161 protein-coding genes, 3 tRNA genes and 2 pseudogenes are annotated in these 176323 nt (G+C 72.6%); 98 read left to right on the top strand and 68 right to left on the bottom strand.

Going from position 1 to position 176323, the window contains the following annotated elements:
• Nucleotides 1-162: 162 nt before the first annotated feature.
• Nucleotides 163-1695, bottom strand: coding sequence for a peptide deformylase (locus ACGFI2_RS19250; RefSeq protein WP_393518794.1), 1533 nt, complete (start codon nucleotides 1693-1695; stop codon nucleotides 163-165).
• Nucleotides 1696-2011: 316 nt separating this feature from the next.
• Here ACGFI2_RS19250 and ACGFI2_RS19245 point away from each other — a divergent pair, with 316 nt between their 5' ends.
• The gene (locus ACGFI2_RS19245; RefSeq protein ID WP_393518791.1) at nucleotides 2012-2794 is read left to right on the top strand and encodes an IucA/IucC family C-terminal-domain containing protein; all 783 of its coding nucleotides are present in this window, start codon (nucleotides 2012-2014) and stop codon (nucleotides 2792-2794) included.
• A 40-nt stretch (nucleotides 2795-2834) separates the two neighbouring features.
• On the opposite strand, the gene ACGFI2_RS19240 is transcribed toward ACGFI2_RS19245, so the two are convergent.
• Nucleotides 2835-4604, bottom strand: coding sequence for a hypothetical protein (locus ACGFI2_RS19240; RefSeq protein ID WP_393518614.1), 1770 nt, complete (start codon nucleotides 4602-4604; stop codon nucleotides 2835-2837).
• Between the two features lie 208 nt (nucleotides 4605-4812).
• Between ACGFI2_RS19240 and ACGFI2_RS19235 the strand changes: the two genes are divergently transcribed.
• Nucleotides 4813-5517, top strand: coding sequence for a class I SAM-dependent methyltransferase (locus ACGFI2_RS19235; RefSeq protein WP_393518611.1), 705 nt, complete (start codon nucleotides 4813-4815; stop codon nucleotides 5515-5517).
• Between the two features lie 87 nt (nucleotides 5518-5604).
• Here the strand turns inward: ACGFI2_RS19235 and ACGFI2_RS19230 are convergent, their stop codons facing one another.
• The 3 genes from ACGFI2_RS19230 to ACGFI2_RS19220 form a co-directional block, all read right to left on the bottom strand.
• Nucleotides 5605-6138 carry a YbhB/YbcL family Raf kinase inhibitor-like protein gene (locus ACGFI2_RS19230; RefSeq protein WP_393518608.1) on the bottom strand — a complete coding sequence of 178 codons (534 nt, stop codon included), beginning with the start codon at nucleotides 6136-6138 and terminating at the stop codon, nucleotides 5605-5607.
• A 42-nt stretch (nucleotides 6139-6180) separates the two neighbouring features.
• Entirely contained in the window at nucleotides 6181-6831 is a 651-nt protein-coding gene (locus ACGFI2_RS19225) for a DNA alkylation repair protein (protein WP_393518788.1), read from the bottom strand.
• A 50-nt stretch (nucleotides 6832-6881) separates the two neighbouring features.
• Nucleotides 6882-6968 (bottom strand) — tRNA-Ser (locus tag ACGFI2_RS19220).
• 72 nt (nucleotides 6969-7040) lie between these two features.
• On the opposite strand from ACGFI2_RS19220, the gene ACGFI2_RS19215 reads away from it, so the two are divergent.
• Nucleotides 7041-8015, top strand: a complete 975-nt coding sequence (locus ACGFI2_RS19215) for an NAD(P)H-quinone oxidoreductase (RefSeq protein WP_393518605.1) — start codon at nucleotides 7041-7043, stop codon at nucleotides 8013-8015.
• Nucleotides 8016-8019: 4 nt separating this feature from the next.
• On the opposite strand, the gene soxR is transcribed toward ACGFI2_RS19215, so the two are convergent.
• Nucleotides 8020-8463 (bottom strand): redox-sensitive transcriptional activator SoxR, encoded by a 444-nt coding sequence (gene soxR / locus ACGFI2_RS19210; protein WP_393518602.1) that lies wholly within the window; start codon nucleotides 8461-8463, stop codon nucleotides 8020-8022.
• 46 nt (nucleotides 8464-8509) lie between these two features.
• Here soxR and ACGFI2_RS19205 point away from each other — a divergent pair, with 46 nt between their 5' ends.
• Both ACGFI2_RS19205 and ACGFI2_RS19200 read left to right on the top strand, forming a co-directional pair.
• Nucleotides 8510-9193, top strand: a complete 684-nt coding sequence (locus ACGFI2_RS19205; protein WP_393518599.1) for a transketolase — start codon at nucleotides 8510-8512, stop codon at nucleotides 9191-9193.
• Between the two features lie 10 nt (nucleotides 9194-9203).
• Nucleotides 9204-10085, top strand: coding sequence for a transketolase family protein (locus tag ACGFI2_RS19200; protein ID WP_393518785.1), 882 nt, complete (start codon nucleotides 9204-9206; stop codon nucleotides 10083-10085).
• A gap of 90 nt (nucleotides 10086-10175) precedes the next feature.
• Here the strand turns inward: ACGFI2_RS19200 and ACGFI2_RS19195 are convergent, their stop codons facing one another.
• The 6 genes from ACGFI2_RS19195 to ACGFI2_RS19170 all read right to left on the bottom strand — a co-directional run bounded on the left by ACGFI2_RS19195 (nucleotide 10176) and on the right by ACGFI2_RS19170 (nucleotide 15602).
• Nucleotides 10176-10883 carry a glycosyltransferase family 2 protein gene (locus ACGFI2_RS19195; RefSeq protein WP_393518596.1) on the bottom strand — a complete coding sequence of 236 codons (708 nt, stop codon included), beginning with the start codon at nucleotides 10881-10883 and terminating at the stop codon, nucleotides 10176-10178.
• Between the two features lie 79 nt (nucleotides 10884-10962).
• Nucleotides 10963-11565 (bottom strand): hypothetical protein, encoded by a 603-nt coding sequence (locus ACGFI2_RS19190; RefSeq protein ID WP_393518593.1) that lies wholly within the window; start codon nucleotides 11563-11565, stop codon nucleotides 10963-10965.
• 57 nt (nucleotides 11566-11622) lie between these two features.
• Nucleotides 11623-13065 carry a sensor histidine kinase gene (locus tag ACGFI2_RS19185; protein WP_393518590.1) on the bottom strand — a complete coding sequence of 481 codons (1443 nt, stop codon included), beginning with the start codon at nucleotides 13063-13065 and terminating at the stop codon, nucleotides 11623-11625.
• Complete coding sequence (locus ACGFI2_RS19180) at nucleotides 13058-13744, bottom strand: response regulator (protein ID WP_393518587.1); 687 nt, start codon at nucleotides 13742-13744, stop codon at nucleotides 13058-13060. Before ACGFI2_RS19180 ends, ACGFI2_RS19185 begins: the two co-directional genes overlap by 8 nt.
• 69 nt (nucleotides 13745-13813) lie before the next feature.
• Complete coding sequence (locus ACGFI2_RS19175) at nucleotides 13814-14326, bottom strand: hypothetical protein (protein ID WP_393518584.1); 513 nt, start codon at nucleotides 14324-14326, stop codon at nucleotides 13814-13816.
• 103 nt (nucleotides 14327-14429) lie between these two features.
• Nucleotides 14430-15602 carry a thiolase family protein gene (locus ACGFI2_RS19170; RefSeq protein ID WP_393518581.1) on the bottom strand — a complete coding sequence of 391 codons (1173 nt, stop codon included), beginning with the start codon at nucleotides 15600-15602 and terminating at the stop codon, nucleotides 14430-14432.
• A 99-nt stretch (nucleotides 15603-15701) separates the two neighbouring features.
• Here ACGFI2_RS19170 and ACGFI2_RS19165 point away from each other — a divergent pair, with 99 nt between their 5' ends.
• A complete protein-coding gene (locus ACGFI2_RS19165; RefSeq protein WP_393518579.1) occupies nucleotides 15702-16145 on the top strand; it encodes a PH domain-containing protein in 444 nt (147 codons plus the stop codon).
• A 67-nt stretch (nucleotides 16146-16212) separates the two neighbouring features.
• Here ACGFI2_RS19165 and ACGFI2_RS19160 read toward each other — a convergent pair whose 3' ends face one another.
• Both ACGFI2_RS19160 and ACGFI2_RS19155 read right to left on the bottom strand, forming a co-directional pair.
• Nucleotides 16213-17154 carry a rhomboid family intramembrane serine protease gene (locus tag ACGFI2_RS19160; RefSeq protein ID WP_393518576.1) on the bottom strand — a complete coding sequence of 314 codons (942 nt, stop codon included), beginning with the start codon at nucleotides 17152-17154 and terminating at the stop codon, nucleotides 16213-16215.
• A gap of 25 nt (nucleotides 17155-17179) precedes the next feature.
• Nucleotides 17180-17710: a peptidylprolyl isomerase gene (locus ACGFI2_RS19155; protein ID WP_393518573.1), complete on the bottom strand. Its 531-nt coding sequence runs from the start codon at nucleotides 17708-17710 to the stop codon at nucleotides 17180-17182.
• 84 nt (nucleotides 17711-17794) lie between these two features.
• On the opposite strand from ACGFI2_RS19155, the gene ACGFI2_RS19150 reads away from it, so the two are divergent.
• Nucleotides 17795-18616: a hypothetical protein gene (locus ACGFI2_RS19150; RefSeq protein WP_393518570.1), complete on the top strand. Its 822-nt coding sequence runs from the start codon at nucleotides 17795-17797 to the stop codon at nucleotides 18614-18616.
• 87 nt (nucleotides 18617-18703) lie between these two features.
• On the opposite strand, the gene corA is transcribed toward ACGFI2_RS19150, so the two are convergent.
• Together corA and ACGFI2_RS19140 are read right to left on the bottom strand one after the other, a co-directional pair.
• The gene (gene corA, locus ACGFI2_RS19145) at nucleotides 18704-19852 is read right to left on the bottom strand and encodes a magnesium/cobalt transporter CorA (RefSeq protein ID WP_393518567.1); all 1149 of its coding nucleotides are present in this window, start codon (nucleotides 19850-19852) and stop codon (nucleotides 18704-18706) included.
• Nucleotides 19853-20165: 313 nt separating this feature from the next.
• Nucleotides 20166-21260, bottom strand: a complete 1095-nt coding sequence (locus ACGFI2_RS19140) for a PLP-dependent aminotransferase family protein (protein WP_393518565.1) — start codon at nucleotides 21258-21260, stop codon at nucleotides 20166-20168.
• Nucleotides 21261-21455: 195 nt separating this feature from the next.
• Here ACGFI2_RS19140 and ACGFI2_RS19135 point away from each other — a divergent pair, with 195 nt between their 5' ends.
• Together ACGFI2_RS19135 and ACGFI2_RS19130 are read left to right on the top strand one after the other, a co-directional pair.
• Entirely contained in the window at nucleotides 21456-22334 is an 879-nt protein-coding gene (locus ACGFI2_RS19135) for a 3'(2'),5'-bisphosphate nucleotidase CysQ (protein ID WP_393518562.1), read from the top strand.
• Between the two features lie 103 nt (nucleotides 22335-22437).
• Nucleotides 22438-23925 carry a hypothetical protein gene (locus ACGFI2_RS19130; protein ID WP_393518559.1) on the top strand — a complete coding sequence of 496 codons (1488 nt, stop codon included), beginning with the start codon at nucleotides 22438-22440 and terminating at the stop codon, nucleotides 23923-23925.
• Nucleotides 23926-23979: 54 nt separating this feature from the next.
• Here the strand turns inward: ACGFI2_RS19130 and ACGFI2_RS19125 are convergent, their stop codons facing one another.
• Genes ACGFI2_RS19125 through ACGFI2_RS19110 form a run of 4 tightly spaced genes read right to left on the bottom strand, consistent with a single transcriptional unit; the run spans nucleotide 23980 to nucleotide 26940 of the window.
• Nucleotides 23980-24894, bottom strand: a complete 915-nt coding sequence (locus tag ACGFI2_RS19125; RefSeq protein ID WP_091061636.1) for a glycosyltransferase family 2 protein — start codon at nucleotides 24892-24894, stop codon at nucleotides 23980-23982.
• Nucleotides 24891-25889: a sulfotransferase family protein gene (locus tag ACGFI2_RS19120; protein ID WP_393518555.1), complete on the bottom strand. Its 999-nt coding sequence runs from the start codon at nucleotides 25887-25889 to the stop codon at nucleotides 24891-24893. The genes ACGFI2_RS19125 and ACGFI2_RS19120 overlap by 4 nt, the downstream gene beginning before the upstream one ends.
• On the bottom strand, nucleotides 25886-26464 hold the full coding sequence (locus ACGFI2_RS19115) for a glycosyltransferase (protein WP_393518553.1): 579 nt from the start codon (nucleotides 26462-26464) through the stop codon (nucleotides 25886-25888). Before ACGFI2_RS19115 ends, ACGFI2_RS19120 begins: the two co-directional genes overlap by 4 nt.
• Complete coding sequence (locus ACGFI2_RS19110) at nucleotides 26464-26940, bottom strand: UDP-N-acetylglucosamine--LPS N-acetylglucosamine transferase (RefSeq protein ID WP_393518550.1); 477 nt, start codon at nucleotides 26938-26940, stop codon at nucleotides 26464-26466. The genes ACGFI2_RS19115 and ACGFI2_RS19110 overlap by 1 nt, the downstream gene beginning before the upstream one ends.
• Before the next feature lie 501 nt (nucleotides 26941-27441).
• Here ACGFI2_RS19110 and ACGFI2_RS19105 point away from each other — a divergent pair.
• The 8 genes from ACGFI2_RS19105 to ACGFI2_RS19070 all read left to right on the top strand — a co-directional run bounded on the left by ACGFI2_RS19105 (nucleotide 27442) and on the right by ACGFI2_RS19070 (nucleotide 39931).
• Nucleotides 27442-29289 (top strand): Wzz/FepE/Etk N-terminal domain-containing protein, encoded by a 1848-nt coding sequence (locus tag ACGFI2_RS19105; protein WP_393518547.1) that lies wholly within the window; start codon nucleotides 27442-27444, stop codon nucleotides 29287-29289.
• The gene (locus ACGFI2_RS19100) at nucleotides 29286-30287 is read left to right on the top strand and encodes a DUF3048 domain-containing protein (protein ID WP_393518544.1); all 1002 of its coding nucleotides are present in this window, start codon (nucleotides 29286-29288) and stop codon (nucleotides 30285-30287) included. Before ACGFI2_RS19105 ends, ACGFI2_RS19100 begins: the two co-directional genes overlap by 4 nt.
• A complete protein-coding gene (locus ACGFI2_RS19095; RefSeq protein WP_393518541.1) occupies nucleotides 30284-31774 on the top strand; it encodes an O-antigen ligase family protein in 1491 nt (496 codons plus the stop codon). Before ACGFI2_RS19100 ends, ACGFI2_RS19095 begins: the two co-directional genes overlap by 4 nt.
• Complete coding sequence (locus ACGFI2_RS19090; RefSeq protein ID WP_393518538.1) at nucleotides 31774-32979, top strand: hypothetical protein; 1206 nt, start codon at nucleotides 31774-31776, stop codon at nucleotides 32977-32979. Before ACGFI2_RS19095 ends, ACGFI2_RS19090 begins: the two co-directional genes overlap by 1 nt.
• A gap of 17 nt (nucleotides 32980-32996) precedes the next feature.
• Nucleotides 32997-33860 carry a sulfotransferase family protein gene (locus ACGFI2_RS19085; RefSeq protein ID WP_393518535.1) on the top strand — a complete coding sequence of 288 codons (864 nt, stop codon included), beginning with the start codon at nucleotides 32997-32999 and terminating at the stop codon, nucleotides 33858-33860.
• Nucleotides 33830-35434: a lipopolysaccharide biosynthesis protein gene (locus ACGFI2_RS19080; protein ID WP_393518532.1), complete on the top strand. Its 1605-nt coding sequence runs from the start codon at nucleotides 33830-33832 to the stop codon at nucleotides 35432-35434. The genes ACGFI2_RS19085 and ACGFI2_RS19080 overlap by 31 nt, the downstream gene beginning before the upstream one ends.
• A 185-nt stretch (nucleotides 35435-35619) precedes the next feature.
• The gene (locus ACGFI2_RS19075; protein WP_393518529.1) at nucleotides 35620-36660 is read left to right on the top strand and encodes a glycoside hydrolase family 26 protein; all 1041 of its coding nucleotides are present in this window, start codon (nucleotides 35620-35622) and stop codon (nucleotides 36658-36660) included.
• Between the two features lie 217 nt (nucleotides 36661-36877).
• Nucleotides 36878-39931, top strand: a complete 3054-nt coding sequence (locus ACGFI2_RS19070) for a malectin domain-containing carbohydrate-binding protein (protein ID WP_393518526.1) — start codon at nucleotides 36878-36880, stop codon at nucleotides 39929-39931.
• An 81-nt stretch (nucleotides 39932-40012) separates the two neighbouring features.
• Here ACGFI2_RS19070 and ACGFI2_RS19065 read toward each other — a convergent pair whose 3' ends face one another.
• Nucleotides 40013-40405, bottom strand: a complete 393-nt coding sequence (locus ACGFI2_RS19065; protein WP_269694617.1) for a cyclic nucleotide-binding/CBS domain-containing protein — start codon at nucleotides 40403-40405, stop codon at nucleotides 40013-40015.
• A gap of 111 nt (nucleotides 40406-40516) precedes the next feature.
• On the opposite strand from ACGFI2_RS19065, the gene ACGFI2_RS19060 reads away from it, so the two are divergent.
• The 4 genes from ACGFI2_RS19060 to ACGFI2_RS19045 all read left to right on the top strand — a co-directional run bounded on the left by ACGFI2_RS19060 (nucleotide 40517) and on the right by ACGFI2_RS19045 (nucleotide 43532).
• Nucleotides 40517-40966 carry an NUDIX domain-containing protein gene (locus tag ACGFI2_RS19060; protein ID WP_393518522.1) on the top strand — a complete coding sequence of 150 codons (450 nt, stop codon included), beginning with the start codon at nucleotides 40517-40519 and terminating at the stop codon, nucleotides 40964-40966.
• Nucleotides 40967-41051: 85 nt separating this feature from the next.
• Nucleotides 41052-41783, top strand: a complete 732-nt coding sequence (locus ACGFI2_RS19055; RefSeq protein ID WP_393518519.1) for a sugar phosphate nucleotidyltransferase — start codon at nucleotides 41052-41054, stop codon at nucleotides 41781-41783.
• Nucleotides 41771-42838, top strand: coding sequence for an iron-containing alcohol dehydrogenase family protein (locus ACGFI2_RS19050; RefSeq protein WP_393518516.1), 1068 nt, complete (start codon nucleotides 41771-41773; stop codon nucleotides 42836-42838). Before ACGFI2_RS19055 ends, ACGFI2_RS19050 begins: the two co-directional genes overlap by 13 nt.
• On the top strand, nucleotides 42813-43532 hold the full coding sequence (locus tag ACGFI2_RS19045; RefSeq protein ID WP_393518513.1) for a CDP-alcohol phosphatidyltransferase family protein: 720 nt from the start codon (nucleotides 42813-42815) through the stop codon (nucleotides 43530-43532). The genes ACGFI2_RS19050 and ACGFI2_RS19045 overlap by 26 nt, the downstream gene beginning before the upstream one ends.
• 45 nt (nucleotides 43533-43577) lie before the next feature.
• Here ACGFI2_RS19045 and ACGFI2_RS19040 read toward each other — a convergent pair whose 3' ends face one another.
• The gene (locus ACGFI2_RS19040) at nucleotides 43578-44834 is read right to left on the bottom strand and encodes a glycosyltransferase family 4 protein (protein ID WP_393518510.1); all 1257 of its coding nucleotides are present in this window, start codon (nucleotides 44832-44834) and stop codon (nucleotides 43578-43580) included.
• A gap of 80 nt (nucleotides 44835-44914) precedes the next feature.
• Here ACGFI2_RS19040 and ACGFI2_RS19035 point away from each other — a divergent pair, with 80 nt between their 5' ends.
• The 5 genes from ACGFI2_RS19035 (at nucleotide 44915) to ACGFI2_RS19015 (ending at nucleotide 50299) form a co-directional block, all read left to right on the top strand.
• Nucleotides 44915-45775, top strand: coding sequence for an Fpg/Nei family DNA glycosylase (locus ACGFI2_RS19035; protein ID WP_393518507.1), 861 nt, complete (start codon nucleotides 44915-44917; stop codon nucleotides 45773-45775).
• A gap of 281 nt (nucleotides 45776-46056) precedes the next feature.
• Entirely contained in the window at nucleotides 46057-47562 is a 1506-nt protein-coding gene (locus ACGFI2_RS19030) for a sugar transferase (RefSeq protein WP_393518504.1), read from the top strand.
• Between the two features lie 10 nt (nucleotides 47563-47572).
• Nucleotides 47573-48796, top strand: coding sequence for a sensor histidine kinase (locus ACGFI2_RS19025; protein ID WP_393518501.1), 1224 nt, complete (start codon nucleotides 47573-47575; stop codon nucleotides 48794-48796).
• 29 nt (nucleotides 48797-48825) lie between these two features.
• Nucleotides 48826-49587 (top strand): LytR/AlgR family response regulator transcription factor, encoded by a 762-nt coding sequence (locus tag ACGFI2_RS19020; RefSeq protein ID WP_393518782.1) that lies wholly within the window; start codon nucleotides 48826-48828, stop codon nucleotides 49585-49587.
• Between the two features lie 49 nt (nucleotides 49588-49636).
• Nucleotides 49637-50299, top strand: a complete 663-nt coding sequence (locus ACGFI2_RS19015; protein ID WP_393518498.1) for a DUF5701 family protein — start codon at nucleotides 49637-49639, stop codon at nucleotides 50297-50299.
• 292 nt (nucleotides 50300-50591) lie between these two features.
• Here ACGFI2_RS19015 and ACGFI2_RS19010 read toward each other — a convergent pair whose 3' ends face one another.
• From ACGFI2_RS19010 to ACGFI2_RS19000, 3 genes and pseudogenes are all read right to left on the bottom strand, one after another.
• Complete coding sequence (locus tag ACGFI2_RS19010) at nucleotides 50592-51776, bottom strand: hypothetical protein (RefSeq protein WP_393518495.1); 1185 nt, start codon at nucleotides 51774-51776, stop codon at nucleotides 50592-50594.
• On the bottom strand, nucleotides 51763-52278 hold the full coding sequence (locus ACGFI2_RS19005; RefSeq protein ID WP_393518492.1) for an RNA polymerase sigma factor: 516 nt from the start codon (nucleotides 52276-52278) through the stop codon (nucleotides 51763-51765). Before ACGFI2_RS19005 ends, ACGFI2_RS19010 begins: the two co-directional genes overlap by 14 nt.
• A 61-nt stretch (nucleotides 52279-52339) precedes the next feature.
• A pseudogene (locus ACGFI2_RS19000) lies at nucleotides 52340-52702 on the bottom strand (Uma2 family endonuclease); the annotation flags it as partial.
• Nucleotides 52703-52936: 234 nt separating this feature from the next.
• Between ACGFI2_RS19000 and ACGFI2_RS18995 the strand changes: the two are divergent.
• The 5 genes from ACGFI2_RS18995 (at nucleotide 52937) to ACGFI2_RS18975 (ending at nucleotide 58030) form a co-directional block, all read left to right on the top strand.
• Nucleotides 52937-53380 carry a hypothetical protein gene (locus ACGFI2_RS18995; RefSeq protein ID WP_393518489.1) on the top strand — a complete coding sequence of 148 codons (444 nt, stop codon included), beginning with the start codon at nucleotides 52937-52939 and terminating at the stop codon, nucleotides 53378-53380.
• Nucleotides 53380-55020: a cation acetate symporter gene (locus ACGFI2_RS18990; RefSeq protein WP_393518486.1), complete on the top strand. Its 1641-nt coding sequence runs from the start codon at nucleotides 53380-53382 to the stop codon at nucleotides 55018-55020. Before ACGFI2_RS18995 ends, ACGFI2_RS18990 begins: the two co-directional genes overlap by 1 nt.
• Nucleotides 55021-55098: 78 nt before the next feature.
• Entirely contained in the window at nucleotides 55099-55863 is a 765-nt protein-coding gene (locus ACGFI2_RS18985; RefSeq protein ID WP_393518483.1) for an ABC transporter ATP-binding protein, read from the top strand.
• Nucleotides 55848-57542: an ABC transporter permease gene (locus ACGFI2_RS18980; RefSeq protein WP_393518480.1), complete on the top strand. Its 1695-nt coding sequence runs from the start codon at nucleotides 55848-55850 to the stop codon at nucleotides 57540-57542. Before ACGFI2_RS18985 ends, ACGFI2_RS18980 begins: the two co-directional genes overlap by 16 nt.
• Nucleotides 57542-58030, top strand: coding sequence for an SRPBCC family protein (locus tag ACGFI2_RS18975; protein ID WP_393518477.1), 489 nt, complete (start codon nucleotides 57542-57544; stop codon nucleotides 58028-58030). The genes ACGFI2_RS18980 and ACGFI2_RS18975 overlap by 1 nt, the downstream gene beginning before the upstream one ends.
• A 32-nt stretch (nucleotides 58031-58062) precedes the next feature.
• On the opposite strand, the gene ACGFI2_RS18970 is transcribed toward ACGFI2_RS18975, so the two are convergent.
• From ACGFI2_RS18970 to ACGFI2_RS18960, 3 genes are all read right to left on the bottom strand, one after another.
• A complete protein-coding gene (locus ACGFI2_RS18970) occupies nucleotides 58063-58215 on the bottom strand; it encodes a hypothetical protein (RefSeq protein WP_393518474.1) in 153 nt (50 codons plus the stop codon).
• A gap of 123 nt (nucleotides 58216-58338) precedes the next feature.
• Nucleotides 58339-58533, bottom strand: a complete 195-nt coding sequence (locus tag ACGFI2_RS18965; RefSeq protein WP_393518471.1) for a DUF397 domain-containing protein — start codon at nucleotides 58531-58533, stop codon at nucleotides 58339-58341.
• Nucleotides 58530-59315, bottom strand: coding sequence for a Scr1 family TA system antitoxin-like transcriptional regulator (locus ACGFI2_RS18960; RefSeq protein ID WP_393518468.1), 786 nt, complete (start codon nucleotides 59313-59315; stop codon nucleotides 58530-58532). The genes ACGFI2_RS18965 and ACGFI2_RS18960 overlap by 4 nt, the downstream gene beginning before the upstream one ends.
• Before the next feature lie 279 nt (nucleotides 59316-59594).
• On the opposite strand from ACGFI2_RS18960, the gene ACGFI2_RS18955 reads away from it, so the two are divergent.
• From ACGFI2_RS18955 to ACGFI2_RS18900, 12 genes are all read left to right on the top strand, one after another.
• The gene (locus ACGFI2_RS18955) at nucleotides 59595-60338 is read left to right on the top strand and encodes a flavin reductase family protein (RefSeq protein WP_393518464.1); all 744 of its coding nucleotides are present in this window, start codon (nucleotides 59595-59597) and stop codon (nucleotides 60336-60338) included.
• A gap of 254 nt (nucleotides 60339-60592) precedes the next feature.
• Nucleotides 60593-60961, top strand: a complete 369-nt coding sequence (locus ACGFI2_RS18950; RefSeq protein ID WP_393518461.1) for a DUF485 domain-containing protein — start codon at nucleotides 60593-60595, stop codon at nucleotides 60959-60961.
• Nucleotides 60939-62612: a cation acetate symporter gene (locus ACGFI2_RS18945; RefSeq protein ID WP_393518458.1), complete on the top strand. Its 1674-nt coding sequence runs from the start codon at nucleotides 60939-60941 to the stop codon at nucleotides 62610-62612. Before ACGFI2_RS18950 ends, ACGFI2_RS18945 begins: the two co-directional genes overlap by 23 nt.
• 81 nt (nucleotides 62613-62693) lie before the next feature.
• On the top strand, nucleotides 62694-63674 hold the full coding sequence (locus ACGFI2_RS18940) for an NAD-dependent epimerase/dehydratase family protein (protein WP_393518455.1): 981 nt from the start codon (nucleotides 62694-62696) through the stop codon (nucleotides 63672-63674).
• A gap of 74 nt (nucleotides 63675-63748) precedes the next feature.
• On the top strand, nucleotides 63749-64990 hold the full coding sequence (locus ACGFI2_RS18935; protein WP_393518453.1) for an LCP family protein: 1242 nt from the start codon (nucleotides 63749-63751) through the stop codon (nucleotides 64988-64990).
• Between the two features lie 163 nt (nucleotides 64991-65153).
• Nucleotides 65154-66371, top strand: coding sequence for an LCP family protein (locus ACGFI2_RS18930; protein WP_393518450.1), 1218 nt, complete (start codon nucleotides 65154-65156; stop codon nucleotides 66369-66371).
• Nucleotides 66372-66538: 167 nt separating this feature from the next.
• The gene (locus ACGFI2_RS18925; RefSeq protein WP_393518779.1) at nucleotides 66539-67474 is read left to right on the top strand and encodes an LCP family protein; all 936 of its coding nucleotides are present in this window, start codon (nucleotides 66539-66541) and stop codon (nucleotides 67472-67474) included.
• Between the two features lie 26 nt (nucleotides 67475-67500).
• Nucleotides 67501-67836, top strand: a complete 336-nt coding sequence (locus ACGFI2_RS18920) for a rhodanese-like domain-containing protein (RefSeq protein WP_181570919.1) — start codon at nucleotides 67501-67503, stop codon at nucleotides 67834-67836.
• Nucleotides 67837-67850: 14 nt separating this feature from the next.
• Nucleotides 67851-68642 (top strand): glycerophosphodiester phosphodiesterase, encoded by a 792-nt coding sequence (locus tag ACGFI2_RS18915; RefSeq protein WP_393518447.1) that lies wholly within the window; start codon nucleotides 67851-67853, stop codon nucleotides 68640-68642.
• Between the two features lie 76 nt (nucleotides 68643-68718).
• Entirely contained in the window at nucleotides 68719-70173 is a 1455-nt protein-coding gene (locus ACGFI2_RS18910; protein ID WP_393518444.1) for an ATP-binding protein, read from the top strand.
• Between the two features lie 65 nt (nucleotides 70174-70238).
• A complete protein-coding gene (locus ACGFI2_RS18905; protein WP_393518776.1) occupies nucleotides 70239-70655 on the top strand; it encodes an ATP-binding protein in 417 nt (138 codons plus the stop codon).
• Between the two features lie 60 nt (nucleotides 70656-70715).
• Complete coding sequence (locus ACGFI2_RS18900) at nucleotides 70716-71597, top strand: DUF5926 family protein (RefSeq protein ID WP_393518441.1); 882 nt, start codon at nucleotides 70716-70718, stop codon at nucleotides 71595-71597.
• A gap of 66 nt (nucleotides 71598-71663) precedes the next feature.
• Here ACGFI2_RS18900 and ACGFI2_RS18895 read toward each other — a convergent pair whose 3' ends face one another.
• Entirely contained in the window at nucleotides 71664-72878 is a 1215-nt protein-coding gene (locus tag ACGFI2_RS18895; RefSeq protein WP_393518438.1) for an arginine deiminase, read from the bottom strand.
• A 162-nt stretch (nucleotides 72879-73040) separates the two neighbouring features.
• On the opposite strand from ACGFI2_RS18895, the gene ACGFI2_RS18890 reads away from it, so the two are divergent.
• The 4 genes from ACGFI2_RS18890 to pheA all read left to right on the top strand — a co-directional run bounded on the left by ACGFI2_RS18890 (nucleotide 73041) and on the right by pheA (nucleotide 76067).
• On the top strand, nucleotides 73041-73775 hold the full coding sequence (locus tag ACGFI2_RS18890; protein ID WP_393518435.1) for a hypothetical protein: 735 nt from the start codon (nucleotides 73041-73043) through the stop codon (nucleotides 73773-73775).
• A gap of 231 nt (nucleotides 73776-74006) precedes the next feature.
• Nucleotides 74007-74462, top strand: a complete 456-nt coding sequence (locus ACGFI2_RS18885) for a hypothetical protein (RefSeq protein WP_393518432.1) — start codon at nucleotides 74007-74009, stop codon at nucleotides 74460-74462.
• 110 nt (nucleotides 74463-74572) lie between these two features.
• Nucleotides 74573-75100 (top strand): hypothetical protein, encoded by a 528-nt coding sequence (locus tag ACGFI2_RS18880; RefSeq protein ID WP_393518429.1) that lies wholly within the window; start codon nucleotides 74573-74575, stop codon nucleotides 75098-75100.
• A 10-nt stretch (nucleotides 75101-75110) separates the two neighbouring features.
• Complete coding sequence (gene pheA / locus ACGFI2_RS18875) at nucleotides 75111-76067, top strand: prephenate dehydratase (RefSeq protein ID WP_393518426.1); 957 nt, start codon at nucleotides 75111-75113, stop codon at nucleotides 76065-76067.
• 43 nt (nucleotides 76068-76110) lie between these two features.
• On the opposite strand, the gene ACGFI2_RS18870 is transcribed toward pheA, so the two are convergent.
• From ACGFI2_RS18870 to ACGFI2_RS18860, 3 genes are all read right to left on the bottom strand, one after another.
• Nucleotides 76111-76836: an AIM24 family protein gene (locus tag ACGFI2_RS18870; protein WP_393518424.1), complete on the bottom strand. Its 726-nt coding sequence runs from the start codon at nucleotides 76834-76836 to the stop codon at nucleotides 76111-76113.
• 94 nt (nucleotides 76837-76930) lie between these two features.
• The gene (locus ACGFI2_RS18865) at nucleotides 76931-77275 is read right to left on the bottom strand and encodes a metallopeptidase family protein (protein ID WP_199199675.1); all 345 of its coding nucleotides are present in this window, start codon (nucleotides 77273-77275) and stop codon (nucleotides 76931-76933) included.
• A gap of 144 nt (nucleotides 77276-77419) precedes the next feature.
• Entirely contained in the window at nucleotides 77420-77848 is a 429-nt protein-coding gene (locus tag ACGFI2_RS18860; protein WP_393518421.1) for an OsmC family protein, read from the bottom strand.
• Nucleotides 77849-77969: 121 nt separating this feature from the next.
• Here ACGFI2_RS18860 and ACGFI2_RS18855 point away from each other — a divergent pair, with 121 nt between their 5' ends.
• From ACGFI2_RS18855 to ACGFI2_RS18845, 3 genes are all read left to right on the top strand, one after another.
• Nucleotides 77970-78716, top strand: a complete 747-nt coding sequence (locus ACGFI2_RS18855) for a hypothetical protein (protein ID WP_393518418.1) — start codon at nucleotides 77970-77972, stop codon at nucleotides 78714-78716.
• Nucleotides 78717-78892: 176 nt separating this feature from the next.
• On the top strand, nucleotides 78893-79717 hold the full coding sequence (locus ACGFI2_RS18850; RefSeq protein WP_393518415.1) for an HAD family hydrolase: 825 nt from the start codon (nucleotides 78893-78895) through the stop codon (nucleotides 79715-79717).
• The gene (locus ACGFI2_RS18845; protein ID WP_393518412.1) at nucleotides 79717-80529 is read left to right on the top strand and encodes an HAD family hydrolase; all 813 of its coding nucleotides are present in this window, start codon (nucleotides 79717-79719) and stop codon (nucleotides 80527-80529) included. The genes ACGFI2_RS18850 and ACGFI2_RS18845 overlap by 1 nt, the downstream gene beginning before the upstream one ends.
• A 36-nt stretch (nucleotides 80530-80565) precedes the next feature.
• On the opposite strand, the gene ACGFI2_RS18840 is transcribed toward ACGFI2_RS18845, so the two are convergent.
• Nucleotides 80566-81168, bottom strand: a complete 603-nt coding sequence (locus ACGFI2_RS18840; RefSeq protein WP_393518409.1) for a bacterial proteasome activator family protein — start codon at nucleotides 81166-81168, stop codon at nucleotides 80566-80568.
• Nucleotides 81169-81225: 57 nt separating this feature from the next.
• Between ACGFI2_RS18840 and ACGFI2_RS18835 the strand changes: the two genes are divergently transcribed.
• Together ACGFI2_RS18835 and ACGFI2_RS18830 are read left to right on the top strand one after the other, a co-directional pair.
• Entirely contained in the window at nucleotides 81226-82053 is an 828-nt protein-coding gene (locus tag ACGFI2_RS18835; RefSeq protein ID WP_393518406.1) for an alpha/beta hydrolase family protein, read from the top strand.
• Nucleotides 82054-82102: 49 nt separating this feature from the next.
• On the top strand, nucleotides 82103-83320 hold the full coding sequence (locus ACGFI2_RS18830) for an ABC transporter substrate-binding protein (RefSeq protein ID WP_393518403.1): 1218 nt from the start codon (nucleotides 82103-82105) through the stop codon (nucleotides 83318-83320).
• Nucleotides 83321-83374: 54 nt separating this feature from the next.
• On the opposite strand, the gene ddaH is transcribed toward ACGFI2_RS18830, so the two are convergent.
• Nucleotides 83375-84208 (bottom strand): dimethylargininase, encoded by an 834-nt coding sequence (gene ddaH, locus ACGFI2_RS18825; RefSeq protein ID WP_393518400.1) that lies wholly within the window; start codon nucleotides 84206-84208, stop codon nucleotides 83375-83377.
• A 59-nt stretch (nucleotides 84209-84267) separates the two neighbouring features.
• On the opposite strand from ddaH, the gene ACGFI2_RS18820 reads away from it, so the two are divergent.
• Both ACGFI2_RS18820 and ACGFI2_RS18815 read left to right on the top strand, forming a co-directional pair.
• A complete protein-coding gene (locus ACGFI2_RS18820; RefSeq protein ID WP_393518397.1) occupies nucleotides 84268-84726 on the top strand; it encodes an Lrp/AsnC family transcriptional regulator in 459 nt (152 codons plus the stop codon).
• A gap of 65 nt (nucleotides 84727-84791) precedes the next feature.
• Nucleotides 84792-85745, top strand: a complete 954-nt coding sequence (locus tag ACGFI2_RS18815) for a zinc-binding dehydrogenase (RefSeq protein WP_393518394.1) — start codon at nucleotides 84792-84794, stop codon at nucleotides 85743-85745.
• Nucleotides 85746-85747: 2 nt separating this feature from the next.
• On the opposite strand, the gene ACGFI2_RS18810 is transcribed toward ACGFI2_RS18815, so the two are convergent.
• The 3 genes from ACGFI2_RS18810 to ACGFI2_RS18800 form a co-directional block, all read right to left on the bottom strand.
• Nucleotides 85748-86848 carry a hypothetical protein gene (locus ACGFI2_RS18810; RefSeq protein WP_393518391.1) on the bottom strand — a complete coding sequence of 367 codons (1101 nt, stop codon included), beginning with the start codon at nucleotides 86846-86848 and terminating at the stop codon, nucleotides 85748-85750.
• Nucleotides 86849-86938: 90 nt separating this feature from the next.
• Nucleotides 86939-87196, bottom strand: a complete 258-nt coding sequence (locus tag ACGFI2_RS18805) for a DUF6457 domain-containing protein (protein ID WP_393518388.1) — start codon at nucleotides 87194-87196, stop codon at nucleotides 86939-86941.
• A complete protein-coding gene (locus ACGFI2_RS18800) occupies nucleotides 87193-87792 on the bottom strand; it encodes a molybdenum cofactor guanylyltransferase (RefSeq protein WP_393518385.1) in 600 nt (199 codons plus the stop codon). Before ACGFI2_RS18800 ends, ACGFI2_RS18805 begins: the two co-directional genes overlap by 4 nt.
• Before the next feature lie 113 nt (nucleotides 87793-87905).
• Here ACGFI2_RS18800 and fdhD point away from each other — a divergent pair, with 113 nt between their 5' ends.
• The gene (gene fdhD, locus ACGFI2_RS18795) at nucleotides 87906-88760 is read left to right on the top strand and encodes a formate dehydrogenase accessory sulfurtransferase FdhD (protein ID WP_393518382.1); all 855 of its coding nucleotides are present in this window, start codon (nucleotides 87906-87908) and stop codon (nucleotides 88758-88760) included.
• A gap of 132 nt (nucleotides 88761-88892) precedes the next feature.
• Here the strand turns inward: fdhD and ACGFI2_RS18790 are convergent, their stop codons facing one another.
• Complete coding sequence (locus ACGFI2_RS18790; protein ID WP_393518379.1) at nucleotides 88893-89990, bottom strand: DUF4192 domain-containing protein; 1098 nt, start codon at nucleotides 89988-89990, stop codon at nucleotides 88893-88895.
• A 161-nt stretch (nucleotides 89991-90151) separates the two neighbouring features.
• Here ACGFI2_RS18790 and ACGFI2_RS18785 point away from each other — a divergent pair, with 161 nt between their 5' ends.
• The 5 genes from ACGFI2_RS18785 (at nucleotide 90152) to ACGFI2_RS18765 (ending at nucleotide 97031) form a co-directional block, all read left to right on the top strand.
• Complete coding sequence (locus ACGFI2_RS18785) at nucleotides 90152-91066, top strand: fructosamine kinase family protein (RefSeq protein ID WP_393518376.1); 915 nt, start codon at nucleotides 90152-90154, stop codon at nucleotides 91064-91066.
• Nucleotides 91063-92079, top strand: coding sequence for a GTP 3',8-cyclase MoaA (gene moaA / locus ACGFI2_RS18780; protein ID WP_393518374.1), 1017 nt, complete (start codon nucleotides 91063-91065; stop codon nucleotides 92077-92079). Before ACGFI2_RS18785 ends, moaA begins: the two co-directional genes overlap by 4 nt.
• A 2-nt stretch (nucleotides 92080-92081) precedes the next feature.
• Nucleotides 92082-92327, top strand: coding sequence for a MoaD/ThiS family protein (locus tag ACGFI2_RS18775; protein WP_393518371.1), 246 nt, complete (start codon nucleotides 92082-92084; stop codon nucleotides 92325-92327).
• A gap of 11 nt (nucleotides 92328-92338) precedes the next feature.
• Nucleotides 92339-93733, top strand: a complete 1395-nt coding sequence (locus ACGFI2_RS18770; RefSeq protein ID WP_393518368.1) for a metallophosphoesterase — start codon at nucleotides 92339-92341, stop codon at nucleotides 93731-93733.
• A 115-nt stretch (nucleotides 93734-93848) separates the two neighbouring features.
• On the top strand, nucleotides 93849-97031 hold the full coding sequence (locus ACGFI2_RS18765) for a UvrD-helicase domain-containing protein (RefSeq protein ID WP_393518365.1): 3183 nt from the start codon (nucleotides 93849-93851) through the stop codon (nucleotides 97029-97031).
• A gap of 61 nt (nucleotides 97032-97092) precedes the next feature.
• Here ACGFI2_RS18765 and ACGFI2_RS18760 read toward each other — a convergent pair whose 3' ends face one another.
• A complete protein-coding gene (locus tag ACGFI2_RS18760) occupies nucleotides 97093-97797 on the bottom strand; it encodes a prepilin peptidase (RefSeq protein ID WP_393518773.1) in 705 nt (234 codons plus the stop codon).
• Between the two features lie 17 nt (nucleotides 97798-97814).
• The gene (locus tag ACGFI2_RS18755; protein ID WP_393518362.1) at nucleotides 97815-98369 is read right to left on the bottom strand and encodes an EamA family transporter; all 555 of its coding nucleotides are present in this window, start codon (nucleotides 98367-98369) and stop codon (nucleotides 97815-97817) included.
• A gap of 85 nt (nucleotides 98370-98454) precedes the next feature.
• Here ACGFI2_RS18755 and ACGFI2_RS18750 point away from each other — a divergent pair, with 85 nt between their 5' ends.
• Together ACGFI2_RS18750 and ACGFI2_RS18745 are read left to right on the top strand one after the other, a co-directional pair.
• Nucleotides 98455-99294 carry a flagellar basal body protein FliL gene (locus tag ACGFI2_RS18750; RefSeq protein WP_393518359.1) on the top strand — a complete coding sequence of 280 codons (840 nt, stop codon included), beginning with the start codon at nucleotides 98455-98457 and terminating at the stop codon, nucleotides 99292-99294.
• A gap of 154 nt (nucleotides 99295-99448) precedes the next feature.
• Entirely contained in the window at nucleotides 99449-100684 is a 1236-nt protein-coding gene (locus tag ACGFI2_RS18745; RefSeq protein WP_393518356.1) for an AAA family ATPase, read from the top strand.
• Between the two features lie 7 nt (nucleotides 100685-100691).
• Here the strand turns inward: ACGFI2_RS18745 and ACGFI2_RS18740 are convergent, their stop codons facing one another.
• Nucleotides 100692-101237 (bottom strand): GNAT family N-acetyltransferase, encoded by a 546-nt coding sequence (locus ACGFI2_RS18740; RefSeq protein ID WP_393518353.1) that lies wholly within the window; start codon nucleotides 101235-101237, stop codon nucleotides 100692-100694.
• Between the two features lie 126 nt (nucleotides 101238-101363).
• Between ACGFI2_RS18740 and ACGFI2_RS18735 the strand changes: the two genes are divergently transcribed.
• Both ACGFI2_RS18735 and ACGFI2_RS18730 read left to right on the top strand, forming a co-directional pair.
• Nucleotides 101364-101909: a DoxX family protein gene (locus tag ACGFI2_RS18735; RefSeq protein WP_393518350.1), complete on the top strand. Its 546-nt coding sequence runs from the start codon at nucleotides 101364-101366 to the stop codon at nucleotides 101907-101909.
• A gap of 204 nt (nucleotides 101910-102113) precedes the next feature.
• A complete protein-coding gene (locus ACGFI2_RS18730) occupies nucleotides 102114-103550 on the top strand; it encodes a glycosyltransferase 87 family protein (protein ID WP_393518347.1) in 1437 nt (478 codons plus the stop codon).
• 12 nt (nucleotides 103551-103562) lie between these two features.
• On the opposite strand, the gene ACGFI2_RS18725 is transcribed toward ACGFI2_RS18730, so the two are convergent.
• The 5 genes from ACGFI2_RS18725 to ACGFI2_RS18705 all read right to left on the bottom strand — a co-directional run bounded on the left by ACGFI2_RS18725 (nucleotide 103563) and on the right by ACGFI2_RS18705 (nucleotide 109491).
• Nucleotides 103563-103994: a molybdenum cofactor biosynthesis protein MoaE gene (locus ACGFI2_RS18725; RefSeq protein WP_393518344.1), complete on the bottom strand. Its 432-nt coding sequence runs from the start codon at nucleotides 103992-103994 to the stop codon at nucleotides 103563-103565.
• Nucleotides 103991-105247 (bottom strand): molybdopterin molybdotransferase MoeA, encoded by a 1257-nt coding sequence (locus ACGFI2_RS18720; protein ID WP_393518341.1) that lies wholly within the window; start codon nucleotides 105245-105247, stop codon nucleotides 103991-103993. Before ACGFI2_RS18720 ends, ACGFI2_RS18725 begins: the two co-directional genes overlap by 4 nt.
• A gap of 37 nt (nucleotides 105248-105284) precedes the next feature.
• Nucleotides 105285-105755 carry a molybdenum cofactor biosynthesis protein B gene (locus ACGFI2_RS18715; protein ID WP_393518338.1) on the bottom strand — a complete coding sequence of 157 codons (471 nt, stop codon included), beginning with the start codon at nucleotides 105753-105755 and terminating at the stop codon, nucleotides 105285-105287.
• Nucleotides 105752-106243 (bottom strand): cyclic pyranopterin monophosphate synthase MoaC, encoded by a 492-nt coding sequence (gene moaC, locus ACGFI2_RS18710; protein WP_393518335.1) that lies wholly within the window; start codon nucleotides 106241-106243, stop codon nucleotides 105752-105754. The genes ACGFI2_RS18715 and moaC overlap by 4 nt, the downstream gene beginning before the upstream one ends.
• Before the next feature lie 200 nt (nucleotides 106244-106443).
• Nucleotides 106444-109491 carry a tetratricopeptide repeat protein gene (locus ACGFI2_RS18705; RefSeq protein WP_393518332.1) on the bottom strand — a complete coding sequence of 1016 codons (3048 nt, stop codon included), beginning with the start codon at nucleotides 109489-109491 and terminating at the stop codon, nucleotides 106444-106446.
• 572 nt (nucleotides 109492-110063) lie between these two features.
• Between ACGFI2_RS18705 and ACGFI2_RS18700 the strand changes: the two genes are divergently transcribed.
• The 5 genes from ACGFI2_RS18700 to ACGFI2_RS18680 all read left to right on the top strand — a co-directional run bounded on the left by ACGFI2_RS18700 (nucleotide 110064) and on the right by ACGFI2_RS18680 (nucleotide 115824).
• Complete coding sequence (locus ACGFI2_RS18700) at nucleotides 110064-112601, top strand: putative bifunctional diguanylate cyclase/phosphodiesterase (RefSeq protein ID WP_393518330.1); 2538 nt, start codon at nucleotides 110064-110066, stop codon at nucleotides 112599-112601.
• Nucleotides 112602-112654: 53 nt separating this feature from the next.
• Nucleotides 112655-114013: a glycosyltransferase 87 family protein gene (locus ACGFI2_RS18695; RefSeq protein ID WP_393518327.1), complete on the top strand. Its 1359-nt coding sequence runs from the start codon at nucleotides 112655-112657 to the stop codon at nucleotides 114011-114013.
• Entirely contained in the window at nucleotides 114010-114642 is a 633-nt protein-coding gene (locus ACGFI2_RS18690) for a phosphoribosyltransferase (RefSeq protein WP_393518324.1), read from the top strand. The genes ACGFI2_RS18695 and ACGFI2_RS18690 overlap by 4 nt, the downstream gene beginning before the upstream one ends.
• Nucleotides 114643-114665: 23 nt before the next feature.
• Nucleotides 114666-115052: a zf-TFIIB domain-containing protein gene (locus tag ACGFI2_RS18685; RefSeq protein WP_393518321.1), complete on the top strand. Its 387-nt coding sequence runs from the start codon at nucleotides 114666-114668 to the stop codon at nucleotides 115050-115052.
• Between the two features lie 91 nt (nucleotides 115053-115143).
• Nucleotides 115144-115824: a maleylpyruvate isomerase N-terminal domain-containing protein gene (locus tag ACGFI2_RS18680; RefSeq protein WP_393518318.1), complete on the top strand. Its 681-nt coding sequence runs from the start codon at nucleotides 115144-115146 to the stop codon at nucleotides 115822-115824.
• Between the two features lie 6 nt (nucleotides 115825-115830).
• On the opposite strand, the gene ACGFI2_RS18675 is transcribed toward ACGFI2_RS18680, so the two are convergent.
• Nucleotides 115831-118512 carry a replicative DNA helicase gene (locus ACGFI2_RS18675; protein ID WP_393518315.1) on the bottom strand — a complete coding sequence of 894 codons (2682 nt, stop codon included), beginning with the start codon at nucleotides 118510-118512 and terminating at the stop codon, nucleotides 115831-115833.
• A 395-nt stretch (nucleotides 118513-118907) separates the two neighbouring features.
• Between ACGFI2_RS18675 and ACGFI2_RS18670 the strand changes: the two genes are divergently transcribed.
• Entirely contained in the window at nucleotides 118908-120419 is a 1512-nt protein-coding gene (locus ACGFI2_RS18670) for a hypothetical protein (protein ID WP_393518312.1), read from the top strand.
• Nucleotides 120420-120483: 64 nt separating this feature from the next.
• Here the strand turns inward: ACGFI2_RS18670 and rplI are convergent, their stop codons facing one another.
• From rplI to rpsF, 4 genes are all read right to left on the bottom strand, one after another.
• Nucleotides 120484-120930, bottom strand: coding sequence for a 50S ribosomal protein L9 (rplI, locus tag ACGFI2_RS18665; RefSeq protein ID WP_091061823.1), 447 nt, complete (start codon nucleotides 120928-120930; stop codon nucleotides 120484-120486).
• A gap of 14 nt (nucleotides 120931-120944) precedes the next feature.
• The gene (gene rpsR / locus ACGFI2_RS18660; protein ID WP_007073789.1) at nucleotides 120945-121184 is read right to left on the bottom strand and encodes a 30S ribosomal protein S18; all 240 of its coding nucleotides are present in this window, start codon (nucleotides 121182-121184) and stop codon (nucleotides 120945-120947) included.
• A gap of 41 nt (nucleotides 121185-121225) precedes the next feature.
• The gene (locus ACGFI2_RS18655) at nucleotides 121226-121765 is read right to left on the bottom strand and encodes a single-stranded DNA-binding protein (protein ID WP_393518308.1); all 540 of its coding nucleotides are present in this window, start codon (nucleotides 121763-121765) and stop codon (nucleotides 121226-121228) included.
• 81 nt (nucleotides 121766-121846) lie between these two features.
• Nucleotides 121847-122137, bottom strand: a complete 291-nt coding sequence (gene rpsF / locus ACGFI2_RS18650) for a 30S ribosomal protein S6 (RefSeq protein WP_067301247.1) — start codon at nucleotides 122135-122137, stop codon at nucleotides 121847-121849.
• Nucleotides 122138-122773: 636 nt separating this feature from the next.
• On the opposite strand from rpsF, the gene ACGFI2_RS18645 reads away from it, so the two are divergent.
• Together ACGFI2_RS18645 and ACGFI2_RS18640 are read left to right on the top strand one after the other, a co-directional pair.
• Nucleotides 122774-123556 carry a deoxyribonuclease IV gene (locus tag ACGFI2_RS18645; protein WP_393518305.1) on the top strand — a complete coding sequence of 261 codons (783 nt, stop codon included), beginning with the start codon at nucleotides 122774-122776 and terminating at the stop codon, nucleotides 123554-123556.
• Nucleotides 123553-125712, top strand: coding sequence for a hypothetical protein (locus ACGFI2_RS18640; protein WP_393518302.1), 2160 nt, complete (start codon nucleotides 123553-123555; stop codon nucleotides 125710-125712). Before ACGFI2_RS18645 ends, ACGFI2_RS18640 begins: the two co-directional genes overlap by 4 nt.
• Nucleotides 125713-125845: 133 nt before the next feature.
• On the opposite strand, the gene ACGFI2_RS18635 is transcribed toward ACGFI2_RS18640, so the two are convergent.
• The 3 genes from ACGFI2_RS18635 to ACGFI2_RS18625 all read right to left on the bottom strand — a co-directional run bounded on the left by ACGFI2_RS18635 (nucleotide 125846) and on the right by ACGFI2_RS18625 (nucleotide 130985).
• On the bottom strand, nucleotides 125846-127405 hold the full coding sequence (locus tag ACGFI2_RS18635) for a glycosyltransferase family 87 protein (protein ID WP_393518299.1): 1560 nt from the start codon (nucleotides 127403-127405) through the stop codon (nucleotides 125846-125848).
• A gap of 122 nt (nucleotides 127406-127527) precedes the next feature.
• A complete protein-coding gene (locus tag ACGFI2_RS18630; protein WP_393518296.1) occupies nucleotides 127528-130344 on the bottom strand; it encodes a transglycosylase domain-containing protein in 2817 nt (938 codons plus the stop codon).
• A gap of 194 nt (nucleotides 130345-130538) precedes the next feature.
• Nucleotides 130539-130985 (bottom strand): DUF5318 domain-containing protein, encoded by a 447-nt coding sequence (locus tag ACGFI2_RS18625; protein ID WP_393518294.1) that lies wholly within the window; start codon nucleotides 130983-130985, stop codon nucleotides 130539-130541.
• A 177-nt stretch (nucleotides 130986-131162) separates the two neighbouring features.
• On the opposite strand from ACGFI2_RS18625, the gene ACGFI2_RS18620 reads away from it, so the two are divergent.
• Nucleotides 131163-131801 carry a PadR family transcriptional regulator gene (locus ACGFI2_RS18620; protein ID WP_393518291.1) on the top strand — a complete coding sequence of 213 codons (639 nt, stop codon included), beginning with the start codon at nucleotides 131163-131165 and terminating at the stop codon, nucleotides 131799-131801.
• A 23-nt stretch (nucleotides 131802-131824) separates the two neighbouring features.
• Nucleotides 131825-132904, top strand: a complete 1080-nt coding sequence (locus ACGFI2_RS18615; protein ID WP_393518288.1) for an inositol-3-phosphate synthase — start codon at nucleotides 131825-131827, stop codon at nucleotides 132902-132904.
• Between the two features lie 399 nt (nucleotides 132905-133303).
• Here the strand turns inward: ACGFI2_RS18615 and ACGFI2_RS18610 are convergent, their stop codons facing one another.
• Nucleotides 133304-133783 carry a methylated-DNA--[protein]-cysteine S-methyltransferase gene (locus ACGFI2_RS18610; protein WP_393518285.1) on the bottom strand — a complete coding sequence of 160 codons (480 nt, stop codon included), beginning with the start codon at nucleotides 133781-133783 and terminating at the stop codon, nucleotides 133304-133306.
• A 67-nt stretch (nucleotides 133784-133850) separates the two neighbouring features.
• Between ACGFI2_RS18610 and ACGFI2_RS18605 the strand changes: the two are divergent.
• From ACGFI2_RS18605 to ACGFI2_RS18590, 4 genes and pseudogenes are all read left to right on the top strand, one after another.
• Nucleotides 133851-134027: pseudogene (locus ACGFI2_RS18605) on the top strand (sigma factor); the annotation flags it as partial.
• A 61-nt stretch (nucleotides 134028-134088) separates the two neighbouring features.
• Nucleotides 134089-134880, top strand: a complete 792-nt coding sequence (locus ACGFI2_RS18600) for a hypothetical protein (RefSeq protein WP_393518282.1) — start codon at nucleotides 134089-134091, stop codon at nucleotides 134878-134880.
• A 31-nt stretch (nucleotides 134881-134911) separates the two neighbouring features.
• Nucleotides 134912-135454, top strand: a complete 543-nt coding sequence (locus ACGFI2_RS18595; RefSeq protein ID WP_393518280.1) for a hypothetical protein — start codon at nucleotides 134912-134914, stop codon at nucleotides 135452-135454.
• 24 nt (nucleotides 135455-135478) lie between these two features.
• On the top strand, nucleotides 135479-136984 hold the full coding sequence (locus ACGFI2_RS18590; protein WP_393518277.1) for a flotillin family protein: 1506 nt from the start codon (nucleotides 135479-135481) through the stop codon (nucleotides 136982-136984).
• 64 nt (nucleotides 136985-137048) lie between these two features.
• Here ACGFI2_RS18590 and ACGFI2_RS18585 read toward each other — a convergent pair whose 3' ends face one another.
• Nucleotides 137049-139085 (bottom strand): S8 family serine peptidase, encoded by a 2037-nt coding sequence (locus ACGFI2_RS18585; RefSeq protein WP_393518274.1) that lies wholly within the window; start codon nucleotides 139083-139085, stop codon nucleotides 137049-137051.
• A 186-nt stretch (nucleotides 139086-139271) separates the two neighbouring features.
• Nucleotides 139272-140735 carry a CCA tRNA nucleotidyltransferase gene (locus ACGFI2_RS18580; RefSeq protein WP_393518271.1) on the bottom strand — a complete coding sequence of 488 codons (1464 nt, stop codon included), beginning with the start codon at nucleotides 140733-140735 and terminating at the stop codon, nucleotides 139272-139274.
• A gap of 133 nt (nucleotides 140736-140868) precedes the next feature.
• On the opposite strand from ACGFI2_RS18580, the gene murJ reads away from it, so the two are divergent.
• The 7 genes from murJ to ACGFI2_RS18545 all read left to right on the top strand — a co-directional run bounded on the left by murJ (nucleotide 140869) and on the right by ACGFI2_RS18545 (nucleotide 149154).
• On the top strand, nucleotides 140869-142614 hold the full coding sequence (gene murJ / locus ACGFI2_RS18575; RefSeq protein ID WP_393518268.1) for a murein biosynthesis integral membrane protein MurJ: 1746 nt from the start codon (nucleotides 140869-140871) through the stop codon (nucleotides 142612-142614).
• A gap of 361 nt (nucleotides 142615-142975) precedes the next feature.
• Complete coding sequence (locus ACGFI2_RS18570) at nucleotides 142976-144598, top strand: protein kinase family protein (protein WP_393518265.1); 1623 nt, start codon at nucleotides 142976-142978, stop codon at nucleotides 144596-144598.
• Nucleotides 144599-144641: 43 nt separating this feature from the next.
• The gene (sigM, locus tag ACGFI2_RS18565; protein ID WP_393518262.1) at nucleotides 144642-145370 is read left to right on the top strand and encodes an RNA polymerase sigma factor SigM; all 729 of its coding nucleotides are present in this window, start codon (nucleotides 144642-144644) and stop codon (nucleotides 145368-145370) included.
• A complete protein-coding gene (locus tag ACGFI2_RS18560; RefSeq protein WP_393518260.1) occupies nucleotides 145367-146344 on the top strand; it encodes a hypothetical protein in 978 nt (325 codons plus the stop codon). The genes sigM and ACGFI2_RS18560 overlap by 4 nt, the downstream gene beginning before the upstream one ends.
• A 177-nt stretch (nucleotides 146345-146521) precedes the next feature.
• Nucleotides 146522-147475 (top strand): thioredoxin-disulfide reductase, encoded by a 954-nt coding sequence (gene trxB / locus ACGFI2_RS18555; protein ID WP_393518258.1) that lies wholly within the window; start codon nucleotides 146522-146524, stop codon nucleotides 147473-147475.
• A gap of 28 nt (nucleotides 147476-147503) precedes the next feature.
• The gene (gene trxA, locus ACGFI2_RS18550) at nucleotides 147504-147827 is read left to right on the top strand and encodes a thioredoxin (protein ID WP_393518255.1); all 324 of its coding nucleotides are present in this window, start codon (nucleotides 147504-147506) and stop codon (nucleotides 147825-147827) included.
• A 166-nt stretch (nucleotides 147828-147993) separates the two neighbouring features.
• On the top strand, nucleotides 147994-149154 hold the full coding sequence (locus tag ACGFI2_RS18545) for an N-acetylmuramoyl-L-alanine amidase (protein ID WP_393518253.1): 1161 nt from the start codon (nucleotides 147994-147996) through the stop codon (nucleotides 149152-149154).
• Nucleotides 149155-149160: 6 nt separating this feature from the next.
• Here the strand turns inward: ACGFI2_RS18545 and ACGFI2_RS18540 are convergent, their stop codons facing one another.
• Nucleotides 149161-149826: a GNAT family N-acetyltransferase gene (locus tag ACGFI2_RS18540; protein ID WP_393518250.1), complete on the bottom strand. Its 666-nt coding sequence runs from the start codon at nucleotides 149824-149826 to the stop codon at nucleotides 149161-149163.
• A 292-nt stretch (nucleotides 149827-150118) separates the two neighbouring features.
• Here ACGFI2_RS18540 and ACGFI2_RS18535 point away from each other — a divergent pair, with 292 nt between their 5' ends.
• Complete coding sequence (locus ACGFI2_RS18535; protein ID WP_393518247.1) at nucleotides 150119-151432, top strand: PLP-dependent aminotransferase family protein; 1314 nt, start codon at nucleotides 150119-150121, stop codon at nucleotides 151430-151432.
• 7 nt (nucleotides 151433-151439) lie between these two features.
• Entirely contained in the window at nucleotides 151440-152441 is a 1002-nt protein-coding gene (locus tag ACGFI2_RS18530; RefSeq protein WP_393518245.1) for a D-alanine--D-alanine ligase, read from the top strand.
• 1 nt (nucleotide 152442) lies between these two features.
• Here the strand turns inward: ACGFI2_RS18530 and ACGFI2_RS18525 are convergent, their stop codons facing one another.
• From ACGFI2_RS18525 to rpmH, 9 genes are all read right to left on the bottom strand, one after another.
• Complete coding sequence (locus ACGFI2_RS18525) at nucleotides 152443-153459, bottom strand: hypothetical protein (RefSeq protein WP_393518770.1); 1017 nt, start codon at nucleotides 153457-153459, stop codon at nucleotides 152443-152445.
• Nucleotides 153460-155003: 1544 nt separating this feature from the next.
• The gene (locus ACGFI2_RS18520; RefSeq protein ID WP_393518242.1) at nucleotides 155004-156044 is read right to left on the bottom strand and encodes a ParB/RepB/Spo0J family partition protein; all 1041 of its coding nucleotides are present in this window, start codon (nucleotides 156042-156044) and stop codon (nucleotides 155004-155006) included.
• Nucleotides 156045-156071: 27 nt separating this feature from the next.
• Entirely contained in the window at nucleotides 156072-157415 is a 1344-nt protein-coding gene (locus ACGFI2_RS18515; RefSeq protein ID WP_393518239.1) for an AAA family ATPase, read from the bottom strand.
• Nucleotides 157416-157661: 246 nt separating this feature from the next.
• Nucleotides 157662-158411, bottom strand: coding sequence for a 16S rRNA (guanine(527)-N(7))-methyltransferase RsmG (gene rsmG / locus ACGFI2_RS18510; protein WP_393518767.1), 750 nt, complete (start codon nucleotides 158409-158411; stop codon nucleotides 157662-157664).
• A gap of 395 nt (nucleotides 158412-158806) precedes the next feature.
• Nucleotides 158807-159382: a protein jag gene (locus tag ACGFI2_RS18505; RefSeq protein WP_393518236.1), complete on the bottom strand. Its 576-nt coding sequence runs from the start codon at nucleotides 159380-159382 to the stop codon at nucleotides 158807-158809.
• Nucleotides 159383-159597: 215 nt separating this feature from the next.
• Nucleotides 159598-160584 (bottom strand): membrane protein insertase YidC, encoded by a 987-nt coding sequence (gene yidC / locus ACGFI2_RS18500; protein ID WP_393518233.1) that lies wholly within the window; start codon nucleotides 160582-160584, stop codon nucleotides 159598-159600.
• Nucleotides 160585-160587: 3 nt separating this feature from the next.
• Nucleotides 160588-160827: a membrane protein insertion efficiency factor YidD gene (yidD, locus tag ACGFI2_RS18495; RefSeq protein ID WP_393518230.1), complete on the bottom strand. Its 240-nt coding sequence runs from the start codon at nucleotides 160825-160827 to the stop codon at nucleotides 160588-160590.
• 41 nt (nucleotides 160828-160868) lie between these two features.
• Nucleotides 160869-161285, bottom strand: coding sequence for a ribonuclease P protein component (gene rnpA / locus ACGFI2_RS18490; protein ID WP_393518227.1), 417 nt, complete (start codon nucleotides 161283-161285; stop codon nucleotides 160869-160871).
• Between the two features lie 29 nt (nucleotides 161286-161314).
• Nucleotides 161315-161452, bottom strand: coding sequence for a 50S ribosomal protein L34 (gene rpmH / locus ACGFI2_RS18485; protein ID WP_091061882.1), 138 nt, complete (start codon nucleotides 161450-161452; stop codon nucleotides 161315-161317).
• Between the two features lie 574 nt (nucleotides 161453-162026).
• Here rpmH and dnaA point away from each other — a divergent pair.
• The 5 genes from dnaA to ACGFI2_RS18460 all read left to right on the top strand — a co-directional run bounded on the left by dnaA (nucleotide 162027) and on the right by ACGFI2_RS18460 (nucleotide 168488).
• On the top strand, nucleotides 162027-163844 hold the full coding sequence (gene dnaA / locus ACGFI2_RS18480; RefSeq protein ID WP_393518224.1) for a chromosomal replication initiator protein DnaA: 1818 nt from the start codon (nucleotides 162027-162029) through the stop codon (nucleotides 163842-163844).
• A gap of 807 nt (nucleotides 163845-164651) precedes the next feature.
• Nucleotides 164652-165785, top strand: coding sequence for a DNA polymerase III subunit beta (dnaN, locus tag ACGFI2_RS18475; protein WP_393518221.1), 1134 nt, complete (start codon nucleotides 164652-164654; stop codon nucleotides 165783-165785).
• Nucleotides 165786-165825: 40 nt separating this feature from the next.
• Nucleotides 165826-166698, top strand: a complete 873-nt coding sequence (gene gnd, locus ACGFI2_RS18470) for a phosphogluconate dehydrogenase (NAD(+)-dependent, decarboxylating) (RefSeq protein ID WP_393518218.1) — start codon at nucleotides 165826-165828, stop codon at nucleotides 166696-166698.
• A gap of 16 nt (nucleotides 166699-166714) precedes the next feature.
• Nucleotides 166715-167848, top strand: a complete 1134-nt coding sequence (gene recF / locus ACGFI2_RS18465; RefSeq protein ID WP_393518215.1) for a DNA replication/repair protein RecF — start codon at nucleotides 166715-166717, stop codon at nucleotides 167846-167848.
• Nucleotides 167838-168488 carry a DUF721 domain-containing protein gene (locus ACGFI2_RS18460; protein ID WP_393518212.1) on the top strand — a complete coding sequence of 217 codons (651 nt, stop codon included), beginning with the start codon at nucleotides 167838-167840 and terminating at the stop codon, nucleotides 168486-168488. Before recF ends, ACGFI2_RS18460 begins: the two co-directional genes overlap by 11 nt.
• Nucleotides 168489-168527: 39 nt before the next feature.
• On the opposite strand, the gene ACGFI2_RS18455 is transcribed toward ACGFI2_RS18460, so the two are convergent.
• Entirely contained in the window at nucleotides 168528-169100 is a 573-nt protein-coding gene (locus ACGFI2_RS18455) for a hypothetical protein (RefSeq protein WP_393518209.1), read from the bottom strand.
• A gap of 545 nt (nucleotides 169101-169645) precedes the next feature.
• Between ACGFI2_RS18455 and gyrB the strand changes: the two genes are divergently transcribed.
• The 6 genes from gyrB to ACGFI2_RS18425 all read left to right on the top strand — a co-directional run bounded on the left by gyrB (nucleotide 169646) and on the right by ACGFI2_RS18425 (nucleotide 176200).
• Nucleotides 169646-171592 (top strand): DNA topoisomerase (ATP-hydrolyzing) subunit B, encoded by a 1947-nt coding sequence (gyrB, locus tag ACGFI2_RS18450; RefSeq protein WP_393518206.1) that lies wholly within the window; start codon nucleotides 169646-169648, stop codon nucleotides 171590-171592.
• A gap of 133 nt (nucleotides 171593-171725) precedes the next feature.
• Complete coding sequence (gyrA, locus tag ACGFI2_RS18445) at nucleotides 171726-174776, top strand: DNA gyrase subunit A (protein WP_393518203.1); 3051 nt, start codon at nucleotides 171726-171728, stop codon at nucleotides 174774-174776.
• A gap of 3 nt (nucleotides 174777-174779) precedes the next feature.
• The gene (locus ACGFI2_RS18440; RefSeq protein ID WP_393518200.1) at nucleotides 174780-175703 is read left to right on the top strand and encodes a DUF3566 domain-containing protein; all 924 of its coding nucleotides are present in this window, start codon (nucleotides 174780-174782) and stop codon (nucleotides 175701-175703) included.
• 145 nt (nucleotides 175704-175848) lie between these two features.
• A tRNA-Ile gene (locus ACGFI2_RS18435) sits at nucleotides 175849-175922 on the top strand.
• Between the two features lie 43 nt (nucleotides 175923-175965).
• Nucleotides 175966-176094, top strand: coding sequence for a DLW-39 family protein (locus ACGFI2_RS18430; RefSeq protein ID WP_013283222.1), 129 nt, complete (start codon nucleotides 175966-175968; stop codon nucleotides 176092-176094).
• Nucleotides 176095-176124: 30 nt separating this feature from the next.
• Nucleotides 176125-176200: transfer RNA gene (locus ACGFI2_RS18425), tRNA-Ala, on the top strand.
• The last annotated feature ends 123 nt before the right edge of the window (nucleotides 176201-176323 follow it).

The raw sequence follows: 176323 nt of genomic DNA, 5'->3' as shown, positions 1-176323 counted from the left end.
TCCGGGTCGGTGACGTCGGCGGCCACCACCTCGACCGGCCGGTCCCCCGCGTCGGGCCCCGCCGCGGGGGGGGGGGGCCCCCCCCCCCCCCCCGCCCGGGCCCCCCCCCCCCCCCCCCCCCCCCCCCCCCCCCCCCCCCGGCCCCCCGTCGGCTCAGCCGCGTCAGTAGCGCCAGGGGGTGCCGGTCTCGCGGTATTCCTCCACCGGCACCAGCGGCACGTTGGGCGCCATCCGGTCGACGTAGAGCCGCCCCTCCAGGTGGTCGATCTCGTGCGCGACCAGCCGCGCCATCGCGTACTCGAAGGACGTGATGACCCGGCTGCCGTCCCACTGGGCGTGTTCCACGTCGATCCGCAGCGGCCGGGGCACAAGGCCGCGGTGGTCGAAGAAGGAGAGGCAGCCCTCGTACTGCTCGTCGGTCTCCGCGGCGGCCTCGACCACCCGGGGGTTGAGCAGCACGACCGGCTCGGCCGTCCGGTCGGCGGGGCGGACCAGCGCGGCGGCCCAGCCCAGGCCGAGCTGCGACGCGGCGAGGCCGACGCCCTTGCTGAACGGGTGCAGCTCGTCGAGGCGGGTCAGCATCCCGGCGAGCCGCTCCACCACCTGCCGGGCGTGCGGTTCCTCGGCCGGCAGGTGGAACTGGCGGGCGGGTTGCCGGAGCACGTCGTCGCCGCGCTGCACGATGCCCACCGCGCGCATCCGGTCGCTGGCCCGTATCCGGGTGTCGCCGGTGGGCGGTGCGTCGGGTGCGATGTCCGACGCCTGGCTGCGGAACCGCCACTGCATCCGGTAGCGGGCGTTCAACGGCGGGTCGTCGGTCCCCCAGTCGTAGATCACCCGGTCGTCCGCCGCGGTGCGCTGGATCGGGGTACGCAGCGGCCCTTCCTCCGCCGACAGTGAGGTCTCCGCGCCCCACACCTTTGGGTCGAGGTCGGCGGGGAGGTCGAGCCGCACCGCGAGGTGCCGGGTGGGCAGGCGTACGGCCCGCTGGAACCAGGGGCCCCACTTGTCCCGGCCGACGCGGTACCCGTACTCGATCGTCACCCGGTCGCCCGGGTAGAGCGGGAAGCGGCCCTCGTCGTTCTCGAAGAGCAGCCAGATCTCCTTGAACGCGTCCCGGTCGTGCTTGGCCCGCCAGTGCATCGGCTCGCGCCCGCCGCCGTCGTCCCGGTGTGCGGTGAGTTGCAGCTCGGCGAACGTGAGCGGGTGCTCCCGGTGGTGCCGGTTGGACCGGCCGGGGTCGTTGGGGTAGCGGTCGACGGCGACCCGGACCAGGTAGCGGGTGACCGGCTCGGTCCCGGCGTTGTAGAGCTCCCGCCGGATCGCGCAGTGGTAGCCATCGCCGGTGTGGGTGAGCGTGGCGACCTCGCGTTCGACCACCAGGCCGGTGCCGGGGGGCAGCCACTGGCCGGGGACGAGCGACTCCCGGTGCGTCCCGGTGGCTCGGCTGTGCCGCAGTTCGTCGTACTCCCGGAAGCGCTGCCAGATCGCGCCGCTGGCCTCCAGGACGGCCTCGGCCCGGCGGGCGAAGTCCTCGGTGGGCCGGTGCCGGCGCCCTTCGACGTGGCTGACGTAGGACGGGTCGAAGCCCATCAGCGTCGCCAACTGCTTCTTGGACAGCCCTCGGCCGGTCCGGTGCCGGGCGAGTTCGGCCGCGAACGAGTCGGCGGCACGCTCGATCGGTGAGGTCATCAGCTTCCTCGCACGCGGGAAGACCATCTTCACGTTTCGTGGCCGAACGTGTACGGAAACTGCCTCGTATTCGACACTCACCTTGACAATCCAGCGGTGTACGTCAATGCTTGCGCGGTCCGCCGGCGCTCCCGGCGGCGTTTTCCGCCCACCTCGCCGGGTAGTACGCGACGGCGAGGGAGTGAGCGGGACCTCCCTACGAAGCCCGTGGCACCACTTCCCTCCGCCGGGGAGTGTGGTTAGGCTAGCCTTAGCTTCGGTCGACGGCACGCGCCGGCCGACGGGCGACCAGACAGGGGACGGCCAGGTGACTGCGGTGATGCCGGGGCGCGACGTCGCCACCCCGTTCGCCCCGGTGACCGCGACCCTGCGCGCCATGTTCGGCACCGACGACCTGCCCGGGCTCGCGCCCGGCCTGCTGGTCCGCGACGAGCTGGACCGCTGGGCCCCGGCCGCCCGCCTGATCGACGGCACGCTGCTCCCGGAGTTCCTGACCGCCGCCGGGCGACGCTGGGGCGGCACCCCGCACGCCTGCGCCGCGCTGGCCTGGAAGTCCTACAGCTACTGGACCGCGCTGCCGGCCGTGCTCGGCTGGGCCTCGGCGCGGCGGGTGCCGCTGCTCGACCCCACGAACGTGCTGGTGCACTTCGAGGACCATCACCAGCTGCTCACCCTGGGCCTGCGTGCCTCCACCGGGGTGGCCGTGCTGCCCGGCGACCCGCTGGCGCTGGCCGGCGCGCCGGGCGTGCGGGTGGTCGCCGACGAGGCGGCGCTGCTCGACGCGCTCCGCGCGACGCTGCTCGACGCCCACTTCGCCCCGCTGATCACCGCCATCCAACGCGAGGTCCGGATCGGCACCCGTACCCTCCTGGGCTCGGTGGCCTCCGGCATCGCGCACGGCATCCTGCGCGCGGCGGACGCGCTGCCCGGCCCGACCACCACGACCGTCGGCACGCTGCTCGACGCGCTCGACCTGGCCGATCTGGTCGAGCTGGTGCCCGGCCCGACCGGTGAGCCGACCGTGCAGCGGCGCACCTGCTGCCTCGCCTTCACGCTGCCCCGGCCGAAGATCTGCCAGGGCTGCTGCGTCCGCCAGGGCTGAGCACCCGCCGAGCCGACCGGCGCCCGGGACCGGCCGGTGGTCAGTCGACCAGCGGGCGGACGTCCCAGAGCCAGACCCCGCCGGCGCGGGTCGGGGTGATCCCGGTCAGCTCGGTCATCGCCCGGCGCAGCGACTCGGCCGCGGGCAGCCGGGGGTCGAGGATCACCGCACCGGCCCGCCAGTGACGCAGGTCGTCGACGGCGGCCACCCGGTCCTGCGGGGTGATCGGCGGGACCGCGTCGGTCCGCCGCACCGTCTCGAAGAACGTGCTGGTGGGGCGCGGCGGCGCGGTGAAGAGCGCGGTCCGGCCGGCGCCCGGCCGGGTGTCCGGGTAGAGGAAGTAGCCCCGGGCCAGCGGCATGTCCAGCCGCGTCTCGGCGGACCAGCGCAGTGGGACCGCGTACGTGGTGTCGGGCAGCGGGAGCGTGACGATGCTCCGCCCGCCCGCCACGTAGGGCCGCCACGCCCCGGAGGTGACGAACGCCGGGGTCGGGTCCAGGCGCGTCGCGGGCAGCGGGGTGGGCAGGATCGGCAGCAGCGCCATGGCGAGCACGGTGCCGGTGACGAACCGGATCTGCCCCCGGGCCGACGGGTGCCGCTGCGCCAGGCGCCGCGCCCGGTCGGCGCCGAGCGCCAACAGCACGCCGATGATCGGGGTGAGCGCGAGCGACCAGCGGGTCGGCACCACCGAGTGCAGGACCGGGAGATTCTCCAGCGCGGCCCACGGACCGGGCACGCCGGTGTCGCGCCCGCCGAAGCGGATCTCCCGGCCGAGCGAGAAGAGGCCGAACACCACCCCGACCGCGGCCAGCCCGAGCACCACCGCGTTCCGGCGCAGCCACCAGACCAGCGCGACCACCAGCACCACGAGCGGCCAGCCGAAGAACGCGTTCTCCTCGGTGGCGTTCTTGACCAGCGGCTCGCTGCCCCGGGCGTCGCCGGCCACCGACTCCCGGGACCACGCCAGGTAGGCGGCGAGGTCGGTGGAGTAGCCCCGGATCAGCGTGGAGAGCCCGGAGTAGGCGCCGGGGCCGGCGAACTGCACGTACAGCGGGTACGCGAGCAGCGCCCCGGCCACCACGGCGGCCACCCCGAGCCCGGCGGCGAAAGGTCGGGCCGCCGAGCGCAGCTCCGGCCGGCCGAGCGCGAGCGCCAGCACCACCACGCCGAGGCCGATGGCGGTCATCAGCAGGATCTCCAGGTTGAGGAAGGCCTGCCAGACGATCACCAGGCCGAGCAGCAGCCCGTTGCGCAGCCAGCGGCCGGGCCGGGCCAGCCGCAGCGTCCGCCAGACGATCAGCGGCACCACGAACTGGCTGACGATGTTGGGGTGGGCGTTGGCGTGCGACACCATGGCCGGCGCGAACCCGCAGAATCCGGCGCCCAGCCAGGCCGGCCCCCGGGCTCCGGTCACCACCCGGGAGAGCAGGAAGTACCAGGCGGCTCCGGTGGCGGCGAGGCCGAGGGTGAGGAAAATGAGGAACGACCAACGCGGCCCGAACCACACCGTCACCGGCGAGAGGGGCAACGAAATGGATAATACGGAGGTATTCGCCATCAGATTGACGACGTCGGGCACATTCATCCGATCCGAGGTGAACGGATAGGCGAATTCCGTGACGACCCGAGCACCGTGCGCCATCATCCATTCGAATTGCGCCTGATCGGTGCGGTTGTCCCGTACGCCGTTCGCCGGGTCGATCCACAGCCGGGCGGTCACCCAGAACGCCAGCAGCACGAAGCTGAGCACGGCGAGAGCGTCGGTCCGCCGCCCCCGCCGTAGGCCCGCGTCCGATTGCGGAGTAGTCATAACATTTCAGAGCGTAGTCAAGGTATGACGGCCCCGTGACATTTTTCCGGGACTCACGTACTATGTGCCGGGTTCGCCGACCGCCGATCACGTGCCCCACCCGACCGCAATTCGGCCACTCCGGTGCCCCCGATTTTCCCGCCAGCCATCCAGATGGTTGACTCTGACGGTCCAGGCGCGGGTCAGTAATATCGTGAGGAATCGACGCATGGCAGAAATCACTGGGGATCAGCGCGTCCAGGCCGAGGTACTCGAAGGCCTGGCCACGGCGGTCAACCACCGGCGGTGGTTCGTCGAGCTGGCCGTGCCCTACCTCGGTGACGACCCCATCGAGATCGGCAGCGGCCTGGGCGACTACGCCCTCGAGTGGGCCGAGCAGATCCCCCGGATCACCGCCACCGAGGCCGACCCCGACCGGCTGGTCAAGCTCAAGGAGCGGCTGGCCCAGCACCCCAACGTCGAGGTCCGGCAGATGTTGCTGCCGCACACCGAACGGGGCGACTACAGCGCCGCCGTGTCGTACAACGTGCTGGAGCACATCGACGACCACGTGGGCGCGCTGCGCAGCATGCGCGACCTGGTCCGTCCCGGCGGCGCGGTGATCATCATCGTGCCGGCCTTCCAGTTCGCGATGGGCCCGGCGGACATCGCGACCGGCCACGTCCGGCGCTACACCAAGAAGACGCTGGGCGCGGCGATGACCGAGGCCGGGCTCACCGTCGAGAAGATCCACTACGCGAACGCGCTCGGCCTGATCGGCTACTTCATGGCCACCAAGGTCTTCCGGCTGATGCCGAAGGAGGGCCCGATGGTGAAGGTCTACGACACCCTGGTGCTGCCCGCCACCAAGGCCGCCGAGCAGCGGCTGCGCCCCCCGTTCGGCCAGTCCGTCTTCGCCGTGGCCCGCGTGTGAGGCCGGGCCCCTTCTTAACGCTTCCGGTATAGAGGGGGCCCCTTCTCACACCCACGTGTTGAGAAGGGGCCCCTCCTTACCCGTCAGTCACTCCTTGACCTGGTACGTGGGGCGGATCACCGCCCGGGCCAGGGTGTGGAACGCGAGGTTGAAGCCGACGAAGGCCGGGCTCGCGTCCTTGCCCACGTCGAGGCGCTCCACGTCGACCGCGTGCACCGCGAAGACGTACCGGTGCGGGCGGTCCCCCGGCGGCGGCGCGGCGCCGCCGTACCCGGTGTCGCCGTAGTCGTTGCGGATGCTGAACGCGCCACCGAGGTCGGCCTCCCGCACGGCGGTGGCCAGCTCGGTGACCGAGGTGGGCACGTCCACCAGCACCCAGTGCCAGAACCCGCTGCCGGTCGGCGCGTCCGGGTCGAAGCAGGTCACCACGAAGCTCTTCGTCTCCGCCGGGAAGCCCGACCAGGACAGGTGCGGCGAGACGTTCTCGCCGCCGGCGCTGCCGTGCGCGTACCTGGCGTCCATCGGCTCGCCGTTGTGCACGTCGCCACTGGTGAGGTCGAACGACGGCACCGTCGGCAGCAGCTCGTACGGGTCCGGGGCGATCGGTCGTTCCAGGGTCATCGAAACGGGTCCTTCCGGTGCGCGAAAATGTTCTGCGCCCCTTCATACCCCGCTGTCGTGCTGCCGGCGCACCATCTCGTTGATCCAGACCGGCGCGTACGGGGACGTGCAGCCCGGCGCCGTCGGATAGTCCTTCAGCACCGCCAGGCGCTCACCGACGGCGATCGCCCGGGTCCGGAGCCCGGCGTGCTCGATCCCGATCTGGGCCAGGCAGTGGTTCATCGCCCACTGGAGGCGGTCCGGGGCGTCCCGCAGCTCCGCCTCGATGACGTCGAGCAGCCCGGGCAGGTCGAGCCCGGCCGGCCTTCTCGCCACGCGCTCCGTGGTCAGCGCCCAGCCGGCGCTCGCGACCACCAGATCCGGGTCGGCGAGCCAGGCCACCCGCAGCGGTTCGGCGTGCGGGCTCTTCTTCACCACGTAGTTGACCAGCCAGTCGTGCACCTTGGGGGTGCGCGCCTCGCGCAGCATGGCGTCCAGCTCGTCCGCCCCGAACGCCTTCGGCCGGCAGATCAGCAGCGCCAGCAGCCGCGCCGCGCTGTCACCGGTCGCCCACAGCTCACGGGCCAGTTCCGGCTGCGTCCTCAGCCGCTTCGCGACCGCCCGCAGCCTGCCCAGGTTCACCCCGTGGTCGTCGCCGTGCCTCTCGTTGACCGCGCGGGCCCTCGGGTCCTCCAGCGCGGCCAGCTCGGCCATCACCTCGGCCAACGCCGCGTCCGTCACCTCGGCCTCCTGGGCGTTGCGGGCGGAGGGTGTGGGATTCGAACCCACGAAGACATCGCTGCCTTACCGGTTTTCAAGACCAGCGCCATCGGCCACTAGGCGAACCCTCCCGACGTGCTCCCCGAAGGGGAACCCGACCGCGCATAGTCTGCCACGAACACGGGATCGGGTAAGACTGAGCCATGCGCGCGATCACGATCACGGAACCCGGCGGACCCGAGGCACTCGTCTGGGCGGAGGTCCCCGACCCCGAGCCCGGCCCCGGCGAGGTGGTCGTCGAGGTGCGGGCCAGCGCGGTCAACCGGGCCGACCTGCTGCAACGGCAGGGCCACTACCCGCCGCCGCCGGGCGCGCCCGCGTACCCCGGGCTGGAGTGCTCGGGGACGGTCCGCGCGCTCGGTCCGGGCGTGACCGGCTGGTCGGTGGGCCAGGAGGTCTGCGCGTTGCTGGCCGGCGGCGGCTACGCCGAGCAGGTCGCCGTCCCGGCCGGGCAGCTGCTGCCGGTGCCGGCCGGGGTGGACCTGGTCGACGCCGCCGCGTTGCCGGAGGTGGCCTGCACGGTCTGGTCGAACGTGGTGGACCTGGCCGGGCTGGCCGAGGGGGACACGCTGCTGGTGCACGGCGGCGGCAGCGGCATCGGCACGTTCGCGATCCAGCTCGGGGTGGCGCTGGGCGCGACCGTGGTGGTCACCGCGCGCGGGGCAAAGCACGAGCGGCTGCGCGAGCTGGGCGCCGCGCACACGATCGACTACCGGGAGCAGGACTTCGTCGAGGAGGTGCGCCGGGTGACCGACGGGCGCGGCGCGGACGTGATCCTCGACATCATGGGCGCGTCCTACCTGCCCCGCAACGTGGCGGCGCTGGCCACCGGCGGGCGGCTCGTGGTGATCGGCATGCAGGGCGGCCGCAAGGGCGAACTCGACCTCGGGATGCTGCTGGCGAAGCGCGCCTCGGTGCACGCGACCGCGCTACGGTCCCGCCCGCTCGACGAGAAGGCGGCGATCGCCCGGGGCGTACGCGAGCAGGTGTGGCCGCTGGTGGAGGCCGGCACGGTCCGGCCGGTGGTGCACGCGCGGGTCGACATGGCGGACGCCGCCGACGCGCACCGGCTGGTGGAGACCAACGACCACCTGGGCAAGGTGCTGCTGGTGCGGTGACGCCTCAATCCCGGGGGAGCACCAGGCGCGCGCCGGGGCCCTCGGTGGCCAGCGAGTCCCCGGGGTTGTAGAGCGTGCAGCGCTGCAACGACAGGCAGCCGCAGCCGATGCAGCCGTCCAGGTCGTCGCGGAGCTTGCCGAGCAGCCGGATCCGCTCGTCCAGCCGGTCCCGCCAGGCCCGGGAGAGCGCCGCCCAGTCCTCCGGGGTGGGCGTACGCCCGGAGGGCAGCGAGTCCAGCGCCTCCCGGATCTCGTCGAGTGACACGCCGACCTGCTGGGAGATCCGGACGAAGGCGACCCGGCGCAGCTCGCTGCGGGCGTAGCGGCGCTGGTTGCCGCCGGTGCGGGCGGCGTGGATCAGGCCGAGCCGCTCGTAGTAGCGCAGCGCGGAGGGGGCCACGCCGCTGCGGTCGGCGAGCTGGCCGATGGTCAGGGTTGCCTCGTGCATCACAGGACCTTGAGGTGAAGTTCGGTTCAGGTCCGAGGCTATCGGCATGACGACGACCACCGCCACCGAGATGGGCGCGCTGCTGGACCGGGTACGCGCCGGCCGCGAGTTCGGCGCGAACGTGTACTCGACGCTTGACGTGCTCCAGGTCCTCTACGACCGGGTGCTCCGCATCACCCCGGCGACCGTGGACGACCCCGACCGGGACCGGTTCCTGCTCTCCAAGGGACACGCGGTCGCCGGCTACTACGCGCTGCTCGCCGCCCGGGGCTTCGTACCGCCCGACTGGCTGGACGACCAGGGCGGTCCGGAGAGCCGGCTCGGCGACCACCCGGACCGGCTGCTGGTGCCGGGCGTCGAGATCGGCTCCGGGTCGCTCGGCCACGGGCTCGGGCTGGGCGTGGGCACCGCGCTCGGCCTGCGGGCCCAGGGACGCGCCGGACCCCGGGTGTACGTGCTGCTGGGCGACGCGGAACTGGACGAGGGCGCCAACCACGAGGCGATCGCGTACGCGGGCGCGACCGGGCTCGGCAACCTGACCGCGATCGTGCTGGACAACGGCTCCGCCACGCACGGCTGGCCGGGCGGCGCGGCGAGCCGGTTCACCGTCAACGGGTGGACCGCCGTCACCGTCGACGGCCGCGACCGCGACGCCCTGCACACCGCCCTCACCGGGCACGACCACCACCGGCCGCACGTCGTCGTCGCGGCCGTCACCGACGGGGAGTGACGCCATGACCATGCGGGACGCGTTCGTGACCAGCGCCGAGGAGGTGCTGGCGGACCCCCGGAGCACGATCGTGCTGGCGGACATCTCCGCCGCCGCGTTCGCCCCGGCCGCCGCCCGCCACCCGGACCGGGTGGTAAACGTCGGCATCCGGGAGCAACTCATGATCGGTGTGGCCGGCGGGCTCGCGCTGACCGGGCAGCGACCGATCGTGCACAGCTACGCCCCGTTCCTGATCGAGCGGGCGTACGAGCAGATCAAGCTGGATCTCGACCACCAGGGGGTCGGCGCGGTGCTGGTCGGGATCGGCGGCTCGTACGACCGGGCGGCGGCCGGTCGCACCCACCTGGCGCCGGCCGACGTGGCCCTGATCGACACGCTCGACGGGTGGACCGTGCACGTGCCGGGCCACCCCGACGAGGTACGCCCGCTGCTGCGCGCCGCCGTGTGCGGGACGGGCTCGGCCTACCTGCGGCTCTCCACCCGGGGCAACGCGGCCGCGTACCCCGAGGCGGGTGACCTGCGGGTGGTCCGCGACGCCGGGCCCGGGGCGCCGCTGCTGGTGGCGGTCGGGCCGGTGCTGGACGCGGCGCTGGCCGCGGTGGCCGACCGGCCGGTGACCGTGGCCTTCACCCACCGGCCGCGGCCGTTCGACACCGCCGGGCTGCGTGCGCTGGCCGGTGCCGAGGTGGTCCTGGTCGAGCCGTACCTGGCCGGCACCTCGACCCGGGTGGTGGCCGAGGCGCTGGCCGACCGGCCGCACCGGCTGCTCGCCCTCGGCGTGGGCCGGGCGGAGCTGCGCCGCTACGGCGGCCCGGAGGACCACGACCGCTGGCACGGGTTGGACGCGGCCGGGCTGCGCCGCTCGGTCGACGCGTTCCTCGACCCGGCCTGACCGGGGAGACGACGGGACCCGCTGACCCGGAGACGACGGGACCCCGCGACCCGGCGGATGCCGGGGTGCGGGGTCCTCAGGTCGTGCGGGTCAGCGCGCGGCGGCGCCGGCCGGGCGGCGCCGGGTGCGCTCGCGGGCCAGGATCCAGATCGCCTCGACGCCGTCCTTCCAGGTGATCTTCTTGCCCTCCTCGCGGCCCCGGGCACGGTAGCTGATCGGCACCTCGTAGGGGCGGATGCGCTGACGCAGCAGCTTGCCGGTGACCTCGGCCTCCATGCCGAAGCCCCGCGACCGCACCTGGAGCGAGCGGTAGAGCTCCAGCGGCATCAGCTTGAAACAGGTCTCCAGGTCGCCGATGTAGGAGTTGTAGAGCACGTTGGCCGCCAGCGTGACGCCCTTGTTGCCCACCACGTACCAGAAGCTGTAGGAGCTGTGGCTGCCGAAGGTGCGGTTGCCGTAGACCACGGTGGCCCGGCCGTCGAGCACCGGCTCCAGCAGACGCGGAATGTCCTGCGGGTCGTATTCCAGGTCGGCGTCGAGAATGACCATGTATTCACCGTCGGCGTTGTCGACGGCGGTCTTGATGGCCGCGCCCTTGCCGGCGTTGCGCTGGTGGGTGATCACCCGCAGGCGGGCGTCGTCGACCCGGCCGAGCACCTCACCGGTGCCGTCCCGGCTGCCGTCGTCCACCACGACCAGCTCGATCTCGCACGGGTAGTCGACCGCCAGTGCCTGCTTGAGCGCGTCCGCGACACGATCTTCCTCGTTGTAGACCGGCATGAGGATCGAGAGCTTCACGGGTTCTCCACGGAGGCGATGGCAAGTCGGGGCATAGCGTAGCCTGGCAGATCCGGCAGGTCACGACAGCCCGTCCACCTTACTGCTGCTTGCGCGGCACCACGACGAGCCGGGCGATCCCCTGGTCGCCGTCCTTCGTGCCCGCCACGCCGACCGTGGTGCCGACCTTCACGTCGGTCGCCCGGATCGTGGCGCGGCGCTCGACCACCCGCAGCTTCTCGTCGAACGTCCAGGTCATGGTGAACCCGTCGGCGGACTTGACGGTCACCGACTTGTCGTCGATGGCGGTGACCTTGCCGCGTTGGACCGCGACGGTCTTCGTCCCGTTCTCCTTGGTCTGCACCACCACCTCGCCGTGCAGCGTGTTCTTGCGCAGCAGCACCCGGGCGCGGTGTCGCTTGCGCCACTCCTGCGCCCGGTCGCCCTTGCGCTCGCCGGCCCGCTGCTCCGGCGCGCCGGAGGCGGACGGGGCGGGCGCGGCGACCGGGTCGACGTCCAGGTCGGTGGCGTCGACGCCGAGCGCGGCGAGGGCCTGCCCGTCCACGCCCATCGCGGCGGCCACCTCGACCGCGCTCTCCCGGGCCTGGTCCGCGCCGACCTGGGCCGCCCCGCACCCGGCGAGGCCGAGCGCCGCGGCGGCGAGCAGTGCGGTGGCGCCGGTGACGATCCGCTGACGTGTCACGTGGGTTCCTCTCGTTCGGTGGTGACGTCAGCGTTCCCCACCCGCGCGAGCGGACCGTCAGGCCGATGTTCGAGTCAGGTAAGGGTCTCCGGGCAGCCGGACGGTGAACGCCGCGCCGCCCTCCGGGGCGTGCCCGGCGGCGATGTCCCCGCCCAGCCGGCGGACCAGGCCGGCGGCGAGCGCCAGCCCGAGCCCGCTGCCCACCTTGCGCACCCCCCGGTACCGCTGGTGCAGCGCACCCCGCTCGAACGCCACCGCCAGGTCGTCGTCGGTGAAGCCGGGCCCGCCGTCCCGGACCTCCAGGACACCGCCGGCCGCCGGGCCCGCGCCGGCCGGCCGGACCGCGAGCACCACCGGCGCACCCGGGGGTACGACCCGCAGCGCGTTCTCCAGCAGCCCGTCCACCACCTGCCGGATCCGGCCCGGATCGGTGTACGCCGGGACCGGCGCGCCCGGCGTCTCGACCCGGAACGGCACCCCGACCGCCGCGCACCGGTCCGACCAGGTGCGCTCGGCGTCGGCGGCGAGTCGGGTCAGGTCCACCGGTCCCGGCTCCAGCGGGAAGTCGGCGGCCTCCAGGCGGGCCAGCGCCAGCAGGTCGCTGACCAGCCGGTCCAGGTGCTCCGCCTCGGCGAGCACGGTCCGGCCGGTCGCCGGGACCGCGTCCGCGTCGAGCACGCCGTCGGCCAGCGCCTCGGCGTAACCGCGGATGGCGGTGAGCGGGGTGCGCAGCTCGTGCGAGACCGAGAGCAGGAACTCACGCTGCCGGCCCTCGCTGGTGGCGAGCGCGGCGGCCAGCCCGTTGAGCGCGTAGGCCAGGTCGGCGACCTCGTCGGGTGGCTCGACCGGCACCCGGACCGCCCGGTCACCGGCGCGGAGCCGGGCGGCGGCGTCGGCCGCGGTGCGGATCGGCCGGGCCAGCCGGCGGGCGAGCAGCAGCCCGGCCGCGGCCCCGGCGGCGAGGCCGGCGAGCAGCGGCAGCCACAGCCCGCGCAGCACCTGCCGCCAGGGGCCGGTGGTGACCGCCCGGGTGAGCACCACCCCGTCGCCGCCGGGCAGCGCCCGCGCCTCGACCAGTCGGCGTTCCCCGTCGACGAGTCGCCGGCCGGATACGTTTCCGCCGGCGGCGACCCGGGCGACGAGCGGCGCGGGCAGCCCACGCCGGTCCACCTGGCCGCCCCGGACCACGTACACGTCGACCCGCTGCTGGCGGAGCTGCCGGATGAGCCGGTCCCCGGCGCCGTCGCGTTGCCGCACCGACCGGACTCGCAGCACGTCGGCGGCGAGCCGGGCCTGGGCGGCCAGCGCGTCCTGGTCGCGCCGTTCCGCGCCGCGCACCGCCAGCGGCACCGCGACCAGCGCGGTGACCAGCACCGACACCAGCGCCACCGCGCAGGTGACCAGCACCGCGCGGGCGGTCAGGGTGTGGCCGGGCCGGCGGCGAACGGGCGGCGCGCCGGCGCCGACGACCGGCAGCGCCATGGTGGGCTGCTCAGGCATCGGCCGCGTACCCGACGCCACGGTGGGTGCGGATCACGCCGGCCGGGCCGAGCTTGGCCCGGACCTGCGCCACGTGCACGTCGACGGTCCGGGTGCCGCCGTGCGCCGCGTAGCCCCAGACGGCGGCCAGCAGCTCCTCCCGGGTGAACACCCGGCCGGGACGGGCCATCAGGTGGGCGAGCAGGTCGAACTCGGTGGAGGTGAGCTGCACCGGAGCCCCGCCGGCGGTCACCGCCCGCCGGACCGGGTCGAGGGTGACCGCGCCGAGCACCCGTGGCTGCTCGGCCGGTGTGCCGGCGCTGCGACGCAGCACCGCCCGCACCCTGGCGACCAGTTCGCGCGGGCTGAACGGCTTGGTGACGTAGTCGTCCGCGCCCAGCTCCAGGCCGACCACGCGGTCCACCTCGTCGTCGCGCGCGGTGAGGAAGATGACAGGCGTCCAGTCGTCCGCCGCGCGCAGCCGCCGGCAGATCTCGGTGCCGGCGAGGCCGGGCAGCGCGATGTCGAGCACGCAGGCCACCGGGCGCAGCCGCCGCGCGGCGGCCAGCCCGGCCGTGCCGTCCCGTTCCAGGTGTACGCCGAAGCCGTCCCGGGTCAGGTAGAGCCGGACCAGATCGGCGATGGCCGGCTCGTCCTCGACCACGAGGACGAGCCCACGCTGCGCGGCGTCGACGGTCACCGGCCCATGATGACCGACCGCCGGCGTCGGAGACGGTACGGGCGATGTTCGGATTCGGTAAGGAGAACGTCAGTGCGCCGCCGCCGGGCGGAACACGGCGGGGCGGGTGGCGGCCGGCGGGTCACCGATGGTGGCGACCAGCCGTTCCGCAGGCGTCCGCAGCCGGGTCCGGAAGGCGTGGTTGAGCAACGCGTCGAGCTGCCACACCTGCTTCGGATGGTGGGTACGGATGAGGAAGCGCTCGCGTGCCCCGTCGATGGCGGTGGCCGCCAGCTCCAGGCTGTGCGATCGCGGGTCCGGGCTCCACGTGACGTTGCTCAGCTCGCGCAGCTCGGTGTTGAGGTGCAGGCGCAGCCGGTGCAGCACCCGGGTCTGCCGGGTCACCACCAGCCGGCGGTGGGTGAGGAGCATCAGGTATTCGCCGCCGACCGGGTGGTCCGGCCGGCTGCACCGGGTGACCAGGATGGTGGCGTCGCCGGAGCCGACGCACCGGCGGAACACCGGCATGTGCCGGGTGGCGGTCTGGGTCGCCAGGCCGGTCTCGGCGGCGGCCGGGAGGAACGTTCGCGAGAACACGTCCATGCACGGTCCAACGAGCGGCTGACCTGGGGTGATATGGGTCACGCCCGATTTCTGGAACTTCCATCCGTGCAAATCGCACCCGCGGTGCGACATCCGGCTCCGCTCAGAGCAACTCGACGATCGTCGCGTTGGCCATGCCGCCGCCCTCGCACATGGTCTGCAGGCCGTAGCGGATGCCGTTGTCCCGCATGTGCTGGAGCATCGTGGTCATGATCCGCGCGCCGGACCCGCCGAGCGGGTGGCCGAGCGCGATCGCCCCGCCCCTCGGGTTGAGCCGCTCCGGGTCGGCCTCCGTCTCGGCCAGCCAGGCCAGCGGCACCGGGGCGAACGCCTCGTTCACCTCGTACACCCCGATCTCCTCGATGCCCAGCCCCGCGCGGCGCAGCGCCTTCGCGGTGGCCGGGATGGGGGCGGTGAGCATGGCGACCGGGTCGTCGGCGGCGACCACGGCGGTGTGCACCCGGGCCAGCGGGCGCAGGCCGTGCCGGCTGGCCCACTCGGCGGTGGTCACCGCCAGCGCGGCGGCGCCGTCGGAGATCTGCGACGCGGACCCGGCGGTGACCACGCCGCCGGCGCGGAACGGGGTGGCCAGCTCGCCGAGCTTGGCCAGCGACGTGTCCCGGCGGATGCCCTCGTCGGCGGCGAACTTGCCGCCGTCGGCGAGCGCCACCGGGGCCAGCTCGGGGTCGAACGCGCCGGCGTCCTGCGCGGCGGCCGCCTTCTCGTGGCTGGCCAGCGCGAACTCGTCCAGCTGGGTGCGCGAGAAGCGCCACCGCTCGGCGATCAGCTCCGCCCCGACGCCCTGGTTGAACGGCAGCGGCGAGTCCTCGGCGACGCCCTCGACCCCGCGGTAGCGCTCCAGGATCGCCGCGCTGAACGGCATCCCGCCGGCCACGCTGGAACCCATCGGCACCCGGGTCATCGACTCGACGCCGCCGGCGACGACCAGGTCGGCCTGCCCGGAGAGGACGGTGGCGGCGGCGAAGTGCAGCGCCTGCTGGCTCGACCCGCACTGCCGGTCGAGCGTGGTGCCGGGGACCGACTCGGGCCAGCCGGCGGCCAGCACGGCGTTGCGGGCCACGTTCCAGGACTGCTCGCCGACCTGCGACACGCAACCCCACACCACGTCGTCGACCTGACCGGGATCGATACCGGTGCGCTCGGCCAGGGCACGCAGCACGTGCGCCGACAGATCGACCGGGTGCACACCGGCCAGGCTGCCCTTGCGCCGCCCGACCGGGGTCCGTACCGCACCGACGATGACCGCGTCACTCATGTCTACTCCCCGGTAACCTCGCTTCCCCCGATCCTACGTGCTGACCCGACCGGTCGTCCTCCCCCGCCGTCCGGCCGCCGCGACTGGCATGCTGGGCGGATGGATCCAGAGCCGTCCTCGGCCGCGCAGTGGCGGGTGCCGAGAGCGCAACCGGTCGTCAAGGCACTGGGCGCGCTCGCTCTGGGCGCGCTGGGCCTGCTCCTCGCCGCCGGCGACCCGGTCCGCCCCGCGCTCGCCGGGCTGGCCGCCGCCGCGCTGCTCGCCTGGGCGCTGCGCGACCTCGTCGCGCCGGCCCGGCTCGCCGTCGACCCGGAGGGGCTCACCGTGATCCGCGGGTACGCCGGCCGGCGCCGGCTGCCCTGGGCGGCGGTGGAGGCGATCCGGCTGGACCGGCGCAGCCGTCGCGGGATGACCGCCGAGACGCTGGAGATCGACGCGGGCGAGTCGCTGCACCTGTTCGGCCGCCGCGACCTGGACGCGCCACTGGAGGAGGTGGCGGCCACGCTCACCGCCGCCCGGGCCGCCGCCGGCTCCCGCCCCTGACGCGGATGCCCCCGCGTCACCGCGGCCCGGCGACGCGGCGGTCCGGGCGTGTCGCAACGGGCGGCCGTCAGCCGGTCAGCGCGGCCGTGCGGACCAGGACCAGCCCGATCAGGGCGACCAGCACGATCGCGCCGCCGGCGACCTGGAACACGGTCCGCCGCATCCGTGGCGCGTACGCCAGGACCAGCGCCATCACGGCGCCGACCACCAGCCCGCCGAGGTGCCCGGCCACCGAGATGCTCGGCACGGTGAACGTGAAGATCAGGTTGATCACCAGGATCGGCACGATCGCCGAGGTGTCCCGGCCCAGCCGGCGCATCACCACGAAGATCGCCGCGAACAGGCCGAAGATGGCGGTCGACGCGCCGGCGGTGGACCGGTTCGGCGCGGTGAAGACGTAGGCCGCGACGTTGCCGCCGAGCCCGGCGATCAGATAGAGCGCGAGGAACCGCAGCGGCCCGAGCACCGCCTCCAGCGTCCGGCCGAGCACCCAGAGCGCCCACATGTTCAACAGCAGGTGCAGCACGCCGAAGTGCAGGAACATCGCGGTGACCAACCGGTACCACTGGCCGTCAGCCACCCCGCCGAGCGTGTGGTCGGGAAGGATCGCCAGGCCGATCACGCCGCCCCAGTCGGTCAGCGGGGTGGACTGACCCATCAGGCCGCCGAGGCCACCGCCGGCCACCGCGGACCCGCTGCGGGCCGAGATGACGGAGAGCACCATCATCAGCACGTTCAGGCCGATCAGGACCTTCGTCACGTAGCCCGCGCGGCCGGCGGCACCGCCACCGAAGGCGGTACGCGCCGGCCGCACGCTGCGGCGCCCCTCGGCGACGCACTCCGGGCACTGGTGCCCGACCGAGGCGTCGCGCATGCACTCGGGACAGATCGGCCGGTCACAGCGGGTGCACCGGAGGTAGGTCTCCCGATCGGGGTGCCGGTAACAGACCGGAGTGGTCGGCACCGGCCCCTCGGTGGCGTCGCCTGCCTGCCCGGAGCGCTCAGTCATGCGAGCAAAGGTACCCGCGAGACGCTCAGGACTGCTGCCGCTCGATCTCGACCCGCTCGATCACCACGTCCTGCAGCGGCCGGTCGCTCGGCCCGGTGGGGGTGTTCGCGATCGAGTCGACCACCTTCACCGACTGCTCGTCGGCGACCTGACCGAAGATGGTGTGCCGGTTGTTCAGGTGTGGCGTCGGCGACACCGTGATGAAGAACTGCGAGCCGTTCGTGCCCGGCCCGGCGTTCGCCATGGCCAGCAGGTACGGCCGGTCGAAGCGCAGCTCGGGGTGGAACTCGTCGGCGAACTTGTAGCCCGGGCCACCGCGACCGGTGCCGGTCGGGTCGCCCATCTGAACCATGAAACCGCTGATCACGCGGTGCGAGATGGTGCCGTCGTAGTACGGCCCGCTGCCCGGCTGACCGGTCCGCGGGTCGGTGTACTCCCGGTTGCCCTCGGCCAGCTCCACGAAGTTCCGGACGGTCTTCGGCGCGTGGTTCGGGAAGAGCTCCAGCCGGATCGGGCCGGCGTTGGTGTGCAGGGTGGCGTAGACAGCCTCGGCCACGGGTACTCCTCACTCGTTGGTCAGTTCCTTGCGGATCCTCCCATGTGCCCGATCTGGCCATGCGGAGGCATCCGAAGGTGGAGGATGACGAAGGAACAACTCCCAGGAGGTGGGACCGTGTTTGGAATCGGGCGGCGAAAGACCCAGGGCCAGCTCGCCAAGGCCGAGTTGAACCAGGGCATCGGTCACCTGAGGCAGGCCGCCTCGTACGCGGCGAAGGGCGCCGGCGCCACGGTCGGCCCGCGGGTCCAGGCAGCCCGGGTCGCGGTCGCACCCACCGCGGTCCTGGTCCGGGACCGCGCGTCAAGCGGCGTCGCGTCGAGCGCCGCCGCGCTCGCGCCGGTGCTCCTGGCCGTGCGCAACGTCCGGGTCGAGGCCGCGGGCAAGGCGCTGACCGGCCGCAAGGCCGTGGCGGCGAAGCAGTCCGCGATGAACAAAAAGGCGAAGAGCATGAAGGCTGGAAAGAAGAAGCAGCGCAGGTCGCGGGGGATGACCACCGGCCTGCTGATCGCCGGCACGATCGCCGGCCTGGCCGGGGCGATGGCCATGCGCCGCCGCCGCGAGCAGCAGGAGTGGGCCGAGTACGACCCGACCGGCGCGGTCGCCCCCACGGGCCACGACACGTTGGAGCCGATGCGGGAGGACGTGGACACGATCGTGGTGGAGACGCCGGACGCGACCGCGAAGGTCACCCAGGCCGGCCCGACCGGCGCCGGCAGCTCGGCCGTGGCCGACGGCAGCAGCGCGTCGACCACCGCGCCCGGCGCCGACCCGGTGATCCACCCGAACAGCCAGGTCCCCTCGGTCGCCGAGGGCGCCCGGGACGTCTCCGGCCGCCCGGCCGACGACATCACCAAGGCCGCGCAGAACGGCCGGAGCGCCGCCAAGGCCAGCGGTCGCCGCTGAGCCGGTCACGGCCGTCGGAGCAGCGCCGGCGCGCGGGCTCGTCCCGCGTGGCCGGCGCTTCCGTGCCCGGACCGGCCGGCGCCCCGGTCAGAGCCAGCCGTTGCGGCGGAACCAGCGGTAGAGGACGAACGACAGGGTCAGGTTCACGGCCCAGATGCCCGGATAGCCGTACGTCCACTTCAGCTCGGGCATGTTGTCGAAGTTCATGCCGTAGATGCCGGCGATCGCCGTCCACACCGCACCGATCGCGGCCCAGGCGGCGATCTTGCGCATGTCGTTGTTCTGGTCGACGGTGACCTGGGCCAGCCGGGCCTGGAGGATCGAGTTGAGCAGGTCGTCGTAGGAGTTGACCTGCTCGACCGTGCGGCTGAGGTGGTCCTGCACGTCCCGGAAGTAGCGCCGCACCTCCTGCGGCACCGCGCGATTGGCCTGGGAGGTGAGGGTGAGCAGCGGCCGCTGCAACGGCGCCACCGCCCGCTTGAACTCGACCAGTTCCCGCTTCATCTGGTAGATCCGCTGGATCCGGCCGCTGCTCTGGCGGTCGAAGACGTCCGCCTCCAGCACGTCGAGGTCGTCCTCCAGCCGGTCGGCGACCTCCAGGTAGAGGTCGACCACCCGGTCGGTGATCGCGTACGCGACGGCCCACGGCCCCTGCCGCAACAGGTCCCGCTTCGCCTCCAGGTCGGCGCGCACCGGCGACAGCCGGCAGGCGTCCCCGTGCCGCACGCTGATCACGAAGTTCGGCCCGATGAAGAGCATCACCTGGCCGGTCTCCACCACCTCGGAGTTCTCGGTCAGCTCGGTGTGCTCGCAGTAGCGTGCGGTGCGCAGCACCAGGAAGACGATCTCCCCGAAGTGCTCCAGCTTCGGCCGCTGCTCGGCCTTGACCGCGTCCTCCACGGCCAGTTCGTGCAGGCCGAACGTGGCGGCGATCTCGGTCATCTCGGTCAGGTCAGGCTCGTGCAGGCCGAGCCAGACGAATCCGTCGCGCTCCTGGCGGGCGGCGGCCAGGGCGTCGGCGTACTGCGGGCGACCCGGTCGGCGCTCGCCGTCGACGTAGAGCCCGCAGTCGACGATCCCGCTGCGCCCGGGGCTGGCGGGTTGCGGCGTCCGCGGGGATCCGTCGGCGTTGAGGATGCGGGACATGGCGCGTACCGGGGCCGCCCAGGCGCGGGGCCGGACCGTCCGGTCGCCGTGCTGACCGGCGGTTCGCTCGCGTGCCACCCGGTCCGTCATCTCTCGCCCCCTCTCCACGAAGCTGCGGCTTGCAGGCTACGCCGCGGGGAGCGGGCACGGCGGGCGGCGGCGGGCGCGAGGGACGTCACGTGGGTGGCGCCGGGCGGGCCGGCCGCGTCAGGGGGGTGAGGGGCGACACGGCCCACCCGGCACCCTTGGGGGCGGGAGTGATGCTGGACGCGCCGCCGCCCGGCCGGACGGCTCGCCGGCCGGAAAGGTGAGCGACGCTCGCAGCATTGTGGGGCGAAGGTCGGCCCGGCGGGAGAGCCGGGCCGACCTTCGATGCCTTTCTGTCGGAAAGCCGACAGAAAAATCAGCCGCGCACGGCCGCCATCGCCTCGGCGAGGCGGCGGACGCCCTCGTCGATCCGGTCCGCCGTCACCGCGGAGTACGCCAACCGCAGCGCGTGCCGGCCGCCGTCGACCATGAAGTCGCTGCCCTTCACCACCGCGACGCCACGCTCGGCCGCGGCCGGCGCCAGCCGGTCGACCTCCACGTCCTCCGGCAGCTCCACCCAGAGGAAGTAGCCACCGTCCGGCTCCACGAACCGGGCCTCCGGGATGTGCCGGCGCAGCGATTCGGCCAGCACCCCGGCCCGCTCGCCCAGCGCGGTGCGGACCGTGCCGATCGACCGCTCGATCGCACCCGAGACGCAGAACTGGTGCACGATGGCCTGCGCCACCATGCCCGGCGAGATGTAGAGGTTGGTGGCCCGCTTGGCGATCGCCGCGATCAGCTCCGCCGGGCCCACCAGGTAACCCACCCGGACACCCGGGCAGACCGTCTTGGTGAAGCTGGACGCGTGCACCACCACGCCCCGGCCGTCCATCGACAGCATCGAGGGCAGCGGCTCGCCCCGGAAGCGGATGTCCGCGTACGGGTCGTCCTCGAAGATCGTGAACTCGTACTCGGCGGCCAGGTCCAGCAGCTCACGACGCTTCTCGAGGGAGAGGGTCACGCCGGCCGGGTTCTGGTAGTTCGGGATCACGTGAGCCAGCCGCGGCCGGACCCCGGACTCCAGCAACTTGCGCAGCTCGGCCGTGTCCAGACCGTCCGGCTGGATCGTCACGCCGTGCACCTCGCCGCCCATCTGCTGCAGGTTGAGCAGCGTGCGGTCGTACGTCGGGCGCTCGACGACCACCGCGTCGCCCCGGCGGACCAGGTGGTCGAAGAGGAACGCGTCGGCCTGCAGCGAGCCGTTGGTGACCAGCACCTGGTCGGCCTCGACGCCGTGCTTCTCGGCGATCCACTTCCGCAGGGGCGGGTAGCCGACGGAGGTGCCGTACGCCGTGACCCCGGCGGGGTCGGCGTCGAAGGCGCGGACGGCGGCGGCCTTGAGCCCCTCGACATCGACGATGTCCAGCGAGGGAGCCCCACGGGCGAAGGAGATCAGCTGCTCGGCGGTCATGCGCAGAGCCTAGGGCCTGGCCCGGCGGGTCCGACCGGCATACACGCGAAGTTCAACATGCGGGCGGTCGCCGGCGTCCACCAGGGCCGACGGAGAACCGAGAACGACTCGCGGCTGTCTACGATCCGACCGGACGGTGGCGCCGACAGGGCCGGCCGCCGAAGGATGACGGGTCGGCAGACCCGCGAGACAGGGATGGGGCTCGTGACCGAGGACGAGACGGTACGACTCGACGACCAGCGGTTCGCCCAGTGGCTGGCCACCGAGGCCGGAGTCGCGCTCACCGCGCTGCGGGAACGGCAGGGTCACGCCGACCCGAAGGCGCTCAAGGACGCCGGCGACCGCGCGTCGCACGAGCTGATGACCGCGGCGCTGGCCCGGTGGCGCCCGGCCGACGCGGTGCTCTCCGAGGAGGAGGCCGACTCGCGCCGGGCCTGGGCCGACGGCGAGCGCGCGCCCCGGCACGAGGCGGACCGGGTCTGGATCATCGACCCGCTGGACGGCACCCGCGAGTTCTCCGAGGCGGGGCGGGACGACTGGGCGGTGCACGTGGCGCTCTGGCAGCGCTCCGCCGCGCCGGACGGCGCGCTGGTCGCCGGCGCGGTCGGCATGCCGGCGCGCACCACGGTGGACGGTGAGCCGGTCGTCCTCGGCACCACCTGCCCGACGCCGAAGGCGACCGACGGGCCGATCCGGATCGCGGTGAGCCGCAGCCGCCCGCCGGCGTTCGTCGGCGAGCTGGTCGAGTTGCTGGGCGCCCGGGCCGTGCCGATGGGATCGGCCGGGGTCAAGGTCTGCGCGGTGGTGACCGGCGAGGTCGACGCGTACGTCCACGCGGGCGGCCAGTACGAGTGGGACAGTGCCGCGCCGGTGGCCGTGGCGCTGGGCGCGGGCATGCACGCGTCCCGCATCGACGGGTCACCGCTGCGCTACAACCGCGCCGACCCGCGCCTGCCCGATCTGCTGGTCTGCCGCCCCGAACTGGCGGACCGGTTGCTCGACGCGATCTCGCGTACCGGGGTCGAGATGCCCGCTTCGGCCGTCACCGGTGAGCGGGGTGAGGCGTTCGGTTGAGAGTGACGGTACGTACGGCCAGGGTGAACGAGGGATATTGTCGGGCGGGAATGCGCGTCCGACCTGAGCCCACGACACGGGCCGCCGACAGCCAGGGAGGGCCATGCCGGCCGACCGAGACCCGCACACCGCCTTCGGGCAGCCGACCGGCCAGTGGCCGGGGCAGGACATTTCGCATGAGTCGGACAGCTTCGCGCTGCCCTGGCCCGACGCCCGGGGCGAACCGCCGGTGCCACCGCAGGTCCGCGACGACCTGCCCTGGCCGGAGCGCGAGCTGCCCGGCCACGGCCACCCGGACCAGCCGTGGACGGACGCCGACCAGGGCTGGCCGGGATACGACCCGGCCGGCATCGACCGCGCGCCGCGTGCCGCCGGGGCCGGCTGGGGCGAGGCGGCGACCACGACCGCCACGCTGACCGGGCCGCCGGCCGGCGGCCCACCGGCCGGTCCGCGTACCCGACCGGGTGTCGGCGGCCCCGGACAGCCGCCGCGCCCGCCCGTCGCACCCGGCCCGCCGCCCGGCGGGGCCAGAGGGCGCGGGCGGATGGTGCTCGCGGCGGCCGTGGCGCTGGCCATGGTCGGCGGCGGGGTCGCGGTGGCCGCCCTGCGGCCCGACGCGACCAACCCGCAGGCCGGCCAGGTGCCGGCCACCGCCGGGCCGGGGCCGTCGGCCGGCCTGGGCACCCCCGCCGCACCCGGCGCCGCCTCCCCGAGCGCCGCCCAGGGCCTCGGCGGCAAGCCCGCCGTGAAGCCGTCGGCGTCCACGAGCGCGAACGCGAACGGCTTCTCCGGGACCCGGCTGACGTTGCCCGGCGCCTCGGTCGACCCGCAGAACGGGGAGACGTTCAGTCAGGCGTTGTCCCGTTCCGACCGCACGATCGGCCGGTTGCGGATGGCCCGGGTGTTCTACCCCGGCCTGCCCCCGGCCTGGAACGGCAGCCGGAGCGACGTGGTCGACCGGACCGTGGTCGTCTCCTTCAAGGCGCCGCCCCAGGAGGTCAACGCGGGCAAGTACGACGCCCGCCTCACCTCCTGGTTCGCCTCCATCCCGCGCGACCACGACGTCTACTGGGCCTACTTCCACGAGCCGGAGGACGACGTCGAGCGCGGCTCGTTCACCGCCGCCCAGTACAAGCAGGCCTGGCGCCGGATCGCCGGGATGGCCAACCGGGCGAACAACCCGAAGCTGATCAACACGGTCATCCTGATGTGCTGGACGGTCGACCCGAAGTCCGGCCGCAGCTTCGACGCCTTCTATCCCGGCAGCGACCTCGTGGAGACGCTCGGGTGGGACTGCTACAACTGGGCGGTCAAGTGGAAGCGCTACGCACCCCCGGCCGAGGTCTTCGACCGCATGGTCGACAAGTCCCGCGCCCTGGGCAAGCCGTGGGGGCTGGCGGAGACCGGCAGCGACCTGCTGCCCGGTGACGCCGGCACCGGACGGGCGGCATGGATCCGATCCATGACCAGCTACATCAACGGCAAGCGGCCCGAGTTCGTGGCCTACTGGAACAACGCCGTCAGCTACGGCGACTTCCGCCTGCTCGACCAGCCGAGCATCCAGGCGTGGAAGTCGTTCTGCGTGGCCTGACCGGCCGAGCGCGGTGAGGGGCGGGCGACCTGGGGTCGCCCGCCCCTCACCGTCTCAGATGCCCCGGCCGCGCTTGTGCAGCGTGCGCAGCACCCGGTCGGCCTGCACGGCCCGGCTCGCCACGGCCAGCGCCAGGTAGGCGCGCGGCTCCTTCGGGTTGCGGGCCAGCGTGCGCCGGGCCCAGCGGACCGCGTCCCGCCGGTTACCCATCGCCGCCTGGGCGAAGGCGATCTGGCCGGCCACCCGCGCCTCGCCGTGCGGCACGGTGGCGAACTCGGGATAGCGGCGCAGCAGCCACTGCAACGCGGTCGAGATCGTCTCCCAACGCTGCGCGAAGTAGGACCGCTTGTGCCAGCGGACCAGCACGTACGGGCTCTCCACGTTGACCAGCGGGGCGTACCGGGCGGCCCGGAGCAGGAACTCGTAGTCCTCCGCGTAGCTGCCCGGGATCTGCTCGTCGACCAGGCCGATCGCGTCGAGCAGCGCGGCCCGCCGGATCAGGAACGTGGACGGGTGCAGCTCGGTGAGCCGGTCGCGGAGCAGCGCCTCCAGCGAGATCCGGGCCCGGTCCAGCGAGCGGTCCACCGTACGGTCGTCGTAGCTGACCCGGATGCCGCAGCTCACCAGCGCGCCGTCCGGGTGCGCGTCGAGCGCGCCGAACTGGGCGGCCAGCTTGCCGGGCAGCCACTCGTCGTCGTCGTCGCAGAACGCCACCCAGTCGCCGGTGGCCGCCTCGATGCCGGTGTTGCGCGCACCGGCCAGCCCGGCGGTACGGGTGTTGGTGATGACCCGGACCCGCCGGTCGCCCCGGTCCGACTCCAGCGACCGGTCCGGCTCGGACTGGTCGTAGACCACGATCGCCTCGACCAGGCCGGGGTGCGCCTGGCTGAGGATCGCGTCGAGCGCCGCGCGCAGCAGCTCCGGACGGTCCCGCGTCGGTACGACCACCGAGATGCTCGGCCCACTCATGCTCTCTCCACGGACTCGTCGGATCCCCGCTGGCCCAGGTAGCCGTAGCGGACTCGGAGGGGCAGCGTGGCCAGGCTGACCACGGCCCGGCTGCGGCGCGGCAGGCGGTCCCGCCACGCCTCGTCCCGCCGTACCGTCAGCGGGCCGCCGCTGAACCGCAGCGGGTTTCCCGCGACGCTGTGCGCGCGGAACGGCTCGGCCGGCTCGGCCGAGGTGTCCGAAGCGCCGCCCGCCAGGATGCGCAGCGCCGCCGGGTCGTCCGGCAGGCCGGTGAAGTCGCGCAGCCGGCGTACGGTGCCGGCCGGGTCGGCGGTGAAGTCCTCGTAGCGTAGCCGGAGCACCTTCGCCCGCGCTGCGAGCAGGTGGAACGCGGCGTTCTGCGCGGTCCACAGCTTGCTCACCTCGAACGGCGAGAACGTCGGCATGAAGTCCTCGCCGTCCACCACCTCGGGCCGGCGCACCTGCTTGCCCCAGGAGTACGCGACCGCCCGACTGTCCCGGACCAGGTGCAGCACCCGCAGGTCGAGGTCGTCGGCCCAGCTCAGCGCGAAGGCGAGCGAGGCGTGCTTGCTGGAGTCGACCACCACCCGCGCGCCGGTCACCGCGAGCGCGGCCCGGTAGATCCGGGTGTAGAGGTCGGCGTAGCGACGGACGTCGGCGAGTTGCTCCGGGGGGAGCGAGTTCTTCGCCAGCCGGGGGATGTGCCGGGTCCGGTCGACCCGGTCCTTGAGCGCCAGCACGTCGTCGCGGTCGACCGCGGACCAGCCGCCGAAGGCCTGCTCACCGACCTGCTGCCAGAACGGGCAGGCGGTGAACCGCTCGCCGCAGCCGCACCGCTCGTCGGCGCCGAGCGCCCGCTCCCAGAGGTGCACCACCTCACCGACCGCGCACACGTCGGGGCTCTGCGCCAGCAGCAGTTCCAGCAGCGTGGAGCCACTGCGGCCGAGGCCGCCGACGAAGAGGACGCGGGGCTGCGGGGACTCCGGGGCGCTCATCCGCGCCGCCCGCCGGCCCGCTGGCGCACCCGGCGGGCCACCAGGTCGTCGATCACGGCGCCGACCCGGGCGACCGCCTCGGCACGCGGGTCCGGCCGCCCCGGGTCGGCGGCCAGGACGAAGCGGGCCGGCTCGGCCAGCCCTTCGTCGAGCGCGGCGAGCAGCTCGGCCTCGGACTCGCAGAGCCGGACCATGCCGGCCGCCCCGAGCCGCCGGGAGAACAACTGCTGGTGGTTGTCGACGTGCTCGTCGTGGGCCGGGTCGCGGGGCACCACGATCGGCAGGTGGCCGGTGCGCCGGGCCTCGGTGATGGTGGCCGGGCCGCCGTGGCTGACCACCAGCGTGGCCTCGGCCATCGCGCGTTGCAGCTCCTCGTGGCCGAGGAACGGGGTGGCCTCGGGCAGCGCCGGCGGCCGGCTGTGGCCGTACTGGAGGACCAGCCGCACCTCGGGTCGCGCGGCGTGCCAGCGCTCCAGCCAGCCGACGAGTCGGTCGAAGCGGTGCACGTCGGTGCCGACCACGACCAGCACGAACGGCACCGACCGCCGGTCCCGTTGCTGCGGGATGTGTGCCATCAGAGGAGATTCCCCACGACGGTCGCCTCCGGGTACATCCGGCGCTGTTCCTCCCACTGCACGAGCATCGCGGAGAGGAAGGGCCGGCAGAGCCGGGCGGTCAGCGTCGCGCTGTCGATCCGGTCGTACACCTCGATGTAGACCGTCGGGATCGCGCGCAGCCGGGCCGCCACCACGAACGGCAGGGCGACCCCGGCGCCGGTGGTGACCACCGCGTCCACCCGGCGCCGGCGGATCACCTTCAGCGCGAGGAACGCGTTGCGGACCAGGTTCTTGACGTTGCGGGTGGTGGGGTGGTGGGCCCAGATCACGTCCTCGCCGTCGAGCAGCGAACGGGCGTCCGGTGTGTCGAAGGTGACCCAGGCCCGGCGTCGATCCCGGTACCAGGGTTCCAGCGCCAGCAGCTGGGCCAGATGCCCGCCGCTGGAGCCGACCAGCAGGACCTGCCCCGCGCCGTCGGTTGACCCGCTCACCACAACGTTTCCTCCCGTACGCGTGTGATCGCGTCCGGATTTACGTGAATGACCCTCGGACGCGCCCTGACAACCTACTGGCGCGCCCCTGGACAACTGAAGGGGCCGTTGGACGGATCCCGGCCCGCCGGTCGGGCCACCTCGGGATTCCCGCCGGCGGGATCCGTCCGGCGGTGGGAGCCGGCAGGTCAGTCGGGGTGCCCCCGGGGCGGTGGGCCGGGCCGACCACGTCGCGGCGGGATGTGTCAGGATTCCGTCACCGCTCCGCACGCGAGCCGGCGGCGACGTCGGCTCCCGGGGGCAGGTCGGGCCCGCTGCCGGGAACCCGCCGAATGGCCAGCGACGGTCGGCCATCTCTACGCGGGCTGCCCACACCTGGGCAGGCTTACCGGAACGTGAGCAGACTTTCCCTCAACGTTCGGATCGGGGACACTCGAAGTCACGGTCAGTTCCAGCTGTGCCGTGGGACTGCCCGGCTCGGTCGAAAGGGAGCGACAGACACTCATGCCCTCACCCCATTTGGCCGAGAACGACGCCGACGGTCTTGCCCTGATGGCCTACCTGGGCTGGTTGCGCCGCCGCTGGTGGATCCTCCTGCTCGCCGCGGTCCTCGGTCTGGCCGGCGGCCTCGCGGTGAGCCAACTCCAGGAGGCGCGCTACACCTCGACCACCGCCCTGCTGGTACGCCCGCTCAGCTCCGGGTCGGAGAACAACCCGAACTCCAAGGTCAACCTCGACACCGAGGCGCAGGTGGTCCGCTCGCTCGTGGTGGCCGAGCGGGCGAAGGACCTGATGAAGGTCGGCACCGGCGGTGACGAGCTGGTCAAGTCGGTGACGGTGACCGTCCCGCCGAACAGCCAGATCCTCCAGGTCGCCTACGAGGCGACCAGCCCCGAGGAGGCGCAGTCGGGCTCGCACGCGTTCGCGCAGGCCTACCTCGACCTGCGCAAGGCGACCGCGCAGAAGACCCTGGAGAACGAGACCAAGGCCCTGACCCAGCAGATCGACCAGGTCAAGAAGCAGCTCAACGACGTCGCCGGGCGGATCGCCGCCGCCCCCTCCAACTCGCCGGAACGCCAGCGCGCCGAGGCCGACCAGAACGTGCTGACCAACCAGCTCAGCGGTCTGAACAACCGGCTCAGCCCGCTGATCTCGGCCGCCATCGACCCGGGCGAGATCATCTCGGACGCCCGGCTGCCGGACCACCCCAGCTCCCCGAACCGCACCCTGAACCTGGCCAGCGGCATGGGCGCCGGTCTGCTGCTCGGCATCGTCCTGGCCCTGGTGCTGGACCGCCTCGACAACCGGGTCCGCCGCGGCCGCGACATCTCCGACCGGGTCGGCCTGCCGCTGCTCCTGGAGCTGCCGGCCCGCACCCCGTCGCTGTCCGTGCTGCCGGCGTCCCACAAGATCTCCCGTGAGCTGGGCCGGCTGCGCAACGTCCTGCTCTCCGCGGTGCCCGAGCCGGCGCAGGCCGGTCGCGGTCGCCAGCTCCTGCTCTGCGACGGCTCGGCCGGCACGGCAGCCGGGTTCGTCGCCGCCAACCTGGCCGCCGCGTACGCCCGCACCGGCGCGCAGGTCGCGCTGATCACCACCAAGCCGGACTCGGCGTTGAGCAGCATCACCGGGGTGGCCGAGGGGCGGCACAGCCTCGCCTCGGTGCTCCGTCGCGACGTGCCGGCGCTCAAGGCGCTGGCGCCGGTGCCGGGGCTCGGCCAGCTCCGGGTGCTCGTCCCGGGCGACCTGGACGCGGAGGTCGAGCTGCCGGTCGCCGGCCTGCTGGAGATCCTGCACGAGCTGACCGCGCGCTTCGATCACGTGCTGATCGAGACGGCCCAGCCCACCCACGCGGTGGAGGCGCAGGCGCTCGGCCGGTACGCCGACGCGGTGATCGTGGTGGCCGAGACCGGGCGCACCCGCAGCGTCGAGATCACCGCCGCGCTCCAGCAGTTCGAGCAGGTCAACGCGCCGGTGCTCGGTGCCGTGCTGGCTCCGCGGATGCCCGCCGCGCCGGCCGGCGCCACCCGGCCGACGCCGCCGACGACGACGACGCCGAACCCCACGAACCAGACGAACCGGCCCAAGCCGCGGCCGAGCCCCGGCCCGTCCGCCGAGTCCACCATGGTGCTGCCGCGGATGCGGCCGTCCGGCACCGGCGCCTCGGCCAAGCCGGCCACCCCCGGGCCGACGTCGGGCACGGCGTCCTCCACCCCGGTGAAGCCGCCTGCGCCGCGCAAGCCGTCGACGCCGAGCAACCCGATGCCGGTCAACGGCGGCGGCGGGACCTACCGGTCCCGCGGTGACGGCGACGGCCGCAGCTACGCCCTGGAATCCGGCGAGGACCTGGGGTGAGTCGCCGGCAGATCCTCCGCGCCGCCGTCGGGCCGATCATGGTGGCCTGCCTCCTGACGGCGTGCCAGCCCCAGCCCAAGTCGGGTGGGGTCCAGGTAGTCGAGCCGGGGACCGCGCCCGCGACGACCGCGACGAGCGCCGCCCCGAGCCTGCCGCCGGCCCCGCTCACCGGTGTGCCGGCCGGTTCACCGGCGGTGGCCACCCGGCCGGCCCTGGCGGTGCCGCTGCGGGTGAGCCCGTCGACCACCCCGGCCGGGCTGGACGCGGCCGACGTGGTCTACGCCGAGTTCGCCGAGTCCGACTCCCTCCACCTGACCGCGGTGTACCACTCCCGCGACGCGGCCAAGGTCGGCCCGGTCACCGAGATCCGCCCGATGGACATCCGGTCGGTCGCCGTGCTGCGCCCGTTCGTCGGCTACGACGGCGGCCCCACCGGCTTCCTGGCCCAGTTCAAGGACTCGAAGCTCGCCGGGGTCACGCCCGACGACGACGACAAGGCGTTCTCCGGGGACTACACCTCGACGGCGGCGCTCTGGCGGGCGGCGCCGAAGGCCGCTCCGCCGCCGACCTCGGTGCTGGACTACGCGACCCCGGGTGACGCGCTGGCCGGGAGCGACCTCGCCCCGGCCCGGCAACTCACCGTCAGCGTTCCCGGTGGTCCACCCATGGTGTGGCGATTCGACGCGGCGAAGTCCGTGTGGACGACCCGGGTGGGCAAGGCGACCGTCGCCGCGACGTCGGTGGTGGTGCTGACGACCGAATACCGCACGTTGGACGTCCGTAAGCCGTCACCCCGCTCGCTGCCGTCCGCCAAGGTCTTCGGCCAGGGCGCTGCGGTCGCCGTCTCCGGCCCCTCCGGCGCCAAGGGGAGCTGGCGGAAGCCGGGCCAGGACATGGTCTGCAACGTGGTGGGCGTCGACGGGGGCCTGCTGCACCCGCAGCCGGGCAACGCCTGGGTCATCTACGTGTCGAGCACCGCGCGGGTCACGCTGGGATGAGCACCCTCGCCCCGAACGAGCCCACCCGTGGATTCGCGCCGGTGCCGCCGACGGGCTCCCCGGTGGTGGGTGGCGTCGTCCCGGCCCGGGCGCCGGTCCGGCCGACGGCTCCGTCGTTCCGACTGTCGCCCGCCTGGCCGCTGAGCGCGGCGTTCGTGCTCTACCCGGTCGCCTGGATGCTCGGGGTGTCCACCTTCATCTTCGTCGTGCTGGCCGTGCCGATGGCGGTGCAACTGCGCCGCCGGGGTTCGGTCAAGGTGCCGCCGGGCTTCGGCATCTGGCTGGTCCTGCTGCTCTGGATCTTCCTCTCCGTGATGATGCTCGGCCTCCGGGCGCCCAACACGTTGCCGCCGGCCGGTGGCGGCCGATACCTCGGGTGGGGCATCTGGCTGGCCAACTACGTGGCCCTCACCGTGGTCATGGTCTACGTGTTCAACCTGCGCGAGCGGGAGCTGTCGCAGCGCCGGGTGATCCGGCTCTTCGGCTTCATGGCCGTGGTCACGGTGATCGGCGGTTACCTCGGCTCGCTGCTGCCGTCGTTCGGCTTCGTCGCGCCGCTCAACTACCTGCTGCCGCCCGGCATCGCCAACCAGCCCTACGTCGCCTCCCTGATGGACGTGCGGTTCGCCCAGGTGCAGCAGGTGCTCGCCGGGGAGAGCGAGTCGCCCCGCCCCTCGGCGCCGTTCGAGTACACCAACTCGTGGGGCGAGAACATCGCGATCCTGCTGATCTGGCTCATCGTCGGCTGGGTCGTGCTGGGCGGGCCGGTGCGGCGCCTGCTCGGCATCGCGATCGCGCTGGCCGCGATCTTCCCGATCGTCTACTCGCTCAACCGCGGGCTCTGGGTCGGCCTGGGCATCGCCGCGGTCTACGTCGCCATCCGGCTCGCGCTGCGTGGCCGGATGGTGGTGCTCGGCGGGCTCGCCCTGGCGGTCGGGCTGATCGGCGTGCTGGTCGTCGCCACCCCGCTCGGCCGCACCTTCGACGAACGGCTGCAGAACGGGCACAGCGACGACATCCGCGCCACCCTCTCCGCCGGCGCGGTCACCGCGGCCAACCACTCGCCGATCCTCGGCTACGGCGGCAACCGGGCGCTGATCGGCAGCAACCGGTCCATCGCCATCGGCAAGTCGGACGACTGCAAGCAGTGCGGCAACCGGGAGCTGGGCAGCAACGGCCAACTCTGGGCGCTGCTCATCGGTCAGGGGTGGGTCGGCGCGCTGGCCTACAACGGCTTCTTCCTCTACTGCCTCTGGCGTTACCGGCGCGACAACAGCGCCATCGGCATCGCCGGCACGCTCGTCATCATCCTCATGCTCTTCTTCCAGTTCACCTACGGGGCGCTGGAAGCCACCCTCGCCTACGCCCTGATCTCCGTCGCCCTGCTGGCCCGCAACGACCGGCTGCGCCGGGCGCTCGCGCCGACGCCACCGAAGGGCACGATCGCCGGGCTACGGGCCCGACTGGAAGCAGCCGGTGACCGCTGATGGTGTTCCGCGTACCCCCGGACGGCGACGGCCGCTCCGCCTACCTCGGTGAGCTGGCCGGCCTGATCTGGCCCGAGCCGGCCGCGCCCGCCCTGCGCCGGGGCGGCCCAGGCTGGGTGGTGGTGCCCTCCGCCGCCCGCCCCCGGCTGCTGGTGCCCACCGGCTCCGGCCGGGCCGCCGCCGGCGCCGTGCGGCACTCCACCGAGGCGGTCGGCCGCAAGGCCAAGCTGGTCCGGCAAGGGCTGGCCACCGCGTTCCGGCTCGGGCTGGGGCCAATGGTGTTCCGCGACCGGCTGGTGGTCGACGGCAGCGGGCTGGACGCCTACCTGACCGAGGTGCTCGGCGAACCGACGCTGGTCAGCCTGCACATCGGGCCGGCCCGGGCCAACCGCAAGCCGGTGCTGCAACTGCTCGCGCCGGACGGCCGGGCCCTGGGCTACGCGAAACTCGGCGTCGACCCGTTGACCCGGGCCCTGGTCGACGCCGAGGCCGCCGCGTTGCGCCGCCTCGCCGGCGTGCCGCTCGGCCCGGTCGTGCTGGCCGGCGTACGCCACCACGGCGAGTGGCACGGGCACGCGTTGCTGGTGCAGGAGGCGCTTCCGGTGCGGCTGCCCCGGGCCACCCCGGCCGACGCGGCGGAGGCGGAACGGGCCGCCATGGTGGCGGTCGCCGGCTGTCTCGGCGTACAGCAGGGGTCGTGGGCGGGGAGCGGGCACGCGGCCCGGCTCGCCGCCGCGGTGGACGCGCTGGGTGACCGGCCGGAGGCCGGGCGGCTGCGCGCGGTACTCGCATCGGTCGCGGACGCCGACCCGGTGGTGGCCTTCGGCGCCTGGCACGGGGACTGGAACGGCGGCAACAGCGCGGTGCTGGCCGACGGCCGGGTGCTGGTCTGGGACTGGGAACGGTTCGAAGCCGACGTGCCGGCCGGCTACGACGCGCTGCACCTGGCGGTGCAGGGCGCGATGAGCCACGACGGGGTGGAGCCGCTGGAGGCCGCCCGGGCGTTGATCGCCGGCGCGGACCGGACGCTCGCGCCGTTCGGCCAGGCCGGCGGGGGCGCCGACCTGGTCGCCGTGCTCTACCTGGTGGAGCTGGCGGCGCGTTATCTGCGGGACCGGCAGGCCGAGGCGGGTGCGCGACTGGGGCACGTCGACACCTGGCTGCTGCCTGCCGTCGAGGAGCACCTGGCCCGCCGGGCCCGGTGAGAGTGAGGAGTGGGGACGTGACGGTGGCCAGGGAGCAGGCGCTCCGCGCGGTGAAGTCGGTGAGCCGGACGGTCGGTCGGTTGACCGCGGGCTCACGGATGGTGCCGGGATTCCTGATCGTGGGGGCGCAGCGCTGCGGCACCACCTCGCTGTTCAAGACGCTCTCGCAGCACCCCGGCGTGCTGCCGCCTGCCTACCACAAGGGCGTGCACTACTTCGACATGCACTACCGCCGGGGGATGAGCTGGTATCTCGGGCACTTCCCCACCACGAGCAGGGCGGAGGCGGTCAAGGAGCAGCTCGGCGTACGCGGGATCACCGGCGAGTCGAGCCCCTACTACATGTTCCACCCGCTGGCCGGGCAGCGAATCGCCAAGGACCTGCCGTCGGTGAAGCTGCTGGTGCTGCTGCGTGACCCGGTGGAGCGGGCCTACTCGGCGCACTCGCACGAGCTGGCCCGGGGCTTCGAGACCGAGGCGGACTTCGAGCGGGCGCTGGCGCTGGAGGAGCAGCGGACGGCCGGCCAGCGGGAGCGGATGACCGCCGACCCGTCGTACGCCAGCGAGCACCTCCAGCACAACGCCTACCTGGCCCGGGGGCGCTACATCGAGCAGGTGGAGCGGCTGGAGGCGCTGGTCGGCCGGGACCGGCTGCACGTCATCGACAGCGACGACTTCTTCGCGGACCCGCGTCCCTCCTTCGACGCGGTCTGCGACTTCCTCGAGCTGCCCCGCTGGGCGGACATCGCCTTCGGCAAGCACAACTCGCGGTCCCGCTCGCCGATGTCGGCCGAGCTGCGGGCCCGGCTGGAGGACCACTTCGCCCCGTACGACGAGCGGCTGGCCACCTGGTGGGGACGCGTGCCGTCGTGGCGGCGGTGACCCGGGCGGACGCTGAGGCGGTCGGCGCGGCGGAGGCGCCGGCCGGCGGCGCGTCCGGCGCCGGTCTCGGCGGCGCCGCACGTCAGGGCTTCGCCAACCTGGTCGGGGTCGGGCTGGCCGCGGTGGCCGGCTTCGGCCTGAACATCGTCATCACCCGCGCCTGGTCGGTCCGCGAGGCGGGCATGTTCTTCGCCGCCACCAGCGCGTTCATGATCGCCGCCTCGGCGGCCCGGCTCGGCACCGACGTGGGGACCATCTACTTCGTCAGCCGGCACCGGACGCTCGACCGACGCGACCGGATCCGCGGCACGATCGCGGTGGGTCTCGTGCCGGTCCTGGTGGTCGGGGCGCTGCTCGCGGTGGCCGGCTGGCTGGCCGCCCCCGCGTTGGCGCGGCTCACCATGCCGGAGGCGGGCCCCGGCGCGGTGACCGCGCTGCGGGTGCTGCTGGCGTTCGTGCCGCTCGCCGCGCTCAACGACTACGCCGTCGCCGCCTGCCAGGGCTTCGGCCAGATGCGCCCGCTGCTGACCGTGGAACGGCTCGGCCGGACCCTGGTGCAGTTCGTCGCGGTCGCCGTGGCGGCCTGGCTCGGCCTCTCCGCCACCAGCGCACTGCCGCTGGCATGGGCGCTGCCCTACCTGTTCGCGGCCGCCGCCGGCCTGCTCTGGCTCCGCCGGCTCGTCCGCCGGGCCGAGCGCGACGTGCCGAGTCCGGTGCCGGCGGCCGAGCAGATCGGTCCGTTCTGGCGGTTCACCGGGCCCCGCGCGTTGAGCACGCTGGCCGCGATCGTGGTGCAGCGGCTCGACATCGTGCTGCTCAGCGCGTTGCGCGGGCCGGCCGACGCGGCCCTCTACACCGCCGCCACCCGGTTCCTGGCCCTCGGCCAGCTCGCCGGGACGGCCCTGGGCAGCTCGGTGCAGCACCGCATGGCGGCGGCCTTCGCGCGCGCCGACCACGACGAGGCGCGTCAGCTCTACCAGGTCGCCACTGGCTGGCTGGTGCTGTTGTCCTGGCCGATCTATCTGGGTTTCGCCGCTTTCGCCGCGCCGATGCTGGCCCTGTTCGGCTCGGGCTACGGCGCCGGTAAGTCCGTGGTGGTGCTGCTCTCGCTGGTCATGCTGGTGGCCACCGGGTGCGGCATGGTGGACGTGGTGCTCAACATGGCCGGCCGCACCGCGTGGACCTTCTACAACGCGATGGCAGCCACGGTCCTCAACGTGGTGCTCAACCTCGTGCTGATCCCGCGCCACGGCATCGTCGGCGCGGCGCTGGCCTGGACCGGTGCCATCCTGGTGAACAACCTGGTGCCGCTGGCGCAGCTCTGGTGGTCCCTGCGGCTGCACCCGTTCGGGCGCGGCAGCCGGGTCGCCATGACGCTGGGCCTCGCCTGCTTCGGCCTGCCGCTCGGGCTTGCCGTCCTGTTCGACGCCGCACCGCTGGTGCTCGTCGCGCTGACGCTGGCCGGTGGCGCCGCCTACGTGGCGGCGGCCTGGCGCTGGCGGGGCACGCTGCACCTCGACGCGCTCCGCAGCCTGCGGCGCGGGGGCGGCGCGGGAATGGCCGCCCGGCCCTGACACCGGCGTCCGCGCGGTCCGTCGAGAATTCGGGGTCCGGCGGACAGGACTCGGCACGGGTAGAGTGCCAGGGGTCGCCTGCCCGCCCGGCTGGCCGTCGCCTCGGGGAGGTCTGCCAGGGCTGCCTTCGTCGACCGGCGACATCCTGGGGAGAGGTTGCGGTGGTGCTAAGGGTGCGGCGTGCGTTGGCGTCTCTGTCCATTCTGGTCTGCCTGGTTCCGGTGGTGGCGGCCTGCGACTCCGGGTCGGACCGGCCGTCCGGTCAGGCGTCGTTCGTGCCTCCACCCCCGTCGGTGGCGCCCCGGACCGATCCGGTGCGTACCACCGGTCGCGGGCCGGAACCGCCGGAGAAGGGCGCCTGGCTGGGCGCCTGGGTCCAGCCGGAGTTCCACAACCCGGCCGGGCGGGCGACCGCGTTCGACGCGTTCAACCAGGCGGCCGGCGGCAAGCTCACCGTGGCCCACATGTTCCACGAGTGGAACAAGCCCTTCCCGGGCGACACCCAGACCGCGTTCAACGGGATGGGCAAGCTGCAAATGATCTCGTGGAGCGGCACCGACACCCGGTCGACGGTCAGCGGCGTCTACGACCCGCTGATCCGGCAACGGGCCGAGAACGTGAAGGCGTTCGGCATCCCGGTGCTGCTGCGCTACCGCTGGGAGATGGACCGGCCAAACCTGCGCGCCAGCGTCCACTCACCGGAGGACTACATCGCCGCCTGGAAGCACATCCGGGCCATCTTCACCGAGGTCGGCGCCACCAACGCGGCCTGGGTCTGGTGCCCGCACGCCGACGGCTTCGCCAGCCCGGAGCGTGACGCCGCGGCCTACTACCCCGGCGACGACCAGGTCGACTGGCTCTGCGCGGACGTCTATCCGGGCACCGAATGGGTGAGCTTCGCGGAGCGCATGGACCACTTCATGGCGTTCGCCAGCAAGCACCCCCGGCCGGTGGTGATCGGTGAGTTCGGCCCGACCGAGAAGGGCCGGCCCGGCCAGCGGGCCGACTGGCTGCGCGGGGTCCGCGGCTACCTGAAGGAACACCCGCAGATCAAGGCCGCGATGTACTTCTCCGGACGGGACACGAAACCGGTGTACGACACGACCTTCGACGACGACCCGGAGAGCGCGGCGGTGTTCCGCGAGTTGGCCACCGATCCCTACTTCTCCCCACCCCTGCCGAGCCTCAATCCCACCTCCGCGCCACCGTCCAAATCCACTGAGTGATCATTTCCTCGTCTTTTCGTCCGGCCCGAGCCCCTTCCTCGGCAAAAAGGTCGATCCCGGGTGGACGCGCGACGGCCGAATGCGAGAAGGTGTTGTCCTCACGTCTGCGGTCGGCCGCGTGCGGCCTCACCTCGCGTCGCCACCGGCCACGATCGCAGCGCCTCCGACGTTCCCCCCGGAGCAGCCTGTGCCTTCCTCGTTCCTGAGACACCGCTCGGTGTCCGCCTTCGGCGCCGCCGTGCTCGGCATCGCCGCCCTGTTCACTCCGGTCCCGGCCCTCGCCGCACCCACGGCCACGGTCGCGCCCGACCACAGCACCCTGGTCAGCGAGCTGACCACGGACAAAACGCCGAACATCAACGACGGCAACGTGCTGGCCATCTACGACGCCGGCAGCAAGGTGATCGTCGGCGGCTCGTTCACCAACGCGCAGAACCGCGGTTCGTCCCCGACGCCCGTCGACCGGCGGGCGATCCTCGCCTTCGACAAGGCCACCGGCAAAATCGACAACGCGTTCGTGCCGCTGCTCGACGGCGACGTCAACGCGCTGATCGCCGGGCCCACCCCGGGCACCGTCTACGTCGCCGGCAGGTTCAACAAGGTCGGCGACAAGAGCATGCGCAAGCTCGCGCTGCTGAACGTGGCGGACGGCACCCTCGTCGACGGGTTCAAGAACCCCGCGTTCGACGGCGCGGTCAGCGATGTCCTCCTGGTCGGCGACCACCTGCTGGTGGGTGGCAACTTCACCTCGGCCGCCGGCACCACCCGCAACGGCCTGGTGTCGCTGAACCCGACCACGGGCGCGGTGGACGACTACCTGACCGTGGCGCTCACCGAGCACCACAACTGGACGCCGACCAACGGCGGCGCGTCGGCCGCCGTGGGCACCGAGAAGATGGCCGTCTCCCCGGACGGCAAGCACCTCGTGGTGATCGGCAACTTCAAGAAGGCGGACGGCGCCGTCCACGATCAGATCGCGCGGATCGACCTGGGCGCGAGCTCGGCCACCGTCGCCGACTGGAACACCGACGGCTACGCCGGCGCCTGCAAGTACAGCGCGTTCGACTCGTGGGTCCGCGACGTGCAGTTCTCCCCGGACAGCAAGTACTTCGTCGTGGTGAGCACCGGCGCGTCCTACCCGGGCACGCTCTGCGACTCGGCGGCCCGCTGGGAGACCGACGCCACCGGCGCCGGCCAGAAGCCGACCTGGACCAACTTCAGCGGCGGCGACACCTTCCTCTCCGTGGGCATCAGCGAGAAGGCCATCTATGTCGGCGGCCACTTCCGCTGGTCCAACAACCCGCTGGCGCGAGACAAGGCCGGCCCCGGCGCGGTGCCGCGCGCCAGCATCGCGGCCCTCGACCCGCTGAGCGGCCTGCCGCTGGCCTGGAACCCGGGCCGCCACCCGCGCGGCTACGGCGTCACCGAGATGCTGGTGACGCCGCAGGGCCTCTGGCTCGGCAGCGACCAGGAGTGGATCGGCAACTACGAGTACCAGCGGAAGCGGCTCGCCTTCTTTCCGCTGACCGGCGGCGACGCCCCGCACTCGACCAGCACCAAGGGCCTGCCCGGCAACGTCTACCAGGCCGGTCGGGCGGCGCAGACCGAGGTGCTCTACCGGGTCAACGCCGGCGGCCCCGCCATCCCGGCGACCGACGGCGGGCCGGACTGGGCGGCCGACACCGACGCCGCGCCCAGCCCCTACCACAACGGCGGCAACAGCGCGAAGTCGTACCCGACCAACGCGACGTTCGACGCCACCGTGCCGGCCAGCACGCCGGCCACGCTGTTCAACACCGAGCGGTGGGACCAGGCCACCGCGCCCGACATGCAGTGGGACATCCCGATCGCGGCCGGCACCCGGGTGGACGTCCGGATCTACCTGGCCAACCGGTACGCCGGCACCGCCGCCCCGGGCAAGCGCAAGCTCGACGTGAGCGTCGACGGCGTGCTCAAGATGAACGACTTCGACCCGGTGGCCGCCGCCGGCGGCACCGACCGCGGCACCATGCAGTCCTTCTCCGTGGTCAGCGACGGCGTGGTCGACGTCGACTTCGGCCGGGTCCTGGAGAACCCGCTGGTCCACGGCATCGAGATCGTCAAGACCGCGCCGACGCCGGACGCCTCGGACGTGCTCTACCGGGTCAACGCCGGTGGCGAGCAGCTCGCCGCGCCGAGCGGCCCGGCCTGGGCCGGCGACACCCCGACCGCGCCGAGCACCCTCCACAACGCGGGCAACAAGGTCACCACGTACCCGACGGACGCGGCGCGCGACGCCACCGTCCCGGCCGGCACGCCGGCGACGCTGTTCAACAGCGAGCGGTGGGACGAGTCGCCCGCACCGGACATGCAGTGGGACTTCCCGGTCCCGGCCGGCACGCCGGTGCAGGTGCGGCTCTACCTGGCCAACCGGTACTCCGGCACCGCCACCGCCGGCAAGCGCAAGTTCAACGTCAGCATCGACGGCGTGCAGAAGCTGAGCAACTTCGACCCGGTGGCCGCGATCGGCGCCACCAACAAGGGCACCATGCGCGCCTTCGCGGTGACCAGCGACGGCAACGTCGACGTCGACTTCGGTCGGGTCCTGGAGAACCCGCTGGTGCAGGGCATCGAGATCGTCAAGCTGCCGCCGGTGCCGCCGGCCACCACGGTCGACAGCATCACCAAGCGGTCGTACGACGGCGCGACCGGCGTCGGCAACGCGATGTCGGTGCCCAACCCGGACGACACCCGCTGGTCGGGCGTCAAGGGCGCGTTCTGGGTCGGCGGTGACCTGTTCTACGGCGTCGGCGGCGACCTCTACACGCGCTCGTTTGACGGCTCCGAGTTCGGCGCCGCCAAGAAGGTCGACCCGTACCACGACGCGAAGTGGGACAAGATCGTCACCGGCTCCGCGCCGGAGGGTTCGACGTACGCGGGTATGACGGTCAACTTCTCCGCCGAGCTGCCCAACGTGACCGCGATGTTCTACAAGAGCGGCCGGGTCTACTACGCGCTGGCCGGCCAGAGCGCGCTGTTCTCGCGTCAGTTCGCGCCGGACACCGGCACGGTCGGCGCCGAGCGGACCACGGTCACCGGCACCACCGGCTTCGCCGACGCGGCCGGCCTGTTCCTGGACGGCGACAAGCTCTACGTCGTCTCCCGGAGCACCGGCAACCTGTCCTCGATGGACTGGTCGAACGGCGTGCCGACCGGTTCCGCCACCACCCGCAGCGGTCCCGGCGTCGACGACGTGGACTGGCGCGGCACCGCGGTCTTCGTCGGCCCCTGACCAGGCGGCACGACCGAGACACACCGCACGACGATGGCCCGGCCGGTATCGGCCGGGCCATCGCCCGTCCCGGGCGCCGGCTCAGGCCCGGGTCGGGGCGTGCTCCCGCGCCCAGACCCGCATCAGGTCACGCACCGAGATCACCCCGGCCACCTCGCGGCCGTCGAGCACCACCAGGTGGCGGAATCCGCCCCGGGCCATCGCCGCGGCCGCCTCCTCCACCGTCCAGTCCGGGCCGGCGTAGACGACGTCCCAGGTCAGGTGGGCGCCGGTGCGTTCGACGTCCGGGTCGAGCCCGGCTCCGATCGCCTTCAGCACATCGCGTTCGGTCATGATCCCGACCCCCTCGGAGTCCGGGTCGATCACGACCGCCGACCCGACACCGCGGGCCGACATCATCCGGGCCGCCTGGCGGAGCGTGTGCTCCGGGCCGACCACGAGGACCTCACTGGACATCGCTTCCCGAACCTGCATCACACATCACTCCTGTGGGACGGCGACTGGGTACGGACATGGTGGGCCATCGATGCGTACCGGGACAAGTACGGGCATCGCCGGAATCGGCGCGGAGGCTACTGTCGGGGGGTGTCCACCGAGCCCCTCCGCTGCGCCGGCGCGCTGATCGTCGACGACGACGGCCGCATCTTCGTCCAGCGCCGCTCCGCCGAGCGGCGCCTCTTCCCCAACTGCTGGGACATCGCCGGTGGCCACCTCGAGCCGGGGGAGGAGATCGACGACGCGCTGCGCCGGGAGGTCACCGAGGAGACCGGCTGGGCCGTGTCGCACGTGCTCGGCCTGGTCGGCGAGTACCGCTACACCGGCGACGACGGGCTGGAGCGGGTGGAGACCGACTTCCTGGTCCGGGTGGACGGTGACCTGAGCCGGCCCCGGCTGGCGCCCGGCGAGCACACCGAGTTCCGCTGGCTGGCCGAGCGGGACATCGCCCTGCTGGACGAGCACCGGGACGTCAACGACGGGTTGATCCGGCGGATCGTGGCGGACGGCTTCGCCGCGCTGCGGTCGATCGGGTTGTAGAGCGATCACGGGCTGAACCACGGCCGCCGAGCCGCCGACGATATCCTCGCCTCGTGGAATCGGTCGAGAAGAGGAGCGTGTCGGCATGATCGGGATGGTGCTCGCCGCGGGTGCGGGGCGCCGGCTGCGGCCGTACACGGACACCCTGCCCAAGGCCCTGGTGCCGGTCGACGGGGAGACCACCATCCTCGACATCGCGCTGCGCAACCTCGCCGAGGTGGGGCTGACCGAGGTGGTGATCGTGGTCGGCTACGCGGCCGACGCGGTCCGCCGGCGCCAGGCCGAGCTGGCGGAGAAGTACGGCGTCACGCTCACCCTGGTCGACAACGACAAGGCCGAGGAGTGGAACAACGCCTACTCGCTCTGGCTGGCCCGGGAACACTTCTCCCGTGGCGTGCTGCTGGTCAACGGCGACACCGTGCACCCGGTGAGCGTGGAGAAGACGCTGCTGGCCGAGCGCGGCCCGGGCATCCTGCTGGCCGTCGACACGCTCAAGCCGCTGGCCGAGGAGGAGATGAAGACCACCTTCGACGCCGCCGGCCAGCTCACCCGGATCACCAAGCTGATGGACCCGGGCGAGGCGTACGGCGAGTACATCGGCGCGACGCTGATCGAGCCGCAGGTGGCCGGCGCGCTCGCCGACGCGCTGGAGGCGACCTGGCGGCGCGACCCGAACCTCTACTACGAGGACGGCTACCAGGAGTTCGCCGACCGGGGCGGCGAGGTGCGGGCGGCGCCGATCGGCGACGTCTCCTGGGTCGAGGTCGACAACCACGAGGACCTGGCCCGGGCGTGGGAGATCGCGTGCCGCTACTAGCCCGCAGCGTCCTCACCCCGCTGCACATCGACGTGCGGCGGGGCGCGGTGGCGGACCTGGCGTCGATCCTCTCCGACGGCCGCATCTCGGCCGGCGGCGACGTCGCCGTGGTGGTCGGGCCGGGGCAGGGCGAGAAGATCGCCGAGCTGATCCGGCCGTCGCTGCGGTCGGCGGACCTGTTCACCGTGGCCGGGGGCACCCTGGAGGCCGCCGACGAGCTGGGCGGAAAGCTGCGTGCCCGGTCGTACGACGCGGTGGTCGGCATCGGCGGCGGCAAGACCATCGACGTGGCGAAGTACGCCGCCACCCGGCGCGGCCTGCCGATGGTCTCGGTGGCGACCGCGCTGGCCAACGACGGCATCGCGTCCCCGGTGGCGAGCCTGATCACCGAGGGCCTCAAGGGCTCCTACGGGGTGCACATCCCGATCGCGGTGATCGTCGACCTGGACTTCGTGGAGGCCGGGCCGGAGCGGCACAACCGGGCCGGCATCGGCGACGTGGTCAGCAACATCAGCGCGCTGGCCGACTGGGAACTCGCCCGACGGGTGCGCGGCGAGCCGGTCGACGGGCTGGCCGCGTCGCTGGCCCGGGCCGGCGCCGAGGCGGTGCTGAACCATCCCGGCGACATGACCGACGACGCGTTCGTCACGGTGCTGGCCGACGCGCTGATCTCCAGCGGTCTGGCGATGGCGATCGAGGGCACCAGCCGCCCGTGCAGCGGCGGCTGCCACGAGATCATGCACGCGGTCGACGCGCTCTTCCCCGGCACCGCCTCGCACGGCGAGCTGGCCGGGCTGGGCGCGTTGTTCTGCACGTTCCTGCGCGGCGACGAGCGCCGGTTCGCCGAGATTTCCGCCTGCCTGGCCCGGCACGGGCTGCCCCGGCTGCCGGCCGAGGTGGAGCTGACCGATCACCAGTTCGTCGAGGCTGTGCAGTTCGCGCCGGCCACCCGGCCGGACCGCTACACCATCCTGGAACACCTGGCGATGTCGGCTTCCGAGACCCGGGAGCGGCTGGCAGACTACGCCGGTGCCCTCCGCGACCACCTTGGCTGAGCCCCGTCCCACCGTCGCCGACTTCCACCGGGTCAACCGGGGCGGCGGCCTGTTCAGCGAGTCGATCAGTCAGTGGATCGGGGCGGCGTTCGCGCTGGCCGCCGAGCGTCTGGGGCTGCGCCCGACCGCGCTGACCCTGGCCAATCTGGTGCTGGGGCTGGCCGCCTCGGTGACCGTGGTCGCGCTCGCCGACGACGTGGCCGCCGGCACCGTCCCGGCCTGGGTGGTCGGGCTGGTCGCGCTGGTCGGCTGGCAGATCGCGTACGCGCTGGACTGCGCCGACGGGCAGCTCGCCCGGGTGACCGACCAGCGCAGCGCGGCCGGCGCCCGGATCGACGTGCTCTGCGACGTGGCCGCCCAGATCGCGCTGGTGACCGCGATCGGCACGGTGGCGGTGGCGCAGCGCCCGGCCACGCCGGTCTGGCTGGTGGCGGTCTTCGCCGGCACCTGGATGGTCAACCTGGTGACCTCGGTGATGCAGGCCGGCCCGAACGCGGCCAGCATGGTCACCTCGACGTCGCTCCCGGTGCGCCTGGTCAAGCTGGTCCGCGACTACGGCGCGGTCATCTTCGTGGCCGGCCTGGTGCTGGTGTTCGCGCCCGCGCTGGCGTTCTGGGTGGTGGTGGCGTTCACCGTCGTGAACGGCGGCTTCCTGCTCGCGAGCATCGCCTTCTCCGCCCGCGCCGCGCTGTAAGGAGGGGCCCCCTGTCAACGCTTTCCGCATAGGCGGGGCCCCTTCTTAACGCCGCTTGAGGCCGGCGTAGACGTCGATCAGGCGCTTGGTGATCACGTCGGGGTGGAAGGTGCGCTCGTAGCGGGTGCGGGCCGCGCCGGCCAGCGCGGGCGCCTCGGCCGTGGCCAGCGGCAGCGCGGCGGCCAGCGCGTCGACCTCCGGCGCCACCACCCAGCCGGCCTCGCCGCGCTGCACCCCGACCGGCAGCGACACGCGACCGTCGCCGGGCGCGGCGGTCGCCACCTCGGCCGGGCCGGTGCCGGCGGGCTCGCGGGGGGAGTCGGCGCCGACCAGGTACGGGATGCCGCCGAGCGCGGTGCCGAGCACCGGCCGGCCGGCGGCCAGCGCCTCGATGATCACGGTGGGCAGCACGTCGTGCCAGGTCGACGTGGCCAGCACCACGGCGCTGTCGGCCAGCGCGGCGCGTACCCCCGGGCGGTCGAGCTGGCCCAGGTAGAGCACGTCGGGCCGCTCGGCGGCGGCCGCCTCGGCCAGCGGTCGCAGCTCCCCGTCACCGGCGATCCGCAGCGGGCCGAGCGCGCCCACCGGGTGCCGCCGCCACGCCGAGAGCAGCAGGTCGAGGCCCTTCTCCGGGCTGAGCCGGCCCATGAACAGGAAGCCGTTGCCCGGCGGCGCCGGGGTGCCCGGGTCCGGCACCGCGTTCGGCTTGACCACGATCCGCTCGTCCGGGATGCCGTAGTCGCGCAGATGGTCGGCGACCGCCGTGGTCAACGCGATGTAGCGGTCCACCGACCGCCAGGTCGGGCGGTGCACGGCGAGCGTGGTGGCCATCAGCGCGCTCTGCGCCCGGGAGTCGCGGTAGCAGCGGTGCACGATCGCCGGCACACCGAACGCGCGGCCTCGGCAGTCCTGGCAGATCACGCCGTCGCGGAAGTAGAGACCCGAGGAGCAGACCTGGCGGTAGTTGTGCACCGTCTGCACCACCGGCACGCCACGCCTGTGCGCGGTCCGCACCACCCAGGGCGAGAGCAGGGGGTACGGGTTGTGCAGGTGCAACGCGTCCGGCCGGTGCTCGACCAGCAGGCGGTCGAGGTCGTGCTGGGCCTTCGGGGCCCAGATCGGCGAGATCGGCAGCAGCGCCTTGGCCGGCTTGGACATCGAGGGGATCTCGTCGGAGCTGCGCAGGAACGGCAGCACCTCCACGCCCGCCGCGGCGAGCTGGGCGATCTCCGCGTCGACGATGGTGTTCTCGCCGGAGGGCTGAGCTTCCCGGTACCGGTTGTGCGCCACCACGATTCTCACGGAGCTTGCCCTTCGTTCGCGACTGCGGGACTCGCAAGCTCATTCCTCGCGCTCACGGGAGGAAAGGCTACCGTTGTCCCGTGCCTGAACTACCGGAGGTGGAAGCGCTCGCCGGTTACCTGCGCGAGCGGGCGGTCGGCCGGCGGGTCGAGCGGTTCGAGGTTGCCTCGATCAACGCCCTGAAGACGTACGACCCGCCGCCCAGCGCGGTGGCCGGCCGCACGGTCACCGGCGCGGGCCGGTACGGAAAGTTCCTGGACGTCCGGTTCGGCGACGACCTGCACCTGGTGGTGCACCTGGCCCGGGCGGGCTGGCTGCACTACCGGGAGGCGTTCCCGTCCACCACCCCGTTGCGGCCGGGCAAGGGCCCGATCGCGGTGCGGATCCGCCTCGACGACGGCTCCGGGTTCGACCTGACCGAGGCCGGCACGCAGAAGAAGCTGGCCGCCTATCTGGTCACCGACCCGGCCCAGGTGCCCGGCGTGACGAAGCTGGGTCCGGACGCGCTGGCGGCCGACCTGCCCACCTTCGCCGAGCGGCTGCGCAGCCGCCGGGGCCAGGTCAAGGGCGTGCTGACCGACCAGGCGGTGCTGGCCGGCGTCGGCAACGCGTACTCGGACGAGATCCTGCACGCGGCGCGGCTCTCCCCGTTCGCGATCACCGACCGGCTCACCGACGAGCAGCTCGCCGGCCTGCACGCGGCGACCCGGACGGTGCTCGGCGACGCGGTCCGGCGGTCGATGGGGCAGCGGGCCGCGGAGCTGAAGGGCGAGAAGCGCTCAGGGCTCAAGGTGCACGCCCGGAAGGGCCTGCCGTGTCCGGTCTGTGGCGACACGGTGCGTGAGGTTTCGTTCGCCGACTCGAGTCTCCAGTACTGCCCCACCTGTCAGACCGGGGGCAAGCCGCTGGCTGACCGAAGGTTGTCCCGACTCGTACGGTGAGTAACCACACCGGTCGGTTACGGAGCGGAATCATCCCGGGATCGCGGAAGGTCCCACTCCGCGGCACTACCCGAGCCGTCATCCATCGGTATAGTGGCTCGGTCCCCGGCTTCACAACTGACTGGGAGCCGGCCAGATCCCACCCGAGCACGTGGGAGACTGGAACGGTGAGCGACCCGGTCCCTCACGCCGAGTGAGGGCACGGGTCATGCGGGAGGACATGGGTTGAGGTGACGACAAGCCTCCAGCGCCCGGTAACCGACACAGGCCGGAGCAAGAGCGTGCGGCACGTCGACAGCTTTGAGATCCAGCCGCCGACTCCGCCGTCTCACAACGGCGTACCCCGGTCGGGGTGGGCCCGCGCCCGACGCCGGGTCTCCCGGTGGCACCGCCCCTACATCGCGATCCTGCTGCTGGTCGACTTCGGCGCGGCGGCCCTGGCCAGCTTCCTGGCCGTGCAGATCTTCGAGCAGGCGGACTCCGGCTTCAAGAACTCCCCCCAGGTGTGGTTCTACACGGTCGCGTTCCTGCTGCTGCCGCTCGGCTGGGTGCTCATCCTGTGGGGCAACCGGGCGTACGACCGGCGCTACCTGGGTCTCGGGCCGGACGAGTTCAAGCGGGTGATCCGCTCCGGCGTGGCGGTGGCCGCAACCGTCTCGTTCCTGGCCTTCGCCACGGTGACGTCGCTGTCCCGGTGGACGGTCGGCTTCGCGTTGCTCGGCGCCCTGCTGCTGATCCTGCTCGGCCGGATGATCGCGCGGGGCAGCCTGCACGCGCTGCGCCGCCGGATCGGCCAGGCCGGGCACCGGATGGTGCTGGTCGGCCCGCTGCCGGAGTGCCTGGAGGTCTACACGACGGTCACCCGCAACCCCGGCGTCGGTCTGGTGCCGGTGGCCATCCACCTGACCGACGGGTACGCCGCCGCCCGGGGCCTGGACACCCCGGTGCCGGTGTACGCGGGCCGCGACGTGCTGGCCCTCGTCCGTGAGGTCGGCGGGGACACCATCGCGGTCTGCGGCTCGGCCAGCGCCGAGCCGGGCGAGCTGCGCCGGCTGGCCTGGCAGCTGGAGGGCTCCGGCGTCGACCTGGTGGTCGCGCCGCAGCTCACCGACATCGCCGGTCCCCGGGTGCACATCCGCCCGATCGAGGGCCTGCCGCTGCTGCACGTCGAGGAGCCGACGCTCTCCGGCCCGGCGCTGCTGCTCAAGAGCCTGCTGGACCGGGTCGCGTCCGGGTTGGGACTGCTGCTGCTCTCCCCGCTCTTCCTGGCCGTCGCGCTCGCCATCCGGATCTCCGACCCCGGCCCGGTCTTCTTCCGGCAGCCCCGGGTCGGCCACGAGGGGCGCACCTTCCGGGTCTGGAAGTTCCGCACCATGTACGTGGACGCCGAGGAGCGGCTGGCCGGCCTGGTCGACCAGAACGAGACCGACGGCATGATGTTCAAGATGAAGCAGGATCCCCGGGTCTTCCCGGTGGGTCGCTTCCTGCGGGCGTCGTCGCTGGACGAACTGCCCCAGCTGATCAACGTGCTCTGGGGCGAGATGTCGCTGGTCGGCCCGCGTCCGCTGCCCGCCGACGACGGCGACTTCCTGGGCGACGTCCGGCGCCGGCTGCTGGTGCGTCCGGGCATGACCGGGCTGTGGCAGGTCTCCGGCCGCTCCGACCTCTCCTGGGACGAGGCGGTCCGGCTCGACCTCTACTACGTCGACAACTGGTCGCTGGCGTACGACCTCAGCATCCTGTGGCGGACCGTCGGAGTGGTGCTGGCCCGCAAGGGCGCGTACTAGCCTTCCGGGGGTGGGTGCCAACCTCTCGGCGTTCTTCGCCGTCGTCTCGCTGGTCACGGCGTTGGCCGCGGCGCTCTGGGCGGTGCTGCGGCTGCGTGCCCGCCGGGGCATCGCCACCGCGACGCAGCGGGCCACGTACGAGGTGCTGCACACCGCCGGCCTGGCCGCCGAGCCGCTGCGGGCCGGCCTGAGCGCGGCGGACGCGGCGAAGGCCGTACGCCATCTGCGGGCCCTGGTGGGCGCGGCCGGGCTGGCGCTGACGGACCGGGACGCGCTGCTGGCCATCGACGGCGGCGGCGCCCACCACGGTGACCAGCTGGTGGCCGCGGCCCGGCGGGTGGCCGGCAGCGGGCGCTCCACCGTGCTGCACGAGTCGGAGTTGCACTGCGACCTGGTCGACTGTCCGGTACGCGGCGCGGTGGTGGCGCCGCTGAGCGCGGACGGCCGGGTGGTCGGCGCGCTGGTGGCGGTGGCCGACGGGCGGCCGGCGCCGGGTCTGGTGCAGGCGACGCTGGAGACCGCGCACTGGGCCGGTGACCAGCTCGCCCTGGCCGAGCTGGACTCGTCGCGGGAGCGGTTGGCCCGGGCCGAGGTACGCGCGCTGCGCGCGCAGATCAGCCCGCACTTCATCTACAACGCGCTCACCGCGATCGGCTCGTTCGTGCGCACCGACCCGGAGCGGGCCCGCGAGCTGATCCTGGAGTTCGCCGAGTTCACCCGCTACTCGTTCCGGGCGCACGGTGAGTTCACCACGTTGGCCGAGGAGCTGCGTTCGATCGACCGTTACCTGACCATCGAGCGGGCCCGGTTCGGTGAGCGACTCCAGGTGCGCCTGCAGATCGCCCCGGAGGTGCTGCCGGTGACGCTGCCGTTCCTCTGCCTCCAGCCGTTGGTCGAGAACGCGGTCCGGCACGGCTTGTCCCGCAAGCCGGGCACCGGCATGGTGAGCATCGAGGCCCGGGACGCGGGCGCCGAGTGTCACATCACGGTGGAGGACGACGGAGTGGGGATGGATCCGACCACGCTGACCGCGGGCATCGCGGAGGTCTCCGGCGTCGGCAGCGACCCGACCGACGACCCGGGGCAGCACGTCGGCCTCTCCAACGTCGACGAGCGGCTGCGGTCGGCGTTCGGGGACCGGTTCGGCCTGGTCGTCGAGACCGGCCTGGGTTCGGGTACGAAGGTCAGCATGCGGGTGCCGAAGTTCCATCCCGGCGTGCGGGTCTCCTCGTGAGCGAGCGGAGCGAGCGAGCCGGGTCGGCGGTGACGGCCTCGGGTTTCCTGCGGGTGCTGGCGGTGGACGACGAGCCGCCGGCCCTCGACGAGCTGGCCTACCACCTGCGCGCCGATCCCCGGGTGGCCCGGCTGCACACGGCCGGCGACGCGACCGAGGCGCTGCGGGTGCTCCGCGACGACGACGTGGACGTGGTCTTCCTCGACATCCGGATGCCCGGGTTGGACGGCATGGAGCTGGCCCGGGTGCTGCGCCGGTTCGCCCGGCCGCCGGCGATCGTCTTCGTCACCGCGTACGACGACGGCGCGGTGGAGGCGTTCGACCTGGGCGCCACGGACTACGTGCGCAAGCCGGTACGCGCCGAGCGGTTGGCCGAGTCGCTGCGCCGGGTGATGGGTTCACGGGTGGTGCCCTCGCATCCGGCGGCGCTGGCGCGGGCGGAGGAGGATCCGACCATCCCGATCGAGCTGGCCGGCACCACCCGGATGCTGCCCCGGTCGGCGGTGCGGTGGGTGGAGGCGCAGGGCGACTACGCCCGGCTGCACACCGCGGAGGGTTCGCATCTGGTCCGGGTCTCGCTGGCCACGCTCGCCGAGCGGTGGGCCGACGCCGGGTTCGTCCGGGTGCACCGCTCCTACCTGGTGCAGTTGCGGCTGATCGCCGAGCTGCGGCTGGTCAACTCCGGCTACGTGGTGGTGATCGACGGGAGCGAGCTGCCGGTGAGCCGCCGGCACACCCGGGAGTTGAAGGACAAGCTGGTCCGCGCGGCCAAGCAGGACTGGAGTCGCTGAAGCCTGACGTACAGTGTACGGGAGTCCGTACGACAGGGTGGAGGACCGCATGTCCGACGACCAGTTCGACGCCGCCGCCGAATTCGACAGTCAACTCGACCGCCTGGTGACGCTCGGCTACCCCGCGCTCGCCGAACTGCCCGAGGAGGCGTTCCGCGCCCGGCTGGGCCCGCTTCGCGACGCGGCGGTCACCGGGGCCGCCGGCCTGCCCGGCCCGACCGACGCCCGGGTGCCGTTCCTGCTGGTGACCACGCGGGAGCTGGTGCCGGTCCCGGAGCGGATCGCGCTCACCACGCTCGCCGGCAAGCGCAGACCCGGCGTGCTCGACCGCAACTTCCCCGCCGAGGACCTGCCCACCTTCCACCCGATCAAGGAGCTGGAGGCGCCGGCCGGGCCCGCGTACCTGCTCTTCGACGTGGACCGGGGCGAGGAGTATCGCAACGTGACGCCGTCGGCCGCGCTGGAGGACATGACCGCGCGGGATCGGCTACCCCTCACCATCGACGAGGGCCTGGCCTTCGTGACGCTGTACCCGGAGGCGCTTGCGAGCAACAGGTGCTTCTCGCTCGTCGGCTCACGCTGCGGCGACAAGCGGGTGCCGGCGCTGTGGATCAGCCAGGGCGCGCCGAAGCTGGGCTGGTGCTGGTTCGGCAACCCGCACACCTGGCTCGGCTCGGCCACCGCCCGCCCGGTCCGGGTCGGCCTCGACTGAATCGACGATCGGCGCACGTCACACCCACTACCTATGCTGGCGGAGCCGATCCCGGACGGGGCGCGGGCGCGGGGGCGGGGGCGGGGGCGGGGTGCGCGGAGCCTGCGCGGGGTCGCCCCACCACCCTCACGTGGGATGCAGATGAGCGGCCCGGACGGCACCCGCAAGCTGGCGTTGTTCGTCGTACCGGCCAGCGGCACGCTCACCGCGGACCTGGTGGTCCCGTCCTCCTGAACCGGACGAACGTCGCGAGGGCCGGCCCGGTGGGTCCGGCCCTCGCGACGTCTCCGGCTCAGGAGGACGCCAGGAGGAACCGGTCCCAGGTACGCCCGTCTCCCGTCAGCAACAGGTGATCCGCCTCCCCGTTCGGGCCGCCGGCGTCGAAGAGCCAGGCGTAACCCGGCGCGACGCTGACCGATGCGACAGGCATGCCGTCGTAGCTCGCCACCGTGAAGGTCCGTCCGCGGTCGCGGCTGACCAGCATTTCGTTCCTACGGGCCTGCTCCGGGCCGGTCTGCGTGACGATCAGCAGGGTGCCGTCCACGCCCACCGTCATATCCCACTGCAACCCCCTCGGCAGGCCGGTCACGGTGGTCGACCAGGTCTTGCCTCCGTCCGTGGTCCGTTGCAGCGACACCTCGCCGTCCGGGTCGGACACGACCTGGTAGCCCTCCCGGCCGTCGATCCCCACCAGCGCCAGGAGCCGCCGGCCCGGCGCCGGCTTCCAGATCGTCCAGGTCGCGCCCCGGTCGGTGCTACGGGCGGCGACCGTGCCACGGCCGGGGTCGTAGGTGGTCCAGATGCTGCCGTCCGACGCCGGGTAGAGGGTGGCGAGCGGAAGCGGCGACGGTGGTGTGCCGCTGAGCCGGTAGACGCGTCCCGTCGCCGGATCCACCGCCAACGGCTCGTCGACGGCCGCACAGATGAGCTGGCAGTGCACCGGCCGGGCGTCGGCCGGAAACGCGTGCACCGGAATGATCGCCCGGTCCGCGTCCTGCCAGGTGCGGCCGTAGTCGGTGGAGAGACGGAGCGACCCGTCGCGAACCAGATAGGTGCGGTCGCCGAGCACCGCGTACTCCAGGCTGGATCCGGGCTGACAGTCGTCGGCCTCGTACCGTGCGTCGTCCCAGTCGGACCAGGTCTCCCCCCGGTCGGTGGTCCGGGCGAATCGGAGCACACAGGGCTCGACACGCACGTCCACGCCGGACCTCGGGCCGGTCAGCGTGAAGTCGCCAGGATTGCCCGGCAGGGCCGGACCGGGCGACGGCGTGGGTCGACCCGTCGACCCGAACCGTTCGGGCTGAACCGCCATCGGCGCGACACCCAAGGCCACCAGCAGGACCAGGGCGGCCGCGCCCAGGACCGCCGACCGGCGGCGGCGGGAACGCGCCACGGCACGCAACTGGCGCAACGGCGGCTGCCGAACGGCATCGGCGACCGTGTCCACCTCGAAGCCGGGGAACTCACGATCGGGCATCGACCCTCCCTTTGCTGCCGGTGACGTCGGAGTCGGTGAGCAGCGCGGCGAGTGCCGTCCGCCCACGGGAGAGTCGGGACTTCACGGTGCCGGCGGAGACGCCGAGGGTCGCCGCGATCTCGTCCACCGGAAGATCCACCAGGTAGTGCAGCGCGAGTGCGATGCGCTGCCCCTCGGGCAACTCCCGCATGGCGGCCAGCAGGGCCAGGTGTTCCGGCGACCGGTCGGCGACGGCGGGTGGCGGGCCGATCCGCAGCAGCAACCGGTCCAGGACACGTCGCCGCCGGTGCCGGCTGCGGGCGACGTTCACCGCGACCCGCCGCAGCCACGCCTCGGGGCTGTCGAGCCGGGCGAACCGCCCGGGCGCGACCAACGCCTTGGTGAACGCCTCCTGGACCGCTTCCTGGGCCTCGCTGAGGTCGCCGGTCACCGCGTAGAGCTGAACCACCAGCCGGCGGAACGACGCGGCGTAGAGGTCAGCGATCAGATCCCCGTCGGACACCGTCACCCCCTTTCTCCACCTGTCCCACTCACAGGCGAAGAGGAAGGTTCCGGTTCGCGCCTCAGAAGATGTCGGCGACTGGCAGGACGAGCGGGAACGGGGCCGCCGCGCGGTAGGTGTCGGCGGCAGTGAGGACGGCGGACTCGCGGTAGCCTTCGCCGACGTGCGCCAGCACGGTCAGGGTCTGCTTGCGCGGCTCCACGAGCCAGTAACGCGGAATGCCTGCCACGCCGTATTCATGCCGCTTGAGCACCAGGTCCCGGCCGGCGTTGCCGGGGGAGACGACCTCGACCACGAGCAGCACGTCGGCCGGGGAGAGCGCCGCGCCGCCCTGCTCCAGGGCCTTCTCGTGGGCGACGAAGACGTCGGGCACGAAGTAGGACGAACGTTTCGCGCTGATCCCGACGTCCTGCCCGACGAAGAGGCCGGTCCTGGAGGTCGTCCACCGTCCAGGCGTCGCCGCCGTCGGGCCGTGCCGGGCTGGGCACTGTCACACCTCCTCTCTACCTGGTCACCCTGGCATCCGGCCCGGTCATCCACAACGACTCCACGCTCATCCACCGGGTTGTCCACAGGCGTGACCCGTTATCCACAGGTTGTGCACAGGGCCGTCCGCGCTGCGCTTGACAATCGCGGCGGGCAGGCGAGACTGCCGGGGATGACCGCAGCCGAGGAACAGCAGGCCGCGGGACGGCCCGTCGAGACGTCCCCGGTCCCCGGCCCGCGCGCCCCGACGCCACCCCGCACCCGGATCGTGCTGGCCGAGGTCTCCCGGACCGGCAACCGGGCCGACCGCACCCGGTCCGAGCTGGCCCAGCAGACCCGCGTCGGCGAGACGCTGGTGCAGGGCCTGATGCGCGCCCAGCTCTCGCTCGCCCTGCGGCTGAGCCTGCTGGTGCTGATCGGGTTGGGCGGGCTGCCGTGGCTCTTCGCCATCGCCCCCTCGGTCGGGCGGATCACCGTGCTCGGGATCAACCTGCCGTGGCTGCTGCTCGGGGTGGCCGCCTTCCCCTTCCTGATCGTCGTCGGCTGGGCCTACGTGCGGCTGGCGGAACGCCACGAACAGGACTTCGTCGACCTGGTCCAGCGGCCGGAGCGCTGATGAGCAACGGTTACGTGGTCCCGGCGATCGTCGCGGTCACCCTGGTCACCGTCGGCATCGGCTTCTACGGGCTGCGACTGGCCCGCACCACCTCCGACTTCCTGGTCGCGTCCCGGGCGGTCAGCCCGACCTGGAACGCGGCCGCGATCGGCGGGGAATACCTGTCGGCGGCGAGCTTCCTCGGCGTGGCCGGGCTGATCCTCAAGTACGGCGTGGACGTGCTCTGGTACCCGGTCGGCTTCGCCGCCGGGTACCTGGCACTGCTGCTGTTCGTGGCCGCGCCGCTGCGCCGCTCCGGCGCGTTCACCCTGCCGGACTTCTGCGAGGTGCGGCTCGGCTCGCGCCGGCTGCGCACACTCGCCACCGTCTTCGTGATCTTCATCGGCTGGCTCTACCTGGTGCCGCAGTTGCAGGGCGCCGGGCTGACGCTGGCCACGCTGACCGGCTCGCCGTACCCGATCGGCGCGCTGCTGGTGGCCGTGGTGGTGACCGCGAACGTGGCGCTTGGCGGCATGCGGGCGATCACGTTCGTGCAGGCCTTCCAATACTGGCTGAAGCTCACCGCGCTCGCCGTACCCGCGATCTTCCTGGCGTTGCAGTGGCAGGCCGACGCCCGCCCCGCGGTGACGCCGCCCGACGGGCCGGCGTTCCGGACCGCGACCACCGTGGTGGTCGAGCACCGCGCCACGCTCACCCTGACCGACGGCGACGTGCGGGAGGTACGCCCCGGCGACCGCCTCGACTTCGCCGCCGGCGACCCGGTGCCGGAGGTGTCCGGCGCGGCGATCGCCGCCACCGACTGGCTGCTGCCGGACACCGCGGGCGACGACGACCGCAGCCTGTTCGCGACGTACTCGCTGATCCTGGCCACGTTCCTGGGCACCATGGGCCTGCCGCACGTGCTGGTGCGCTTCTACACCAACCCCGACGGCGCCGCCGCCCGGCGCACCACGCTGGTGGTGCTGGCCCTGGTCGGGGTCTTCTACCTGCTACCCACGATCTACGGCGTGCTGGGCCGGATCTACACCCCGCAACTGCTGGTCACCGGCCAGACCGACGCCGTGGTGGTGCTGCTGCCCGGCGCGGCGCTCGGTGACGGTACGACCGGCCGGCTGCTCGCCGCGCTGGTCGCCGCCGGGGCGTTCGCGGCCTTCCTCTCCACCTCGTCCGGCCTGCTCACCAGCGTGGCCGGAGTGATCTCCACGGATGTGCTGGGCCGCGGCTCGGTACGCGGTTTCCGGCTCGCCACGGTGATCGCCGGCGCGGTGCCGGCGGTGCTCGCGTTGAACGTCTCCGGGCTGGACGTCTCGCAGGTGGTGGGGCTGGCGTTCGCGGTCGCCGCGTCGAGCTTCTGCCCGCTGCTGGTGCTCGGCATCTGGTGGCGCGGCCTGACCGACCTGGGCGCCGCCGCCGGGGTGCTGGTCGGCGGTGGCGCGGCGATCGGCGCGGTGCTGCTCACGGTGCTCGGGCCGCCGCTGACCGGCTGGCCGGCGACGCTCACCACCCAGCCGGCCGCGTGGACCGTGCCGCTGGCGTTCACCGTGATGGTGGTGGTCTCCATGGCGAGCCGGCGGCGCCTGCCCCGCGACGTCGGCACCACCATGCTCCGCCTGCACACCCCGGAGTCCCTCCGCCTGTAGTCGCGTACCCCTCAGGTAGGACGGGGGATCATCCCCTGGCCGGAGCGAACGCTGGCCGGGGCGGGCTACCGTCGGACCATGACCGATCAGCACCCGGCCCTGCACCTCCGTGGCCTGGCCAAGCGCTTCGACACCAAGGTCGCGGTGGCGGGCGTCGACCTGGCCGTGCCGACCGGCTCGTTCTACGGCCTGCTCGGCCCGAACGGGGCCGGCAAGACCACCACCCTCTCCATGGCCGTCGGCCTGCTGCGGCCCGACGCCGGTGAGGCCCGGGTGCTCGGGTACGACGTCTGGGCCGATCCGGTACGCGCGAAGAGCCTGCTCGGGGTGATGCCGGACGGCGTACGCCTGTTCGACCGGCTGAGCGGGGCGGAGCTGCTGGCGTACCACGGTCTGCTGCGCGGCATGGACCCGGCGGTGGTCGACCAGCGGGCGGCGGAGCTGCTCGACGTGCTGGCGCTCAGCGACGCCGGCCGCACCCTGGTGGTCGACTACTCGGCCGGCATGAAGAAGAAGATCGGCCTGGCCTGCGCGCTGCTGCACGGCCCGCGCCTGCTGGTGCTCGACGAGCCGTTCGAGGCGGTCGACCCGGTCTCGGCGGCGCTGATCCGGGACATCCTGCACCGGTACGTCACCGGCGGCGGCACGGTGGTCTTCTCCAGCCACGTGATGGAGGTGGTCGAGCGGCTCTGCTCGCACGTGGCGATCCTGGCCGACGGCACGATCAAGCGGGTGGGCACGCTGACCGAGGTACGCGGCGACCGGTCGCTGGAGGACGTGTTCGTCGAGGTCGTCGGCGGCCGGACCGCGACCGGTGAGGAGCTGTCGTGGCTGTCCCGGTGACGGCCGCCGAGCGGCCGGCACGGGCCGTCTCGCCCCGCCACTTCGTCCGGCTGAAGCTGCGGGTGCTCGGCAACAACTTCCGCGGTCAGGCGTGGCGGGTCGCGCTCTTCGTGGTCGGTGTGCTGTTCGGGCTCTGGTTCGCCGCGGGCGGCTTCCTCCTGCTGGCCGCGCCCGGCCTGACCGACGAGCCCCGGTACGCGCTGATGGCCGCCGCGTTCGGCGGCGGCGTGCTGACGCTCGGCTGGCTGCTGCTGCCGCTGGTCTTCTTCGGCGTGGACGAGACGCTTGACCCGGCCCGGTTCGCCCTGCTGCCGCTCTCCCGTCGCACCCTGGTCACCGGCCTGTTCGCCGCCGCCCTGATCAGTGTCCCGGCGGTGGCCACGGTGCTCACCGTGACCGGGCTGGTGGTCACCGCCGCCGCGCTGGGCGGGTGGCCGGCCGCGCTGGTCGGCGCGATCGGGGTGGTCGCCGGGGTGCTGGTCTGCGTGGCCGGAGCCCGCGCGGTGACCAGCGCGTTCGCCACCATGCTGCGGTCCCGCCGGGTACGCGACCTGGCCGCCGTGCTGCTCGCGGTGCTGGCCGCCCTGCTCGGGCCGTTGCAGCTGCTCGTGCTGGCCGCGGTGCGGCAGGCCGACTGGGACCGGCTGACCGGGGCGGCCCGGGTGGTCGGCTGGACGCCGTTCGGCGCCCCCTGGACGGCCGGGATCGACGTGGCGCAGGGCCGGCCCGGGGCGGCGGTGGTGAAGCTGCTGATCGCGGCCGCGACGCTCGGCGTACTCCTGCTCTGGTGGTCGCGGTCGCTGGAGTCGGCGATGGTCGGCGCGACGAGCGCCGGGCCGGCACGCGCCCCGCGCGGCGCGCTCGGCGGCGCGATCGCGCAACTCTTCCCCCGTGCGGTCGGCTGGGCCCGGCGGGACCGGTTCGGCGCGCTGGTGGCCCGGGAGTGCCGCTACTGGTGGCGGGACGCCCGGCGTCGGGCCAACCTGATCACGGTCGCGGTGGTCGGCGTGTTCGTGCCGGTGATGGTCAACCTCGGCGGCGTCTCGTTCAGCACCGGAGCCGGGACGTCGTTCGGCGAGTCCGCGGCCGACTCGTCGCCGGTGCTGGTCAGCATCTCCCTGGTCTTCGTCGGGGTGCTCGCCTCGGTGACACTGGCCAACCAGTTCGGCTTCGACGGCAGCGCGTACGCGGCAAACGTGGTCGCCGGCGTGCCCGGGCGGGTGGAGCTGCGCGCCCGGATGGCGGCGTTCTCGCTCTACGTGGTGCCGATCCTCCTGGTGGTCGCGGTCGTCCTGGCCACCGTGCTCGGTCGGCCCGAATGGCTCGGCGTGATGGCCGGCGGGCTGTTCGCCGCGTACGGCTGCGGGCTGGCGATCAACGGGTTCATCTCCGTGCTCGGCGCCTACTCGCTGCCGGAGACGAGCAACCCGTTCGCCATGAACACCGGCGCGGGGATCGCGAAGAGCCTGCTCACGCTGCTCTCCATGGTTTCCTCGGTGGTGGCGGCGGTGCCGTTCGTGGTGGCCGCCGGCCTGCTCGGCGACGTGTGGCTCTGGCTGGCGCTGCCGGTCGGCCTGGCCTACGGGGCGGGCGCGGCGCTGCTCGGCGCGTACCTGGCCGGGGACGCGCTTGATCGCCGGCAGCCGGAGCTGCTGGCCGCGGTCACCCCGAGGCGCTGATGCCTGTCGTCGAGGCGGTCGTCACCGTCGGAGTCCCGCCGGACCTGGCATTCGCGGTCTCCCAGACCGTCGCCCCGGTGCGCTACCGGTGGGACCCGTTCGTCCGCGAGCAGCACTTTCTGGACGGCGCGGCCCACCCGGGCCGGGGCGTGCGCACCTTCACCCGATCCCGGCACGGCCTGACCATGGTCAGCGAGTACGTCTCCTGGTCGCCGCCGACGAACGTGGGCATGAAGATGGTCCGCGGGCCGTGGTTCTTCGAGCGATTCGGTGGCGGGTGGCGCTTCGCGCCCGGCCCGGACCCGGGCACCACGCTGGCGACCTGGCGCTACAACTTCCGGTGCCGCCCGGCCTTCCTGCGCCCGGTGGCCGAACGCATCGGCGGGTGGCTGCTCGGCCGGGACATCCGCCGCCGGATCGCCGGTTACGCGGCCGGCTGCGCCGACCCCGAGGTGCTGGCCGCCGCCCGCCGCTCGCTTTCCGCGTAGCTCGGCCCGCTCGGCGCCCGGCCCGCTCGGCGCTAGCTGGCGCGGCGCATCGCGGCGTAGACGTGGTGACCCTCGCCCACGCTGAGCACGTTCACCAGCTCCCAGCCGTAGTTCGACAGATGCTCGACCGCCTCCATCAGCGGCGGGAAACCGCTGCTGCCCCACTTGTGCCGCGCGATGATCATCAGGTGCCGGTGCGGGTAGGCACGCAGGTCGACCTGGCCGCCGAGGATGGCGTCGGCAGTGATGACGCGCTCCTGGGCGAGCTTCTGTGGGGGTACGAGTGCCAGCCCCGCAGGGTAGGCGGGTCAGTCGAGCGGTGCCCGGTGAAGGTACGCGACCAGCGAGCGCCAGGCGTCGGGGGCGAAGACGAGAGCCGGGCCGGACGGGTCCTTGCTGTCCCGAACCAACACCACCCCGGGCAGGTTGCCCGCCACCTCGACACAGTTGCCCTCGGCGGCGGAGCGGCTTGACTTGCGCCAGCGGGGATTGGCACTGGTCACGGCGTCACCTTCAACTTGTTGATGAGTTCGATGGAGGTCCGCTCACTGAGCGCCTCCCCGAGCAGGTGCTCCCATTTGCGCTGCACCAGCGCTATCCACTCCGGATAGTCGGCGATCTGCCCCCGAGCGGCATTGTCGAGGCAGAGCAGGCGATCACCCTCGGGCAGTTCGGCGAGCACGAAGCCGCCGCCCATCGACACATGTGCGCCGATGTCCAGCGGTAGAACATGCAGGCGAACGTGCGGCGACTCGACCACGTCGAGCAGCCGGCCAAGCTGCCGATCCATGGCCGCCGGCCCACCGACAGGTCTGCGCAGCGCGCTCTCATCGATGACGAACACGCAGTCGGGCGGATCCTCCCGGTGCAGCAGCCGCTGCCGCTCCAGGCGCAGACTCACCAGTTCCTCCACCCGGCTACTCCGGTACATGCCACCGGCGGAAGCGACCGCGCGGGCATACTCCTCGGTCTGCAACATGCCGGGGACCATGCAGGGCTCGAAGAAACACAGCCGGATCGCCCGTTCCTCGTGGCCGTGCCAGGGCTCGAACCAACCAGGCCCACTGTTCGCCTCACCCGCCGTCAGCAGGCTTGCCAGGAGGCCGCCGGTGCCGAGGGCCTGGTCGGCGGCGGCCGCGAACTCCATCGTGGGCCGGCGGCGGCCGGTCTCGATGGCGGCGACCGTTGACGGACTCCACCGGATCGTCGCCGCCAGCGCCTCCTGCGAGACCTCGGCCCCGGCACGGGCGGCCTTCAACGCCCGGATCCACACCTCGATGTCCATCCTCACCCCGCCGGTAAGTACGCGACCGCGCTCCGTAGTAACCCCTGGCATCCTCCCCCGCCGGCACGGCCGAGTCCAGGGTGGAGGCACGCGGCCCGGCTGGTGGAGGCGACGACCCGGCGGCCGGTCCTGCGACGGGTCGCCCCGGCCGTCCCCCCGCCGGGGCGACCCTTTCCCAGGGAGGCGCACGTGCGAGGAGAACGCGGAGATCTTGGAAGGAAGGTGCCCCCGGAAGGGCCCGGATCTTCCAAGATCTGGACAGGGCGGGCGCACCTGCCGATGCGGCCGGCGTGGCGGTGCCGGACGTGCGGGGCGCCCTGGCCGTGCCAGCCGGCCCGGCTCGGGCTGCTGCGCGAGTTCCGGGGCGACCGGACGGCGCTGCTGTTCCACCTCGGCGGGCTGCTGGCCGAGGCGAACACGCAGCTCAGCGACGCCACGAACCTGCACGGGCGCTTCCTCGGCTGGGTCCGGGGCCGGGGCGGCACAATGTTTCACGTGAATCATGAGCAGCCGGGTGCCGAGATCCACCACACCGATCCGTTCGCGGTGCCGACCGGGCAGCGCTCACCGGTACGCCGCCTGCGCGGCCGGCTGGCCGCCTCGGTGACGCTCTGGACCGCGCCCGGCCCGGCCGGACTCACCGTCTCCTCCACGCTCGTGGCCGAGGGGGAGCCGGACCGGCTGCTCGGCCTGGTGGACCCGGAGTCGGAGCTGTGGGCGGCGGTCGAGGACGCCGGGCGATTCGCGGTCGCCCCGCTGGGCCCGCGCCACCGGCAGCTCGCCGACCGTTTCGCCGGCCTGTTCCCGTCGCCCGGCGGCCTGTTCGCCATCGACGCCTGGACGGAGACGCCCTACGGGCCGGTGCCGTCCGACGCGGGCGGGTGGGCCGGCTGCCGGCTCGACGCCGCCCGGGAGTACGGCTGGGGGCTGCTGGTGGAGGCCACCATCGAGACGGTCGACCTGGCCGGGGACACCGCCCCCCTGCTGCACTACCGTGGCCGCTACCGCCAACTGACCGACTAGGGCCGGCGCCCGGCCGCCGGGCCGCCAGCTCGGCGTGGTGGCGGCATCCCGTGCCGGTTGCTACCGCCACTAGGGCGAAGTGGAGTCGATCAAGCCGGGGACCGGTTAGCGGAGTGACGTGAGTCACTCGGCGCAGTGGGGGCGCCGTTGGGCGCAGAGGGCGGCCGGTGCCCGGCTGAGCCTTTCGCGGTGGGAAGCGCGCTCTCTAGCGTGCGCGGGAAATCCCCCACGCCTGCGAAGGTGGTGATCCACAGATGTCCACGGACACACCCGCGTCCGCACCCTCCGAGTCGACGGCGGAACGGTATCTAGCCGTCCAGCGGTCGGACGAGTTCGCCGGGTTGCGGCGCGCGCTGCGCGGCTTCGTCTTCCCGATGACCGTCGCGTTCTTCCTGTGGTACGCGCTCTACGTCATCCTCTCCGCGTACGCGCGGGGTTTCATGGGCACGAAGCTGATCGGCAACATCAACGTCGCCCTGGTCTTCGGCCTGCTCCAGTTCCTCTCCACGTTCCTCATCGCCTGGCTCTACTCGCGGTTCGCCAACCGGCGGATCGACCCGGTCGCTGACCGGATCCGCGCCGAGATGGGGGAGGTGAACCATGAACACGATTCTCGCGGCTGAGGCGGGCAGCACCACCGCCCGGAACCTCACCATCACGCTGTTCCTGGTCTTCGTGGCGATCACCCTGGCGATCACCGTGTGGGCCAGCCGGCAGACCAAGACCGCCACCGACTTCTACGCCGGTGGGCGTTCCTTCTCCGGCTTCCAGAACGGCATGGCGATCGGCGGCGACTACATGTCCGCGGCGTCCTTCCTGGGCATCGCCGGCATCATCGCCCTCTACGGCTACGACGGCTTCCTCTACTCGATCGGCTTCCTGGTCGCCTGGCTGGTGGCGCTGCTGCTCGTCGCCGAACTGCTGCGCAACTCCGGCCGGTACACGATGGCGGACGTGCTGGCGTTCCGGATGCGGCAGCGGCCGGTCCGGACCGCGGCGGCGGTCTCCACCATCACCGTGTCGATCTTCTACCTGCTGGCCCAGATGGTCGGTGCCGGCGCGCTGGTGTCCCTGCTGCTCGGCATCAAGCCGGGCACCACGTTCCTCGGCATGGGCGCCGACACCGCCAAGGTGGCCACCATCATCATGGTCGGCGCCCTGATGATCATCTACGTCACCGTCGGTGGCATGAAGGGCACCACGTACGTCCAGATCGTCAAGGCGTTCCTGCTGATGGGCGGCGCGCTGGTGATGACGCTGCTGGTGCTCGCGAAGTACAAGTTCAACCTGTCCTCGCTGCTCGGCGACGCGGCCGAGGCCTCGGGCAAGGGGGCGGCCTTCCTCGAACCCGGGCTGCGCTACGGCGTGGAGACACCCGGCGACGCGTTGAAGACGTTCTACAGCAAGATGGACCTGCTCTCGCTGGGCATCGCGCTGGTGCTCGGCACCGCCGGCCTGCCGCACATCCTGATCCGCTTCTACACCGTGCCGACCGCGCGGGCGGCCCGCAAGAGCGTGCTCTGGGCGATCGGCATCATCGGGGCGTTCTACCTGCTCACCCTGGCCCTCGGCTTCGGCGCGGCGGCGATCGTCGGCGGGAAGGCGATCACCGCGCAGGACAAGGCCGGCAACACGGCGGCGCCGCAGCTGGCCGAGGCGCTCGGGGTGGACTTCCTCGGCGGGAGCCTGGGCGGCGCGACACTGCTGGCGATCATCGCGGCGGTCGCGTTCGCCACGATCCTCGCCGTGGTGGCCGGGTTGACGCTGGCGTCGTCGTCGAGCCTGGCGCACGACTTCTACGCCAACGTCGTCAAGAACGGGCAGACGTCGGAGCGGCAGGAGGTGAACGTCGCCCGGATCTCCGCGCTGGTGATCGGCGCGGTCGCGATCGTACTGTCGATCTTCGCGCAGAACCTCAACGTGGCGTTCCTGGTCGCGTTGGCCTTCGCGGTCGCCGCCTCCGGCAACCTGCCGGCGATCCTCTACAGCCTGTTCTGGAAGCGGTTCAACACCTCGGGCGCGGTCTGGGCGATCTACGGCGGCCTGCTCGCCGCCGTGCTGCTGGTGTTCTTCTCCCCGGTCGTCTCCGGCGCGCCGACGGCGATGTTCCCCGACCACGACTGGCACTGGTTCCCGCTGTCGAACCCGGGCATCATCTCGATCCCGTTCGGCTTCCTGTGCGGCTGGCTCGGCACGATCCTGTCCAAGGAAAGTGACGAGGAGAAGTACGCGGAACTGGAGGTACGCTCGCTCACCGGGGCGGGCGCGCACTGACGGATAGGTGTCAAGCGGGGCCCCCGCCTCTACCGGAGGCGTTGAGCGGGGGCCCCGCCTTACCTGTATAGGGTGGCGGGCATGAAGGTCGCTCCCCGGTTTGGCGCCGGACACCGCATCCTCGTCACCGGCGGCGCCGGATTCGTCCCGTCCCACCTGGTCGACCGGCTCGTCGAGCGCGGCTGCACCGTGGTGGTGCTGGACAACTTCGTCACCGGCTCCAAGGACAACGTGGCGCACCTGCTGGAGAAGCCGACCTTCACGCTGATCGAGGCGGACATCTCCGACGGCCTGCCCACCGACCACCCGGCGATGGTCGAACGGTTCGACGCGATCCTGCACATGGCGTCCCCGGCCAGCCCGACCGACTTCGAGAAGCTCCCGGTGGAGATCCTCCGGGTCGGCTCGGTGGCCACGCTGGCCCTGCTGGAGCGGGCCACCGCCGACGGCGCGCGGTTCCTGATGGCCTCCACCTCCGAGGCGTACGGGGACCCGAAGGAGCACCCGCAGCGCGAGACGTACTGGGGCAACGTCAACCCGATCGGCATCCGGAGCGTCTACGACGAGGCGAAGCGCTTCTCCGAGGCGGCCACCATGGCCTATCACCGCAGCCGGGGCACGGACACCGCGATCGTACGGATCTTCAACACCTACGGCCCGCGGATGCGCCCGGACGACGGCCGGGCCATCCCGACCTTCATCTCGCAGGCGCTGCGCGGCGAGCCGATCACCGTGCACGGCACCGGCAACCAGACCCGGTCCATCTGCTACGTCGACGATCTGGTGCGGGGCATCCTGCTGCTGCTCGACTCGACGCAGACGGGCCCGATCAACTGCGGCACCGAGCACGAGATGTCGATGCGGCAACTGGCGGAGACGATCGTGTCACTCACCGGAAGCAACTCTCAGGTGAGCTACGTCACTCGCGCCTCGGACGACCCGGAGAAGCGCCGCCCCGACCTGACGCTCGCCCGCGAGCTGCTGGGATACGAGCCGGCCGTGACGCCCGAAGACGGCCTCGGGCGCACGATCGCGTACTTCCGCGAGCGGCTAGGGTACTGAGCCCGCCTGTCAGCCGGCTGGCAGCCGTGCGCGCCTGAGGGCGGCGGTGGACCGACCGACCTACCCTCGGTTACATGTCAGCGACCTCGTCTGCCGGCGCCCCTCTCCCTCGCCCCCTGCACCGGGGCGCGGGCCGCGCCCAGGTTCCCGGCTCCGGCCGGGGTGCCGCCGCGCGCGCCCGTGCCACCGAAACCCGCTGGTACCCGCCGTACGACGAGGCGCCCCGCTCGGGTGGCCCGGGCGGACCGGGCGGGCCGGGCGGCCCCGGTGGGCCCGGTGGCGGCTCCGGCGGGCCGGGTCGCCGTCCCCGTCCGCGCTGGGGGCGCATCGGCCTGGTGACCGGCGTCGTCGTACTCGTGCTGGCGTTGCTCGGCGGCGTCGGCGCCTGGTTCTACGCCCGCAACCTCAACGACGACCTGGCCCGCACCGACCCGTTCTCGGAGATCACCGGGGGTCGGCCGGCCAAGCAGGTCGACGGCGCGTTCAACATCCTGCTCGTGGGCAGCGACTCGCGGGACCCGGACGCACCTGTCGACGGCGCCGGCAAGTGGCGGGCGGACACGCTGATCGTCATGCACATCCCGGCCGACCACAAGAGCGCCTACCTGGTCTCCGTCCCGCGTGACCTGTACGTGCCGATCCCGGAGAGCGCGGGCGCGTCCTGCGACTCCGGCTCGCGCAACAAGATCAACGCGGCGTTCGCGTTCGGTGGGCTGCCGCTCGCGGTGAAGACCGTGGAGTGCTTCACCGACGTCCGGATCGACCACGTCATGGCCATCGACTTCGCCGGGTTCAAGGACGTCACCGACGCGCTGGGTGGGGTCGACCTCAAGGTGGAACGAACCGTCACCTCGATCCACAAGCCGTACCGGACGTTCACCAAGGGCGTGAACCACATGACCGGCGCCGAGGCGCTGGACTGGGTCCGGCAGCGCAAGCAGTTCCCGGACGGCGACTTCGCCCGGATGCGCCACCAGCAGGAGTTCCTGAAGGCGTTGATGGACAAGGCGGCGAGCACCGGGACGCTGACCAACCCGAAGAAGCTGAACGACTTCCTCAAGTCGGTGACCGCCGCCGTCACGGTGGACCAGGGATTCTCGTTGACCGACATGGCGGTGCAGTTCCGCAGCCTGCGCGGCGAGAACCTGACGTTCGTCACCAGCCCGAACCTCGGCGGCCAGACCGTCGACGGCCAGTCGGTGGTGGTCTCCGACCGGGAGAAGGCGCTGGCGATGTACCAGGCGATCGTCGGGGACAAGATGGCCGACTGGGTCAAGGCCAACCAGAAGAGTTCGAGCGACAGCGCCGGCGGCTGACGCTCCGGACGGCGACCGCCGACCGGAGCGCTCACCCTCGCCCGTTCGGACATATCTCGGGAACATCGGCCGGTATTGACGGGATTACCCGCCTGAGGAGGTCGCGAGAACGGAAACAGGTACGTAAAGTGATCCCGCCCCCGATCACCGAGCTGGAGCACGAATGTCGGTCCAGACCAGTCGTCGCCCGCACTCACCGGCACCCGGTTCACCCGGGCGGGTTCCTCCGGTCATCCCCACACAGCCCGGTTCCGGTGGCGGTGGTCCCGGCGGTGGCGGGAAGAAGAAGCGCACCAAGCGCAAGGATCCGCTCTGGGCGAAGCTCACGCTGGTGCTCGGCGCCGTGCTGATGGTGACCAGCGGTGTGGCGATCGTCGGCAGCAAGGCCGTGATCGGCCAGGCGACGAGCAACATCGCCCAACGGAATCTGCTCGGCGACGCGGGTAAGACGGACGCCGAGGGCGGCGCGAGTCTGGAAGGCCCGATCGACATGCTGCTGCTCGGCGTGGACGCCCGGGCCCGCTGGTCCGCCGACGACGTCCGCTCGGACTCGATCATCATCCTGCACATCCCGGCCAGCCACGACCAGGCGTACCTGATCTCGATCCCCCGGGACACCGAGGCGCACATCCCGGCGTCCGAGAAAGCCGGCTGGAAGGGCGGCACCGACAAGATCAACGCTGCCTTCCAGGTCGGTGCCCGCAACGGCGGCGGCTGGGAGGGCGGCGCCCAGATGATGGCCAAGACCATCAAGGGGATGACCGGGATCAGCTTCGACGGCGCCGCGATCATCAACTTCGGCGGCTTCAAGAACGTCATCGACGCGATCGGCACGGTGCGGATCTGCGTCACCGAAGAGGTCTCCTCGCTGCACATGTCGATGGTCGACGGCAAGCCGATGTGGAACGCGGACGCCAAGAAGACCGGCAAGACGATGAAGCCCGTGACCTACAAGAAGGGCTGCCAGGAGATGGAGGGCTGGCAGGCGCTGGACTACTCCCGGCAGCGCAAGACCCTCCGCAACGGCGACTACGACCGGCAGCAGAACCAGCAGCAGCTGATCAAGGCGATGGCGAAGAAGGCGTCCCAGAACGGGACGCTCAGCAACCCGCTCAAGCTGAACGCGCTGATCAAGGCCGCCGGGAAGGCCTTCGTCCTGGACACCGGCGGCACGTCGGTCGAGAACTTCATCTTCACCATGAAGGGCGTGACCGGCAACGACCTCGTCACGCTCCGCACCAACGGCGGCACCTTCAACGGCAACGGGAACAACCGAGAGGTTCTCAACCAGCTCAGCATGGAGATGTTCCAGGCGGTCAAGGACGACAAGCTCGCCGAGTTCGTCGTCAACAACCCGAGCGTCCTCTCCACCCGTAAATGACGGAAAGCCGGCCTCGGCCGGCCGATCCCCCCGTAGCCTGACGTGAGCGGGTCTCATGTCGACGCCACGGGGGGATCGTCACGTCCAGACCAGCACGGAACCGACGCGGGCGGGGTCGACCGGCCCGCTGGCCCCGGTACCTGCTCGGCGCCGGCCTCGCCCTGGTCCTGCTCGCCGCGCTCGGCGTCGCCGGGCTGCACTGGGTCACCCACCGGTACGACCGCACGGTGACCAAGGAACAACTGCTCGACCCGACCGCCCGGAAGAAACGGACGAAGCTGGATCAGCCGCTCAACTACCTGCTGATCGGCTCCGACCACCGGCCCGGCACGAACCCCGAGGACCAGCGATCCGACACCATCCTGATCGTGCACGTGCCGGCCGGGATGCGGCAGGCGTACCTGATCTCCGTGCCGCGTGACCTGCTGGTGACCATCCCGGCGGCGCCCGGCTTCCCCGGCGGCCAGGACAAGGTCAACGCCGCGTACGAGCACGGCGGCGGCGGCCCCGGCGGCGCCCGGCTGCTCAGCGCCACCCTCACCCGGCTCACCGGCGTCCGCTTCGACGGCGCCGCGCTCGTCGACTTCTCCGGCTTCACCCAGGTGATCGACCAGCTCGGTGGCATCCGCATGTGCGTGGACACCCCGGTCCGCTCGATCCACACCAAGACCCAGTTCGACCCGGGCTGCCAGCAGATGGACGGGGCCCGGACGCTCGACTACGTCCGGCAGCGCTACGGCCTGCCGAACGGCGACTACGACCGGCAGCGGCACCAGCAGCAGATGCTGCGGGCCGTGCTGGACCGGGCCGGCGAGACGCACCTGCGCGGCGACCCGGTGAAGCTGGACCGGGTGCTGCGTACGGTCGGCGGGGCGCTGACCGTCGACACCAACGGCGTACCCCTGGACGAACTTGTCTTCGCGCTCCGCGCGCTGCCGGCGGACGCCCTGCGCGGGGTGCGGGTGCCCTCCTACCCGCAGACCATCGACCAGGTTTCGTACGTGGTGCTGGACAGCGGCGGCGGCGACCTCTTCACCGCCGTGCAGGACGCCCGGCTGCCGCAGTGGGCCGACGCCAACCCCCGCTGGGTCAACCGGCTCTGAGCCGCGCGGGCGGCTACGCTTTCACCGTGTTCGGAGCCCAACTTCCCAGCGTGCCCGCGTCGGCCGTGCCCGACGACGTCTACCTGCTCGACGTCCGGGAGGACGACGAGTGGGCCGCCGGCCACGCGCCGGCCGCCCACCACCTGCCGATGACCGAGCTGCCGGCCCGGCTCGCCGAGGTGCCCGACGACCGCGAGGTGGCGGTGATCTGCCGCTCCGGCGGCCGCTCCGGGCAGGTGGTCGGCTATCTGCTGCGCAACGGGTGGGACCAGGTCCGCAACGTCGAGGGCGGGATGGGCGACTGGGCCGCCGCCGGCCGTCCCGTGGTCACCGACGACGGGCAGCCGGGTCGGGTCGTCTGAGGCACGCCCCGGCCATGACCGACCCACTGGTCTTCGCCCACCGTGGCTCCTCGTACGACCTGCCGGAGCACACCCTCGCCGCCTACCTACGCGCCCTGGACGAGGGCGCGGACGGGCTGGAGTGCGATGTCCGGCTGACCCGCGACGGGCACCTGGTCTGCGTGCACGACCGCCGGCTGGACCGGACCAGCAACGGCCACGGCCTGGTCAGCGCGCGTACGCTGGCCGAGCTGGAGGCGCTCGACTTCGGCTCCTGGCACCCGGCCGCGGCGGTGGCCGCCGGGGCGGCGCGGCTCGACGAGTCGCACACCCGGCTGCTGACGCTGGAGCGGCTGCTCGACGCGGTGCTGGCCGCCGGGCGTCCGGTCCGGCTGCTCATCGAGACGAAGCACCCGTCGCGCTACCGGGGCGACGTCGAGCGCCGGCTGGTCGACCTGCTGCGCCGGTACGGCCTCGCCGAGCCCGGCCCGGACGACCCGGTCCAGGTGACCGTGATGTCCTTCTCGCCGCTGGCCGTACGCCGGGTCCACGAACTCGCGCCGGCGCTGCCCACCGTGCTGCTGCTGGAGATGCTGCCGCGCTGGCTGCGGCTGGGCCGGCTGCCCTTCGGCTGCCGGATCGTCGGCCCCGGGGTGGATCTGGTCCGGGCCCGGCCGCGGCTCGTGCCCGCGCTGCGGGCCGCCGGCCACGCGGTCTACGTCTGGACGGTGAACGAGCCCGAGGACGTGGAACTCGTGCTGGCCGCAGGGGTGGACGGGGTGATCACGGATCGGCCCGCCCGCATGTTGACCCGGTTGGGGCGGTGAGTCCCGGCGATCCGCCCGGTGGTCGGTCGACCGGCCGGGGGTGTCACCGGGGCCGATGGCGCGGCACACTCGGGACATGCCGGAGCGAACCGACTACCCCGCCCTCATCGCCGGCCACTCGAGCGTGATCAATATGATCAACTCCGGCGAGTCCGGTCTCTCCGTGCTCACCCGCCTGCTCCGTGAGGTCGAGCCGGCGGTCGGCGCGGCGGGCCTGGTCTTCGTCGAGTTCACCCCCGCCGGCGGTCGGGTGATCGCGGCGACCGGCAGCGCCGAGTTCGTGATCGGCCGGCCGCTGCCGGCCACCGACCCGGCCACCGTCTGCCTGCTGGCCGGCCCCCCGGTGCGGGAGGTCCGGGTCGACGCGATCCCGGGCGCGCTCGCCGACGAGGTCGCCGGCCGCGGGCTGCGCCGGATGATCGTGGCGCGCGCCGAGATCGCCGGGCTCACCGTCGGCAGCCTGCACGCCCTCTACCCGACGGGCGAGGCGCTGGACGCCTCGCAGCGCGCCGTCGTCGAATACGTGGCCGCCTGCATCGCGCACATGTACGGCGACCAGACCGGCCTGCCCGTACACGGCGACGGCCCGGTCGTGGCGGCGCTCGCCGACGGCCTCGCGGTGGTGGACCGCGACCACCGGGTCCGGCTCTGGAACCCGGCCGCCGCCCAGGTGACCGGCCGCACGGTGGACGAGGCGCTGAGCCGGCCGCTGCCGTTCCCGCTGCCCCCGCCCGGGCAGGTGCTGGATCACCGGCTGCCGGACGGCCGGTGGCTGCGGATCACCTCCGGCGAGCTGCCCGGCCCGAACGCGCTGCGGGTGGTGACCTTCCGCGACATCACCGACCAGCAGCGCCGCGATCACGACCGGGACCTCTTCGTCGCGGTGACCAGCCACGAGCTGCGCACCCCGGTCACCGTGATCAAGGGGTACGCGGACACGCTCACCGACCACTGGGAGTCGCTCAGCGACGGCGACCGGCGGCAGGCCGCCCGGATCATCGGGCAGCGCGCCAACGAGCTGGCCCGGCTGGTCGACCGGCTGCTCACCGCCGCCACCGAGAGCCGTCCCGGCGGGGAACCGGCCGCACCGTTCGACCTGGTCGACGCGCTGCGGGCGGCGGTGGTCGACCTGCCGGCCGACCTCCGGCACCGGATCGTGCTCGCCCTGCCGAGCGACCTGCCGAAGGCGCTCGGCGACCGGCACAGCCTGGCCACCGTGCTCACCGAGCTGGGCACCAACGCCGGGAAGTACTCGCTGCCGGACACGCCGATCGAGGTCGACGCCGACGCGAACGAGCGCACGGTCTCGTTCCGGGTCGCCGACCGGGGCATCGGCATCCGGCCGGAACACGTGGAGCGGGCCTTCGACCGGTTCTGGCAGGGCGAGTCCGGCGACCGCCGGCGCTATCCCGGCGCGGGGCTCGGTCTCTATCTCGTCCGGCAGATCGTTGAACAGCAGAACGGGTGGGTATCCCTCCGCCCGAGGACCGGTGGGGGTACGGTCGCGGAGGTGCGGCTGCCCCGGGGGTGAACCGGGGTGTCCACCGGGGTGGAAGGGACGACGTGTCGACGCGACCGGCCGAACGTTCGTGGTGCGTGGTGGTGCCCCACCACGCGACCGGCGCGCGCGTGGCGCGGCACCGGCTCGCCGACGAGCTGACCGGCGTCGTACCCCCGGCCCTGCTGGCCGACCTGGTGGCGGTCCTCGCCGAGCTGGTCGGCAACGCGGTCCGGCACGCCGAGGCGCTGCCGGGTGGTGTGGTCCGGGTGGCCTGGCGCCTGCGCGCCACCGAGCGGGGGCCGAGCGTCCAGCTCCGGGTCACCGACGGCGGCTCCGGCCCCGGCCCGCGGCTCCGGGTCGCCTCGCAGGACGCGGCCGACGGGCGCGGGCTGCACATCGTCACCGGGCTCTCCAGCCGTTGGGGCGTCGAGCGGGACGGCCTGGGCCAGAGCGTCTGGGCGGAATTCGACCCGGCCCGCTCGCACCGGCCGGATCTGGTCGCCGCCGGCTGACCGGACGGGCAGGCGGGTCCTGCCCCCCACGGTCCCGCCGGGCCTCTAGGCTGTCTCGCCGTGAGCAAGCGTCGAAAGAACCAGCGGGCCGAAGCCACCCCGAAGCGGGAGAAGGTGCGCGACGTCTTCGTGCCCCGACCGTTCGAGGGCCTGGTCGACGAGCCGGAGTGGATCGCCCTGCGGGAGCTGGTGCCGGCCGCGTCCGCGCCGCTGCGGCTGACCCCGGAGCTGGTCGAGGAGTACGGCGACCGCCCGGTCGTCCTGGCCACCGTCCTGCCGATGGCCGCCCCGGCGATGGCGAAGCCGGACGGACGGGTCCTCGTCGGCCTGCAACGGCATCAGCAGTCCGGCGACGTCTCCCGGGACCTGGCCGACGCGCTGCTCTGCGCGCTGCGTACCGAGCCGGGTGGGCAGGTGAGCGTGCCGCCGCTGCCCGGGCCCGGCCCTCGCCTCCAGGACATCCTGGTCGACGGTCCGCTGGAGATCAGCATGCACGACGGGTTCGACTTCTGGCTCGACCCGGGCGCGGCCGACGACCCGAACGTGCAGGCGTCCCTGGAACGGGCCAACGCGGCGATCTACCCGACGGTGAAGCTGGACGCGGCGCGGGCGGCGTACTGGTGCCAGGTGCCGGAGAAGGCCCACGTGCGCTGGGTGCTGCCGGACGACGAGGACGCCGCGCTGGACGCCCTGTCCCGGCTGGGCGCGACCGGGGCGCTGACCCTCGGCGACGACACGAAGTTCGCCGGCATGTTCCGGGCGCACGGCCGCCTGACGCCGGTCTGGGACCTGCCGGAGGACGCTCCGGCCGCCGAGTGGGAGGGCCCGGTCGCGGAGTTCGCCAAGCGCTACGCCGAGGCGTTGGGGGAGCGGGAGCCGCTGGACGCGGCGGGCCGGCGCGCCCGTCAGGGCCTGCTCGGCCGCCAGCTCACCCTGCGCTGAACGGGTGCAAGGAGGGGCCCCTGTTGACGCCTGAGCGCTAGCGGGGCCCCTTCTCTACCGGAGGCGTTAAGAGGGGGCCCCGCCTTTCTCCCGGACCAGGGGGCAGGACATGCAGCGGGGGCCGCCCCGGCCGGAGCCCAGCTCCGAGCTGGCGATGGCGATCACCTCGATGCCGGCCCGTTCCAGCTGCGCGTTGGTTTCCACGTTGCGTTCGTAGCCCACGCAGAGACGCGGCGCGAGGGCGAGCGTGTTGTTGCCGTCGTCCCACTGCTCCCGTTCGGCGGTGACCGGGTCCAGGCCGGTGTCGATCACCCGGAGCTGGTCGAGGTCCATCGCGTCGGCGGCGGCCCGCAGGAACGGGGCCGGGCCGTCGACCCGCGGCTCGCCGTCCGCGCCGGCGACGACGGTGTACGCGGACAGCTCGCTGGCGATGTTCGGATACATCAGCACCGCGTCCGCGTCGACCATGGTGCAGACCGTGTCCAGGTGCATGGTGGCGCGTTCCTGGGCGATCGGCACCACCAGGATGGTGTGCGCCAGCCCGGCGGCGAAGACCTGTCGGGCCAGCCGCTCGGCGCCGGCCGGGGTGGTGCGTTCCCCGACGCCGACGGCGAGCACGCCCGGCGCGAGCAGCAGCACGTCGCCGCCCTCCAGGTGCTCCAACCCCGGGTGGTAGACGAACTCGGTGCCGACGAAGCGCGGGTGGTAGCGGTAGATCGCGTCGGTCAGGGTGGTCTCCCGCCGCCGCGCCGGCATGGCCAGGCTGGTCACGCCGACCCGGTCGCCGATCCACACCGACGAGTCGCGGGTGAAGAGCAGGTTGGGCAGCGGGTCGATGACGAAGTCGTGCCGGTCCATCAGGGTCCACACCAGGCCGCCCGGCCGCTCGCCGCCGATCCGCAGCTCCTCGTGTGCGAGACCGGCGATGAACACGTCGGCCAGGGCGGCCGGATCGAGGTACGCCAGGTGGTCGGCGACCCGGGCGCGGAGGGTGTCGCCGAGGCGGCGGGACCGCAGCACCTGCTGGGTCAACTCGGCGCGGGCGTCCGGCACGGCGAGCGTCTCGGCCAACAGGTCGGCCAGGTAGAGCACCTCCACGCCGCGCGAGCGCAGGGCCGCCGCGAACGCGTCGTGCTCCTCCTGCGCCCGTCCCACCCATGGGATAGCGTCGAAGAGCAGGGAGTCGTTGTTGCGTGGGGTGAGGCGGGCGAGTTCCGGCCCCGGGCGGTGCAGCAGCACCGTGCCGAGTCGGGCCACTTCGCTGTCCACGTAGTGCGTCACCCCCGCAGCGTAGGGCAGGCTTCCGCACCATCCGGAAAAGAAGTGTGAATGAATATGGCATTCATCCGCAGTCATTCCGGCGGTCCAACTTGCCGAGACCCCGGGTGTGCAACGTAGGGTAGTGGAGACATAACTTCGAGAGACCTTTTGCCGGAGGTCGCGATGACTGTCTTTCCCGCTCGTCGAGCCGTACCGAGCCGGGCACTGCCGCCCCACGCGGCGCCGCCCCGGGTCGAGGCCACGTCGGTGCTCGAACCGGCCCGGCCGACTCCCCTGGAGTGGGCCCGCCGTCGTCGGGCCGAGCGGGGTGCCCGCCGGTTGGAGGCCGCCGGGGCCCGCGCCCTGGGGCAGCTCGACCACCTCGGCCCCGCCTGGCACGTCATCGAATGGCCCCGGACGGACCCGGCCGAGGCGCTGTTCGACCACGGTGACGAGGACCGCGCCGGGTTCCTCGCGATCGGGCCCAGCGGGCTCTTCGCGGTCACCATCGCCGACCACGGCCGGGCCCGCGTGCTGGTCGCCGGCGACGTCGTGCAGATCAACGGCAAGCGTCCGCCCTATGTGGCCGAGGCGCGCCGCGACGCCAAGCGGGCCAGCAAGGCGCTCTCCGACGCGGTCGGCCTGCCGATCCCGGTGACGCCGGTGCTGACCTTCGTCGGCTCCGGCGTCATCAGCGTCTACGGCCTGCCGAAGGACTGCCTCATGGCCACCCACCGGGAGCTGGACCGCCTGCTCGTGGCCGCCGGCAACCGGATCACCCCGGCCACCGCCGAGAAACTGTCCCGGGTCGCCCAGGCGCCGTCGACCTGGCTGAACGGCACGTACCGTCCATCCGCCGACTACCGGTGGTACGACGAGGGCCGAACGGCCGCTGACAAGCGGGCCGCCCGGCGGTAACGTCTCCGACGACGCCACGCGGTCCGCGACACCGCCCCGACCGGTTCGTCGGTCCGCGTCGTCGCTGGCCGCCCTACCCCTGGGGCTCCCGCCGCACCGACGCATGTGCCCTGGTCACCGAGCCGCCCGGCACCTCGGGCGGCGGCGGAGACCGGGAAGCGCAGCGCGGCCGGAAGGTCGCCGTGCCGACCGGCTAGCGTGGACGGACCGTCGGTGTACATAGGAGGCGCGGTGGCCCACGTCGAGCTCTCACTCTCGGAAGTGTTCACGTCCCCGACGGAGACACCCACCGAGGAGGAGACCGACAACTTCACGCAGTGGTCCGGGACGGTCTCCCGAGCCGCCGAGCCGTGCCTGTTGATCGACGTCGACACCACCGTGGTGGCCATCTCCTCGTCCGGCTGCGACCTGCTCTGCCTCGGCGCGCCGGACGACGTGATCGGCCTGCCGCTGCTCGAGGGTGGCCTGCGCCTGGTCGACTTCACCGCCAGCCCGAGCGAGCTCACCGAGCAGGAGACCGACAAGATCCCCCCGCTGCTCGCGCTGCTCTCCGGCCGGCTCGCCCGCGGGCTGCTCCGCGTCCGGGGGCCCGGCTCCGACGCCGGGACGACGGTGGACGCGATCTCCACCCCGGTGCTCACCGGGTCCGCGGTCGCCGGCTCGCTCACCTTCTTCTCCGTGCTCTGACCCGGCGGCGGCATCGGGTCGAGCACCCGGCTTCACCCGAACGGGTGAGCCTCCTACGATGGGCTCGGCCCCCGGCCGTAACGACGCCCCTCGATGTCGAGGACTCCACCGTGCCCCGCACCCCACCCCGCCACCGGCCCCTTCCGGCGACGCTGCTCGCGTTGCTCGTGCTCACCGCGTGCGGCCGGCCGCCCGAGCTGCGCGAGCCGCCCGCCGACCCCGGCGGCCCGCGCCCCTCGGTGTCGGCCACGCCCTCGAACCCGACCCCGACCACATCGGCCGTCCCGAGCACCCCGGCCGTCCCGTCCGCGCCGACCGCCCCGGCGCCCGACCCGGCCGCCACGCCCTGCCGCGGCGCCCCGTCCGGGGACCGGATCGTCGCGCTGCTGCGCGGCTCCGCCGGCGTGCTGCCCCGGAACGTGCGGGTCACCGTCCGGGCCGGGCCGCTCTGCGCCGAGGGCTGGCACTACACCGTGCTGGCGGTCGCCGGGCACGAGGAACTCCAGGTGGTCACCCGGGGCCGGCACGGCACACCCACGCTGGTGACCGCCGGGACGGACGTGTGCGGCGTCGAGGTGCGGGCCGCCGCGCCGCCGGGCATCCGCACCCTGGCCTGCGACGGCATCCCGGGTGCGTAGGCTGGTCGCCATGCCGGGAACACCGCCCACCCGCTTCGTCTACCTCGGCCCCGAGGGCACCTTCGCCGAACAGGCGCTACGAACCGTGCCCGCCGCCGAGCGGGGCGACCGCACGCCGGCCCGCAGCGTGGGCGAGGCGCTCGACGCGGTACGGGCCGGGGAGGCGGACGCCGCGCTGGTGCCGTTGGAGAACTCCATCGGCGGCGCGGTCGGCGTGACCCTGGACGAACTGGCCGAGGGCGACCCGTTGGTGATCACGCGGGAGGTGGTGCTGCCGGTGGAGTTCGTGCTCGCCGGCCGGTCCGGCGTCACACCGGACTCGGTGCGCAGCGTGGCCGCCCACCCGCAGGCGTCCACCCAGTGCCGCGGCTGGCTCCGCGACCACCTGCCCGACGCCACCGTGGTCGACGTGCTCTCCAACGGCGCGGCCGCGGCCGGCGCGGCGAACGGCGAGTACGACGCGGCCGTCTGCGCCCCGATCGGCGCCACCCGGCACCGGCTGACCGTCTTCGCCGACAAGATCGCCGACCATCCCGACGCGGTGACCCGGTTCGCGCTGGTGTCCCGCCCCGGGCCGCCCCCGCCGCCGACCGGCGACGACCTCACCTCGCTGGCGGTCTACCTCGCGCACGACCGGGTGGGCGCGCTGCTGTCCGTGCTCATGGAGCTGGCCGTACGCGGGGTGAACCTGACCCGGATAGAGTCCCGCCCGACCGGCGAGGCGCTCGGGCATTACGTGTTCTTCCTGGACTGCGCCGGGCACGTCGCCGACGTACGCCTCGGCGAGGCACTGCGCGGGCTGCGCCGGGTCTGCGCCGACGTGCGCTTCCTCGGGTCGTACCCCCGGCACCGCTGGAGCACGGCGGCGGGCGACCGGCCGACGCCCGCGCCGGCCGGTCTCTCCGACGCCGACTACGCCGACGCGGCGGCCTGGCTGGCCCGGCTGCGCGCCGGCGAGCTGAGCTGATCGGGCCGGGTGTGCCCCCCAGCGACGCACCCGGCCCGGGCGGTCACTGGAGCAGGCCGCCGAGCAGGCCACCCTGCTGTTGCTGCTGCGCGCCGCTGCCGGCCACCGGCGGCTCCTCCGAGGGTTGGACCACGACGAAGCCCTGACCGGCGAAGCTCATCGTGAACGCCTCGCCGGTGCTGCGCCCGAGCAGCGTGCCGAGGCCGAGCTGCTCGGCCCGGTGGTAGCCGGTCTGCAGGTTGGCCGACCAGCAGACCGCCGCCTGCGGGTCGACGTACGTCGGCGCGTCCACGTTCAGCACCACCGGGGTGCCCTTGGTGGTGACCGCGATCCGGCCGTGCCCGGTGAAGACGCAGTTGAACAGGCCCGACGAGGACGCCATGCCCATGCCGCTGACCATCTTGATGTCGTACTGGAGGGTGGAGTCGAAGGCGAGCACGCTGGAGCCGTTGATGGACAGGGCGTCGCCGGGCTCCAGGTCGATGATGTGCACGTCCTTGGCCAGCTCGGCCAGGAAGACGTCGCCGCGCCCGGAGAGCTTCATCAGTGGCACGCCCTCACCGGTGAGCCGCTGCTTGATGAACTTGCCGATGCCGCCCGAGCCGAGGGCCTGGAACTGCACCTGACCCTGGTAGGCGACCATCGACCCGACGCGGGCCATCGCCTCGCCGTTCAACTCGATCTTCAGCATCTTGGAGTTCTGCAGCCGCATGCCCGGCTGCTGGGACTCCTTCTCGAGGTTCGCCGCGGAGAACAGCTCGCTGCGCATGGGTTTCCTCCTGCATCGGGATGTGCCTGCACCGGAGGTTAGGGGACGGGCGCAACCGCGGGGATCGGCCGAGCGGGGACGGGCCGGGGCCCGGTCAGCCCCAGCCGAGAGCGTGCAGGCGCTCGTCGTCGATGCCGAAGTGGTGGGCGATCTCGTGCACCACGGTCACCGCGACCTCGTCGACGACGTCGTCGTCGGTGTCGCAGATCGCCAGGATCGGGTTCCGGTAGATCAGGATCCGGTCGGGCAGCACGCCGGAGTAGTCCCAACCGCGCGCGGTGAGCGCGTGCCCCTCGTAGAGCCCGAGCAGGTTCTCGCCGGGCGGCGGGTCGTCCTCCACCAGGATGACCACGTTGCTCATCAGCCCGAGCAGCTCCTCGGGCACCTCGTCGAGCGCCTCGCCGACCAGTTCCTCGAACCGGTCCCGGCTCATCTCCACGGCCACGTCGCCCATCCTCCCCGCTCCGGCCTTCGGCGGCCAGCCGCCGAAGATCAACACTCGTTCCCGGAAACAGGGCCCATCGGTGCCCCGATGGGCCCTGTTTCCGGGAAAGCGCGGTCAGGATGCCCGCGTCGGGCTCGGTCAGGCGAGGCGGGCGGTGAGGGTGATCTCCGCGCCCGGTGAGAGCAGTCGGGAGATCGGGCAGTTCTCCTTGGCCGCCTCGGCCAGCTTGGTGAAGCCGGCCTCGTCGAGACCCGGAGCCTGGCCGACCGTCTCCAGGTCGATGCGGGTCACGGTCATGCCGGCGTCGGTCTTGTCGAAGTGCACCTTGGCGGTCGTCTCCACCGAGGTGCCGGTGGCGCCGGAGTCGGCGAGCTGCTTGGAGAGGGCCATCGAGAAGCAGCTCGCGTGCGCGGCGCCGATCAGCTCCTCGGGGTTCGTGCCCTCACCCTCCTCGAAGCGCGACTTGAAGGAGTAGTTGCCGGACAGGCCGCCCTTGCCGGTGCGGACGGTGCCCGACCCCTCGGCGAGGTCGCCCTGCCAACGAGCGGAAGCGGTACGGATAGGCATGGCACCGACGCTAACCGAAAGCGGGCCGCCCCGCACCGCCCGAGCCGCATCGCGCTCCCGATGACCGGGCGCCGGTTGTGCCATGATTCGACGCAGGCCCGCCGACGCCGAAGGGTGGCCGATGTCGCAGGATCTCCCGATTCCCAGGCAGGACAGCCGCGCCGACGGCACCACGGTGGTGGAGTGGGGCGACGCCGACGCCGAGGCGGCCCCCTCCGGCCGGGTGAGCCGGTCATTGGCCGGCCTGGGCCGGGACCACCGCCTGCCGCCGGTGCTCGCCGGGCTCGGCGCGGTCGCCGCGCTCGCCTCGATGATCGGCGAGTGGCTGGTGATCGTCATCCCCGACGACGCCCGGGACGAGAACGCGCCGAACCAGCTCGCCAGCGGCATCGCCGAGACCGGCGGCTTCGGGGTGGCGTACCTGGTGGGCCTGCTCGGGCTGTCGGTCACGGTGGCGCTGGCGTTGCGCGGCGCCCCGGCGGTGCGGCAGCACGCCCGGATCGCCGGGCTGGGCCTCGCGGCGACGCTGCTCGGCGTGCTGGCCGCGGCCGCCTCCTCCCTCCAGCAGATCGCCAAGCGCATCCTCTTCTTCCCGGTGGAACAGAACATCCAGGTCGAGCACGGGCGCGGCCTGATCACCGCCTTCGTCGCCGTCGCGCTGCTGGCGGCGGCGCTGCACCGGGCCGGGCGGTTCGGGGAACCGGCCGACGACCGGGCCGACGCCGAGGCGGCGCCGGACGGCGGGCCACCGGCCGACCGGCGCACCCGGCGGCGGGGGCGGGGCCGCGACGACGAGGCGCCGCCGGCGCCGGCCGACCTGACGGTGGAACCGACGGTGCCGTTCGCCGGCCCCGAACGCTCCCGCTGAGCGGGCCGGCCCTCTCTCGGCGGCCACCGGATCGTCGTCCCGGATTCGCGGCCGATTCGCCGGAATGCCGTGGTCGCCCCCGGTCCCGCGAGATACGGTTGCCTGCCCACCGTCCGGTGGCCGCGGCACCGAGGACCTGGTCGGCCGGCGTGACGGTGGCGGGCGAAGGAGGAACCATGACCACCCGCCCGGGCCTGCCCAAGCTGATCGCCACCGACCTCGACGGCACGCTCGTCCGCAGCGACGACACCGTCTCCGCGTACACCCACGGGGTGCTGGACCGGGTGCGGGCGGCCGGGATCCCGGTCGTCGGCGCGACCGGGCGCGGACCGCGACTGGCCGAGCTGAGCCGCAACGACATCCGCGCCGCCGACTTCCTGGTGATGGCCGGTGGCGGCTGGGTGGTCGACCAGAGCGACCCGGCCGGTCCGCTGGTGCTGCGCGACGAGCGCCTGAGCGGCCAGGTGCTCGCCCGGCTCCTCGCCGACCTGGAGGCCGTCGTCGGCCCGCTCACCGTGATGGTGGAGGCGTCCGGCGAGCACGACACGCCGCTCTGGGGCGACTACCACCCGAGCTGGCCCTACCCGGACCGGTTCGAGGTGCGCAGCCGGGCCGAGTGTCTCTCCTGCGACGTGGTCAAGGCGTTCGCCCGGACCGAGGACCACCACGTCGACGAGCTGCTCGCGGCGGCCCGCCGGATCGTGCCGCCGGACGTGGCCGCGCTCACCCAGGCCGGGCTCGGCTTCGTCGAGATCTGCCCGCCGGGGGTCGACAAGGCCACCGGGCTGAGCGTGGTCGCCGAGCGGCTCGGCGTGGACCCGGCGGACGTGCTGGTCTTCGGCGACCAGCCCAACGACCTGCCGATGTTCGGCTGGGCCGGCTGGTCCCGGGTGGCGGTGGCGAACGCCCACCCGGAGGTCCGCGCCGCCGCCGACGAGGTCACCCTGCGCAACGACGACGACGGCGTCGCGGTCTACCTGGACCGACTACTCTCCCGGTGATGGGAGAGCCACCTCGACTCGTCGCGACCGACATCGACGGCACGCTGCTGACGGACGACCGGAGGCTCAGCCCGCGTACCGCGGGGGTGCTGGCCCGGATCACCGCCGGGGGCACGCCGGTCGTACTGGTCACCGGCCGTCCGATCCGCTGGCTCCAACTGGTGTACGACCAGCTCGACGAGCCGCTGCCGGCGATCTGTGCCAACGGCGCGGTGGTGTACGACCCGATCGCCGACGAGGTGCTGCGCGCCGACCCGCTCGCCCCGGACCTGCTGGCCGAGGTGGCCCGCCGGCTGCGGGCCGAGGTGCCCGGGGTGAGCTTCGCGGTGGAGATCGTGGACAGCCGGCAGATGCGGCACGAGGCGCACTACCCGCTGCGCTGGGACGCCGACGCGGACGCGATCCGGGCCGTCGAGTCGCCGGAGGAGCTGCTCGCCGCTCCCGCGGTGAAACTGCTGGTCCGGGCCGGGGAGCAGGATCCGGACGTGTTCGTCCGGGTGGTGGCCGGCGCGCTCGAAGGGCTGGCCGAGGCGACCCACTCGTCGTACAGCGGGCTGATCGAGATCTCCGCCGCCGGTGTGACCAAGGCGGCCGGCCTGGCCTGGTTCGCGGCCCGGTTGGGCATCGACGAGCGCGACGTGCTGGCCTTCGGCGACATGCCGAACGACGTGCCGATGCTGACCTGGGCCGGTCGGGCGGTCGCGGTGGGCAACGCCCACCCGGCGGTGCGGGAGATCGCGGACGAGGTCACCGCGGCGAACACCGAGGACGGCGTCGCCGCGTACCTGGAGAAGGTCTTCGGGCTGGACTGACCGGCCGGGGCGCGTCGCGCGCCCCGGCCGGCGGGGTCACAGGTACTGGCCGGGGGCGTGGCCCTCGGCGCCGCCGGGCATCCCCGGCATGCCCGGGACCATCCCGGCCGGGCCGCTGGGCAGCGCCTGGCGGCCGGAGCGCATCTGCTCCAGCTGGACGCGGGCGGCCATCTGCTGGGCCACCAGCGCGGCCTGGATGCCGTGGAACAGCCCTTCCAGCCAGCCGACCAGCTGGGCGTGGGCGATGCGCAGCTCGCCCTCGCTGGGGGCCTGCTGCTCGGTGAACGGCAGCGAGATCCGCTCCAGCTCCTCGCGCAGCTCGGGAGCGAGGCCCTCCTTCAGCTCGACGATCGAGCGTTCGTGGATCTCGCGCATCCGGTGCCGGCTGGCGTCGTCCAGCGGGGCGGCCTTCACCTCCTCCAGCAGCTGCTTGATCATGCTGCCGATCCGCATCACCTTGGCCGGCTGCTCGACCAGGCGGGTCGGGTCCTCGCCCCTGCCCTCGTCGGTCTGCACCGTGCCTACCGGTCGACCGTCCGGCCCGACCACCACCACGGTGCCCGGGATGCCATCGTTGCCCTGTTCGCCGTCGTGTTCGCCGTCGTGTTCGCCGGAGTGTGCTTCGGTCATGGCACCCATCTTTACCCACCCCGACCACGCGCACGCGCCCAGGACCGGGCAGGCTACCGTCCCGGCATGCCCAGCGACCCCCGTGACGTGCTGACCCGACCGGCCCCGCCGCCGGACGCCACCGTCTCCTACGGCGAGCACCCGGACCAGTGCGCCGACCTGCGCCGCCCGGCCGGCGAGGGACCGGCCCGGCCGCTGGTCGTGGTGGTGCACGGCGGATTCTGGCGGGCGGAGTACGACCGCGCCCACACCGGTCCGATGGCGGCGGCACTGGCCGCCCTCGGCCACCCGGTGGCCCAGCTCGAGTACCGCCGGACCGGCCGGCCCGGCGGCGGCTGGCCGCACACGCTCACCGACGTGCTCGCCGGGGTCGCCGCCCTGCCGGAGCTGGCCGCCGCCGCGCTGCCCGGCCGGGTGGCGCCCGTTCCGCCGGTCCTGGTCGGTCACTCGGCCGGCGGGCACCTGGCGCTGTACGCGGCCGCGCACCACCCGGACTCCGTCGGCGGCGTGCTCGCGCTGGCGCCGGTGGCGGACCTCGCCGAGGCGTACCGGCTGGATCTGGACGCCGGGGCGGTGGCCGCGCTGCTCGGCGGCGGCCCGGCCGACGTACCCGACCGGTACGCCGCCGCGGATCCATCGGCGTTGGTACCGGTGCGGGTACGCACGGTAGTCGTGCACGGGGTCCTCGACCAGCAGGTTCCGGTGTCCACGAGCCGCTCCTGGGTGGTCGCCGACCGGGCCGCCGGAGGCGGCTCCACCCTGGTTGAGCTGCCGGAATGCGAACACTTCGGGCTGATCGCGCCGGATTCGGCCGCCTGGCCCCGGGTTGTCGAGGCATTGCGGTCCCTTCACGATGATCTTCCGGGCATTGACGCAGCGTCGCCGACCAGGTAGAACGCCGAAGGGGTGTGCACCATGGCCACCCCGGGGGGAAGGAAGTTCGGTGGCACAGATGAACCGCAGGCGGGCCCTGCAACTGCTGGCCGCGCTCGGCACCACCGGACTCGTGGCCGGTTGCGGCTCCGGGGACGACACCGAGGAGGCCACGGCCGGCAGCCCCATCAAGATCGGGCTGATCGCGCCCGGCAGCGGCCCGAACAAGGCCATCGGTGACGAGATCACCAACGGCTTCCAGCTCTTCCTCAGCACCCACGGGCAGCAGCTCGGCGGGCACCCGGTCACGGTGGTGCCGGCCGAGGAGGGCGACACCGCCGCGACCGGCAAGGCCGCCGTCGACCGGCTGCTGAAGGAGGGCGTGCTCGCGCTCACCGGCGTGGTCAGCCCGACCGTCATGACCGGCATCCGGGACGCCGTGGAGCAGGCCCGGGTGCCGCTGATCGGCTCCAACGCCTCGCCCGCGACGCTCCAGGGCGTGGTCTACATCTGGCGCACCTCGTACGTGCTGGACGAGCCGGGCTTCGCGCTCGGCGAACACCTGCGCCAGATTCTGGACCCGTCCAGCCGGATCGCCATCTTCGGCGCCCAGGGGCAGGGCAGCCAGGACGTCGTCGCCGGGCTGCGGCGCGGCTACGAGCAGGGCCGTCGGCTCACCGAGGACCCGATCTACACCCCCGACTACCCCAACCCCGGCAAGAGCGCCTACGCCGGGCCGATCCGCAAGGCGCTGGCCCGCAAGCCGGACGCGGTCTTCTGCCACTACACCGGCGCGCAGGCGGTGCAGTTCATCAAGCAGCTCTACGACGAGGGCTACCGGGGGCCGATCTACGCGCCCGGGTTCCTCACCGAGGGCACGGTCCTCGAGCAGCTCGACGACGGCGAGAAGGGCCGGGACCGGAAGCTGATCGAGGCACACGGCATCGAGACCGCCCTGAACTACTCGGCCGACCTGAACAACACCCCCAACCGGGTCTTCGCCTCGGCGTACCGCAAGACGTTCAACACCTCACCCACCACCTACGCGATGGCCTCGTACGACGCCGCGCAGGTGCTGGACAAGGCGATCCGGCTGGTCGGCGGCGACCCGTCCCCGACGCAGCTCAACCTGGCGCTCGGAAAGATCGGCCAGATCGACAGCCCGCGCGGTTCCTGGCAGTTCAACCAGCCGCGTACCCCGCAGCAGAAGTGGTACCTGCGCAAGGTGCAGCTGGACGGCCGGCTGCTCTCCAACGTGGTGATCAACGAGCTGGCCACGCTCGGCTGACGCGACGAGGGGTGGTCTCCCGGCCGGGAGACCACCCCTCGGATACGCCGGAAGTCAGTGCCGCAGCTCGGCGATGCAGCACTTCACGCTGCCGCCGCCCTTCTTCAACTCGGCCAGCTCCACCGGCACCGGGTGGTAGCCGGCCGCCTTCAACGTGCCGGCCAGCCGGCTGGCCTCGCTGTTCAGCACCACGTTGAGCCCGTCGCTGACCAGGTTCAGACCGAAGGCCAGCGCGTCCTCGTCGTCCGCCACGACCGCGTCCGGGAAGAGCTGGTGCAGCACCCGCTGGCTCGCCGCGGAAAAGGCGCCCGGGTAGTAGACGATGTTCCCGTCGTCGATCGAGGCGAGCGCCACGTCCAGGTGGTAGAAGCGCGGGTCGACCAGGCGCAGCGAGACCACCGGCCGGCCGAGCGCCTCCTGCGCCTCGGCGTGCGCGGCCAGCTCGGTGCGGAAGCCGTGGCCGGCGAGGATCAGCCCGCCGTGCGCGTCCGGCAGGTACGCGAAGTCGCCCTCGCCCTCGTTCGTCTCGCTCGGCGCGATGAAGTGCCAGCCCTGCGCCTCGTAGAACGCCCGGTGCGCGGCGGCCTCGCCGGTCCGCTGCTCGTGCTTGAACCGGGCGCCGTAGACCGTGCCGTCGACCACGAAGGCCCCGTTGGCCGCGAAGACCATGTCCGGCAGGCCCGCCTCGGGGGTGAGCGTGTGCACCTCGTGGCCGAGTCCGAGCAGCGTCTCGCGCAGCCGGTCCCACTGCTTGACCGCCAGGTCGGCGTCGACCGCCGTGGTCACGTCCATCCACGGGTTGATCGCGTACTCGACCGCGAAGTGCTCGGGCGAGCACATGAGATATGTCCGCTTTCGCGAGACTCGCTGCTGGTTCACGGTCACCAAGAGTAGGTACGGTAGAACTTTAGTAACAGCCACAACCATTGCTTCCGAGAGGTGGAACGTTGCAGATAGACGCGGTCGACCAGCGAATCATTGCGTTGCTCGTGGCGGACGCTCGCGCCTCGTACGCGGACATCGGCACCCGGGTGTCACTCTCCGCTCCCGCCGTCAAGCGCCGGGTGGACCGGCTGCGCGCGGCCGGGGTGATCCGCGGCTTCACCGCCGTGGTCGACCCGGCCGCCGTCGGCTGGACCACCGAGGCGTTCGTCGAGCTGTTCTGCGCCGGCCGGACCACCCCGGCGCAGATCGGCGTCGCCGCCCGCCGGCACCCCGAGGTGGTCGGCGCCTACACCGTCTCCGGCGAGGCCGACGCGCTGGTGCACCTCCGCGCCGCCGACATCTCCCACCTGGAGGAGGCGCTGGAACGACTGCGCGCCGAGTCGTTCGTCACGTCCTCCCGTAGCACCATCGTGCTGTCCCGGCTGGTCGAGTCCCCCGGCGTCGGGCCGTCCACCGGCTGACCGGTTGACCTGAACCCGGCTTCACGTCGTTGACTCGGCGCAGGCGACAGAATCCAGGAGGCGCGATGCGTGCGGTGTGGCTGCGGGAGTTCGGCGGACCGGAGGTGCTGGTCCCGGGGTCGGCGCCCGACCCGACACCCGGACCGGGCCAGGTCCTCGTCGACGTGGCGCACGCGAACATCACGTTCGTCGAGACGATGTTCCGGGCGACCGGCTTCGGCCCGTTCGCCGCCGACCTGCCGCTGATCCCCGGCAACGGCGTCGGCGGCACGATCGCGACGGTCGGCCCCGGCGTCGACCCGGCGCTGGTCGGCCAGCTCGTGGTCACCGGCACCGGCGGCACCGGCGGCTACGCCGAGCGCGTCGTCGTCGACCGGGACGCGCCGATCCCCGTACCGCCGGGGTTGTCGCTGGACGCGGCGGTGGCGGTCATGGCCGACGGCCGGACCGCCCTGATGCTGGCCCGGGCGGCGGAGCTACGGCCGGGCGACCGGGTCCTGGTGGAGGCCGCGGCCGGCGGCGTCGGCAGCCTGCTGGTGCAGTTGGTGACGCGAGCCGGCGCCACGGTGGTGGCCGCCGCCGGCGGACCGGAAAAAGTCGTCATGCTCCGTGCCGGCATGCTCGACGTGGTGGTCGACTACCGGGAGCCGGACTGGACCGACCAGGTCCGGGCCGCCGTCGGCGCCGTCGACGTGGTCTTCGACGGCGTCGGCGGCACCCTCGCGCGAGAGGCGTTCGACCTGCTCGACCGCGGTAGCCGGATGCTCAGCTTCGGGCTGGCCGGCGGTGCCTGGGCGGACGTGCCGGCGGACGCCGCCGCCGCCCGCGACGTGACGCTGCTGCGGCCCCGCCCCCGGCCGGACGAGCTGCGCCAACTCACCGAGGAGGCGCTTGCCATGGCCGCGGCCGGACGGCTCCGGCCGCTGATCGCCCAGCGCTTCCCGCTGGAGCGGGCCGCCGACGCGCACGCCGCCATCGAAGCCCGCGCCACCGTCGGCAAGACCCTGCTCGACGTCTGACCTCAGAGGTACATGCCGGTGCGGTGCTCCTGCGCCCGCGCCGGCTTGTCACCCTCGCCGAAGAACCGCTTGCCGCCGAACTCGCCGTGCAGTCGATCGTCCAGCTCGTCGGCGAGACCGGTCATCACCTGCACGGCCAGCATCAGATGAGTGGCCTGGAAGTTTCGGCCGAAGACCGGGATCGAGGCCCAGACCGTGTCGTCGGCGCAGTAGAGCCGGCCGATCGGCATCCGGTTGGTCAACTCGGAGAGCTTCACGTAGAGCCGCTCGGTCGGCTCGACCTCGGTCAGCACCGGCGAGAAGACGTCGACCAGCGGCGGATTGTCCCGGACCCGGACGAAGACCATGGCCGAACCGGCCCGGATGTTGATGTCGCCGTCGGAGTCGACCTGCACCTGGTCGGAGTCGGACTTCAACATCGTCGAGACGACCGTGCGCACCCGCTCCTCCAGGGCCAGCACGTCGTTCTCACCCGCCTGGGCGGCCGCCGCGGCGGCCAACGCCTCCTCCAGGTCGGCCTCCACGTCCCGGTCCGGGCCGAACTCGCCGCGGGCGGTGCCGAGCGGCTCCACCGGCAGCGGCTCACCGTCGGCGTCGTGCACCAGGTAGACCAGGAAGGCGGGGTGCGGGGCGCCGTAGACGTCACGCAGCGTCCGGGAGAGCACGGCGGACAACCGGGTCGCCTCGTCGACGCCGCAGTCCAGGCCGAACTGCTCACCGGAGCCCGGCACCACCCCCGGCGGCGACCAGCCCAGCGCCACCATGTCGGCCACCGCCGCCCGGTCCAGCCGGTAACCCTGCGGGAGCGTGGCGTTGCCGACCGCCCGGGCCGACAGGCCACCCTCCTCGCCGGCGTCCGCGCTGACCGAATAGACGGCGTCCCCGGTCCCGGAGGCCGTCGGGTCGAGCGTGACCTCCAGGTGCCCACCGGCGGGCAGCCCGCGCAGCCGGTCGGCCAGGGCCCGGGCGAACTCCCGCCAGGCCTCGGTCACCTTGGCCCGCAGATCGGCCGTGGTCGGCTCGTCCAGCAGGATCGACTCGTGCTGCTCCGGCGCACCGCCGGAAGGCTGGTCGACCGGCGCCGAGGGGTGGTCTGCCGTCATGATCGCCTCCGTCCGTTCCCGCCACCCTACCGACGGGCGGTGCCGACCGGATCACACCCGACCGGGATCGGACAACCGGGCCGGAACGGGCTACTCCGCCCCGGCGGTCCCGTCCAGCTCCACCGGCCAGGAACCCGCCAGCGCGCTGAGCCGGGCGGCCGTCGCCGCCGGGTCCGCGCCGCGACCCACGGCCACCCCCAACAGGTACGCGCTGACCGGCGCGCCCGGCCGGAGCACCTGGTGCGCCACGTCCCGAGCCACGTCGAGCACCGCCGACACCGGCACCTCCGCCGGGTCCAGGTCCAGCTCGGCGCAGGCCGCGGTGACCCAGTCGTCCATCACCGTCATGTCATCCACTCCTCGGCCCGGCGTACGTCCTCGTCAGTGTCGCAGTCGAACCACGGCGGCGCGCCGGCACCGGACCAGGCCACCTCCCGGACCGTGGTGCCGGACAGCAACCCGCGCACCGGGGCGCCGTCGACCGTGCCGCCCCGTCGGGCCGCCAGCCGGTCGAGAGCGGCCCGCAGTGCCGGCAGGCGCCACACCCCGCAGAGCTGCTGCCGGCGACCGTCGCCGTCCACGTAGCAGGCCAACCCGTCGGTCGACCCGTCGAGCGCGAGCCGCAACTCGGCCACCGCCTCGGCGGTGAGCAGGGGCAGATCGGCGGCGAGCAGGGCGACCGTGAGCGTGTCGGAGCGCAGCAGGGCCAGCCCCGCCGCCGCGGCGGCCACCGGGCCACCACCGGGCGGATCCTCCCGGGTCACCCGCACCCCCACCGGCACCGGACCGGACGGACCGACCACGACCCGTTCGCTCGCGTCGGCCACCGCCGCCAGCACCCGACGCAGCATCGGCCGGCCGCCGACCGGACGGGCGGGCTTGTCCGTCCCACCCATCCGCCGGGCCGCGCCGCCGGCGAGCACCACCGCCGCGTACCCGGTCACCGCCTCACCCTACCCACGGCCACCGCCGGCACCCTCGGTGCTGGTGTGGATCTGGCGGTGCTGGTGTCGATGGGGAAGGTGCGGGTGAGGTGGGTGCGGGAGAGGATGGCGGCATGGGACGGGCGACGGACCGGCGAGGCGTGCTGCGGATCGACCTGGAGGCGACGGGCGAACGGCGGACCCGGGTCCGCCGGCAGGACACCCTGGCCGTGGAGGAGCCGCTGGAGATCCGCGTCGGGCCAGCCGGCCCCGGCCGCCGCCGGCCGCTCGCGGTGACCATGCGCACCCCGGGCGACGACCTGGACCTGGCGATCGGCTTCCTGCTCACCGAGGGGTTGATCCGGTCGGCGGAGGACGTGCACACCGCGCAGCTGTGCGCCGGGACGGACACCCCCAACACCTACAACGTGGTCGACGTGGTGCTCTCCCCCGGTGTGCCGCAGCCGGCGACCGACCCGACGCGGAACTTCTACACCACCAGCTCGTGCGGGGTGTGCGGCAAGGCGAGCATCGAATCCGTGCGCACCCGCTCCCGGTTCGCCGTGCGGGAGGACCCGCTTGAGGTCACCGCCGAACTGCTGGCCGGGCTGCCCGACCGTCTACGTACCGCGCAGCGCGCCTTCGACCGCACCGGCGGCCTGCACGCGGCCGGACTCTTCAGTGCCGACGGTGAGCTGCTGGTGCTGCGGGAGGACGTGGGCCGGCACAACGCCGTGGACAAGGTGGTCGGCTGGGCGGCCCGCGCGGACCGGCTGCCGCTGGCCGGCCACGTGCTGCTCGTCTCCGGTCGGGCCAGTTTCGAGCTCACCCAGAAGGCGTGGATGGCCGGAGTGCCGCTGCTGGCGGCGGTCTCCGCGCCCAGCACGCTCGCCGCCGAACTGGCCGAGGAGGCCGGGATCACCCTGGTCGGCTTCCTTCGCGGCCCGACCATGAACGTCTACACCGGTGCGCAGCGCGTGCCCGGATGATCCACCCCCTCCCGGCGGGGCGGGCGACGCCTCCGACGCAGCCGGACGACCGGCCCCGGCCCGGCGGGGCCGGCGACCGCCGGCCCACTGGTGCGGGCGACCGCCGGCCCACTGGTGCGGCCGACCGCCGGCTCAGCGGGGCGGGCGACGCCGCCGGCGGCGCAGCACGGATCCCCCGGCGTTGGCGGGCCAGCCGTCCAGCTCGGACGGCGGCAGCCCGCGGCGGAGCGCGTCGTCGAGGAGCACCGCGAGCGGGTATTCGGGGTGGGCGGCGAGCACCCGCTCCAAGGCGACGGCGGCCAGCGCGCCGTGCCCGGCCCGCCAGGCGGCGAACGAGAGCAGCGTTCCGGGCGCCGCGGTCAGGTCCGGCTCGGCCCGCCGGAAGACGTCGGTCCAGAGGCTGATGTCGGCGTCCCGGCCGTCGGTTCGCGACCACGCGTGGTCCCGTACCGCGACCTGGGTGAGGAGCACGGTCAGCCAGGCCACCTCGTCGTCGTCGAGCCGCTCGCCACGCCGCTGCCGGCGGAACGCGGCCCGCACCGCCGCCGTGCCGGCCGAGCGCACGGCCCGGGCCTCCCCACGCCGGCCACCGGTCGCTTCTCCGGCCGGTCCGCCGCCGGACAGGGCGCCGCCGGACGGTCCGCCGCCGGACGGCTCGCCGGTGAGGGCGGCCAGTCGGCGTCGCGCCCGCGCGGTGGCCCGTCGCATGGCCAGTCGGACCGGGCCGTCGAGCGGGGACACCTGCGCGGCCAGCGCGGCGCGGTCGGGCAGGGCGACCTGACCGGCGAAGACGGCGGCGGCGCTGACCTGGCTGGCGGCCGGGTCGTACGGGGTGCCGTCGGCCGGGCAGCAGGCCGGTTCGCCGCAGAGGTAGGACCACCAGCGGCCGTCGGTCACCCGGAGCGCGTCCAGGACGACCAGCCCCGCGTCGTCCAGCGCCCCACCGACCGCGTCCACGGCGCCGGTGACCCGGGCGGCCGGGCCGTAGCCGATCACCGTCGCGGCGTCGGCGTCCTGCCGCACCACCACCTGTGCCAGGTGTCGGGCCACGGGACCGGGGTCGGTGCCCGGGTCGGGCAGGTCGCCCCGGGCGGCGAAGACCACGCGCCGGCCCCGCACCGCGACCACCACGACGCTGTCGGCGGGATGGAAGCCGAGCAGGTAGGGCACGGCGGCGACCAGGTCGGCCGGCGAGCGGACGGAGAGGCGAGGGCGCTCGGTCGAGTTCATGCCGGGAGCGTGCGTGGCAGCCGGTCGCCACGGGAGACCCTGTGGACGACACGCGGTCCGTCCACAGGCACGCAGCGTATCGGTCCAGGTGGACGGCGACCGGCGACGATCGCGGTACGACACGGCCCACGGATGTCCCAGGCAGCGACTACCTTGCGGTCATGGACCTGGCATACCTGCGGGCACACCCGGAGCACCTGCCGACCTTCCTGACCCACCAGCGGATCCGGGAGACGCCGGTCGCCGGGGGCGACATCTGCACCGCATCCCGGCTCACCCTGGACGACGGGCACTCCGTCTTCACCAAGAGCTGGCCGGAACGGGCGGCGCGGCCGGTGCCCGAGGCCTTCTTCGCCACCGAGGCGGCCGGCCTGCGGTGGCTACGCGAGGCCGACGCGGTGCCGGTGCCCGAGGTGCTGGTCGCGCTGCCGGAGCTGCTGGCGCTCGACTGGGTGGAGCCGGGCGAGCCGGGGCCGGAGGCGGCCGAGGCGTTCGGCCGGGCGCTGGCCGGGCTGCACCGGGCCGGCGCGCCCGCGTTCGGCGCGGAGTGGGCCGGGTTCATCGGGGCGCTGCCGCAGGACAACACGCCCGACCCGGGGCCGTGGTCGAGCTGGTTCGCCCGGCGCCGCCTGCTGCCGCACCTGCGTGCCTCGGTCGACCGCGGCGCGCTGACCGGGGCCACCTCGGCGCTGGTCGAGCAGGTGGTCGACCGGCTCGGCGAGTTCGGTGGCGACGAGCCGCCGTCCCGGCTGCACGGCGATCTCTGGCCCGGCAACCTGCTCTGGGGCGCCGACGGCCGGGTCTGGCTGGTCGACCCGGCGGCGCACGGCGGCCACCGCGAGACCGACCTGGCTCAGCTCGCGCTCTTCGGCGGCCCGCCGCACCTGGACCGGATCATGGCCGCCTACCGGGAGGCCCGGCCGTTGGCCGACGGCTGGCGCGAGCGGGTGCCGGTGCACCAACTGCACCTGCTGCTGGTGCACACCGCACTCTTCGGCGAGGCGTACGCGGAAGCGGTGTCCTCTGCCGCACGGGCCGCGCTCCGGGCGGTCGGACGCGCTACGGTCGACGGATGACCGCCTCCCGGACGACGGCCGACGGGGTTCTCGCCGACCGGTACGGTCGCGTCGCCCGGGACCTTCGGGTCTCGCTGACCGACAAGTGCAACCTGCGCTGCACCTACTGCATGCCGGCCGAGGGCCTGCCCTGGCTGGCCGGTCCGCAACTGCTCACCGACGACGAGATCGTCCGCCTGGTCGGCGTCGCGGTGCGGCGGCTCGGCATCACCGAGGTGCGTTTCACCGGCGGCGAGCCGCTCATCCGGCCCGGGCTGCCCGGCATCGTGGCGGCCGTGGCGGCGCTGTCGCCCCGGCCGCGCATCTCGCTGACCACCAACGGCATCGGTCTGGCCCGCCTCGCGCCGACGCTGCGCACGGCCGGGCTCGACCGGGTGAACGTCTCGCTGGACACGCTGGACCGGGAACGGTTCGCCGCCCTGACCCGGCGGGACCGGCACGACGACGTGCTCGCCGGGTTGGCCGGCGCGGCGGCGGCCGGGCTGACCCCGGTGAAGATCAACGCGGTGCTGATGCGCGGCGTCAACGACGACGAGGCGCCGGAGCTGCTCCGGTTCGCCCTGGCGCACGGCTACGAGCTGCGGTTCATCGAGCAGATGCCGCTGGACGCCCAGCACGGCTGGGACCGGTCGACCATGGTCACCGCCGACGAGATCCTGGTCGCCCTGCACGCCGAGTTCGCGTTGCGGCCCGACCCGACCGAGCGGGGCGCCGCGCCGGCCGAGACCTGGCTGGTGGACGGCGGGCCGGCCCGGGTAGGGGTGATCGCCAGCGTGACCCGGCCGTTCTGCGGCGACTGCGACCGCACCCGCCTCACCGCCGACGGCCAGGTGCGCAACTGCCTCTTCGCCACCGACGAGTCCGACCTGCGGGGCGCGCTGCGGGCCGGCGCCGACGACGAGGAACTGGCCCGTCGCTGGCGCGCCGCGATGTGGGGCAAGCGCGCCGGGCACGGCATCGACGATCCGACCTTCCTGCAGCCCGTCCGCCCGATGTCCGCGATCGGAGGCTGACTGTGGAGCTGACCGTCCGCTATTTCGCCGGCGCGCGCGCCGCCGCCGGTCGCGCCGAGGAGACCGCATCCGCCGGGCGGTCGTTGGACGAACTCCTCGACGACCTGTCCGCGCGGCACGGGGAGCGACTGGCCGTGGTGCTCAAGGCGGCGAGTTTCCTGGTCGACGGCGTGGCCTGTCATGATCGTCGGCTACCGTTGCCGGCCGGGGTGACGGTGGACGTGCTGCCACCCTTCGCGGGCGGCTGAGGGAGGCCGACGTGCTGGCGATGGCGACATTCGTGGGTTTCGTCGTGCTCGTCATCGGCCTGATCCACTTCTACCTGTGGAAGCGGTTGGTCCGGGACACCACCCGCCCCGGGCGTGGGCGCCGGGCCGGCGCGGTGGTGGCGATCCTGCTCGCGCTGCTCGTGCCGGCGACCATGGCCGGCACGCAGAACGGCTTCTACTGGCTGGCCTGGCCGGGCTACCTCTGGCTGGCCCTGATGTTCTACCTGCTGGTGCTGCTGCTGGTGCTCGAGGTGCCGACCGCGGTGGTCCGGCTGGTCCTGCGCCGGCGCGCCCGGACGGCCACGGCTGCGGGGCCGGAACCCGAGCCGGCGCTGGCCGGCGCGAGCACCTCGGCCCGGCCCGGCGACGCCCGCCCGACAGCCCTGACCGGCGACGCCCGCCCGACAGCCCTGACCGGCGACGCCCGCCCGACAGCCCTGACCGGCGACGCCGCCGACTCGCCGCCGCCGGACCACTCCGACGACGCGAACCCGACCGGCGACGCGGGCGACCCGCCGACGGACGCTGCGGGGACGCCCGACCACGACCCGTCCCGCCGGTTGCTGCTCGCGCGCGGCGCGGCGATCTTCGCCGGGCTCACCGCCGCTGGCGTGACCGGGTACGGCGTCCGCACCGCGATGGGTCCACCCCGGCTGGACCGGGTGCGGATTCCGCTGGCCAAGCTGCCCCGGAGCATGGACGGGCTGCGGATCGCGACCGTCTCCGACATCCACCTCGGGCCGCTGCGCGGCCGGGCACACACCGAGCGGATCGTCGCGATGATCAATCGCCTGGACGCCGACCTGGTGGCGGTGGTCGGTGACCTGGTGGACGGCTCGGTGGCCGAGCTGGGCACGGCGGCGGAGCCGCTGCGCGACCTGCGCTCCCGGTACGGCAGCTTCTTCGTCACCGGCAACCACGAGTACTACTCCGGTGTGGAGGAGTGGGTCCGCGAGGTGGACCGGCTCGGCCTGCGGGTGCTGCAGAACGAGCGGCAGGAGATCCGCGCCCGGGGCGGGGTGCTGGACCTGGCCGGTGTCAACGACGTGACCGCCGCCGGCACCGGGCTGGCGGCACCCGCCGACTACGCCGCCGCGCTCGCCGACCGCGACCCGAGCCGCCCGGTGGTGCTGCTGGCCCACCAGCCGGTGGCCGCGCACGAGGCGGCGAAGTTCGGCGTCGACCTCCAACTCTCCGGGCACACCCACGGCGGCCAGATGGTGCCGTTCAACCTGGCGGTGAAGCTCCAGCAGCCGGTGGTCTCCGGTCTGGGCGAGGTGGACGGCACCAAGGTCTACGTCACCAACGGCGCCGGCTTCTGGGGTCCGCCGGTGCGGGTCGGCGCCCCGCCGCAGGTGACGCTGGTCGAGCTGCGCAGCCCGTAGCGCGAGCCGCGATCCGCATAGCGCGTTAGGGCCGCCACGTCCAGCACCGCATTGCTCAGGTCACGCGTACGCGTGGCGGCGGGCGGGTAGGCAACCGGACGTGACAGGATGCGGCGTGCCTCCGTTCAGCGCCGCACCCCCCGGTGGCCTCCCGCCCTACGTCGCGGATCTGCACATCCACTCGAAGTACTCGCGCGCGTGCAGCCGCGATCTGACCCTGCCGAACCTCGGCTGGTGGGCCCGGCGCAAGGGCATCGCGGTGCTCGGCACCGGCGACTTCACCCACCCCGCCTGGTACGACCACCTGCGCGAGACGCTGCACCCGGCCGAGCCCGGTCTCTACCGGCTGTCACCGGAGGCGGAACGGGACATCGCCCGGCGGCTCCCGCCCCGGTTGGCCAGCGAGGCGGAGGCGGACCCGGTCCGGTTCATGCTGAGCGTGGAGATCTCCACCATCTACAAGCGGGACGACCGGACCCGCAAGGTGCACCACCTGATCTACCTGCCGGACCTGGACGCGGTGGGCCGCTTCAACGCCGCGCTGGGCCGGATCGGCAACCTCGGCTCGGACGGCCGGCCGATCCTCGGGCTGGACTCCCGCGACCTGCTGGAGATCACCCTGGAGGCCAGCGGAGACGGCTACCTGGTGCCGGCGCACATCTGGACGCCCTGGTTCTCCGCGCTCGGCTCGAAGTCCGGCTTCGACGCGATCGCCGACTGCTACGCCGACCTGGCCGAGCACATCTTCGCGGTGGAGACCGGGCTCTCCTCCGACCCGGAGATGAACTGGCGGGTCGGCAGCCTGGACCGCTACCAGTTGGTGTCGAACTCGGACGCCCACTCGCCGCCGGCACTGGCCCGGGAGGCGACCGTCCTCACGGCGGACCGCGACTACTTCGCGATCCGCGAGGCGTTGCGCACCGGGGACGGGCTGGCCGGCACCGTCGAGTTCTTCCCGGAGGAGGGCAAGTACCACGCCGACGGGCACCGGCTCTGCGGGGTGAACTGGTCTCCGGAGCGGACCCGCGAGGCGGGCGGGCGCTGCCCGGAGTGCGGCAAGCCGCTGACCGTCGGCGTGCTCAGCCGGGTCGAGGCGCTGGCCGACCGGCCGACCGGGCACCGGCCGGCGCACGCCCGCGAGGTGGCCCATCTGGTGCCGCTGGCCGAGATCCTGGGCGAGCTGAACCGGGTGGGCGCGCGGTCGAAGAAGGTCGAGGGCAAGCTCAACGAACTGGTCGCGGCGCTCGGTTCGGAGTTGGAGATCCTGACCCGTACGCCGGTGGAGGAGATCGGCCGCGTCGGCGGCGAGCTGCTCGCGGAGGGCATCGGCCGGTTGCGCCGCGGCGAGGTGCGCCGGGTGCCGGGTTACGACGGTGAGTACGGGGTGATCACGCTGTTCGATCCGGCGGAACTGGGCGCTTCGGGTGGCGGGGGCGGGCAGGACGCGCTCTTCGACGTACCCGTGCCCGCGCAGCGGCGGCCCGCGGAGCCGGCGCCGAAGCCGAAGGCCAGGCGCCCGGCGGAGGCGCGGCCGGAGCCGAAGCGCAAGCCGCCCGCGCCCCCGCTCGCGCCGCCGCCCTCCCCGCACGAGCCGTTCGAGCCGATGCTCGCCGGCATGGAGGAGGTGGGCACCGGCCTGCTGGACCGGCTGGACGCGATGCAGCGGGTGGCCGCGTCCGCGCCGGGCGGTCCGCTGCTCATCGTGGCCGGCCCGGGCACCGGCAAGACCCGGACGCTGACCCACCGGATCGCCTACCTGTGCGCGGAGTTGAACGTCTTCCCGGACCAGTGCCTGGCGATCACGTTCACCCGCCGGGCGGCCGAGGAGCTGCGGCACCGCCTGGACGGGCTGCTCGGGCCGGTCGCCGAGGACGTCACGGTGGGTACGTTCCACGCGCTCGGCCTGACCGTGCTGCGGGAGAACGCGACGGCCGCCGGGCTGCCGGCGGACTTCCGGATCGCCGACGACGCCGAGCGGGCGGCGGCCCGTGCCGAGGCCGGCGAGGACGACGAGCGGTACGTCGCGCTGCTGCGCAAGCGGGACCTGGTCGACCTGGACGAACTGCTCACCCTGCCGGTGGCGCTGTTGAAGGGCGACCGGAAGCTGGTCCGGGACTACCGCGAGCGGTGGAAGTGGATCTTCGTCGACGAGTACCAGGACGTCGACGCGGTCCAGTACGAGCTGCTGCGGCTGCTCAGCCCCGCCGACGGCAACCTGTGCGCGATCGGCGACCCGGATCAGGCGATCTACTCGTTCCGGGGCGCGGACGTCGGCTACTTCCTGCGCTTCTCGCAGGACTTCACCGACGCCCGGCTGGTCCGGCTGAACCGCAACTACCGGTCCTCGGCGCCGATCCTGGCCGCCGCCGTACAGGCGATCGCGCCGTCGTCGCTGGTCCGGGGCCGCCGCCTGGACCCGGCCCGGCTCGACCCGGAGGCCCCGCTGGTCGGCCGGTACGCCGCGACCACGGTCGCCGACGAGGCCGACTTCGTGGTCCGCACCGTCGACGAGCTGGTCGGCGGCCTGTCCCACCGGTCGTTCGACTCCGGCCGGATCGACGGGCGGGCGACCTCGCTCTCCTTCTCCGACATCGCCGTGCTCTACCGCACCGACTCCCAGGCCGCGCCGATCGTGGACGCGCTGGCCCGGGCGAACATCCCCGTGCAGAAGCGCTCGCACGACCGGCTGCGCGACCGTCCCGGCGTGGCCGCCATCGCCCGGGAGCTGCGCCACGCCGGCCTCGACGGCTCCCTGACCACCCGGGTACGCGAAGCCGGTCAGATCCTGGCGGAGCGCTTCGCCGTGCCGACGCTCGACGGCTCCGGCGCGGTACGCCCCGAGGACGTCCGTACGGCCGTGGACCTGCTCACGCCGCTGGCCCGACGTTGCGGCGACGACCTCGGGTCCTTCCTCAACCAGCTCGCGACCGGCGCCGAGGTGGACGCGCTCGACCCGCGCGCGGAGGCGGTCACGCTGCTCACCCTGCACGCGGCCAAGGGCCTGGAGTTCCCGGTGGTGTTCCTGGTCGGGTCCGAGGACGGCCTGTTGCCGCTGCGCTGGCCCGGCACCGAGCCGGACGAGGACGCGGTGGCCGAGGAGCGCCGGCTCTTCTTCGTCGGGCTGACCCGGGCGCAGGACCGGCTCTACGTCAGCCACACCGCCCGGCGCAGCCGGCACGGCACGGAGCGGGAAGCCCGCCCGACCCCGTTCCTCGACGTGATCGACCCGGCGCTGTTCGACCGGCTCGGCGCTGCCGAGCCGCGCCGTCCCAGAGATCACCAGCTCCGCTTGATGTGAGAGGCGGGGCCCTCTCTTGACGCCTCCGGTAGAGAAGGGGCCCCTTCTCACCACCGCAGGGTCAGGTGAGCACGGCGGCGAGCCAGGCGCCGACGAGGATCGCCGGGCCGAACGGCAGCGGGGTGTCCCGGCGGATCCGGCCGGCGGCGAGCAGCGCGAGCACCGCCACCCCGGCGAGCACGTGCGGGAGGAGCAGCCCGAGTCGGAGCGTCGGCCAGCCGAGCCAACCCAGCGGGAGCCCGAGAGCGGCGGCGAGCTTCACGTCGCCGAAACCGAGCCGGGCGCCCGGCAGCAGCGCCAGCAGCAGGTACCCGCACAGGGACAGGCCGGCGCCGGCCAGAGCGGTCGCGGCGCGGCCCGGTTCGCCGGTGACCGCGGCCGTCCCGACCAGGCCGAGCCCGCCAACGAGCGCCACCGCGCCGACCAGCGGATCGGGCAGTCGCAGCGCGATCAGGTCGGTCACCGCGAGGACCAGACCGGCCGCCGCGATCAGCAGGAGCGTCGGCAGCGCGGGGTCGTCGCCGTGCGCGGCGGCCAGCCCGCCGAACACCACCGCTCCGGTCACCGTCACGCCGGCACGACGCGGCCGGACCCGCCCTCGCGTCGAGGCGTCGTCCCGGTCGGGACCAGCGCCGACGACGGCACCATGGGGGCCAGCGCCGACGACGGCACCATGGGGGCCAGCGCCGACGACGTGCCGGCCGAGCGGCACCGCGACCAGGCCGACCAGCGCGCCCAGGAGCGCCGCCCCCGCCACCGACGCCATCGACACGGGCCGGGACGCTACCGCCCGGCCGGCTTCCGGGCCGCCCCTTCCACGGCTGCCGGCGCGGTCCGGCGCGGGCGCTCGGTGCTCACCACCACCGCCACGCCGGCCACGATCACGGCGCCGCCGAGCAGCACCTGCGCGGTGACCGGCTCGGCGACGAGCAGGGCGCCGAGCGCCACCGCGACGGCGGGGTTCACGTACGCGTACGTGGAGACCAGGGAGATCGGCGCGTGGGCGAGCAACCAGACGTACGCGGTGAAGGCGATCAGCGAACCGGCCAGCAGCAGCACGCCGACCAGCGCGGCCGAGCCGAGGCGACGGGGCGGCACGCGCAGCGACCCGGGCCCGCGCCACAACCGCAGCACCAGCGCGAGCACCAGCCCGGCGGCGGCGAACCGCATCGCGGCGGAGGTGAGCGGCGGCAGGGACTCGACCGCGACCCGGATGCCCAGGTAGGTCGAGCCCCAGAACAGGTAGACCAGCGCCAGGGCGGTCCAGATCAGGGCGGTACGGGCCGGCGGCGCCGGGGAGCCGGTGGCGTCCGTCGCACTCGTGGGGCGTGAGCTCATCGGTGGACCACGCTACGGTGACCACGGCGTCGGAGTCGCCCCTCGGTGGCCGGCCTCTCAGCACTGGCGTACGCAGGAGGCGTTCATGTCGAACTTCGGACCACCGGGCGGCGGTGCCCCCGAGCCGTGGGGGGCACGACGCCCCGACGACGGCTACGCCCCCGACCCGCATCGCGGCCCGGCGCCGGGCGGACCGCAGTACGGTGGCCCACCCCAGCCGTACGGGCCGCCCCAGCAGTACGGGCCGGCGCCGGAGTGGACCGATGCTCCGCCGCACCAGGGCTACCCGGCCGATCCGGGATATGCCGGCGGGCAACCGGCGTACGACCCCGGGCAGCCGCCGTACCCGGCCGGGCCGCAGCCGTACGCCGGGGGACAGCAGCCGTACGGCGGGGGACAGTCGGCGTACCCGGGCGGACCGCCGCCGTACCTCGCCGGGCCGGCGCCCTACGACGAGCCGACGCCGCCCAAGCGGGGCCGGGGCCCGCTGCTGGTGGTGGTGATCGTGCTGGCCGTGCTGCTGCTGGGCGGCGCCGGGGCCTACTGGCTGCTCGGCCGGGACGACAAGAGCCCGACGGCCGGGACGACGGCCGCCACCGCGCCCGCCGCGGACCCGACGGCGGCGGCGCCGAGCGACGCGGCCGAGGCGACGCCCACGGCGGCGACGCCGGCCTCCTCGACCGATCCGCGCTTCGTCAAGGCTGGTCAGTGCGTCGCCAACGAGGGTGGCAGCGGGCAGCCGAAGCTGGTGATCGCCGACTGCGCGCCGAAGACGTACGAGGTGCTGCGCCGGATCGACGGCGCGACCGGCGGCAAGAAGGACGCGGAGACGAAATGCGGCAAGGTGACCGGCTACACCGACTGGTACTTCTTCGACAGTGAGCTGGACACGCTCGACTTCGTGCTCTGCCTCAAGCGCCGCTGAACCGCCGCCGGCCCGGAGACCGAGCCGGTAGGTAAAACTAGGGCTGTCTAGCATCCACGCTAGACAGCCCTAGTTTTCGGTCGAGGCCGACACGCGGTAGCCACCTCTACGCACGTCTAGCCTGGCCGCTAGACAAGCCGATACTGTGCGATTCGTGGATCCCGTCCGCAACCCGTACGCCCCGGGCGCCGGTCAGCGCCCGCCCGAACTCGCCGGGCGGGGGCGGGAGCTGGACGTGTTCGACGTGGTGCTGGAGCGCATCGCCCGCGGCCGGCCGGAACGCAGCCTGATGCTCACCGGGCTGCGCGGGGTGGGCAAGACGGTCCTGCTCAACACGCTCCGCTCGGAGGCGATCAACCACCTCTGGGGCACCGGCAAGATCGAGGCCCGGCCGGACCAGTCGTTGCGCCGACCGATCGCCGCCGCGCTGCACATGGCGGTCCGGGAGCTGGCCCCGCGACACCGCGCGCCGGACCGGATCGACGGCTTCCTCGGCGTGCTCAAGGCGTTCGCGCAGCGCTCCGCGCCGACCGGCCGGGGCGGCGGTGCGCCGAAACTGCGCGACCGGTGGCAGCCCGGCATCGACGTGCCGGCCGCCAACGGCCGGGCCGACTCGGGCGACATCGAGATCGATCTGGTCGAGCTGCTCAGCGACGCGGCGGCGGTCGCCACCGACGTGGGCACCGGCATCGCGGTCTTCATCGACGAGATGCAGGACGTCGGCGCCGAGGACATCTCCGCGCTCTGCGCCGCGTGCCACGAGCTGTCCCAGCTCGGCGCGCCGCTGATCGTGGTGGGCGCCGGCCTGCCCCACCTGCCGGCCGTGCTCAGCGCCGCCAAGTCGTACTCCGAACGGCTCTACCGCTACCAGCGGATCGACCGGCTGGACCGGATCGCCGCCGACCAGGCGCTCTGCGCGCCGGCCGAGCGGGAGGAGGTCGAGTACGAGCAGAAGGCGCTCGACCTGCTCTACGAAAAATCCGGTGGCTACCCCTACTTCGTCCAGGCGTACGGGAAGGCGACCTGGGACCACGCGCCCCGCTCGCCGATCACGGCGGCGGACGTCCGGGTCGCCGCGCCGGAGGCGGAGGCGGAGCTGGCGGTGGGCTTCTTCGGCTCCCGGTTCGAGCGGGCCACCCCCGCCGAACGCGAATACATGCGCGCGATGGCCACATTGGCGCTGGTGGACGGCGAGGAGGGCGCGCGGGACGACATGGACGCCGCGGTGCCCACCGCGGAGATCGCGCGGGCGCTCGGCCGCAAGCCGGCCAGCCTCTCCCCGGCCCGGGACGCGCTGATCAAGAAGGGTCTGATCTATTCCGGCGAGCGGGGGACGGTCGCGTTCACCGTGCCGCACTTCGGCCGCTACCTGCGCACCCAACCGGCCTGAGCGACGCTCACACCCGGGACCAGGGCGGCGGGAAGACCACCTCACCGGCCGGGGGCGGCGGCTCCTCGCCGGTGGACGGCGGCAGCACCAGCGCCTGCCACGGCTCCCCCAGCCCGGACCAGGGACTGGTCAGCCCCAACCGGTCCGCCGGCCCGAAGCCGAACCGCCGGTAGTACGCCGGGTCGCCCAGCACCACCACCAGCCGCTCGTCCAGCTCCGTGGCGGCGTCGAGCGCCGCCTGCACCACGGCGGCGCCGTGCCCGACGCGCTGCCGGTGCGGGGCCACCGCCACCGGTCCGAGCACCAACGCCGGCCAGTCACCGCCGTCGCCGCGCACCCGTACCCGGGTGAGCAGCGCGAAGCTCACCACCTCGCCGCCGTACTCGGCGACCATGGCCAGTTCCGGGATCCACGCGGCGCTGTGCCGCAACTCCTCGACCAGTCCCACCTCCGGCGGGGTGGCCACGTCGGGTCGGGCGAACGCGGCGGCGAGCACCCGGGCCACCGGTGCCTCGTCCGCCGGGTCCTCCGGGCGTAGTCGCAGCGTCGTCACCCGCGCGACCTTACCGAACACGGCCGGTCCATCCGCGACGGTCGCTGAAATCGATGCCGGACGGACGTCGATACCTTTCGGGTGTTGCAGGGGTGACGGGGGCCGGGACGGGGTAAGACTGGAACCATGAAGCCTGTGCGCTCCCTCGCCCGAGTCATGTTGAGCGGCATCTTCGTGGTCAGCGGCGCCCGCAACCTGCGCAACCCGGAGCGGCTGGTGCCCGCCGCGAAGCCGGTCACCGACAAGGTCGCCCCGCTGATCCAGAACCTGCACCCGCGCATCCCGACCGACACCGAGACGCTGATCCGGACCAACGCCGCGACGCAACTGGTCGGCGGCCTGATGCTGGCCACCGGCCGGTTCAGCCGCCCGGCCGCGCTCGTGCTCGCCGGCACCCTGCTGCCGACGACCGCCGCCGGCCATCCCTTCTGGAACAACGACGACCCGGCCGCGCGCAACAACAACCAGATCCACTTCCTGAAGAACCTCGGGCTGCTCGGTGGGCTCCTCCTCGCCGCCGCGGACACCGAGGGCAAGCCGGGGCTGCGTTGGCGCGCCGGCCACCGGATCGACCACTCCCGCCGGTCGGTCAAGCGCGCGGTCCGCACCGCCCGCCGGGAGGCGAAGATCGCCGTACGCTCCGCGGCGACCGCGCGCCGGATGCCGGGCTGACCTGTTCCTGTACGGCCACCACCCCCCGCAAGGCCACCAATCACCTGAACCGTCCGAGACCCGTTAACCCGGCGGAAATGTCGCAAACACGTGTGGGATCGGACACGGTCGCGTAACGCGGGAGGCAGCATCGTGAGGCGCCGTTCTAGGCTCCGTTCCGGACCTGGACGGGCACGACGATCTTGGTATGGGGGTGGCCACGCCATGCCGACGACAGTCGGTAGACGGACCAACCGCCTCGCTCCGGCCCCCCGCGTCGTCCTCGGGGTCGACCAACGGATCGCGGTACGCATCGGCGTCGTGGCCGCCGTGTCGTACGCGGCGTGGCTCGCCATCGGCGCCTTCGGCCGACCGTACAACTTCTTCGACATGAAGATCTACCACGGCGCGGTGCTGTGGTGGGCGAGCGGCAACGAGCTGTACGACTTCGTCGCCCCCTCGACGACCCTCGGTTTCACCTATCCCCCCTTCGCCGGCCTGGTCATGCTGCCGATATCCTGGCTGCCGGTGGAGGCCGCCGGGTTCGTCAACGCGCTGGCCAGCATCGGCGCTCTCGCCGTCGTGCTGGCGGCGTTGCTGCGCCCCATCGTGGACCGGCTCGGCTGGTCGCTCTGGTTCACCGTCGGCATCGCCACCCCGCTCGCCGCGGCCATCGAGCCGTCCCGGGAGACGCTCGGCTACGGCCAGGTCAACCTGCTGCTCTTCGCGCTGATCATGGCGGATCTGGTGGGTCTGCGCTGGCGGGCCAAGCGCGGCACCCACCACGAGACCGCCGAGACGCCGCTGGCCCGGTTCGTCTACAGCGGCGCCTGGGCCGGGGTCGGCATCGGGCTCGCCACCGCCGTCAAGCTCACCCCGGCGCTGTTCATCGGCTACCTGATGCTCACCCGGCAGTGGCGGGCCGCGTGGATCGCGGTCGCCACCGCGGTCGGCGTGACGCTCGCGACGTTCGGCGCGGTCGGCGCGGAGTCCCGCACCTACTTCACCGACGTGCTGTGGCAGACCGAGCGGGTCGGCGCCGCCGACATGACCGCCAACCAGTCCCTCGCCGGCCTGCTGGCACGGCTCTACGACTCGATCGAGACGCCCGGGCTGCTCTGGCTCGCCTTCTCGGTGCTGGTGCTGGCGCTGGGCCTGTCCCGGGCGCTCAACGCGCGCGCCGACGGCGACGAGCTGACCGCGTTCACGCTGGTCGGGCTCACCGCCAACGTGATCAGCCCGATCTCCTGGTCGCACCACCTGGTCTGGGTGATCCCGGCCGTCGTGGTGCTGGCCGACGCCGCGGTACGCCGCCGCGACGCCAGCCGCGGCCTGCCGCTGCGCGGCAGCACGCTGCCCTCGGCGAACGGCGTGCCCACGTTGCGCCCGCCGATCTGGTATCCCACGCTGACCGGGCTCCGGCACGCGGCCGGCGCGCTCGGGCTCTATCTGCTGTTCCTGATCTCGCCGATCTGGCCGTACGAGCACCAGCTCCCCGAGGTGTCCCACTACCAGGACGGCCTGTTCGGCGCGCTGATGGAGAACTCCCTGGCGATCGCGCTGATCGTGCTGGTCGCGGCGCTGCCCTGGCGACCCGGCGCCGAACCGGCGTTCTATCACGACCGGCTGGCCCGCACCGCCCAGCTCGCCGCCCGGCGCTGAGCGCCGCCCGGCTCAGGGGCAGTTCACCCACTCCTCGGTGCCGTCGTCGAAGACCTGCCGCTTCCAGATCGGCAGCCGCGCCTTGACCTCGTCGACCAGCCGGGCACAGGCCGCGAACGCCGCCGCCCGGTGTGCGGTGCTGACCGCCGCGACCAACGCCACGTCCCCGATCTCCAGCGGGCCGATCCGGTGCGACACCGCCACCGCGTGGACCGCCGGGTCGGCGGCGATCTCGGCCGCCACCTCGCGCAGCACCACCTCGGCGCTGGGGTGGCCCTCGTACTCCAGCCGGGTGACCGACCGCCCGTGGTCGTGGTCGCGGACCACGCCCTGGAAGGAGACCACCGCGCCGGCCCGGCGGTCGGCGACCGCCGCCTCGTGCGCGGCCAGGTCGAGCGGCCGGTCGGTGACCGCGCCCAGCGCCACGCGTGTCTCGATGCTCATTGACGCTCTCCCGGGGTCAGCGGCAGGGGCACGAGCGGAACCCGGTCGCCCACCGCGCCGTTGGCGCCGGGGCGGATCACCGCGAAGCCGTCCGCGCCGGCCAGGCCGCGCAACATCGCCGAGCCGACGTGCCGCACCGGGTGGGCGGTGCCGGCGACCCGGTCCCAGCGGGCCAGCGCGAGGTGGGTGTGATCCCCGCGCCCGGGGACCGGCTCGGCCAGGGTGACCTGCGGCAGCACCGGCATCGGCCGGCCGGTGAGACCGGCCAGCAGGGGGGCGACGAGGGAGACCAGGGCGACCACCGCGGACTGCGGGTTGCCCGGGAGGCCGGCGACGAAGCGCACCCGGCCGTCGCCGTCGACCAGCCGGGCGAGCAGCATCGGGAAGCCGGGGCGCACCGCCACCGTGTTGACCACGTAGTCGGCGCCGAGCGCCTCCAGCGTCGGGTGCAGGTGGTCGACCGGGCCGTGCATGGTGCCGCCGGTGGTACAGACCAGATCGGCGTTGGCGAGCGCGCCGCGCAGCGCGGCGACGTGCGCGGGCAGGGTGTCGGCGACCGGGCCGACCACGTCGCCGGCCCGTACCTGACAGCCGTAGCGGCGCAGCCAGGCCGGCACCGAGGGGCCGAGCGCGTCGCGCACCCGGCCGGCGCCCGGCGCGCCGAAGGTGAGCAGTTCGTCGCCGAAGACCAGCAGCGCGGCCCGCGGCGCGCGGCGGACCCGCAGGGTGTCGTGCCCGCAGGAGGCGGCCAGCCCGATCACCGCCGGGTCCACCGGCGTGCCGGTGGGCAGCAGCTCCTCGCCGAGATGCGCCTCCTCACCCGGCTCGCGCCACTCCGGCTGCGACCGGGGCGTGCCGGTCACCCGCCCGTCCGCCGCCCGGGTCGACTCCTCGATCCGCAGGATGGCGGTCGTGCCGGCGGGGACCATCGCGCCGGTGGCGATCTCCACGGTGGTGCCGTCCGTGGCGAGCGGGGGCGCGGTGTGCCCGGCGAGCACCCGGCCGACGACCTGCCAGGGGCCGGCCCCGCGCACCGCCCAGCCGTCCACGCTGGAGGTGGGGAACGCCGGCAGGTCGGTCCGTGTGGTCAGCGGCTCGGCCAGGGTGTGCCCGTCGGTGTCGGCCAGTGGCCGGGCGACCGCGGGGAGCGCGGCGGAGAGACCGACCGCGTACACCCGGGAGCGGGCCTCCTCCCACCCGGCCGGCGGGGGCGTGCCCACCGTGGCCGCGGCGGCTTCGGTTTCCGTGCTCATCCGGCGAGCCTAACGCCGGCGCGCGCGGCCCGCGGGCTCAGTGGTCGCCGCCACGGAGCTGGTCGACCGCGTGCCGCAGGATCGGCCCGAGCACGGCCAGCCCGTCCCGGGCCCCGCCGCGCGAGCCGGGCAGGTTGACCACGAGCATCCGGCCGGCGACCCCGGCCAGGCCCCGGGACAACGCGGCCGTGGGCACCGCGTCGCGACTGTGCGCCCGGATCGCCTCGGCGATGCCGGGGATCTCGTAGTCGAGCAACGCGCCGGTCACCTCGGGGGTGCGGTCGGTCGGGGTGATGCCGGTGCCGCCGCTGGTCAGCACCACGTCGACGCCCTCGTCGCGGGCGGCGCGCAGGGCGTCGCCGACCGGGTCGCCGTCGGGCACCACCACCGGCGCGTCGACCGTGCAGCCCAGCTCCCGAAGGCCGGCGACGAGCAGCGGGCCGCTGGTGTCCTCGTAGACCCCGGCGGCGGCGCGGTTGGAGGCGACGATCACCCGGGCGCGGATCACGGCCGGTCCTCCGGCCGGACCCACTCACCGGTCTTCCCGCCCTCCTTGCGGAGCACCCGGACGGCGTCCACCGAGGCGGCCGGGTCGACGGCCTTCACCATGTCGACCAGGGCGAGCCCGGCGACGGCCACCGCGGTGAGCGCCTCCATCTCCACGCCGGTGCGGTCGGCCGTCCGCGCGGTCGCGGTGATCTCCACGGTGTCGGCGGTGAGGTGCAGGTCGACGGCGACGCCGTGCAGGGCGATCGGGTGGCAGAGGGGGATCAGGTCGGGGGTGCGCTTGGCCCCCATGATCCCGGCGAGCCGCCCGACCGCGAGCGCGTCGCCCTTGGGCAGGCCGTCGCGGCGCAGCAGGTCGACCACCTCGGCGGTGGTGCGGAGCCGGCCGGCGGCGACCGCGAGCCGGCCGGAGACCGGCTTGGCGGAGACGTCGACCATCCGGGCCGCGCCGGCCGGGTCGACGTGGGTGAGCTGCGCGGGTTCGGTCACCGCCCGACCTTATCCGCCGGGTACGACGGACGTGGACCGTGCCGTCGGCGGGGAGGGACGTCGTGCCGGCTGCCGATGATCCGCACGACGACCCTCCCACACCTTCCCGCCGTCGGGTCGCTGGGGAGACTCGACGGTGGGGGCTCTCCGGCCGGGTCCGCCGGGTGGGCGGATCCTCCCCGTTGGCCGACGACCGGACGCTAGCGGGGAGCCCGATAAAAAATCGATAAGTCCTCCGCCGGCCGCTCATCCCCGAGCAGGGTGCGAACACGATGCTGTTCCGGACCCCCGGTCCGTTCGAAGATCGCCAGCGCCCTCCGCCACAGCCGGCGCGCCTCGTCGGGATCCTTCCCCATCATCAGGCCACCGAGACGAGCCAGTGCGCGGCCCTGTTCCTGGGGATGCGCGATGCGGGTCGCCAGCTTGAGCGCCCGCTCGTACAACCGGGTCGCTTCCGCCGGGTCTCCCTGCGCCGCGGCTGTCGTACCGAGTTCGTTCAACGCCGCACATTGCGCGTGGCGCTCGCCGTTGTCGAGCGCCAGCCGCAATGCTGTCTCGTGCTCACGGCGGGCCGCGTCGAATTGGCGCATCTCCCGTAGGGCAGTCCCGAGTTCGACCCGGAGCTCCGGTTCCCCGTAGCGGTGGCCGGTGCGATCCCGTAGACGGAGGGAAGCTTCCATTATCTGAATGGCTGGCCCATGGTCACCCATTCTTGCCCGCACCATTCCGACATGCCCCAGAGCGTTGAGGATCTGGAATTGGTCTGCCTTGACGCGGGCTAGGAACAGATGCAGGCGATGGAGATCGAGTGCCTCGGCGTATCTGCCGACCGCCGCCAGCGCAATGCCGTAGTTCGGCAGCACCAGGTCAGTTGACACATGGCCTTTCGACAATTCTTCCCGTCGCAACTGAGCCCCGAGCCTGACGGCCGAATCGAAACGGCCGGTCAACCAGTAGACGACACCAAGGTTCGCTCGGAAGCGAGCCGCGTTCCGCGCGTCTCCCATCTGCTGGTAGAGCCCGACTGCCGATTCCACCAGCCTGGTCGCCTCGGGGTAGTTTCCGGTTCTCACATAGGCGGAGGCGAGATAGTTCTGCATCTGGGCGACCGCGTCCAGGTCACCAATACGCCGGGCAGATTCCAAGCCGTGCCGATGAGTCGACAAGATGTCGTCGAAATATGTCCTGATGTAGAAGAAGCGCCACAGTGCACGGGCGAGCCGCCAGGCATACCGATCTCGTTCGGCCTGGGTCGCACACGCCACCAGCGCGGTGAGGGTGGACCGCTCGCGTTCCAGCCACTCGACGTCCGGCTCGATCGCGGTCAGCAGGTCGGGCCGGTGGGGCCGCTCGGCGACCAACGTCTTCTCGTCGAGACGCGCCTCCAGCCCGACCGCCACGGACAACGTGGTGTGGAGACACAGTTCGAGCAGGCGATCCAAGGCCGCGAGCGGGACGCTCGGTTCGTCCACCCTCCGAGACAGCTCGGCGGCATACTCCCGGACCAGATCGTGCAGGCGGTAGCGGCCGTCGGCCCTGTCCTCCAACAGATGACGATCTACCAGATCGTCAAGGATCCGTACGGTTTCGTCCAGCGGAAGATCGGCCAGTGCCGCCGCGGTCGGTGGGCTGAAGTCATCACCCGGATGCAGAGAGAGCATGCGGAAGGCCCGGCGGCTCCGATCGTCGAGCGGTTCGTAGGAGGTGGCGAACGCCCCGGCCAGCGTCCGGTCACCCACCGCCAGTTGGTCGATCCGGCCGCGTTCGCCAGCCAGCCGCAACGCCAGGTCCGCCACCCGCCAACTGGTGCGGTGCGCAAGCCGGGCTCCTGCGAGCCGGATGGCAAGGGGAAGGTAGCCGCATCTCCGCACGACTTCCGCGGCCGCTTCCGGCTCCTTGCCGACCCGCTGCGCGCCCGCCGTGGACGCCAGCAGACGCACGGCTTCGACCCGGGACAACACGCCCAGCGATTCCGGCACCCCGAGTTCGCTGGCGAGCAGCCTCGACCGGGCGGTCACCAGCACGACCGTTCCCGCTCCGTCAGGTAGCAGCGGGATCACCTGGTCGCTTCCCGCGGCGTTGTCCAACACGACCACGACCCGCCGTTGCGCCAGCTCACGACGCCAGAGTGCGGCCCGATCCTCGAAGTCGATCGGCACACGCCCGGACGGCACATCGAGTTGCCGCAGCAGGGTCGCGAGCGCCGCGGCCGGTTCCAGTGGATCGACCTCCCCATGTCCTCGAAGATCGATGAACAACTGGCCGTCCGGATATTCCGCCCGCAACATCTCGGCCAGTCGGACCGCAAGGGTGGTCTTGCCGCAGCCTGCCATCCCGTCGATCACCTGGACGACCGCCGTCGGGCCCGATCGTGCCGTGATGCTCCTGAGCAAGCGTCGCACCACGTCCTCTCGTCCGACGAAGTCGGTGGTCGGACGCGGCAGCCAGGTGACCGTACGCGTCCTGTCGGCGGCGCCGGACGGCGCCGGACGGCCGGCGCTCAGCATTCTCGACCGGGTTTCGAGCGCCGTTCGGTGGAGTTGGTCGAGCTCCGGTCCGGGCTGGACGCCCACCTCCTCGTCGAGCGCCGCGCGGGCGGACCGGTAGACGGCGACTGCCCCGGCCGGGTCCTCGTTGGCGAGCAGGGCCCGCATCAGGAGTAGCTGAAGGCGTTCCCGCGTGGAGTTGCGGACGGCATGCGGCCGGAGCGCCACGACCGCTCGCTCCGGCTGCCCGGTGTTCAGGTACAGCTCGCTCAGAAGGACAAGCATCTCTTCGCGCTCCCGCTCGACCGCTTCGCGGCGGCCGGCCAACGCCGGCCCCAGCGGAAGCCCGGCAAGGAGGGGACCCGGCCACCCGTCGATGATGTCGGCCAGCACCGCGATCGCGGACGACCGCTGATTCGCGCGAGCGAAGGCACGCCCCTGAGCGAATCGTTGCTGGGCCCGGATCAGGTCGACGGCCTCGGGAAGAACCGAGAGCAGGTAACCACCCTGTTGTCGGACGATCGCCGCGCCGCCGACCTTCGCGAATGCCCGTCGGAGGTTGGCGGCGTAGGTACGCACGTTGGGGATGGCTGATCGGGGAGGGGCCTCGGGCCACAGCTCGTCGACCATCTCGTCGACAGTCACGAGTCGATTGGCGTCCACTCCCAGCATGGCGAGCAGAATCTTCTGCTTTGGTGTACCAAGGGGCAGTTCGAGACTGCCGACAAGCACCTTAACGCCCCCGAGGAGTCTGATGTCCACCCCGTTCGCCCTCCAAGGCCTGCGGCATTTTAAGTGATCACCAAGCGGAGCCTACCGAACACGGTGAACGGCACCGCACTCCACGTGGCGTGATCCCGCAACCACACAAGGTCGCACGCCGACGGTCTTCGACCGGCCTGTTCGAAGATGAAGCCATTCCGCCGAGGAACTGCCCCCATCACAGCGCCGACAATGGGGGTCGCATACGAGGAGACTCGTGTCGCGCCGACCACCTCGACGCGCTCCGCTCAGGCAACCTGGACGGACCGTCACAATAGCGGCCATCCTTCGCTAATATTGCATATTGCGACATTAATCCATGCAATTGTACGCGACCCCACCTAGGCTCCCCCAAGTACTGCCGATGCCCCGTAGGGGGCATCAGCAATCCAATTCGGAAGCCACTCCAACTCGATTGGATGGCCTAGCTGGGGAGAGTGAAATGCGCGGTAGCGAGTGGCACTGAAACTTCGGCACTTCTCGTCGAGAATCTTCTCGCGGTAGGCTCCCTGACGTCACGCCGAGCTGGCGCAAGCCAGCTCGGGCGTCAGCCTCTCAGCCCCGGGAGCTGAATGAGCCGCACCGGACGACGCGAAGCCGGGACCGATCGGCAACTACTGACGCTCGTCGGTCTCATCGTCGTCCTTGCAACAGGCGCGCTGATCGTCGCCATCGCCTCGCTGTCCCGTACGCCGCCGGCGTCCGTCCGAGACGTCGGCACCTTCGCCACGCTCGTCTTCATGATCACGCTGGGCGGAGTCGTCAAGGCTTCGGTCCGCATCCGGTCGACGACGCACTCCATCGCGTGGGTAGAGACGGCGGTGGTGATCGGTCTGGCCATCGCCCCAGCCTCGTGGGTCGTACTGAGCACGATGCTGGGCGTCGCCGCAGCCTCCGCCATCCTGCGGCTCCCCACGATCAAATCCGCCTTCGGCGTCGGGAAGAACGTGCTGATCGCAGGCGGCACGGCGGCCCTCGCATCGGTCCTCGAATGGCCAGGAGCATCACCATCGTTGAGTCACCTCATCGGTACCCTGGCCATCGTCTATCTCGCTGCCGCCCTACTGGACGACTTGCTCGCCATGCCGGTGATCGCACTCGCCTCCGGCACGCGCATCCTGCGTCAGTTCCGCAGTGATCTCGATCTGCGGCTCGCCGGCTTCGGCGTCCGCTTCGTGGTGGCCGCCTGCACCGTCCTCATCCTGCGCGCCGACCCCCGTCTGCTGCTCGCCGTGCCACCCCTGGTGCTCAGCCTGCACCTCGCCTACTCCACCCGGATCCGCACCCGCACCGAGCAGCAGGCCTGGCAACGCCTCGCCCGCGCCACCGACGCACTCAACGTGGTCGACCTCGACCAGGTGCTGACCACCGCCGTCACCGGGGCCGCCGAACTCTTCTCCGCCGACGAGGTGGAGATCGAGCTGCGCGACGGCGGACGCACCGTACGGGGCGGAGCCGCCGGAGTCGCCTACGACGGGACCGCGCCGCAGCCCAGCGAGACGGACGGCCGGATCGTGCCGGTCCTCCTGGAAGGGCACGACCGCACCGAGAACACCGGCGAGCTGCGACTCCGCTTCGCCGGCCCGGTCGAGCTCTCCGAACGCGAGCAGTACACACTGCGTACCTTCGCCTCGGCGCTGTGCACCGCGGTCCGCAACGCCCAGGCGTACGCCGAACTCGCCCGCATCGCCGACGACCACGCCTACGCCGCCACCCACGACGCCCTCACCGGCCTGTCCAACCGCCGCCACCTGCTGGACGAGGGCACCGCCCAGCTCACCACCCGGCACGCCGAGGGCGTCACCGCCCTGGTGCTGATCGACCTCAACCACTTCAAGGAGGTCAACGACACGCTCGGGCACGGCGCCGGCGACCAGGTGCTCATCCAGGTCGCCGGGCGGCTGCGCGACGCGGCCCGCCCCGGCGACCTGGTCGCCCGGCTCGGCGGCGACGAGTTCGCCGTGCTCCTGCGCGGCCTGCCCGCCCCGGCGGTCGCCGCGCACCGCGCCGAGTCCCTCCTCGCCGCCCTGCACGACCCGCTCGACCTGGACGGCATGCGGATCAGCGTGGAAGCCAGCGGCGGTATCGCCGCCGCCCCCGCCACCGGCGGGATGCCCGAACTGCTCCGCCGCGCCGACGTGGCGATGTACCAGGCCAAGCGCGCCGGTCAGCGGACCGCCACGTACGCGGCGACCCGCGACACCGCCGACCTGAACCGGCTCACCCTCGGCGGGGAACTGCCCCGGGCCGTCGCCGACCACGAGTTCACCGTCAACTTCCAACCCATCGTCGACCTGGGCAGCGGTCAGGTCACCGGCGCGGAGGCGCTGGCCCGCTGGCACCACCCCACCCACGGGTTGATCGACCCGCTGCGCTTCCTGGAGGCGGTGGAACGCTCCGGGCTGCTGCCCGCGTTCGCCGAAGCCATCCTCGACCAGGCGCTGATCGCGGCCGGCTCGTGGCACGACGCCGGCTTCGACCTGCCCGTCTCGGTGAACGTGTCACCCCGCAGCCTCCTCGACGCCCGCTTCCCCGGCGCCGTGCTGGCCCGGCTGCGCGCCCACGACATCCCGCCGGACCGGCTCGTGCTGGAGCTCACCGAGACGCTCACCCTCAGCCAACTCGACGTGGTCGACCGGGTGCTCAGCCGACTCCGCGACTCCGGCGTCCGGCTGGCCCTCGACGACTTCGGCACCGGCTACTCGTCACTCTCGCTGCTCTCCCGCATCCCGGTCCACGAACTCAAGATCGACCGCAGCTTCGTCACCGCCATGGAAACCGCACCCGAGGCCGCCGCCGTCATCCGCTCCACCCTCGACCTCGGCCGCAGCCTCGACCTCACCGTGGTCGCCGAGGGCGTGGAGAGCGAACCGCATCGCCGCGCGCTCTGGGAACTGGGCTGCACGGCCGGGCAGGGCCACCTGTTCGCCCGGCCGCTGCCCGCCGGGGCACTGCTCGCCGCCCTCCAACGCGGCGCCGGCGGCCGGCCCGGCGCCCTCGCCCGGCCACTGCACGACGCCGGTGCCGTCATCCGCCTGCCCGGCCGCCGCGCCGGCGGCGCCCGCAACCGCCCCACCCCACCCGCCGCCACCGACGCCCGGCACCCCTGACCACCCGGCCCGACCGGTCCGGACCGCACCGCAGGTCTGCCAGACTGGCCCGCGTGACCGCCCACGCCGACCCGGCCAGCCCCGCCATCCGCCGCTGGTCGGCCCTCGACACCGCCGTCGGCGGCCTCGCCCTCGACCTGGGCATCTACGCCGCCGCCACCGTCTTCGCCGCGGTCACCGCCGCCACCTCCACGCTGCCACCGCACCGCGCCTGGGGCGCGGTCGCCACCATCGGGTACGCCCTCGCCACGCTCGCCGCGGCCACCCAACTCCTCGCCCGCCACCGCGACCCCGGCACACCCCTGGCCGGACTGCCCGCCCGCTGGACGGTCACCGGCGTCACCTGGGCAACCGCCGCGTTGCTGCCGGTCGTCATCCAGAGCGTCCAACGGGCCGCCGGACGCGCCGGCCGGGCCCAGGAGGAGGTGATCGTGGTCGAACACGCCGGCACCCGCCTCGCCGAACACGGCACCCCCTACCTCGGACCCGACGCGATCGCCGCCCTACCCCCCGGTGAACAGCTCCTCGGCTACACCCCCTACCAACCGGGCATGGCGCTGTTCGGGCTGCCCCGGGCCGCCACCGACGCCTGGTGGACCGACGCCCGCATCTGGTTCGCGGTGGCCACCGCGCTCGCCCTCGCCGCCCTGGTCACCACGCTGCGTGACACCACCAACGGCCCCGGCTCGCCCCGCCGCACCGCCACGCTGCTGCGCGCCGTCCAGGCCGCCACCGTCCTGCCCGTCAGCGCGCTCACGCTCGCCACCGGCGGCGACGATCTCCCCGTACTCGCGCTCTGCCTGCTCGCCCTCGCCCTCGCCGCCGCCGGGCGGCCCGGCCGCGCCGGCCTCGCCGTCGGCGCCGCCGGCGCCCTGAAACTCTTCGCCTGGCCGGTCGCGATCGTGCTGATCTGCTGGGCCGCCACCAGACGGGCCGGCGCCCGCACCGCGCTGGGCGCCCTCGGCCTGCCCGTCCTCGCCCTGCTCCCGGTGCTGCTCGTCGACTCCGACGCCCTGGTCGAGAACGTGCTGCGCTTCCCGCTCGGCCACGGCCTGGTCACCAGCCCCGCCCAGTCCCCGCTCCCCGGCCACCTGATCGCCGAGACGCTCCCCGCCGGCCGGGCGGTCGCCGCCGTGCTGCTCGCCGCGGTCGGCCTGGCGATCGCCGTCCGGCTGCTGCGCCGCCCGCCCCGCACCGCCGCCGCCACCGCCGTCATCTGCGGGTCCGGGCTGCTCGCCGCGATCCTGCTGATGCCCACCACCCGCTTCGGCTACCTGCTCTACCCGGTCGCCCTGCTCCTCCTCGCCCCGACGCTGGCACGCGCCGAGACCCCGACCCAGGACAGCGGCCGGCCGGCATTCCCGGCAACCGCCCGGCGTAACCCGGCGGAAAGGCGTACACCTGAGGCATGACCACCTACCGCGACCGGGCCGAGGCCGGACAGGACCTCGCCGAGCGACTCACCGACCTCGCCGGCCGGCCCGACGTCATCGTCCTCGGCCTGGTCCGCGGCGGCGTACCCGTCGCGCGGGTGGTCGCCGACCGCCTCAACGCCCCCCTCGACGTGCTGGTCGTCCGCAAGCTCGGCGTGCCCTGGGCGCCCGAGGTGGCCTACGGGGCGCTCGGCCCCGGCGGCGTGCAGGTCCTCAACGACACGGTCGCCGACCGGATCAGCGAGAACGACCGCGCCCAGGTCCGCCGCCGCGAACAGGCCGAACTGGAACGCCGCGAACAGCGCTACCGCAACGGCCGGCCGCCCCTGGACCTGACCGGCCGCACCGCCGTCGTCGTCGACGACGGGCTCGCCACCGGCGCCACCGCCCGCGCCGCCGTCCAGGTCGCCCGCCACCTCGGCGCCGTCCGCGTGCTCGTCGCCGTTCCGGTCGGCTCCCCGCAGGCGTACGAGATGCTCGCGGCCACCGCCGACACGGTGGTGAGCAGCCAACTCCCGCCCGACTTCGCCGCCGTCGGCGCCTACTACGACGACTTCCACGAGGTCTCCGACGACGAGGTGACGCACGCGCTGACCGCCACCGCGTGAAATCACCCGGTACCGTCGATGGCATGCAGCTCATCTGTCCCAAATGCCGTGCAGAGATGCGCCAGTACGAGCGCAGCGGAGTGATCATCGACCAGTGCGGCGAATGCCGCGGCATCTTCCTCGACCGGGGCGAACTCGAGAAGCTGTTCGACGCCGAGGCGAACTGGAACCGGCAGCACGGCGGCACCCCGCAGGCCGCGCCCGCCGGAGCCGGCTACCCGCCACCGCCGCCCGCCGCCGCCCCGCACCAGCCGGGCTACGGCGCCGTCCCCCCGCCTCCTCCGCCGCCGCCCGGCCACGGCTATGCGCAGCAGCCCGCGTACGGCCACGGGCAGCAGCAGCACTACGGCTACCACGGCCACTACCGCAAGAAGAAGAAGCACGGCTTCCTCGGCGAACTCTTCGACTGAGGTAAGGCGGGGCCCCTTCTTAACGCCTGGACGATAGGAGGGGCCCCGTCTCACCGTGCCGGCCGCAGTGCGCCGTGGCAGGCTGCACCCCATGAGCCCGATCCGGCAGCATGAGGCGCTGGCCCAGGCGTACGCCGGCATCACCGCCGCCGTCACCCCGCTCGACGACGCCGGCCTGCAACGACCCACCCGCTGTCGGGGCTGGCTCGTCGCCGACCTGCTCTTCCACGTGCTCTGCGACGCCCAACGCGCGCTCGTCGCCCTGGCCAGCCCGGTGCCCGGCCCGGCCGACGTGGACGACGTCAGCTACTGGCGGGCGTTCACCCCCGGCGGCGACGAGGCCGGCGCGAAGCACGCGTGGTGGGCCCGCCGCTCGGCCGCCGCCTTCGACCGGCCCACAGGACTGGTCCGGATCTGGTCCGACACCGCCCCGGCCGCCGCCCGCGCGGCCGCCGCCGCCGATCCGGACGGGCACGTGACCACCCAGGGGCACGTGCTGCGCGTACCCGATCTGCTCGCCACCCTGACCACCGAGGCGGTCGTGCACCACCTCGACCTGGTGTTGGACCTGCCGGACGGGCCGCAGCCGGCGGCGGACCCGACCCGGGTCGCGGTGACCACGATGGACGGGCTGCTGCCCGACGAGGCGGTACGCCCGGCCGGTTGGGACGACCACGAGTATCTGCTCAAGGCCACCGGGCGGCTGCCGCTGACCGATCGGGACCGATTCGAGCTGGGCGAGGCGGCGGGCTGGTTCCCACTGCTCGGCTGACCGGGCTCAGACGATGGCCATGTCCACGAAGCGCGACAGGTGCAACTGGGCCGCGACCGTCACCGTGTCGGTCGGCCCGTTCCGGTGTTTGGCGATGATGAAGTCCGCCTCTCCGGCCCGCGGCGACTCCTTGTCGTAGTAGTCGTCACGGTGCAGCAAGATCACGACATCGGCGTCCTGCTCGATCGAGTTGTGAGCGGCGATACCGTTGGCGATGAAGTTGTGCACACCGAGCACCGTCGCGTCATAGACGTCTTTCTCGCCAACCGGCTCGATCGAGACGATCTCGTCCCAGAAGACGTCGTTCGTAGCGTGCAGGTCGAGGTCGGCCGAGTCCAACGCCGTGGCAATCTTGGCGAGGCGTGATCGACTGGGTGCGTGCTTCCACATCGTGCTGCCGCAGAACTTGGTGCCGACAACGGCCGCGAACTCCCGATGGCTCATCTTCTGCTCGGTCAGGATCTCTCGCACCCGTGTCCACACCTCCTTAGGCACGGTGTCCACGTTCGGGTTGCTCACCATGGCCTCAAGGCTGGCCAACAGCGCCGCACAACCGCTGGCGCGCTCACCGTGCACACCGATCTCACGAAGAAAACGCAGCTGGTCGTCTCGGCCGGAGACATCGAGCGTGTACTGCGGCCGATGCCGATGAACCGGGACCTCTTTCAGCCGTGCCGAGATCCCGTAGCGGAGCAACAACCGAGAGATGTCCTCAAGCATTCGGCGGGAGGTGGAGGAGAAGTAGACGCGACCGCCTCGACCGGACTTGTTCACGGTCACGGAGCCGTCAGTGGCCCACAGGTGCCGCAGGAAGAGGGTGATCTGCTCCTTCGGCAGGCTGAACACCGCTGCGGGCACGAACTTCTCATGAGACCGGAGGCCGAACAACCCGAACCCATCCAGCCACCCAGCGATCGGGTTCCGCCGCCCTCGGGCGAGCCGGAAGGGTGCCGGTAGGCGGAGAGTCGTGACCCGAGCCGCCGCGTAGTCGTCGCGCACGGCCGTAATCTTGAAATGCCGGGCAGCCTCCGCCACGGCTGTCAGGTTGGTCTCATCGCAGCTGGCGTAGCGGATCGGCTGGCGTCGGACGAACGAGCCGTCCCCGAGCAGGTGGGCCAGCATGATCACCTCTGATTCGGCCCAGGGCCGGACGGCCAATGGCGGCGGGATGTGCCGGGGAGTAGCGATCCTCGCTCCCGTCGTGAGCTCCGCCAGCGGCATCCAACCGCCGAACGTGAGGAAGGGATGATTCGCGGTGGCCTCGATCTGCTTCCCAGAAGCAAGGGTCATCCGGAACGCCGCCCGCGTTCCACTGGGGAAAGCGTGGGTGAGCGTCCGGGCCGTGTAACGGAGACTCTCGTCCAAGGCCCATACCGGGATGTCCTTCGCCTTGTTGGCGAGAAGCTCGCCGAGCGTTACCTCCGCGTTGTTGTCAGCCCTGATGAGTCTCGTCTCCGCTGTGAGGCAGCCTGATTCACGCAAATCGGACAACTGCGGACGCTTGTCGGTGCGCTGCTCGGGGCCACGGTTCAGCTGACTCACCGCGATCACCGGGCACTCGACCTCCTTGGCCAGCAGCTTCAGGCCACGGGACAGGTCCGCGACCTCCTGCTGCCGGCTCTCGGTGCGCTTCGGCGACGTCATCAGCTGGAGATAGTCGACGACGATCAGCTTCAGGTCGTGCTTCTGCTTGAGCCGGCGCGCCTTCGCCCGGATCTCCATCAGGTTCATGCTCGGGGTGTCGTCGACGAAGAGCGGCGCCTCGCTGATCTCGCCCATGCAGCGGGCCAGCTTGGTCCAGTCGTCGTCGGAAAGCTGCCCGCTACGCAGCACGTGCAGCGGCACCCGCGCCTCGGCCGAGAGGAGTCGCATGACGATCTCGACCTTGCTCATCTCCAGCGAGAAGATGGCCGCGGCCTGGTTGGCGCGAATTGCCGCGTTTCGGGCAAAGTCCATAGATGCGGTCGATTTGCCCAAACCAGGTCGGCCGGCCACGATGATCAATTGGCCCGCGTGCAGGCCGTTGAGCAGGCGGTCGAGGTCGGTGAAACCGGTCGGCACGCCGGTCATCATGCCGCCCTGGGCACCGACCGCCTCGATTTCGTCGAGCGTCGGTTGCAGCATGTCGGCCAGGACGGCGAAGTCCTCGCTGACCCGCTTCTCGGTGATCTCGTAGACGGCCTGCTGGGCGAGGTCGACGATGTCGTCCACGTCACGGCTGCCGCTCGGGCCGGTGCCGTAGCCGAGCTGCACGATCCGGGTGCCGGCCTCGACCAGCCGGCGGAGCACGGCCCGCTCGCCGACGATGCGAGCGTAGTAGGCGGCGTTGGCGGCGGTGGGCACGCTGGCGATCAGCGTGTGCAGGTAGGGCGCGCCGCCGATCCGGGCGAGGTCGCCGGAGTCGGCGAGCGCCGCCGCCACGGTGATCGGGTCGGCCGGCTCACCACGGCCGTAGATGTCGAGGATCGCGTCGAAGACGGTGGCGTGCACCGGGCGGTAGAAGTCGTTGGTCTTGAGGATCTCCACGACGTCCGCGATGGCGTCCTTGGAGAGCAGCATGCCGCCGAGGACGCACTGTTCGGCGGCGACGTCCTGGGGTGGGGTCTTCTCGAAGGACGCGTCCCGGCGCGGCGGCTCGGACGGTTGCCCCCCGGTCCGGTCCGCGCGCGTCTCGTCGGTGACCGACACGGGTCCCCCCTTGCTGCGTCGGATCGAGTCCAGCTCTATCGCCGGGGTATGACAACTTCCGCCGACCCCCCGGTCGATCGGGGGTCATCGCCCGGCGGTCGCTGGCCACGATACGGAACCCGAGGTCAGCCACCAACAGGGCCGGTGGACGAGCCTCGGGACAACCTGTGGACGCAGCGGGGCCGGCATGTGCGCAGGGTGTGCACAGGGTGTGGAAAAGTGATGGGGAATTCCGGGCCTATCGCTCCTGACCTGGGCTTTTCCCATCCCCACCCTGTGGACGGAAGATTTCAGGTCGAGCCTTGTCGCCGTTCGTCCCGTACTATCGCTGCGAACGGCTGCACCTTGACAGCGGATTGCACTTTCGGGTTGAGGAGAAGGGTCACGCTCCGGCCGTGAGACACCAGGACTGGGCAGGCGGGGAGGACACCCCGCGCGTGCGCCGGCCGAGCGGTTCCTGGGACACCTCCGCCGGGCCGCGTGGGGTCGACTCGTACGCGCCGGAGCGCCAGCGCACTCCGAGCCGGCGGCGGGCGATCGAGCGTGGCCAGGACGAGCCGGTGGACGCCTATCTGCCACGGTGGGCGGTCGAGTCGGGGATCAGCCGGGCCGACGGCGGTGGACGTCACGCCGCGCCGGACGACGACGATGCCGGCGTCGAGGTCGAGTCGCCGTCCTCGGGTGGCGGCTGGCGGGCCGACGTCGGGTGGCGCCGCGACGACGACGGGCGTGAGCTGCGGGCCATCGGCGCCGCCCCGGTGTCCGACCACACCGCCGAGTGGACCCTGGACGCACCGCACGAGCGGGGATACGTCGGGAGCAGGCGGGCCGAGGGTGAGGGCCAGCCGGTGTCGGGCACCGTCCCGCGGAGTCGTCCACGCCGGGCGGCGACCCGCAAGCCGGAGGTGACCTGGTCGGGGCTGCCGGAGGAGGCGAGTCCGGAGGATGACGCCGGCGGGTGGGAGGCCGAGCGGCCGACCCGGCGCAGCCGGCGTTCCACGTCGAGTTCCTCCTGGCCGCCGCCCGCGGTCGATCCGTGGGAGCGGGGCCGGGCGGTCGAGCCGGCGCCGGTGGAGCAGCCGGCGATCGACCCGTGGGATGCGTCGGGCGTGCACGAGTGGGGCCGGGGCGCCACCGGGAACAGGTGGGAGCGCCAGGAGGACCGGTGGGACCGGACGGAGCACACCGGCCAGTGGGACCGGTTCACCGACACCGGTCACCTCGACCGGGTTCGGGACACCGGCGACCGGTACCCGGCGGTGGACCCGTGGGACCGCACGACGCCGCCGGTCCGGGAGGGCTGGGCGTCGCCGGAGCAGGTCGAGGAGTTCTGGTCGGGCACCCGCCTGGCGGACGACGATCCGCGCTGGATGGCGACGCCGACGTCGGCGCCTCGGTCGCCGATGGTCGCGTACCCTGCTCCGCGTCCGCGGGCCGCGCCTGCTCGCCGGTCGGCGGAGCCGGTGGGGTCGGGCGGGTCCGCGTTGCGGCGGGGGATGGACACGATCGGCGGCGGTCCGCGGGGCCGGCGGCTGGAGGACGACCTGCTGGACCCGGATCCGGGTGGCCCGCTGCGACCGTTGGTCTACACGGCGGCCTGCTACCTGGTGCCGGCGGTGCTGCTCTTCCTCGGCCTGGTCTTCCTGGACGGGCAGGCGCCGCCGGGGTGCGTGACCGACATCAGCGGCGGCGGCTGCGACTCGCCGCGGGCGCACGCGTTCGCGTCGTTGTCCGCGGCGGCACCGCGGTTCGGGCTGGCGTTGGTGAGCAGTCTCGTGGTGGCGGTGCTGCTGCGTCAGGTCGGGACGACGTGGCGCTCGGCGACGGTCGCGTTGGCGGCGGCTGTGGTGGGCGGTGGCTTGTCCACGGTGGTGATCAGCGCGGTGACCGGCCAGGCGATCGGCTGACGTGCACAAGCGGAAGGGCCCGCACCGGTTGTCCGGTGCGGGCCCTTCCGTCGTGCGGTGGGTGTCAGCCCTTGACCACGTTCAGGTCGAACTTGGCGGTCACCTCGGGGTGCAGCCGGATGCTGACCGGGTAGGCGCCGAGCGACTTGATGTGGCCGGGCGTCTCCAGCCGGCGGCGGTCCAGGGTCGGACCGCCGGCCGCCTTGACGGCGTCGACGATCTCGGCCGGGGTGACCGAGCCGAAGAGCCGGCCGCCGTCGCCGGCGCGGGCCTTCAGGTTGACCTTCAGGCCCTCGAGCTGGCCCTTGATCTCGTTGGCGTGGCCGAGGTCGCGGACCTCGCGGGCCGAGCGGGCCCGCTTGATGACCGTGACCTGCTTCTCGGCACCCTTGGTCCAGGCGATCGCGAAGCCCTGCGGCAGCAGGTAGTTACGGCCGAAGCCGTCCTTCACCTCGACGATGTCGCCCGGAGAGCCGAGGCCGGACACCTCCTGAGTGAGGATGATCTTCATGTCCGTGCCTCCCCTCAGCGTGCCGTGGCCGTGTACGGCAGGAGCGCCATCTCGCGGGCGTTCTTGACCGCACGGGCGATCTGCCGCTGCTGCTGCGAGGTAACGCCGGTCACCCGTCGAGCGCGGATCTTGCCGCGGTCGGAGATGAACTTGCGCAGCAGCGCGGTGTCCTTGTAATCGATATAGGTGATCCCGTCCTTGTCGAGCGGGTTCACCTTCTTCTTCGGCTTGCGCAGTGCCGCAGCCTTCGCCATTGCTCTTGCTCCTGGTTTGCGATCGCGGGCGCTCGGCGCCATCAGAACGGGGGCTCCTCGTCGAAGTTTCCGCCGCCCGAACCAGCGCGGGAGGGGGCCGGGGCAGCCGAGGCCCAGGGGTCGTCGAAGTTGCCTCCGCCGCCACCCTGGCCACCACCACCGCCACCGCCGCCGAAGCCGCCGCCTCCGCCACCGGAGCGGGACATCTTCTGCACCTTCGCCGTGGCGTAGCGCAGGGACGGGCCGATCTCGTCGACCTCCAGCTCGATGACGGTGCGCTTCTCACCCTCGCGGGTCTCGTACGACCGCTGACGCAGCCGGCCGGACACGATCACCCGGGCGCCGCGCTGCAGCGACTCGGCGACGTTCTCGGCGGCCTGGCGCCAGACCGTGCACGAGAGGAACAGCGGCTCGCCGTCCTTCCACTCGCCGGACGCCTTGTCCATGAACCGGGGCGTGGAAGCGACCCGGAACTTCGCGACCGCCGCACCGGAGGGGGTGAATCGCAACTCGGGGTCATCGGTCAGGTTGCCGATGACCGTGATGGTGGTGTCTCCTGCCATGACCATCTCCTCGCGCACTCATCGTTGTGCCGTACAGGCTCTCAGAGCCCTCCGACAGCGCGGATGAGGTTTGATCCGGACGTGCCGGGTCCTAGATGCTCAGCGCATCTCCGGGCGAATGACCTTGGTGCGCAGCACCGACTCGTTGAGTCGGAGCTGACGGTCCAGCTCGGCCACGGCCTCCGGCGTCGCCTGGAGGTCGATGACGGCGTAGATGCCCTCGGCCTTCTTGTTGATCTCGTACGCGAGGCGCCGGCGGCCCCACACGTCGGTCTTCTCCACCGAGCCACCCGCGGTCCGGATCACGTTCAGGTACGTGTCGAGAGACGGGGCGACGGTGCGTTCCTCGAGGCTGGAATCGAGGATCACCATGACTTCATAGTGACGCAAGACGTGCTCACCTCCTGTGGGCTAGGCGGCCACGGTCCTTCCGTGGCAGGAGGTCGTGCGTCGTTGCCCGCCCGACGCCGGGGGAACCCGGCCGGACGCGGACAACCGGACCAGGATAGCCGGTCCGGACGATCATGCCGGGGCCGGTGGTCCGGGTGGCCCCGGAGGCGGCGACAGGGGCCCACCTCCGGCGTCGTGCGCCGAGAAGGTGGACCCCTGTCCACAGGGCCGCGGGGCGTCCCGTCCGCATTCCTTGGGTGGGACCTGGGGAGGAACGACCACACCGATGAGGTTGGATCGAGGACGCCCCGCGGAGCTTTATCATGTTGTTCCCTGGTATGACCATACAGCGGCTCTCGTCACCGCTTGGGGTAAATGGAGAATTTCGTCCACCTGGCCGATTGCGGTGCCGATGAGGAGCGGACCGCGCCCCGTCGTGCCGGGCCGCACGGCGGGGCGTCCCGTTGCCGGGGGCCTTGCCTCACCCGTCCCGTGCTGTGGACCACGTCCGGGCGGAGCGTCGACCATCGATCCCACCTCGGACAACGACCGCCGGGCCGGGTGGTGACGCACACCCGGTGCCGCGACCCCGTGCGAGCACACCGCCCGTCGCAGGCGCGACGTAGGCTGCCCTCCATGCGAATCGGAGCCCACGTCGATCCGGCCGACCCGCTGGCCGAGGCCGCCGCCCGGGAGGCGGACGCGGTGCAGTTCTTCCTCGCCGACCCGCAGGGTTGGAAGGCCCCGAAGCCACGCGAGGACACCGAACGCCTGCGCGCCGCCGACGTCGACCTCTACGTTCACGCGCCGTACGTGATCAACGTGGCCACGCTCAACAACCGGATCCGCATCCCCAGCCGCAAGCTGCTCCTCGGTCACGCCACCGCCGCGGCGGCCGTCGGCGCGAGAGGGCTGATCGTGCACGGCGGCCACGTCAACGCCGGCGACGACCTCGCCAAGGGCTTCGACAACTGGCGCAAGACGTTCGCCTACGCGGCCGACTCCGGCGGCTTCCCGCTGCCGGTGCTGATCGAGAACACCGCCGGTGGGGAGAACGCCTGCGCCCGGCACCTCGACGCGCTGGCCCGGCTCTGGGACGCGCTCGGCGACCACGAGGTCGGCTTCTGCCTCGACACCTGTCACGCCCACGCCGGCGGCGAGGAGCTGCTGGGCCTGGTCGACCGGGTCAAGGCGATCACCGGCCGGATCGACCTGATCCACGCCAACAACTCCAAGGGCGCCTTCGACTCGGGCCAGGACCGCCATGACAACCTCACCGGCGGCACGATCGACCCCGAGCTGCTGGTGGCGGTGATCCGGGCGGCCGGCGCGCCGGTGATCGTCGAGACCCCGGGCGGCGTCGAGGGGCAGGCGTCCGACATCGCGTTCCTGCGCGGCCAGTTGGGTGCCACGGCATGACCACGGAACAGTCCGGCGCCACCGGTGACCGGTCCGGCGCCGACCCGCAGCCAGAGGACGCCTCGGCGGACGGGAAGCCCGCACCGGGCGAGGTGCGGGCCGGGCGGACCGGGGCCGCGACGCCCGCCGTCCGCGACGAGCCCGCCGCGACGGCCACGGCCACCACCGTGGCCGGCAGCGACGAGACCGACGGCGAGAGCGGGTCCGACGGCAAGGATGCCGACGCCGGGACCGCCGCCGACGGCAAGGTCCGAAGCACGGACGGCGACGCGAGCGCCGACGGCAAGGGCAGGACCGGCGGTACGGACGGCGACGCGAGGACCGACGACGTCGCCAAGAACGATGTGGACGGCAAGGACAAGACCGACGGTACGGACGGCGACGAGCCGGCGGATCGCTGGACCGCGTTCGGGCCGGCGCCCGAGCCGGTGCTGGGCCGGGCCGGTCGGGCCGTGCGCGCGGTGGGTCGGTTCCTGGCGCACGAGTGGACGCTCGCCGCCGTCGCCACGTTGGCGGTGGCCGCGGCGATGACCTGGCCCACGCTGCGCTACCCGCGCTACACGCTGCCGCAGGACTACTGGGACCCGAGCCTGCAGGCGTGGCAGATGGCGTGGTCCGGGCACATCCTGCGCACCGACCCGGCGATGCTGTGGCACTCCAACACGTTCTTCCCGGAGAACTGGAGCTTCGCCTTCTCCGACACGCTGCTCGGGTACGCCCCGGCCGGGCTGATCGGGGTCGGCCCGGAGCAGGCCGTGCTGCGCTACAACATCATGTTCGTGCTGGCTCACGCGCTCGCCGCGTTCGGGGCGTACGCGCTGGCCCGGCAGCTCGGCGCGGGCCGGATCGGCGGCGCGGTGGCCGGCGCGAGCTTCGCGTACGCGCCGTGGCTGCTGGCCCAGGCCGGGCACCTGCACATCATCTCCAACGGTGGCATCCCGCTGGCGCTGGCCATGCTCGCCCGTGGTCACGGCTGGTCGCTGCGGTACGGCTACCGCCCGCGTCGCCGGCACGCGGGCTGGGCGCTGGCCGGTTGGCTGGTGGCCGCCTGGCAGCTCAGCCTCGGTTTCGGCATCGGCCTGCCGTTCGCCTACCTGTTGGCCGGCGTCGGGCTGGTCGCGGTGGTGCTGTGGTTCGTCCGGCGGCGGCGGGTGAAGCGCCCGTTCGGTCGGCGGCTGTTCCTGGCCGACATGATCGGCGCGCTCGTCTTCGCCGCGGTGGGCGGGTTGCTGGCGATTCCGTTCTTCAAGGTCGCCGAGCTGCACCCGAACGCGGCGCGCACGCTCGCCGAGATCCAGCTCTACTCGCCGCCGGCCAGCGGCTTCTTCACCGCGCCGGCCGAGTCCCGGGTCTGGGGCGAGCTGCACGAGGGGGCGCGGGCGGTGCTGCCCTGGTCGCCGGAGATGACGTTGCTGCCGGGCTTCGCGCTCTACGCGCTGGCCGCCGGCGGGTTGTTCTTCTCGGTGTGGCGGGTCCGCCACCGGCTCTTCCTGCTCGCCGGGGTGCTGGTGACGATGGCGCTGGCGATGGGCACCAAGTTCCTCGAGGGCCGGTTCACCTACGTGCCGCTCTTCGATTACCTGCCGGGCTGGAACGGGCTGCGGACGCCGGGCCGGATGATGCTCTGGACCACGCTGCTGCTCGGCCTGCTCGCGGCCGGCGCGGTCACCGCGTTCTGCATGCGGGTGCGTGAGCTGGCCGCCGAACGGGTCCCGCCGTGGCCGGGCCCGTGGCTGCGGCTGGCCACCCTGGTGCCGCTGCTGCTGGTGCTGGCCGAAGGGCTCAACGTCACCCCGCACCCGGTGGTGCCCCGGCAGCCGGCGGCGATGCGCACCGTCGACGGTCCGATGCTGGTGCTGCCCAGCAGCCAGAACCTGGACCAGCCGGTGATGCTCTGGTCGACCGACCGGTTCCAGCGGATGGTCAACGGCGGCAGCGGTTTCACCCCGAACTCCCAGGCCCAGGTCCGTGAGGCCACGGTCAGCTTCCCCGACTACGCCAGCATCGACTATCTGCGGCGGATCGGGGTCCGGAACGTGGTGGTGCTCCGGGACCAGCTCGGCGGCACCCCGTGGGAGGGGATGCTCGACCGGCCGGTGGAAGGGCTGGGCGTGACCCGGGAGCAGGTCGGCGAGGCGGTCGTCTACCGGCTGTGAAGCCGGCCGCGCCGCCGCGTCCGGGCCATCGGCGGCGCGGCGGGCGGGGTGACCACGCCGAACCCGACGGCGGCGCCGACCACCGTGGACCGCTGCGCACGGTGGACTGTGGTCCTCGTCGCTCCCGTCCCGGTCAGGCGGGCACGGGTTCGACGGGGGGTTCGGCGGCGGCGCCGGAGCGCCAACGTTGGTGCCAGGGCGCGTCGGGCGCGCCGTCGAGCAGCCCGCCGTCGGGGTCGTCGGCGTAGGTCTGCCGCACCGCGTCCTGCTCCGGTCGCAGGATGTCCCGGATCACGAAGCCGCAGAGGACCGCCACGGTGACCAGGCGCAGGGTGGACGCCAGCACGAAGACGCCCTCGGGGAAGACCGGCCGGGAGGTGGCGGTGCCGAGCAGTTCGCCGTAGAAGGCGGCGAAGTAGCAGACCTCGGCGAACTGCCAGGCCAGGAACGCGCCCCAGCGCGGCCGGGCGAGCACCGCGAGCGGCAGCAGCCAGAGCACGAACTGCTGCGACCAGACCTTGCTGAAGATCAGGAAGGCGGCGACGATCAGGAAGGCGACCTGCGCCAGCCGGGGCCGGCGCGGGGCGAGCAGCGCGAGCGCGGCCACGCCCAGGCAGGCCAGCCCGAAGAGCAGGTACGACACCCAGTTGAGGGTGGAGACGTTGGCGTTCAGCCACTCGAACGGGCCGAGTTCGCCGGGGGCGGACGGGCTGATCCGGCCGTCCAGGTAGCGGCCGATGTACCAGAGCGTGCCCCAGTCGATGGGCCGGGTGGTGTTCAGGTCGAAGAATCTGCCCCAGCTCTCCCGGTAGGGGATCGCCACCGGCAGGTTGACCGCGACCAGCGTCACCAGCGCGGTGGCCGTGGTGACGAGCCCGGCCAGCAGCCGGCCGGCCCGCACCGTGAGCACCAGGATCGGGCCGAGGAGGAACAGCGGCCACATCTTCGCCGCGCCGCCGAGCCCGAGCAGCACACCGGCCAGTCCGGGCAGCAGCATGCCGTACCGGTCGGGTCGGGCGCGTGCCCACGCCAGCAGCCCGAACGCGGCCAGGCCGACGGCGAGCAGGTCCCAGTTGACGGTGGCGGTGAGCACCAGCGCCGGGGAGAGCGCGAACAGTGCCGCGTCCCAGGGTCGTCGACGGCGGAGGTTGAGGATGACCGCGACGGTGGCGACCGCGAGCGCGCCGAGCACCAGCGCGTTGAGGTTGTAGAACCACTGCCCCTGGTTGATGCCGGGGTTGTCGACGCCGAGGGCGTGCACCGGAAGGCCGAGCGCGCCCATGAAGTAGCCGGTCAGCACCGGATATTCCACCGGGTGGTCGGCGTAGGGGACCTTGCCCTCGTTGAGCCCTTCGGCGTAGTAGAGCGCCAGCACGTCGGTGTAGCACATTCGGGTGTACTGGACGTTGTTCTGCCAGGCGCCGTCCTGGCAGGGCGACTTCTGCACCCAGTGCAGGGCGAGCGTGAGGCAGACCAGGGCCAGCACGATCCGCGCGGCGGTCCAGAACCGGCTCTCCTGACCGGCCGGCCGGTCGAGGGCGGTGGCGTGGTCACCGAGCGGCCCGCCGATCAGGCCGGACGTGCCCCGCACGAACCAGTCCGAGCGGGACGGGTGGTCGGCGGTCGCTCCGGGTCGGGGCGCCTCCCCGGACGCGCCGGGCTCATCGATGCCTGCGGTCGACTGGGTGCTCATGGAGAGGCATCCTGCCGTACGCCAGGGGTGTCCGTCCCGCCGCGCGCGGAGAAATTCCGGTCCGCGGAACGCGGCGGCGGCCGGACCGCTCGGGTCCGGCCGCCGCCGTCAGGTGGTACGCGTCAGTTCGTCTGTCTGGTCGGTGGGGTGCTGGGCAGCACGCCACCGCCTCGGCCGCCGCCCCCGGGGAAGCCGGGAAGGCCACCGTTCTGGTCGCCGCCACCCCCGGGGGTGGCGCCGCCCTGGTTGCCACCGCCCTGGTTGCCACCGCCCTGGTTGCCGTCCGGGCAGAACAGGCCCAGCGGGTCGCAGGCGGCGCCGCCCGGCGGAGTCGGCTCGACCGGCTTGTCGCCGTTGCCGACGTCGTCCTTGCCGATGTTGGCGGCCGGTGGGAAGTCCCGCTTCTCCTTGCCCTTCAACGCGTCGTCCATGAAGCGCTGGAAGATGGCGCCGGGCATCTTGGCGCCGCTGATCTTGTTGCCGTCCTTGTCCTTGATCGCCTTGCGGGCGCCCTTGTTGCCGACCCAGACCGCAGTGGCGAGTTGCGGCGTGTAGCCGATCATCCACGCGTCGCCGTTGTCGAGCGTCTTCGCGTTCAACTCCCAGGTGCCGGTCTTCTCCGCGGCCTTACGGCCGTCGTCGAGCCGCCGGTTCACCTGACCCGGGTATTCCTCCAGCACCGAGGTGACGTCGGCGACGACGTCCTTCTTGATGCGCTGCTCCGGGTTGGTCTTCACGGTCTTGAGCAGATCCCACTTGCCGGTGTCGGGGTTCTGCTTCTCGACCTTCCGGATGAAGTGCGCCTTGTTGTACCAGCCCTCGTTGGCGAAGGTGGCCACGCCGTTGGCGTGGTCGAGCACCGTGATCGGGTACTGGCCGTAGCCGATGACGTGGAAGAACGGATCGGGCGCGAGGTCCTTTGCGTCGTACTTGGCGAGGTCGTACGACTTGGCCGGGTTGGTGTCGGTCCGCCACATGGTGGTGACGCCGGCCTTCTTGGCCATGTCGAGCACCTTGTCCGGGCCGATCTTCTCGGTGATGTAGTAGAAGGGCACGTTCAGCGACTTGAGCGTCGACTGCTCGAGCGTGCAGGAGTTGCCGCAACTGGCGTCGGAACCCGCGTTGCTGACCGTGAACTCCATCTTGTCCGGCTTGAAGGACTTGCCCTTCCAGCGCGACTTGAGGGAGATGCCCTCGTCGAGCGCCGCCGCCAGCGTGTAGATCTTGAAACTCGACCCGGGCGAGTGACCACCGCTGATCACGCCGTTGTCGACGTTCTTGCCGGCGTAGTCGGTGCCGGTGCCGTTGTCGCCGCCGTAGTAGGCGCGCACCTCGCCGTTGCTGGGATCGATCGAGACGAGCGCCGCCATCAGGTTGGGGGGCTGGCCGGCGAGTTCGGAACCCTTCTTGGCCCGCTGGGCGGCCGCCACCGCGGCACTCTGGATCTTGGCGTCGATGGTGGTCGTGACCCGGTAACCGCCGCGGCTCAGCGCCTTGGCGCAGAGCGGCTTCTTGTCGGTCGCCTCGGCCTCGTTGTCGGTGCAGAGCTTCATCTCGCGCAGTTCCTGCGAGACGTAGTTGACGACGTTGCCGTACGGCGTGTCGATGCCGAAGCCGCCGGCGCTGTTCTTGGTCGGCTTGAGCGCCTTCGGATATTCGGTGGGGTGCGGCGGGGTGTTCGGCGCGTCGAGCCACTTCTCGGTGATCATCCCGTTGATGACGTAGTTCCAGCGGTCCAGCGCGGCCTGCGGGTTGATCGCCGGGTCGTAGCCCTGGTGCGAGGCGCTCGGCTCGGGCTGCTTGATCAGCGCGGCCAGTACCGCGCCCTCGGCCACGGTGAGCTTGTCGACGTTCTTGCCGAAGTATGTCCGTGCCGCGGCCTGGATGCCGTACGCGCCGCGCCCGAAGTAGATCACGTTCAGGTAGTGCTGCATGATCACGCTTTTGTCGTACTTGTCGTTCAGCTTGGAGGCGAGGATCGCCTCCTTCACCTTGCGGCCGTACGTGTCCTGGTTCAGGTTGTCGAACGCGTTGCGCGCGTACTGCTGGGTGATGGTCGAGGCGCCCTGCTTGTCGCCGCCGCTGACGTTGTTCCAGGCGGCCCGCGCGATGCCCTTGTAGTCCACGCCGGAGTGGCGGTAGAAGTTCCGGTCCTCCGCCGCGGCGACCGCGTGCTGGACCCACACCGGGATCTGCTCGATGGTGACGAGCTGCCGGTTCTGGTCGCCGATCCGGGCGATCGGCGTCTTGCCGGTCCGGTCGTAGATGGTGGTGGACAGCGGCGGAATGGTGTCCTCCGGGAGGAGCACCTTCTGCGAGTACCAGGTGAAGCTCACCACGCCGATGCCGGCGAGCATGATGAAGACGGCGAAGCCGGCGATCAGCATGTTGAGCCGACGGCGCTTCTTCGACCGGGCCGAGTCGTCACCGCGACCACCCCGCGCCGGGCCGAGCGGAACGCCCGGACCACCGGGACCCCCCGGACCACCGCCGCTGAAGCCGGGCACGCCGGCCCGGGCCACCGCGGCCCGGCCGCCGACCGGCGCCGCGCCGACGCTCGCCCGCCCGGCGCCGCCCACGCTCGCCGCGCCCACCGAGGCGCGTCCGGCCGGACCGGCCGGGGAGACCGGGACCGACGCGCGGCCGGCGCCCGCGCGTCCGGAGACGCCGGGTGCCGGCGAGACGGGCACCGAGGCCCGGCCCGCTCCGGCGCGGCCGACCGGGGCCGCGCCCGCGGCTCCGCGGGGCGCCGGTGGTACGCCGCTGACCGGGGCGCGGCCGTCGGCGCCGCGCGGTGTGACCGAGGCGCGCGCCGAGGCGCCGCCCTCGGGAGCGCCGGACCAGCCGTTCCCGCGCGGGCTCCGCTCGGAGCCGGGGTCGCCGTTCGGGCCCGGGATCTGGGCCCGCCCACGCGAAGAACTGGAATCGCCGTAGTTCATTCCTCACACCCTGCCGGTCGCGGTGGGACGCGGGGGCGCCGCCACCGGGTTGCCGTGAGCTGAAACACGGGACGTTACCTGCCGGCCGCGCCAGCGAGTGCCCGTCAAATCCGATCTATTCGGACCAATTATGCTTAAAGACTGTCGCTCGTGCCGCCCGGGGAACGGGCCGGCGACGATCGGAACAGCCGCGTTCACCGTTGCGCCTCTCGCCTTCGCCGAGGGGTGGAGCCGTCGGCCGTGGCCGACCCGGTCGCGTCCGCCGCCTCACCCGCGAGGCCGTCCCGGCCGAGCAGGAACTGCTCGACGAGATGGTTCCAGTCGCAGCCGGGGCAGACCTCCACCACGAACACCTGGAACTCACGCAGCGTCATGGCCAGGACGGGCAACTCTGCCCGGGTACGCGCCTGACCCGCCGACTGCTTGAGTTCGTCACCGTAAATGTAGTGGACGTGGATCAGGTTCTCGCTACGGCAGATCGGGCAGCGACGGTCGGTCGGCTCGCCGTGGAAGCGGGCGGCGTTCTTCAGGTACGGCGAGGCGTCGCAGACGTCGTACGTGCCGATCCGTCCGGCGAGGAGCTCACGCAGCACCGCTCGCTTCTGGAGCGAGTAGTCGACCACCTGGCGCTGCGTACGCATGCGGCAAAGGGTACGCGCTCCGTCGAACCGAGGCGACCATGGTCACGATCAGTGACGATCGCGTCGCGTAACCCGGGGGTTTGCCCTGGCCACCCCCGTCCGCTAACGTGCGATGTATCGGCCCGATACATCGCGGTGGTTAGCCCTCCGCGCAGGGGGAAAGAAGGGATGGCGCCCGTGCTTGAGTTCGCCATCCTGGGCCTCCTGCAGGAGGCTCCGATGCACGGCTACGAGCTGCGCAAGGAGTTGACCGCCAAGCTCGGCGCCATCCGGGCGGCGATCAGCTACGGCTCTCTCTACCCGACCCTGCGCCGGCTGCAGGCGGCGGGATGGATCGCCGAAGCCGCCGAGACACCCGCGACCGCCGAGGAGGTTCCCGCGCTGACCAGCCGACGCGGTCGGGTGGTCTACACCATTACCGCGGAGGGCAAGGAACGCTTCGCCCAGCTGATAGCGCAGGCTGGACCCGAGACGTACGACGACACGGGCTTCGGCGTGCACTTCGCGTTCTTCGCCCGGACCGACCAGGCCACCCGGCTCCGGATCCTGGAAGGTCGTCGTCGCAAGATCGAGGAACGTCGCGAAGGTCTTCGTGACGTGCTCGGCCGGGCAGCCGAGCGCCTCGACGCGTACACCCTGGAACTGCAGCGCCACGGGCTCGACGCCTGCGAGCGCGAGGTCCGCTGGCTGGAGGAGCTCATCGCCAACGAGCGCTCCGGCCGGGCCCCGGCCGCCCCGCACCCCGGGACGGCCACGGGCCGAGGAGACAACGACAGCCCGCCCACGCCTGGAACGTCCAGGACAGAGCGGCCGTGATGAAGAAGAAGGAGGCAGACGCTATGGGCTCCGTCCGCGTCGCCATCGTCGGTGTGGGTAACTGCGCCTCGTCCCTCGTACAGGGCGTGGAGTACTACCGGAATGCCGACCCGAACGACCGCGTCCCGGGTCTCATGCACGTCACCTTCGGCGACTACCACGTCTCGGACGTGAAGTTCGTCGCGGCGTTCGACGTCGACGCCAAGAAGGTGGGCATGGACCTCGCGGAGGCGATCGTCGCCAGCGAGAACAACACGATCAAGCTGTGCGACGTGGCGCCGACCGGCGTGACCGTGCAGCGCGGCCCGACCTTCGACGGTCTGGGCCAGTACTACCGCGAGATCGTCGAGGAGTCGGACGCCAAGCCGGTCGACGTGGCCCAGGCGCTGCGCGACGCGCAGGTCGACGTGGTCGTCTCCTACCTCCCGGTGGGCTCCGAGCAGGCCGACAAGTTCTACGCCCAGGCCGCGATCGACGCCGGCTGCGCGTTCGTCAACGCCCTTCCGGTCTTCATCGCCTCCGACCCGGAGTGGGCGCAGAAGTTCACCGACGCCGGCCTGCCGATCGTGGGTGACGACATCAAGAGCCAGGTCGGCGCCACCATCGTGCACCGCGCGCTGGCGAAGCTCTTCGAGGACCGCGGGGTCGAGCTGCTGCGCACGTACCAGCTCAACTTCGGCGGCAACATGGACTTCATGAACATGCTGGAGCGCAACCGCCTGGTCTCCAAGAAGATCTCGAAGACCCAGTCGGTGACCTCCCAGATCCCGCACGAGATGCAGAAGAGCGACGTGCACATCGGCCCGTCCGACCACGTGCCGTGGCTGGACGACCGCAAGTGGGCGTACATCCGCCTGGAGGGCCGATCCTTCGGTGACACCCCGCTCAACGCGGAGCTGAAGCTCGAGGTGTGGGATTCGCCGAACTCGGCCGGTGTCATCATCGACGCCGTCCGCGCCGCGAAGATCGCGCTGGACCGGAAGATCGGTGGCCCGATCCTCTCCGCCTCCTCGTACTTCATGAAGTCCCCGCCGGAGCAGTACGCCGACCACGACGCGCACGCCGCCGTCGAGGCGTTCATCAAGGGCGAGATCGAGCGCTGACGCGCTGACGCCAGCACATCGCGAGGGCCGGGTCCGTCGGGACCCGGCCCTCCGTGGTCGTTCAGGCCGTCCTCACCGGTCGAGCTGACAGATATCGAGCCAGCACCAGCCGTCACAGGTGGTCAGGTCGCACCCGGCGCCCGGGCGGAACGCCATAAGTGTGTCGGGGCGCCGCAGACACCCATAGCGTTCCACTCGCGCCCCACCCTGCCCGTGAGTGGAACAGCATGGGTGTGTCACGGTGCCATAGACACCCATGACGTTCCACTCGCGCCCCACCCTGCCCAAGGAGACGTTGCCGACACCCGCGCCCGGCGACCACAGCCCTCATGCGGTAACCGCTCGCGCTCCAGAAGCGCTTACCTCATGATCGGTCAGTCGGGCTGTTGGGAACGAAGGTCAGGACCAGGCGCGGCGCAGCGCCACCGCCGCCTCCAACTCCAGCAGGGTCACCTTGCGCGGCAGCCCGCCGCCGAAGCCGACCAGCTTGCCGCCCGCCCCGACGATCCGGTGACAGGGCACGATCACCGGCAGCGGGTTGCGGTTGCACGCCACCCCCACCGCCCGAGCCGCGCCCGGGTCGCCGAGCGCCCGGGCCACCTCGCCGTAGGTGGTCGTCTCCCCGTAGGGGATGCGGGTCATCTCGCGCCAGACCGCACGCTCGAACTCCGAGCCGCGCGGCGCCGACACCGGCACGGTGAACTCGGTCAGCTCGCCGGCGAAGTAGGCCCGCAACTCCATTACGACCCGCTGGGCCAGGTCGTCTGCGGGCTCGTCAGCGGCCGAGGCCACCCGGCCGAAGTGCGCGCCGCGCACGGCGTCGGCGTCGGTGCCGACGGAGAACTCCCCGATCGGCGAGTCGAGCACGGTCCAGCGCATGCCACCCATTGTCGCGCGGCGGGCAAAGTTCCTCCCGCCCCGGGCGTCTGAGAGACGGAGGTGGACGGTGGCGGAGGTCGACGGGGAGTTCACCGCATTCGTCAACGAACGGGGAGCGGTCCTGCTGCGGGTCGCGTACGCGCTCGCCGGCAACCAGCACGCGGCGGAGGACCTGCTGCAGAACGCGCTGGCCAAGGCGTACGCCCGGTGGCCCCGGATCCGCGGCGACGCGGAGCCGTACGTGAATCCGCTCCGCGCCCGGCGCGAACTGGTCGCACGGCCCGCTGACGCTGCCGGGCGGCTGGGTGGTCACCAGCCTGCGCGAGGTCGCGCGGTCGAGCGGGAAGTCCTACCTGCTCGACCGGGCACACGGTCGCTACCTCGTCAACGGCCGCTACGACACCGTGCTCCCCGCCCCGACCGGGTCGCTGGTCGCGGTCTGGGACGACGATCGGCCCCGCCGGGTCGGCCTCGTCGACCTGGCCCGCGGGACGATCCGGTGGTACGAGCCGGGTCGCGCGCTCGCCGCGCCGAGCTGGTCGCCGGACGGCCGGCGCCTGCTGTTCACCAGCCACCGGCTCGACCACTTCGGCTTCGTCGTGCTGGACGCGAAGGGCGCCACCCGCACCCACGCCGTCGACACCGACCAGTTCCTCTGCACCGACCACTGTTTCTTCCTCTGGAGCCGGGACGGACGGGAGGTGCTGCTCCAGCAGACCGACCCGAGCCGCCCCCGGTCCGAATCGGCCCGGCACCCGCGCCGGGGCGTGCAGTTCTTCTCCGCCGACACCGGCCGGCCCACCCGCTTCGAGCCGCTGCCGGGGGACCCGGGCGGGCCGTGGGCCTGGTCACCGGACGGGAAGCTGGTGGTGGTCCAGGGGCAACGGGAGCCGCTGCTGGTGGAGGCGGCAACCGGCCGGGTGGTCACCGCGCTGCCCGCCGCCGACGCCGTCTGGGCCGGCCCCGATCGGCTGCTCTACCGGCGGCCGAACGGTTCGCACGAGTTCGTGTACGCCGACGCCACCGGCCGGGAGCTGATCCGCCAGCCGCTGCCGGAGGAGTTCCGCCTCGCCGAGGTGACGATCGCGCCGGGCTGAGTGGTCACTGAAGGTCCGCTGCACGCAGTGGATGTTGCGCGACACCGATACCGTGCAGGTCGTGGCCACGGGGACGCTCATTTTCCTGATCATCGGTGGGGTCGGTGTCGGTGTGCTGACGCTCGCCCTGCTCGGCTCGGGAGTGCTGCATCTCGGCCACCCGGACGTCGACGGGCCGGTGTCGCTGGAAGCGGTCGCCGGGTTCACCGGTGCGTTCGGGTTCGGCGCCGCGATCGTCAACGAGCTGCTCGGCGGGCGTACCTCCGGGATGATCGCGGCGGCGGTGGCCGGCGGCGTGCTCGCTGCCGTGCCCACCGGCTGGCTGGCGGCCCGGCTGAGCCGCGCGGCCCGCAACATGCGCACCGACGCCACCCCCACCCGTGACCACCTGACCGGCGCGATCGGCCTGGTGGTGACCCCGATTCCCAGCGGCGGCTACGGCGAGGTCCGGGTACGCCTCGCCGGCCAACCGGTCAAGCTCAACGCCCGCGCCGACCAGCCCATCCCGATCGGCGCCCGGATCTTCGTGGTCGAAGCGCTCAGCGAGACCAGCGTGCACGTCGAGACCTACTGAACCCCCCAACAGACGGGAACCCCCATGCTCCTGCTCGTCGCCATCGGCGGCGCGGTCCTCCTCGCCGTCCTGCTCGTTTTCTTCGTGCTCTCCCGGATCAAGGTCGCCGGGCCGAACGAGGCGTTCATCGTCACCGGCCGCAAGGGCCGGACCACCCAGACCGCCGAGGGCATCCGATCCACCGACATGTCCGGGCAGAAGGTCGTGCTCGGCGCCTCGGTCTTCGTGCTGCCGGTGGTGCAGAAGCTGCAGTCCCTCGACCTGTCCAGCCGGCGCATCGACGTCGGGATCCGGGGCGCGGTGAGCAAGCAGGGCATCCGCGCCGACCTGCACGGCGTCGCGATCGTCAAGGTCGGTGGCACCGAGGACGCGATCCGGGCCGCCGCCCAGCGCTTCCTGCACCAGCAGGACGAGATCGACAACTTCACCCGGGAGGTGCTGGCCGGCGCGCTGCGCTCGATCGTCGGCCGGCTCACCGTCGAGGAGGTCATCCGGGACCGGGCCGCGTTCGCCAGCGCGGTCGCCGAGGAGGCCGAGCACTCGATGACCAACCAGGGCCTGGTGCTGGACACCTTCCAGCTCCAGGACATCCTGGCCGAGGGTTCGTACCTGGCCGACCTGGGCCGGCCCGAGGCCGCCCGGGTGCTCAAGGACGCCGCCATCGCCGAGGCCCGGGCCCGGCAGGCCGCCGAGCAGGAGCGGCTGCTCGCCGAGGAGGCGATCGCCGAGTCGAACCGGAACCTGTCGCTCAAGCAGGCCGGCATCCAGGCCGAGATCGACGCGGCGAAGGCGCGGTCGGCGGCGGCCGGTCCGCTCGCCCAGGCCGAGCGGGACCAGGCGATCCTGTCCGAGCAGCAGAAGGTGGCCGAGCGCAACGCCGAGCTGAAGCAGCGTCAGCTCGACACCGAGGTGCGCAAGCCGGCCGACGCCCAGCGGTACAAGGTGGAGCAGGAGGCCGAGGCCGCCCGCAACGCGGCGGTGCTGCGCGCCGACGCCGAACGGCAGGCCACCATCGCCGCCGCCCAGGCCGTCGCCGAGCAGTCCCGGCTCACCGGTGAGGGCGAGCGGGCCCGCCGGGCCGCGCTGGCCGAGGCGAACGCGATCGAGGGTGCCAAGGAAGGTGAGGCGGAGCAGCGCCGGCGGTCCGCGATCGCCGAGGCGGTCGAGCGGGAGGGTGCGGCCGAGGCCGCGGCCATCCTGGCCAAGGGTCAGGCGGAGGCCGACGCGATGGCTCGCAAGGCCGAGGCGTTCGCCGCGTACGGCGAGGCCGCCGTGCTGGACCTGCTGGTCAAGGTGCTGCCCGAGGTGGTCGGCGCGGCCAGCGCCCCGATCGGCGCGATCGACAAGATGACCGTCATCTCCACCGACGGCGCGTCGTCGCTGACCAAGTCGGTGGCCGGCAACGTCGCCCAGGGCCTCCAGCTCGGCAGCGACCTGACCGGCATCGACCTGGCCGGGCTGCTCGCCCGGCTGGGCAGCGCGCACACCAACGGCAAGACCACGGTGGACGGCAGCACGGTCAACCCGTGACGTACGACGGCGCCCGCCGGTTTCCCCTCGGGGAGCCGGCGGGCGCCGTTGTATGTGGTGCGGTTCAGAGCGCGGCGATGACGAACTTCTCGCCGGCGCCCAGGCCCAGCGTCGCGCTGTTCCAGTTGATCACGCGGCCGGCGATGAGCTGGCTGGCGCCGGTGCTGCCGGCGGTGACCGCCTTGCCGTTGGCGTTCGCCCGCAGGTAGACCGAACCGTCGGCGTTGTAGTCGAGGAAGTCGAAGACCTCCCACGCGCCGATCGCCGTGGAACGGGCGATCAGCGGCTTGCTGCCGCCGCTCTCCGCGGTGACGAACTTGCCGTTGACCAACGCCTTCAGACCGAAGAAGCCGTCACCCACGCTGACGACCTCGTACTTCTCCCAGGCACCCACCGCGGCCGAGCGGGCGATCAGCGGCTTCGCGCCGCTGCTCTCCGCCGTCACGTACTTGCCGTTGACGACCGCCTTGACGCCGACGACCGGGGCCGGGGCGTCGAAGTCGAACTTCTCGCCGGTGCCGATCGCGGTCTTGCTGGCGATCAGCGGGGAGGTGGTGCTCGGCGCGGTGACGTACTTGCCGTTGATCGCCGCCTTGAGGCTGATCGTGCCGTCGGTGTTGTCGACGATCTGGAACTTCTCCCAGGCGCCGATGGTGGCCGAGCGGGCGATCAGCGGCTTCGCGCCGGCGCTCTCCGCCGTCACGAACTTGTTGGTGACCCGGGCGCGCAGGCCGAACAGGCCCCCGCCGGCGTCGACCACGTCGAACTTCTCCCAGGCCCCGATGGCGGTGCCCCGCGCGATCAGCGGCTTCGTCCCGGCGCTCTCCGCGACGACGTAGCGGCCGTTGACCCGCGCCTTGAGGGCGTACGAGCCGCGGGCCGTGGGGACCGCGCCGAGGTGCAGCAGCCGGTCCACCGAGCCCATGGTGTCGTGCACGGCGCCACCGATGCCGGTGGAGACGACCGAGTCGCGCACCTGCTGCGGCGTCCAGGTCGGGTGCTCCTCCAGCAGCAGCGCGGCCGCACCGGCCACGTGCGGGGAGGCCATCGAGGTGCCGCTCATCGACGTCGAGCCGGAGGTCGTGCCGGCCTTCGCCGAGACGATGCCGGCGCCCGGCGCGAACGTGTCCAGGCAGCGGCCGTAGTTGGAGAACCAGGTCCGCATGTCCAGCCGGTCGGTCGCGCCGACCGTGATGGCGGCCGGCACGTTCGCCGGCGAGGACCCGCAGGCGTCGGTCCAGCTGTTGCCGGCCGCGACCGCATAGGTGATGCCGGAGGCGATGGAGCGGTTCACCGCGTCGTTGAGCGCCGGGTCGTTGTCGCCGCCGAGGCTCATGTTGGCCACGGCGGGCCCGGTCGCGTGCGAGGTGACCCAGTCGATACCGGCGATCACCTGCTCGCTGTCGCCCTCACCGGCGCAGTTGAGCACCCGGACCGCGACGAGCTTGACCTTCTTGGCCACGCCGTAGGTGGTGCCGCCGATGGTGCCGGCCACGTGTGTGCCGTGCCCGTCGCAGTCCTGCGCGACGTCGTCCTGCTCGACGGCGTCCCAGCCGTTGCTGGCCCGCCCGCCGAAGTCCTGGTGGTCGATGTCGATGCCGGTGTCGATGACGTACGCGGTCACTCCGGCACCGGTCGACGAGTAGGTGTACTTGCCGTCGGTCCTGGTCTTGAGCTGGTCGAGCCGGTCCAGGCCCCACGGCGGCGCGGACTGGGTGCCGGTGGCCCGGTAGCGCTGGACCTGTTGGACGTACGCGACGTCGGGGTCCGCGGCGAGGCGCTCGGCCTGCCGGCGGTCCATGCTGGCGGAGTAGCCGTGCAGCGCCTTGCCGAAGACCCGGCGGACGGTGCCGCCGTGCTCACCGGCGAGGGCCGACGCGGCGGACTTCACCCGGGCCGGGGTGGACTTGCCGTCCTTGAGGACGACGATGTAGCGACCGGGCACCGCCCCGGTCGCGTCGGCGCCGCGGACCGGGGCGCGCTTCGGGCCGTCCGGCGCGGCCAGTGCGGGGCCGCCGGTGACGGCGCAGAGAATGGAGGTGGCGGAGGTGAGGGCGAGCCCCACCAGCGCGGAGCGGCGCAGGGCGCCGTGACGTGACACTAATGGTCTCCCCGTGTCCAGCGACCGTCCGGACCGGACGGGCGAATGCGATCAGGACAGCCACGCCCGTCGAGGCGGGGGGGGCTGGTGATGACCAACATCATGCGGGAGAGATCGACCGGAGCACGTCATCCGTTCGGTCGACACGCCGGCGTATCGTCGTCGACTTTTCGCCGGGCCCGGAGATCAGCCGACGATGCCCTCGGCGCGCGCCCAGCGCAGCAGCTCCGCCTCGGCCTCGTCGCGGTCCAGCGGCCCGCGCTCCAGGCGCAGCTCCTTGAGGTGCTGCCAGGCGCGGCCGACCACCGGACCCGGCGGCACGCCGAGCAGCTCCATGATCGCGTTGCCGTCCAGGTCGGGCCGGACCCGGGCCAGGTCCTCCTCGGCGGCGATCCGGGCGATCCGCTCCTCCAGCGCGTCGTAGTCGGCCGCGAGCTGGGCCGCCTTGCGACGGTTGCGGGTGGTGCAGTCGGAACGGGTCAGCTTGTGCAGCCGGGACAGCAGGTCACCGGCGTCGGTGACGTACCGGCGCACCGCCGAGTCGGTCCACTCGCCCCGGCCGTACCCGTAGAAGCGCAGGTGCAGCCCGACCAGCTTGACCACCTGGGAAGTGACGTCCTTGGGATAGCGCAGCGCCTTCATCCGGGCCTTGGTGAGCCGGGCGCCGACCACCTCGTGGTGGTGGAAGCTGACCCGGCCGTCCCCGCCGACCGCCTTGGTGTCGGGCTTGCCGACGTCGTGCATCAGCGCGGCCATCCGCAACACGAAGTCGCAGCCCCCCTCCTCCATCGACATGGCGTTGGTGACCACGGTGAGGGTGTGCTCGTAGACGTCCTTGTGCTGGGCGTGCTCGTCGATGGTGAGCTTGAGGCCGGTCAGTTCTGGGAGGAAACGCTCGGCCAGGCCGGTGTCGACGAGCAGGCGCAGCCCGGTCACCGGGTCGGCGCCGCACAGCAGCTTGGTGAACTCGTCCCGGATCCGCTCGGCGGTGATCCGGTCGAGGTCGGACGCCATCCGGGTCATCGCCGCGCGGACGTCGGGGTGGACGGCGAAGCGGAGCTGGGCGGCGAAGCGGGCCGCGCGCAGCATCCGCAGCGGGTCGTCGCGGAACGACTCCTGCGGCGTCCCGGGGGTACGGATGATCTTGGCGGCCAGGTCGGCCAGGCCGCCGTACGGGTCGGTGAACCGGTGGTCGGGAAGGCTCACCGCCATCGCGTTGACGGTGAAGTCGCGGCGCTTCAGGTCCTCCACCAGGCTGGTGCCGTACCGCACCACCGGGTTGCGGCTCACCTGGTCGTAGACCTCCGCGCGGAACGTGGTGATCTCCAGGGTGAGCCCGTCGCGCTGGCAGGCGATGGTGCCGAACTCGCGCCCGGTCTCCCAGATCGACTCGGCCCAGCCCCGGACGACCTGCACGGTCTCGTCCGGGTGGGCGTCGGTACAGAAGTCGAGGTCGTTGCCGAGCCGGCCGAGCAGCGCGTCCCGGACGGACCCGCCCACCAGGTGCAGTTCGTGACCGGCCCGGGCGAAACGCCGTCCCAGCTCGTCGGCGACCGGGGAGACGCGGAGCAGTTCGGCGACGGCGGTGCGCTGTGCGGCGGTCAGCTCGTGACGTTCGGCGGCGGACGCGGCGGCGGAGGCTTCGGACATGGGATCGCCAGCCTATCGGGCCGGGCGTGGATCGACCGCGCCGGGCGCGGGTAACCCGCCGAGGTTGACTAAGGTTCCGGTTGTGCGGGGCCGTCGGGGCCCGGTTCCGGCGTACCCCCCTGGAGGCTGGCAGATGAGCGGCGGCGGGCTCTACCGCAGCGCGAACGCGCACGACGGCGGCCTGCCGCCGGACGACGGCGCCACCTTCATCTCCGCCGAGCCGCTGAACCAGCCCGGCGTCGAGGCGGTCGCGCCGCCGCAGGAGGTGGTCGGTGAGACCAGCGCCGCGGCGAACAGCGCGGTGATGGCGATCGGCAGTCTGGTCAGCCGGGGCACCGGTTTCATCCGCAACCTGATGATCGGCGCGGCGCTCGGTGGCGCGCTGGTGGGTGACGCGTACACCACCGCGATCTTCCTGCCGAACCAGGTCTACGAGTTCCTGCTCGGCGGCGTGCTCACCAGCGTGCTGATCCCGGTGCTGGTCCGGCGGCGCAAGTCCGACCCGGACCGGGGCGAGGCGTACTCCCAGCGGCTGCTCACCCTGGCCGTGCTGGCGCTGGCCGCCACCGTGCTGATCGCGCTGATCGCGGCGCCGGTGCTGACCGCCATCTACGCCGGCGGCAAGGACGGGGACTATCGGGGCCTGGTCACCGGCCTGTCGTACCTGATGCTGCCGATGCTGTTCTTCACCGGCGTGAGCGCGCTGATCGCGGCGGTGCTGAACACCCGCGGGCACTTCGCCGCGCCGATGTGGGCGCCGATCCTGAACAACCTGGTGGTCATCGCCGTCTGCGGGATCTACATCGCGGTCTTCGGCGCGAACATCATCGAGCCCGGCGAGATGAGCGGGGGACGGATCCTGCTGATCGGCGGCGGCACGCTGCTCGGCGTGGCGGTCCAGACCGCCGGCCTGCTGCCCGCGCTGCGCAAGGTCGACTTCCGGTGGAAGTGGCGGTTCGACTTCCGCGCGCTCGGCCTGCGTGAGCTGGCCCGGCTCGGCGGGTGGATGTTCTGCTACGTCGGGGTCAACCAGCTCGGCCTCTTCGTGGTGGTCAACCTGCTCACCCGGGCCGCCGGCGGCAAGAACGCCGGGCTGCTGATCTACAACAACGTCTTCCTGCTGCTGATGATGGCGCACGGCATCATCGCGGTATCGATCATCACCGCGCTGATGCCCCGGATGAGCGCGGCCGCCGCCGAGGGCCGGTTCGGCGACGTCACCGCCGACCTGTCCCGCGGCACCCGGATGGTCACCGCGGTGCTGGCCCCGATCGCGGTCTGCTACGCGGTGCTCGCCGGCCCGATCTCCGTGGTGGTGTTCCGCTACGGCGCCTTCAACGGCGACAACGCGGTGGCCACCTCGACGGTGCTGCTGGTCGCGGCGCTCGGGCTGGTGCCGTTCGCGGTCAGCCAGCTCTTCACGTTCGCGTTCTACGCGCTGCCGGACACCCGCACCCCCGCCCTGATCAACATCCCGGTGGTGATCCTGCGGGTGCTGCTCCAGGTGGGCCTCTTCCTGATCTTCTCGAACACGTTCGCGGCGGCCGGGATGATGCTCGGCAACGCCGTGTCGTACCTGGCCGCGGCGATCATCTCGGCCATGCTGCTGCGTCCCCGGGTGGGCCGGATCGGGCTGGGCCGGATCATGGGGACCCTCGGTCGGGTGGTGCTGGCCGCACTGGGCGCCGCGCTCGTCGGCGCGCTCGTGGTCGCGGTGCTCCCGGGCGAGCCGGAGGGCCTGAGCCGACCGGCCGCCGCGGTCCAGTTGGTGATCGGCGGCGCGGTGATCGGCGGGACGTACCTCGGCCTGGCCATGCTGCTGCGGATCGGTGAGATCACCGAGGTGGTGGGGATGGTGCGGCGGCGGCTCGGGCGCTGAACCGCCCGTCGTGACCGACGGTGAACGAGGATCACCAGGCTGGGGATACGGCTGTGGATAACTCGGGATTCCGCCGTCCAGTGGGCCTCTCGGCCTGTGGACAACCAACCGTACGGACGAGGGTGCCCAGGCCGGGGCGGGGAAACCACAGGCACGCCACACCGGTACGCCCCTACGCCGATCACTTGCCGTCAACCTCTAGATTGGCGGTGCGTGTCCGCGGTGACTGGCTTCCCGCCGGCCGCAGCGGGAAGATGACATGTCGGAGAACCGGGCATCCCGGGTAAGGTCGCACTCGACGGGTACGTCCGGCGTCGACGCCGACCGTGCCGGTTCCACCGAAGCCAGAGCGGGAAACCACATGCCCAGCAACACGGGTCCATCGATCGACACGATCACCGAGGGAGGACGGGTGACCCAGGTCGGCGAGGGTCAGGAAGCGGAGGAAGCCTCTCCGGCGGTCGTGACCCTCGGTGCTCCCACCGTCGGTGAGCTCCTCGCCGAGCGCTACGAGCTGGTCGAGCACATCAACAACGACAGCGCCGGCCGGCTGGTCTGGCGCGGTGTCGACGTGGTGCTGCGCCGGCCTGTCGCCGTGGTCCTCCGCTATCCGGGTGGCGATTCCGCCACCGAGATGCTCGAGGCCGCGGTCGCCGCGAGCCGGGTCATCCACCCCAACCTGGTCGGCGTCTACGACGCCATCGACGAGGACGACCGGGCCTACGTGGTCCGCGAGTGGGTCGACGGCCAGTCGCTGCGCGAGATGGTGGCCGCCGACGGTCCGCTGGACCCGGCCCGCGCCACCGCGATCGGCAACGCCGTCGCCAGCGCCCTGGCCGCGGTGCACGCCACCGGCATGGTGCACGGCAACATCCACCCCGGCACGGTGATGATCAGCGACGACGGCCGGGTGGTGGTGGCCGACGCGCGCACCGACGGGGCGGACAGCCAGGAGAACGACCTGCGGGCCGTCGGCGGGGTGCTCTACTACGCCCTGACCGGGCACTGGCCGCACGGCGAGGCCCCGCTGCACGGCGCCACCGCGGGGCACGGTCGGGCCGCCCTGCCCGACGCCGTCCGGGACTCCGCCGGCGGCATCGCCGCGCCCCGCCAGGTGCGCGCCGGGGTGCCGGCCTATCTCGACGACCTCACCATGGACCTGCTCGACCCGGAGATCGCCCCGCCCTCGTCGGACGTGCTGTCCGCCGAGTTGAGCCGGCTCGACATCCCGGCCGACGAGCAGTTCCTGGAGCAGGCCGGTCCGCTGCGCTTCACCGCCGACCCGGGCGAGGAGCCGTCGCCGCTGGCCGCGGTCGGCGGCCGCAAGGTCGCGCTGGGCATCGCCGGTCTGCTGGCGGTGGCCCTGGTCGGGCTCTTCATCGGGATCAACGTGCTCGGCGGTGGCGACGACGGCGACAAGGAGCCGGTGTCCCAGCCGTCCAGCAGCACCCCCGTCACGGGCGGCGGCAGCAGTGAACCCGACGCGCCGGCCGCCCGCCAGCTCGCCATCCAGGACGTCCGGATCATCGATCCGAAGAGCAGGGACCGCGCCGAGGTGCGCGACGCCGAGAAGGTCATCGACGGCAGCCCTGACGACGGCTGGGAGACCCAGACCTACAAGAACAACGGCAAGTTCGGCGGTCTCAAGGACGGCATGGGCATCTGGATCGACCTGGGGTCCCCGCGTACGGTCAAGTCGTTGCAGGCCACGCTGTCGTCCGGAGGGGCCGCCGCCGAGCTGCGCACCGGCGCCAGCGGCGACTTCCAGTCCAACTCCAAGGGTGACGGGCAGCTCGTCGCGGCCTACTCCACGGTGATCGGGCAGCCGTTCGAGAGCAGCGACTCCGGCACGAACATGATCTTCAACGCGTTCGACCCCAGCAAGAAATACCAGTACCTCCTCTTCTGGATCACCGAGCTGCCGGAGAAGGACAGCGGAGGCTGGAAGCTGGGGGTCCAGGAGATCACGGTCCAGGGCTCGTGAGCCGCCCGCCGTACCGTCCGCACCGCCTCCCCCGGGCGTGGTGATGGCGGGTCCCGGCGCGCGTACCTCCGGGCCGGCGACCGGCGACGGGCTGCCGTCCGGGTCCGACCTGGAACTGCTCCGGGCCCACGTCGCGGGCGACCGGGACGCCTTCACCGAGCTGTTCCACCGGCACCGCGACCGGCTCTGGGCGGTGGCCCTGCGGACGATCGGCGACCGCGAGGAGGCGGCCGACGCGCTCCAGGACGCGATGCTGTCGGCGCACCGCGCCGCGGCCCGCTTCCGAGGCGACTCGGCGGTCACCACCTGGCTGCACCGGATCGTGGTGAACGCGTGCCTGGACCGGATGCGGCGGCGCCAGACCCACGCCACCGTCCCGCTGCCGGACGGGGTGCACGGCGACGGGGAACCCGGCCGGCACACCGGCGGGGTGGAACCGGCCGCGCCCGCCCGGGACCATGACACCGCGCTTGTGGTCCGGCAGGCACTCGCGGCCCTGCCGGCGGAGCAGCGGGCGGCGCTGGTCCTGGTGGACGTGCAGGGCTACCCGGTGGCCGAGGTGGCCCGGATACTCGGCGTCGCCGAGGGGACGGTGAAGAGCCGCTGCGCCCGCGGTCGAGCCCGGCTCGCCGTGGTCCTCGGGCACCTGCGTACCGGCTCGGACGAGCCGGTGGACGTGCCCCGGGTCACGGCAGGGAACCGCCGGCCCTCCGGAGGCGTCGGATCCTCGTCGGGACGCGCCCGACCGGACGCCAGCCAGGAGGAGTCGTGAGTTCCCGCCAGTTCAGCGAGGTCGACCACGACCTGCTCGCCGACTACCTCGGCGGGGCGCTGGACGGCACCCCCGAACAGGCCACCGTGGCCCGGCTGGTCGAGCAGGACCCGGCCTGGGGCGAGGCGTACGACGCCCTGGCCCGCGCGCTGGACCTGGTCCACACCGACCTGGCCGCCTGGGCGGCGACGCCCGACCCGGGGCTGCCGGTGGCCGTCGCCGACCGGATCACCGCCGCGCTCGCCGGCGCCGGCCCGGCCGCCGATCGGGTCCCCGACCGGGCCGGTCGCGAGGGGACGCCGGCCGCCGTGCCGGCGCAACCCGCCCGCGCGACCCGGCCCCCCGGCACGGCGTCCCGCGCCGAGCGGCACACCGGGCCGGGCCGGCGGTCCCGGCGCTGGGCCCGGGTCGCCGGGCCGGTGGCGCTGGCCGCGGCCTCGGTCACCGCGGCCGGTCTCGGCGTCGGCTGGCTGACGAACGCGGGCGGCTACGACAGCACGACAGCCGACCGGGCCGCCGGAGAGGCCGCACCGGCGGCCGGCGCGCCGTACCGCACCACCGGACCCGCCGTGCGCAGCGGCACGGACTGGACCCCGGAACGCTTCGCCCCGGGCGTGGGCGGCGCCACGAAGGGCTCGGCCCGGCCGGACATGGCCGGACCGTCGGGTGCGGCGGACAGCGGCCGGGAGAGCCCCTTCGCCGCCAGCCAGGGGAAACGTCTGAACGCCCGGCAAGGGTTGGACCGGCTCGACCGGCCCGAGGCGCTGGCCACCTGTCTGACGGCGATCGGCGCCGAGCACGGCGCGACCCCGCTCACCGTCGATCTGGTCGACTACGCCCGGTTCCAGGGCGCCCCGGCGCTGGTGGTCACGTTCTCCGACGCCGGCGGCACCCGCTGGGGCTGGGTGAGCGGACCGGAATGCGGCGTACCCGGGTCCGGCGCGGACACCCGGTTCCGCACGCGGGTAGGGTGAAACCGCGGTCACCGGGCCTGCCCCGCCACGTGACGTGACCCACCGGATGACCGGCTCGGGAATCCCCGCTTCGTACGATGACGTTCTGCAAGTCAGGCGCCGGCCCCGCTGAGCGGTCGGCACTAGGGATCGACATCGGTGCGCGCCGGTGACGAACACACACATCGGGAGACGGCAGTGGACGAGGTCCGCAACCTGATCATCATCGGCTCCGGGCCGGCCGGTTACACCGCGGCGGTCTATGCGGCACGTGCCAACCTCAAGCCGCTGGTGATCGAGGGCGTGCAGTCCGGTGGCGCGCTGATGACCACCACCGAGGTGGAGAACTTCCCCGGTTTCGCCGACGGCATCCTGGGCCCCGAGCTGATGGACAACATGCGCAAGCAGGCGGAGCGGTTCGGCGCCGAGTTCCTCACCGACGACGTGACCCGGGTCGAGTTGAAGGCCACCGGCGAGATCGGCTCCGACGCGGTGAGCACCGTCTGGGTGGGCGAGACCGCCTACCGGGCCCGGGCCGTGATCCTCTCCACCGGCTCGGCCTGGCGGCCGCTCGGCGTGCCGGGCGAGCAGGAATACCTGGGCCACGGCGTGTCGTCCTGCGCCACCTGTGACGGCTTCTTCTTCCGCAACCAGCACATCGTGGTGGTCGGCGGCGGCGACTCGGCCATGGAGGAGGCGAGCTTCCTCACCCGCTTCGCCGAGTCCGTGACGATCATCCACCGCCGCGACTCGTTCCGGGCCAGCAAGATCATGGCCGAGCGGGCGCTCGGCAACGAGAAGATCAAGGTCGAGTGGAACACCACCGTCGAGGAGGTTCTCGGCGACGACGGCAAGGTCAGCGGTGTCCGGGTGCGCAACGTGCACACCGGTGAGAGCAAGGTGCTCGACGTCACCGGCGTCTTCGTGGCGATCGGCCACGACCCGCGCAGCGAGCTGTTCCATGGTCAGGTGGAGCTCGACGACGAGGGCTACGTCAAGGTGCAGGCGCCCAGCACCCGCACCAGCGTGCCCGGCGTGTTCGCCGCCGGCGACGTGGTCGACCACACCTACCGGCAGGCCATCACGGCCGCCGGCACCGGGTGCGCGGCGGCGCTGGACGCCGAGCGGTTCATCGCCACCCTGCAGGGCTGAGAATTTTCACGAGGAGGAGGGGTTCACAGTGGGAGCAACCAAGGCGGTCACGGACGCGAGCTTCGCGAGCGACGTGCTGAAGTCCGACAAGCCGGTCCTGGTCGACTTCTGGGCGGAGTGGTGCGGTCCGTGCCGTAAGGTCTCGCCGCTGCTGGAGGAGATCGCGGGCGAGATGAGTGACCAGATCACCATCGTCAAGCTCAACATCGACGAGAACCCCGAGACGGCGCGCACCTACCGGGTGATGTCCGTGCCGACGCTGACCATCTTCAAGAACGGCGAGCCGGTGCAGTCGATCGCCGGCGCCAAGCCGAAGGGCGAGCTGGTCAAGCTGATCGAGTCGGCGCTCTGAGGCCGTACCCCGACACCGCCGGAACCCCCGTCACCCCGCCCGGGTGACGGGGGTTCCGGCTTTCCTGACCTGCGCGAACATGAACCCTCTCGGTGCCGGACACGGTACGCTCCGTAAGCATCCGTCGGAGTTCCGGTCCGCCAGCTTCCGCGCAGAGGGGGTCGTCGTGCGTCCGATCCGACCCGGTGACCAGGGCCCCGCGGTGGCCGAGATCCGCACCGTCCTCGCCGGCCTGGAACTCCTCACCGGTGACGGCCGGGCCGACGACTACGACGCCCAGACGGAACGCGCGGTCCGCGCCTTCCAACAGTCGCGCGGCCTGAGCGTCGACGGCCGCGTCGGCGCGGAAACCTGGCGTGCGCTGGACGCGGCCCGCTGGCGGTTCGGCGCCCGCGCCCTCTACCACGCCGTCCCCGAGCCGCTGACCGGCGAGGACGTGCGATCACTCCAGGAACGCCTGCTCGAGATGGGATACGACGTGGGCCGCGCCGATGCCATCTACGGCATCCGCACCTCCCGCGCGGTGGCCCAGTTCCAACGCGAGACGGGGCTGAAACCGGACGGCGCGTGCGGCCCGCACACCGTCAACGCGCTGCGCCGCCTCGGCCGCAAGGTGGTCGGCGGACGACCGCAGTGGCTGCGCGAGTCCGACGCCATCCGCCAGGCGGGGCCGACGCTGGTCGGCCGGACCGTGGTGATCGACCCGGGTCACGGCGGCACCGACCCGGGCGTGGTGGTGCCCGACGGCACGCTGCGCTGGACCGAGGCGGACCTCGTGCACGACCTGGCCAGCCGGCTGGAGGGCCGGCTCGCGGCGGCCGGCGTACGGGTGCAGCTGACCCGGGGCCCGTCGCCGCTCACCTGCCTGCCGGACGCCGACCGGGCCCAGCTCGCCAACTCGCTCGGCGCGGACGTGTTCATCTCCCTGCACACCGACGGGCACGTCAACCCGGAGGCCGACGGGGTGGCCACCTACCACTACGGCACCGACAACGGCGTCACCTCGGCCACCGGGGAGCGCCTGGCCGGGCTGGTGCAGCGGGAGATCGTGGCCCGCACCGGGCTACGCGACTGCCGCACCCACGCCAAGGCGTGGGACCTGCTCCGGCTCACCCGGATGCCCGCGGTCCGCGTCGAGGTGGGCTACCTGACCTCTCCGCAGGACCGGGGGCGGCTGGTCGACCCCCGGTTCCGGGACCGGGTGGTCGAGGCGATCGTGGCCGGGGTGCAGCGGATGTACCTGCCGATCGAGCGGGACGTGCCGACCGGCTCGATCGACGTGAGCGAACTGCGGGCGATCGTGGCCGCCGGCACCGTGGTCGACTGAGCCGCTCTAGCTCGTCGACCGGGTGGCCGGCGCCGGACGGACCGGGCGCAGCAAGGTCTCCGGGCTCATCGAGCCGAGCAGCTTCTCCAACGCGTACTCGACGTCGGACTTCCAGCTCAACGCGGTGCGCAGCTCCAGGCGCAGGCGGGGATAGCGGGGGTGCGGTCGGACCGTCTTGAAGCCCACGGACAGGAAGAAGTCGGCCGGCGCGAGGCAGGCCCGGTTCGGGTCGTCCGCGTCGTCGCCGAACTTGGCGTCGCCGAACGCCTCGATCGCCTTGATGCCCCGCTTGGCGAGGTCGCGGGCAACGCCCTGCACGAGCATCCGACCCAGGCCGCCGTCGGCGAAGGCGGGCACCACGTGCGCCGTCGTCAGCAGCGCCGCGTCCGCCGAGACCGGCGAGGTGGGAAACGCCATCGAACGCGGAACGTACGCCGGCGGGGCGTACATGACGTAACCGGCGGGCATCCCGTCGACGTAGACCAGTTTTCCGCAGGAACCCCACTCCAGCAGTGTCTGGGAGACCCAGGCCTCCTTCTCCAGCCCCGGGTCGCCCGCCGCGCAGGCCCGCTCGGCGGAGACCGGATCCAGCTCCCAGTAGACGCACCGCCGGCAGGATCGGGGTAGGTCCTCCAGGGTGTCCAGGGTCAGGCTGACCAGACGTCGCGACATGAGCGCACCCCACAAAACAGTCTCGGAGCGTCGGCCACCGCGGTGTCCCGCCGCCCTCCTGCTCCCGACGAGCGATCGTACGCCCCTGCCCGCCGGTGCGGGAGAGGACGCGCGAACGCCCACCCGGGCGGCGGACGAGGGGGTCCGGGATGTGGACGTGTCCACACGGCGGGTTCCCTGCCGGTCACCAGGGACTACGATCGACCAATCGGCCGCGCGCCGCCATTGGATGCCGGCATCGCGGGTACCACACCGGGCGGCAGCCCCGCCGACACCCGATCGAGGTGATGTCATGACCGGCACGACGCTCGACGACTACACCGACCGGTACGCCAGGCGGGTGCGGGGGATGACCGCCTCCGAGATCCGGGCACTCTTCGCGGTGGCCAGCCGGCCGGAGGTCGTGTCGCTCGCCGGGGGCGCGCCCTACATCGCCGCGTTGCCGCTCGACGCGGTGGGCGAGATGCTCGGCCGGCTCGCCGCCGAGCACGGCACCACCACCCTCCAGTACGGCATCGGCCAGGGCACCCTGGAGTTGCGCGAGCGGATCTGCGAGGTGATGGCCCTCTCCGGGATCGACGCGTCGTGCGGCGCCTCCCCGGAGGACGTGGTGGTGACCGTCGGCGGCCAGCAGGCGCTCGACCTGGTGGCCCGCCTCTTCCTGGACCCGGGTGACGTGGTGCTCGCCGAGGGCCCGACGTACGTCGGCGCGCTCGGGGTGTTCCAGGCCGCCCAGGCCCAGGTGGCCCACGTGCCGATGGACGACGATGGGCTCATCCCGGAGGCGCTGGAGGTGGCCATCGCCGACCTGGCGCGGGCCGGCCGGCGGGTGAAGTTCCTGTACACCATCCCGACCTACCAGAACCCCGCAGGCGTGACGTTGAGCGAGGAGCGACGGCAACGGGTGCTCGACATCTGCGAACGCGCCGGGCTGCTCGTGGTGGAGGACGACCCGTACGGTCAGCTCGGTTTCTCCGGCGAGGCGCCCGCGCCGCTGCGGGCCCGGCGGCGCGACGGGGTCTTCTACCTGAGCACGTTCTCCAAGACCTTCGCTCCCGGCCTGCGGGTGGGCTGGATCCTGGCCCCGCACGCGGTCCGCGACAAGCTGGTCATCGCCAGCGAGGCGCAGATCCTCTGCCCGAGCGGATTCGCGCAGGCGGCCGTCTCCACCTACCTCGCCACCATGCCCTGGCGGGAGCAGCTCAAGACCTACCGCGAGATCTACCGCGAGCGGCGGGACGCGCTGCTCGACGCGATGGCCGACCTGATGCCCGAGGGGACCACCTGGACCACGCCCGCCGGCGGCCTCTTCGTCTGGGCGACCCTGCCCGACGGGCTCGACGCCAAGGCGATGATGCCGCGGGCCGTCGCCGCCCGGGTGGCATACGTGCCGGGCACCGGCTTCTACGCCGACGGGACGGGCACCGGGAACATGCGGCTGAACTTCTCCTTCCCGCCGCCCGAGCGGATCCGTGAGGGCGTACGCCGACTGGCCGGGGTGATGGAGCAGGAGATCGCCATGCGGAAGGTGTTCGGGGCGATCGGCGGCGCCGGGCCACGCCGTCGCCAGGGCGGCTCGGACACGCCCGGCCCCGACTTGGCATGATGCCCGCATGGCCGTCAGCCCTGCCGCAGACACACCCGTGACCGGATCCTCCGCCGACGAACTGCACGTGCTGGTGCTCGCCGGCGGTCTCTCCTACGAGCGGGACGTCTCGCTCCGGTCCGGCCGGCGCGTGCTCGACGCGCTGCGCGCGGTCGGCGTGGAGGCGGAACTGCGGGACGCCGACGTCGCGCTGCTGCCCGCGCTGACCGCCGACCCGCCGGACGCGGTGGTGATCGCCCTGCACGGGGCCACCGGTGAGGACGGCTCGCTGCGCGGCGTGCTCGACCTCTGCGACGTGCCCTACGTCGGCTGCGACGCCCGCTCCTCCCGGCTCGCCTGGGACAAGCCCTCGGCCAAGGCCGTGCTGCGCGAGGCCGGCATTCCCACGCCCGACTGGGTGGCGCTGCCGCACGACCGCTTCTCCGAGTTGGGCGCGGTCGCCGTCCTGGACCGGATCGTCGACCGCCTCGGGCTGCCGCTGATGGTCAAGCCGGCGCAGGGCGGGTCCGGGCTGGGCGCCGCCGTGGTCCGGGAGGCCGCGTCGCTGCCGGCCGCGATGGTCGGCTGTTTCGCGTACGACCAGACCGCGCTGGTGGAACGCTACGTGCCCGGGATGGACGTGGCGGTCTCCGTGCTCGACCTGGGCGAGGGCCCGCAGGCCCTGCCCCCGGTCGAGATTGTGCCCCGCAACGGCGTCTACGACTATGCCGCCCGCTACACCGCCGGGCGCACCACCTGGCACGCGCCCGCCCGGCTCGACCGGGCGACCACCACGCAGGTGACCGAGGTGGCGCTCGCCGCGCACACCGCACTCGGCCTGCGTGACGTGTCCCGGGTCGACCTGATCGTCGACGCGGAGGGTCGGCCGCACGTGCTTGAGGTCAACGTCTCCCCCGGGATGACGGAGACCTCGCTGCTGCCGCTGGCCATCCAGGCGGCCGGGCTCGACTTCGGTCGGGTCCTGGGCACGCTTGTCGGCCGGGCCGCCGCCCGCCGCCGGCCGAGCTGACTCAGCCGCCGGCGTCCGCCCCGGGCGCCGCGGTACGCCCACCCTTCGACGTTCCGCCTTCCTCTGCGGTGACCCGCTCGGTGCTGCCGTCCGCCTGGCCCGCCGCCTCGGTCTTGCCGGCTCCGGCGTGACCGCTGCCGCCATTCGACTCCGCGCCGCCGGTCGACTCCGCGCTGGCGTCCGGCGCCGCAGCGCCGTTCGAGCGTTTGCCGTCGTTCAAGCGTTCGTTGTCGTTCCGGCCGGCGTCACCGTCGTCCGCGGGTCCGCCGTTGCCGGTGGCAGGGACGATGGCCGCGCGGCCCGGCTCGACGGTCACGTGGCTCGGCTCGATGCCGTCAGCGTCCTCCTCCGCCGGCTCGGCCTCCGGGATCTCGTCGGCGGCTTCGATCACCGACGCGGCTTCCTCGTCGGGCTCCTCGGCCGCGCTCGCCGGTGACGGCGAGGAGAGGCTCGACGGGGCCTGCCACCGGATGCGGGGCGGCTCGGCGAGGGGGCGGCCGCCGAACTCGGCGAGCCACGCGGCCACATTGGCCAGATTCTCCCGCCACTGCTCCTCGGAGATCGGCGGCAGGATCGAATCCCACAGCGACAGGAACGTGCCGCGTAGTTGCAGCCGCCCGTACGGCCGGGCCAGGAACCACATGTGCAGGTGCGCGGAGCCGTCGCCCCATCGGTTGACGTGTACGCGGGCCACACCGTCCAGCGAGCGGATGGCCCGTTCCAGGCGGACGGTCATCACACCCAGCTCGGCGGCGAGCAGGTTCGGCAGGTCGCCGAGATCGAGGTGGGAGCGGGACTCCAGGATCAGGACCATGGGCAGCCCGGTGGGCCGGTCCATGGTGCGGACCCGCCACCGCTCACCGACCCAGATGTACGCCTCGTCGGGCGCATTGCAGGCCGTGCACTCCCGGTCGGCCTCACCCCGACGGGGAGGTTCGACCGGTACGGGATCGTCGAGTTGCTTGACGCGGATCTCGCCCTCGAACGGGAAGGAGGGCCACTGGGTGAAGTCCGGCACTGAGGGAGGGGTGTCCTGCACGACGCTGACCCTAACCGAGTTGGCGACGCCTGTCCCTACCTGCGCCCGGCGCAGATCCACCGCCCCCGGAGGATCCAGAACGGGTTGTCCACCACGTTGTCCACAGGGTGCCGAGATCACGACCACAGCGCGTCATCCACAGCTCAGCAACGGTTTCCGCCGTGTGTTTCACGTGAAACGGTGTGACCCTGTGGATAACTGCTGTGGATAACTTCTGGGGGTCGAAGGCACCGTTGGCACCTTCCTCCCCAACGAGCGAGACGCCGATCCCGCACCGGTCCGGGGCACCGATATCGCGTCGTTCGCGGGGACGGCCGCCACTGATCCACCCGCGGCGGGCCCGTCTCCCGTTTCACGTGAAACAGACGCCGGGAGTCCGGGCGGGGGCAAGAACGACGTCGCCTCGGTTTCACGTGAAACGAGGCGCCCGGATGCGGCGGCTCGGCCAGCCGCGGTGGCGGGACGCCTTGGCGTGGTCGCCGTCGCGGCGGCCATCACCAGCGACCGCCATCTCCGCCTCCATCGCGATCGGGTGGGCGAGAAGGCGGGCTCCGATACAGCTGCGGCGGACTGGTGGCGGCTGGCGGACCTTCTGGAGCAGCGGTGCCAGAAATCTGGGCGACACCTGTTCGAGAGAAGGCTGAGGCGGCCGCCGGTTGGCCAGGTTTCGATCAAGTGGCTCCAGAAGCCATGTCGTCTCTTCGCCAGGTGTTGGCGTGCTCCCGTCGAACAGGAAGGTCGCGGCCCCCGCCGGCGGCGGGAAGGTCCAGGCCCCGGCAGACGGGCGAAAGTCCCCGGTCCCGGCCCGGTCCCGGCACGGCACGGCACGGCACGGCACGGCACGGCACGGCACGGCACGGCACGGCACGGCACGGCACGGCCCGGCACGGCACGGCACGGCACGGCACGGCACGGCACGGCCCGGCACGGCCCGGCACGGCACGGCACGGCCCGGCCCGGCACGGCACGGCCCGGCACGGCACGGCCCGGCACGGCCCGGCGCGGCCCGGCGCGGCCGGACGGCCCTTGGCCGCCGGGCTGCGCTCGCGCTGGAGGCCGCGGCGCGGCGGCAGTTTCGACCCTGAGACGTCAGGAGGTCGAGCGGGCCGCTGGCCCGGTCCCTCGAGTCCCCCGGTGCGTACCGGTGGCGCAGACGCGGGCGTGAGCCGCACTGCGGGGGTCCATGTACAGGCGTCGGTCACGCCAGCGTCAGTCAGGCGGCGTCGTCGGGCCGGAAGCGCCGCTACCGGAGGCCGCCCCTGAAGCGCGGCCCGCTGATGCAGCAGCCAAAGGTGAACTCTGTGGCGGCTCGCTGTTGCAGCCCGCCGGGAGCGGCCGGAAGCCTTCGCGGGAAGATCGAGCCCCGTTTCACGTGAAACCGACGCCGGGCGCACGGGGCGGGTTGCACAGCAGTCTCGCGGCGTCCACGCAACGCCCGAGGGGCGCCCCGTTCACACTGGGCCCGGAACGACATCGGCCGCACCACGCGAAGGCGGTGCGGCCGGATCGGATCAACCCCGGGGTCACTCCTTGAGCTGCTCCTCCTCGCTCACCCCGATGATGCCGACGATCCGCTCCAGGTCGTCGACCGTCGCGAACTCGATCGTGATCTTGCCCTTGCTCCGGCCGATGTCGACCTTCACCCGGGTGTCGAACCGGTCGGAGAGCCGGTCGGCGAGATCCGAGAGCGCCGGGGCGTGGGCCTTGGTGCGACGCTTCGCCGCCGGGGCCTTCGCCGGCCCCTCAGCGAGCGCCAGAGCCACCAGTTCCTCGGTCCCGCGTACGGAGATGCCCTCGGCGACGATCCGCGTGGCGAGCTTCTCCTGCGCCTCGGCGTCGTCGAGGCTCAGCAGCGCCCTGGCATGACCGGCGGAGAGCACGCCGGCGGCGACGCGCCGCTGCACGACCGCGGGGAGGTTCATCAGCCGGATGGTGTTGGAGATCTGCGGACGGCTACGCCCGATCCGCCGCGCCAACTCCTCGTGGGTGGCGCCGAACTCCTCCAGCAGCTGCTGGTAGGCCGCCGCCTCTTCGAGCGGGTTCAGGTTGGCGCGGTGGATGTTCTCCAGCAGCGCGTCCCGCAGCATCGCGTCGTCCTTGGTGTCCCGGACGATGGCGGGGATGCTCTCCCGGCCGACCGCCTGGGCGGCACGCCAGCGCCGCTCACCCATGACGAGTTCATACTTCTCGCTGTCGAGCTGCCGGACGACGATCGGCTGGAGAAAGCCGACCTCCTGGATCGAGGTCTTCAGCTCCTCCAGCGCCTCCTCGTCGAAGACGTGCCGGGGCTGCTTCGGGTTCGGCACGATGGCGTCGACCGAGATCTCGGCGAAGCGGGCGCCGGGCACCGGGCTCAGTTCGATCTCGGGCTCGACGACCCGCGCGGCGCCGCCACCGACCTCGCCGGTCACGGCAGCGGACGCGCCGGCGGCAGGGGGAGCCGGGGAGGGAGCCGTCGGTGCGGCTTCCGTCTCGGTGCCGGCCGGCGCCGCGTCCGACGGGGGGCCGGTGGGGATGAGGGCGCCGAGCCCTCGACCCAGGCCGCCGCGGGGACGGTTCTTCATGCGACGCCTCCCAGCAACTTCTCCGTGCTACGCATTCCGGCTCACCGGCTCCTTGACCCCTCGTTCGGCGATCTCCTGGGCGGCCTCGAAGTAGCTCGTGGCACCCCGCGAACCGGGATCGTAGGTCATCACCGACTGGCCGTAGCTCGGCGCCTCGGAAACCCGCACGTTGCGGGGGATGACGGCCTGGAGGACCTTGTCACCGAAGTGGTTCCGGACGTCCTGCTCCACCGCGTCGGCCAGCCGGGTACGCCGGTCGTACATGGTCAGCAGGATGGTGGAGACCTCGAGCTTGGGGTTCAGGTGCTGGCGCACCAGGTTGATGTTGTTTATCAACTGGTTGAGGCCCTCCAGCGCGTAGTACTCGCACTGGATGGGGATCAGCACCTCCTGCGCGGCCACCAGCGCGTTGACCGTCAGCAGGCCGAGCGAGGGCGGGCAGTCGATGAAGACGTAGTCGAAGTGGCCCGGGTACGCCTCGATGGCGCGCGACAGGCGGGACTCCCGGGCGACCACCGAGACCAGCTCGATCTCGGCACCGGCCAGGTCTATGGTCGCCGGCACACACCACAGGTTGGGGATGCCCTCCACCGCCTGGGCCACCTCCGCGAGCGGCACGCTGTCGATCAGGCAGTCGTAGACGTCCGGCACCCCGGTGTGGTGCGGCACGTTGAGCCCGGTGGACGCGTTGCCCTGCGGGTCGAGGTCGACCACGAGCACTCGATTGCCGTGCAGCGCGAGCGCCACCGCGAGGTTCACGGTGGTGGTGGTCTTGCCCACGCCACCCTTCTGGTTGGCGACGCACATCACCCGGGTCCGGTCGGGGCGGGGCATGGAAACCTCGCCACTGGGATTCAGGATCTGCACGGCGCGCATCGCCTCCATAGCCAACGGTGGGTCATCCTCTTCGCGCGTCGGGGTTTCACGTGAAACGTACGTGTCAGCGCCGGTTTCCTCCGCGTACCCGGTCGCCGGTGGCGTGTCGGCCGGCACCGCTGTCGCCTCGACGGCGGCGGCGCCGGGCTGGTGCGGCACGGCGGAGGCCGGGGCCTGCGGCTCGAAGCGGGCGGAAACCGCGACGTTCGCGCGGGCCGCCGCCGGCCGGGGAGTCGGGGCGTTCACCGGGCCGTCGCTCGGATCGTGCGGGTCGCGGACCGGCGGCGTGTTGGCCGGCGCGGACGAAACCGGCCGTACGGCGCCGGCCGGCGGCACCTCCGGTCGCGGGGTCGGACCGACGGGGCGCGGGGATGCGTCACGGGGATCGTTCACCGCCCACTCCTGGTAGCTGGTTTCACGTGAAACGGGATCGCCGGGTGATCGCCCGTCGGCCCCGATCAGCCGTGGATCGTCGTTCCTGCCGTCGTCATGCACCTGTCATCCCTACCCGCTCCGGATGGTCGGTCCGCACCCGTCAAATCGGGCCCCGCACTTCGCGCGGCGTCACCGGCCCGGCGGGAACGGTCGGGGTCGGGTGCCGCCCGGCACCGCCGCTCCACACTATCGACGCGCGGTCAGCCTACGGCCGACGGGCGCGGCGGGTCCATGTCGGGTTGTGATCGATCCGGTCACGTCCCTTCAGGTCCAACGACCGGCGGGCCGTCCGGAAGCCTTACCGGGTCAGCGATCCCGATTCCGGCCACCGCGACTGCGACCACCGCGTGAGCGCTTCGGGCCCTTCGGCTTACGTGGGTTGACCACCCGCTCCCGGACCACCTCGACCACGGTGGCGGCGGGCTCGATCATCCCGACGCCGCACCGGTGCAGTTCGGGCTCCCCACCGCCGAGCCGGCCCACGGCGTCGGCGTGCTCGGTGATCTCCTCGGCCGCGGACGCGCCCTTGAGCGCCAGCAGCCGTCCGCCCGGCACCGTCAGCGGGAGGCACCAGGCGGCGAGTCGGTCCAGCGCGGCCACGGCTCGCGCCGTGACGATGTCGGCGGCCAGCGGATCGCGGTCCCGGGACCCGGCCGCCGCTTCCTCGGCCCGCCCCCGGAACACCCGGACCGACCGGGTCAGACCGAGACGTTGTACCGCCTCGACCAGGAAGGAGACCCGCCGGGCGAGCGGTTCGACAAGTGTCACGGTGAGATCGGGTCGCGCGATCGCCAGCACCAGGCCGGGCAGCCCGGCCCCGGAGCCGACGTCGATCACGCTGGCACCCTCCGGAATGCGCTCCGCCACCACCGCGCAGTTGAGCAGGTGCCGGTCCCAGAGCCGGGGCGTCTCGCGGGGCCCGATCAGGCCCCGGACCACGCCCTCGGTGGCCAGCAGTTCGGCGTACGCGGCGGCGAGGTCGAGCCGGTCGCCGAAGAGCGCCTCCGCGGCCTCCGCCAGCTCGGGCGGGAGGGACGCGTCGGCCGGATCCGGCATGGCGCCGGCCGCCGGCCCGCCTCCACTGTCCACGATGGACGTGGCGACGGCGGTCCCCGGCTCGGCGAACGCCGGCTCGGCCACGGCGTCCGGCTCGGCGAAGATCGGGTCGGCCTCGCCGGCCGGTACGTCGGACTCGACGGGGTCGGCGTCCACCGGCGGCTCGCCGGAGAAGTCAGGCGTCACCGGAGCGGCGGTGGGATCGACCTCGCCGGCGTCCATCGGCGGCGCTCCGGAGAAGTCAGGGTCGACCGCGGTCCCGGGCAGGTACGACGCGCCGGCCGCCTGTTCCTCGTCGGAGAAGATCGGATCGGGGCGCACAACCGACGGCCCGGGCGGCGTACCACCCGGGCCGGTCACGGCGTCCGCCGTCGTGTCGTCGGAAGCCACTGACCTCAGTCCGCCACCGGCCGGACGACGATGCGGCGGTTCGGCTCCACACCCTCCGACTCGCTCTCCACGCCGCTCATCGCGTTGACCACGTCGTGCACGCACTTGCGCTCGAACGCGGACATCGGCTCCAGGCGCACCTCTTCGCCGTGCTCCTTGACCTTCTCGACCGCGTTCTTGGCGACCGCGGCCAGTTCCTTGCGCCGGGCGGCCCGGTAGCCGCCGACATCGAGCAGGAGGCGGCTGGGCGTCCCGGTCTGCCGGAACACCGCCAGGCGGGTGAGTTCCTGGAGCGCCTCCAGCGTGGCGCCGCGCTGGCCGACCAGGTTCTGCAGGCGGGAGCCGACCACCTCGACGACCGGCCGGCCGCCGGAGACCAGTTCGTCGATGTCACCGTCGTAGTCGAGGATGTCCAGCAGACCCTCGACGTAATCGGCGGCGATCTCGCTCTGCCGGAACAGGTCGCTCTCGGCGGGGGCCTTCTTCTCCCTGACCTCGGACGTGCCCTCCCCGGTCTCGGTGGAGGCCGAGGGCTCCTCGTCCACGGACTGGTCGGCGCTGGGGATGCTGGTGTCGGTCACGGTCTCATCTCCGTACTCGCTCGGCCGGACCGTCGAGGTCCGCTGGTCTCCCGGGAGCCGGCGGGAGGTTCGCCGGATGCCTCTCGGGCACGTCCGTACGGGCCAGTTTCGCCCGTGACCGCGCGGTGCGCGGCGGTTCCGGCCCGGCGCCTACTCCTCGGGGCAGCTCGGGAACCGGACGGGCCACCGCCGGTCGCGGCGGTGGCCCGGGGTACTCAGCCCTGTCGCTTGGCGGGGCGGTTGCCGGCCTTCTTCGGGTTGACCGGCTTGGCGCCCGGCTTCGGGCCGGCCACCTTCGGCGCGGCGGCCGGCGCCTTGGCCACGGGCTGGGCGGTCTTGCGGCCGAGCAGGCCGGTCTTGGCCGGCTGGACCGGACTCTTGCCGCCGGTGGCGGTGGTCTTCTTCGGCGGCACCAGCGGCGGGAACTTCCGCAGCACCCACTGCTGCTGGCCGAGCGTGAAGAGGTTGTTGGTGACCCAGTAGATGATCACACCGATCGGGAAGATCGAGCCGGAGACGAGCAGCGAGACCGGGATGCCGTAGAGCATCAGACGCTGCACCATGCGCTGCTGCGGGTCCTCCGCCCAGCCGGTCTTGAGGATCATCTGCCGGCTGGTCAGGTAGGTCGTGGCGATCATGATGAGCACCAGGACACCGGCGATCACCTTCACCGTGCCGGTGTTCGCGCCCAGCGGGGCCAGGTCGGCGGCGGTGGAGCCGAACCGGCCGGAGATGGGGGCGGTGAAGAGCTTCGCGCTGGAGGCGCTGTTGAACTGGTCGACCGTCCAGCCGTAGAGGGTCTTGCCGCCGTTCTCCGGGTTGAGCCGCTTGAGCGTGTGGAACAGGCCCAGGAAGACCGGAATCTGGAGGAACATCGGAAGGCAGCCCATCAGGGGGTTGGCCTTTTCCTTCCGGTAGAGCTCCATCATCTCCTTCTGGAGCGTCTCCCGGTCACCCTTGTGCTTCTCCTGGAGCTCCTTCACCTTCGGCTGGAGCGCCTGCATGGCCCGCTGGGACTTGATCTGTTTGACGAAGACCGGGAACAGGATCACCCGGACGGTCACCACCAGGAAGATGATGGCGAGGATCCAGGCCCAGTTCGTGCCGATGACCGCGCCGACGGGCACCCCGATGGCGTCCCAGGCCGAGTGCCAGGTCAGCAGGATCCACGAGATCGCGAAGTAGATCCAGTCGAGACTCAATTCTCAGGCTCCAGTCACGTCGGCACGGCGGCGACCGCCCGGCTCCGGCACCGGGTCGTGTCCACCTGGGTGAAAGGGGTGGCAGCGCGACAGCCGCCGGACCGTCAGCCAGGCTCCCCGCAACGCACCGTGCCCGGACACCGCCTCCACGGCGTAGGCACTGCACGACGGGTAGAACCGGCAGCGGGCCGGCAGCGCCGGACTTATCCACCGACGGTACGCGATGATGGGTGCCAGCAGCATGCGGGCACCGGTAGTCGGCGACGGAGTCGCGGTCCCGCCGTTCATCGCGACCGCCGTCCCCGGGGGGCCCGTGCGGCGGCCAGGGCGGCGTCCAGGTCGGCGCCGAGCCGCGCGTACGTCGCGTCGGCGGCCGGCGGCAGGGCGCGTACGACCAGGGTGCTCCCGGCGGGGAGCTCGGCCAGACGCTCCCGGACCAGGTGCCGGAGCCGGCGGCGGACCTTGTTGCGGACCACCGCGCCGCCGACGGCCTTGGACACGACGAAGCCGGCGCGGCGGGGTGCGGAATTCTCCGCACCGCTGCTCCGCGCCGGCTCCGGCGAGGGCGTCACGGCGTCGGTGTCGGCCGGCTCCGGGAGCGTCAGGTGGACCACGACGGCACCGCGGCCGACGCGTCGGCCACCACGAACCGCTGCGGCGAAGTCGTTACTGCGCCGCAGTCGCTGTGCGGCGGCCAGCACGACTGCCCACGTCCCCGTACCGGACGGCCTCAGGCCGCCAGGCGGGTGCGGCCCTTGGCGCGACGGGTCGAAAGGATGGCGCGGCCGGCACGGGTGCGCATGCGCAGCCGGAAGCCGTGGGTCTTCGCGCGCCGGCGGTTGTTCGGCTGGTAGGTGCGCTTGCTCACGTCAGGCTCTCCGTTGTGGTACGCCCCGCGCGGCGGATCGCCCGGGGTCCTGTGCTGGTCCAGATCACCTCGACGGTGACCTCCGATCGGCGCTGCCCGGTGACTCGGCCTCCGGTGGTGCGGGAGGTGGCCACGGACAGCGAGCATCTATCACCCTAGCAGAGGGCGAGAGAGCAGCCGCTCCAGCCTACGCAGGGGCGCAATGACCGTCAAACCTCACACTCCGGCCCCCGACCTGCGCCGAACCGCGACCGAAGGGGCGGATTTCACTGATGTCGTCAACGCCGGGCGGGTGTCGACGGTTGATGGCGTGGGGTCCCCGCTGTTAGCGTGCGCGATTGCGGTCGGCGTCGGGGCTCCGGGTTTGTCGCCGACCGGCAAGACCGGACAAGCTGTTGAATCGTTCGGCACGGTGAACCCGCTTCAGCGCCTCCGCGAATCCAGGGGGCAGGTCCGACCCGCGTCCGGTGGGCGGCCACAATCGGTCGGTACACACAGGCTGTGGATAACTTGTGGATAACGACCGGTCAGCCGTCCGGGCGGGCGTGAGGATCAGGCGAGGGGGTGGCACGACGTGACCGGAGCGACAGACCTTGCCGCGGTGTGGGCGGCGGCCACCGAGGAACTCGCCGACGAGATCATCTCCGCCCAGCAACGGGCGTACCTGCGCCTCACTCGACTGCGGGCGATCGTCGAGGACACCGCGCTGCTCTCCGTACCGGACGCCTTCACCCGGGACGTGATCGAGTCGCGGCTGCGCCCGGCCATCACCGATGCGTTGAGCCGACGGCTCGGCCGGGACATCCAGGTCGCCGTCACCGTGCGGGTGGCCGACGACCCGGCCGCCCGCCCGGCCGGCACGGTCTACCGGAGCAACCCGGAACCGCCGCCCGAACCGAACGGCCCGGCCGACCTGCTGCCGGGGTTCGACCGGGTCGGCCCGGCGCCGGCCCCACCGACCTTTCCCACCCCCCGTTCCGAACCGGGGTACGCCGAGCCGCGGCCCGAGCACGACGCGGAGGAGCCCGGCCCGCGGCAGCGGAACACCGACGGCGGGCGACCGCACCTGATCCCGGCCGGCCGGGACGCGCAGGACACGCTCTTCGGCGCCGCCTTCGCCGAGCCGCTTCGCGCCGCCCCCGAACGCCGTGCCTTCGACGAGCGCCCCGGGCCCGAGCAACCCGCCCCGGCCGCCGGCGGCTACGAGCCGCGCTACCGGGAGGCGCCCGGGCCGGGCGACACCCCGCCCATGCGCGGCCTGCCCCGCGACGCCACGGACAACGGCCCCGGGCGCGGCGGGCTCGACCACCATCGCCCCGGCGGCCAGGGCGACCGCCGACTGCCCGGCGGGACGGAGAGCGGCGGCAACCGGCTCAACCCGAAGTACATGTTCGAGACGTTCGTCATCGGCTCGTCCAACCGCTTCGCCCACGCGGCGAGCGTGGCGGTGGCCGAGTCGCCGGCCAAGGCCTACAACCCGCTGTTCATCTACGGCCACTCCGGGCTGGGCAAGACCCACCTGCTGCACGCCATCGGGCACTACGCCACCACCCTGGGCAACGCCCGCTCGGTCCGGTACGTCTCGACCGAGGAGTTCACCAACGACTTCATCAACTCGCTGCGGGACGACAAGACCAGCGCGTTCCAGCGCCGCTACCGGGACGTGGACATCCTCCTGATCGACGACATCCAGTTCCTGGAGAACCGGGAGCGGACGCAGGAGGAGTTCTTCCACACCTTCAACACCCTGCACAACGCCAACAAGCAGATCGTGATCACCTCCGACCGGTCGCCGCGCCAGCTCGCCACGCTGGAGGACCGGATGCGGACCCGGTTCGAGTGGGGGCTGCTTGCCGACATCCAGCCGCCGGACCTGGAGACCCGGATCGCGATCCTGCAGAAGAAGGCGGCGCAGGAGCGGATGTACGCCCCGCCGGACGTGCTGGAGTTCATCGCCTCCCGGGTGTCGAACTCGATCCGCGAACTCGAGGGCGCGCTGATCCGGGTCACCGCGTTCGCCAGCCTCACCCGTTCCACGGTCGAGTTGTCGCTGGCCGAGGAGGTGCTGCGGGACTTCATGCCGGACGGCGGCGGCCCGGAGATCAACGCCGACCAGATCATGGCCTCGACCTCCGAGTACTTCGGGGTGAGCCTGGAGGACCTGCGCGGCCACTCCCGGTCCCGGGTGCTGGTCAACGCCCGCCAGGTGGCCATGTACCTGTGTCGTGAGCTGACCGATCTGTCGCTGCCCCGGATCGGTCAGGCGTTCGGCGGGCGCGACCACACCACGGTGATGCACGCCGACCGCAAGATCCGTCAGCAGATGGCGGAACGGCGCTCGCTCTACAACCAGATCGCCGAGCTGACCAACCGGATCAAGCAGAACACCTGAGACGCTCGTCTCCCGCACTCGTCATGACAGCCCGGCCGGACGACTCCGGCCGGGCTTCTTCGTGCCCGTCCGGGTGCCCGGCACACGGTTCCGGCGGCGTCCGCGGACGCCGCCGGTTGACCCTCGACCCGGTGGAGGGCTCAGGATCGGTGTCGTGCTCGTCCACAGGTCGTACCGGTTGTCCACACCCCCTGTGTCACAGGCGGTGGATAAACACCGTCTGCATTTGGCCGGTTACCCACAGACTGTGGACAAGTCCTGGGGACGAGCCTGTGGACGCCTGTGCACAACGCCCACGTTGTCCACCGAAGACGGTCCGCCTGTGGGCAGCCTGTTGAAGGTTCTGGGGATGACGACGGCCGGCGTCGTCCCCGCCGTCCACAACACTGGGGAGAAACCCGGTGGATAACCGGTGGACAACCGGTGGACAGCGGTGGAAAACCCGGCGACTGGCGACGGCTGTGGACCGGGACACGAGTTGTACCCCTGGTTCTCCACAGCCAAACCACCGGTGGATAACCTGTCTGACCTGGGCAGACGCGGGTTCTCCACAGTTTGCACAGGTGCGATGAAGACGATGAGTTATCTCTTCTAAACAACAAAAACCAATCATCACCGTTGGACTTCCTGTGGATCGGGCTGAAGCACTGCCGTCGGCAGTCGCCCGGGCACCTGGATGCAACGGGGTCGGGCGCACAGCCGATGCCCTCGCGCCCTAAGGTTCGAGGGGTACCCGCACGGTCGGGCGGGGCGGGTGGCAGCGGTCGGCATGAGAGAGTTGTCGCTGACGTCGACGCGGAGGCATTGATGAAGTTCCGAGTGGAGCGCGACGCGCTCGCCGAGGCGGTCGCGTGGACCGCCAAGAGCCTGCCCAACCGACCCTCCGTGCCGGTGCTGGCCGGGGTGATGCTCCGGGTGACCGACGGCAACCTCCAGGTCTCCGGCTTCGACTACGAGGTCTCCAGCCAGGTGACCGTCGAGGTGCAGGGTGACGCGGACGGCGCCGCCCTGGTCTCCGGGCGGCTGCTCGCCGAGATCACCAAGGCGTTGCCGGCCAAGCCGGTGGACATCGCCGCCGTCGGCGCCCACCTGGAGCTGGTCTGCGGCAGCGCCCGGTTCACCCTGCCCACCATGCCGGTGGAGGACTACCCCACCCTCCCGGAGATGCCGGAGAGCGCCGGCACCGTCGACGCCGCCGCCTTCGCCGCCGCCGTGGCCCAGGTCGCCGTGGCCGCCGGCCGGGACGAGACGCTGCCGATGATGACCGGCGTCCGGATCGAGCTGTCCGGCAGCACGATGGCCATGCTCGCCACCGACCGCTACCGCCTCGCGCTGCGGGAGATGGAGTGGAACCCGGACGACCCGGAGATCAGCCTCAACGCGCTGGTGCCGGCCCGCACGTTGAACGACACCGCCAAGGCGCTCGGCCCACTCGGCGGCCAGGTGACCATGGCGCTCTCCTCCGGCGGCGCCGGCGAGGGCATGATCGGCTTCTCCGGCGGCACCCGGCGGACCACCAGCCGGCTGCTCGACGGCGCCAACTACCCGCCGGTGCGCTCGCTGTTCCCGGCCGACCACAACGCCGAGGCCCGCGTCGCGGTCGCCACCCTGATCGAGGTGGTGAAGCGGGTGGCGCTGGTCGCCGAGCGCACCACCCCGGTGCTGCTCAGCTTCAGCTCCGACGGCCTGGTGGTGGAGGCCGGCGGCACCGAGGAGGCCCGGGCCAGCGAGGCCATGGATGCCACCTTCACCGGCGACCCGCTCACCATCGGCTTCAACCCGCAGTATCTGATCGACGGCCTGACCAACCTGGGCGCCCAGCACGCCCTGCTGCGCTTCGTCGACGCCTTCAAGCCCGCGGTCCTTTCTCCGGCCGGCGAGGATGGCGAGGTCATTCCGGGGTACCGGTACCTCATCATGCCGATCCGCGTCTCCCGCTGATCGCAGGCAGCACCACCCAGACGTACGGAGGTAGCAGCACATGCAGCTCGGCCTGGTAGGACTCGGCCGGATGGGCGGCAACATGCGCGAACGGCTGCGCGCCGCCGGGCACGAGGTGGTCGGCTACGACCGCAACCCGGAACTCAGCGACGCCGCGAGCCTCGCGGAGCTGGCCGAGAAGCTCGATGCGCCCCGCGCGATCTGGGTCATGGTCCCCGCCGGCGTCACCGACGCCACCATCGACGAGCTGGCCGGCGTCCTCGGCGAGGGCGACATCGTCATCGACGGCGGCAACTCCCGGTTCAGCGACGACGCCCCGCGCGCCGAGCGCCTGAACGAGCACGGCATCGGCTACGTCGACGTCGGTGTCTCCGGCGGCGTCTGGGGCCGGCAGAACGGGTACGGGCTGATGGTCGGTGGCGCCGAGCAACACGTGGCGCGGCTCATGCCGATCTTCGACGCGCTCCGGCCCGAGGGCGAGTTCGGCTTCGTGCACGCCGGCCCGGTCGGCGCCGGCCACTACGCCAAGATGGTGCACAACGGCATCGAGTACGGCCTGATGCACGCCTACGCCGAGGGCTACGAGCTGCTGTCGGCGTCCGAGCTGGTGACGAACGTGCCGGGTGTGGTCAAGTCCTGGCGCAAGGGCACCGTCGTCCAGTCCTGGCTGCTCGACCTGCTCGACCGGGCCCTCGACGAGGACCCGGAGCTGGTCGAGCTGAGCGATTACACCGAAGACACCGGGGAGGGTCGGTGGACGGTCGACGAGGCGATCCGGCTCGCCGTACCGCTCAACGTCATCGCCGCCGCGCTCTTCGCCCGGTTCGCCTCCCGGCAGGACGACTCGCCCGCCTTGAAGGCCGTCTCCGCGCTGCGCCAGCAGTTCGGCGGCCACGCCGTCCACAAGCGCTGACCGGTATCCACAGGCTGTGTACGTCCGCCGGCTCGAACTGGTCGACTTCCGCTCCTACGAGCGGGTCGGCGTCGACCTGGAGCCCGGCCCGAACGTGCTCGTCGGCGCCAACGGCGTCGGCAAGACCAACCTGGTCGAGGCGTTGGGCTACGTGGCGACCCTGGACTCGCACCGGGTCGCCACGGACGCCCCGCTGGTCCGGATGGGCGCCACCTCGGCGGTGATCCGCTGCGCCGTGGTGCACGAGGGCCGGGAACTGCTCGTCGAGTTGGAGATCGTCCCGGGCAAGGCCAACCGGGCCCGGCTCGGCCGCTCCCCGGCCCGCCGGGCCCGGGACGTGCTCGGCGCGTTGCGGCTGGTGCTCTTCGCGCCGGAGGACCTGGAACTCGTCCGCGGCGACCCGGCGGAACGCCGCCGCTACCTCGACGACCTGCTGGTCACCCGCCAACCCCGCTACGCCGGCGTCCGCGCCGACTACGAGCGGGTGGTCAAGCAACGCAACGCGCTGCTGCGCACCTCGTACCTGGCCCGCAAGACCGGCGGCTCGCGCGGCGGCGACCTGTCCACGCTCGCCGTCTGGGACACCCACCTGGCGCAGCACGGCGCGGACCTGCTCGCCGGCCGGCTGGAGCTGGTCGCCGCGCTCACCCCGCACGTGGCGAAGGCGTACGACGCGGTGGCGGCCGGCCGGGGCGCGGCCGGCATCACCTACCGGCCCTCGGTCGACCTGCCCGAGGCGACCACCGACCGGGCTGCGCTGGCCGGGGCGCTGGTCGCCGCGCTCACCGCGAACCGCACCGCCGAGATCGAACGCGGCACCACACTGGTCGGCCCGCACCGGGACGACCTGGCGCTCACCCTCGGCCCGCTGCCCGCCAAGGGGTACGCCAGCCACGGCGAGTCCTGGTCGTACGCGCTGGCGCTGCGGCTGGCCGGGTACGACCTGCTGCGCGCCGACGGGATCGAGCCGGTGCTGGTGCTGGACGACGTCTTCGCCGAGCTGGACACCGGCCGGCGGGAACGCCTGGCCGAGCTGGTCGGCGGCGCCAGCCAGCTCCTGGTCACCTGCGCGGTGGACGACGACGTGCCGGCGACGCTGCGCGGCACCCGCTACACGGTCGGCGAGGGGACGGTACGACGTGCCGGATGACGACGAGGTACGCCTCCCGCCCGCACGGCTGGGGCCGGGACGCGACGGCGGGACGACCGCACGGGCCGGCCGGGGCGGGCCCGCCGCGCGTACCCCCGGGAAGCCGGCGGACGGCGAGCCGGCCGCGGCGCCGCCGGAGGGCGCGGCCGGGCCGGAGCTGGCCCGGGCGGTGCTGGACGCGGCGAGGGCCAAGCGCCAGGCCGCGGCCGGCACCCGGCGGCGCAGCGCGGTCCGTGGTGACGGCGAGAAGCGGCTGCGCGGCTACTCCGGGCCCGGCCCGGATCCGCGCGACCCGCAGCCGCTCGGCGCGGTGCTCGACAAGCTGGTCAAGGCGCGGGGCTGGCAGCAGCCGGCGGCCGAGGCGACCGTCTTCGGCGCCTGGGAGAAGGTGGTCGGCCCGGAGGTCGCCCAGCACAGCCGTCCGGTGAAGCTGGAGAACGGCGAGCTGACCGTGGAGGCCCGTTCGACGGCGTGGGCCACCCAGCTGCGGCTGCTGGCCGGCTCGCTGCTCAAGCAGATCGCCAGCGAGGTGGGCCACAACGTGGTGCGCAAGCTGCACATCCACGGCCCGGCCGCGCCGTCGTGGTCGCGTGGCCCTCGGCGGGTACGCGGACGAGGCCCGCGCGACACCTACGGCTGACCGTCAGCCGCGGTACGTCGGGCCCGTCACCGGGCCGGCTCACACGTGGCGGGTGGGCTCCACGTCGGCGTAGACGGCGAAGCCGCGCTCCGCGCAGCGCCGGTAGAACGCGGCCAGCACGCTCAGCTCGGCGCAGGTGAAGTTCCACTGCGGCGGATCGCCGCTCTCGTCGCGCAGCTTGTCCAGCCGGCTGTCCAGCCAGCGGAGCTGCTGCTCGGCCAGCCGCCCGTCACCGAGCAGCGCGCGTAGCACCTCGCTGACCGACTCGAACGTCACCGCCTCGCCGTACGGCCGGTGCCGGGTGATGAACTTCTCCACGCCCTCGGCGATCCAGGAGCAGCCGTCCGGGTCGATCACCGGGTCCTCGTCCTCGGCCGCGTTCTCCGTGGCGTAGAGCACATTCTCCAACCCGAGGATCAGGTCGACCAGTTCGGTGTAGGCGGTCGCCCGCACCGTGCCGGTCTTCGCGATCAACTCGGCGAGCGCGGCGGTCGGGGCGGAGATGCGTGGTACGTCCACGATCTCGCCGAAGTCCACGAACTCGGCCGGTGCGACCGGATCGTAGAAGCGGCCGGTACGCGGCCAGTGCACCGCGACGTTGTCCAGCCCCATCTGCGTCACCTCTCACCAAGCATCTGTCGGACCATCTCCGCCGATGGTCCCCGGTCCGGGCGCAAAAGATCAAGACCGCAACGGCGGCGCCGCAAAAGGTACGGCACGTCGCGTTCCACCGCGACCCCCGGCCGGGGTGATCGCCGATCATGGGCCCGGGGACGTCCACCGCTCACGGGGGCCGGTGGCGCGGCACGGCGTCACTGGCGTGTAGGGGGAGTCGCAGGCAGCGAGGTTCGCCCGGCTACGGCATTCTCAGCCGCCCTCAAGGGGTGCCGAGTGGCGGTTTGGTCGGCTGCGCACAGTAAGATTGGAGGCGAGACGAAAGACTCGACACGGAGCGACGGACACGGGCCCCCAGGGCCCTTGATCATTGTCCCGCGTCGGGTCCGAGCCGATCGCGATCCGCGGGCAACCGCGGCGCCCGGCGAACACGATCCGCACCCGGCGATCCCGGGGGCGGTCCGTGCACGCCGACGTCGCGTCCTGTCCGCCGAACCCGCGCCCCGCGCCCACGCGCGGCCGGTGCGAGAAAGTGGCCGAGCGTGGCAGCGGAGGACAACAAGAAGTACGGTGCCGAGTCCATCACCGTGCTCGAGGGCCTGGAAGCCGTCCGGAAGCGGCCCGGTATGTACATCGGGTCCACCGGCGAGCGCGGCCTGCACCACCTGGTGTGGGAGGTCGTCGACAACGCGGTGGACGAGGCGATGGCCGGCTACTGCGACACCATCGACGTGGTGCTGCTGACCGACGGGGGCGTCCGGGTCACCGACAACGGCCGGGGCTTCCCGGTCGACCTGCACCCCAAGCTGAAGAAGCCGGGTGTCGAGGTCGCGCTGACCGTGCTGCACGCCGGCGGCAAGTTCGACGGCAAGGCGTACGCGGTCTCCGGCGGCCTGCACGGCGTGGGCGTCTCCGTGGTCAACGCGCTCTCCACCCGGATGGCCGTGGAGATCCACAAGGACGGCTTCGTCTGGCGGCAGCGCTACGACCACTCCAAGCCGACGCCGCTCGAGAAGGGCGAGCCGACCGACCGCACCGGCTCCGCGGTCTCCTTCTGGCCCGACCCGGACGTCTTCGAGACCGTCGACTTCGACTTCCACACCATCTACCGCCGGCTCCAGGAGATGGCCTTCCTCACCCGCGGCCTCACCATCCACCTGCTGGACGAGCGGGTGCCGGAGGACGAGGACGGCAAACTCCGCGAGGTCACCTTCCAGTACGACGGCGGCATCGCCGACTTCGTCCGGCACCTCAACGCCTCGAAGAGCCCGATCCACAAGACGGTGGTCGAGTTCGGCGCCGAGGAGATGGGCATGTCGGCCGAGATCGCCATGCAGTGGAACGAGTCCTACGGCGAGTCGGTCTACACCTTCGCCAACAACATCAACACCCACGAGGGCGGCACCCACGAGGAGGGCTTCCGGTCGGCGCTGACCAGCGTGGTCAACCGCTACGGCGTGGAGAAGAAGCTGCTCAAGGGTGACGAGCGGCTCTCCGGGGAGGACATCCGCGAGGGCCTGGCCGCGATCATCTCGGTCAAGCTGACCGATCCGCAGTTCGAGGGGCAGACCAAGACCAAGCTGGGCAACACCCCGGTCAAGGGCTTCGTCCAGCGGGTCTGCAACGAGTCGCTGGTCGACTGGTTCGACCGCAACCCGGCCGAGGCGAAGATCATCATCACCAAGGCGTCCCAGGCCGCCCGCGCCCGCATCGCCGCCCAGCAGGCGCGCAAGCTGGCCCGGCGTAAATCGCTGTTGGAGTCCGGCTCGATGCCGGGCAAGCTGGCCGACTGCCAGTCCACCGACCCGCGCGAGTCCGAGGTCTTCATCGTCGAGGGCGACTCGGCCGGCGGCTCGGCGAAGCAGGGCCGCGACCCACGGACCCAGGCGATCCTGCCGATCCGCGGCAAGATCCTCAACGTGGAGAAGGCCCGGATCGACCGGGTGCTGAAGAACAACGAGGTGCAGGCGCTGATCACCGCGCTCGGCACCGGCATCCACGACGACTTCGACATGGAGAAGCTGCGCTACCACAAGGTGGTGCTGATGGCCGACGCCGACGTGGACGGCCAGCACATCCAGACGCTGCTGCTCACCCTGCTGTTCCGCTTCATGCGGCCGTTGGTCGAGCTGGGCCACGTCTACCTGGCCGCCCCGCCGCTCTACAAGATCAAGTGGAACAAGAAGGGCGACGACGCCCAGTACGCGTACTCGGACCGGGAGCGTGACGGCCTGATCGCGCTGCGCCAGCAGAAGAAGGCCAACGCCAAGCCGGACGACATCCAGCGGTTCAAGGGTCTCGGCGAGATGAACTACCCCGAGCTCTGGGAGACCACGATGAACCCGGCCACCCGCACCCTGCGCCAGGTGACGCTGGACGACGCCGCCACCGCGGACGAGTTGTTCAGCGTCCTGATGGGTGAGGACGTCGAGGCCCGTCGGTCGTTCATCCAGCGCAACGCCAAGGACGTGCGGTTCCTGGACATCTGATCGGACGCGCGTCCGGGCCGGCCGGAGATCCACCGGTCGGCCCGGCGGTCCACAGAGTTATCCACAGTCTGGCCGCTTTCCACAGCCGTTATCCACAGCTAGATCACGACTCTGAGTCTGATAAGGGTTAACAGTGACCGATACTCCCGAGTCCACCCCGAACGAGCCGGAGACCCCGGAGACCCCGACCGTGGTCGTCCAGCACGACCGGATCGAACCGGTCGGCCTCGAGGTCGAGATGCAGCGCTCGTACCTCGACTACGCGATGAGCGTCATCGTCGGGCGTGCCCTGCCGGACGTCCGGGACGGGCTCAAGCCGGTCCACCGCAAGATCCTCTACGCCATGTTCGACTCCGGCTACCGGCCCGACCGGGGCTACGTGAAGTGCTCCCGCGTCGTCGGCGACGTGATGGGCCAGTTCCACCCGCACGGCGACTCGGCCATCTACGACGCGCTGGTCCGGATGGCGCAGCCGTGGTCGCTGCGTTACCCGCTGGTCGACGGCAACGGCAACTTCGGCTCGCCGGGCAACGACCCGGCCGCCGCCATGCGCTACTGCCTGACCGGCGATACGCAGGTCCGCCTCGCTGATGGCACCGACGTACCCATCGCATCTCTCGTGCCCGGCGCCGAGCCCAGCAGCGAGACCCCGATCGACCTGAAGGTGGAGGGCCTGATCGGTGAGCCGGTGCGGGCCTCGATGTTCTTCCACTCCGGCGAGCACCCGACGCTGCGGATCACGACCCGCGACGGGGCTGAGCTGACCGGCACCCCCAACCACCCGGTCCTCTGTCTCGTTGCCGGTTCGAACGGCGAGGGTCATCTCCGCTGGCGTCTGCTGTCGGAGCTCAAGCCCGGCGACGTCGTGGCGCGGGTCGGTTCGGGTGCAGTAGTTGCCGCCCCGGCAACAACAAGTGCACAAGATCTGGACGATCCGGCGCGGAAGCTGCCGTGGGAGGTTCCCACTACCGCCTTCCGGTACGCGGTGATCGCCAGTGTCACGGACGCCGGGGTTCGGCCGGTCTACAGCATCCGGGTCGACACCGACGACCACTCCTTCGTCTCCGACGGCTTCGTCAGCCACAACACGGAGTGCAAGCTCGACCCGCTGGCGATGGAGATGCTGCGGGACATCGACGAGGACACCGTCGACCTGCAGGACAACTACGACGGCCGGGCCAAGGAGCCCACCATCCTGCCGTCGCGGATCCCGAACCTGCTGATCAACGGGTCCGAGGGCATCGCGGTCGGCATGGCCACCAAGATCCCGCCGCACAACCTGCGGGAGATCGGCGCGGCGGTGCAGTGGTGCCTGGAGAACCCGGACGTCGACGAGGCGACCACGCTGGAAGCCCTGCTGGAGATCGTCAAGGGTCCGGACTTCCCGACCTACGGTCTGATCGTCGGGCAGCAGGCCATCCAGGACGCGTACCGGACCGGGCGTGGCTCGATCCGGATGCGTGCCGTGGTCGAGGTGGAGGAGGACAAGCGGGGCCGGCCGGCGCTTGTGGTCAGCGAGCTGCCCTACCAGGTCAACCCGGACAACCTCGCCGAGCGGATCGCCGAGCTGATCAAGGAGGGCAAGCTCGCCGGCATCGCCGACATCCGGGACGAGTCCTCCGGGCGTACCGGCATGCGGATCGTGCTGGTGCTCAAGCGCGACGCGGTCGCCAAGGTGGTGCTGAACAACCTCTACAAGCACACGCAGCTCCAGGAGACGTTCGGCGCCAACATGCTGGCGCTCGTCGACGGGGTGCCGCGCACGCTCAACCTGGCGCAGTTCATCCGCTACTACGTCGAGCACCAGATCGAGGTGATCCGCCGGCGGACCGCGTTCCGGCTGCGCAAGGCGGAGGAGCGGGCGCACATCCTGCGCGGCCTGAGCAAGGCGCTGGACGCGCTGGACGAGGTGATCGCGCTGATCCGGCGTTCGCCCACGGTGGAGGACGCGCGGCAGGGCCTGATCCGGCTGCTGGAGATCGACGAGGTTCAGGCGACCGCGATCCTGGACATGCAGCTGCGCCGCCTGGCCGCGCTGGAGCGGCAGCGGATCCTGGACGACCTGGCCAAGCTCGAGGTGGAGATCGCCGACCTCAAGGACATCCTGGCCAAGCCGGAGCGGCAGCGGAAGATCGTCTCGGACGAGTTGGGCGAGATCGTCGCGAAGTGGGGCGACGACCGGCGCACCAAGATCATTCCGTTCGACGGCGAGGTCTCGATGGAGGACCTCATCGCCCGCGAGGACGTGGTCGTGACGATCACCCGCACCGGGTACGCGAAGCGGACGAAGGTGGACCTCTACCGGTCGCAGCGTCGTGGTGGCAAGGGCGTGAGCGGGGCGACGCTCCGGCAGGACGACATCGTGAGCCACTTCTTCGTATGCTCTACCCACGACTGGATCCTGTTCTTCACGAACAAGGGTCGGGTCTACCGGGCGAAGGCGTACGAGCTTCCCGAGGCCAGTAGGGTGGCCAAGGGCCAGCACGTGGCCAACCTGCTCGCGTTCCAACCGGACGAGCAGATCGCGCAGATCATCGAAATTCCGAACTACCAGGTGGCGCCCTACCTGGTACTGGCCACGAAGAACGGCCTGGTGAAGAAGACGCGGCTCGAGGAGTTCGACTCCAACCGTTCCGGCGGCATCATCGCGGTCAACCTCCGCGATGAGGACGAGCTGGTCGGTGCGGTCCTGGTGGCGCCGGAGGACGACCTGTTGCTGGTGTCGAAGAACGCGCAGGCGATCCGCTTCAACGCCACCGACGAGGCGCTGCGTCCGATGGGCCGGGCCACCTCGGGGGTGATCGGCATGCGCTTCAGCGGTGAGGACGAGTTGCTCGCCGTCGAGGTCGTCCGGGAGGGTCTGGACGTCCTGGTCGCGACGAACGGGGGATACGCGAAACGTACCCCGATCGAGGAATACCCGGTCCAGGGCCGGGGAGGTAAGGGCGTGTTGACTGCGAAGATCACCGAGCGACGCGGTGGTCTGGTCGGCGCGGCCGTGATCGATCCGGAGGACGAGCTGTTCGCCATCACGAGCAACGGCGGCGTCATCCGGACTCCGGTGAAGCCTGTACGCCGTACGCGTGACCGGAACACAATGGGGGTCAAGCTGATGGACCTCCCGGACGGCGTGACTATCGTGGCGATTGCTCGCAATGCCGACGAGCCTGACGAACAGGACTAGTTGATGACGGAGACACAGGCGAAGTCGGGGAACAAGGGGACCTCGGCCACCCCGGTCGAGGAGGAGGCCGCGCAGGGCGGTACAGCAGCTACCGGCCGCGCGGCCGTGGGCCGGGCCACGGTCCCCGCCGACGCGCCTGCCCCGAAGTTCACCCGGGCCCCCGGCATGGCCCCGCCCCCCGACAAGCCGACCGAGGACTCGGGATCCCGTGAGTCGACCGAGACCAAGGTCGACGCGCCGACGTCGGCCGACGGCCTGGCGGCTCCGGCCGCGGCGAAGCCCGCCACGAGCACACCGCCGACCAAGGCGACAGCGCCCGCTCGCCCGTCCACCGGGACGACCGGCACACAGCCGCGCATCGGCGCCGGCCTGGGCACCGCCCCGAAGGCGACGCCCGACGCCGCACGCCCGGCCGGCGCCGGCACCCCTCAGGGTCGCCCCGCCAACGGCGGCGGCCTGCCGCCGGGCATCAGCGGAGCGGCGGCGGTCGGCGCCGCGCGGGTGGGTGAGGCGGTACGCGCCGCGCGTACCTCGGTCAGCTCGGCCGCGTCGCGCGGACCGCGCCGGGCCAGGCTGAACCTGAAGCGGATCGACCCGTGGTCCGTGATGAAGTTCGCCTTCGCGGTTTCGGTCGTGCTCTTCATCGTGGTGGTCGTCGCCACCTCGGTGCTCTACCTCGCGCTCGACGCGATGGGCGTGTTCAAGAGCGTCAACGACAGCCTGACCGACCTGGTGAACGCCGGCGGCGGCCAGGGCGGCGGCGGTGGCTTCCGCGTCACGGCCAAGGGCGTGATCCTGACGTCGGCGCTGATCGGCCTGGTCAACGTCGTGCTGTTCACGGCGCTGGCCACGCTGAGCGCGTTCGTCTACAACGTCTGCGCCGACCTGGTCGGCGGGATCGAGTTGACGCTCGCCGAGCGGGACTGAATCGACGACGCCGGGGCGCCGCGTAAAGCGGTCGCCCCGGCGTCGCGCGTCCAGGTAGGTTCATGGTGTCGGCGGGTGTTTCCGCCACGGGCCCCCCGATTTGGGCGCGCTGGCGGCGATGGGTTAACCTTGCTCGTCGCTACGCGGGGCTATAGCTCAGTCGGTTAGAGCGCAGAGCTGATAACTCTGAGGTCGCTGGTTCGATTCCAGCTAGCCCCACCGCACATCGTCCGACGCCAGTCGAGCGCGAGGGGTCAAGCCCATGTTCAAGAAGCTCCTGATCCTTGCCGGCATCGTCGGCGTCGCCGCCGTGGTGGCCAAGAAGGTCAAGGCCTCGAACGACGAGCGTGCCCTGTGGCACGAGGCCACCACCGCGCCCGACCTGCGCTGAGCGCGACACCGGGCGGTTCCCGCCCGGCACGGGGCCCTAGCTCAACTGGCAGAGCACTGCCTTTGCAAGGCAGGGGTTAGGGGTTCGAGTCCCCTGGGCTCCACCAGCACTATCCCTGGTTGATCTCGGTCCGAGTGTCGGCTCCGCCTGAAAACTGACCACGTGGTTCCGGCTGAATCGGGACCACCTCCTGAAGCATCGGGAGGTGCTGAGCGTGGAGGACTGGGCA

The sequence above is a fragment of the Micromonospora sp. NPDC049282 genome (assembly GCF_043197045.1).
Taxonomy (GTDB): domain Bacteria; phylum Actinomycetota; class Actinomycetes; order Mycobacteriales; family Micromonosporaceae; genus Micromonospora.
Note: the sequence above shows the minus strand (reverse complement) of the source record. Positions and strands in the feature narration are given on the sequence as shown.

What these genes read in the sequence shown, in the direction of transcription:
- ACGFI2_RS19245 (WP_393518791.1), top strand. Translation starts at nt 2,012, where the DNA reads ATGCCGGGGCGCGACGTCGCCACCCCGTTCGCCCCGGTGACCGCGACC.
- ACGFI2_RS19240 (WP_393518614.1), bottom strand. Translation starts at nt 4,604, where the DNA reads ATGACTACTCCGCAATCGGACGCGGGCCTACGGCGGGGGCGGCGGACC.
- ACGFI2_RS19235 (WP_393518611.1), top strand. Translation starts at nt 4,813, where the DNA reads ATGGCAGAAATCACTGGGGATCAGCGCGTCCAGGCCGAGGTACTCGAA.
- ACGFI2_RS19230 (WP_393518608.1), bottom strand. Translation starts at nt 6,138, where the DNA reads ATGACCCTGGAACGACCGATCGCCCCGGACCCGTACGAGCTGCTGCCG.
- ACGFI2_RS19225 (WP_393518788.1), bottom strand. Translation starts at nt 6,831, where the DNA reads ATGGCCGAGCTGGCCGCGCTGGAGGACCCGAGGGCCCGCGCGGTCAAC.
- ACGFI2_RS19215 (WP_393518605.1), top strand. Translation starts at nt 7,041, where the DNA reads ATGCGCGCGATCACGATCACGGAACCCGGCGGACCCGAGGCACTCGTC.
- soxR (WP_393518602.1), bottom strand. Translation starts at nt 8,463, where the DNA reads ATGCACGAGGCAACCCTGACCATCGGCCAGCTCGCCGACCGCAGCGGC.
- ACGFI2_RS19205 (WP_393518599.1), top strand. Translation starts at nt 8,510, where the DNA reads ATGACGACGACCACCGCCACCGAGATGGGCGCGCTGCTGGACCGGGTA.
- ACGFI2_RS19200 (WP_393518785.1), top strand. Translation starts at nt 9,204, where the DNA reads ATGCGGGACGCGTTCGTGACCAGCGCCGAGGAGGTGCTGGCGGACCCC.
- ACGFI2_RS19185 (WP_393518590.1), bottom strand. Translation starts at nt 13,065, where the DNA reads ATGCCTGAGCAGCCCACCATGGCGCTGCCGGTCGTCGGCGCCGGCGCG.
- ACGFI2_RS19175 (WP_393518584.1), bottom strand. Translation starts at nt 14,326, where the DNA reads ATGGACGTGTTCTCGCGAACGTTCCTCCCGGCCGCCGCCGAGACCGGC.
- ACGFI2_RS19170 (WP_393518581.1), bottom strand. Translation starts at nt 15,602, where the DNA reads ATGAGTGACGCGGTCATCGTCGGTGCGGTACGGACCCCGGTCGGGCGG.
- ACGFI2_RS19165 (WP_393518579.1), top strand. Translation starts at nt 15,702, where the DNA reads ATGGATCCAGAGCCGTCCTCGGCCGCGCAGTGGCGGGTGCCGAGAGCG.
- ACGFI2_RS19160 (WP_393518576.1), bottom strand. Translation starts at nt 17,154, where the DNA reads ATGACTGAGCGCTCCGGGCAGGCAGGCGACGCCACCGAGGGGCCGGTG.
- ACGFI2_RS19150 (WP_393518570.1), top strand. Translation starts at nt 17,795, where the DNA reads ATGACGAAGGAACAACTCCCAGGAGGTGGGACCGTGTTTGGAATCGGG.
- corA (WP_393518567.1), bottom strand. Translation starts at nt 19,852, where the DNA reads ATGACGGACCGGGTGGCACGCGAGCGAACCGCCGGTCAGCACGGCGAC.
- ACGFI2_RS19140 (WP_393518565.1), bottom strand. Translation starts at nt 21,260, where the DNA reads ATGACCGCCGAGCAGCTGATCTCCTTCGCCCGTGGGGCTCCCTCGCTG.
- ACGFI2_RS19135 (WP_393518562.1), top strand. Translation starts at nt 21,456, where the DNA reads ATGGGGCTCGTGACCGAGGACGAGACGGTACGACTCGACGACCAGCGG.
- ACGFI2_RS19130 (WP_393518559.1), top strand. Translation starts at nt 22,438, where the DNA reads ATGCCGGCCGACCGAGACCCGCACACCGCCTTCGGGCAGCCGACCGGC.
- ACGFI2_RS19125 (WP_091061636.1), bottom strand. Translation starts at nt 24,894, where the DNA reads ATGAGTGGGCCGAGCATCTCGGTGGTCGTACCGACGCGGGACCGTCCG.
- ACGFI2_RS19120 (WP_393518555.1), bottom strand. Translation starts at nt 25,889, where the DNA reads ATGAGCGCCCCGGAGTCCCCGCAGCCCCGCGTCCTCTTCGTCGGCGGC.
- ACGFI2_RS19115 (WP_393518553.1), bottom strand. Translation starts at nt 26,464, where the DNA reads ATGGCACACATCCCGCAGCAACGGGACCGGCGGTCGGTGCCGTTCGTG.
- ACGFI2_RS19105 (WP_393518547.1), top strand. Translation starts at nt 27,442, where the DNA reads ATGCCCTCACCCCATTTGGCCGAGAACGACGCCGACGGTCTTGCCCTG.
- ACGFI2_RS19095 (WP_393518541.1), top strand. Translation starts at nt 30,284, where the DNA reads ATGAGCACCCTCGCCCCGAACGAGCCCACCCGTGGATTCGCGCCGGTG.
- ACGFI2_RS19090 (WP_393518538.1), top strand. Translation starts at nt 31,774, where the DNA reads ATGGTGTTCCGCGTACCCCCGGACGGCGACGGCCGCTCCGCCTACCTC.
- ACGFI2_RS19065 (WP_269694617.1), bottom strand. Translation starts at nt 40,405, where the DNA reads ATGCAGGTTCGGGAAGCGATGTCCAGTGAGGTCCTCGTGGTCGGCCCG.
- ACGFI2_RS19055 (WP_393518519.1), top strand. Translation starts at nt 41,052, where the DNA reads ATGATCGGGATGGTGCTCGCCGCGGGTGCGGGGCGCCGGCTGCGGCCG.
- ACGFI2_RS19015 (WP_393518498.1), top strand. Translation starts at nt 49,637, where the DNA reads ATGTCCGACGACCAGTTCGACGCCGCCGCCGAATTCGACAGTCAACTC.
- ACGFI2_RS19010 (WP_393518495.1), bottom strand. Translation starts at nt 51,776, where the DNA reads ATGCCCGATCGTGAGTTCCCCGGCTTCGAGGTGGACACGGTCGCCGAT.
- ACGFI2_RS18995 (WP_393518489.1), top strand. Translation starts at nt 52,937, where the DNA reads ATGACCGCAGCCGAGGAACAGCAGGCCGCGGGACGGCCCGTCGAGACG.
- ACGFI2_RS18990 (WP_393518486.1), top strand. Translation starts at nt 53,380, where the DNA reads ATGAGCAACGGTTACGTGGTCCCGGCGATCGTCGCGGTCACCCTGGTC.
- ACGFI2_RS18985 (WP_393518483.1), top strand. Translation starts at nt 55,099, where the DNA reads ATGACCGATCAGCACCCGGCCCTGCACCTCCGTGGCCTGGCCAAGCGC.
- ACGFI2_RS18975 (WP_393518477.1), top strand. Translation starts at nt 57,542, where the DNA reads ATGCCTGTCGTCGAGGCGGTCGTCACCGTCGGAGTCCCGCCGGACCTG.
- ACGFI2_RS18970 (WP_393518474.1), bottom strand. Translation starts at nt 58,215, where the DNA reads ATGATCATCGCGCGGCACAAGTGGGGCAGCAGCGGTTTCCCGCCGCTG.
- ACGFI2_RS18960 (WP_393518468.1), bottom strand. Translation starts at nt 59,315, where the DNA reads ATGGACATCGAGGTGTGGATCCGGGCGTTGAAGGCCGCCCGTGCCGGG.
- ACGFI2_RS18955 (WP_393518464.1), top strand. Translation starts at nt 59,595, where the DNA reads ATGCGGCCGGCGTGGCGGTGCCGGACGTGCGGGGCGCCCTGGCCGTGC.
- ACGFI2_RS18950 (WP_393518461.1), top strand. Translation starts at nt 60,593, where the DNA reads ATGTCCACGGACACACCCGCGTCCGCACCCTCCGAGTCGACGGCGGAA.
- ACGFI2_RS18945 (WP_393518458.1), top strand. Translation starts at nt 60,939, where the DNA reads ATGAACACGATTCTCGCGGCTGAGGCGGGCAGCACCACCGCCCGGAAC.
- ACGFI2_RS18940 (WP_393518455.1), top strand. Translation starts at nt 62,694, where the DNA reads ATGAAGGTCGCTCCCCGGTTTGGCGCCGGACACCGCATCCTCGTCACC.
- ACGFI2_RS18935 (WP_393518453.1), top strand. Translation starts at nt 63,749, where the DNA reads ATGTCAGCGACCTCGTCTGCCGGCGCCCCTCTCCCTCGCCCCCTGCAC.
- ACGFI2_RS18930 (WP_393518450.1), top strand. Translation starts at nt 65,154, where the DNA reads ATGTCGGTCCAGACCAGTCGTCGCCCGCACTCACCGGCACCCGGTTCA.
- ACGFI2_RS18915 (WP_393518447.1), top strand. Translation starts at nt 67,851, where the DNA reads ATGACCGACCCACTGGTCTTCGCCCACCGTGGCTCCTCGTACGACCTG.
- ACGFI2_RS18910 (WP_393518444.1), top strand. Translation starts at nt 68,719, where the DNA reads ATGCCGGAGCGAACCGACTACCCCGCCCTCATCGCCGGCCACTCGAGC.
- ACGFI2_RS18890 (WP_393518435.1), top strand. Translation starts at nt 73,041, where the DNA reads ATGACTGTCTTTCCCGCTCGTCGAGCCGTACCGAGCCGGGCACTGCCG.
- pheA (WP_393518426.1), top strand. Translation starts at nt 75,111, where the DNA reads ATGCCGGGAACACCGCCCACCCGCTTCGTCTACCTCGGCCCCGAGGGC.
- ACGFI2_RS18870 (WP_393518424.1), bottom strand. Translation starts at nt 76,836, where the DNA reads ATGCGCAGCGAGCTGTTCTCCGCGGCGAACCTCGAGAAGGAGTCCCAG.
- ACGFI2_RS18860 (WP_393518421.1), bottom strand. Translation starts at nt 77,848, where the DNA reads ATGCCTATCCGTACCGCTTCCGCTCGTTGGCAGGGCGACCTCGCCGAG.
- ACGFI2_RS18855 (WP_393518418.1), top strand. Translation starts at nt 77,970, where the DNA reads ATGTCGCAGGATCTCCCGATTCCCAGGCAGGACAGCCGCGCCGACGGC.
- ACGFI2_RS18850 (WP_393518415.1), top strand. Translation starts at nt 78,893, where the DNA reads ATGACCACCCGCCCGGGCCTGCCCAAGCTGATCGCCACCGACCTCGAC.
- ACGFI2_RS18845 (WP_393518412.1), top strand. Translation starts at nt 79,717, where the DNA reads ATGGGAGAGCCACCTCGACTCGTCGCGACCGACATCGACGGCACGCTG.
- ACGFI2_RS18840 (WP_393518409.1), bottom strand. Translation starts at nt 81,168, where the DNA reads ATGGGTGCCATGACCGAAGCACACTCCGGCGAACACGACGGCGAACAC.
- ACGFI2_RS18835 (WP_393518406.1), top strand. Translation starts at nt 81,226, where the DNA reads ATGCCCAGCGACCCCCGTGACGTGCTGACCCGACCGGCCCCGCCGCCG.
- ACGFI2_RS18815 (WP_393518394.1), top strand. Translation starts at nt 84,792, where the DNA reads ATGCGTGCGGTGTGGCTGCGGGAGTTCGGCGGACCGGAGGTGCTGGTC.
- ACGFI2_RS18810 (WP_393518391.1), bottom strand. Translation starts at nt 86,848, where the DNA reads ATGACGGCAGACCACCCCTCGGCGCCGGTCGACCAGCCTTCCGGCGGT.
- ACGFI2_RS18805 (WP_393518388.1), bottom strand. Translation starts at nt 87,196, where the DNA reads ATGACGGTGATGGACGACTGGGTCACCGCGGCCTGCGCCGAGCTGGAC.
- fdhD (WP_393518382.1), top strand. Translation starts at nt 87,906, where the DNA reads ATGGGACGGGCGACGGACCGGCGAGGCGTGCTGCGGATCGACCTGGAG.
- ACGFI2_RS18790 (WP_393518379.1), bottom strand. Translation starts at nt 89,990, where the DNA reads ATGAACTCGACCGAGCGCCCTCGCCTCTCCGTCCGCTCGCCGGCCGAC.
- ACGFI2_RS18785 (WP_393518376.1), top strand. Translation starts at nt 90,152, where the DNA reads ATGGACCTGGCATACCTGCGGGCACACCCGGAGCACCTGCCGACCTTC.
- moaA (WP_393518374.1), top strand. Translation starts at nt 91,063, where the DNA reads ATGACCGCCTCCCGGACGACGGCCGACGGGGTTCTCGCCGACCGGTAC.
- ACGFI2_RS18760 (WP_393518773.1), bottom strand. Translation starts at nt 97,797, where the DNA reads ATGGCGTCGGTGGCGGGGGCGGCGCTCCTGGGCGCGCTGGTCGGCCTG.
- ACGFI2_RS18755 (WP_393518362.1), bottom strand. Translation starts at nt 98,369, where the DNA reads ATGAGCTCACGCCCCACGAGTGCGACGGACGCCACCGGCTCCCCGGCG.
- ACGFI2_RS18750 (WP_393518359.1), top strand. Translation starts at nt 98,455, where the DNA reads ATGTCGAACTTCGGACCACCGGGCGGCGGTGCCCCCGAGCCGTGGGGG.
- ACGFI2_RS18735 (WP_393518350.1), top strand. Translation starts at nt 101,364, where the DNA reads ATGAAGCCTGTGCGCTCCCTCGCCCGAGTCATGTTGAGCGGCATCTTC.
- ACGFI2_RS18730 (WP_393518347.1), top strand. Translation starts at nt 102,114, where the DNA reads ATGCCGACGACAGTCGGTAGACGGACCAACCGCCTCGCTCCGGCCCCC.
- ACGFI2_RS18725 (WP_393518344.1), bottom strand. Translation starts at nt 103,994, where the DNA reads ATGAGCATCGAGACACGCGTGGCGCTGGGCGCGGTCACCGACCGGCCG.
- ACGFI2_RS18720 (WP_393518341.1), bottom strand. Translation starts at nt 105,247, where the DNA reads ATGAGCACGGAAACCGAAGCCGCCGCGGCCACGGTGGGCACGCCCCCG.
- ACGFI2_RS18700 (WP_393518330.1), top strand. Translation starts at nt 110,064, where the DNA reads ATGAGCCGCACCGGACGACGCGAAGCCGGGACCGATCGGCAACTACTG.
- ACGFI2_RS18690 (WP_393518324.1), top strand. Translation starts at nt 114,010, where the DNA reads ATGACCACCTACCGCGACCGGGCCGAGGCCGGACAGGACCTCGCCGAG.
- ACGFI2_RS18685 (WP_393518321.1), top strand. Translation starts at nt 114,666, where the DNA reads ATGCAGCTCATCTGTCCCAAATGCCGTGCAGAGATGCGCCAGTACGAG.
- ACGFI2_RS18680 (WP_393518318.1), top strand. Translation starts at nt 115,144, where the DNA reads ATGAGCCCGATCCGGCAGCATGAGGCGCTGGCCCAGGCGTACGCCGGC.
- rplI (WP_091061823.1), bottom strand. Translation starts at nt 120,930, where the DNA reads ATGAAGATCATCCTCACTCAGGAGGTGTCCGGCCTCGGCTCTCCGGGC.
- rpsR (WP_007073789.1), bottom strand. Translation starts at nt 121,184, where the DNA reads ATGGCGAAGGCTGCGGCACTGCGCAAGCCGAAGAAGAAGGTGAACCCG.
- ACGFI2_RS18645 (WP_393518305.1), top strand. Translation starts at nt 122,774, where the DNA reads ATGCGAATCGGAGCCCACGTCGATCCGGCCGACCCGCTGGCCGAGGCC.
- ACGFI2_RS18640 (WP_393518302.1), top strand. Translation starts at nt 123,553, where the DNA reads ATGACCACGGAACAGTCCGGCGCCACCGGTGACCGGTCCGGCGCCGAC.
- ACGFI2_RS18635 (WP_393518299.1), bottom strand. Translation starts at nt 127,405, where the DNA reads ATGAGCACCCAGTCGACCGCAGGCATCGATGAGCCCGGCGCGTCCGGG.
- ACGFI2_RS18630 (WP_393518296.1), bottom strand. Translation starts at nt 130,344, where the DNA reads ATGAACTACGGCGATTCCAGTTCTTCGCGTGGGCGGGCCCAGATCCCG.
- ACGFI2_RS18625 (WP_393518294.1), bottom strand. Translation starts at nt 130,985, where the DNA reads ATGCGTACGCAGCGCCAGGTGGTCGACTACTCGCTCCAGAAGCGAGCG.
- ACGFI2_RS18615 (WP_393518288.1), top strand. Translation starts at nt 131,825, where the DNA reads ATGGGCTCCGTCCGCGTCGCCATCGTCGGTGTGGGTAACTGCGCCTCG.
- ACGFI2_RS18610 (WP_393518285.1), bottom strand. Translation starts at nt 133,783, where the DNA reads ATGCGCTGGACCGTGCTCGACTCGCCGATCGGGGAGTTCTCCGTCGGC.
- ACGFI2_RS18595 (WP_393518280.1), top strand. Translation starts at nt 134,912, where the DNA reads ATGTTGCGCGACACCGATACCGTGCAGGTCGTGGCCACGGGGACGCTC.
- ACGFI2_RS18590 (WP_393518277.1), top strand. Translation starts at nt 135,479, where the DNA reads ATGCTCCTGCTCGTCGCCATCGGCGGCGCGGTCCTCCTCGCCGTCCTG.
- ACGFI2_RS18580 (WP_393518271.1), bottom strand. Translation starts at nt 140,735, where the DNA reads ATGTCCGAAGCCTCCGCCGCCGCGTCCGCCGCCGAACGTCACGAGCTG.
- murJ (WP_393518268.1), top strand. Translation starts at nt 140,869, where the DNA reads ATGAGCGGCGGCGGGCTCTACCGCAGCGCGAACGCGCACGACGGCGGC.
- ACGFI2_RS18570 (WP_393518265.1), top strand. Translation starts at nt 142,976, where the DNA reads ATGCCCAGCAACACGGGTCCATCGATCGACACGATCACCGAGGGAGGA.
- sigM (WP_393518262.1), top strand. Translation starts at nt 144,642, where the DNA reads ATGGCGGGTCCCGGCGCGCGTACCTCCGGGCCGGCGACCGGCGACGGG.
- ACGFI2_RS18540 (WP_393518250.1), bottom strand. Translation starts at nt 149,826, where the DNA reads ATGTCGCGACGTCTGGTCAGCCTGACCCTGGACACCCTGGAGGACCTA.
- ACGFI2_RS18535 (WP_393518247.1), top strand. Translation starts at nt 150,119, where the DNA reads ATGACCGGCACGACGCTCGACGACTACACCGACCGGTACGCCAGGCGG.
- ACGFI2_RS18530 (WP_393518245.1), top strand. Translation starts at nt 151,440, where the DNA reads ATGGCCGTCAGCCCTGCCGCAGACACACCCGTGACCGGATCCTCCGCC.
- ACGFI2_RS18520 (WP_393518242.1), bottom strand. Translation starts at nt 156,044, where the DNA reads ATGAAGAACCGTCCCCGCGGCGGCCTGGGTCGAGGGCTCGGCGCCCTC.
- rsmG (WP_393518767.1), bottom strand. Translation starts at nt 158,411, where the DNA reads ATGCCGGATCCGGCCGACGCGTCCCTCCCGCCCGAGCTGGCGGAGGCC.
- yidD (WP_393518230.1), bottom strand. Translation starts at nt 160,827, where the DNA reads ATGCTGCTGGCACCCATCATCGCGTACCGTCGGTGGATAAGTCCGGCG.
- dnaN (WP_393518221.1), top strand. Translation starts at nt 164,652, where the DNA reads ATGAAGTTCCGAGTGGAGCGCGACGCGCTCGCCGAGGCGGTCGCGTGG.
- gnd (WP_393518218.1), top strand. Translation starts at nt 165,826, where the DNA reads ATGCAGCTCGGCCTGGTAGGACTCGGCCGGATGGGCGGCAACATGCGC.
- ACGFI2_RS18455 (WP_393518209.1), bottom strand. Translation starts at nt 169,100, where the DNA reads ATGGGGCTGGACAACGTCGCGGTGCACTGGCCGCGTACCGGCCGCTTC.
- ACGFI2_RS18440 (WP_393518200.1), top strand. Translation starts at nt 174,780, where the DNA reads ATGACGGAGACACAGGCGAAGTCGGGGAACAAGGGGACCTCGGCCACC.
- ACGFI2_RS18430 (WP_013283222.1), top strand. Translation starts at nt 175,966, where the DNA reads ATGTTCAAGAAGCTCCTGATCCTTGCCGGCATCGTCGGCGTCGCCGCC.